The 230,686-nt window shown below is 69.0% G+C and carries 212 protein-coding genes, 1 tRNA gene, 3 rRNA genes, 2 pseudogenes and 2 riboswitches (2 of these 220 only partly in view); of the genes and pseudogenes, 138 read left to right on the top strand and 80 right to left on the bottom strand.

Features of this window, described 5'->3' with window-relative positions:
• Positions 1–163: the final stretch of a hypothetical protein gene (locus Q5696_RS07295; RefSeq protein WP_305094531.1), read on the top strand. The gene continues 206 nt to the left of window position 1, outside the view; only the last 163 of its 369 coding nucleotides appear in the window; the start codon falls outside the window, past its left edge; it ends in the stop codon at positions 161–163.
• Between the two features lie 40 nt (positions 164–203).
• On the opposite strand, the gene Q5696_RS07300 is transcribed toward Q5696_RS07295, so the two are convergent.
• Positions 204–785, bottom strand: a complete 582-nt coding sequence (locus Q5696_RS07300) for a T3SS (YopN, CesT) and YbjN peptide-binding chaperone 1 (protein WP_305094532.1) — start codon at positions 783–785, stop codon at positions 204–206.
• A 201-nt stretch (positions 786–986) separates the two neighbouring features.
• Between Q5696_RS07300 and Q5696_RS07305 the strand changes: the two genes are divergently transcribed.
• A protein-coding gene (locus tag Q5696_RS07305; RefSeq protein WP_305091796.1) for an IS3 family transposase occupies positions 987–2,131 on the top strand; the annotation gives its coding sequence in 2 pieces (ribosomal slippage) (positions 987–1,260 and positions 1,260–2,131; 1,146 coding nt in all).
• A gap of 49 nt (positions 2,132–2,180) precedes the next feature.
• Here the strand turns inward: Q5696_RS07305 and proA are convergent.
• Entirely contained in the window at positions 2,181–8,171 is a 5,991-nt protein-coding gene (gene proA, locus Q5696_RS07310) for an anti-phage protein ProA (protein WP_305094533.1), read from the bottom strand.
• 341 nt (positions 8,172–8,512) lie between these two features.
• On the opposite strand from proA, the gene Q5696_RS07315 reads away from it, so the two are divergent.
• Positions 8,513–9,274, top strand: a complete 762-nt coding sequence (locus tag Q5696_RS07315; protein ID WP_305094534.1) for a ScoMcrA-related endonuclease — start codon at positions 8,513–8,515, stop codon at positions 9,272–9,274.
• Here Q5696_RS07315 and Q5696_RS07320 read toward each other — a convergent pair.
• From Q5696_RS07320 to Q5696_RS07335, 4 genes are all read right to left on the bottom strand, one after another.
• On the bottom strand, positions 9,271–9,540 hold the full coding sequence (locus tag Q5696_RS07320) for a hypothetical protein (RefSeq protein WP_305094535.1): 270 nt from the start codon (positions 9,538–9,540) through the stop codon (positions 9,271–9,273). The two genes, Q5696_RS07315 and Q5696_RS07320, sit on opposite strands and share 4 nt — an antisense overlap.
• A 27-nt stretch (positions 9,541–9,567) precedes the next feature.
• Positions 9,568–10,110 carry a hypothetical protein gene (locus Q5696_RS07325; RefSeq protein WP_305094536.1) on the bottom strand — a complete coding sequence of 181 codons (543 nt, stop codon included), beginning with the start codon at positions 10,108–10,110 and terminating at the stop codon, positions 9,568–9,570.
• A gap of 197 nt (positions 10,111–10,307) precedes the next feature.
• Positions 10,308–12,683, bottom strand: a complete 2,376-nt coding sequence (locus tag Q5696_RS07330; protein WP_305094537.1) for a WXG100 family type VII secretion target — start codon at positions 12,681–12,683, stop codon at positions 10,308–10,310.
• On the bottom strand, positions 12,683–12,964 hold the full coding sequence (locus Q5696_RS07335) for a hypothetical protein (protein ID WP_305094538.1): 282 nt from the start codon (positions 12,962–12,964) through the stop codon (positions 12,683–12,685). Before Q5696_RS07335 ends, Q5696_RS07330 begins: the two co-directional genes overlap by 1 nt.
• A gap of 167 nt (positions 12,965–13,131) precedes the next feature.
• On the opposite strand from Q5696_RS07335, the gene pnuC reads away from it, so the two are divergent.
• Entirely contained in the window at positions 13,132–13,758 is a 627-nt protein-coding gene (gene pnuC / locus Q5696_RS07340; RefSeq protein WP_305094539.1) for a nicotinamide riboside transporter PnuC, read from the top strand.
• Entirely contained in the window at positions 13,758–14,837 is a 1,080-nt protein-coding gene (locus tag Q5696_RS07345; RefSeq protein ID WP_305095169.1) for an AAA family ATPase, read from the top strand. Before pnuC ends, Q5696_RS07345 begins: the two co-directional genes overlap by 1 nt.
• Before the next feature lie 10 nt (positions 14,838–14,847).
• Here the strand turns inward: Q5696_RS07345 and Q5696_RS07350 are convergent, their stop codons facing one another.
• On the bottom strand, positions 14,848–16,227 hold the full coding sequence (locus Q5696_RS07350) for an FAD-binding oxidoreductase (RefSeq protein ID WP_305094540.1): 1,380 nt from the start codon (positions 16,225–16,227) through the stop codon (positions 14,848–14,850).
• Positions 16,228–16,554: 327 nt separating this feature from the next.
• On the opposite strand from Q5696_RS07350, the gene Q5696_RS07355 reads away from it, so the two are divergent.
• The 3 genes from Q5696_RS07355 to Q5696_RS07365 all read left to right on the top strand — a co-directional run bounded on the left by Q5696_RS07355 (position 16,555) and on the right by Q5696_RS07365 (position 19,024).
• A complete protein-coding gene (locus Q5696_RS07355) occupies positions 16,555–17,076 on the top strand; it encodes a DUF3558 domain-containing protein (RefSeq protein WP_305094541.1) in 522 nt (173 codons plus the stop codon).
• A 9-nt stretch (positions 17,077–17,085) separates the two neighbouring features.
• Positions 17,086–17,454 carry a hypothetical protein gene (locus tag Q5696_RS07360; RefSeq protein WP_305094542.1) on the top strand — a complete coding sequence of 123 codons (369 nt, stop codon included), beginning with the start codon at positions 17,086–17,088 and terminating at the stop codon, positions 17,452–17,454.
• A gap of 82 nt (positions 17,455–17,536) precedes the next feature.
• Positions 17,537–19,024 (top strand): PPE domain-containing protein, encoded by a 1,488-nt coding sequence (locus Q5696_RS07365; protein ID WP_305094543.1) that lies wholly within the window; start codon positions 17,537–17,539, stop codon positions 19,022–19,024.
• On the opposite strand, the gene Q5696_RS07370 is transcribed toward Q5696_RS07365, so the two are convergent.
• The 3 genes from Q5696_RS07370 to Q5696_RS07380 are packed head-to-tail and all read right to left on the bottom strand — an operon-like array spanning position 19,021 to position 24,187.
• On the bottom strand, positions 19,021–20,460 hold the full coding sequence (locus tag Q5696_RS07370) for an HAD-IB family hydrolase (protein ID WP_305094544.1): 1,440 nt from the start codon (positions 20,458–20,460) through the stop codon (positions 19,021–19,023). The genes Q5696_RS07365 and Q5696_RS07370 overlap by 4 nt on opposite strands.
• Entirely contained in the window at positions 20,457–22,709 is a 2,253-nt protein-coding gene (locus Q5696_RS07375) for a glycerol-3-phosphate 1-O-acyltransferase (RefSeq protein WP_305094545.1), read from the bottom strand. The genes Q5696_RS07370 and Q5696_RS07375 overlap by 4 nt, the downstream gene beginning before the upstream one ends.
• Positions 22,706–24,187, bottom strand: coding sequence for a wax ester/triacylglycerol synthase domain-containing protein (locus Q5696_RS07380; RefSeq protein WP_305094546.1), 1,482 nt, complete (start codon positions 24,185–24,187; stop codon positions 22,706–22,708). Before Q5696_RS07380 ends, Q5696_RS07375 begins: the two co-directional genes overlap by 4 nt.
• Before the next feature lie 138 nt (positions 24,188–24,325).
• On the opposite strand from Q5696_RS07380, the gene Q5696_RS07385 reads away from it, so the two are divergent.
• From Q5696_RS07385 to Q5696_RS07395, 3 genes are all read left to right on the top strand, one after another.
• Complete coding sequence (locus tag Q5696_RS07385; RefSeq protein ID WP_305094547.1) at positions 24,326–24,637, top strand: FmdB family zinc ribbon protein; 312 nt, start codon at positions 24,326–24,328, stop codon at positions 24,635–24,637.
• Positions 24,638–24,666: 29 nt separating this feature from the next.
• The gene (gene fmdA / locus Q5696_RS07390) at positions 24,667–25,923 is read left to right on the top strand and encodes a formamidase (RefSeq protein ID WP_305094548.1); all 1,257 of its coding nucleotides are present in this window, start codon (positions 24,667–24,669) and stop codon (positions 25,921–25,923) included.
• Positions 25,924–26,325: 402 nt separating this feature from the next.
• Positions 26,326–26,751 (top strand): hypothetical protein, encoded by a 426-nt coding sequence (locus Q5696_RS07395; protein ID WP_305094549.1) that lies wholly within the window; start codon positions 26,326–26,328, stop codon positions 26,749–26,751.
• Here Q5696_RS07395 and Q5696_RS07400 read toward each other — a convergent pair.
• From Q5696_RS07400 to Q5696_RS07410, 3 genes are read right to left on the bottom strand one after another with little or no spacing between them, the layout of a single operon-like run.
• Positions 26,709–27,368 carry a Type 1 glutamine amidotransferase-like domain-containing protein gene (locus Q5696_RS07400; RefSeq protein WP_305094550.1) on the bottom strand — a complete coding sequence of 220 codons (660 nt, stop codon included), beginning with the start codon at positions 27,366–27,368 and terminating at the stop codon, positions 26,709–26,711. The two genes, Q5696_RS07395 and Q5696_RS07400, sit on opposite strands and share 43 nt — an antisense overlap.
• 3 nt (positions 27,369–27,371) lie before the next feature.
• Positions 27,372–28,193 (bottom strand): maleylpyruvate isomerase family mycothiol-dependent enzyme, encoded by an 822-nt coding sequence (locus Q5696_RS07405; protein ID WP_305094551.1) that lies wholly within the window; start codon positions 28,191–28,193, stop codon positions 27,372–27,374.
• Between the two features lie 57 nt (positions 28,194–28,250).
• On the bottom strand, positions 28,251–28,628 hold the full coding sequence (locus tag Q5696_RS07410) for a DUF488 domain-containing protein (protein WP_305094552.1): 378 nt from the start codon (positions 28,626–28,628) through the stop codon (positions 28,251–28,253).
• A gap of 270 nt (positions 28,629–28,898) precedes the next feature.
• Between Q5696_RS07410 and Q5696_RS07415 the strand changes: the two genes are divergently transcribed.
• Genes Q5696_RS07415 through Q5696_RS07425 form a run of 3 tightly spaced genes read left to right on the top strand, consistent with a single transcriptional unit; the run spans position 28,899 to position 31,771 of the window.
• Complete coding sequence (locus Q5696_RS07415) at positions 28,899–30,014, top strand: Re/Si-specific NAD(P)(+) transhydrogenase subunit alpha (protein ID WP_305094553.1); 1,116 nt, start codon at positions 28,899–28,901, stop codon at positions 30,012–30,014.
• The gene (locus tag Q5696_RS07420) at positions 30,015–30,347 is read left to right on the top strand and encodes an NAD(P) transhydrogenase subunit alpha part 2 (RefSeq protein WP_305094554.1); all 333 of its coding nucleotides are present in this window, start codon (positions 30,015–30,017) and stop codon (positions 30,345–30,347) included.
• Entirely contained in the window at positions 30,347–31,771 is a 1,425-nt protein-coding gene (locus tag Q5696_RS07425; RefSeq protein ID WP_305094555.1) for an NAD(P)(+) transhydrogenase (Re/Si-specific) subunit beta, read from the top strand. The genes Q5696_RS07420 and Q5696_RS07425 overlap by 1 nt, the downstream gene beginning before the upstream one ends.
• A gap of 70 nt (positions 31,772–31,841) precedes the next feature.
• Here the strand turns inward: Q5696_RS07425 and Q5696_RS07430 are convergent, their stop codons facing one another.
• From Q5696_RS07430 to pdhA, 4 genes are all read right to left on the bottom strand, one after another.
• Complete coding sequence (locus Q5696_RS07430) at positions 31,842–32,945, bottom strand: MFS transporter (protein ID WP_370654909.1); 1,104 nt, start codon at positions 32,943–32,945, stop codon at positions 31,842–31,844.
• A gap of 185 nt (positions 32,946–33,130) precedes the next feature.
• On the bottom strand, positions 33,131–34,189 hold the full coding sequence (locus tag Q5696_RS07435) for a dihydrolipoamide acetyltransferase family protein (protein ID WP_305094557.1): 1,059 nt from the start codon (positions 34,187–34,189) through the stop codon (positions 33,131–33,133).
• Positions 34,186–35,163 (bottom strand): alpha-ketoacid dehydrogenase subunit beta, encoded by a 978-nt coding sequence (locus Q5696_RS07440; protein ID WP_305094558.1) that lies wholly within the window; start codon positions 35,161–35,163, stop codon positions 34,186–34,188. Before Q5696_RS07440 ends, Q5696_RS07435 begins: the two co-directional genes overlap by 4 nt.
• Entirely contained in the window at positions 35,160–36,251 is a 1,092-nt protein-coding gene (gene pdhA, locus Q5696_RS07445) for a pyruvate dehydrogenase (acetyl-transferring) E1 component subunit alpha (RefSeq protein ID WP_305094559.1), read from the bottom strand. The genes Q5696_RS07440 and pdhA overlap by 4 nt, the downstream gene beginning before the upstream one ends.
• A gap of 135 nt (positions 36,252–36,386) precedes the next feature.
• Between pdhA and Q5696_RS07450 the strand changes: the two genes are divergently transcribed.
• Together Q5696_RS07450 and Q5696_RS07455 are read left to right on the top strand one after the other, a co-directional pair.
• Entirely contained in the window at positions 36,387–36,857 is a 471-nt protein-coding gene (locus tag Q5696_RS07450; protein WP_305094560.1) for an Lrp/AsnC family transcriptional regulator, read from the top strand.
• Positions 36,858–36,949: 92 nt separating this feature from the next.
• The gene (locus Q5696_RS07455) at positions 36,950–37,987 is read left to right on the top strand and encodes a phosphotransferase family protein (RefSeq protein ID WP_305094561.1); all 1,038 of its coding nucleotides are present in this window, start codon (positions 36,950–36,952) and stop codon (positions 37,985–37,987) included.
• A gap of 3 nt (positions 37,988–37,990) precedes the next feature.
• On the opposite strand, the gene Q5696_RS07460 is transcribed toward Q5696_RS07455, so the two are convergent.
• Together Q5696_RS07460 and Q5696_RS07465 are read right to left on the bottom strand one after the other, a co-directional pair.
• On the bottom strand, positions 37,991–38,410 hold the full coding sequence (locus Q5696_RS07460) for an acyl-CoA thioesterase (protein ID WP_305094562.1): 420 nt from the start codon (positions 38,408–38,410) through the stop codon (positions 37,991–37,993).
• Position 38,411: 1 nt separating this feature from the next.
• Positions 38,412–39,194 carry a shikimate 5-dehydrogenase gene (locus Q5696_RS07465; protein ID WP_370654910.1) on the bottom strand — a complete coding sequence of 261 codons (783 nt, stop codon included), beginning with the start codon at positions 39,192–39,194 and terminating at the stop codon, positions 38,412–38,414.
• 137 nt (positions 39,195–39,331) lie between these two features.
• On the opposite strand from Q5696_RS07465, the gene Q5696_RS07470 reads away from it, so the two are divergent.
• Complete coding sequence (locus Q5696_RS07470; protein ID WP_305094564.1) at positions 39,332–40,474, top strand: alpha/beta hydrolase; 1,143 nt, start codon at positions 39,332–39,334, stop codon at positions 40,472–40,474.
• 1 nt (position 40,475) lies between these two features.
• Here Q5696_RS07470 and Q5696_RS07475 read toward each other — a convergent pair whose 3' ends face one another.
• Positions 40,476–40,793 (bottom strand): hypothetical protein, encoded by a 318-nt coding sequence (locus tag Q5696_RS07475; protein WP_305094565.1) that lies wholly within the window; start codon positions 40,791–40,793, stop codon positions 40,476–40,478.
• Positions 40,794–40,882: 89 nt separating this feature from the next.
• Here Q5696_RS07475 and Q5696_RS07480 point away from each other — a divergent pair, with 89 nt between their 5' ends.
• From Q5696_RS07480 to Q5696_RS07490, 3 genes are read left to right on the top strand one after another with little or no spacing between them, the layout of a single operon-like run.
• Positions 40,883–43,693 (top strand): DEAD/DEAH box helicase, encoded by a 2,811-nt coding sequence (locus Q5696_RS07480; RefSeq protein ID WP_514131060.1) that lies wholly within the window; start codon positions 40,883–40,885, stop codon positions 43,691–43,693.
• A complete protein-coding gene (locus Q5696_RS07485; protein WP_305094567.1) occupies positions 43,690–44,442 on the top strand; it encodes an SWIM zinc finger family protein in 753 nt (250 codons plus the stop codon). The genes Q5696_RS07480 and Q5696_RS07485 overlap by 4 nt, the downstream gene beginning before the upstream one ends.
• A 54-nt stretch (positions 44,443–44,496) precedes the next feature.
• On the top strand, positions 44,497–44,994 hold the full coding sequence (locus tag Q5696_RS07490) for an SRPBCC family protein (protein ID WP_305094568.1): 498 nt from the start codon (positions 44,497–44,499) through the stop codon (positions 44,992–44,994).
• A 57-nt stretch (positions 44,995–45,051) separates the two neighbouring features.
• Here the strand turns inward: Q5696_RS07490 and Q5696_RS07495 are convergent, their stop codons facing one another.
• Positions 45,052–45,417 carry a nuclear transport factor 2 family protein gene (locus Q5696_RS07495; RefSeq protein ID WP_305094569.1) on the bottom strand — a complete coding sequence of 122 codons (366 nt, stop codon included), beginning with the start codon at positions 45,415–45,417 and terminating at the stop codon, positions 45,052–45,054.
• Positions 45,418–45,545: 128 nt separating this feature from the next.
• On the opposite strand from Q5696_RS07495, the gene Q5696_RS07500 reads away from it, so the two are divergent.
• A complete protein-coding gene (locus Q5696_RS07500; protein WP_305094570.1) occupies positions 45,546–46,325 on the top strand; it encodes a helix-turn-helix domain-containing protein in 780 nt (259 codons plus the stop codon).
• Complete coding sequence (locus Q5696_RS07505) at positions 46,322–47,671, top strand: alpha/beta fold hydrolase (RefSeq protein WP_305094571.1); 1,350 nt, start codon at positions 46,322–46,324, stop codon at positions 47,669–47,671. The genes Q5696_RS07500 and Q5696_RS07505 overlap by 4 nt, the downstream gene beginning before the upstream one ends.
• Position 47,672: 1 nt before the next feature.
• Here the strand turns inward: Q5696_RS07505 and Q5696_RS07510 are convergent, their stop codons facing one another.
• The 4 genes from Q5696_RS07510 to Q5696_RS07525 are packed head-to-tail and all read right to left on the bottom strand — an operon-like array spanning position 47,673 to position 51,603.
• The gene (locus Q5696_RS07510) at positions 47,673–48,626 is read right to left on the bottom strand and encodes an LLM class flavin-dependent oxidoreductase (protein WP_305094572.1); all 954 of its coding nucleotides are present in this window, start codon (positions 48,624–48,626) and stop codon (positions 47,673–47,675) included.
• A 17-nt stretch (positions 48,627–48,643) separates the two neighbouring features.
• Positions 48,644–49,429, bottom strand: coding sequence for an ABC transporter ATP-binding protein (locus tag Q5696_RS07515; protein ID WP_305094573.1), 786 nt, complete (start codon positions 49,427–49,429; stop codon positions 48,644–48,646).
• Positions 49,426–50,580 carry a FecCD family ABC transporter permease gene (locus Q5696_RS07520; RefSeq protein ID WP_305094574.1) on the bottom strand — a complete coding sequence of 385 codons (1,155 nt, stop codon included), beginning with the start codon at positions 50,578–50,580 and terminating at the stop codon, positions 49,426–49,428. The genes Q5696_RS07515 and Q5696_RS07520 overlap by 4 nt, the downstream gene beginning before the upstream one ends.
• A gap of 6 nt (positions 50,581–50,586) precedes the next feature.
• Positions 50,587–51,603 (bottom strand): ABC transporter substrate-binding protein, encoded by a 1,017-nt coding sequence (locus Q5696_RS07525; protein ID WP_305094575.1) that lies wholly within the window; start codon positions 51,601–51,603, stop codon positions 50,587–50,589.
• A gap of 121 nt (positions 51,604–51,724) precedes the next feature.
• Positions 51,725–51,791: riboswitch (cobalamin riboswitch) on the bottom strand.
• Between the two features lie 120 nt (positions 51,792–51,911).
• On the opposite strand from Q5696_RS07525, the gene Q5696_RS07530 reads away from it, so the two are divergent.
• Positions 51,912–52,901, top strand: a complete 990-nt coding sequence (locus Q5696_RS07530) for a linear amide C-N hydrolase (protein ID WP_305094576.1) — start codon at positions 51,912–51,914, stop codon at positions 52,899–52,901.
• A 9-nt stretch (positions 52,902–52,910) separates the two neighbouring features.
• Here the strand turns inward: Q5696_RS07530 and Q5696_RS07535 are convergent, their stop codons facing one another.
• Positions 52,911–54,584 carry a sulfatase family protein gene (locus Q5696_RS07535; protein ID WP_305094577.1) on the bottom strand — a complete coding sequence of 558 codons (1,674 nt, stop codon included), beginning with the start codon at positions 54,582–54,584 and terminating at the stop codon, positions 52,911–52,913.
• A 134-nt stretch (positions 54,585–54,718) separates the two neighbouring features.
• Here Q5696_RS07535 and Q5696_RS07540 point away from each other — a divergent pair, with 134 nt between their 5' ends.
• From Q5696_RS07540 to Q5696_RS07560, 5 genes are read left to right on the top strand one after another with little or no spacing between them, the layout of a single operon-like run.
• On the top strand, positions 54,719–56,224 hold the full coding sequence (locus tag Q5696_RS07540) for a CoA-acylating methylmalonate-semialdehyde dehydrogenase (RefSeq protein WP_305094578.1): 1,506 nt from the start codon (positions 54,719–54,721) through the stop codon (positions 56,222–56,224).
• 10 nt (positions 56,225–56,234) lie between these two features.
• A complete protein-coding gene (locus Q5696_RS07545) occupies positions 56,235–57,374 on the top strand; it encodes an isobutyryl-CoA dehydrogenase (protein ID WP_305094579.1) in 1,140 nt (379 codons plus the stop codon).
• Positions 57,371–58,447, top strand: coding sequence for an enoyl-CoA hydratase/isomerase family protein (locus Q5696_RS07550; protein WP_305094580.1), 1,077 nt, complete (start codon positions 57,371–57,373; stop codon positions 58,445–58,447). The genes Q5696_RS07545 and Q5696_RS07550 overlap by 4 nt, the downstream gene beginning before the upstream one ends.
• Complete coding sequence (gene mmsB / locus Q5696_RS07555) at positions 58,444–59,355, top strand: 3-hydroxyisobutyrate dehydrogenase (RefSeq protein ID WP_305094581.1); 912 nt, start codon at positions 58,444–58,446, stop codon at positions 59,353–59,355. The genes Q5696_RS07550 and mmsB overlap by 4 nt, the downstream gene beginning before the upstream one ends.
• Positions 59,352–60,128 (top strand): enoyl-CoA hydratase, encoded by a 777-nt coding sequence (locus Q5696_RS07560; RefSeq protein ID WP_305094582.1) that lies wholly within the window; start codon positions 59,352–59,354, stop codon positions 60,126–60,128. The genes mmsB and Q5696_RS07560 overlap by 4 nt, the downstream gene beginning before the upstream one ends.
• A 72-nt stretch (positions 60,129–60,200) precedes the next feature.
• Here Q5696_RS07560 and Q5696_RS07565 read toward each other — a convergent pair whose 3' ends face one another.
• Entirely contained in the window at positions 60,201–61,073 is an 873-nt protein-coding gene (locus Q5696_RS07565) for an alpha/beta fold hydrolase (protein ID WP_305094583.1), read from the bottom strand.
• Between the two features lie 205 nt (positions 61,074–61,278).
• Here Q5696_RS07565 and Q5696_RS07570 point away from each other — a divergent pair, with 205 nt between their 5' ends.
• On the top strand, positions 61,279–61,731 hold the full coding sequence (locus Q5696_RS07570; RefSeq protein WP_305094584.1) for a MarR family winged helix-turn-helix transcriptional regulator: 453 nt from the start codon (positions 61,279–61,281) through the stop codon (positions 61,729–61,731).
• Positions 61,732–61,782: 51 nt separating this feature from the next.
• Positions 61,783–62,085: an antibiotic biosynthesis monooxygenase family protein gene (locus Q5696_RS07575; RefSeq protein ID WP_305094585.1), complete on the top strand. Its 303-nt coding sequence runs from the start codon at positions 61,783–61,785 to the stop codon at positions 62,083–62,085.
• A 166-nt stretch (positions 62,086–62,251) separates the two neighbouring features.
• Here Q5696_RS07575 and Q5696_RS07580 read toward each other — a convergent pair whose 3' ends face one another.
• The 8 genes from Q5696_RS07580 to Q5696_RS07615 form a co-directional block, all read right to left on the bottom strand.
• A complete protein-coding gene (locus Q5696_RS07580; protein WP_305094586.1) occupies positions 62,252–63,265 on the bottom strand; it encodes a cation diffusion facilitator family transporter in 1,014 nt (337 codons plus the stop codon).
• A complete protein-coding gene (locus tag Q5696_RS07585) occupies positions 63,262–63,675 on the bottom strand; it encodes an ArsR/SmtB family transcription factor (RefSeq protein ID WP_305094587.1) in 414 nt (137 codons plus the stop codon). The genes Q5696_RS07580 and Q5696_RS07585 overlap by 4 nt, the downstream gene beginning before the upstream one ends.
• Before the next feature lie 196 nt (positions 63,676–63,871).
• Positions 63,872–64,438: a dihydrofolate reductase family protein gene (locus Q5696_RS07590; RefSeq protein ID WP_305094588.1), complete on the bottom strand. Its 567-nt coding sequence runs from the start codon at positions 64,436–64,438 to the stop codon at positions 63,872–63,874.
• A gap of 118 nt (positions 64,439–64,556) precedes the next feature.
• Entirely contained in the window at positions 64,557–65,087 is a 531-nt protein-coding gene (locus Q5696_RS07595; RefSeq protein WP_305094589.1) for a MarR family winged helix-turn-helix transcriptional regulator, read from the bottom strand.
• 278 nt (positions 65,088–65,365) lie between these two features.
• Entirely contained in the window at positions 65,366–66,757 is a 1,392-nt protein-coding gene (locus tag Q5696_RS07600; protein ID WP_305094590.1) for an alpha/beta hydrolase domain-containing protein, read from the bottom strand.
• Between the two features lie 115 nt (positions 66,758–66,872).
• Positions 66,873–68,024 (bottom strand): sulfotransferase family protein, encoded by a 1,152-nt coding sequence (locus Q5696_RS07605; RefSeq protein ID WP_305094591.1) that lies wholly within the window; start codon positions 68,022–68,024, stop codon positions 66,873–66,875.
• Positions 68,025–68,037: 13 nt separating this feature from the next.
• Entirely contained in the window at positions 68,038–68,817 is a 780-nt protein-coding gene (locus Q5696_RS07610; RefSeq protein ID WP_305094592.1) for an SDR family oxidoreductase, read from the bottom strand.
• A gap of 3 nt (positions 68,818–68,820) precedes the next feature.
• The gene (locus tag Q5696_RS07615) at positions 68,821–69,987 is read right to left on the bottom strand and encodes a hypothetical protein (protein ID WP_305094593.1); all 1,167 of its coding nucleotides are present in this window, start codon (positions 69,985–69,987) and stop codon (positions 68,821–68,823) included.
• A gap of 93 nt (positions 69,988–70,080) precedes the next feature.
• Here Q5696_RS07615 and Q5696_RS07620 point away from each other — a divergent pair, with 93 nt between their 5' ends.
• The 4 genes from Q5696_RS07620 (at position 70,081) to Q5696_RS07635 (ending at position 75,065) form a co-directional block, all read left to right on the top strand.
• Positions 70,081–71,007 carry an IclR family transcriptional regulator gene (locus Q5696_RS07620; protein WP_305094594.1) on the top strand — a complete coding sequence of 309 codons (927 nt, stop codon included), beginning with the start codon at positions 70,081–70,083 and terminating at the stop codon, positions 71,005–71,007.
• Between the two features lie 151 nt (positions 71,008–71,158).
• Positions 71,159–72,085: a sulfate adenylyltransferase subunit CysD gene (gene cysD / locus Q5696_RS07625; RefSeq protein WP_305094595.1), complete on the top strand. Its 927-nt coding sequence runs from the start codon at positions 71,159–71,161 to the stop codon at positions 72,083–72,085.
• On the top strand, positions 72,085–73,941 hold the full coding sequence (cysC, locus tag Q5696_RS07630; RefSeq protein WP_305094596.1) for an adenylyl-sulfate kinase: 1,857 nt from the start codon (positions 72,085–72,087) through the stop codon (positions 73,939–73,941). The genes cysD and cysC overlap by 1 nt, the downstream gene beginning before the upstream one ends.
• Positions 73,935–75,065 carry a 3'(2'),5'-bisphosphate nucleotidase CysQ gene (locus tag Q5696_RS07635; RefSeq protein ID WP_305094597.1) on the top strand — a complete coding sequence of 377 codons (1,131 nt, stop codon included), beginning with the start codon at positions 73,935–73,937 and terminating at the stop codon, positions 75,063–75,065. Before cysC ends, Q5696_RS07635 begins: the two co-directional genes overlap by 7 nt.
• A 39-nt stretch (positions 75,066–75,104) precedes the next feature.
• Here the strand turns inward: Q5696_RS07635 and Q5696_RS07640 are convergent, their stop codons facing one another.
• On the bottom strand, positions 75,105–78,380 hold the full coding sequence (locus Q5696_RS07640) for an arabinosyltransferase domain-containing protein (RefSeq protein WP_305095170.1): 3,276 nt from the start codon (positions 78,378–78,380) through the stop codon (positions 75,105–75,107).
• A 56-nt stretch (positions 78,381–78,436) separates the two neighbouring features.
• On the opposite strand from Q5696_RS07640, the gene Q5696_RS07645 reads away from it, so the two are divergent.
• Positions 78,437–79,471, top strand: coding sequence for a TIGR03617 family F420-dependent LLM class oxidoreductase (locus Q5696_RS07645; RefSeq protein WP_305094598.1), 1,035 nt, complete (start codon positions 78,437–78,439; stop codon positions 79,469–79,471).
• A gap of 18 nt (positions 79,472–79,489) precedes the next feature.
• On the top strand, positions 79,490–80,755 hold the full coding sequence (locus Q5696_RS07650; RefSeq protein ID WP_305094599.1) for a hypothetical protein: 1,266 nt from the start codon (positions 79,490–79,492) through the stop codon (positions 80,753–80,755).
• 77 nt (positions 80,756–80,832) lie between these two features.
• On the opposite strand, the gene Q5696_RS07655 is transcribed toward Q5696_RS07650, so the two are convergent.
• From Q5696_RS07655 to Q5696_RS07665, 3 genes are all read right to left on the bottom strand, one after another.
• Positions 80,833–80,905 (bottom strand) — tRNA-Arg (locus Q5696_RS07655).
• A gap of 103 nt (positions 80,906–81,008) precedes the next feature.
• Positions 81,009–81,734: a DUF305 domain-containing protein gene (locus Q5696_RS07660; RefSeq protein ID WP_305094600.1), complete on the bottom strand. Its 726-nt coding sequence runs from the start codon at positions 81,732–81,734 to the stop codon at positions 81,009–81,011.
• 7 nt (positions 81,735–81,741) lie between these two features.
• The gene (locus Q5696_RS07665) at positions 81,742–82,617 is read right to left on the bottom strand and encodes a thioredoxin-like domain-containing protein (protein WP_305094601.1); all 876 of its coding nucleotides are present in this window, start codon (positions 82,615–82,617) and stop codon (positions 81,742–81,744) included.
• A gap of 191 nt (positions 82,618–82,808) precedes the next feature.
• Here Q5696_RS07665 and argS point away from each other — a divergent pair, with 191 nt between their 5' ends.
• The 21 genes from argS to Q5696_RS07770 all read left to right on the top strand — a co-directional run bounded on the left by argS (position 82,809) and on the right by Q5696_RS07770 (position 104,427).
• The gene (argS, locus tag Q5696_RS07670) at positions 82,809–84,461 is read left to right on the top strand and encodes an arginine--tRNA ligase (protein WP_305094602.1); all 1,653 of its coding nucleotides are present in this window, start codon (positions 82,809–82,811) and stop codon (positions 84,459–84,461) included.
• On the top strand, positions 84,458–85,870 hold the full coding sequence (lysA, locus tag Q5696_RS07675; protein WP_305094603.1) for a diaminopimelate decarboxylase: 1,413 nt from the start codon (positions 84,458–84,460) through the stop codon (positions 85,868–85,870). The genes argS and lysA overlap by 4 nt, the downstream gene beginning before the upstream one ends.
• A complete protein-coding gene (locus tag Q5696_RS07680; RefSeq protein ID WP_305094604.1) occupies positions 85,867–87,180 on the top strand; it encodes a homoserine dehydrogenase in 1,314 nt (437 codons plus the stop codon). Before lysA ends, Q5696_RS07680 begins: the two co-directional genes overlap by 4 nt.
• Positions 87,177–88,262: a threonine synthase gene (gene thrC, locus Q5696_RS07685; protein ID WP_305094605.1), complete on the top strand. Its 1,086-nt coding sequence runs from the start codon at positions 87,177–87,179 to the stop codon at positions 88,260–88,262. Before Q5696_RS07680 ends, thrC begins: the two co-directional genes overlap by 4 nt.
• A gap of 35 nt (positions 88,263–88,297) precedes the next feature.
• The gene (gene thrB / locus Q5696_RS07690; protein WP_305094606.1) at positions 88,298–89,230 is read left to right on the top strand and encodes a homoserine kinase; all 933 of its coding nucleotides are present in this window, start codon (positions 88,298–88,300) and stop codon (positions 89,228–89,230) included.
• A gap of 327 nt (positions 89,231–89,557) precedes the next feature.
• Entirely contained in the window at positions 89,558–91,579 is a 2,022-nt protein-coding gene (gene rho / locus Q5696_RS07695; RefSeq protein WP_305094607.1) for a transcription termination factor Rho, read from the top strand.
• Between the two features lie 161 nt (positions 91,580–91,740).
• Positions 91,741–91,974 (top strand): 50S ribosomal protein L31, encoded by a 234-nt coding sequence (gene rpmE / locus Q5696_RS07700; protein WP_305094608.1) that lies wholly within the window; start codon positions 91,741–91,743, stop codon positions 91,972–91,974.
• 160 nt (positions 91,975–92,134) lie between these two features.
• On the top strand, positions 92,135–93,214 hold the full coding sequence (prfA, locus tag Q5696_RS07705) for a peptide chain release factor 1 (RefSeq protein ID WP_305094609.1): 1,080 nt from the start codon (positions 92,135–92,137) through the stop codon (positions 93,212–93,214).
• 4 nt (positions 93,215–93,218) lie between these two features.
• Complete coding sequence (gene prmC, locus Q5696_RS07710; RefSeq protein WP_305094610.1) at positions 93,219–94,112, top strand: peptide chain release factor N(5)-glutamine methyltransferase; 894 nt, start codon at positions 93,219–93,221, stop codon at positions 94,110–94,112.
• Between the two features lie 33 nt (positions 94,113–94,145).
• Positions 94,146–94,808 (top strand): L-threonylcarbamoyladenylate synthase, encoded by a 663-nt coding sequence (locus tag Q5696_RS07715; protein ID WP_305094611.1) that lies wholly within the window; start codon positions 94,146–94,148, stop codon positions 94,806–94,808.
• Positions 94,805–95,974 carry an MraY family glycosyltransferase gene (locus tag Q5696_RS07720; protein ID WP_305095171.1) on the top strand — a complete coding sequence of 390 codons (1,170 nt, stop codon included), beginning with the start codon at positions 94,805–94,807 and terminating at the stop codon, positions 95,972–95,974. Before Q5696_RS07715 ends, Q5696_RS07720 begins: the two co-directional genes overlap by 4 nt.
• Before the next feature lie 79 nt (positions 95,975–96,053).
• Positions 96,054–96,518, top strand: a complete 465-nt coding sequence (locus Q5696_RS07725; protein WP_305094612.1) for a Cg1360 family ATP-synthase-associated protein — start codon at positions 96,054–96,056, stop codon at positions 96,516–96,518.
• A gap of 333 nt (positions 96,519–96,851) precedes the next feature.
• Entirely contained in the window at positions 96,852–97,643 is a 792-nt protein-coding gene (atpB, locus tag Q5696_RS07730; RefSeq protein ID WP_305095172.1) for a F0F1 ATP synthase subunit A, read from the top strand.
• Between the two features lie 95 nt (positions 97,644–97,738).
• Positions 97,739–97,987 (top strand): ATP synthase F0 subunit C, encoded by a 249-nt coding sequence (locus Q5696_RS07735; protein ID WP_305094613.1) that lies wholly within the window; start codon positions 97,739–97,741, stop codon positions 97,985–97,987.
• Positions 97,988–97,996: 9 nt separating this feature from the next.
• Complete coding sequence (locus tag Q5696_RS07740; protein WP_305094614.1) at positions 97,997–98,554, top strand: F0F1 ATP synthase subunit B; 558 nt, start codon at positions 97,997–97,999, stop codon at positions 98,552–98,554.
• A 5-nt stretch (positions 98,555–98,559) separates the two neighbouring features.
• The gene (locus Q5696_RS07745; RefSeq protein ID WP_305094615.1) at positions 98,560–99,384 is read left to right on the top strand and encodes a F0F1 ATP synthase subunit delta; all 825 of its coding nucleotides are present in this window, start codon (positions 98,560–98,562) and stop codon (positions 99,382–99,384) included.
• Positions 99,385–99,445: 61 nt separating this feature from the next.
• Complete coding sequence (atpA, locus tag Q5696_RS07750) at positions 99,446–101,089, top strand: F0F1 ATP synthase subunit alpha (protein WP_305094616.1); 1,644 nt, start codon at positions 99,446–99,448, stop codon at positions 101,087–101,089.
• A gap of 48 nt (positions 101,090–101,137) precedes the next feature.
• Positions 101,138–102,118 carry a F0F1 ATP synthase subunit gamma gene (locus Q5696_RS07755; RefSeq protein ID WP_305094617.1) on the top strand — a complete coding sequence of 327 codons (981 nt, stop codon included), beginning with the start codon at positions 101,138–101,140 and terminating at the stop codon, positions 102,116–102,118.
• A gap of 6 nt (positions 102,119–102,124) precedes the next feature.
• A complete protein-coding gene (gene atpD, locus Q5696_RS07760; protein WP_305094618.1) occupies positions 102,125–103,573 on the top strand; it encodes a F0F1 ATP synthase subunit beta in 1,449 nt (482 codons plus the stop codon).
• Positions 103,574–103,579: 6 nt separating this feature from the next.
• Positions 103,580–103,948 (top strand): F0F1 ATP synthase subunit epsilon, encoded by a 369-nt coding sequence (locus Q5696_RS07765; RefSeq protein WP_305094619.1) that lies wholly within the window; start codon positions 103,580–103,582, stop codon positions 103,946–103,948.
• Positions 103,949–104,001: 53 nt separating this feature from the next.
• Positions 104,002–104,427: a DUF2550 domain-containing protein gene (locus tag Q5696_RS07770; RefSeq protein ID WP_305094620.1), complete on the top strand. Its 426-nt coding sequence runs from the start codon at positions 104,002–104,004 to the stop codon at positions 104,425–104,427.
• Between the two features lie 78 nt (positions 104,428–104,505).
• Here Q5696_RS07770 and Q5696_RS07775 read toward each other — a convergent pair whose 3' ends face one another.
• Positions 104,506–105,084 (bottom strand): cob(I)yrinic acid a,c-diamide adenosyltransferase, encoded by a 579-nt coding sequence (locus tag Q5696_RS07775; protein WP_305094621.1) that lies wholly within the window; start codon positions 105,082–105,084, stop codon positions 104,506–104,508.
• A gap of 55 nt (positions 105,085–105,139) precedes the next feature.
• Here Q5696_RS07775 and murA point away from each other — a divergent pair, with 55 nt between their 5' ends.
• From murA to Q5696_RS07805, 6 genes are all read left to right on the top strand, one after another.
• Entirely contained in the window at positions 105,140–106,396 is a 1,257-nt protein-coding gene (murA, locus tag Q5696_RS07780; RefSeq protein ID WP_305094622.1) for a UDP-N-acetylglucosamine 1-carboxyvinyltransferase, read from the top strand.
• A gap of 518 nt (positions 106,397–106,914) precedes the next feature.
• Positions 106,915–108,430: ribosomal RNA gene (locus tag Q5696_RS07785) — 16S ribosomal RNA — on the top strand.
• 328 nt (positions 108,431–108,758) lie between these two features.
• Positions 108,759–111,888, top strand: a 23S ribosomal RNA gene (locus tag Q5696_RS07790).
• 121 nt (positions 111,889–112,009) lie between these two features.
• A 5S ribosomal RNA gene (rrf, locus tag Q5696_RS07795) occupies positions 112,010–112,126 on the top strand.
• The 16S, 23S and 5S rRNA genes sit together here, the layout of an rRNA operon.
• A 152-nt stretch (positions 112,127–112,278) precedes the next feature.
• Complete coding sequence (gene nucS / locus Q5696_RS07800) at positions 112,279–112,980, top strand: endonuclease NucS (protein ID WP_305094623.1); 702 nt, start codon at positions 112,279–112,281, stop codon at positions 112,978–112,980.
• A gap of 32 nt (positions 112,981–113,012) precedes the next feature.
• Positions 113,013–113,333, top strand: coding sequence for an Rv1322 family protein (locus Q5696_RS07805; RefSeq protein ID WP_305094624.1), 321 nt, complete (start codon positions 113,013–113,015; stop codon positions 113,331–113,333).
• A 3-nt stretch (positions 113,334–113,336) separates the two neighbouring features.
• Here the strand turns inward: Q5696_RS07805 and Q5696_RS07810 are convergent, their stop codons facing one another.
• Together Q5696_RS07810 and mce are read right to left on the bottom strand one after the other, a co-directional pair.
• The gene (locus Q5696_RS07810) at positions 113,337–114,230 is read right to left on the bottom strand and encodes a coiled-coil domain-containing protein (protein ID WP_305094625.1); all 894 of its coding nucleotides are present in this window, start codon (positions 114,228–114,230) and stop codon (positions 113,337–113,339) included.
• Between the two features lie 110 nt (positions 114,231–114,340).
• The gene (mce, locus tag Q5696_RS07815; protein WP_305094626.1) at positions 114,341–114,820 is read right to left on the bottom strand and encodes a methylmalonyl-CoA epimerase; all 480 of its coding nucleotides are present in this window, start codon (positions 114,818–114,820) and stop codon (positions 114,341–114,343) included.
• Between the two features lie 90 nt (positions 114,821–114,910).
• Between mce and Q5696_RS07820 the strand changes: the two genes are divergently transcribed.
• The 3 genes from Q5696_RS07820 (at position 114,911) to Q5696_RS07830 (ending at position 117,514) form a co-directional block, all read left to right on the top strand.
• Positions 114,911–116,101 carry an acetyl-CoA C-acetyltransferase gene (locus Q5696_RS07820; protein WP_305094627.1) on the top strand — a complete coding sequence of 397 codons (1,191 nt, stop codon included), beginning with the start codon at positions 114,911–114,913 and terminating at the stop codon, positions 116,099–116,101.
• Positions 116,102–116,193: 92 nt separating this feature from the next.
• Entirely contained in the window at positions 116,194–116,568 is a 375-nt protein-coding gene (locus Q5696_RS07825; protein ID WP_305094628.1) for a DUF3817 domain-containing protein, read from the top strand.
• A gap of 49 nt (positions 116,569–116,617) precedes the next feature.
• The gene (locus tag Q5696_RS07830; RefSeq protein ID WP_305095173.1) at positions 116,618–117,514 is read left to right on the top strand and encodes a tetratricopeptide repeat protein; all 897 of its coding nucleotides are present in this window, start codon (positions 116,618–116,620) and stop codon (positions 117,512–117,514) included.
• A gap of 27 nt (positions 117,515–117,541) precedes the next feature.
• Here Q5696_RS07830 and Q5696_RS07835 read toward each other — a convergent pair whose 3' ends face one another.
• From Q5696_RS07835 to Q5696_RS07845, 3 genes are read right to left on the bottom strand one after another with little or no spacing between them, the layout of a single operon-like run.
• Positions 117,542–118,996, bottom strand: coding sequence for a neutral zinc metallopeptidase (locus Q5696_RS07835; RefSeq protein WP_305094629.1), 1,455 nt, complete (start codon positions 118,994–118,996; stop codon positions 117,542–117,544).
• Positions 118,993–121,176 (bottom strand): 1,4-alpha-glucan branching protein GlgB, encoded by a 2,184-nt coding sequence (gene glgB, locus Q5696_RS07840; RefSeq protein ID WP_305094630.1) that lies wholly within the window; start codon positions 121,174–121,176, stop codon positions 118,993–118,995. The genes Q5696_RS07835 and glgB overlap by 4 nt, the downstream gene beginning before the upstream one ends.
• Positions 121,173–123,182, bottom strand: a complete 2,010-nt coding sequence (locus Q5696_RS07845; RefSeq protein ID WP_305094631.1) for a maltotransferase domain-containing protein — start codon at positions 123,180–123,182, stop codon at positions 121,173–121,175. The genes glgB and Q5696_RS07845 overlap by 4 nt, the downstream gene beginning before the upstream one ends.
• A 197-nt stretch (positions 123,183–123,379) precedes the next feature.
• Here Q5696_RS07845 and Q5696_RS07850 point away from each other — a divergent pair, with 197 nt between their 5' ends.
• Positions 123,380–123,916 carry a DUF1109 domain-containing protein gene (locus Q5696_RS07850; RefSeq protein WP_305094632.1) on the top strand — a complete coding sequence of 179 codons (537 nt, stop codon included), beginning with the start codon at positions 123,380–123,382 and terminating at the stop codon, positions 123,914–123,916.
• A gap of 41 nt (positions 123,917–123,957) precedes the next feature.
• Positions 123,958–126,540 (top strand): alpha-glucan family phosphorylase, encoded by a 2,583-nt coding sequence (gene glgP, locus Q5696_RS07855; RefSeq protein WP_305094633.1) that lies wholly within the window; start codon positions 123,958–123,960, stop codon positions 126,538–126,540.
• A gap of 71 nt (positions 126,541–126,611) precedes the next feature.
• Here glgP and gabT read toward each other — a convergent pair whose 3' ends face one another.
• From gabT to Q5696_RS07900, 9 genes are all read right to left on the bottom strand, one after another.
• Positions 126,612–127,964, bottom strand: coding sequence for a 4-aminobutyrate--2-oxoglutarate transaminase (gabT, locus tag Q5696_RS07860; protein WP_305094634.1), 1,353 nt, complete (start codon positions 127,962–127,964; stop codon positions 126,612–126,614).
• 21 nt (positions 127,965–127,985) lie between these two features.
• Entirely contained in the window at positions 127,986–129,605 is a 1,620-nt protein-coding gene (locus Q5696_RS07865) for an ABC transporter permease (RefSeq protein WP_305094635.1), read from the bottom strand.
• Between the two features lie 26 nt (positions 129,606–129,631).
• On the bottom strand, positions 129,632–130,549 hold the full coding sequence (locus Q5696_RS07870; protein WP_305094636.1) for an ABC transporter ATP-binding protein: 918 nt from the start codon (positions 130,547–130,549) through the stop codon (positions 129,632–129,634).
• A gap of 229 nt (positions 130,550–130,778) precedes the next feature.
• Entirely contained in the window at positions 130,779–132,044 is a 1,266-nt protein-coding gene (locus Q5696_RS07875) for a DUF1214 domain-containing protein (RefSeq protein ID WP_305094637.1), read from the bottom strand.
• Positions 132,045–132,309: 265 nt separating this feature from the next.
• A complete protein-coding gene (locus tag Q5696_RS07880) occupies positions 132,310–132,981 on the bottom strand; it encodes a TetR/AcrR family transcriptional regulator (RefSeq protein ID WP_305094638.1) in 672 nt (223 codons plus the stop codon).
• A gap of 9 nt (positions 132,982–132,990) precedes the next feature.
• The gene (locus Q5696_RS07885) at positions 132,991–134,484 is read right to left on the bottom strand and encodes an MFS transporter (protein WP_305094639.1); all 1,494 of its coding nucleotides are present in this window, start codon (positions 134,482–134,484) and stop codon (positions 132,991–132,993) included.
• Between the two features lie 522 nt (positions 134,485–135,006).
• Entirely contained in the window at positions 135,007–137,064 is a 2,058-nt protein-coding gene (locus Q5696_RS07890) for an ATP-dependent DNA helicase (RefSeq protein ID WP_305094640.1), read from the bottom strand.
• Between the two features lie 40 nt (positions 137,065–137,104).
• Complete coding sequence (locus Q5696_RS07895) at positions 137,105–137,713, bottom strand: isochorismatase family protein (RefSeq protein ID WP_305094641.1); 609 nt, start codon at positions 137,711–137,713, stop codon at positions 137,105–137,107.
• Positions 137,714–137,750: 37 nt separating this feature from the next.
• Positions 137,751–139,049, bottom strand: a complete 1,299-nt coding sequence (locus tag Q5696_RS07900; RefSeq protein ID WP_305095174.1) for a nicotinate phosphoribosyltransferase — start codon at positions 139,047–139,049, stop codon at positions 137,751–137,753.
• 100 nt (positions 139,050–139,149) lie between these two features.
• Here Q5696_RS07900 and clpS point away from each other — a divergent pair, with 100 nt between their 5' ends.
• The 7 genes from clpS (at position 139,150) to rdgB (ending at position 144,138) form a co-directional block, all read left to right on the top strand.
• A complete protein-coding gene (clpS, locus tag Q5696_RS07905) occupies positions 139,150–139,503 on the top strand; it encodes an ATP-dependent Clp protease adapter ClpS (protein WP_370654877.1) in 354 nt (117 codons plus the stop codon).
• Positions 139,504–139,553: 50 nt separating this feature from the next.
• On the top strand, positions 139,554–140,126 hold the full coding sequence (gene aosR, locus Q5696_RS07910; RefSeq protein WP_305094642.1) for an oxidative stress transcriptional regulator AosR: 573 nt from the start codon (positions 139,554–139,556) through the stop codon (positions 140,124–140,126).
• A complete protein-coding gene (locus Q5696_RS07915) occupies positions 140,087–141,217 on the top strand; it encodes a P1 family peptidase (protein ID WP_370654878.1) in 1,131 nt (376 codons plus the stop codon). Before aosR ends, Q5696_RS07915 begins: the two co-directional genes overlap by 40 nt.
• On the top strand, positions 141,214–141,837 hold the full coding sequence (locus Q5696_RS07920; protein ID WP_305094644.1) for a rhomboid family intramembrane serine protease: 624 nt from the start codon (positions 141,214–141,216) through the stop codon (positions 141,835–141,837). Before Q5696_RS07915 ends, Q5696_RS07920 begins: the two co-directional genes overlap by 4 nt.
• Positions 141,838–141,896: 59 nt before the next feature.
• Positions 141,897–142,655, top strand: a complete 759-nt coding sequence (locus Q5696_RS07925) for a cyclic nucleotide-degrading phosphodiesterase (RefSeq protein WP_305094645.1) — start codon at positions 141,897–141,899, stop codon at positions 142,653–142,655.
• Between the two features lie 83 nt (positions 142,656–142,738).
• Positions 142,739–143,521 carry a ribonuclease PH gene (gene rph, locus Q5696_RS07930; RefSeq protein WP_305094646.1) on the top strand — a complete coding sequence of 261 codons (783 nt, stop codon included), beginning with the start codon at positions 142,739–142,741 and terminating at the stop codon, positions 143,519–143,521.
• A complete protein-coding gene (gene rdgB, locus Q5696_RS07935) occupies positions 143,518–144,138 on the top strand; it encodes an RdgB/HAM1 family non-canonical purine NTP pyrophosphatase (protein ID WP_305094647.1) in 621 nt (206 codons plus the stop codon). Before rph ends, rdgB begins: the two co-directional genes overlap by 4 nt.
• A 68-nt stretch (positions 144,139–144,206) precedes the next feature.
• On the opposite strand, the gene Q5696_RS07940 is transcribed toward rdgB, so the two are convergent.
• Positions 144,207–144,509 (bottom strand): DUF3817 domain-containing protein, encoded by a 303-nt coding sequence (locus Q5696_RS07940; protein WP_305095175.1) that lies wholly within the window; start codon positions 144,507–144,509, stop codon positions 144,207–144,209.
• An 83-nt stretch (positions 144,510–144,592) separates the two neighbouring features.
• Positions 144,593–145,003, bottom strand: a complete 411-nt coding sequence (locus Q5696_RS07945; RefSeq protein ID WP_305094648.1) for a transcriptional regulator — start codon at positions 145,001–145,003, stop codon at positions 144,593–144,595.
• A gap of 267 nt (positions 145,004–145,270) precedes the next feature.
• Here Q5696_RS07945 and rpsP point away from each other — a divergent pair, with 267 nt between their 5' ends.
• From rpsP to dprA, 15 genes are all read left to right on the top strand, one after another.
• The gene (gene rpsP, locus Q5696_RS07950) at positions 145,271–145,717 is read left to right on the top strand and encodes a 30S ribosomal protein S16 (protein ID WP_305094649.1); all 447 of its coding nucleotides are present in this window, start codon (positions 145,271–145,273) and stop codon (positions 145,715–145,717) included.
• The gene (locus Q5696_RS07955) at positions 145,717–145,959 is read left to right on the top strand and encodes an RNA-binding protein (RefSeq protein ID WP_305094650.1); all 243 of its coding nucleotides are present in this window, start codon (positions 145,717–145,719) and stop codon (positions 145,957–145,959) included. Before rpsP ends, Q5696_RS07955 begins: the two co-directional genes overlap by 1 nt.
• A gap of 7 nt (positions 145,960–145,966) precedes the next feature.
• The gene (rimM, locus tag Q5696_RS07960) at positions 145,967–146,533 is read left to right on the top strand and encodes a ribosome maturation factor RimM (RefSeq protein ID WP_305094651.1); all 567 of its coding nucleotides are present in this window, start codon (positions 145,967–145,969) and stop codon (positions 146,531–146,533) included.
• 10 nt (positions 146,534–146,543) lie between these two features.
• Entirely contained in the window at positions 146,544–147,242 is a 699-nt protein-coding gene (gene trmD / locus Q5696_RS07965) for a tRNA (guanosine(37)-N1)-methyltransferase TrmD (protein ID WP_305094652.1), read from the top strand.
• A 22-nt stretch (positions 147,243–147,264) separates the two neighbouring features.
• Complete coding sequence (locus Q5696_RS07970) at positions 147,265–149,622, top strand: Tex family protein (RefSeq protein WP_305094653.1); 2,358 nt, start codon at positions 147,265–147,267, stop codon at positions 149,620–149,622.
• A gap of 62 nt (positions 149,623–149,684) precedes the next feature.
• Positions 149,685–150,356, top strand: coding sequence for a GAP family protein (locus Q5696_RS07975; RefSeq protein ID WP_305094654.1), 672 nt, complete (start codon positions 149,685–149,687; stop codon positions 150,354–150,356).
• Between the two features lie 49 nt (positions 150,357–150,405).
• Positions 150,406–151,362, top strand: coding sequence for a formylglycine-generating enzyme family protein (locus tag Q5696_RS07980; protein WP_514131061.1), 957 nt, complete (start codon positions 150,406–150,408; stop codon positions 151,360–151,362).
• Positions 151,362–152,252: a hypothetical protein gene (locus tag Q5696_RS07985; RefSeq protein WP_305094655.1), complete on the top strand. Its 891-nt coding sequence runs from the start codon at positions 151,362–151,364 to the stop codon at positions 152,250–152,252. The genes Q5696_RS07980 and Q5696_RS07985 overlap by 1 nt, the downstream gene beginning before the upstream one ends.
• Before the next feature lie 69 nt (positions 152,253–152,321).
• Complete coding sequence (gene rplS / locus Q5696_RS07990; RefSeq protein WP_305094656.1) at positions 152,322–152,663, top strand: 50S ribosomal protein L19; 342 nt, start codon at positions 152,322–152,324, stop codon at positions 152,661–152,663.
• Positions 152,664–152,773: 110 nt separating this feature from the next.
• Positions 152,774–153,586 carry a signal peptidase I gene (gene lepB / locus Q5696_RS07995; RefSeq protein WP_370654911.1) on the top strand — a complete coding sequence of 271 codons (813 nt, stop codon included), beginning with the start codon at positions 152,774–152,776 and terminating at the stop codon, positions 153,584–153,586.
• The gene (locus tag Q5696_RS08000) at positions 153,583–154,287 is read left to right on the top strand and encodes a ribonuclease HII (RefSeq protein ID WP_305094658.1); all 705 of its coding nucleotides are present in this window, start codon (positions 153,583–153,585) and stop codon (positions 154,285–154,287) included. The genes lepB and Q5696_RS08000 overlap by 4 nt, the downstream gene beginning before the upstream one ends.
• A 37-nt stretch (positions 154,288–154,324) precedes the next feature.
• Positions 154,325–154,642: a DUF2469 domain-containing protein gene (locus Q5696_RS08005; protein WP_305094659.1), complete on the top strand. Its 318-nt coding sequence runs from the start codon at positions 154,325–154,327 to the stop codon at positions 154,640–154,642.
• A gap of 202 nt (positions 154,643–154,844) precedes the next feature.
• Complete coding sequence (locus tag Q5696_RS08010; RefSeq protein ID WP_305094660.1) at positions 154,845–155,225, top strand: YraN family protein; 381 nt, start codon at positions 154,845–154,847, stop codon at positions 155,223–155,225.
• The gene (locus Q5696_RS08015; protein ID WP_305094661.1) at positions 155,225–156,733 is read left to right on the top strand and encodes a YifB family Mg chelatase-like AAA ATPase; all 1,509 of its coding nucleotides are present in this window, start codon (positions 155,225–155,227) and stop codon (positions 156,731–156,733) included. Before Q5696_RS08010 ends, Q5696_RS08015 begins: the two co-directional genes overlap by 1 nt.
• The gene (dprA, locus tag Q5696_RS08020) at positions 156,730–157,851 is read left to right on the top strand and encodes a DNA-processing protein DprA (protein WP_305094662.1); all 1,122 of its coding nucleotides are present in this window, start codon (positions 156,730–156,732) and stop codon (positions 157,849–157,851) included. The genes Q5696_RS08015 and dprA overlap by 4 nt, the downstream gene beginning before the upstream one ends.
• Before the next feature lie 12 nt (positions 157,852–157,863).
• Here dprA and hadA read toward each other — a convergent pair whose 3' ends face one another.
• Positions 157,864–158,361 (bottom strand): (3R)-hydroxyacyl-ACP dehydratase subunit HadA, encoded by a 498-nt coding sequence (hadA, locus tag Q5696_RS08025; protein WP_370654912.1) that lies wholly within the window; start codon positions 158,359–158,361, stop codon positions 157,864–157,866.
• A gap of 212 nt (positions 158,362–158,573) precedes the next feature.
• On the opposite strand from hadA, the gene Q5696_RS08030 reads away from it, so the two are divergent.
• Together Q5696_RS08030 and Q5696_RS08035 are read left to right on the top strand one after the other, a co-directional pair.
• A complete protein-coding gene (locus Q5696_RS08030; RefSeq protein ID WP_305094664.1) occupies positions 158,574–159,707 on the top strand; it encodes a GIY-YIG nuclease family protein in 1,134 nt (377 codons plus the stop codon).
• Positions 159,708–159,759: 52 nt separating this feature from the next.
• Entirely contained in the window at positions 159,760–160,539 is a 780-nt protein-coding gene (locus tag Q5696_RS08035) for a siderophore-interacting protein (protein WP_305095177.1), read from the top strand.
• A 12-nt stretch (positions 160,540–160,551) separates the two neighbouring features.
• Here the strand turns inward: Q5696_RS08035 and Q5696_RS08040 are convergent, their stop codons facing one another.
• Entirely contained in the window at positions 160,552–161,703 is a 1,152-nt protein-coding gene (locus Q5696_RS08040; RefSeq protein ID WP_305095178.1) for a multidrug effflux MFS transporter, read from the bottom strand.
• Between the two features lie 124 nt (positions 161,704–161,827).
• On the opposite strand from Q5696_RS08040, the gene Q5696_RS08045 reads away from it, so the two are divergent.
• A complete protein-coding gene (locus tag Q5696_RS08045; RefSeq protein ID WP_305095179.1) occupies positions 161,828–162,730 on the top strand; it encodes a tyrosine recombinase XerC in 903 nt (300 codons plus the stop codon).
• On the opposite strand, the gene Q5696_RS08050 is transcribed toward Q5696_RS08045, so the two are convergent.
• A complete protein-coding gene (locus tag Q5696_RS08050; RefSeq protein ID WP_305094665.1) occupies positions 162,715–163,281 on the bottom strand; it encodes a M23 family metallopeptidase in 567 nt (188 codons plus the stop codon). The two genes, Q5696_RS08045 and Q5696_RS08050, sit on opposite strands and share 16 nt — an antisense overlap.
• Positions 163,282–163,599: 318 nt before the next feature.
• On the opposite strand from Q5696_RS08050, the gene rpsB reads away from it, so the two are divergent.
• The 6 genes from rpsB (at position 163,600) to Q5696_RS08080 (ending at position 168,497) form a co-directional block, all read left to right on the top strand.
• Positions 163,600–164,445, top strand: coding sequence for a 30S ribosomal protein S2 (rpsB, locus tag Q5696_RS08055; RefSeq protein WP_305094666.1), 846 nt, complete (start codon positions 163,600–163,602; stop codon positions 164,443–164,445).
• Between the two features lie 110 nt (positions 164,446–164,555).
• Positions 164,556–165,380, top strand: a complete 825-nt coding sequence (gene tsf, locus Q5696_RS08060) for a translation elongation factor Ts (RefSeq protein WP_305094667.1) — start codon at positions 164,556–164,558, stop codon at positions 165,378–165,380.
• A gap of 182 nt (positions 165,381–165,562) precedes the next feature.
• On the top strand, positions 165,563–166,291 hold the full coding sequence (pyrH, locus tag Q5696_RS08065) for a UMP kinase (protein WP_305094668.1): 729 nt from the start codon (positions 165,563–165,565) through the stop codon (positions 166,289–166,291).
• A gap of 48 nt (positions 166,292–166,339) precedes the next feature.
• Complete coding sequence (gene frr, locus Q5696_RS08070) at positions 166,340–166,897, top strand: ribosome recycling factor (RefSeq protein ID WP_305094669.1); 558 nt, start codon at positions 166,340–166,342, stop codon at positions 166,895–166,897.
• Between the two features lie 2 nt (positions 166,898–166,899).
• Positions 166,900–167,769 (top strand): phosphatidate cytidylyltransferase, encoded by an 870-nt coding sequence (locus Q5696_RS08075; protein WP_305094670.1) that lies wholly within the window; start codon positions 166,900–166,902, stop codon positions 167,767–167,769.
• Complete coding sequence (locus Q5696_RS08080; RefSeq protein ID WP_305094671.1) at positions 167,766–168,497, top strand: class I SAM-dependent methyltransferase; 732 nt, start codon at positions 167,766–167,768, stop codon at positions 168,495–168,497. Before Q5696_RS08075 ends, Q5696_RS08080 begins: the two co-directional genes overlap by 4 nt.
• 12 nt (positions 168,498–168,509) lie before the next feature.
• Here the strand turns inward: Q5696_RS08080 and Q5696_RS08085 are convergent, their stop codons facing one another.
• Together Q5696_RS08085 and Q5696_RS08090 are read right to left on the bottom strand one after the other, a co-directional pair.
• Positions 168,510–169,355, bottom strand: coding sequence for an HpcH/HpaI aldolase/citrate lyase family protein (locus Q5696_RS08085; RefSeq protein ID WP_370654879.1), 846 nt, complete (start codon positions 169,353–169,355; stop codon positions 168,510–168,512).
• A gap of 75 nt (positions 169,356–169,430) precedes the next feature.
• Positions 169,431–169,799 (bottom strand): LapA family protein, encoded by a 369-nt coding sequence (locus Q5696_RS08090; protein WP_305094672.1) that lies wholly within the window; start codon positions 169,797–169,799, stop codon positions 169,431–169,433.
• 79 nt (positions 169,800–169,878) lie between these two features.
• On the opposite strand from Q5696_RS08090, the gene rlmN reads away from it, so the two are divergent.
• Positions 169,879–170,988 (top strand): dual-specificity RNA methyltransferase RlmN, encoded by a 1,110-nt coding sequence (rlmN, locus tag Q5696_RS08095; protein ID WP_305094673.1) that lies wholly within the window; start codon positions 169,879–169,881, stop codon positions 170,986–170,988.
• A 77-nt stretch (positions 170,989–171,065) separates the two neighbouring features.
• Here rlmN and Q5696_RS08100 read toward each other — a convergent pair whose 3' ends face one another.
• Positions 171,066–171,335 carry a DUF2631 domain-containing protein gene (locus Q5696_RS08100; RefSeq protein ID WP_305094674.1) on the bottom strand — a complete coding sequence of 90 codons (270 nt, stop codon included), beginning with the start codon at positions 171,333–171,335 and terminating at the stop codon, positions 171,066–171,068.
• A 156-nt stretch (positions 171,336–171,491) separates the two neighbouring features.
• On the opposite strand from Q5696_RS08100, the gene dxr reads away from it, so the two are divergent.
• From dxr to Q5696_RS08120, 4 genes are all read left to right on the top strand, one after another.
• Complete coding sequence (gene dxr / locus Q5696_RS08105; RefSeq protein WP_305095181.1) at positions 171,492–172,625, top strand: 1-deoxy-D-xylulose-5-phosphate reductoisomerase; 1,134 nt, start codon at positions 171,492–171,494, stop codon at positions 172,623–172,625.
• 7 nt (positions 172,626–172,632) lie between these two features.
• Positions 172,633–173,865 (top strand): M50 family metallopeptidase, encoded by a 1,233-nt coding sequence (locus Q5696_RS08110; protein WP_305094675.1) that lies wholly within the window; start codon positions 172,633–172,635, stop codon positions 173,863–173,865.
• Positions 173,866–173,939: 74 nt separating this feature from the next.
• Positions 173,940–175,097, top strand: a complete 1,158-nt coding sequence (gene ispG / locus Q5696_RS08115; protein ID WP_305094676.1) for a flavodoxin-dependent (E)-4-hydroxy-3-methylbut-2-enyl-diphosphate synthase — start codon at positions 173,940–173,942, stop codon at positions 175,095–175,097.
• A gap of 84 nt (positions 175,098–175,181) precedes the next feature.
• The gene (locus Q5696_RS08120) at positions 175,182–176,018 is read left to right on the top strand and encodes a GNAT family N-acetyltransferase (protein ID WP_305094677.1); all 837 of its coding nucleotides are present in this window, start codon (positions 175,182–175,184) and stop codon (positions 176,016–176,018) included.
• Here Q5696_RS08120 and Q5696_RS08125 read toward each other — a convergent pair whose 3' ends face one another.
• The gene (locus Q5696_RS08125) at positions 176,019–176,789 is read right to left on the bottom strand and encodes a transporter (RefSeq protein WP_305094678.1); all 771 of its coding nucleotides are present in this window, start codon (positions 176,787–176,789) and stop codon (positions 176,019–176,021) included.
• A gap of 49 nt (positions 176,790–176,838) precedes the next feature.
• Positions 176,839–177,708, bottom strand: a complete 870-nt coding sequence (locus Q5696_RS08130) for a LuxR C-terminal-related transcriptional regulator (protein ID WP_305094679.1) — start codon at positions 177,706–177,708, stop codon at positions 176,839–176,841.
• Positions 177,709–177,812: 104 nt separating this feature from the next.
• Here Q5696_RS08130 and Q5696_RS08135 point away from each other — a divergent pair, with 104 nt between their 5' ends.
• Positions 177,813–179,447 carry an AMP-binding protein gene (locus Q5696_RS08135; RefSeq protein ID WP_305094680.1) on the top strand — a complete coding sequence of 545 codons (1,635 nt, stop codon included), beginning with the start codon at positions 177,813–177,815 and terminating at the stop codon, positions 179,445–179,447.
• Positions 179,448–179,501: 54 nt separating this feature from the next.
• Here Q5696_RS08135 and Q5696_RS08140 read toward each other — a convergent pair whose 3' ends face one another.
• The 7 genes from Q5696_RS08140 to Q5696_RS08170 all read right to left on the bottom strand — a co-directional run bounded on the left by Q5696_RS08140 (position 179,502) and on the right by Q5696_RS08170 (position 185,926).
• Positions 179,502–180,041: a hypothetical protein gene (locus Q5696_RS08140; RefSeq protein ID WP_305094681.1), complete on the bottom strand. Its 540-nt coding sequence runs from the start codon at positions 180,039–180,041 to the stop codon at positions 179,502–179,504.
• A 97-nt stretch (positions 180,042–180,138) separates the two neighbouring features.
• Positions 180,139–180,936, bottom strand: coding sequence for an ABC transporter permease (locus Q5696_RS08145; RefSeq protein ID WP_305094682.1), 798 nt, complete (start codon positions 180,934–180,936; stop codon positions 180,139–180,141).
• Positions 180,911–181,816 (bottom strand): 2-aminoethylphosphonate ABC transporter permease subunit, encoded by a 906-nt coding sequence (locus Q5696_RS08150; protein WP_305094683.1) that lies wholly within the window; start codon positions 181,814–181,816, stop codon positions 180,911–180,913. Before Q5696_RS08150 ends, Q5696_RS08145 begins: the two co-directional genes overlap by 26 nt.
• Positions 181,813–182,991, bottom strand: a complete 1,179-nt coding sequence (locus Q5696_RS08155) for an ABC transporter ATP-binding protein (RefSeq protein ID WP_305094684.1) — start codon at positions 182,989–182,991, stop codon at positions 181,813–181,815. The genes Q5696_RS08150 and Q5696_RS08155 overlap by 4 nt, the downstream gene beginning before the upstream one ends.
• Before the next feature lies 1 nt (position 182,992).
• The gene (locus Q5696_RS08160) at positions 182,993–184,054 is read right to left on the bottom strand and encodes a 2-aminoethylphosphonate ABC transporter substrate-binding protein (RefSeq protein ID WP_305094685.1); all 1,062 of its coding nucleotides are present in this window, start codon (positions 184,052–184,054) and stop codon (positions 182,993–182,995) included.
• Positions 184,055–184,100: 46 nt separating this feature from the next.
• Positions 184,101–184,781: a phosphonatase-like hydrolase gene (locus Q5696_RS08165; RefSeq protein ID WP_305094686.1), complete on the bottom strand. Its 681-nt coding sequence runs from the start codon at positions 184,779–184,781 to the stop codon at positions 184,101–184,103.
• A 17-nt stretch (positions 184,782–184,798) separates the two neighbouring features.
• Positions 184,799–185,926 carry a TIGR03364 family FAD-dependent oxidoreductase gene (locus tag Q5696_RS08170; protein ID WP_305094687.1) on the bottom strand — a complete coding sequence of 376 codons (1,128 nt, stop codon included), beginning with the start codon at positions 185,924–185,926 and terminating at the stop codon, positions 184,799–184,801.
• Positions 185,927–186,084: 158 nt separating this feature from the next.
• Here Q5696_RS08170 and Q5696_RS08175 point away from each other — a divergent pair, with 158 nt between their 5' ends.
• Positions 186,085–186,786 carry a GntR family transcriptional regulator gene (locus Q5696_RS08175; RefSeq protein WP_305094688.1) on the top strand — a complete coding sequence of 234 codons (702 nt, stop codon included), beginning with the start codon at positions 186,085–186,087 and terminating at the stop codon, positions 186,784–186,786.
• The gene (locus tag Q5696_RS08180) at positions 186,786–188,174 is read left to right on the top strand and encodes a DUF2252 domain-containing protein (RefSeq protein ID WP_305094689.1); all 1,389 of its coding nucleotides are present in this window, start codon (positions 186,786–186,788) and stop codon (positions 188,172–188,174) included. Before Q5696_RS08175 ends, Q5696_RS08180 begins: the two co-directional genes overlap by 1 nt.
• A 21-nt stretch (positions 188,175–188,195) precedes the next feature.
• Here Q5696_RS08180 and Q5696_RS08185 read toward each other — a convergent pair whose 3' ends face one another.
• Positions 188,196–188,513 (bottom strand): hypothetical protein, encoded by a 318-nt coding sequence (locus Q5696_RS08185; protein ID WP_305094690.1) that lies wholly within the window; start codon positions 188,511–188,513, stop codon positions 188,196–188,198.
• A gap of 198 nt (positions 188,514–188,711) precedes the next feature.
• Positions 188,712–190,319, bottom strand: coding sequence for a murein biosynthesis integral membrane protein MurJ (gene murJ, locus Q5696_RS08190; protein WP_305094691.1), 1,608 nt, complete (start codon positions 190,317–190,319; stop codon positions 188,712–188,714).
• Positions 190,320–190,425: 106 nt separating this feature from the next.
• Between murJ and map the strand changes: the two genes are divergently transcribed.
• Positions 190,426–191,283, top strand: a complete 858-nt coding sequence (gene map / locus Q5696_RS08195; RefSeq protein ID WP_305094692.1) for a type I methionyl aminopeptidase — start codon at positions 190,426–190,428, stop codon at positions 191,281–191,283.
• A gap of 8 nt (positions 191,284–191,291) precedes the next feature.
• Positions 191,292–192,812, top strand: coding sequence for a cobyric acid synthase (locus Q5696_RS08200; RefSeq protein WP_305095182.1), 1,521 nt, complete (start codon positions 191,292–191,294; stop codon positions 192,810–192,812).
• Here the strand turns inward: Q5696_RS08200 and Q5696_RS08205 are convergent.
• The 3 genes from Q5696_RS08205 to Q5696_RS08215 are packed head-to-tail and all read right to left on the bottom strand — an operon-like array spanning position 192,793 to position 194,827.
• Positions 192,793–193,554 (bottom strand): ABC transporter permease, encoded by a 762-nt coding sequence (locus tag Q5696_RS08205; RefSeq protein WP_305094693.1) that lies wholly within the window; start codon positions 193,552–193,554, stop codon positions 192,793–192,795. The genes Q5696_RS08200 and Q5696_RS08205 overlap by 20 nt on opposite strands.
• A complete protein-coding gene (locus Q5696_RS08210; RefSeq protein ID WP_305094694.1) occupies positions 193,551–194,465 on the bottom strand; it encodes an ABC transporter ATP-binding protein in 915 nt (304 codons plus the stop codon). The genes Q5696_RS08205 and Q5696_RS08210 overlap by 4 nt, the downstream gene beginning before the upstream one ends.
• Positions 194,462–194,827, bottom strand: a complete 366-nt coding sequence (locus Q5696_RS08215) for a GntR family transcriptional regulator (protein WP_370654880.1) — start codon at positions 194,825–194,827, stop codon at positions 194,462–194,464. The genes Q5696_RS08210 and Q5696_RS08215 overlap by 4 nt, the downstream gene beginning before the upstream one ends.
• A 177-nt stretch (positions 194,828–195,004) precedes the next feature.
• Between Q5696_RS08215 and Q5696_RS08220 the strand changes: the two genes are divergently transcribed.
• The 7 genes from Q5696_RS08220 (at position 195,005) to Q5696_RS08250 (ending at position 202,339) form a co-directional block, all read left to right on the top strand.
• Positions 195,005–196,276, top strand: coding sequence for a serine hydrolase domain-containing protein (locus Q5696_RS08220; protein WP_305094695.1), 1,272 nt, complete (start codon positions 195,005–195,007; stop codon positions 196,274–196,276).
• Positions 196,277–196,317: 41 nt separating this feature from the next.
• Positions 196,318–196,884, top strand: coding sequence for an alpha/beta fold hydrolase (locus Q5696_RS08225; RefSeq protein WP_305094696.1), 567 nt, complete (start codon positions 196,318–196,320; stop codon positions 196,882–196,884).
• Between the two features lie 35 nt (positions 196,885–196,919).
• Complete coding sequence (locus tag Q5696_RS08230) at positions 196,920–198,413, top strand: SulP family inorganic anion transporter (protein ID WP_305094697.1); 1,494 nt, start codon at positions 196,920–196,922, stop codon at positions 198,411–198,413.
• 349 nt (positions 198,414–198,762) lie between these two features.
• Positions 198,763–199,776, top strand: a complete 1,014-nt coding sequence (locus Q5696_RS08235; protein ID WP_305094698.1) for an isopenicillin N synthase family dioxygenase — start codon at positions 198,763–198,765, stop codon at positions 199,774–199,776.
• Between the two features lie 30 nt (positions 199,777–199,806).
• Positions 199,807–200,640, top strand: coding sequence for a MetQ/NlpA family ABC transporter substrate-binding protein (locus Q5696_RS08240; protein WP_305094699.1), 834 nt, complete (start codon positions 199,807–199,809; stop codon positions 200,638–200,640).
• Positions 200,640–201,674 carry a methionine ABC transporter ATP-binding protein gene (locus Q5696_RS08245; RefSeq protein WP_305094700.1) on the top strand — a complete coding sequence of 345 codons (1,035 nt, stop codon included), beginning with the start codon at positions 200,640–200,642 and terminating at the stop codon, positions 201,672–201,674. Before Q5696_RS08240 ends, Q5696_RS08245 begins: the two co-directional genes overlap by 1 nt.
• Positions 201,671–202,339 carry a methionine ABC transporter permease gene (locus tag Q5696_RS08250; RefSeq protein WP_305094701.1) on the top strand — a complete coding sequence of 223 codons (669 nt, stop codon included), beginning with the start codon at positions 201,671–201,673 and terminating at the stop codon, positions 202,337–202,339. The genes Q5696_RS08245 and Q5696_RS08250 overlap by 4 nt, the downstream gene beginning before the upstream one ends.
• A 93-nt stretch (positions 202,340–202,432) precedes the next feature.
• Here Q5696_RS08250 and Q5696_RS08255 read toward each other — a convergent pair whose 3' ends face one another.
• The 3 genes from Q5696_RS08255 to Q5696_RS08265 all read right to left on the bottom strand — a co-directional run bounded on the left by Q5696_RS08255 (position 202,433) and on the right by Q5696_RS08265 (position 205,913).
• Positions 202,433–203,338 (bottom strand): MOSC domain-containing protein, encoded by a 906-nt coding sequence (locus Q5696_RS08255; protein WP_305094702.1) that lies wholly within the window; start codon positions 203,336–203,338, stop codon positions 202,433–202,435.
• A gap of 155 nt (positions 203,339–203,493) precedes the next feature.
• The gene (gene mtr, locus Q5696_RS08260; protein ID WP_305094703.1) at positions 203,494–204,882 is read right to left on the bottom strand and encodes a mycothione reductase; all 1,389 of its coding nucleotides are present in this window, start codon (positions 204,880–204,882) and stop codon (positions 203,494–203,496) included.
• Positions 204,879–205,913 (bottom strand): alpha/beta hydrolase, encoded by a 1,035-nt coding sequence (locus tag Q5696_RS08265; RefSeq protein ID WP_305094704.1) that lies wholly within the window; start codon positions 205,911–205,913, stop codon positions 204,879–204,881. The genes mtr and Q5696_RS08265 overlap by 4 nt, the downstream gene beginning before the upstream one ends.
• Positions 205,914–206,113: 200 nt before the next feature.
• Here Q5696_RS08265 and mqo point away from each other — a divergent pair, with 200 nt between their 5' ends.
• The 7 genes and pseudogenes from mqo to Q5696_RS08300 all read left to right on the top strand — a co-directional run bounded on the left by mqo (position 206,114) and on the right by Q5696_RS08300 (position 214,941).
• Positions 206,114–207,649: a malate dehydrogenase (quinone) gene (gene mqo, locus Q5696_RS08270; protein ID WP_305094705.1), complete on the top strand. Its 1,536-nt coding sequence runs from the start codon at positions 206,114–206,116 to the stop codon at positions 207,647–207,649.
• Between the two features lie 103 nt (positions 207,650–207,752).
• Positions 207,753–207,866: riboswitch (cobalamin riboswitch) on the top strand.
• A 22-nt stretch (positions 207,867–207,888) separates the two neighbouring features.
• Entirely contained in the window at positions 207,889–209,802 is a 1,914-nt protein-coding gene (locus tag Q5696_RS08275; protein ID WP_305094706.1) for a VWA domain-containing protein, read from the top strand.
• 28 nt (positions 209,803–209,830) lie between these two features.
• Positions 209,831–210,445 carry a cob(I)yrinic acid a,c-diamide adenosyltransferase gene (gene cobO / locus Q5696_RS08280; protein ID WP_305094707.1) on the top strand — a complete coding sequence of 205 codons (615 nt, stop codon included), beginning with the start codon at positions 209,831–209,833 and terminating at the stop codon, positions 210,443–210,445.
• A complete protein-coding gene (locus Q5696_RS08285; RefSeq protein ID WP_305094708.1) occupies positions 210,439–211,821 on the top strand; it encodes a cobyrinic acid a,c-diamide synthase CobB in 1,383 nt (460 codons plus the stop codon). The genes cobO and Q5696_RS08285 overlap by 7 nt, the downstream gene beginning before the upstream one ends.
• A pseudogene (locus Q5696_RS08290) lies at positions 211,814–212,146 on the top strand (cobalamin biosynthesis protein); the annotation flags it as partial. The gene Q5696_RS08285 and the pseudogene Q5696_RS08290, both read left to right, overlap by 8 nt.
• Positions 212,147–212,221: 75 nt before the next feature.
• Positions 212,222–213,448, top strand: coding sequence for a uroporphyrinogen-III C-methyltransferase (gene cobA, locus Q5696_RS08295; protein WP_305095184.1), 1,227 nt, complete (start codon positions 212,222–212,224; stop codon positions 213,446–213,448).
• Between the two features lie 86 nt (positions 213,449–213,534).
• Positions 213,535–214,941, top strand: coding sequence for an MFS transporter (locus Q5696_RS08300; RefSeq protein ID WP_305095185.1), 1,407 nt, complete (start codon positions 213,535–213,537; stop codon positions 214,939–214,941).
• 123 nt (positions 214,942–215,064) lie between these two features.
• Here Q5696_RS08300 and yaaA read toward each other — a convergent pair whose 3' ends face one another.
• Positions 215,065–215,808, bottom strand: coding sequence for a peroxide stress protein YaaA (gene yaaA / locus Q5696_RS08305; protein WP_305094709.1), 744 nt, complete (start codon positions 215,806–215,808; stop codon positions 215,065–215,067).
• A 59-nt stretch (positions 215,809–215,867) separates the two neighbouring features.
• Between yaaA and Q5696_RS08310 the strand changes: the two genes are divergently transcribed.
• The 15 genes and pseudogenes from Q5696_RS08310 to nuoL form a co-directional block, all read left to right on the top strand.
• The gene (locus Q5696_RS08310) at positions 215,868–217,613 is read left to right on the top strand and encodes a proline--tRNA ligase (RefSeq protein ID WP_305094710.1); all 1,746 of its coding nucleotides are present in this window, start codon (positions 215,868–215,870) and stop codon (positions 217,611–217,613) included.
• A gap of 40 nt (positions 217,614–217,653) precedes the next feature.
• Positions 217,654–218,331, top strand: coding sequence for an O-methyltransferase (locus tag Q5696_RS08315; protein WP_305094711.1), 678 nt, complete (start codon positions 217,654–217,656; stop codon positions 218,329–218,331).
• A 51-nt stretch (positions 218,332–218,382) separates the two neighbouring features.
• Positions 218,383–219,090 (top strand): annotated as a pseudogene (locus Q5696_RS08320) (nucleoside hydrolase); the annotation flags it as partial.
• Between the two features lie 10 nt (positions 219,091–219,100).
• Positions 219,101–219,490 carry a hypothetical protein gene (locus Q5696_RS08325; RefSeq protein ID WP_305094712.1) on the top strand — a complete coding sequence of 130 codons (390 nt, stop codon included), beginning with the start codon at positions 219,101–219,103 and terminating at the stop codon, positions 219,488–219,490.
• A 114-nt stretch (positions 219,491–219,604) separates the two neighbouring features.
• Entirely contained in the window at positions 219,605–219,976 is a 372-nt protein-coding gene (locus tag Q5696_RS08330) for an NADH-quinone oxidoreductase subunit A (RefSeq protein ID WP_305094713.1), read from the top strand.
• A 33-nt stretch (positions 219,977–220,009) separates the two neighbouring features.
• Positions 220,010–220,585, top strand: a complete 576-nt coding sequence (locus Q5696_RS08335; protein WP_305094714.1) for a NuoB/complex I 20 kDa subunit family protein — start codon at positions 220,010–220,012, stop codon at positions 220,583–220,585.
• Positions 220,582–221,328 carry an NADH-quinone oxidoreductase subunit C gene (locus Q5696_RS08340; RefSeq protein WP_305094715.1) on the top strand — a complete coding sequence of 249 codons (747 nt, stop codon included), beginning with the start codon at positions 220,582–220,584 and terminating at the stop codon, positions 221,326–221,328. Before Q5696_RS08335 ends, Q5696_RS08340 begins: the two co-directional genes overlap by 4 nt.
• A complete protein-coding gene (locus Q5696_RS08345) occupies positions 221,325–222,632 on the top strand; it encodes an NADH-quinone oxidoreductase subunit D (RefSeq protein WP_305094716.1) in 1,308 nt (435 codons plus the stop codon). The genes Q5696_RS08340 and Q5696_RS08345 overlap by 4 nt, the downstream gene beginning before the upstream one ends.
• Positions 222,629–224,659: an NADH-quinone oxidoreductase subunit NuoF gene (gene nuoF / locus Q5696_RS08350; protein WP_305094717.1), complete on the top strand. Its 2,031-nt coding sequence runs from the start codon at positions 222,629–222,631 to the stop codon at positions 224,657–224,659. The genes Q5696_RS08345 and nuoF overlap by 4 nt, the downstream gene beginning before the upstream one ends.
• The gene (locus tag Q5696_RS08355; protein ID WP_305094718.1) at positions 224,656–227,079 is read left to right on the top strand and encodes an NADH-quinone oxidoreductase subunit G; all 2,424 of its coding nucleotides are present in this window, start codon (positions 224,656–224,658) and stop codon (positions 227,077–227,079) included. Before nuoF ends, Q5696_RS08355 begins: the two co-directional genes overlap by 4 nt.
• The gene (gene nuoH / locus Q5696_RS08360) at positions 227,076–228,257 is read left to right on the top strand and encodes an NADH-quinone oxidoreductase subunit NuoH (protein ID WP_305094719.1); all 1,182 of its coding nucleotides are present in this window, start codon (positions 227,076–227,078) and stop codon (positions 228,255–228,257) included. Before Q5696_RS08355 ends, nuoH begins: the two co-directional genes overlap by 4 nt.
• Positions 228,250–228,753 (top strand): NADH-quinone oxidoreductase subunit NuoI, encoded by a 504-nt coding sequence (nuoI, locus tag Q5696_RS08365; protein WP_305094720.1) that lies wholly within the window; start codon positions 228,250–228,252, stop codon positions 228,751–228,753. The genes nuoH and nuoI overlap by 8 nt, the downstream gene beginning before the upstream one ends.
• A complete protein-coding gene (locus tag Q5696_RS08370; RefSeq protein ID WP_305094721.1) occupies positions 228,754–229,569 on the top strand; it encodes an NADH-quinone oxidoreductase subunit J in 816 nt (271 codons plus the stop codon).
• Positions 229,566–229,865 carry an NADH-quinone oxidoreductase subunit NuoK gene (gene nuoK / locus Q5696_RS08375; RefSeq protein ID WP_305094722.1) on the top strand — a complete coding sequence of 100 codons (300 nt, stop codon included), beginning with the start codon at positions 229,566–229,568 and terminating at the stop codon, positions 229,863–229,865. Before Q5696_RS08370 ends, nuoK begins: the two co-directional genes overlap by 4 nt.
• 16 nt (positions 229,866–229,881) lie before the next feature.
• Positions 229,882–230,686 carry the beginning of an NADH-quinone oxidoreductase subunit L gene (gene nuoL / locus Q5696_RS08380; RefSeq protein WP_305094723.1) on the top strand. The gene runs 1,091 nt beyond the window's last position, so 805 of the gene's 1,896 nt are visible here — the first part of the coding sequence; its start codon is at positions 229,882–229,884; the stop codon falls past the right edge of the window.

Below are 230,686 nucleotides of genomic sequence, written 5' to 3' on the forward strand. Positions count from 1 at the left end.
CGAGGCGAAAGCCGTGGGCGGAGAGTATTCGATGGTGCAGGCGCTGACCGATCACATCGATGAGGTCGAGCGCATGCGAACCGTCTTCGAGACCATCGAACGCCGCTATGCCGAGACCGAGCAGGCGAATGCGTCGATGATCGGGGCGATCGACCCCGAGTGACGGGTGGGTTCGAGGAGTCCCGCGAACCCACCCGATCGGATTACTTCGAAGGCTCGCCGACGGGAATCGTGGAGCCGAGATCGCCGGCGTCGTGGCTGCCGCAGGCACAGTCGTCGCCGCAGCCTCCACAGCCGCCTGCGTAGGAGTCGTCGTCGGCGTCGCAATCGAGAACACCACCGAACTTGGCGGCGAAGTCGTCGTCCAGGTCGTGGGTGAGCTCGTGGATCTCGTCGACCAGATTGATCAGATGCTGCGGCGCGAACGGATCGGCGTCGACGAGCGTCGACACCAACAGATGCCCGTCCTCGATCGTGAAACGCAGACGAGGCCACTCGGCAGCCAGCTCCGGCAGATGCTGGGTGGCTGCGGTGGACTCGCCGAGTTCGCTCAGCAGCGACGCCCACACGTGCAACTGCGGCCCGTCCTCCGCGACCGTGACATACAGCCCGAAACCGTGAACCGGAACCGCGATGTCACCGTCCTCGTCGATCTCAGGGGCACTACCCAGCAGCTCCGTCAGCGCCCGGACGGACAGATCGTGCAACTGCTCACGGCTGTCCGTGGCAATCGCGAAAGCGCCGTCGAGCTGCAGCGGCTGCTCTGTGATGTCGTGGTCGGTCATGGTGATCCCCTGTTCCGGCGCCGGCCGGAAAATGGGGCGGCGCGAGTCGAACGATGTGTGCAGTACACGCTATCGCGGACGGCGGATCGGGTAGCGGCCGAACCTGGCTCTGACGGTGCGTTATGGACCACAGGGACTGCCCCGGCTTTGGTTGACTCCTGACCGGTGAGGATTGATCCTCACCTGGAAGGATCATTGATCATGCCCAGGCCCTACCCCGCAGAGTTCCGCCGCGACGTCGTCGCCGTCGCCCGCAAGGGCGATGCGCCGTTGTCCCGGATCGCGAAGGACTTCGGAATCTCCGAGGCCACACTGCACAACTGGCTCAAGAAGGCCGACATCGAGGACGGTGTCCGTCCCGGCGTGACCGAGCAGGAGTCCGCCGAGCTGCGTGAACTGCGCAAACGCAACCGCCTGCTCGAGCAGGAGAACGAGATCCTGCGGCGGGCCGCGGCGTTCTTCGCCCGCGAGTTGCCCCCAAAATGACCTACCCGCTGGTCCTCGACCTTGCCGCCGACGGCATCGCCGTCGCGGTGACCTGCCGGGTGCTCGGATTCTCCACCCAAGCGTTCTACAAGTGGTGCCAGGACCCTGTCTCGCAGCGTGATTGGGACGACGCCCACCTGATCAACGCCGCTTTCACCATCCACGCCGACGACCCGGCGTTCGGGTACCGGTTCATCGCGGACGAGCTCCCGAGCCGAGGTATCACCGCCGGCGAGAACAGGGTGCAGCGGTTGTGCTCACAGCAGCGGATCTGGTCGGCCTTCGCGAAGAAACGCGGTCTGAGCCGCAAGTCCGGACCGCCAGTCCACGACGACCTCGTCGCCCGCGAATTCGCTGCGGACAGGCCCGACAAGCTGTGGCTGACCGACATCACCGAGCACCACACCGATGAGGGCAAGCTCTACCTGTGTGCGATCAAGGACTGCTTCGGGGGCCGGATCGTCGGCTACTCGATCGATTCCCGCATGACCTCCGAGCTGGCAGTGGCGGCGTTGCGGAACGCGATCGCCCTCCGTGGCCCGGCGGGGACGATCGTGCATTCCGACAGGGGCAGTCAATTTCGTTCCAGAAGATTCGTGGAACTGTTGTCCGCCAAAGGGTTACGGGGTTCGATGGGGCGTGTCGGGGCGTGTGGCGACAATGCGGCGATGGAGTCGTTCTTCTCGCTGCTGCAGAAAAATGTCCTCGACCGGCAGCGCTGGGCTTCTCGCGACGAACTCCGCATGGCGATCGTGATCTGGATCGAACGCACCTACCACCGTCGGCGTCGTCAACGCGGCCTCGGCAAGCTCACCCCGGTCGAGTATGAGACCCTCAATCAGGCCCCACTCGCGGCCTGAACCTCTACACCCCGCGAGTCAACTGAACTCGGGGCAGTCCCCGACTCTCCTACGCCCCCGCCCGAATCCGTTCCCCGTTCCGGATGAGCCGCCCGTTGCCGAGTGCGTGGTCGAGGCAGGCTTCGAGTCGGTCGCGACTGGGCCCGGTGAGGCGGGTCTGGTTGAAGACCGCCATGGTCTCCCGCATGAGGGGTTCGATGTCGAGTTCATGGCCCCGGCATACGGCGGCCATCGCGTTGACGATCTCTTCGGGCGCGATGTCGCCCAGGGAGCGGGTGACACCTTCGGGTGTGGTGCGGTAGCCGCGCCACTCGACCCGGTCGAGTTCGCGGGGCCACACGAAACTGCCCAGCGCCGTGGCGTGCACGAGTTCCGCCGGCACACAGTCGGTGATGAAACCCTTGCGCGTCGCGGACACGCGGTCGAAGCCGAAGCGGCGTCCCACATCTCGTGCCAGCCGATCCAGTTCGATCGGCCCCTCGATCTCCACTGTCTCCCGCACCGCCGCCGTGATCCGCCCCCGCACGGACTGGGACGACGTCCGATCGAGATCCTCGCGTTCCCCGATCGCGGTGGTCGGCGCACACCGGTATTCGACACCCCGACCGTGCCAGTCCCGCACCGACACCACCGGAACATCCACAGCGGCCGACGCGATCAACGCGTGTTCCTGAACCTCGGGCGCATCCGGCACGTCGTCGTCCTCCGATGCCGCACCCCACGACAGTTCGACATCCTCCGACACGTCCACGTCCACGTCCTCGACCGCGACGTCGTCGAGACCCCGCGCCTCGAACTCCGCCATCTCCGACGCCCGCTGCGCGGCAGCAGCTTCCATCTGCCGCAGGAAGAAGGTGCGTCGGCCGCGTGACACGATCACGGCCACGTCGACACGTTCGAGGATCCGTTCGGGCATGTCGATCCAGTCCGGCAGCCACACCCGCAACGACGACCGCCAGCCCATGATGTCCTCGAGAAGCCGGGGTGTGGCGTCCCGGTCGGCGACCGTGGGACGGTCCGCCCACCGCGGGCCGTCGAGCATCAACGCCACCTGCCAGTGATCGCATCCCGGCTCACGCACCACGATGTCGAGAACGAACTCGGACAGCCCGTAGTTCGCCTCCACCTCGTAGCCGCGTGAACGCAGTGCGGAACACACCGACTCGTGGACGGCGTCGATGCCCTCGCTGCTGCCGGACCGGCCGGCGGCTGAGCCTGCGGCGGCGAGCTCGAGGTAGCCGCGCAGATGGGCGAGGCCCACGGAGTTGGTGCGGGTCAGGTCGATGTCGGCCGGGTCGAACGACGTGATGATGACGACCTTGCGACGTGCCCGCGTGATCGCCACATTGAACCGTTTCTCGCCGCCCGCACGGCCGATCGGGCCGAAGTTCAACGGCAGCTTCGGATCCCCGGGCTTCTTCGAGAACGCCGTGCTGAACAGGATCACGTCCCGCTCGTCGCCCTGCACGTTCTCGAGGTTCTTGACGAAGATGCCCTCCTCGGCGTCGGCGCGGAGCTGCTCACGCACCCGCGGATCGTCGCACTCGTCGAGCAGATCCTGCACCAGCGTCCGTTGCTGGGTGTTGAACGTGACCACACCGATGCTCTGGCCGGCCAGGTGCGGGGTGGACAGTCTGGTGCGGATCTCGGCGACGATCGCCTCCGCCTCCACCCGGTTGGTGCGGAACTCGTGCTTCTTGTCCTCGCGGTTGAAATGCCCGTCGACCCGCCGCCATTCGACACCGGCCGTGACATCGCCACCCGGCGACGGGAGGCTCGCAAGCCGGCCCTCGTAGTAGTGCCGGTTCGAGAAGTCGATGAGCGACTCGTCCTGGCTGCGGTAGTGCCACGACAGCCACAGCCGCGGCACACCCGACTCGACACATTCGGTGAGGATGCTCTCCGAATCCTCGGGGGCGAGCGTGCCGTCCTCGTCCTCCTCGTCGTCGTCCGCGGTCGACACCTGCCCGAACGATGTCGGCGGCATCTGCTGCGAATCACCGACGATCACCGCGGACCGGCCCCGCCCGAGAGCACCGATCGCCTGTGCGACCGTCACCTGCGACGCCTCGTCGAACACGACGAGATCGAAGGTGACCGAGCCGGGTGGCACGAACTGGGCCAGCGAGCCGGGGCTGACGAACACGCACGGCGTCGCCGCGAGAATGTGCTCGCCGTAGCGGGCCATCAGCTGACGGAACGTGGCACCGCCGCGTTTGCGGTCGAGGAGACGACGCAGCTCCCCGATGTCGCCGCGCAGGGCGCCGGCCCGGAAGGGGCGTCGGGCCAGCAGGGACGCCGGCAGCGCCCGCACCTGCTCGGCGCGCAGCACGTCCGCGGCTACCGCGAAATCGTCCACCTCGCCGTCGCGCAGCGCGGTGTCGAAATCGGCGAGTCCGCTCACCCGGCGCCGCTCGGCGATCGACGCGTGCGCCACACCCCGGATGAACGCGACCGGCGCCTCACCGGCGGAGATCCGGCCGGCCAGCAGGTCGTCGACGAACTCGGTGAGCCCGGCCCGGCGGAGTGGATCGAGGAAACCCGACAGCCGCGACCAGGTCCGGAACCGGCGGGCGCCGCTGCTGCGGGCCTCGTCGGTCCATGCCGCGCTGTCCCGCTCCCATGCCGCGAGCCAGTGCGCGTCGCCCCGCCACCGGGCGAGCGACTCGTCGTCGGCGCCGACACAACCGCACCAGGTCGTCCACGCCGCCGACACCTCGTCGAGGAGACGGATCTCGTCGGCGGTGGGGAAGCCCTGCGACACGAGCAGCTGCCACAGTTCCGGTTCGGCGTCGACGAACGCGACCGTCGCGGCAATGTATTCGAAGATCGGCGCCAGGTCGTCGATACTGTGGGCCGCCAACGGATTCCACGCCACCGGAGCGAACGGTCCCAACAACTCGGCCGCCTGCGTGCGGATACGGGTCACATGTTCGCGGGCACCCGGGATCGCCCGCAGCAACGGCAGCACCCGATCCGGTGCCAGGTCCGCACCGGAGACGGCGAACGGTTCGATGCTCCGCTGGAACTGTTCGGCCCGCTTCTTCTTGCCGAACACCCCCTTGTCGACGTTCTCCGCCTCCGTCACGAACGCGGTGATGTCCCCGGCCTCGACGAACATCGGATCGAACATCGCCAGCAGCGGGGCACAGTACTGGTGGAGACGCCGGATCTCGGCGTGCAGGGCGTCCCGTCCGGCAGCGAACTGCGGCCCCCGCATCCACGCGAGCGTGGCGGCGTCGGGGACCGGGCGTCCGAGCTGGCGGGACGCGGGCACGTGGAGTGCGTCGATGCGAGCGGGCTCGTCGAGACACTCGAGCAGCGACCGCATCCGGGGATGCGCGTGAATCGATTCCAGGGCGGCGGCGAGCCGGGCGGCGTCCGCGGCCACCCGGGTCTCGTCGGCGGCGTCGGGTAGACGGCCGACGATCGCCCACGGACTGCCGTCGTGGACCGGGATCGAGCGACCCAGCCTGGAGAACTGTTCGGCGGCGTCGGCCAGCTCCGTGCGAGAAACCGTGGGCGAGGTGACGAACGCCGTCGGAATCGGTGCGGTGACACCGGCTCCGACACCGAGGAGGTCGTCGTACGACACCCACAGCGACTGGTCGATACCGTTGCGGCCGTGGATTTTCGCGGGATAGTCCGCGAGCGGGGCGAGCCGGGTCCGGTAGTCGGCGAGCTTCGCGGTCCAACTGTGCTCGTTGTAGCGGACCGTGTGGTCGATCGAGGTGCGCAGCTGTTCGCGAATAGCGTTGGGGGTCTGGCTCTTCCCGTGTAGGTCGAGAGTGAACTCGCTCAGCCCCACCCGGCCCAGCCGCTTCTTCACCACATCGAGCGCCGCCTGCTTCTCGGCGACGAACAGCACGGTCTTGCCCTCGTCGAGGGCGTGCGCGATCAGGTTCGTGATCGTCTGCGACTTGCCGGTGCCGGGCGGCCCCTCGAGAACGAACGTGCGCCCCTGTCCCGCGGCCACGACGGCACGCAGCTGGGAGCCGTCGGCGGGAATCGGGACGGGCACGGCGGCCTCGTCGACGACGATGTCGTCGAGACCGGAATCGTCGGTGGCCTGCGGATCGCGGAACGACTGACCGGCGTGATGCGTCAGATGCCGGACGATGGGACTCTGCTCGAGGACATCCCAGTGATCGGTGAGGTCCTTCCACATCCCGAACGTGCCGAACTGGCAGATCGAGACCGTCGCGACCTCGTCGATCCGCAGGTCGATCTTGTTGTCGACCAATGCCGCCCGGATCCCTTGCAGGGCCTGGCCGATGTCGAGTCCGCTGGCGTCGAGCTTCGGCGATTCGAGCGCATCGATCGACACGTTGTGCTTGAGTCGCAGCCACTCGACGAGGCAGTAGTTCGGGGACGCGACTTCCGTTGTGTCGACGACGATCTGGTACGGGCTGCGCCCGGTCCCGCCGACGATCTTCACCGGCAACAGGAACAGTGGGGCGCGAGCCTCCGCACCGGTCGACGTGTGATGGATCAGCGCACCCAACGTCAGGTAAAGGTTGGAGCTGCCGGTCTCCTCGAACAGCATCCGGGCCGTGCGGGCCAGTTCCTTGAACCGTCGGACGTACAGGTCGCGGGACACGGCCGCATACACGGCATGATCCGTGGACAGGCTGTCGCGCAGCAGATCCGGGGCGATGTCGGCGGCGACCCGGGCACCCTGCAGCTGGTGGATCGACGACAGGTCGTCGTGCGGCTGCATCGTGATCGGCTTGCCGGAATGAACGATGTCGTCGAGGACCGCCAGCCCCGATTTGGGGATGTGCAGGTCGACGACCTGCGCGGAACGCCGCAGATTCAGGAGCCGATTGCGGGTGCTCAGGTCGAGCAGCGACCGCTTCCACTTGCGGACCCGCGCGGGTGCGTCGTCGGTGGTGTCGAGAACGGTGTCGACGTCCGCGGCGTGGGTCTCGAGATGATCCGGCAACTCCAGGACACTGTCGGAGAGCGGGATCGGCTCGTCGGAACGTTCGACCACCACCTCGTCGGAACTCGGGAGCGGGGTGAGCCCGTCCCGCCGCGCCCCACGGACGTTGAGGACGCCGTGCAGGTTCTCCGGCCGTGCGAAGTGACGCCCGCCGACGTCGACGGCGGACGCGAAACTTCCCGCCGCGGTGTCGTCGTAGTAGATCGCCTCGACCGGGACGGCGAGCCCCGATTCGACGAGGTTCACCATCGCGTTCTGTTCCGTCTCGGTGGCGCGGACGACGGTGGCGTCGTCGTCGCGGAGGAAGCCCGCGAACGCATGGCCTTCGACGAGCCAGACCAGGGGATACAGTCCGGCAGCCTCGAGGCAGGCCGCGTAGGTGACGGAGAGGTCGATGCAGGTGCCGAACCGGTCCTCGATGACCTGCGCGGTGGTCCGAACCTTCTGCCCGGTGCGTTCGAACGACGCGGGCGGGTTGATGTACCGGATGCGACGCGACCGGAGCGCCTCGTACACGGCCGCAGCGATCTTCGCGGCCCGCTCCGGGCCACCCTGGTAGCCGTCGATCGCGGAACTGTCGGTGTTGCGGCCCAGGATCTCCGACGCGGCGTCGAGGACGGACAGGACGGCCCGCGTGTTGGGCTGCACGAACGCGGCGAGGGACTCGTAGTAGATCGGCGCGTTGAACCACTCGTTGTGGGCCAGAATGCGGGTGGGCACCGCCAGTTCGGTCGTGCCTGCCCACAGCCGGCCGATCGTCACCGTGATGGACGCGGGATGGCTCTCGTTCAGGCCCCGCAGATAGTCGACAGGGGGAGTGAAAGCCGCGAAATCGGTCCACGACACCGCGGCATCGGCGTCGAGCACGCCGTCATGGGTGCGGGACCAGGCCGGCGCGAGCTCACGGCCGTTGCCGTGCAACTGCACGGTCACCGACACATCGGTCATCGGTTGCCCCGACGTGTTCACCACCGTCAAAGCCGAAATCAACGGAACCCGGTTGTGCGCCAACGCCAGATTCACAGCCGGCTGCCCCAGCAGACGGACCTCGAACCCGTCGGCCTCCACAACGACACCCTGCTCCAGCGACCCCATCGCCCCTCCGCGAACGAACCCCCACCCGCCGGAACCGGCCGATGCACCGGCCGCACCATGCAGACCGATCCACGAAATGGTACGACCGGAGCCGACACGCCCGACACCAGGTCAGGAAAACGAGCCGTCCCCTCGTGAATGGACTGCGCCGGACGACAAGTCACCGACCAGTAAGTTCACGAAAAGTATGTGTGACGCCGCTTCTTGATCAGTCGAATGGGCCGCGCACTAGGGGCTTTGGTCCCAATTTCTGGAATTGGGTGGAGCTTTCCTCGGGTGAATGGCTGCGTCCGCTTCGGTGCTCCTTCTGACTCATTCCCGGACCGGCTACAGTCCGGTTCGTGACACCGAAGGTCGACCTCTCCGCTCTGACCCGCCAATCCGTCCTCGACGCCATCACCGAGTTCGACGCACTCGGCCAGACCGAATTCCTGCAACGACGAGGCTTCAAGCGGGCGAAGAACTACCGGTTGGTGCACGGTGGACGCTTCTACGATTCGAAGGCGATCGTCGGTGTCGCCCACGGCTACGCAACCGGCGTGTTCGTCGACAACACCGGCTTCTCGGGTGGTCTCGCCACCGTCGCCGAATGCCTGTCGGGTCTGGGCTTCGTGGTCGATCACGGCCCCAAGGGTGCAAGCGGTGGCCTGCTCTGGGAACTCGAAGTGAACACCCGCGTGTTCACCGGCAACGGCCGAAGCGCCGCCTACAAGTACGTTGTCCTGCTGTGGGCTGTCGTGCGGCATCGACGGTCGCCCGGACCGGTGGCCTTCTCGAAGGTCCGGAAGGAGCTGGCGGACTATCTGGCCCCGTTCGCCGTCGCCGACTCGCCGCCGGATCCGATCGATCCGTGGGTGGCGCTGCGGAACAGCGGGTGGTGGACGCTGCACCTTCCGGAAGGCGTCGACAGCGCGTCGGTGACCAACCGAGAGGCGAAGTCCCTGACCAGATCCGACGACCTCCAGGCCGGGCTGAGTGTGTCCGTGCGTAACCGGCTTGACAACGAGGTGTGGCGGGCAGAGGCGACCGCCGTCCTGCTCAGACGGATCGACGAACTCGCCGGCACCGGTCAGTTGCCCACGGATGCAACCGGTTCCGACTAGAAGAACGCGCTGCCCAATGTGCCCGTAGCCTCCAGGCTGTCGGCCTGTGTCCTCATGAAAGCCGCTACTATCCGGATAGATTCGACAAATCGGGCTGCTGCCGCGAGAGCCTGTCCCACGATGTTCTGTGCGCTTTCGTTTGCGACACCGGACAATCCGAGGTGCTGCACCTCCGACATTGCATCGGCGATCCTGGTAGCCAACTGCGACAGTGTCTCCTCCACTTCGCGAAAGTTGTCGGTACCGCCGAAGTTGAGGTTTGCCATGTCGCGAGACTATCCCCGCGGATCGACTCACCACCCCGGATGGAACGGTTCGATGGCCGGCGGTTCCGCGTCGGTGCGTGTGGGCGCCGGCGGGTTCGGTCCACCCCAGCGTTGTTCGGCCCATGCGAGACAGGGGTCGCGATCCTCCGGCGCGGCACTCATTGCGAACTCCGTGATCTTCCAGTTGCCGAAGACGTCACCGGAGGGCCGCGCATCTCGACCGGGAGGGCCGGCGAGTACATAGGTTTCGGAGGGAACGAGGAGGTCTTCCGAGGATGGGGATGTGGGCGGTTCGGTCGCTGGATCGGACAGTCGTGCGCTGATCCGGTAGGCGTGCAGGACGTAGAACGGATCCCCCGTCGGTAGCCGGTATCTGTCGTCGGCGAGGGTTGAGATCTGGGTGGTGTCGAGGCAGACGAGCGCATCGAACCTGGTGGGGGACTCCTCGAGTTCGGCAAGTTGCATCCTCAGGGTGCCGATGCCGCCGTCGGGACCCTTGGATGGCAGGGTTCCCGCCCCGTCCGAGGCTTCGAGGTAGCCGGGGTAGGTGTAGCGGAGTCCCAGAGCCAACGAGATCTCGTCGCTTTCGACGGCCGCGCGCACGACTTGAGCTGCGGGGGAATCGAGGTCGACACCTGGCGTGCTTTCCCATCGGAACGACTCCGCCCACAGCAGATCAGGGCTGCTGTCGACCGGACTTTCCTGAGCGCATGCGGCGACGGAAGCCAGGCACGTGATCAGGACTGCGGACAGTCGAAGCAGTCGCTTCACTGTGTAGGACCTTTCAGAATGCGGCTTCGGTAGGACGCCTCGTCCGTGATGTAGTCCGATTGGTTGTCTCGAGCAGAGTTGAGCGGCAGGTCGAACCGCTGGATCTCGAGCCCGCGGCGGTGAAGGAACTCTTCCACGGACGTTCGTAGGGTCGTTGTGATCCTCTGGTTCTCGGGATCGGCCATGATATCGGCGAGCGGTCGTATCCCTTGATCGTTGCGTAGGATTTCGGGGATGGCCGATCTACCGTCCGTGCCGTCGAGCATGCTCGGGTCCTTTGCCGCAACGGCTTCGAGCATCCGGTAGGCCCGTTGTGTCGCCAGGTCGCCTGCATTGATCCGGGTAGCTTCCTCCGGAATTATCAGCTTCTCCGTCTCCATCCCCGCCTGCACCACCGACGACGCCACGTCGAGGGGGATGGTCGCTGGTCCGCCGAGCCCGACGATGGTTTTGGTGGCGACGTCGATGGCGAGTTTCGTTCTGCCGGCGGCTTGTTCGGCTGCGGCGGTGTCGTCGAGGCCGCGGTCGTAGGCTTCGGCGCGTAGTCCTTGGTCCATGTAGCCGAGGAGGCGTCCGCTGGCTTCTCCGAGTTGGTAGCGGATGACGGTGGATTCGCCGTGGAGTTCGCCGAAGCGTCCGGCGTAGTCGTTGGTGCGTTCGATGATGGCGCCGTTGAACAGTGCGGACGCGGTCGTGTCGGTGTTCATCAGTGTGGCCAACCGGATCGACCGGATGTCTCCGCCTTCGCCGACTGCTGCTTCGCGGTCGAACCCGTGGGTGCGCGTTTCGGGCCCGTCGGCGATGTTCCCGAGGTACGGGGTGACGGACTGCGCGATCTGCTGGGTCAGTGCCGGATTGACCTCGCCGAGTGACCGCCCGTCCTGGCCGGGCAGGTTCATCATCGACTCGAACCCTCCGGTTGCGTCGCCGGTGAGCAGGGAGATCAGCCCGGTCGCGGCCCGTCCTGCCTGCTCGGACTGTTCGACGCTCACGTCCGGTCCGGGCACTGCGTTCTCGCCGATCCAGCCGAACAGGTCGGGGGCGCCGCGGTCGTCGTTCCAGTCGAAGTGCAGCAGCGGCGTCATCGTGTCCGCGGCGTTGTAGCCGGAATCGAGCGGTACCTGTTCCGAGCCTTCCCCGGTCAGTAGTTGGGTGATCGCCTCGGGGTTGCGTTCCGACACCTCGAGATAGTCCCGCATCGGCTGCTCCACCAACTCCGGTGCCGTGCCCGAAAGCGCGGTTCCCTCGGCAAGGTTCGACGCCTGCCGGGTCAGCTCTCGCGCCAGTTCGGTGCCCGGCACATAGCCGGGTTCCGCCTCTTTCAACAGGGCCCCGAGTCGGCGGCTGTCCTCGTGGAAGCGGTATTCGTCGGCGAGCGCCCCGACATCCCTGGGATAGTGGATCGCATTGGCGTCGGCGCCGTGGGTGCGGGTCGAGATCAGCTCCCGCAGATCCGCCGGCAGCTGGTCGTACGAGCCGGGGGAGCGCAGGGCCCCGTTCTCGTCGACGCCACTGCCGACGTTCTCGTTCGATACCACCATCAGCCCGTTGGCCAGCGAATTCAGGGCCGGACCGGCACCCGGATCGCCGCCCGCCTCCTGCATGCGCAGATGATCGCCGAGCGCCAGGATCCCGTCCTTTCCGGCCGCCCGATACAGCTCGGTGTAGTAGTCGCGCACCGACTGCGGCAGCGTGTCGACCCGGCCGCCGGACGCCAGTGTTTCGAGTTCCGTCGAGGTCAGTCCCTGCACCGGCAGTTGGCTCGCGATCCGGTCGAGTGCCGCACCGTCTCCGGCCCTGGCCGCTGTCGCCAGCACGGAACCGTCCCCATGCCCCAGCCGGGCCGCCCCGTCCAGGATCGGCTCGGACGGATCTCCACCCGATCCGATCTGGTCCCCGCACGCCCGGATTCGTTGCGCCGCTTCCTCGATCAGGCGCGCAACCGAAGTGTCCTCTCGGGCGAGCGATTCCGCAGCCTCGACGACGGCAACACGATGGACGTCCAGCACCTCGAGGGGCACGTCGCCGACAACGGTCCAGTCGTCGAGCACGGTGCAGCCGTCGGCATGCGCGGCCTCCACCCGCGCCAGCGCGGCGTCACGCGCCCAGTACAGCCGCGTGGCCGCACCGTCGAGGATCGCGGCCAGATCGCGAACCTCGTTCGAGAGGGACTGTCCAGCAGTATGTTCCGCATCGACTCGGTCGCGGGCGGCGTCGTAGGCGGATCCCGACCAGTTCTCGTGCAGGCTCTCCACGGACCGCGACATCCCGGTCAGCTCGTCGACGAAGCGGGTGTCGGCGGTGCTCGTGCGGGCGGCGGCGTCGGACAGCACGGCGGTGTTCCAGGACCGGACCTCCGGCAGCGACGGCATCAGCCCACCCCGCCCATGCCGGCCAGTGATGCGGTGAACTCTGCTTCGGTGACGTCGTAGTCGTCGGCGTTGCCGCGGGCGATCCCCGCCATTCGGTGCATCCGGTCCGCGACCCGCAGGTAGGCGCCCTCGACGAACTCGGCCGCCTGCTCGCACGCCGCGGCGGCCGCGGACCCGGCCAGCGGTGCTCCCGTGCCGATCACGTCGAGGCCGTCGACTGCCGCGCCCGCGTCGTCCATCGCCGACGCGAACATGCGCAACCGCTCCGAATCCACCTTCATGTGTCCCCCCGCGACCGGCGATCTCCCCTGATCGACCTGGTTCGGCGGCCAATGTACCGAAGGGTTTCCGGACGGTTGCGTTCGCCCGGAAAATTCCATCGGAGGCACCCCCGTCACGACTTAGCGCAAATATGCGCTAATCTTCGTGTCGAACCTGAGGAGGGGTGATGATCGATTTCCTGAACGCGACGGCGTTGACCGCATTCGGTGCGCCGACGAGCTGGGCGGAGGTACTGGGCTTCGTGACCGGCGCCTGGTGCGTGTGGTTGGTGGGTCGGCAGTCGGTGTGGAACTGGCCGATCGGCATCGCCAACAACCTGGCGTGGATTCTGCTGTTCGCCACCGCCGGCCTGTTCGCGGACTCGGCGCTGCAGATCGTCTACATCGCGCTCGCGGTGTGGGGGTGGCGCAACTGGATGCACGGCCGCGCCGGGGACACCCTCGCGGTCAGCGGCACGACCGCAACCGAATGGGGGTGGCTGGCCGCTGCCGGCATCGCCGGAACCGGTGCGCTGACACTGCTTCTCGATACCGCGACGTCGTCGACGGTGCCGTTCTGGGATGCCGTCACCACCGTGCTGTCGCTGCTCGCGACCTGGGGTCAGGCCACCAAGCGGTGGGAGTCGTGGCTGCTGTGGATCACAGCCGACCTGATCTACATTCCGCTGTACCTGCACAAGGGGCTCACGCTCACCGCCCTGCTCTACACGGGATTCCTGTTGCTGTGCATCCGCGGTCTGTTCGCGTGGCGCCGCAGCCTCGCCGACGAGCGCGCACTGGTGGCGGTCCCGTGATGTACCGGCACGCGCTGGTGATCGGCAAGTTCTATCCGCCGCACCGCGGACACCACCACCTGGTCCGGTCGGCCGCCCGGATCGCCGACCACGTGACCGTCGTGGTGATGGCGTCGGCCGCGGAGACGATTCCCCTCGACGACCGGGTGACATGGATGCGGCAGACCCACGCCTCCGATGCTGCGGTGACGGTGACCGGAATCGTCTGCGACGCACCGATGGATCTCGAATCGGAGACGGTGTGGGCGGCGCAGGTCGCCTGCATGCGGGCCGCCGTCCGGCAGGTCGACGAGACCCCGATCGACGCAGTGGTCTCCAGCGAGAAGTACGGCGACGAACTGGCCCGCAGGTTCGGGGCCACTCATGTCTGCATCGACGCCGGCCGGGTTGCGCACCCGATCTCGGGGACCGCGTGCCGCGCCGATCTTGCCGGACGCTGGGATCAGTTGGGGGAGTACACCCGTGCCGGGCTGGCGGCCCGCATCGTGGTGCTCGGCGCCGAGTCGACCGGAACGACGACGGTCAGTCGCGCACTGGCACAACGGTATCGGAGCCGGGGTGGGGGGTGGGCGCGGACCGGGTGGGTGCCCGAGTACGGGCGGCAGGCCACCGTCGACAAACTCGACGCCCTGCGGGCCGTCCGTCCGGACGCCACGATGGACGACCTGGTGTGGACCGGCGACGACTTCGCGCACATCGCCGCCGAACAGTCGCGGACGGAGGAGCGGGCGGCCCGCACCGGCTCACCGGTCCTGATCTGCGACACCGACGCCTTCGCCACCACGGTCTGGGAGCGCCGCTACCTCGGAACCGACAGCCGACGGGCCCAGGAAGGACTGACCGAGCGCAGGGCGCTCTATCTGCTCACCGACCACGTCGGCGTCCCGTTCGTGCAGGACGGTATCCGCGACGGCGAGCACGTGCGCGCCGAGATGACCCGCTGGTTCGAGGACGCCCTGACAGCGACAAGGCGGTCGTGGGTGCTGCTCACCGGCCCGCTGCCCGAGCGGGTGGCGCTCGCGGAGCGGGTCGTCGACCTCGCTCTGGCGCAGCGCTCGTCGTTCGGGGTGCCACTGTAGGACCCCAGGGTCAGCCCAGCATCGCCCCCGGGTTGAGGATCCCCTGTGGATCGAGTGCGCTCTTGATGCGCCGGTTCAACTCCATCACGTCGTCGCCGAGCTGCGCGGGCAGGAAGTCTTTTTTGAGGCGTCCGACGCCGTGCTCGCCGGTGATGGTGCCGTCCAACGCGATTGCGAGACCCATGACGCGGTTGAACGCGATGTGGGCGCGGTCGGTCATATCGGGGTCGGTGGGGTCGAACACGATCAGCGGATGGGTGTTGCCGTCGCCGGCGTGCGCGACGGTGCAGATGAGGACGTCGCAGTCCTCGGCGATCGCTTCGACGCCGGAGATGAGGGCGGGCAGCTGCTGCATCGGCACACCCACGTCCTCGAGCAGTAGCGAACCGAGTGCCTGCACCGCCGGGAACACGGCCCGCCGGGCTGCGGTGAACGCTTCGCCTTCGGCGGGGTCGTCGGTGGCGAACACCTCTGTCGCACCGTTCTTTTCGCAGGCGTCGACGATCGTCTCGATCTCCCGTTCCCCGGCCGCGCCGGGCGCGTCGGACTGGGCGAGCAGCAGTGCGCGGGCGTTGCGGTCCAGGCCCATGCGCAGCGAGTCCTCGACGGCGTTGATGCTGGCGTGGTCCATGAATTCGAGCATTGCCGGACGCATCACCGTCGTGATCGCCAGCACCGCGTCGGCGGCTGCCTCCACCGACGGGAACGACGCGACCACCGTCGATGCCGGCGGCTGCGCGGGAATGAGCTGCAGCGTGAGCTCGGTGATGATCCCGAGCGTGCCCTCGCTGCCGACGAACAGTTTCGTCAGCGACAGCCCGGCGACGTCCTTGAGCAGTGGACCGCCCAGTCGGACGGCGGTGCCGTCGGCGAGGACCACCCGCATGCCGAGCACGTAGTCGGTCGTCACCCCGTATTTGACGCAGCACAGCCCGCCCGCATTGGTGGCGGCGTTGCCGCCGATCGAGCAGATCTCGTACGACGACGGATCCGGCGGATACCACAGCCCGTGCTCGGCGGCCGCCTTCTTCACCTCCGCGTTGAGCAGGCCGGGTTCGGTGACGGCGACCCGCGCGACCGGGTCGATGGTGATCGCCCGCATCCGTTCGGTGCTCAGGACGATGCCGCCGTCCACGGCACTCGACCCGCCCGACAGACCCGATCCGGCGCCGCGCGGCACCACCGGCACCCGGTGCTCCGACGCCCACCGCATCACCGCTTGCACATCCTCGGTACAGGTCGCACGCACCACCGCGAGTGGGACGCCCGCGTTCGGATCGGCGGCCCAGTCCTGCCGGTAACCGGCCGTCATGTCCGGATCGGTGAGGACGGCGCCGGCGGGCAGCGCGGCGATGAGTTGGTCGAGAACAGTCGGATCCACCGTCGTCATGCGTCCATCATGCCCGCGTCCAGCTCACCCGCCCGACGCCCCTCGGTGAGAAATTTTCGAGCGAGCGGAACCGAATGGTCGGATGGTGCGTCGGATCAGGTAGAGCAGCCCGGTGAACGGGGAGGGGACCCGGACTGCTCGACGGACGACCACCGGAGTGCGCCGAGGAGGGGACGACACACTCCGGTGTCGGACGTCACACTGCCCACGAGAGCTATCTACTCGTCGGTAAGGTATCCGACGGGTCGTGGCGCGCAGGGGGCGCCACCGCCCGACAACTACAGGGGAACAGGTAGGCCGTCGACGCGGCCGGCGGGGGAGGGACGCATGCGCGGAACAGTCGTGGTCGCGGCAATCGGTGCCGCACTCCTGCTCGCCGGCTGCGGAGCCGGCAGCGTCACCGGTCGAGCCGACGCCGAAGGGACAGTGGCCGGGGAACCGGCGTTCAGTCCGTGCGACGACATCCCGGACAGTGCCCTGATCGAGTTGGGGCTCGATCCGGGGAAAGCGGACCGCGACTTCAGCGGTGTGCAGTACCCCGGCTGGAACCGGTGTCGCTGGCCTGGCAGTGATCACTCGGTGTCCGTTCTGGCGGGGACGCAGTCGGTCGACGAAATCAGGCGGGGAAGTAACGCCGTCGACGTTGCCGATCACGATCTCGATGGGCGCGCAGTACTGACCTATCGTGACCCGGGCGACGTGCGAAGGGAACGATGCAACGTCGCGATACGCGCAGGGGACGGAACGGCCATCGTGCGAGTGAGTGTCTACAACGTGGACGCCGGCCCCGAACCATGTTCGACGGCATTGCAGGCAGCTGCCACCCTGAGCCCGAGCATTCCGGAATAGGGGGGAACAGTGGAGTCGACGTGGATCGAGCTGGCGGACGCCGCAGCCTCTGGCGAACTCCTCCTCAAACGAGGAACTGCTCAGCGCTGCGCCGAAGGTTGTGACCGCTTCATCGAGAGACTACGAGAGTTGCGCGACCAGACTGCGGAACTCGCGATGATCGAAGGGTTGGGGACGCTCCCGTCCGGCATCGCCCTGGCCGAGAAGTTCTCGAAGAAGGCGTCGGGCGGCGAGTATTCGATGGATCGGGCGCTTGCCGATCACATTGCCGTGGTGGAGCAGATGCGTGACACCTTCCTCGCGATCGAGGCCCGCTACGTGTCGGCGGAGGAGGCGAACGCGGCGGCGGTGGCGGGCGTCGGATCGCAGGTCCGGTAGACGGAACCGTTTGCCGGGCTGCTGCGTCGAACACAGGGGGGCGCCGACTGCCGCCGCCACGGGCATGGAGGAGGGGACACGGATGGGACTGCCGAGCTTCAGTGATTTCGTTCAGGATTTGAGCCGGGACATCGTCGAGTTCGGGAAGAATCCGCAGAACAAGGTGCTCGAAATGCTCACCGGCACCGACTATGCGGAGGAGCGTCGTGCCCGTGCCGCGCAGGCTGCCGGCAACGCCGACCGCGACGGCATCTACAGCACCCAGGCCGGTCTCGCCGGCGGCATCACGCGTTTCGACGATCCGGTTCTCACTTCCCCGGAAGCCTTCGAGGGAATGTCCCACGAGGCCATCAAGGCCGCCGTCGACGCCATGAACGGCCCCGCGCTCGCGGCGAGCGCCGAGGGCTGGCAGAAAATCGGGGACACCCTCGACCAGGCCCTCACCGAGTTCCGCGACTTCATCACCGGCACCATCACGGACGACCGGTGGAGCGGTGTCGCCGCCGACCGGGCCCGCGCAGCCACCACCCGCTACGCCGATCAGAGCACCGTCCTGGCGCGCGCCGGCCAACTCGTCGGCACCAAGATCGCCGAAGCCGCCACCGGCGTCGTCCAGGTCCAGGCCACCGTTCCGCCGGTCGCGCAATACTCCCCGCTCGGCGCCGCCTTCAGTCGGGCATTGCCTGTCTCCGGGATGATCAAGAGCATCTTCCACGAGCAGGACGAAGCCCACCAGCAGGCCATCCAGATCATGCGGACCGTCTACGCGCCCGTCATGCAGCAGGCCGACACCAACGTTCCCGCCCTGCCCGATCCGAAGCCCGTCACCGCCGACCCCGGCACAGGTACAGGTACAGGTACAGGGTCCACTGGCGGTGCACCCACCGGCACCACCGGCTACACCCCCTACCGCGGATCGGGCAGCGGAACCCCCACGGCGACACCGCCGTCCGCAATGAACCCCGAGTCGGTCGCCCCCGCCGGCGCCTACCCCGGCTATCCGGGGCCCGCGGACACCGTTGCTGCCCGAACCGATCCGGCCACCGGATGGAGTGGATCCGGCACCTCCGGCGCATCGGACGCCACCCGCACCGCCGCCGCCCAGTTCGGTGGACCCGCGAACGCGGGACAGCAGGCCAGCGCCCCCGGCGGCTACCTCGCGGGCGCGGGCGCCGGCAGCGGCCCACGAAGCACCGGCCGCGGCGGCGTCGGCGGCGGAACCTCCACACCGGGAAGCGCCCCCACCCGAGGACTCGGCAGCCTCGGTAGCCCCGACGGGATCGGTTCCGGCGCCCCCGGTGGCCTCGGAAGTTCCGGCCGCCCGGGCGTCTCGTCCTCGATCCCGGGCGTCTCGAACGCCACCACGGCAGGAACGGCGTCGGCCACCGGCACGGCCGGCACTCGGGGCGTCCCCGGCGCGACCGGCATGATGCCCGGCGCCGGTGCACGTGGCCGTGGTGGCGACGACGACAACGAACACAAGACGCCCGACTACCTCGTCAACGTCGACAACGGCAGCGAACTCATCGGCCGTCTCCCGATGGCCGCGCCGCCGGTGATCGGCTCCTAGACCTTCCTCGGCCCTGCCGCCAGGGCGTTCTCGAACCGCTGCCGGACGTCCGCGACGTGGTCGTCGAGGGTGTCGGTGGTCCAGTCGCCGGTGTCGACGGGGTCGAGGACGTCGATGTGGACGGTGCCGGGGTGGGCGACGAACGAGTTGCGCCACATCAGGTCGCCGGCGTCGTGGACGACGATCGGCACGATCGGGACCCGGGCCTGCAGGGCCAGATGGAAGCCGCCCTTCTTGAAGCGGCCCAGTCGGGGGGTGGGGGAGCGGGTGCCCTCGGGAGCGATCACGATCGACGTGCCCGCCTTCAGTTTCTCCACCGCCGGGGCCAGTGCGGCCCGCGCCTGCACACTGTCGGCGCGGTCCACGTACGCCACGTCCAGCAGTGCGCCGACGGCCGCGAACCGGGGATCCCGGGCGGCCTCCTTCTTCGCCACCCCCGTCACGTCCCGGCGGATCACCTTGCCCACCAGCACCATGTCCAGTGACGACTGGTGGTTGAACATGAACACCGCCGGCCGTCGGGACCACGCGTTGTCCTGCCCGGTGATCTGCACGTCGATCCCGCAGATCGTGAGCGCCACATCGGGTCCGAACGTGCCCACCAGGTTCGCGGCCGTCCGCCGGTTCCCGGACAGCACCCCGGCCGTCACGCCCAGCGCCGTCGTCGCCATCAACGCTCCCACCGCCAGGCCCGTGCGTGCGGTCGCCACCGGTGTCGCCCCCCGCTCCGGTGCGGCCAGGCGCACCGACAGCCAGCCCTCGGTGCGGGCGATCTCCGCGAGCCGCCGGTCCGGGTTCAAGGCGACGGGGCGGCCCACCGATTCGAGCATCGGGACGTCCTCCGCACCGTTGGAGTACGCGAACGCCTCCGACAGCGGTGCCCCCACCCGGTCGGCGAAGTCGCGCACCGCCTTCGCTTTCTCGGCGCCCCACAGGGCCGGGCCGGTCAGCTCCCCGGTGAGCAGGCCGTCGACCACCTCGGGCCGGCTGCACAGGATGTCGTCGATCCCGAGATCGTCCGCGATCCAGTACGCCTGATACAGCGTGGCGGACGTGGCCATGACGATGCGGTGCCCGGCGCGGCGGTGGGCGTCGAGGAGCCGCCGTGCCTGCGGGTAGATCATCGAGGCGATCTCCTGCCGGAACAGTCGTTGACTCCACTCGGTCAGTTCGTCCTCGGAGCGTCCGGTGAGCCCGCGGACTGCGATCTCCATGAGTCGTCCCACATCGGCGCCCCGGAACTGGGTGTCGAGGGCGGCGCCGGTGGTGCGGAGCAGTTCGGCGACACTGATGTCGAAGCGGCGCAACCGTTCCCGGTAGACGGCGCTCGCGGTGTAGCCGGTGATGAGGGTGCCGTCCAGATCGAATGCGGCGATCGTCGACGGGCCGGGCGGTGCCGCGTCGATCGCGGAGAACAGATCCTTCACCCGGTTCATCGGCCCGGCTCCGGCTCGTTCAACGTGTCGAGTTTCGCGTGCGCGATGGCCCGGATCTCCCGGACCCGTCGCACCAGGGTCCGTATCTCGTCGGCGAACGCCCGCCGCCGCTCGGGGACGCCGGGGTCGTCGGATCCGATCAGCTCCCGGTTGCGGGCGAGCTGCAGGGCGGTCGCGAACAGTTCCGACGACACCGATTCGCTCGACGCGATCTGCTGACGCAGCCGACGCTGCTGCGCGAGCCCGAGGCATGCGGTGACGAACCGTTTCTCGTCGAACTCCGTCGACACGGGGACGTCGAGCAGGTGATCGGCGACCACCTCGTAGGCGTCGAGGAACGGCTGCAGCACGCGGTGTGCGAGGTAGGGGCGGACCTGCCCGAGGATGCGCTGGGCGTGTTCAGGTTCGTGCAGGTCCTGCTCCCACGCCGGGTCGACCAGGCTCAGTTCCGAGCGCAGTTCCTCCCGGAAGGTGTTCTTGTCGCTGAAGAAGAACTCGAACTTGAGCAGGTCCCGGATCCGTAGGGCCTCGGCCCAGCCGTCGGCGAGGGGATCGGTGAACTGCTCGTCGACGGCTTTCATGAGCACCATCTCGGCGATCGCACGCACCACCAGGAAGTGAATGGTGTTGTTGCGGAAGAACGCTGCCACCAGTCCCTGGTCCTTGCCGAGGTGGTAGACGCGTTCGTCGCCGTCGTCGAAACGTTCGAGGATGCCGGCGTCGACGTGCGTGAACAGGGCCTTGCGGATCACCTGCGGGTTGGTCAGGTCCACGTCCCCGGCGGTGGGGAGTTTGCGGGCGGTGATGTATTCGACGAGCGGTCCGAGGATGAAACCGAGTTCGTCGACGGTCAGGGCCCGGTCCTCGATCCCGAGGAACGCGAGCAGTGTCAGCGACGACGCCGTGATCGGGGTGACCTCGTTGATGCGGTGGCAGACCTCGATGCCGGTCTTCTGGATCGCGAGCCGCTGATCGTCCTCCTGTGCCAGGGCGTCCCGCAGCGACAGCGGACGCCCCACCGTCACGTGCGCGACGCCGCGACGCTGTCCCTGCGCCCGCACGTAGCCGATCATCCAGCGGAAGCTTTCCTTCTTCTTCGCCGCGCCGTGCGCCTCCGCGGCCATCGCACTCACCTCGTACAGCTGGTCGTACACGATCGAGACGGGCACCAGGTAGACGTCGGACGCGTCGGATTCGGTGAACGCCTGCGTCAGATATGTGAGCAGCCCGTAGCGGGGTGGGCGCAGTTTCCCGGTGCGGGAGCGTCCGCCCTCGATGTACCACTCGAGGTTGAAACGTTTGTTCAGCAGGAACCGCATGTATTCGCGCAGCGTCCACTTGTAGACGTCGTCGCTGCCGAACGAGCGGCGGATGAACACGGTCCCGGAGCGTTTGCTGATCGGCCCCACCGGCCAGAAGCTCACGTTGAGGCCGCCCATCACGTGATTGAGGGGCAGATCGTTCGCGAGCAGCGCGGGCCGCAGCACCAGCGGATCGAGGTAGGAGCGGTGGCTGGGCAGGAACACCAGCGAATGCTCGCGGTTCAGTTCACGCAGTTCCTCGAAACGGGTGGTGTCGACGTCGAGCCGGTAGGCGCGGGAGAAATAGCGGCCCAACTGGTCCCACAAAGCGATCGCCCGCCGGCTCTGCGCCGCGACCATCTCGTCGAGTGCGCTGCGGGCCTGGTCGTCGACGTCGACGATCGTGCGATTCGACTGGGCCGCCAGCTGTTTGACTCCGGCGGTGAACCGGTGGGTGTCGGTGATCTCCTCGACCACGAAACGGGACACCTTGTACTGGGTGCCGAGCAGGCTCCGCTCGGCCCGCTCCAGCGCGAGTGCCGCCTGCCGGCGCACGAACTCCGGCAGGGAGCCGCCGCCGCGTTCGGCCAGCCGGTCCCGCAGCTCGCTCAGCGGTGCGCCGTCACCTGCGACGACGCGGCACCGGGCCGGATCGTGCTGCAGCACCCGGCGCTGCGCCTTCACCCCGAGGTGCAGCGGGTCCCGGGCCGACAGCACGTCCCGGAATCGTTGTCCCCGATGGGAGCCCGCGGTGTCCGGCATCCACACCACCCGTACCGGGGTGAGTGTCGGATCGTCGTCGCGCAGCGTGAGCGCGGCCAGTTCGGGGTCGGTGGTGGCGACCGTGACGGGAGCCTGCCCGGACTCGGCCTCGCGCCGGGCCAGCCACACGGTGAGCACCTGCCGTTCGGTCTCGGACATCGTCTCGGTGAGAAACACTTCCGTCATCGCTGCGCTCCCTCCGGCTGCTGTGCCGCGCCGTCACCGAGTGCGAGCACCTCGTCGAGACCGGCCTGCAGGCACCGCACGAACAGTGCCGGTTCGGTGACCGCGGCCGTGTCGAGGTTGACGCCGATGCAGCACGTGCCCACGTGCGAGACCATCGTCGCCATCACCGCGCACCCCGGTGCGGGCGCGAACGGGAACACCCGTTCGATGCGCGCCCCGGCCAGATACACCGGGACCGGGACGCCCGCGACGTTGGAGGCCTGCAGGTCCAGGCCCTTCGACTGGGCCAGATACCATTCGGCGATCAGCCGTGTCGGCAGCCGCACCAGCAGGGGAGAGGCGGCCTCGACGATGTCGAGGGCCGGTTCCTCCCGCAGTGCCAGCACGATCGCCCGCACCTTCCGGATCCGCAGTGCGGGATCGGGTTCGGTGGCCGGACCGGCGAAACGGACCGCGGCGAAGTGGTTGCCGCCCGAACTGTCCGACGCCGCCCGCATGTTGATCGGCATCCCCATCGGGACCTTGCCGATCGGCACCCCCAGTTCCTCGTGGTAGCGGCGGTAGCCGCCGAGCAGTGCCGCGACGTAGGCGTCGTTGACCGAGCCGCCCGCCGCGTGCGCCGCGCGCCGCAGCTCGTGCAGACCCACCTCGAGGATCCCGAACCAGCGGCCGAGCCCACGCTCCCGCAGCAGGGGGGAGCCCGCCGGTGGCGGCTGCACCATCCGGCGCAGCGAGTTCGCGTAGCCGAGCATCTCGCCGGCCGCCTCGAACGGCCGGGTCGCCGCGGACAGTACGAGCCGAGCGGACCCCGAGACGAGGCCCGCGAGCCGGGCCGGTGCCTGCCGCACGCCGTCGAGGATCTCGTGGCCCAGCGCGGACATCTCGTCGAGATGCTCCGGTGGTGCCGGTGCCCGATCCGGTTTGCCGGGGGTCGGTTCGGGCCGGCGGCTGTGCAGCAGCGTCATCATCGCGATGCCGCCCATGCCGTCGGTCATGCTGTGGTGCGCCTTGACGGCGTACACGGCGCGACCGTCGTCGAGGCCCTCGATCAGCAGCGCCGCCCACGGCGGCCGGGCCTTGTCGAACGGTTCCGTCGCCAGGTGCCGGCACAGCCGCAGCGCGTGGTCGAGCGTCGCCGGTTCCGGCAGCCGCACCCGGCGCAGGTGGTAGTCGAGATCGAACTCGGGATCCACCGACCACACCGGATTGCCGAGGCCGAATGCCGGTTCCACGGCCCGCATCCGGATCCGCGGCACGATGTGCGACGCCCATTCGTGCGCCTGTACCAGTCGTCCCCAGTCCGGGGCGCGATCGAGGACGTCGACCGCGACGATCGGGGTGCGCAGTTCCGGGCGCACCTCCTCCATCCGCCACATGCCGGTCTCGAAGTCCGACATCGTCCGGCTCATCGCCCACCCGATCGACGACAGGTCGACGTCCACCGCGCTCGGTGGGATGAACGGCTGACCGTCGGCCATGCGCACGCTCCTCGAAACCGGATTTCGGGGCTGATGCCCTCCAGTGTGGACCCGCGCCGCCACGCCCGTCAGCGAATTCGACCGCGCACACCGCGCATTCGGCGCGATCCTCGGTTAACGTCGGTGGGACTTCGATCCTTGCCCCGGCGAAAGGATGCGGTCATTCCCCTCTACCAGTTCCGGTGCGCGCAGTGCGGCCCGTTCGACGCCACCCACCCCATGACGTCCGTCCCCGACGAGGACGGCTGCCCCGGCTGCGGCGGCGCGTCCCGCCGGCAGATCACCGCGCCGCGACTCGGCCACGGATCGTCGACGGCGATGCGTCTGCTCGACGCCACCGCCCGCTCGGCACACGAACCGGCCGTCGTCACCGGTACCCGACCCGGCGCCCGGCGCGCACCCCAGCCGATCACGACCGATCCGCTCCACCGAAAGTTGCCCCGCCCCTGACACATTGAGCACGCCGCGAGGAGGCCTGCATGCCCGAACTGCTGTTCCCCCTGGATTCGAGCAAGAAGTTCACCGAGCAGGAGAAGATCGGCCACAACCGGTGGCACCCGGACATCCCGCCCGCGGTCACCGTCAAACCCGGCGACTCGTTCCGCGTGCACTGCCGCGAATGGTTCGACGGCGCCATCCACAACGACGACTCCGCCGACGACATCCTGAACGCCCCGCTCACGTCCGTGCACACGCTGTCGGGGCCGTTCGCCGTCGAGGGCGCCGAACCCGGGGACCTGCTGATCGTCGACATCCTCGACATCGGGCCCATCCCGCAGGAGGATTCGGGTCCGCTCGCCGGCCAGGGCTGGGGTTACACGGGCATCTTCGCGCGCGACAACGGTGGCTGTTTCCTCACCGACCAGTTCCCCGACGCGTACAAGGCGGTGTGGGACTTCGCCGGCCAGACCGCGACGTCCCGGCACATCCCGCACGTGAAATTCACCGGCATCGTGCACCCCGGGCTGATGGGGACGGCGCCGTCGCACGACCTGCTGGGACGGTGGAACACCCGGGAGGCCGCGCTGATCGCGACCGACCCGGACCGGGTGCCGCCGCTCGCGTTGCCGCCCGAACCGAACGACGCGATCCTCGGCACCCTCACCGGCGCCGACTTCGACCGCGTCGCCGCCGAGGCCGCCCGCACCGCACCACCGCGCGAGAACGGCGGCAACCAGGACATCAAGAACCTCACCAAGGGCAGTCGCGTCTTCTACCCCGTCTACGTCACCGGCGCGAACCTGTCGGTGGGGGACCTGCACTTCTCTCAGGGCGACGGCGAGATCACGTTCTGCGGCGCCATCGAGATGGGCGGCTTCATCGATCTGCGGGTCGATGTCATCAAGGGCGGCATGGAGACGTACGGCGTCTCCGAGAACGCGATCTTCATGCCCGGCAACACCGATCCGCAGTACTCGGAGTGGCTCGCGTTCTCCGGGACGTCGGTGACCCTCGACGGCGAGCAGCGGTATCTGGACTCGCAGCTCGCCTATCAGCGGGCCTGCCTGCACGCGATCGACTACCTCACCAAGTTCGGGTACAGCCCGGAGCAGGCGTACCTGCTGCTCGGTGCCGCACCGATCGAGGGCCGCTTCTCCGGGGTGGTCGACATTCCGAATTCGTGCGCCACGGTGTACCTGCCGACGGCGATCTTCGACTTCCCGGTGACCCCGTCCGCGGCCGGTCCGGTACGCATCGACCCGGGAATCGGGGCACCTCGAGCAGCCCGAAAGTAAAGTCGGGCAAATCAGGTTTAACGGTCTCGTCGGCGGCGTCCCGTCGGTGCCGCACCCCGGTGCGTCGCCGACGGGTGAACGCCGTCGACAGGACCGACCGGTCCGGAACGGGAGTGAGGATCGGCAGTTCGGGGCCGGTTCCACAAGAGGATATGAACGAACGTCCAACAAATTTTCGGGATACGGAGATGGTCTCGGAAGGGTGTTCGGTCGACCTACCTATTTGTTACCGGATCGTTATGATCAAACAGTAACCCCTCGGACTTTTACCGCGTTAGCGTCGTCGCTATCGCACAACGCAATCGCAGCGTTACGCGATGTGACCATCATCAACATCCTTGTCCGCCGGATCGTGATGTTCCTCCGTACGAGGATGCTCCGTCGGGAGAAAGGGGCGCGGTCGTGAGCGCTGTTTCGGGTTACACCAAGTCGAACGTCCTGCCGAGTGCCGAGCGGAACTGCATCGAGGACTACATCGCGGCCACCTTCGCATACGAGTTCATGGACGGTGCCGTCGACATGACGGCGATCGAACGCCTGCATCGCGGCGACGTCCGTGAATGGGTCGCCGCCGTCGCCGCCTCGGGGCTGTTCACCGCCGCGCAGATCGACCGCATCGACACCGGCTGGCGCTGCAACCCCAAGGCGCTGCTCGACGCCCTGCTCGCCGAATCCGACGAGGTCACCGTCAAACGCTGCGAAACCGCGTGGGCCGGCCTGACGCTCGCGGGTGCCCTCGGCGGCAACGCTCTCGGGGCGCGACGTGAACCCCTCGCGATCGGCGCCTACAGCACCGCCGCCGCACCCGCGGCCATCACGATCGCCTGATCGTCCGTCAACAGCACCGACCGAACCCCGGCCGCCCGGCACCGTTCGCGCATGCGAACCGCCTCGGCGCCGGGGTTCGTCGCATCCGGGCGACCGTCCGGGCCGGGCAGGCAGTGCGGCACGATCGCATGGTCGACGAATCCCAGTCCGTCCCAGCGGGCCGGCACCCCGCAGGCCTCGGCCACCTCGCCCGGATCGTCGGCGCACTCCACTCCGGTCAGCGTCGGCGCCGCCACACACGCGCCCGCGCTGTAACCGGCATAGAAGAGGACGCCCGACCGCACCAGTTCCCCCAGAACCACGTCGGCGCCACTGCGCGCCAACTGGGCGCGCAACACGAACGTGTTGCCGCCCCGCACCCACACCGTCGGAAAACGTGACAGCAGCCGGGCCAAGGCATCGGATCGCCCGGCGAAGTCCCGCAGATCAACCTCCGTCGGCGCGAACCCGAGCCGCCGCAGCGGCACCAGATCACTGACGACCGCCGACTCCCGCGCCCGCACCGGCCACGCATCCGCCGCATTCGCGATCACCGCGACCGGACCCGGGCCGCCCGCCAACTCCACGAAACGATCGGCATGCGCACCGAACCGGTACGACGACAGGAACAGGCGCACTCGTCAGATCGTGAACGCGAGATGCTCGACGATCCGCCGGCCCACGGCCTCGTCGCCGCCGAACTCGATCGCCCCGGCATGCTCGGCCGCCGTGGTGCGGCCCGTGGCCAGACGGGTGAACAACCGTGAATCCATCGCGATCGTCGACGTCGCCGGACCCGGCAGCTGCGGCACCACCGCGGCTCGCCCGGATACCTCTATATGAAGGGTGCGTTCCAGGGGCCCCGACAGAGCGCACGAGATCCGGGCCCCGTCCGGTGCCCGACCGAGCCGGCCGACGATATAACCGAGTGCGCCCTCGATCTCCGCGAACGCGAGTGCCCCACGCGCACCACCCTCGTCGCCCGCCGGACCGCCCAGCGCATCCCGGATGTCGTGCTCGTGGATCCAGCAGTCGAACAGCCGTATTCGCATGAACCGCCCGTACGTGGCCGGACCGACCGGAGTGTCCGCGGGCGCGGCGAAGTCGTCGTCGCGCATCGCCCGCAACGCGGCGGCCCGGCGGCCGGTGATCTCCCGGAACCGGGCGAGGACCTGTGCGCCGTCGTGCGCACGCAAGCTCTCCACCCAGCGTTCGTTGAGGGCGCCGATGTCGTTGCGGACGTGGGGGAGGGACCGAACGTTCAGGGCGGTCGTCGGCGTCGGAACCCCGTCGAGCATCGACTCGGTCCCGATCAGGTGCGCGACGACGTCCCGCACCGTCCACCCCGGCAGCGCCGTCGGGGTCATCCACGCGTCACCGTCGACGGTCGCGAGCAGATCACCCAGGACGGACCACTGCTCCGTCAGGGCATCGACCACCTCGTCGCGCGGGAACTCGCTCATCCGCAGAACTGTAGGGGTGGACGGCGTCCCGCGCTTGCGTTGTCCCGATTGTTCGGATCAGGAGAATTCGCGGAGAAGTTCCACCAGGAAGTCCCGCAGCACCTCGACATGGCTGTGTTCGACGTCCGAGGTCGCGGTGAGCAGGACGATCGACCGGTCGCCTGCGAGTTCCAGGACACGTTCGACGGCGGTCCGGCCGTCCGGCGACTCCAACTCAGCGAGATAACGGGAGCGGAACTCGGCGAACTCTGCTACATCGTGGCCGTACCAGCGGCGCAGTTCGGTCGACGGCGCCAGGTCCTTCGCCCAGTCGTCGTAGTGGAACGCGTCCTTGCGCAATCCGCGCGGCCACAGTCGGTCGGCGAACACCCGGAAACCGTCCTCCGCCCCCGGGTGGTCGTACACGCGTTCGATGTCGACGGCTCGTGTCGGCATGGTCCACCTTCCGTGTCTTGGGGATTTTTGCGCACCAAGTTACGTCCGTGTGAAGTCGTGAGGTGTATCACAAAAAGTGGACATTCTGGTGGTACGCCCCGGTTCGGACTCGATTCAGACAACTTCGGCGACTTGCATGTGTTCCCTTCGTCACGGTAGTTCTGCTTACCATCGTGGACCACTTGCATCGGTCGGGTCATCGTCCGTCGATCGCTCGATAGTTGCCGCCCGTCGCGGCAGGCACACCATCTACCGCAGGAAGTCGAAACATTGGATACATCGAAGAGCGCGGCTCAGGCGCGCCCCTCGGTCGGTGTCGTTCGGGAGACGAGCGACGGCGAGCGACGGGTGGCCCTCGTGCCGAAGGTTGCGGCAACACTGTCCGCCAAGGGCGTCGACGTCGTCGTCGAGTCCGGGGCCGGACTGGGCGCCCTGATTCCCGACGAGTTGTACAAGGAGGCCGGCGCCACCATCGGTGACGCGTGGGCCGCCGACGTCGTCGTCAAGGTCGCCCCGCCGTCGGACGAGGAGATCGCCAAGCTCCGTGCAGGGCAGACGCTGATCGGCTTCCTCGCCCCCCGCAACGCCGACAACAAGATCGGCGCACTGGGCGCCGCGGGCGTGCAGGCGTTCGCCGTCGAGGCGATCCCGCGTATCTCCCGCGCCCAGGTCATGGACGCGCTGTCGTCGCAGGCCAACGTGTCCGGCTACAAGGCCGTCCTCGTTGCCGCGTCGGAGTCCACGCGCTTCTTCCCGATGCTCACCACCGCCGCCGGCACCGTCAAGCCGGCGACCGTGCTGGTCCTCGGTGTCGGTGTCGCCGGCCTGCAGGCCCTCGCCACCGCGAAGCGTCTCGGTGGCCGCACCACCGGCTACGACGTGCGTCCCGAGGTCGCCGACCAGGTCACCTCCGTCGGCGCGCAGTGGCTCGACCTCGGCATCGACGCCGCCGGTGAGGGCGGCTACGCCCGCGAGCTCACCGAGGCGGAGCGGGCGCAGCAGCAGCAGGCGCTCGAGGATGCCATCAAGGGCTTCGACGTCGTCATCACCACCGCACTGGTGCCGGGTCGCCCCGCGCCGCGCCTGGTGACCGCCGCCGCCGTCGAGGGCATGAAGCCCGGCTCGGTGATCGTCGACCTCGCCGGCGAGACCGGTGGCAACTGCGAGCTCACCGAGCCCGGACAGACCGCCGTCAAGCACGGTGTGACGATCTGCAGCCCGCTGAACCTGCCGGCCACCATGCCCGAGCATGCGTCCGAGCTGTACTCCAAGAACGTCTCGGCCCTGATCGAGTTGATGCTCGACGAGAACGGCGCCCTCGCGCCCGACTTCTCCGACGAGATCCTCGACGGCGCGTGCGTGACCCGCTCGAAGGAGAACTCCTAGATGTACACCGAATTGCTGGCGAACATCGCGATCCTGGTCCTCTCCGGGTTCGTGGGTTTCGCCGTCATCTCCAAGGTGCCGAACACGCTGCACACGCCGCTGATGTCGGGCACCAACGCCATCCACGGCATCGTCGTGCTCGGCGCCCTGGTCGTGCTCGGGCACCTGCCCGGTGACGCCCCCTGGTCGATCAAGATCATTCTGTTCGTCGCGCTGGTGTTCGGCACCCTGAACGTCGTCGGTGGCTTCGTGGTCACCGACCGCATGCTCGCGATGTTCAAGCCCAAGAAGGACGCCAAGGCGGCGGCCGAGAAGAAGGGGGCTGACGCCTGATGAGCTACCTCGTCACGATCCTCTACATCGTCGCGTTCGCGATGTTCATCTACGGCCTGTCCGGTCTGACGGGCCCGAAGACCGCGGTGCGCGGCAACTACATCGCCGCGATCGGTATGTTCGTCGCCGTCGTCGCCGTCCTCATCGACGTCCGTGACACCGACAACTGGCTCCTCATCGCAGGCGGCCTGATCGTCGGTATCGTGCTCGGCGTCCCGCCGGCCCTGCGCACCAAGATGACCGCGATGCCGCAGCTCGTCGCACTGTTCAACGGCGTCGGTGGCGGCACCGTCGCGCTGATCGCATGGGCCGAGTTCCTCGACTCCGACGGATTCACCACCGTCGACGCGGTCCCCTCGTCGCCGTTCATCATCGGCTCGCTGTTCGCGGCGATCATCGGCTCGGTCTCCTTCTGGGGCTCGCTGGTGGCGTTCGCGAAGCTGCAGGAGCTGCTGAACAAGAACTTCGAGAAGAAGGTCGTCGCCTCGGCGAAGCTGTTCCAGATCGCGAACATGATCCTCGCAGTGGTGTCGGTCGGCCTGGCCGTCTACATCGGTCTCGGCGCCGACGGCGACCCGCAGTCGACGTGGCTGATCGTCGGCCTGCTGATCGCGGCCGGTGTGATGGGCCTGTTCGTGGTGCTGCCGATCGGTGGCGCCGACATGCCCGTCGTCATCTCGCTGCTCAACGCGCTCACCGGTCTGTCCGCCGCGGCCGCCGGTCTCGCACTCAACAACCAGGCGATGATCGTCGCCGGCATGATCGTCGGCGCGTCCGGCTCGATCCTCACCAACCTCATGGCCAAGGCCATGAACCGGTCGATCCCGGCGATCATCTTCGGCTCCTTCGGCGGCGGCGACGCCGGCGGAGCGGGCGGTTCTGCTTCGGGCGGCACCGTGAAGGCCACCTCCGCATCGGATGCGGCGATCCAGATGGCGTACGCCAACCAGGTCATCGTCGTCCCCGGCTACGGTCTCGCCGTCGCGCAGGCCCAGCACGCGGTCAAGGAAATGGCGGCCCTGCTCGAGGAGAAGGGCGTCGAGGTCAAGTACGCCATCCACCCCGTCGCCGGCCGCATGCCCGGACACATGAACGTCCTGCTCGCCGAGGCCGACGTCGCGTACGACGCGATGAAGGAAATGGACGACATCAACGGCGAGTTCGCTCGCACCGACGTCACCGTCGTCATCGGCGCCAACGACGTCACCAACCCGGCCGCACGCAACGATTCGAGCTCGCCGATCTACGGCATGCCGATCCTCAACGTCGACCAGTCCAAGTCGGTCATCGTGCTCAAGCGCTCGATGTCCTCGGGCTACGCCGGCATCGACAACCCGCTGTTCACCGCGGACGGCACGTCCATGCTGTTCGGTGACGCCAAGAAGATGGTTTCCGAGGTCACCGAGGAACTCAAGGCGCTGTAGTCGCTCGCGGTTCCCGCCTCTTTCCAGCTGAAGGGACCCTTCGTACGCCTCAGGCGAACGAAGGGTCCCTTCAGCTGTTGCCGGGGACCGGCACCGAGCGGGCCGACGGCACCTGCAGGACGCCCGCGAATCGGGCCGCCGCGAGCGCACACACGAGGGGGACGACCATGGCCGCGGTGAGCGGAACCAGTTGCGTGAGCCAGCCGATGGTTGCCGGACCGGCCAGGAACCCGATGTAGCCCATGCCGACGACACGGGACATGTTCGCGCCGGCCGCGCCGTCGAGGTTGCCGGCGGCGGTGAAGATCTGCGGCACACATCCGGACAGGCCGAGCCCGAACAGCGCCCACCCGGTCAGGGTCGTCGGCAGCCATCCCGACACGACGACCAGCAGCATTCCGGCCGCGGCGATCAGGGTTCCGTAGCGCACCACCGCGACCGGCCCGAGCGCGGCACTCACCCGGTCGGCGGTGAACCGGCCCACCGTCATCGTCAGCGAGAACGCACCGAACGCGAGCGCGGCCACCGCACCGGACGTGTCCAGGCGGTCCGTGACCTGCAGGGCGCTCCAGTCGTTCGCGACGCCCTCGGCGAGCATCAACGCGAACGCGAGCACACCCAACGTGAGGACCCGCCGCGAGAACCGGCCCCGCCCGGGCGCGTCGTGAACGCCGGGGGTGTGCCGTGCCGGCGCCGACAGCAGCCGCGTCGTGCACACCGCGACCGCCACGACTCCGAGCACTGCTGACCCGGCGAGAGCGACCGACGGCGACCACCCGGCCGCGAGCGTCGCCGCACCGACCAACGATCCGACGACACCACCGATCGAGAACATGCCGTGGAACGCCGACATGATCGGACGGCGGTACGCCTGCTCGGCCACCACCGCCTGCGCGTTCATCGCCACGTCGAGTGCGCCGTTGCCGAACCCGAACACCGCCAGCGCCGCCCCCAACTGCCACGCCGACGACGCCAGACCCGGGCCGATCACCGAGACGGACAGCAGGGTCCCGCTCAGTGCGACCATCCGGCGGCTCCCGAACCGGTCCGCGAGCGGCCCCGACACCTGCATGCCTGCGATCGCGCCGGCCGCCAGCAACAGCAGCAACGACCCCAGCGTCGAATGCGCGATGCCCGTGCGCTCCTCGATCGCCGGAATGTGGACCACCCACATCGCGAGCAGGAAACCGTTGACCCCGAACACCCCGAAGATCGCGGCACGGGCCCGGCGCAAGGAGGGAGACGGTGCGGACTGGGGAGGCACGCCCACCTTTGTACCGAAGCTGCGCGCCGTTCACCCGTGCCAGCTGAAGGGGCCCTTCGGACGCTCCCAGCGCATGAAGGAACCCTTCAGCTGTTTCAGGCGTGCGCAACCAGTGCCGGCACGGGGTCGGTGAGCACGGCTGCGAGGTCGGCGAGGAATCGGGAGGCTTGTTCGCCGTCGACGAGGCGGTGGTCGACGGTGACGGCCAGTGTCGTCACGTCGCGGGCCACGATCTGGTCGCCGACCACCCAGGGGCGGCGGGTGATCGCGCCGAGGGCGAGGATGGCGGCTTCGCCGGGGTTGAGCAGGGGAGTGCCGGTGTCGATGCCGTAGACGCCGATGTTGGTGACGGTGACGGTGCCGCCGGTGAGGTCGGTGGTGGTGGCGTGTCCGGTGCGGGTGGTGTCGGTGAGGTCGGTGAGGGCGCGGCACAGGTCGGGCAGGGCCAGGGTTCCGGCGTTCTTGATGTTGGGGACGAGCAGTCCGCGGTCGGTGGCGGTCGCGATGCCTAGGTTCACGGTGTGGTGGGTGACGATTTCCTGGGTGTGTTCGTCCCACGACGCGTTCAGTGCCGGATGTTCCGGCAGGACCAGCAGCAGTGCTTTCGCGACCAGGGTGAGCGGGGTGAGGTGCAGGTCCGCGAAGGCGGGGGCGGTGCGTAGCCGGGTCAGCAGGGTCGTGGTCTCGGTGACGTCGACGGTGAGGAATTCGGTGACCTGGGGGACGGTGGCGCTGGCGACCATCGCGGCCGCGGTCCGGCGTCGTACCCCGTGGACGGGGGTGCGGTCGCGTGCGGTCCGGGGTGCGGCGGTGGGGCGGCGGCGTCGCCGGCTGGGGGCCGGTGCGGTCGGTCCGTAGCCGACGAGGACGGTGTCCGGTGCCGGGGCGGACCCGTCTCCGGCTGTCTCGATGCGGATCAGTACTGCCCCGACGGGCACCGTGTCGCCGGGTCGGGCGAGCAGTTCGCGGACCGTTCCGGCGTACGGGGACGGCAGTTCGACGAGGGCCTTGGCGGTCTCGACCTCGCCGATCGGCTGGTTCAGTGTGACGGTGTCGCCGACGGCCACCGACCACGACACGAGTTCGGCCTCGGTGAGGCCCTCCCCGAGGTCGGGGAGCCGGAAGTCGGCGACGGTGTTCTCGGTGGTACTCATGCCGCGATCACCTCGTCGACGGCGGCGAGGATCCGGTCCGCGTCGGGGAGATGATGCTTCTCGAGCCGGGCCGGCGGGTAGGGGATGTCGAAGCCGCCGACCCGCTGCACGGGCGCGGTGAGCTGGTAGAAGCAGTGCTGCGACACCCGGGCGGCGATCTCGGCGCCGAGTCCGAGGAACACGGACGCCTCGTGGGCGACGACGAGCCGGCCGGTGCGCCGCACCGATGCTTCGACGGTGTCGAAGTCGATCGGGGCCAGCGACCGCAGGTCGATCACCTCGAGGGAGGTGCCCTCGTCGGCGGCGATGTCGGCGGCCTGCAGTGCCGTCGCGACCGTCGGCCCGTACGCGACGAGGGTGGCGTCGGAGCCGGGACGGGCCACCCGGGCCCGGTCGAGCGGCAGATCCGGGGCGGCGTCGGTGTCCACTTCGCCGCGGTCCCAGTAGCGGCGTTTCGGTTCGAGGAACACGACCGGGTCGTCGAGGGCGATCGCCTGCCGGATCATCGCGTACGCGTCCGCCGGGGTGGCGGGGGTGACGACCCGCAGGCCTGCGGTGTGCGCGAAGTACGCTTCCGGCGACTCCGAATGATGTTCGACGGCACCGATTCCGCCGCCGTACGGGATACGGATCGTCATCGGCATCGTCACCCGGCCGTCGGTGCGGTAGTGGATCTTGGCGACCTGGGAGACGATCTGATCGAACGCGGGATAGACGAATCCGTCGAACTGGATTTCGCACACCGGCCGGTAGCCGCGCAGCGCGAGCCCGAATGCCGTTCCCACGATGCCGGATTCGGCGAGCGGGGTGTCCATCACCCGGGCCGGACCGAAGTCCTTCTGCAGGGTGTCGGTGATGCGGAAGACGCCGCCGAGGGTGCCGACGTCCTCGCCCATCAGCACCACCTTCGGGTCGTCCTCGAGTGCGCGGCGCAGGCCCGCGTTGAGTGCGCCGCCGAGTGTCGTGACGGTCATGATCCGACCTCCTCGGTGAACCCGTCGAGGTAGACGCGGTAGCCGGCGCGTTCCTCGTCGATCAGGGGATGGGGGGTGGCGTAGACGTGCTCGAACAGTGCGTCCGGTCCCGGATCGGGCATCGTCAGCGTGCTCTCCCGGAGCCGGGCGGCGACGTCGTCGGCGCGCGTACGGACCCGCTCGGCGAGGGCGTCGTCCCACACGTTCTCCCGTTCGAGCAGTCGCCGCATGCGGTCGATCGGATCCCGGGCCGCCCACACCGCGGTGTCGGTGGCGGTCCGGTAGCGGGTGGGGTCGTCGGACGTGGTGTGCGGGCCCATCCGGCACGTGATGGCCTCGACGAACGACGGCCCACCACCGTCACGGGCCCGCTGCACGGCCTGCCGGGTGACGGCGAGAACGGCGAGGACGTCGTTGCCGTCCACCTGGACTGCGGGCATCCCGAACCCGGCGGCGCGGGCCGCAATCGGGTGCGGGCTCTGTACGTGCACGGGTTCGCTGATCGCCCACTGGTTGTTCTGGCAGAAGAACACGACGGGCACGTCGAAGCTGGTCGCGAACACCAGTGCCTCGGACAGGTCGCCCTGGCTGGTGGCGCCGTCCCCGAAGTAGACGACCGTCGCGATCTCGGCGCCGTCCAGCCGCGCCCCGAGCGCGTACCCGGTGGCGTGCAGGCCCTGCGTGCCCACCACGATCGCCGGATTCGTCATGTTCACGGACGCCGGATCCCAGCCCGAATATCCGCAGCCACGCCACATTCTGGGCATCGCGGCCGGGTCGACGCCGCGGCAGTAGGCGACGGCGTGCTCGCGGTAGCTGGTGAACACGTAGTCGTCCGGGTGCAGTGCCCGCGCCGAACCCACTTGCGCGGCCTCCTGGCCCAGCAGTGGCGCCCAGATCCCGAGCTGTCCCTGCCGCTGCAGTGCCGTTGCCTCGGTGTCGATGCGGCGGGCGACGACCATGTCCTCGTACAGGCCGGCGAGCTGCTGCGGGCCGATGTCGGACACGAGCGGAGACCGGTCGGGGCGGTGGACGCGTCGTCCGTCGGGTTGGACGAGCTGCACCGGGAACGTTGCCTTGTCGGTCATGGGGTCACCTCACCGAGTCCGGTATGTGTGCTCTACTTCACAGCATCCGCGATTCGGCGATGTGCGCAAGTGCGACGGTCACGATTTCGCACAATGCCCAATCCTGTGCCCCGAAACCCGGGCACACTGCGAAAGATGACCACTCTCGACGCCACCGACGCCCGACTGTTGCTCGAACTGTCCCGCAACCCGCGGGCCACGGGTGTGGAACTCGCCCATCGACTCGGATTGTCCCGCAACACCGTTCAGGCGCGGCTCGCCCGATGGGACCGGGCGGAGGTGCTGTCCGGGTTCGACCGGCTCGTCGCCCCACGGGCCCTCGGCTACCCCCTCTCCGCGTACGTCGCGACCGTCGTCGACCAGCACCGCCTCGACGACGTCGTGGACGCCCTGGCCGGGATACCCGAGGTCGTGGAGGTGTACGGCATGACCGGGCTGACCGACCTGTCCGTGAAGATCGTGGCGACCGACGCCGACGACCTGTATCGCCTCGCCGGGCAGATCCTCAAGATCCCGGGTGTCGAGCGCACCAACATGGCGCTCGTGATGCGGGAACTCGTCGGGCCGCGGACCGCGCCGTTGCTCGCACGCATCGCCGGACGATGACGCTCCGATTACCCCTGCACCGGTGTGTCGGGGCGGATAGCATCGTCGGACGGGCACAGGGGGTACACGACACAGCGCGGGAGTGATGCGGAGTGGTCAGTGTTGATCTGGTGGGTCTCGACGAGAACGCGGTCACGGCGTGGATCGCCGGTCTCGGTGTCGGTGCGCTCGCGCCGCTGTCGTACGAGCGGATCGGTAACGGCCAATCGAATCTCACGTTCGCGGTGCGGGATTCGGGTGGCGGCCGGTGGGTGCTGCGCCGGCCCCCGGTGGGCCGGCTGCTCGACTCGGCGCACGACATCGAACGCGAATACCGCATCCTGGCCGCGCTGCAGGGGACCGGGGTGCCGGTGCCGAAGGTTCTCGGCATCACCACCGATCCGGAGGTCACCGATGCACCGCTGGCGTTGACGAGTTTCGTGGACGGCGTCGTCGTCGACGACGTGTCGGTGGCGCAGCGGCTCACTCCGGAACGGCGGAGGGCGATCGGAGCGGGACTACCGCAGGCTCTGGCGACCGTGCATCGGGTGGACCTCGAGAGCGCCGGCCTGCTCGACCTGGCGAGCACCGCCCCGTACGCGGAGCGGCAGCTCAAACGCTGGTCGACACAGTGGGAGAAATCGAAGACGCACGACCGGCCCGATATCGCGGTCCTGGCCGAGCGGTTGTCCCGCAACATCCCCGAACAGACCGAAACCACTCTCGTGCACGGGGATTTCCATCTCAGCAACGTCATCACCGCGGACACCGACGGCCGGGTCGTCGCCGTCCTCGACTGGGAACTGTGCACGCTCGGCGACCCGCTCGCCGACCTCGGTGGTCTGCTCGCCTACTGGCCGCAGCACGGCGAGTCCGCGACACCACAGTTCCGGGCGTCGACCCTCGACGGCTTCCCGACCCGCGACGAACTGGTCGAGATGTACGTCCACGAAACCAAACGCGACGTGTCCGCGGTCGGCTTCTGGCACGTGCTGGCGCTGTGGAAACTCGCGATCATCGCCGAGGGTGTCGTGCGGCGCACCACCGACGACCCCCGCAACACGGCCGAACACGGCCGGCCGACCCCGGAGCTGATCGACGCGATCGTGCGCCGCGCGGTCACGACCGCCGACAGGGTGGGGCTGGGCTGACCGTCACACCGGTTCGACGAGCAGGTGCGCGGCGCTGCGGATCTCCGGCGGAACCGGTTCCGGACCTCGGGTGTCCGGATCGATATACCGGTGGACGAGGCGTCCGGTGGCGGCGAGTTCGAGGTCGCCGTCGGGGTCCTCCCGGAAGATCGCGAGCGCGTATCCGACGCGGTCGTCGTCGAGACGGTCGACGGACAGTCCCACGTGCAGTTGATCGGGGAAGCCGATCTCCCGGACGAACCGGCACGAACTCTCGGCGACGACGGCGATCGCGGGCAGGGTGCGGACGTCGAGGCCGGTACTGGCCATGAGCCAGCCGCCCACCGCGGTCGCGAAGTACTCGGCGTACGCGGTGGCGTCGTCGGACCATCGGGTCGGCACCGGCCACAGGGCCGGGAACGCTTCGGCGCGGGGTTCGCTCATGTCACGACCTCGAGAACGCGGACGCCCGCCGGATCTGCTCGGCGGTGGGTCGCACCCCCGTGTAGAGGACGAACTGTTCGGCGGCCTGCAGGGCGATCACTTCGGCGCCGGTGATCACCGTCTTCCCGTGTGCCTCGGCGGTGCGGATCAGCGGCGTGTCCGGCGGCATCGCGACCACGTCGAACACCGTGTGGGCGGCTGCCACCGCGTCGGCGGGGAACGGCATCCGGTCGGCGTCGGGACCGCCGGCCATGCCGATCGGGGTGGCGTTGACGAGCAGGCCCGGTCGATGGTCGTCGAGCTCGGGACGCCACCCGAACCCGTACGTCCCGGCCAGTGCCGGTCCGGCGTCGCGATTGCGGGCGACGACGGTGACGTCCCCGAACCCGCCGTCCCGCAGTGCCGCGACGACGGCCTTCGCCATGCCGCCGCTGCCGGCGACCGCGACTGTCGTCTCCGGATCGAGGTGGGCGCGACGCAGCAGGTCGGCGACGGCCTGATAGTCGGTGTTGTAGGCGTGCAGTTCGCCGTCCTCGTTGACGATCGTGTTGACCGAGTCGATCGCCGACGCCGACGGGTGCATCACGTCGACGTGCTCGATGCACGCCTCCTTGAACGGCATCGACACCCCGCACCCGCGGATCCCGAGGGCGCGGATCGCGGCGATCGCCGCCGGCAGATCCGTCGTGGTGAACGCCTTGTACACGAAGTCGAGGCCCAGTTCGTCGTACAGATAGTTGTGGAACCGGGTGCCGATGTTGCTGGGGCGGCCCGACAGGGACATACACAGGCGGGTGTCGCGGGTGATGCTTCCGGTGATCGTGCGGCTCACCCGTCCACGCTAACCGGCGGTGCCGGACGATGTGGACCGGTGCAGCCGATTCGCCTCCGCGGCCGGTCCCCGGCGCCGACAATGGGACGATGCGCGTCCGCCTCCGTGCCGCGACCGTTGCCTGCACCGCCCTCGCGGCCGTTCTCCTCCCCGTCCAGGCCGTTCCCGCCGCCGCGTCGCCCCCGACCCCCGCCGGCACCCTGCTCGAGCGGTCGCCCCTCGACCCGGCCTCGGTGCCCGCCGCGGCCGGTGCGAGCGCCCGCCTCCGGTACGCGACACTGCGGACGGCCACCGCGGCCGGCGAGTCCACCGGATCGGTGTTCCTGCCGCACGGGCCGGCGCCGGCCGGGGGCTGGCCGATGGTGTCGTACGCGCACGGCACCGTCGGCATCGCGGACCGGTGCGCGCCGTCGACCACCGGCTTCAACTACGTCGAGCGTCCCGCGGTCGAGGCGTGGCTGGACGCCGGGTACGCCGTCGTCGCCACCGACTACGCGGGCATCGGCACCGACGGCGTCAACGCCTACCTCGACGGCCCCGCGGCCGGAGCCAACGCCGTCGACATCGTCACCGCCGCCCGCCGGGCGTACGGGGACGTCCTGAGCGACCGGTGGATCGTCACGGGCCTGTCGCAGGGCGGGCACGCCACCTACTTCGCGGCGGCGGAGGCGACGGACCGGGCACCCGATCTCGACTACCGCGGCGCCGTCACCGTCGGGGCGCCCACCCATCTCGAGAATCTGTTCCCCCTCGCCGGGCCGGCGGTCCCGCCGCTGCCGATGCCGGGGCTGGTGAACTTCTCCCTGTTCACCCTCGCCGGAATCGACGATCAGCGTCCCGAGGTGGACATCCGCCGCTATCTCACCCCGGCCGGGATCGACCTGATGGAACGCGCGAAGGTCACGTGCAGTGTCGAACTCGGGCAGTATCTGCGCGCACATCCCGTCACGATCGGGGAACTGTTCACCGACACTCTGTGGAACGACGACGTGCGCGCCGTCCTGCAGCAGATGCTGACGGCCCCGACGTCCGGGTTCGACCGGCCGCTGCGGGTGGTGCACAGCCTCGCCGACACCACCGTCCCGATCCCGCTGACGTGGGCGCAACTGGCCGACATGGACGCCCACGGCGTCCGCTACGAGTACCAGCAGCTGGTCACCGAGGACCACACGGGTTCGCTCATGGCGTCGATGCCGGCCGCCGTCGACTTCGCGGGGCGGGTGCTGGAATAGCTCACGCGTGCGGAAACTTCGTGGCCCGGATACTGCCGGGATCCGTACCGTCGTGCCCGACGAGCCACGAACCGCCGTTGCGCCGGCACGCGGCGACGGTGTCGAACATCTGTAACAGGAAGAAGATCGCGTCCTCCGGGGTCGGAGCAGTCGCCAGCCGGTGCGCCTCCCCGTGCTTGGTGACATCGAGCCACACCCCGGAATTGCCGTCGAGGCGCATCGCGACGATGTGGTCGGCATCGACGAACGCGACCTTGCGCTGCTGCCACGGCGTCGTGGGCGAATACACCTGTTCGAAGACCTGAATCATGATCGTCATCGGGGAACCCGCTTTCCACCTCCGCCCAGTATGGTCCGGTCACGAGCCGAGTTCCAGGCCTGTCGGTGCCCCCTGGCAGCATGGGGGTCGTGCTGCACGGGCTGTGGTCTCCGGGTGCGGGTCTGCTGTTGTGGCGGGACCCGGAATCGGAGCTGCCCGATCTTCCCGAGCCGCTCGCGCGTGTGCTGCGCCGCCGGTTCCGCCGACATCACACGGTGCACGTGCCGGCGGCGGTGGGCACCGAACCGCTGCGGGTACCGGTCCTCGCGCTCGCTCCCGCCGAGGCGGTCGACGTCCTGTCGGCTGTGCCCGATTCGTCTCCCGGTGTCTCCGGGGACCTGCGGTATCTCGCGCACGTGATGCGCGGGGTCGAGCGGTGGGCGCGTGCCGGACGTGTCGTGCCCGAGTTGTTCCGGGCGGAGGACCATTGGTGGCCGCGGTGGCGGCTGGTCGGTGGCGAGCCGCAGCGGGCGTGGCTCGCGGAACTGGCGGGGGCGATGCCACCGGTGCAGCGCTGCGAGGGGGCGCCGCGCGAGATCCTCGACGATCTGGTCGGCGAGATCACCGACGCCGTCGTCCGGGACCTGCTCGGGGACCGGGACAGCGGGCATCCGCTGCTGCGGGCCCTGCTGCGCGGGCAGCCGCACGAGGGCGGTAGCCGACGGCTCGCGCAGCGTCTCGACGAGTGGCGCGGCACCCTCACCGCCGGCGAACCCGAGCTGGTGCTGCGGCTCCTGGAACCGGAGACCGGCGACGAGGTGGATCCCACGGCTCTCGCTGACGACGCCCTGTGGCGGCTGCAGGTGTGCCTGCGCGCCGAGGGGGAGCCGCCGTCACCGATTCCGTTGCACCGCACCGACCCCCGGCTCGTCGAGACCGCCGTCCGCAAGCTGGGCGCCGCGCACGTCGCGTATCCGCGGTTGCGGGATCTGCCCACCGACCCGGACAGCCTGGATCTGCTGTTGCCCACCGCCGTCGTCATCGACCTGGTGAGCCACGGGGCGCGGGCGCTCGAGCAGGCCGGGATCACACTGCTGCTGCCGCGGGCCTGGACGGCGGCAGCGCCGACCCTGCGGGTGCGGGTGACGTCGCCGCCGGTGCCCGCCGCGGACGAGCAGCGCGCCGTCGGGATGAGTGAGATCGTCGGCTACGACTGGGAACTCGCGCTCGGTGACGTCGTTCTCACCGCCGACGAACTGGCCCGCCTCGCCGGTACCCAGAGCGACCTCGTCCAGTTGCGCGGCCAGTGGGTGCAAGCCGACGCCACCGTCCTCGCGCAGGCGGCACGATATGTGGCGCAGCGTAATTCGGGGATCCGAGGCACGCTCGCGGACCTGCTCGCCCAGCTGACCGAGGCGGACCGGCCGCCGGTGCCGGTCGAGGAGATCACCGCCACCGGCTGGGTGGGCACCCTCCTCGACGGCAGCCTCGACCCCGAGCCCGTGCCCACACCTGCCGGGCTGCACGCCGAGCTGCGGCCCTACCAGCAGCGGGGACTGGACTGGCTGGCGTTCATGAGCGGCGCCGGGCTCGGGGCCGTCCTCGCCGACGACATGGGGCTCGGCAAGACGCTGCAGGTGCTGGCGCTGCTCGCGCACGAACGCGCCGACACCCCCACCCTGTTGGTGTGCCCGATGTCGGTGGTCGGCAACTGGCAGCGGGAGGCGGCCCGGTTCGTGCCGGATCTGCGAGTGCACGTCCACCACGGCGCCGACCGCAGCCGCGGCGACCGGTTCACCGCCGCGGTGCGGTCCGCGGATCTGGTGATCACCACGTACGCCCTGCTCGCCCGCGACGTGGCGGCGCTGTCGGAACAGTCGTGGCGTCGGGTGGTCCTCGACGAGGCGCAGCACGTGAAGAACGCCGCGACCGCGCAGGCCCGGGCGGCCCGCAGCGTCCCGGCCGCGCACCGGATCGCGCTCACCGGCACCCCGGTGGAGAACCGGCTCGACGAGTTGCGGTCGATCCTCGACTTCGCCAACCGCGGCATGCTCGGCAGCCCACAGGCGTTCCGGGCCCGGTTCGCGGTGCCGATCGAGCGGGATCAGGATGCGGCCGCGGTCACCCGGCTGCGGGCGGTGACGTCGCCGTTCGTGCTGCGGCGCGTCAAGACCGATCCCACGGTCATCGCCGATCTGCCGGACAAGCAGGAGATGACGGTGCGGGCGAACCTCACCGTGGAGCAGGCCGCGCTGTACCGGGCGGTGGTCGACGACATGCTGAAGAAGATCAAGGACACCGAGGGCATGGCCCGCAAGGGGGCGGTGCTGTCCGCGCTGACCCGCCTCAAACAGGTGTGCAATCATCCCGCGCACTTCCTCGGCGACGGGTCGCCGGTGCTGCGCCGCGGCCGGCACCGGTCCGGCAAGCTCGCGCTCGTCGAGGACGTCCTCGACGCGGTCACCGCGGACGGGGAACGCGCGCTGCTGTTCACCCAGTTCCGGGAGTTCGGGGAGCTCGTCGCCCCGTATCTCGCCGACCGGTTCGGGGTGGCGGTGCCGTTCCTGCACGGCGGTGTGACGAAGGCCCGCCGGGACCGGATGGTCGAGGAGTTCCAGAGCGACGACGGGCCGCCGCTGATGCTGCTGTCCCTCAAGGCGGGCGGCACCGGCCTGAACCTCACCGCCGCCAACCATGTGGTGCACCTGGACCGGTGGTGGAACCCGGCGGTGGAGAACCAGGCCACCGACCGGGCGTTCCGCATCGGGCAGCGCCGCGACGTGCAGGTCCGCAAACTGGTGTGTGTCGGCACGCTCGAGGAACGGATCGACGCGATGATCACGAACAAGCAGGAGCTCGCGGATCTCGCGATCGGCACGGGGGAGCGGTGGATCACCGAGATGAACACCGACCAGCTGCACGACCTGCTGACCCTCGGTGACGAGGCGGTCGGCGAATGACCGGGTTCCGCACCGGTTCTCCGCGTAGTGGGTGGGGACGGGCGTTGCTGGACGTCCTCGACCGGGTCGGTGATCCGGGGCGGATCGCCCGCGGCCGCACGTATGCGCGGGGCGGCCGGGTCCTCGCGCTCGACGTCGCGGCGGGCCGGGTCGTCGCCGACGTGCAGGGCAGCCAGCTCGCGCCGTTCACCGCGACGCTCACGCTGCGCACTCTCGACGCCGCCCACACCGCCGAACTCCTCGACACGGTCCGCTCCACCCCCGGCGCGCTCGCCGCCCTGGTGTCCGGGACGGTGCCGCAGGCACTCGCCCCGATGCTGTTGCCCGACGGGGCCCGCGAACTCGACTTCGACTGCACGTGCCCCGACAGTGGGTGGCCGTGCCGGCACGTGGCGGCGCTCGCACACGTGCTCACCGAACACGTCGACCGCGATCCCACGACGCTGCTCGTCCTGCGCGGCATCGACCTCGACACCGTGATCCGGGAGATCGGCGGTTCCCCGAACGAGGCAGCCGACCCGGACAACGCAGCCGGCGACGCGGTGGATGCCGGTGATCATTTCGGGGACGATGCCCGCTACGAGTATCTGCCGGAGGTGCCGTTCACCGCGGCCCCCGACGACCTGGACGCGGCACTGCTGCGGGCGGTGCTGCGGACGGACGCCGAGGGGGAGCCGGAGGTGATTGCCGCGCTGCGCGATCTCGACGAGTGCTACCGCGCACTGGGCAGCGGATTCCGGCGGCGCTAGCATCGGGCACAGGTTTCCGCTGTCCGGTATCGACTCGAATTCACAAGGAGCGCCATGCGTTTGCGCGACACCCCCACCGTCGAGGTCTCCACGCGTCTGGGCTGCAGCCCGGAGCAGGCGTGGGCGTTGGTCACCGACATCTCCCTGCCCACGCGTGCGGCCGGGGAGTTGCAGCGGGTCGAGTGGCTGGACGGGGCGACGGGGGTCGCGGTCGGTGCCCGGTTCCGGGGCCACAATTCCAACGAGGCGATGGGTGACTGGCACACCGATTCCGAGATCGTCGAGGTCGAGGACGGCCGGCGCTGGGTGTGGCAGGTGGGTGAGTCGGACGCCCCGTTCGCGGTGTGGGGTTTCGAGGTCGATCCGGACGGTGACGGGGCGACGGTGCGGCAGTGGGGCAAGATCGGGACCGGGCGGTCGCCGCTGACGGCGTTCGTCGAACAGCATCCCGAGCAGGAGGCGGCCATCGTTGCCCACCGCATGTCGGTGTGGCGTCAGGGCATGACGGCCAACCTGGCGATGCTCACGCAACTCGTCGATTCCCGCGTCTGACGGGACGCCGCCCGGCCCGGGCCGGGCGGCGGACTACCCGTTCCGTGTCGGGACGGGTCAGACGGTGGGAACCTTGTCGAGGAAACCGAGAACCGTCCGCACCCGGCCGTCCGGGTCGCATTCGAGGACGTCGAATCCGATGACGAGGGGCTCCGCGCCGACCGGGCCGAGTGCCCACGTGAACCGCGCCTGGTCGTGGTGGGCGTCGATGTCGCCGGCCAGTTCGAACCGCATGCCTTCGAACTGTTCCTGTACCGCCCCGATGAGGGCACTGACCGCGGCGGGCCCCTCGGCGCTGCCCATCGGGTCGACGTAACGCCCGTCCCGCGCCCACAGGTCCTCGACCAGGGCGGCGCGCTTGCCGGAGTCGGTCTCGTTCCAGGTGTCCAGGTAGTTCCGGATCGTGGTGTCGAGGTCGTTCACGGTGAGCCCCTTTCGAGTTCGGCCGCCCGGTGCGGCCTTCGTGGACGAGCCTGCGCCGGGTGGGGTCGTTCGGTCGATTACCTTGCAGGTAATGGAACCCGTTCCCGGCGCGTCCTAGAGTCGACGACATGACGCAGGCGCAGCAGCCGGTGGGGGACCAGATCCGGTGGTGGCGGGGTCACCGCCGGATGACACAGCTGGATCTGGCGTCCCGTGCCGACGTGTCGACGCGGCACGTGAGTTTCCTCGAGACGGGGCGGGCGCAGCCGACGCGGGCGATGCTGCTGCGGCTCGGGGAGCACCTCGACATTCCGCTGCGCGGCCGTAATGCGCTGCTGTTGGCGGCCGGGTTCGCGCCCGCCTACCCGGAGCACGAGTTGTCGGATGTGCCGATGGCGGTCGTCGCGGACGCGATCGGCACGATCCTGGCGGCGCACGCCCCGAATCCGGCGTTGGTCGTGGACCGGCACTGGACGCTCGTCGACGCCAACGAGACGGTGGCGCTGCTGACCGCCGGCGTCGCCCCTGCACTGTTGGAGCCGCCGGTCAACGTGCTGCGTCTGAGCCTGCACCCGGACGGGATGGCGCCGCGCATCACGAATCTGCCGCAGTGGCGGGCGCACGTGCTGCACCGGCTGGACCATCAGATCGACGCGACCGGCGACGACCTGCTGCGGTGTCTGCGCGACGAGCTCGCCGGCTATCCGGGCGGGACGGCACCGGCCTCGGTGGGCCCGGCCCTGGTGGTGCCGCTGCGGGTGCGGGTGGACGGGCGGGACCTGGCGTTCCTGAGCACGACGACGGTGTTCGGGACCCCGCTCGATGTCGCGGTGTCCGAACTTGCGATCGAAACGTTCTTTCCGGCCGATGCCGCCACCGCGCAGTATCTCGCCGACGAGACGCCGTGACGCGGACGGCGGGGCCGGCGGGGCCGGCCGCGCTGGTGGCCGCGGTCCTGCTGGGGGCGGCGACACTGACCGGCTGCGGGCGTTCCGGCGACGACTCGGCGGTGGTGTGGGGGCCGTGCCCGGACCTCGCGGCGTACGTCACCGACCTGGGTGTCGACACGAGGGTGGTGGACCGGCTGCAGTGCGCGTCGGTGGACGTGCCCCTCGACTACACCGATCCGGGTGGTCGGCGTATCGAGCTGGCAGTGAGCCGCGTCGCGGGCACCGATCCCACGGTGTCCGATCCCGCCGAGCCGGCCTTGTTCGTCAACCCCGGCGGTCCGGGGGTGGAGGGGCGCAGCATGGCGGCCACGGTGGCGTCGGATCTCGGACTGCGGGAGACCGTCGTCGGTGTCGATCTGCGCGGCACCGGCTACTCGACGTCCCTCGACTGCGACGAACCCGACGCCCCGGACACCCGTGACGACGACAGTCTGCTCGCGTACGCGGACGAGATCGCGGACGCGAACCGTGCGTGCGTCGACACGGATCCGGCGTTCGTCGCGTCGATCACCATCGCGAACACGGCCCGCGATCTCGACGCCGTGCGGCAGCGGCTCGGACTCGGCACCATCGACTACCTGGGGGTGTCGTGGGGCACGGTGCTCGGTGCCGAACTGCAGACCCGGTTCCCGCAGCATCTGCGGCGGGTGGTGCTCGACAGCATGGACTACACCGGCACGTCCGCCGCGGACGCCCTGGCGACTCTCGCGGCGGCCGACCCGGACGCACCACCGGAGCTCGTTCCGGAACCGAGCGATCTGGGTTCCGGGAGCGGTGACGGCCCGGCCCCCGACGACCCGGACGTGCCGCCGGGTGAGCCGCCGGAGCCCGGCGACCACGACGTGCCGTTGGATCCGGACACCCTCGACTTCCTGGACCACGCGGTCGACGGCACCGCGGGCGTCGCCTACATCTGCAACAGCCTCGATCCGGTGGGGGATGCCGTGGACCAGCTCGCGCAGAACCGGGCGATCGGCGCCGAACTGGGGCGGGACCCGGTGCGGCGCATCGAGTTCCCCGCCGACTCGGATGTCGCCGGAGTCAGTCTGTGCAGCGGGTGGCCGTTGCGGGGGGAGGCCACCGCGGTCGCGGACACCGGCACCGATCTGCTGATCGTCGGCCACCGCGACGAGATGGTCACCCCGTACCCGTGGGCACTCGACGCGCACGCCGCGATGGGGGGACGACTGCTCACGATCGAGGACGGGGTGCACGGCTCCACCGTCGGATCGTCGTGCGGATGGCTGGTGACGGTGTTCCTGAGCGCCGGGGACCTTGCCGAGAGCGACTGCAGCCCGGACTGATTCACCGGCCGTCGAACAGGCCGCCGCGAATGATCCGGGCCCCGAACGTGCGGATGCTGCGGGCGTTGTCGGTGAAGTCGGGGTGCACCTGGGGGACGTTGGCGAGCACGTCGGTCACGTGCCGCGTGCAGGGGTCGTAGTGGAAGTGCCGGCGCACGTCGGCGGGGCTGCCGGCGAAGATGTGCCGGGCGGCCAGGTAGTCGTCGACGGTGTAGCCGTCGGGGAAGCGGCCGGGCGGGGCGTCGTGGTGGATCCACCGGTCGATGCCGGGGGCGAGGGCCGACCGCGCCGATGCGTAGTCGTCGGCGCAGAACACCGCACGGGACAACCCGATTCGAGGACTGTCCCCCCGCGCCTGCTCCCGGAACGTCGCCATCCGGGCCGCCGTCGCGCGATCCTCCTCGAGGTTCGGGGAGGCCCGCCGCCCGGCGAGCACCCCCGTCCGCAGTTCGGTCGCCAGCGCGTATCCGTCGTCGGAACCGGTTGCGAGCCACAACCTCTCCCGCAGGCCGGCGGCGCCGGGGCACAGCCGGTCGCCGTCGAGTTCCGCGCACAGCAGGTGCAGATGCTCCCGCAGAGCCCGGTGCCGGTCCTCGTGGGCGACACCGAACACGCGGCTCGCCGTGGGATCCGCGCCGGCACCGAGACCCAACTGCAGGCGGCCACCGCTGATCGCGTCGACCGTCGCCGCGTCCTCGGCCAACCGGACCGGATTCTCGAGTGCCCCGGCGACCACGGCCGTCCCCAGTGCGATCCGGTCGGTGTCCCGGGCGATCGCGGCGAGCAGCACGAGCGGTGACGGTGCGTGCCCGCGGTGGGATCCGAAGTGGTGCTGCGCGACCCAGAACGACGTGAATCCCGACTCCTCCGCGATCTGCGCCAGCTCGATCGTCTCGCGGAGCACGGTGCGGCTGTCCGCGTCGCCCACGACATGGGTGATGATCCCGAATCTCATCGGTGTGTCCTTCTCGGTCAGCACAGCAGTACGTGCGGTCGGCCGGTGGTGGGATGCTCGATGATCTGCACGTCGACGCGGTAGACGTCGCGGATCCGTTCCACGGTGAACACGTCGGCGGGGGCGCCCTGGGCGACGACACGTCCGCCGTCGAGCAGGACCACCGTGTCGCAGAATCGGGCGGCGAGCCCGAGATCGTGCAGTGCCACGATCACCGTCGTGTCCAACCGGGTGGTCAGGTCGAGCAGCGACAGCTGGTGGTGCAGGTCGAGGTGGTTGGTCGGCTCGTCCATGATCAGTACCCGCGGCTGCTGGACGAGGGCCCGGGCGATGAGCACTCGTTGACGTTCGCCGCCGGACAGGTGCGAGAACACCCGGTCCGCGAGGTGCGTGACCTCCGCCAGCTCCATTGCCGCGGCGCAGAGCGCGGCGTCGGCGGCGGTGTCGGCGTCGAGCAGGCGCTTGTGGGCGGTGCGTCCCATACGGACGATCTCGGCGCAGGTCAGTGGAAAGTCCGACGGCGTCTCCTGGAGCACGACGGCCGTCTGCCGCGCGCTCCACTTCACCGACTCCGCCCACACGTCGGTGCCGTCGAGTCGGACGTGCCCGGCGTCCGGTCGGAGCGACCGGAAGATCGTCCGCAGGAACGTCGACTTGCCGCTGCCGTTCGGTCCGAGAACACCGACGACGGAACCGGGTTCGGCGACGATGCTCACCCCGTCCACGAGGGTGCGGCCGCCGATCTCGACGGTGACGCCCGTCGTCTCGACCGGGGCCGGGACGATCCGGTCCGGTGTCGTCATCGCAGTGCCGCCTTGTTGTTGCGGCGCAACAGGTACAGGAAGAACGGCCCGCCGACGAGGGCGGTGACGATGCCGACGGGGATCTCCTCCGGCGAGATCACGGTTCGCGCGAGCAGGTCGGCGCCGATCGTGAAGATCGCGCCGAGGAGCATTCCGACCGGCAGGCAGCGGCGGTGGTCGGCGCCCACCAGGAGTCGGGTGATGTGGGGCATGACGAGACCGACGAACCCGATGACGCCGCACACCGCGACGACGACCCCGATCATGGCGGCCGACAGCACGAACATCCGCTGCCGGAACCGGTTCACGTCCAGCCCCAGCGACGTCGCGCTCTCCTCCCCGGTCAGCAGCAGGTTGAGGTTGCGGGACTGGGTGAGCGCGTAGGCCACGCAGACCAGGAGCACGGCCGCGGGGATCGGGAGGATCTTCCACTGAGCGGAGCCGAAGCCGCCGAGCGTCCAGAACAGAACCTGCGAGGCCAGTGCGCGATCGTCGGAGGTGAGGACGAGGAAACTGGTGACTGCCGAGAGGACGGCGCCGATCGCCATGCCGGTGAGGACCAGCGTCGTCGCGGACACCCGTCCGCCGTACCGGGCGACGCCCAGTACGACGGTCAGGGTCAGCAGCGCGCCGAGGAACGCGGCGACGTTCAGGGTGACGGCGCCCAGGGTGATCAGCCCGAACCGCATCACGATCACGGCGCCCGTCGCGGCTCCGGCCGAGACCCCGAGTGTCGTCGGACCGGCGAGCGGGTTGCGCATGACGGCCTGCACGATCGTGCCGACGACGGTCAGGCTCGCTCCCGCGACGGCGGCCAGGAACACCCGGGGCAGGCGCACGTCGGCGATGATCCGGTCGGTGACCGGGCTCCAGGTCGGTTCGATCCATCCGGACGGGAACAGTCGGTGGCCGACCACACCCCATGCCTGGGACACCGGGATGTGGACCGAACCGATCGACAGTGCGAGGCCTGCGGTAGCGACGAGCAGAACCGACAGCCCGGCGACGATCACGGTGAGCCGTCGGGTGGTCGGGCCACCCGCGGCAGGCCCGTCCGGCCCGTCCGGCACGGTCGCCCGGTGCGCCGGGGTCCGCAGCTGCGCGATCAGGTCGCTTCGCCGGTCGGCGGACGTCGTGAGCGGGGACGGCATCGGGAACTACCCGGCCGGGTAGAGCTCGGGATGGAACTGTCGCGCGAGTTCCTCGATGCCCTCGGCGGATCGCGGTCCCGGCTGGGCCAGCGACAGGCTGATCACCGCGAACCGGTCGTTCCGGATCGCGGAGGTGCCGGCGAGGGCGGGAACGTCCTTCAGCGTCGCGATCTTCGATTCGACGCTGGGGTCGAGGTAGTCGTAGATCAGGATGATGTCGGGGTCTGCCGCGGCGACCTGCTCCCACGACACCTTGCCCCAGCGCAGGGGTTCGTCGGCGAGGATGTTCCGGCCGCCGGCGGCGTCGATCATGGCCGACGCGTACGCCCAGCCGCCGATCGTCTGCGGCGCGTCCTTGCCGGAGTTGTAGAGGAACACCTTCGGTGCCTCCGCGCCCGCGACGGTGTCGGTGACCTTCGCGACGGTGGCCTCGAACTTCTCGACGGCCGCGTCCGCGGCGTCGTCGACGTCGAAGATCTTCCCGATGGTGCGGAGTTCGTCGGGCATGTCGGCGAGAGTCTTGGGCACGTCGGTGCAGCCGGCCGGGCTCAGATGGGTGCGGACCCCGAGGTCCTGCAACTGGGCGCGGGTGTGGCCCGTGCTCTCCGAAAACCCGTCCGGGTATCCGGAATACACGAAGTCGGGGTCGACGGCGAGGAGCTGCTCCATGCTGGGTTGCTTCGCCGCCAGCACCGGAATCCGGCCGTAGGCGTTCGCGTACTGCGGCCCGATCTCGCGGTTGCCCAGGTAGGCGGTGCCGACCATCTTGTCCTCGAGCCCGAGTTCCAGCATCGCCTCGGTCGCGGTGGAGGTGAGTGTCACGGCCCGCTCGGGGGCGCGGTCGAAGGTCTGTGTGACACCACAGGTCTCGACGGTCAGCGGGTAGGACGTCCCGGTGCCGGTCGTTTCTTCCGCGGACGCGGACGAGTCGGTGACGGGACTGCCGCACGCGGTGAGCGCGAGCAGCGCCGCGGTGGCAGCGGCCAGCCGGGTGACGACGGAAGTGGTGTGTTCGAGCTTCATGCGGTCCTCGCTGCTGATGCGCCACGAGGACACGAAGGAACCGCGATCGTCCCGACGGGTCGGGTCGTCGCCGCCCGTTCCAATCCTCGAGAACGATGCGCTGGGTGAGTCACGAGCCTCAGGTACTCCGACTTGCGGCTCGCGCCGCCCACGGTTGCGGGACAGTTCCGGATTCGGACCGGATTCCCCTCAGGTTCGGCCACGAGGCTAACAGACGATTCCGGCTGATCGGGCGAGACCGCTGCCGGTGCCCGTATGCTCGACGAGAATGACTGCACGCCAATCTGATCGAGCCGAAGAGGTGGGTCATGTGTACTCGAGTCGTCTGGCAGGACGCTACCGGTGCGGTGTACGTCGGCCGCAACATGGACTATCACCGCGACACCGGGACCAACCTGTGGTCGCTGCCGCGGGGGATCTCGCGCACCGACGGTGTCGGTGGGGGACTGCGGTGGACGGCCCGGTACGGCAGTGTGGTGGCGGCCGCGTTCGATCTGATGACCGTCGACGGGATGAACGAGGCCGGGCTCGCGGGGCACATCCTCTGGCTCACCGAATCGGAGTACGGCACCTACGACCCGTCCCGGCCGGCACTGAGCATGGCGGTGTGGCTGCAGTACTTCCTGGACAACTTCGCGACCGTCGCCGACGCGGCGGCATGGATCCAGGAGACCGACGTCCAGGTGGTGCCGCTCGGTGATCCCGCCACCGGGGAGGTTCCCGCGGTGCACCTCGCCCTCGACGACGCGACCGGGGATTCGGCGATCGTCGAGTATCTCGACGGCAAGGTCACGGTGTGGCACGACCGCCGCTATCGGGTGATGACGAACTCCCCGACCTACGACAAGCAGCTCGAATTGCTGTCCCGGATCGACGGTTTCGGCGGGAGCGAGCCGCTGCCCGGGACGACACTGGCGTCGGACCGGTTCGCGCGGGCCGCCTACTACGCCGACCGGCTCCCCGAACCGGGGAGTGCTGTCGAGGCGATCGCGGGCATGTTCAGCGTCGTCCGCAACGCCGCCCAGCCGTTCCGCGTCCCCGACCCGGGCAAGCCGTATGCGTCACAGACCCTGTGGCAGACCGTCGCGGACCTGACCGGCAGGCGGTACGTGTTCGCGTCGACCACCCGGCCCAACGTGCTGTGGGTCGAGCTCACCGGCCTGGACTTCCGGGAGGGTGCACCGGCACGCACCCTCGACCTGCTCGGCGACACCGGACTCGAGGGCGGGCTCGGCGGCAACGTCACGAGCCGGTTCGTGGAGACCGAACCGCTGCGGTTCCTCGAACTCGGTAGCTGACGGGGACCCTCACGCACTGCCCGGCGGCACCGGATCGAGGCCGTGCGTGGGGGTCGTTCCGCACCGCTCCATGACGTCGAACAGTGTCGCGTGCATGCGCCCCGCCTGGACCGGATCGAACCACGTCAGGTTCAGCGGATTCGCGCGATTGTGCAGTTCGAGAGGATCGCTGTGCAGGTCGTACATCTCGAACTGCGGCGGCGTCACCCCGGACGGGTCGAAGTAGACCGAGTACTTCCAGCGGTCGTCACGGATCGTGCGCATGTGGTTCGGCTGGGTGACGATGTCCTGCCCGTCCGGGGTGGCGCAGTTCTGATCGTCGTACGTGAAGTGCACGACGTCCTGCACCGTCGCGGTCGGGGCCGTCGGGTGCGCAGCGGCATCGGCGACGACCGGCATCAGGTCGACGCCGCGGAAGTCCCACGCCCCCGGATCCGGGACGTGCGCGAGGGACGCGAGGGTCGGCACGACGTCGATCAGGGTGGCGAGCGCACCGGTGTGCACCGGCTGCGGAAACAGCACCGGGTTGCTGATCACGAGCGGCACCCGCAGGGTTTCCTCGTAGGCGTTGAACACCTTCTGCCGCAGCCCGCCGTGCGACATCCCCATCTCCCCGTGGTCGGACATCCGGATCACGACCGTGGATTCCCTTCGGCCGGGACGTGATTCGAGAGCATCGAGCACCGCACCGAGATGCTCGTCGACCACCTTGTACATGTAGGCGTAGAAGTTGACGTAGTTGCGGGCGGCGTCCGGTCCGGGCAGGGGACCCAGTCCGCCGGCGAGCAGGGCCTGCGACTGCACCTGCGCGGAGGGTTTGAACCCGAGCAGCAGGGACTCGTCGTACGTCGGAGGCAGTTCGATGCCCTGCCCGAACATGTCGGGGGCGTCGGAGCCGTAGTTGTCGCACGTGCCGTTGATCGCGTCCCACGTCTGCGGATAGGCGAGCACGTCGTGCGGGTTGACGAACGACACGATCAGCGCGAACGGCCGGTCGTCGGCCGGGTCGAGCCCGTCGAGGAAGTCGACGGCCTCCGCGGCGTAGCGGGCGTCGTGGTTGGCGCAGCCGCCCCCGAAGTTGTCGGGATCGGTGTCCTGACCCGCCTCGGGCGGCACCCAGCCGTGGAAGCCGTACGCGGCGAGGTCGTCGCTCGACGGGTCACCGCCGCCCGCACCCTTGCTCATGTGCCACTTTCCGCGGTACTGCACGTCGTACCCGGCCGAGTCGAGCAGCTTCGCCATGTTCTGAATACCCAGCGGCAGAGTCGGTTCCGTGGGCGAGAGCGTGCCACCTTCGGTGAGCGTCGCGGTCACCCCGTGCTGTGCGGGATACAGGCCGGTGAAGAACGTGCTGCGACTCGGCGAGCACATCGCGGCATTGCAGAACGCGTTGTCGAACGACAGTCCGGTGTCGGCCAGGCGCGTGCGATTGGGCAGATTCTGCTCGGCCCACCCCTGCGGCCAGAACATCGGCAGTCGTTCCTGATCGGTGATCAGCACGACGATGTTCGGCCGCTGCGGCAGGGTGGGGGCGTCGGCCCGGGCGGGACGCGGGGCGACGAAGGCGGTCCCGGTGGCCGAGGCGGCGATTCCGGCCGCGAGGAGGGCGCCGGCACCGCCGAGGAAGCTGCGACGGTCGAGGTGGGGGCCGGCTGATGCGGGGATCGCCCGGGGAGAGTCCATGCGCCATTGTGGCCGACGAACCGGCCCGCTACCTGCGGTTCACCTGTATGTCGGGTTCCCGGCCCTAGACTTGCATGGACTTCCGACTATAGGATGGGCGACAAGTTGGCGACCAGTGAAGGACGGATCCGACCATGAGTGTTCGAGAGCTCTCCCATTTCGTCGGCGGCAAGCATGTTCCCGGTACGTCCGGGCGTTTCGCCGACGTCTTCGACCCCAATACCGGGCGTGTGCAGTCGCGGGTGCCGCTCGCCGACAAGGCCGAGACCGAGGCGGTCATCGCGAACGCGGCCGAGGCGCAGCGCGTGTGGGCGGCGTTCAATCCGCAGAAGCGGGCGCGGGTACTGATGAAGTTCCTGCAGCTCGTGCAGGACGAGATGGATCCGCTGGCCCGGATGCTGTCCGCCGAGCACGGCAAGACGATCCCGGACGCGAAGGGTGACATCCAGCGCGGCCTCGAGGTGATCGAGTTCGCGGTCGGTGTCCCGCACCTGATCAAGGGCGAGTACACCGAGTCCGCCGGCACCGGTATCGATGTCTACTCGATGCGTCAGCCCCTCGGCGTCGTCGTCGGCATCACCCCGTTCAACTTCCCGGCGATGATCCCGCTGTGGAAGGCCGGTCCGGCGCTGGCCTGCGGTAACGCGTTCGTCCTCAAGCCGTCCGAGCGGGACCCGTCGGTGCCGCTGCGCCTGGCCGAACTGTTCCTCGAGGCCGGTCTGCCCGCAGGCGTGTTCAACGTCGTCAACGGCGACAAGGAGACCGTCGACGTGCTGCTCACCGACGAGCGGGTCAAGGCCGTCGGCTTCGTCGGTTCCACCCCGATCGCGCAGTACATCTACGAGACCGCGGCCGCGCACGGCAAGCGGGCCCAGTGCTTCGGCGGCGCGAAGAACCACGCGATCGTCATGCCCGACGCCGATCTCGACCAGGTGGCCGACGCCCTCATCGGCGCCGGCTACGGCTCCGCCGGTGAGCGCTGCATGGCGATCTCGGTGGCGGTCCCGGTGGGGGAGGAGACCGCGGACGCGCTCGTCGCGAAGCTCACCGAACGGGTCGGCACGCTGAAGATCGGCCGCTCCGACGACGAGAACGCCGACTTCGGCCCGCTCGTCTCCGCGGACGCCCTCGCCCGGGTGAACGACTACGTCGGTATCGGGGTCGAGGAGGGCGCCGAACTGGTCGTCGACGGCCGCGGCTTCGTCCTCGATGGCCACGAGGACGGATTCTTCGCCGGCGCAACCCTGTTCGACCGTGTCACCCCGGACATGCGGATCTACCGGGAGGAGATCTTCGGTCCGGTCCTGCAGGTGGTGCGGGCCGCCGACTACGAGGAGGCGCTGCGGCTGCCGTCCGAACACGAATACGGCAACGGGGTGGCGATCTTCACCCGCGACGGCGACACCGCCCGCGACTTCTGCGCCCGCGTCGAGGTCGGCATGGTCGGCGTCAACGTGCCCATCCCGGTCCCGATCGCCTACCACACGTTCGGCGGCTGGAAGCGGTCCGGTTTCGGGGACCTCAACCAGCACGGCCCGGACTCGATCCGCTTCTACACCAAGACCAAGACCGTCACCCAGCGGTGGCCGTCCGGGGTGAAAGAGCATGCGGACCATTTCGTCATCCCGACGATGGACTAGGGGAGCACCGGTGTTCACTCTCTCCGACGACGAACGCGCGATCGCCCTGACGGCACGCGATTTCGCTGCCGAATACCTGGCGCCCGACGCGGTCGAATGGGACCAGGCCAAGCACTTCCCGGTGGATGTGCTGCGTAAAGCGGGCGCACTCGGCATGGGCGGCATCTACATCCGTGAGGACGTGGGTGGTTCCGGGCTGAGCCGTCTCGACGGCGTCCGCATCTTCGAGCAGCTCGCCACCGGCTGCCCGTCGATCGCCGCGTACATCTCGATCCACAACATGGTCACGTGGATGATCGACGAGTTCGGCACCGACGAGCAGCGCCGCCGCTGGGTGCCCGCACTGGCATCGATGGAGCAGCTCGGCAGCTACTGCCTCACCGAGCCGGGTGCCGGCTCCGATGCGGCAGCCCTGTCCACCAAGGCGGTTCGCGACGGCGACGACTACGTGCTCACCGGCGTCAAGCAGTTCATCTCCGGTGCGGGCACCTCCGACGTGTACGTCGTGATGGCCCGCACCGGCGGCCCCGGCGCGCGCGGCATCTCCGCGTTCGTCGTGCCGAAGGACACGCCGGGACTGTCGTTCGGTGCGAACGAGAAGAAGATGGGCTGGAACGCCCAGCCCACCCGGCAGGTGATCCTCGACCAGGTGCGGGTGCCCGCCGGAAACCTCCTCGGCAGTGAGGGCGACGGCTTCCGGTTCGCGATGAAGGGACTCAACGGCGGACGCATCAACATCGCCGCCTGCTCGGTCGGCGGGGCTCAGGCCGCGCTCGACAAGACGCTCACCTACCTGGGGGAACGCAAGGCGTTCGGGGCGGCACTGACCGAGCAGCAGGCGCTGCAGTTCCGGCTCGCGGACATGCGGATCGAGCTCGAGGCGGCCCGCAGCCTGCTGTGGCGGGCAGCCGGGGCACTGGACGGTGCAGACCCGGCCGCCGCCGAACTGTGCGCGATGGCGAAGCGGTTCGCCACCGACACCGGATTCACCGTCGCCAACGAGGCACTGCAGTTGCACGGCGGCTACGGCTACCTCGCCGAATACGGAGTGGAGAAGATCGTGCGCGACCTGCGCGTCCATCAGATCCTCGAAGGAACCAACGAGATCATGCGGGTCGTCGTGGCCCGCGCCATGATCGGAGCAGCATGAGTGACGTCCTGATCGAGCGGATCGGCCGGATCGGCCGGATCACGCTCAACCGGCCCAAGGCCATCAACGCCCTGAATCATGCGATGGTGCAGGCGATCGCCCCGGCCCTGCTGGAATGGGCCGACGACGACACCGTCCACGCGGTCCTGCTCGTCGGCGCCGGTGAACGCGGGCTGTGCGCGGGCGGCGACATCGTCTCGATCTACCACGACGCCCGCGAGGGCGGCGACGGGTCGAAGGACTTCTGGCGCGACGAGTACGTCCTCAACGCCGCGATCTCCCGGTATCCCAAGCCGTACGTTGCGATCATGGACGGCATCGTCATGGGCGGCGGCGTCGGTGTCTCCGCACACGGCAACGTCCGGGTCGTCACCGAACGCTCCACCATCGGCATGCCCGAGGTCGGTATCGGATTCGTGCCCGACGTGGGCGGCACCTGGCTGCTGTCGCGGGCGCCGGGGGAGATCGGCACCCACATCGCGTTGACGACGGCCCGGCTGACGGCCGGTGACGCCATCGCCTGCGGGTTCGCCGACCACTTCGTTCCGTCCGAGCGGCTCGCCGACTTCGAGCAGGCGCTGGCCGCCGGCACCGTCGACGACGCGCTCGCACGGTTCTCCGAGCCCGCACCCGCGTCGGACCTGCTGGCGCAGCGGGACTGGATCGACGCCGCCTACAGCGCCGACACCGTCGAGGAGATCGTCGCCCGGCTGCAGGGCAGCGGTGTCCCCGACGAGGAGAAGGCGGCGGAGCAGATCCTCGCGAAGTCACCGACCGCGGCGAAGGTGACGCTGCGGGCGCTGCGGCAGGTCCGCGACCTCGACTCGCTCGAAAAGGCCCTCGATCAGGAGTATCGAGTGTCGTTGGCATGCCTCGGATCTCACGATCTGGTGGAAGGCATCCGGGCGCAGGTGGTAGAGAAGGACCGTAACCCCGCATGGTCGCCGTCGACCCTCGACGCGGTCACCGACGAACACGTGGACCGATTCTTCGAGCCACTCGGCGACGCCGAACTCGGACTGGCTCGGACGATCGCGGGCGCCCCGCCCGCGAGTGGGGAGGAACAGCGATGAGCATCAGCGACATCACCGTCGGCTTCGTCGGTCTCGGCCACATGGGCGGCCCGATGGCCGCGAACCTCGCGAAAGCCGGATACGCCGTCCAGGGCTTCGACCTGGCGCCGGCCGCACTCGAACAGGCCACGAAGGACGGCGTCACCGTCGTCGCCTCCGCACCGGCTGCCGCCGTCGACGCCGACGTCGTGATCACGATGCTGCCCAGCGGCAAGCACGTTCTCGACCTGTACGACGGCGGTCTGCTGGCCGCGGCCCGGCCGGGCACCCTGTTCGTCGACTGCTCCACCATCGACGTCGCCGACGCCCGCGCCGCCCACGAGAAACTCGAACAGGCCGGGCATCGCGGTATCGACGCCCCTGTCTCCGGCGGGGTCATGGGTGCATCGGCGGGCACGCTCGCATTCATGGTCGGCGGCGCCGACGAGGACTTCCAGGCCGCCCACCCGCTGCTCGAGGTGATGGGCCGCAAGGTCGTGCACTGCGGTGGTCCGGGAGTGGGGCAGGCCGCGAAGATCTGTAACAACATGATCCTCGGTGTCTCGATGATCGCGATCAGTGAGGCGTTCGTGCTCGGCGAGAAACTCGGCCTGAGCAACCAGGCACTGTTCGACGTCGCCTCCAACGCGTCGGGCCAGTGCTGGGCGCTCACCACCAACTGCCCGGTGCCGGGACCGGTCCCGGGCAGCCCCGCGAACAACGACTACCAGCCGGGATTCGCGGCCGCCCTCATGGACAAGGACCTGGGGCTCGCAGCGAATGCGCTGCGCGACAACGGCGTCGATGCCGACCTCGGGCTGCGTGCCGCCGAACTGTACCGCCGGTTCCACGAGACCGGGCACGGCGGCGAGGACTTCTCGGCAATCATCAACGACATCAGAAACCGGTCGAACGGAGAAAATCAGTGACGGATTTCGAGACCATCAAGGTCGAGCGCAACGGCCGCGTGGGCGTCATCACGCTCAATCGGCCGAAGGCGCTCAACGCGCTCAACGCGCAGCTGATGTCGGAGGTCGTCGCCGCCGTCGAGGAGTTCGACCGGGACCGCGGCATCGGCGCGATGCTGATCACCGGCAGCGGCCGCGCGTTCGCGGCCGGCGCCGACATCAAGGAAATGCAGCCGAAGTCGTTCATGGACATGTACATCGACGACTACTTCTCGGCCTGGGATCGGCTGGCCGCGGCCCGTAAGCCGATCGTCGCGGCCGTCGCCGGCTACGCACTCGGTGGTGGCTGCGAGCTCGCCATGATGTGCGACGTCCTCATCGCCGCCGACACCGCCAAGTTCGGGCAGCCCGAGATCAAACTCGGCGTGCTGCCCGGCATCGGCGGCTCGCAGCGCCTCACCCGCGCCGTCGGCAAGGCGAAGGCCATGGACCTGTGCCTGACCGGGCGCACCATGGGTGTGGAGGAAGCCGAACGCGCCGGACTCGTCTCCCGCATCGTGCCGGCCGCGGACCTCCTCGACGAGGCGCTCGCCACCGCCACCACCATCGCCGAGATGTCCCTGCCCATCACCCTGATGGTCAAGGAATCGGTCAACCGCTCGTTCGAAACCACCCTGTCGGAAGGAGTGCGCTTCGAACGTCGAATCTTCCACTCCGCCTTCGCCACCGACGACCAGAAGGAAGGCATGGCCGCCTTCGCCGAAAAGCGGGACCCCAACTTCGGGCATCGCTGAGTCACAGCGACGGTTCGGCCCCTGCCACGCACACCGGCAGGGGCCGAACCGTCGGCTTTCCTTCCGAGCGCGTCAGCGGAGCAGGAACTCGAGAGCGACGCGTTCGAACGCCTCCTTGGCCTCCACCATCACCCAGTGGCCACAGTTCGGGAAGACGTGAAGCTCGGCGTTCGGCGCCAACCTGAGCGGGACGAGTGGCATATCGGGTGGACACTGCCGATCGTCGAGTCCCCAGGTGAACAAGGTCGGGCACTGGACCTTGCGCATCATCGACCAGTACGGCGGGGCGTCGGAGGTCTCGAGTGCCCGCTGTTGCGCAGCGGCGGCCTCGGAGCCGTACATCGCGACGAGCGTCTGGTGGGACGCAGGATCCTTCGCTGTCTCCCAACGCTCTTCGATGCGTTCCTCGGTGACCACCGCCGGGTCGTACACCATGCATTCGAGCCATCGCACCAGCTTCTCGCGGCTGGGGTCGTCGGCGAAGTCCCGGAGCAGACGTGTGCCCTCGCTCGGGGACTGGCTGAAGATGTTCGGCCCGACACCACCGATCGTGATCAGCTTCTCGACACGCTCTGGATGCTGCATCGCCACGTGTGCCCCGACCACCCCGCCCATCGAATTGCCGATGATCGCAGCGGAGGCGATGCCGAGAGCGTCCAGGAACCGCGTCACCGCCGCGGTCGCGGTGAGGACCGGATGCCCGATCGCCGGGTCGCTGACCCCGAACCCGGGAAACTCGAGCACATAGCAGTGGAAGTGCCGGGCGAACACGTCCAGGTTTTCCCGGTAGTTGCGCCAGCCGCTCACACCGATCCCCGACCCGTGCAGAAGCAGTAGGGGCGGGCCGTCCCCGGCCTCGTGATACCGCAGAACCCCCTGGTCGGTGGCGATCTCCCGCTTGCTTCCCTCGTAGGTGATCTCCGCTGCCGTGATCGTCGTGGACATGTGTCCTTCTCCCTCCGTGGCCGTTGCAGCCGCCCTCGGGCTGCGGGGGCGGCATACCGCCACGAACAGTATGACAACATGTTGTCATGAATCAATGTTTTTATTCGTGAAGGAGTGTGAAGGTCACGGGGTCGGCGATGGCAGAATGACGACAGAAGGCAGCATGTTGTGATGCCCGGGTCGGGCGGACAGGGAGAAGGTTCCGGTGGCAGAGGACGTCGAGAACAGCTCGCTGGCCGAGGTGCTCGACGATCGCCTCGGTACCCATGTTCGACGGATCGCGCGACTCATCATCGACGCCAAAGCCGCTGCTCTGAGGCCACTCGAACTCACGGTGCCGCAGTACACCGCGCTGCTGTCGATTCGACATCTCGAGCCGACCTCCGCGGCTCAGCTCGCCCGCAACGGGATGGGAACCCCTCAGGCGGCCGCGACGATGCTCTCGACCCTCGAAAACAAGGGCCTCGTCAGCCGTCGGCCCTCGCCGATGCACCAGAAACTCGTCGAGGTCCGCCTGACCGCCCTCGGGACGAAGACGATCGAGGAAGCCGACCGCCTCGCCGCCGGTATCGAATCCACACTGCGTGCGGCGATCGGAGAGGACCTGTTCGACAGCGTCCTCAGAATCGAGCAGATCGCCCGAGAACTCCTGCAGTAACTACCGGCAACCATCCGTGAATCCGTGCATCCGGATGCGACGATCACTCACATGATCCTCGAACATGCGCTGTTGACTGTCCGTGCCGGCCTCGAAGCCGACTTCGAGACGGCGTTCGCGGAGGCGAAGTCGATCATCTCGGCGATGCCGGGGTTCGAGCGACTGACGTTGTCGCGGTGCATCGAACGGCCGGGAACGTATCTGTTGCTCGTCGAGTGGGAGACGCTGGACGATCACGTCGAGGGCTTTCGCGGCTCCCCGGAGTACGCGCGGTGGCGTCGACTGCTGCACCACTTCTACGACCCGTTCCCGCTCGTCGAACACTACGAACAGGTGCTCGCCACGCCCGCGTAGGGTGCTCGACGCTCCATACGGTGGCCTGCGGATCAACTCCTTCCGGCGTGCGCCCTTGCGGCCGACGGCGACCTCGAGACGCATCACGTTCCGTGGTGACCTGGTTGAGTCAGAGACTGGTGAGCGCCTCGGGTGTCTCCACATACTTGCGGACGGCCTGAGCGGTTCAGCGAACGATACGTATCTCGGCTTCGTGAGCGGGATAGGCATGCACCAGTGCTGTCGTGAGACGTGGAACCGTCGAGGTCAGGGCATCCTCGGCGCCGTGTGCGACGAGGTGCGCCTCGGCGAGCCCGAGCCCGGGGTCGACGTCGAGTTCGACGTCGGCGTGCAGCCGGTGACCTGTCCAGCGCATTTTCAGGCTGCGGACGTTCTCCACTCCGGGCTGACCGGACAGCACCTTTTCGGCCGCCGAGACGAGCTCGGGGTCGACGCCGTCCATCAGACGCCGGAAGACGTCGCGGGTGGCGGTACGCAGGACCACGAGGATTGCGATGGTGATGAGGATGCCGATGACCGGGTCGGCGATCGGGTATCCGAGGGCGACACCACCTGCGCCGAACAACACTGCGAGCGAAGTGAATCCGTCCGTACGAGCGTGCAGTCCGTCGGCGACCAGCGCGACCGATCCGATGCGGCGTCCGATGCGGATGCGATAGACGGCGACGAGTTCGTTGCCGACGAACCCGACGAGACCCGCGAGTGCGACCCAGCCGAGATGTCCGATCGGGACCGGGTCGATCAGGCGCCGGACCGATTCGATGCCGGCGATCACGGCAGACAGGGCGATCATCGCCAGGACGAACAGTCCGGCGAGGTCTTCGGCGCGGCCGTAACCGTACGTGAATCTCCTGGTCGCGGCACGGCGTCCGAGCGCGAACGCGATCCATAACGGCACAGCGGTCAGGGCGTCGGAGAAATTGTGAACGGTGTCCGCGGCGAGCGCGACGGACCCGGAAGCCGCGACGATGACGAGCTGGATCGCCGCGGTGATCGCCAGGGCCACCAGACTGATCTTCACGGCCCGGATGCCGATATCGCTCGTCTCCAGCGCCGAGTCGACACTGTCGGCCGCGTCGTGACTGTGCGGAGCGAACACCTCCCGCAATGTTCCGCGGAAACCGGCTCGGGTGTGCCCGTGCCCGTGCCCGTGCCCGTGCTGACTGTGCGGGGTTGTCACAGTGCCTCCGTCTGCTGTGTGGACTCGCCGGCCGAGCCCTCGTGCAGGGCGTGCAGACCTGCGTCGGCCCGGTGGTGTCCCGGTACACCCGGGCCGGCGTGCTCGGCGTTGAACACCGCGTCCGTCACCAGTTGTCTGATGTGTTCGTTCTCGAGGCTGTAGAAGATCGTCGTTCCCTCGCGTCGGGTCCGCACCAGCCGTGCCATCCGCAGTTTTGCCAGATGCTGCGACACCGAGGGGGCGGCCTTGCCCACGTGCTCGGCCAGCTCGGTCACCGACAACTCCCGATCGATCAACGCCCACAACAATCGGACGCGGGTGCCGTCGGCGAGCATGCGGAACACCTCGACCACCAGGCCGACCTGGTCGTCGTCGAGCCGCCGCCGACAAGGTCCATTATTTGCGTACATATGCAGATAGTAGAGCTTCGCGCCTCGCGTGACATCTTTCCTTCCGCTGTGGGCGCCGCCCATCACCTTCCGGACGGCCTCGACACCGCATCCGTCACGCTGCTTGCCCGTGTGGCAGCCCCGGACGAGCCGGGAGTCACGTGAATGCTCCCCTCGGAGTGCTGTTCCTCGTCGTCGGTGCGGTCGGAGGGGCGTATCAGTCGTGTTTCGCCGCGTAGCGCAGGAGGACCGTGCCGCCCGGGAAGGTACGGTTCTCCAACAATTGCAACGAGATCCACGACGGGAGCGTCGGGAGGAACCGGGTGCCGCCGCCCACGATGGTGGGCGCGACCACGATCCGGTACTCGTCCACCAGTCCGGCCCGCACGATCGGCGCGGCCAGTGTGGCACCGGCCACCTCCAGTGTGCCGTCGGTTTCGGCTTTCAGTTTCGTCACCACCTCGACCGGGTCGCCACGTTCCAGGCGGGAGTTCCAGCCGACGGACTCCAGGGTGTGCGAGAACACGACCTTGGGCATGCTGCGCCAGATGCGGGCGAAGTCGACGATCAGCGGGGTGGCGTCCGGGGCTTCGTCGGCAGTCGGCCAGTACGCGGACATCAGTTCGTAGAGTCGCCGCCCGTAGAACGACAGGGCGGTCTCCCGCTCGAAGTCGTTCCAATACCGGTGCAGTTCTTCGCTCGGAGCGCTCCAGTCGATACTGCCCTGTGCATCGGCGATGTACCCGTCCACCGACACGGTGAAGCTGTAGATGAGTGTGCCCATGCAGATCAGGCTGCACGAATCGGCGCACTCCGTCGGGCCGTCCCGCGAATCATTGCCACATCGTTGTCGGCAGATTCTTCACCGGACGGCAGGGCCGCGGTCCTGCCTCCGGGTCACCTCAGTGCCACTTGCCCGGCTGCTCACCGGTGTCGAAATCGCCTGCGCGCACGCGTAGTTCGGTGAGGATGCGGATGAGGGTATCGATTTTGTCGGGGGCGAGACCGGGGTCGGCGAAGACGGCGGCGTTGAGTGCTTCGGTGGCGCGGCGGGACAGATCACGTCCGGCATCGGTGATTTCGACGAGGGTGGCGCGCCGGTCGGTGGGGTGGGGGACACGGCGGACGAGGCCGGCTTTTTCGAGGCGGTCGACGGCGTTGGTGACGCTGGTGGGGTGGACTTGCAGGCGAGCACTGGCCTTCGCCATGGGGAGGGCGCCGCTGCGGGTGAACGTCAGCAGAGTGAGCAGTTCGTAGCGGGAGAAGGTGAGCCCGAACGGTTTGAGGGTTTCCTCGACCCGGGCCATCATGATCTGCTGTGCCCGCACCACCGACGTGACCGCGGCCATGCCGTCGGCGACTGCACCCCAGCCGTGGTCGGTCCACTGGCGGTGCGCTTCCTCGATCGGATCCAGAGGCAACGGTGACGGCATGCCTCGATCATCCCATGCGCACGCGCGCAGACGTATTCACGCGTCCGGGCCGGGTCCCCGAAGGAGACCCGGCCCGGACGAAGCGTTGTCGGCTCAGCTGAAGGTGCTGATCTGCTCGAAGAGCTTGTAGGCGATCGACACGATGTTGATGACGGCGCTGAGCATTTCCATGTTCAATCCTTCACAGGTGGTGCGATGAAGTGGTGGCGGACAGCCACCGAGAGAAAGTTAGCATTCCGGACAACCTGCCCGATATGCCGACTCGCACGAACATCTGCTCACAACTGTGACGTACGTGACTCCGACACGAGGGCCCGCCCGTCCTCGAAGCGCAGGAAGCCCGCGGTGACAGCCCGATCGACGGCGGCCGTCACCGCCGCGACACGACCGTCCGGAGCCGGATACAGCTCCGCGAGTGTCTCCGCGTCCAGTCGCACGGTGGCCCCGTTGTTCGGCACGTGCACGCTCTCCCCGGTCAGTGACGCCACCGGAGCCTCGACGGCCGGTGTCCGGACCCCGCCGACCGCGTTGCCGTGCCGGTCCCGCACGATCGCCCCGCTCCTCGTCTCGATCGGCTCCGCCGACGCCGGTGCGACCCCGTCGACCACCCACGCCCGCATCGCCCGCAGCGCCGCCGACACCACCTCGGCCTGCTGACCGTCGTTGACGATCGGAACGACCGCCGCCAGGTCCCGGATCGTGCCGAACTGGGCCGTGTACTGCGGGTACAGGATCCGCAACGAGTGCGCGTCGGAGTGGGCGGCCCCCGCGATCTCCCACGTCCGGATCCGGTCGGTGTCGGGCTGCCGGGCCGCGACGAACGACCGTTCGGGGGTGCCACCGAGCTCGAACAGTTCGGTCTCGGTGACGATCTGGAACACCGGCACGTCGAGGTCGGTACGCACCCGAGCGGGGGAGACGACATCGGGCCCGTCCGGTCCGTCGAGCGCCGGAATCCCGGTACCGGAGCCGAGCGGCGCCCCGAATCCCGCCCGACTGTGGACCACGATGCCGTCGAACACCTCGTCGTGGAGATGGATCGCATTGGCGTAGGTGAGCATGCGCATCGCCGACTGCGACTGCCCGACGGCGATCACGTGCTCGACGTCCAGTCCGGCGAGCGGATCCGCGCCGCGCGGGGCCCTCAGCGAGGTGCCGGCCTGGGAGAAGATGTCGTACGAGTACGCGTCACCGGGATGGTGCAGCGGGCCGTACCGCTGCGGATTCCAGGCCTTGAGTCCGACGGCCGCGGGACCGAGCGGGCTGCCGCCGGTGCTGTTCACCCCGGCGGCCTGCGCCGACACCCCCACCCACGCATAGCCCTGCAGTAGTTCCGCGTGCATGTAACCGAAGTCGACGTCCACGTCGACGCCGCCGCTCACGTTGAGCCACTCCACCACCACGGTGCCGTTGAACCGTGCCGGATCGGCGGGACGCCGCACCAGCAGCCGCGTCCGGTACGGCGCCTGCCCCGATTCGGTGACCGGCCACCGCCCGTCCGGCCCCCAGTCGCCGTCCTCGCGGTACGACGTGGCCGTCCCACTGAGGAAGAACTCCTGCTCGAGATACCCGGCGGCCGTCAGGTCGACGGACGTCGCGGTGGCCGGTGTGCCGTGGACCCCTGCAGTCGAGGGATTGTCGGTATCGAATCGTCGTGCGTGCAGGAACATTCGGATCGAGCCTCTCTACCCGGGGCTGCGCCGCCCGCATCCCCATCCACGAAATCTAACGCTTGATGTGGTGTCGGTCACATCGATTCTCGTTGGCTGGGACATCCGGATCGGTTCAGCGACCGAAGCGCTCGTTCACCTCTTCGGCAGTGAGCCCGTAGTCCTCGAGGGTGTACCGGTGCGCGGGCTTGCGGCCACCGGTCCGGCTCTCGGCATGCATCGCGTCCATCGACGTCCGGGCCTGCTCGGAGAACGGAATCGAGAAGTGCGAGTAGATCTTCTCGACGGTGCCGAGCGGATCACCCACGAAGTCGCCGTACTCGACGTCGACGAACTGCGCCGGATCGTACTTCGCGCGGGCCGCGGTGAAATCGTCGAGACCACGGGCCCACAGGTCCAGCTGGCTGCGGCCGATGACCTCGCCGCGGAAGCGGTTCGACCACCCGTCGGTCGCCTGTTCGGCCAGACTGCACACCGACGGGATGATCGTGGCCGGCGGCCGGTGCGTCTGGACGATCAGTGCATCCGGGTAGACCTCCATCAACTCGTCGAGCGCGAACAGGTGGCTCGGATTCTTGAGCACCCAGCGCCGATCCCGATCGGGCAGGCCGATCAGCTGCAGATTCTTCTTGTGGCGTGCGTACGCGTTGGACCAGTCCTGTCCCTCGAGCCACGACGAGTACGTCGGCAGGTGTGCGAGACATTCGTACGACACCGACTTGAACGTCTGACGCAGCAGCTGCCAGCACTCCTCGACCTCGCCGGCCGACATGTAGTGCACCCCCATGAACTCGGGATGCTCGACGTGGTGCTCACCGAACTGTGCCTCGATCGCGGCGAACACCGGGTTCGACGCCCACGTGTCCCGCGGGGGCCGCGGCTGCGGCATCTCCGTCAGCCACATCTCCAGACCCTGGTGCGCAGGATCGGCGGTGAGCAGTCGGTGCAGCGCGGTGGTGCCGGTGCGGGGCAGACCGGTGACGAAGATCGGCCGGTCGATCGCGACGTCGGCGTGCTCGGGGAACTGCTTCCACGCCGCCTCGCTCAGCAGCCGGGCGACCAGTGCGCCGCGCAGGAACACGCGAGAGATCTTGCTGCCGAACGGCGTCAGATCCTCGTCGCGGGCGTACGAGTCCAGCAGGACCCCGAGTGCCTCGGTGTAGTCGTCGACGCCGAAGTCGTCGAGGCCGGTCATCTTCGTCGCGGACGCGTGCAGGTCCTCGACGGTGCCGACCGTCGTGCGGTCGGCGCTGTTGCGTTCGGTCATCCGTTCGGTCTCCCTAGTGGTGGAATTCGCCGCAGTTGACGTCGAGGCACTGCCCGGTGATCGCGGACGCCATCGGCGACGCCAGGAAGATCACCGCGTCGGCGACCTCCTCGGTGGTCGGCAGCCGCTTCAGATCGCTGGCCGCGGCGGTGTGCTCGTAGATCTGTTCGACCGTGATGCCGAACTTCTGTGCCTGATGCTCGAAGTACTTCTTCAGGGTGTCGCCCCAGATGTATCCGGGGGCAACGGAATTGACCCGGATTCCCTGAGGGCCCAGTTCGGTGGCCAGCGACTGCGACATCGCGAGCAGTGCCGACTTGGCGAGCTTGTAGCTGCCGTACCGTTCCTGTGAGTGCCGCAGCACCATCGAGTTGACGTTCACGACCGCGCCCTTCGACTCCGTCAACGCCGGGGTGAACAGCTGCGTCAGCCGCAGCGCACCCAGCACCGTCAGTTCGACGGCGTCCCGGATGTGTTGGAAATCGGTGCGCGCGAACGGCTTCATCGACGGCACCGTGAACGCGTTGTTGACCAGGACGTCGACGCGGCCGTAGGAATCGACGGCGGTGGCCACCAGATTCTCGGCCGAGGCCTGATCGGTGATGTCCGTGGACACCGTCACCGCCCGGCGTCCGAGGTCGGTGACCTCCTTGGCGACCTCGTCGAGGCGTTCCTGCGTCCGGGCCGCCAGCACCAGGTCGGCGCCGGCCGCGGCGCAGCGCAGCGCGAGCGTGCGGCCCAGCGCGGGGCCCACACCCGAGACGACGACGACCTTGTTCTCCAGCAGATTCATGTGTTACCCCAGCATCCGGTCGGCGACGGCGGCCCGGCGCTCCGCGATGCGGGCGGCGAAGTCCTCCGGCGTGATTGTGTTGTGTTCGTGGAACGGAAGTTTCGCGGCGACATCGTCGAACTTGACGACCTCGACGGACGGCCCGTCGGCGGGCGTGAACTCCCGCGACGTGCGCTGCCACCGGAACTGCAGGTAGCCGCGCGGGTGGCCCAGGGCCTCGAGCCAGTTGGTGACCCCGGGATTGCGTTCGGACAGGACCATCCGGATCATTCCGTCCGGATCGACCTGTGCTTGAGCATTGTTCAGCGACGTCTGGTGGTCGAGGTAGTCGAGGGAGATGTACCACAGGCTGCCCAGCTGGAAACCCTGGTACGGCGCATCGGATTTCGGGACGGTGATGATCATCGCCTCGTCGTCGGCGAGCTCGTAGTGCCCCACCGACGAATACTGGGTGGCCAGTCCGCCCGGTGTCAGCCGTGGCGCGGTCATGGTGTTGACCGGCAGATTGTCGTAGAACCACTGCGGGAACTGCAGCCATGTCTTGACCCGACCGACCAGGGCCTTGCCGGCGCGGGCGAACCGCTTCTCGGTCTCCTCACGGGTGAGTGCCGGTGGGGCGACGCCGATCCGGTCGGCCCGCTCGATGCGGATGGTGCCGCGCTGCTGGCTCCAGTCGCTGTAGACCTCCCGGACCACGAGCTGCGACGAGCCCGGTGCGAGTGTGAAGTGGTTGCGGCGTCCGTCGGCCGGGCCCGGGCCGAACGTGGCCACGAAGCTGCCGTCGTCCTCGATGTGCAGCTCGCGGTCGTCGAACGCTATCTCGCTGCCGGGCACGTTCGCGTTCGTGTAGTTGCCGCTGAGCACCTGGAAGCTGAGGTCCGCGGTGGTGCCGCGGGTTCCGGTGACGATGTATTCGGCGTCGTCGTCGATGCGGGCACCGAAGTAGAGGGTGTCCGGGTTGTCGAGACCCATCTTGGTGAACGGGCCCGTCCCGGAGATGAAGCTCGGATGCGTCTTCTCCGTCGCCCACGCCGCGTGCACGGTCGCGATGATGCCGCCGGCGAGGTACTGCATGCCCTCGAGGAGGTCCTGTTCGGACCGGATGTGGGGGGCGTCTGCCACGAGCTTCTCGGCCTCGGCGATCGCGTCGGCGAGTGGATCCGTCAGCACATCGTGCTCCTTCGATCAGGTGGTACAAATGTGTACCCGAGTGGTAGATCGCGTCGTGATCCCGACGATAGAACGTGTTTCAAGGAGTGGTCAATGATCTCTGCCGAACCCGACGAGCCCAGCGGCCGCCGCTCACCGCCGACGGCACGCGTCGTCCAGGTGATCGACCACCTCGTCGCGCGCCCCGATCAGCGGTTCGGCCTGTCCGGGCTCGCCCGGGCCCTGGGGATCAGCAAGCCCACATGTCTGGGCATCGTCTCCGAGCTGGTCGCCGCCGGGTACCTCACCCGCGACCCTCGGGAGAAGACGTACGGGCTCGGCCCCGCACTCATCGCTGCGGGCCGCGCCGCGCAGCGCGGCTTCGCGATCGGTGCGATCGCCCGAGCTCACCTCGAGGGCCTCGCAATCGAGTACGGCGCGGTCTGCACGGCGTCCACCGTCGTCGGCGACCAGGTCACGATCCTCGAGAACGTCACCCCGCCCGGGGTGACGTTGGGGCGCACCGCGGCCCGCGCCGGTCAGTCCTACCCGTTCGCCCCGCCCGTCGGCCTCATGTACGTGCTCTGGGGCAGCGACGACGACCTCGAGGCCTGGCTGCGCCGCGACCCGGCCCTGCCCGTCGTCCTCGACCGTGACCTGCTCGCCCGCGTCGTCGAGGACTGCCGACGTGTCGGCTACCTCGTCGAACGGCTCACTCCCGTCGGTCGGAAGCTGTTCTCGCTCATGGCCGGGGTTGCCGGACGGGATCTGCCGGCCGAGCTCAAGGAACTGATCGGTGAGGTCGTGTCGAGTCTCGGTGAACGCGTCTACCTCGACAGCGAGACCGAGTCCGACGTCGACTACCCCGTCAGCCTCGTCGCCGCACCCTGCTACGACGGGGACGGCCACCAGGCGCTCGTCCTCACTCTCGACGTCGGCGGATCCATCAGCGGTGCCGAGATCGCCCGCCGCGGCGCGGCCCTCGTCGCCGCCGCGGACGCGGTGACCGCGGAGATCGGAGGGCGACACCCTCGACGCTGACGCGGCCGAATGTCACACGCGTTCGGTCCAATCGAACGCGTGTGACATTCGGCCATTGACCACGAGGTGGAACGCGTTCTATTCTCGCCGCACGAGCACATTGTGAACCAGCCCGGTACAAATATGAACCGATATTGTCGAGGAGCTGAGCGTGACACCCCAGACATCTCCGCCCGCCTACGAGCTGACACATCTGCAGGCGCTCGAGGCCGAGGCGGTCCACATCTTCCGTGAGGTCGCCGCGACATTCGAGCGGCCCGGGCTGCTGTTCTCCGGCGGCAAGGACTCGGTGGTGATGCTGCATCTCGCCGCGAAGGCGTTCTGGCCGGCGGCGCTGCCGTTCCCGGTGATGCACGTCGACACCGGGCACAACTTCGACGAGGTCATCGAATTCCGGGACGCCGTCGTGGATCGGCTCGGCCTACGCCTCCTGGTGGCGAGCGTCGAGGAGGACATCGCGGCCGGGAACGTCGTCGAGGAGACCGGGCCGCGGGCGAGCCGCAACCGGCTGCAGACGCATTCGCTGCTGCGCGGGATCCGGGAGAACCGGTTCGACGCCGTGTTCGGTGGCGCCCGCCGCGACGAGGAGAAGGCCCGCGCCAAGGAGCGGGTGTTCAGTTTCCGCGACGAGTTCGGGCAGTGGAATCCGAAGGCGCAGCGCCCCGAGCTGTGGAACCTCTACAACGGCCGGCACCGCAAGGGCGAACACATCCGCGTCTTCCCGCTGTCCAACTGGACCGAGCTCGACATCTGGCAGTACATCGCCGAGGAGAACATCGAGCTTCCCGGCATCTACTATGCGCACCGCCGGCCCGTCGTCGAACGCGACGGAATGCTGTTGGCGCACACGAGGTTCCTGACACTCCTGCCCGGTGAAGAGGCCCGCGAGGAACTCGTCAGATTCCGCACCGTCGGCGACGCCACCTGCACCGGCTGCGTCGAATCGAGTGCGGCCACCGCCGGCGAGGTCGTGGACGAGGTCGCGGCCAGCCGCATCACCGAACGCGGCGCCACCCGCGCCGACGACCGGATCTCCGAGGCAGGCATGGAAGATCGCAAGAAGGAGGGGTACTTCTGATGGTGCACACCCGGCAACTGCTGCGTGTCGCGACCGCGGGCAGCGTCGACGACGGCAAGTCCACCCTCATCGGACGGCTGCTGTACGACTCCAAGTCGATCTTCGAGGACCAGCTCGAGGCCGTGGAACGCAGCAGCCGCGACCGCGGCGCCGAGTACACGGACCTGGCGCTGCTCACCGACGGGCTGCGCGCCGAACGGGAGCAGGGCATCACGATCGACGTCGCGTACCGGTACTTCGCGACCCCGCAACGCAAGTTCATCATCGCCGACACCCCCGGCCACGAGCAGTACACCCGCAACATGGTCACCGGCGCCTCCACCGCGGACCTCGCGCTGATCCTCGTCGACGCCCGCAAGGGCATCCTCGAACAGACCCGCCGGCACGCGTTCCTGTCGACGCTGCTCGGTATCCCGCACCTGGTGCTGTGCGTCAACAAGATGGACCTCGTCGGCTGGTCGCAGGAACGGTTCGAGGAGATCAAGGACGAGTTCGCGCAGTTCGCCACCAAACTCGACGTTCGCGACCTCACGTTCGTCCCGGTGTCGGCGCTCGCGGGCGACAACATCGTCACCCGCACCGAGAACATGCCGTGGTACGAAGGCTCGTCGCTGCTGCACCACCTCGAGGACGTGCACATCGGCTCCGACCGCAACCTCATCGACGCCCGCCTGCCCGTGCAGTACGTGATCCGCCCGCACCAGCAGACCGACACCGACCTGCACGACTTCCGCGGCTACGCCGGCACCGTCGCCAGCGGCGTGTTCAAACCCGGCGACGAGGTGGTGGCGTTGCCGTCCGGGTTCACCTCGACGATCACCGCGATCTGGGGTCCCGGCGGAACAACCGTCACCGAGGCGTTCGCGCCGTCCGCGGTGTGCGTGCAGCTCGCCGACGAGATCGACATCAGCCGCGGGGACACACTGTGCCGCCCCAACAACCGTCCGCTCGTCGGACAGGAACTCGACGCCATGGTGTGCTGGCTCACCGAGACGTCGTCGCTGCGACCGGACGCCCGCTACACCGTCCTGCACACCACCCGCGCCACCAAGGCGCAGGTCACCCGGCTCGACTACCGGCTCGACGTCAACACCCTGCACCGGGACGAGACGGCACAGTCGTTGTCGCTCAACGAGATCGGTCGCATCCAGCTGCGCACCCAGCAGCCGCTGCTGTTCGACCCCTACCGCCGCAACCGGGTCACCGGCAGCTTCCTGCTCGTCGACGACGCCACCGGCAACACCGTCGCCGCCGGCATGATCACCGGACCGACCCTGTCGGAGTCGAAGGTGGTGTGGCACACGGCCGCGGTGTCCCGTGACGAGCGGCCCACCCGCGGTGCCACGGTGTGGCTCACCGGCCTGTCCGCCTCCGGAAAGTCCACCGTCGCGGTGGAACTGGAACGCCGGCTCATCGCAGCCGGGGTACCCGCCTATCGGCTCGACGGCGACAACCTGCGGCACGGACTCAACGCCGACCTCGGCTTCGGGGCAGCGGACCGCGCCGAGAACGTCCGCCGGGTGGGTGCCGTCGCACACCTGCTCGCCGACGCCGGCCTGGTCGCGGTCGCCTCTCTCATCAGCCCGTACCGCGACGACCGCGAGAAGGTCCGCCGCCTGCACGAGGAGGCCGGGATCCCGTTCGTCGAGGTGTTCGTCGACACCCCGCTCGAGCAGTGCGAGTCCCGCGACCCCAAGGGCATGTACGCGAAGGCGCGAGCGGGGGAGATCACGGGATTCACCGGCATCGACGACCCGTACGAGGCCCCGGAGCACGCCGAACTGGTGCTGCGGCCCGGGGACGGCGACCCGGTCGCCCAGGCCGCGAAGATCATGGAGTATCTGGACCTGTGCTGACCGACACCGAACTCGCCGCCGACCTCGCCGCCCGCGCCGGAACGTTGCTGCTGGACCTGCGCTCCCGCGAACTGGGGGAGACGCCACTGGAGAAATCGGCCGCCAAGGACCTCGGCCGGCGCGGCGACCGCGACGCGAACACTCTGCTGCTCGCGGCCCTGGCCGCGGCCCGCCCCGACGACGCCGTCCTGTCCGAGGAATCCGCGGACGACGCCGCCCGCCTGGACAATCCGCGGGTGTGGATCATCGACCCGCTCGACGGGTCCCGCGAATACGGGCTGCCCGGACGTGCCGACTGGGCCGTACATGTCGCCCTCTGGGAACGGGACGGGGAACAGGGGCCCGGCATCACCGCGGCCGCCGTCGCGCAACCCGCCCTCGACCGGGTGTACGTCGGCGGGATCACCCGGGCGACGGCGTCCACCCGGAGCCGGCCACGGATCGTGGTGAGCGACAGTCGTCCACCGGAATTCGCGGCCGAACTGGCCCGACGCGTCGACGGTGATCTCGTGCCCATGGGGTCGGCGGGGGCGAAGGCCATGGCCGTGCTCCGCGGCGACGCCGACGCCTACGTGCACGCCGGTGGCCAGTGGGAGTGGGACTCGGCCGCCCCCGTCGGTGTCGCGCTCGCGGCCGGACTGCACTGCTCCCGCATCGACGGCACCCCGCTGCGCTACAACGAGGCCCACCCGTACCTGCCGGACCTGCTGATCTGCCGTCCCGACCTGGCGCAGTCACTGCTCGACGGGATCGCCGCCCTCACCGCATCCGCCGCGCCGGACAGCCCGCGGATCGCGATGGCCCGCGAATACATCGACTCCCTCGTCACCCACGACGCGAGCAAGGTGCGGCTCGCCCGGCACTGCCGGCGCTGGGAGAACGGGCAGCCCACCGGCGACTCCGGCGACGAGATCCGCACGATGCTCGAAACCGGCGCGCAGTACCGGCCCGTCACCGGGGTCCGTGACCTCACCTTCCGGGAATGGGGTTCCGACGTCGTCGCCCGATTCCTGCTCGACATGACCGCCGGCCCCGGCACCCTGACGGTCGCGATCACCGAGCACTTCGCGATCGGCGGCGCCGAGATCGACGCCGTCACCGCGATCATCGAACCGGCTCCCTGACCGGGAGCGGCGCCGGCGGAACCGGCGCCGCTCCGCGGATCAGAACCGCAGCGTCATCGGACCCGGATTCCACAGCCCGGACCGGCGTTCGGTGACGGTGGTGACCTCCGCGGGCACCGCCGACTCGTTGCGCGGCGTGAACTCCTCGACCTGACCCCAGTCCCGGCGCCAGTCGTGGTTCAGGTACGACGGGATCGTCCGCGCCTCGAGCAGCTGATCCGTCCAGCCGAGCGGGCCGCCACCGATGTGGTCCTGCCACAGGTTCGTCGACACCGCGCCGCCGCGATCCGGGAGGATCCGGAACTTCGGCACCTCGGCGACACCGTCGTGGTGGGTGAACGGCTGCTGGCACGGGAACTGCAGGCCCACCGCCCAGTCGGCCAGCACCGGGGTGTCGGAGCCGATCACGTCCTGCAACGTCCGGGTCTGCGGCACCCGCGGGGGAGTGACCGCGATCCACTGGTCCGGGTCGCGGCTCTCGTCCGCCACCACCAACCGGACCGCGTCCGCGTCGGACGGCAACTGGTCCAGCGGCACCCGCAGGTTCCGCCACGACGGCGCCGGACCGATGTCGAACGGGGTCGCCCGGCCGAGGACGGTGACCGACCCGTCGGACTGCCGGGTGCCGTACTCGACCTCCAGCGCGGGGCCGGGCGTCACGAGGCCGTCCCGGTCCACCGAGCGGACCCGCCCGGCCGCGGCGACCGACACGATGTCGCCGCGGGTGCCGTCGGCGCCGATCTCCGGCAGCCGGTACCAGTCGGTGGTCAGGGTCGCCGGTGCCTGCTCGTTCTTGCGGTAGCTGCCGAGAATCGGGGTGGTGGCCGGGTCCAGGCCGAAGGGCAGGGCCACGGTGCTGCCGTTGACCCCGACCGCGCCCTCACCACCGCCGGTGCCGGCGGTGTCCGTGGACGTCGAATCCGTGTCCGAGTCGACGAGGTTCGCGGTGCCGGTGGTGGACTCGGTGTCCGCGCTCAGATCGGTGGCCACCCCGTCCGGGGTGAACCCGGTCGAGTCGGTGCCGGCCAGGGCGTCTGCGACGGTGCCGGAGAACGGCTGCAGCATCGAGGCGTTCGGGTCCGTCTCGAGGAGCACGTCGTATGCGAGGCCACAGTTCTGGCCGCGCAGCGCATCGATGTTGGAGCGGCCCACCGAGAACGCCGGATACTGGCTCACCGCGCCCTTCGCGAACGACAGCACCTCGAACAGCACGACCGCGGCCGCGGCCACCGTCAACGGCGGCACAGCCCACAGCTTCCGGGCGACCGTGCCCGGAGCGGGCTCACGCGAGTCCCGCAGATGGCACCACACCGCGACCGCGAGCAGGGCGAGCGAAGCCGCGAACAGGTAGGTGCCGAATCCCTTCCCGAACAGGGTGGGCGGCTTGTCCCACCACGGGATCCCCCACGCCGACACGTACCAGTAGTTGTTGGTGCCGGTGAACGAGATCGCCATCACGAACGCCACCGCGGCCGCGAACAGTGCCCGGTTGCGCGGCGACCGCAGCACCGCCGGACCGACGGCGACCGCGACGAGCACCGCGATCGCGCCCGCGATACCGGCGAACACACCGAGGTGATGGGTCCACTTGGTGGGCGTGAACATCATCAGGGCGACGGCGCCGATCGCGACACCGACCACGCGCCGCGACGGACCGGCGGCCGTGCCCGGGATCCGCCCGCCCTTACGCAGGATCGCCAGCAGCGCGACCAGCACACCCAGGAACATCACGAAGATGCCGAACCGGCGCGACAGCGACCCGTCGGCGGTGTAGTTCAGCAGCCACTGGTACCGCAGATGCTCGGTGAACCACTTCTCGCTCGGCCCGGCGACATCGTGCGCGTCCTGCATCACCGGGACGACGGCGAGAGTCTGGTCACCGAACACGGCGACCAGGATCGCGGTGCCGGCCGCGATCAACGGCAACAGCAGCGCGGTGTAGCCGACGGTCTTCGCGCGGGCCACGAGAATCCGCAGCAGCGGTCGTGCGCCGGCGATCAGGGCGGCGAAGCAGATGATGCCGGACGGGCCGACGGACAACGTCAGGGCCGCGATCAGGATCGCCACCGCGGCCGGCAGCAGCCGCCGGGTCGCGATCGCCCGCTCCACCGAACACCACGTGAGCAGCACACCGGCCGCGACGACCGGTTCCGGGCGCAGCCCGTTGTTGTACGGCAGCCACACGGCGAGGAAGCCGAGGGCACCGGTCCACAGGGCGATCCGGCTCGTGCGGGCCGCGATACCCAGACGCGGCACCACCTCACGGCTGAGCACCAGCCACGTGACGATGCCCGCCAGCAGCGCCGGCAGCCGCACCCAGATGCTCGCGCTCCAGATGTCGTCGAGCAGCCCGAAGATCTGGTAGTAGGGCGTGCCGAACGGAGTCTCGGGCACCCCGAAGTAACGGAAGTAGTTCGACATGTAACCCGACGACTGCGCCGAGCGGGCCATCGTGAACTGGTAGCCGTCGTCGGCGGTGGTCGCGCCGATGACGTGCCACACCAGCAGCGTGCCGATCACGGCGCCGTCGGCGATCCCGAACCGCCACCAGCGGGACGGCAGGAACCGGCGGGAACGGCGGCCGTCGGCGCAGTCGATACGGTGCAGCGCCACCAGGCTCAGCAGCGTCGCGAGGACCGCCACGATCATCGCGACCAGCTTGATCACCGTCGGGGACGACGAGAACCGGGTGTCGAGGACCATGTCGACCGACAGGCCCGCGGGGGCTGCGCCTTCGAGATCGCTGAACACGCCGACCACCTGCGGGCGGACGTCCCCGTCGACGGTCTTCGTCAGATCCGACGCGCCGGTGACGGCCACCGTCGTCCGGTCCGCTGCCGACGAGATCTCGACCGCGCAGTCCGCCCCGGAGAGTTCCGACAGCGGCACCGACAGCAGCGCCGTGTCCCGCAGGATCACGTCGAGGCGGGCCGGGGTGTCGTCGGACGCCGCGACGGTCTTCGCGACGAGCCCGTACTTCTCCGCGTCCGGCGCTCCGGCCGGGAGCGTCGAGGCCACCACACCACCGGAGGCGAGGTCGCGGACCGTCGCGCACGGAATCCGCGCGTCCAGCGACATCGGCGCGTACGACACCAGCGGCGCCTGCACGCTCGTCGCGACCCCGTTCTGCGGCCACGACAGCGACGCCTGATCCTGCTGCACCGGCAGCAGCGGGATCGCCACCGCGCACAGCACACCGATCACCGCCGAGACGATCGCGACCAGGCGGGCGCGGCGCAGATCCCACCACGCCGCCGACGCGTTCGTCCCGGATCCCGGCTGCCTCTTCACGGGCAGCGGTTCCGCCCCCACCATGCTGTCGACCACGAGAAGCGATGGTAACGGCTACCGGCCGAGTAGAAACGAACCCCATGAAGGTCTACACAGGAACCGATGCTGCCGCCGACATGGCGACGGTCGCCGCCGCGGCCCGCCGCGCCGAGGCCGCCGGGTACGACGGCCTGCACGTTTCCGAAACCGTGCACGATCCGTTCCTCCTCGCGATGGCGGCCCTGCAGGCGACCGAAAGGATCGTGGTTCGCACCTCGGTGGCGCTCGCGTTCGTCCGCAGCCCGGTCGCGGTCGCCTACACCGCGTGGGACCTGTCGAAGATGTCCGGTGGCCGCTTCCAGTTGGGCCTCGGCAGCCAGATCCGGCAGAACATCGAACAGCGGTACGCGATGGACTGGTCGGCGCCCGCACCGCGCATGCGCGAGTACGTCCGGGTGGTGCGCGCGGTGTTCGCGACGTTCCGCAGCGGCGAACTCGTCCCGGAGGTGGGGGAGCACTACCGGTTCACCCGCATGCAGCCCTACTTCAATCCCGGACCGGACACCGACACGCTGGTGCCACCTGTCTACCTCGGTGGCGTCGGCCGGCGCATGTGCGAGGTCGCGGGGGAGACCGCCGACGGGTTGATCACCCACCCCACCAACAGCGACACCGGCTACCTCGTCGACGCATGCCTGCCCGCCCTGCGCACCGGGGCCCGATCCCGGCCCCTCGACACGTTCGAGGTGGTCGCCGGCCTGCAGGTGATCACCGGCGCCACCGACGACGACGTCGCCGCCGAACGCGAACGACGACGCCGACTCTTCGCGTTCCTGTACTCCACTCCCGCCTACCGCGGGGCCCTCGACCGGCACGGGCACCCGCACCTGCAGGAGACGCTCGCCGACCTGGTCCGCGAGAACCGCTGGGACCGGCTGCCGGACACCGTCACCGACGACGTCCTCGCCGGTCTCGTGCCCACCGCCCGCTACGACCGGCTCGCCCAGGCCATCGGTGAACGCGTCGAACCGCTCCGCGCCCACGGCGTGTCTCCCGGAGTGACCCTCGCATTGCCGGAGAATCCGGGCCACGATCGGCTCGTCGCCGACGTCGTCGCCGAGTTGCAGGACAGGTAGACCGGAAGAGGTGCACAAGTGGCCCGTCTCGCTCGTGTCGTGGGCATCGTCGCGGCCCTGCTGTGCGGAGTGGCCGCCGGACGGGTGCTGTGGTCGCCGCTGCCGGCCGGGCCGAGGGTGGACAGTGCCCTCCCTGAGGCGCTGTCGGCGGGCGGTGCCGGGACGGCGGTCGCCGCGCTGTCGGCGGTCGCCGTGACGGTCGCGCTGACCCGGCGCCGGTCGATCACGCTCACCACGATGGTCGCGGCGGCGGGTCTGCTCCTGCTCGTGCTGCCCGGCACGATCGACTACCCGTCGGAGCCGGTGGTGCTTCTGTACTCGAACGCAGTGGCCGCCGGACTGGTCCTGGGTGCGGTGGCACCATTGTCGGCTCGATATACGGAAACGCAGGCGGGCCTGGCCGGGGGGATGCTCGCCGCTTTCCTGCTCACCGAAGGCGTCGAGGCCGGACGGGTCCACACGGCGGACTTCGGGTGGACCGCCTACACGCCGCTGACATCGCTGGTGCGGTGGGAACCGTCGACGCTCGTGCCGGTGTGGCTGATGGCCCTGGCCGCGGCCCTGGTGGTCCTCTGGGCGCTGCTCGACCGGCGGACATCCTGGACCGTGCGGGTAGATTCGCGGATCGTCGCCGCTGCTCTGGTGCTGCCGGTCGCGGTGTTCGCCGCACACTGGATCCTGGTGGACACGAGGGCGCAGCCGGTGGCGTGGCTCGGATACGTGGCGGTCGCCGTTGTCGCCGTGGTGGCGATCGCATGGCGACTTCCCGGACGGGACGGACGCATCCTGCTCGCGGCAACCGCGGTGGTGGCTGCGGCGCTGGGGACGCCGACCGGAGAAACATGGGCCCTGATCGCCTCCGCGGTGTTGTTGGTCGCCGGTCTCGTCGTGGGCCTGCGATTCCCGGTGCCGACTGCCGGATTCGTCTTGCTGGCGGCGGTGGCGGCTGCCGACCTGTTGGTGGGGGAGGAGTCGTGGACGGCGGTTCCCGCGGCCGCATTCTCGTTCGTGCTTCCGGCTGCAGCCGGCTACGTGGTGGGCGCGTGCCTGCCGTCGTCGGCGCCGGCCGCGACCGTCGGACTGACGTTGCCGTTCACGCTTGCGGTTCCCGGCGCCGCGGCGGCAGCATGGGGAGCCGAGGCGCGGTATGCGGACTACCAGCCGATGCCGCTGTTGCGGGGGATCGACGCGGTCCCGGCCTCTGCGGTCGGTGTCGCGGTCGCCGTGATCGTCGTGTGCGGTGTCGGCGCGTGGGGACTGGACCTGCGCGCCGGAAGTCGCTGAGAGACAGGCGGTTCCGTGGCGGCATGCCTGGAAAAGGCCGAAGGCCCCACTCTCTGGTGAGAGTGGGGCCTTCCGTGTGCCCCCGGCAGGATTCGAACCTGCGGCCTTTCGCTCCGGAGGCGAACGCTCTATCCCCTGAGCTACGGGGGCGCACCGGAGTTATCCGGTGTGCCAGTGGGCGGAGTTAGCGTAGCGCATTCTCCGTGATCATCCACATCGCCTGGTAGATCGGGGTTTTTCGCGTCCTCCGGGCTCAGTTCATCGGCAGTGGGGCCGCGCCGCGCTCGGCAAGCATGCCCGTCATGAGATCCGACTCACCCTGCTGCGTCTCCACCATCTTCCCGGCGAGATTGCGGACCGTGGCGACGTCCGCGTATTGCGCCCCGTACTCCATCATCGGCAGGCCGCCCTGGTGGTGCCGCAGCATCAGCTGCAGGAACATCACGTCCAGTTCCTGGCCCGTCGCCTGCCCGAGTGCCGCCATCTCCCGCGGGGACGCCATGCCCGGCATCGCGCCGCCGCCGGACGCCGGGGTGGCATCCGGCGACATCGACGCGCCGTGCCCACCGTGGCCGCCGTGTCCGTCGGTTTCGGTCATCCACGCCATGTAGCCGTCGGTCGGCATCGGGGCCTTGTCCCACAGCGCCAGCCAGCCCTGCATCTGTCCCACCTGGTTCTGCTGCGAGGTGAGGATGTCGTACGCGAGATTCTTCACGGCCTGGTCGTCGGACTTCGTCAGCGCGATCGTCGCCATGTCGACGGCCTGGTTGTGGTGCACCGTCATGTCCTGCGCGAAGCCGACGTCCACCGAGTCCGCGGACGGAACGGGCATGGTGGGGCCGCCGAGGGGGAGACGCACCAGGAAGCCGAGTGCGACTCCGATCGCCAGGACCCCGATCAGGCCGATCACGGTCAGCGCGGTCCGCTGGCTACGCCGATTCGACGCCGATTCGGGAGCCGTCGTGTCGGGAGTCGTCATCGCCGCGTCAGCCGTTTCCGCCGGTGGCCGGGGCCTGCGGCATGGGCAGCCCGGCGCCACCGACCTCGTTCGGGTCGGGGGTGATGTCGCCGCCGTCCATCGGGACGGCGTCCGGGCCCGGGGCGGTCGCGTCGAACGGCGGCGGGTTCGCCGGATCGAACGAGCCGGGGATCGTCGAGCAGCTCGCACCGACCTCGGGGTAGGCGTACCGGTTGAGGCGCAGCGACTTGATGAACTGGTCGATGCGTTCGTCGTCGGCGCTGTCCACCTTCAACTGGTGGCCCCACGACTGCAGCGCGATCGGGGCATCGAGGCCCGGGTACGGCGACATCAGCATGTAGCCGTCCCGCACGCTCGCCCGCTCCTCGAGCTGCTGCCGCTGCGCGTCGTCGACCTTGTCCGGGTTGTACGCGATCCAGATGGCGCCGTGCTCGAGCGAATGAACCGCGTTCTCGGTGCGGATCGGGTCCGGGTAGACCGTGCCCATGCAGGTGGCCCACACGGCATCGTGCGGTCCGCCGAACGGCGGGCTCTGGTCGTAGGCGACGCGCTGGTCCGGCGTCACGTGCACACCGGCCGGGTAGTCGATCTTCACGACGCCGTCGATGTCGGACGACGGATCCTGGTTCGACTCCGACGGGGTGAACCTCGCCACCGCCTGCTGGTCCCGGTACTTCGGCACGATGTTGATCGCGAGGACCGTGATCAGGGCGAGGACAGCGACGACGGCGCCGATCGTCATCCACGGAATCTGCTTCGGCGCGCCGGCACGCGTGGACGCGGGCACCCCGCCCTGCTTCTTCCGGGCGGCCTTGATGGCCTTGGCCGACTTCGCCCCGGAGTTCTTGTTGCCGGGACCACGTTTTTCCGAACCGCTGGGCATCTGGTGAGTGCTCTTTCGGTGATTGGACAAGGGCGCCCTCGAGGAGTATGGGCCTCGCGGGCCACACCACTGTACGGTTCGACCCTGAGAGAATCCTCGTCAAGCCTGCAACGGGGCAGTGAGGGGACCGTGGTCCTGCTGATCGGCACTGGTGATCCGGCACGACGCCACACCCAATAGGATTGACTCCTGTGACTCCAGCCGACCTTGCCGAACTGCTCCGAGGGACCGCCGCGAAAGTGCTCGCCGAGCACGGACTCGACGTGTCCGTACTGCCCGCGACACTGACGGTCGAGCGTCCCCGAAACCCCGAACACGGGGACTACGCCACCAATGTGGCGATGCAGGTCGCCAAGAAGGCCGGCGCCAATCCGCGTGAACTCGCGACCTGGCTCGCCGAGGCCCTGGCCGCCGCGGACGGTATCGACTCGACCGACGTCGCGGGCCCCGGATTCATCAACATCCGGCTGGCCGCGGACGCGCAGGGCGCGATCGTCGCCAAGGCGCTCGAGGCGGGCGCCGCGTACGGCAGCGGCGACGCACTGGCCGGTAAGCGGGTCAACCTCGAGTTCGTGTCCGCGAACCCGACCGGCCCCATCCACCTCGGTGGCACCCGCTGGGCGGCCGTCGGCGACGCCCTCGGCCGGATCCTGTCCACGCAGGGCGCGGACGTCACCCGCGAGTACTACTTCAACGACCACGGACGGCAGATCGACCGGTTCAGCAACTCGCTGGTCGCGGCCGCGCTGGGCGAGCCGGCCCCCGAGGACGGTTACGCCGGCGCGTACATCGAGGACATCGCCGCCCAGGTTCTGAAGCAGGCGCCGAACGCGCTCGAACTGCCCGAGGACGAGCGCCGTGAGGCGTTCCGGTCGGCCGGTGTCGAGCTGATGTTCGAGCACATCAAGCGCACGCTGCACGAGTTCGGCGTCGACTTCGACGTCTACTTCCACGAGAACTCGCTGTTCGAGTCCGGTGCGGTGGAGAAGGCCGTCGAAACCCTCAAGGGCTCGGGCAACCTGTACCACGAGGACGGCGCATGGTGGCTCAAGAGCACCGACTACGGCGACGACAAGGACCGGGTCGTCATCAAGTCCGACGGTGACGCTGCCTACATCGCCGGCGACATCGCGTACTTCCAGGACAAGCGCTCGCGCGGCTTCGACCTGTGCATCTACATGCTCGGCGCCGACCACCACGGCTACATCGGACGCCTCAAGGCCGCCGCGGCCGCGTTCGGCGACGACCCGGACACCGTCGAGGTCATGATCGGCCAGATGGTCAATCTGGTCCGCGGCGGTGTCGCGGTGAAGATGAGCAAGCGGGCCGGTACCGTCATCACCCTCGACGACCTGGTCGAGGCGATCGGCGTCGACGCCGCCCGCTACTCGCTGGTGCGCTCGTCGGTGGACCAGAGCATCGACATCGATCTCGAACTGTGGGCGAGCACCACCAACGAGAACCCGGTGTACTACGTGCAGTACGCGCACGCCCGCCTGTGCTCGATCGCCCGCAACGCCACCGACCTGGGCCTGAGTGCCGAGAACCCGAACCTGGGCCTGCTCACCCACGACCGCGAGGGCGACCTGATCCGCACCATCGGCGAGTACCCGCGCGTCGTCGCGAAGGCCGCCGAGCTGCGCGAGCCGCACCGCATCGCCCGCTACCTCGAGGAGCTGGCCGGCACTTACCACCGCTTCTACGACGCCTGCCGCATCCTGCCGCAGGGCGACGAGGAGGCCGGTGAGCTGCACACCGCCCGCCTCGCCCTGTGCGACGCGTCGCGTCAGGTCCTCGCCAACGGTCTCGCACTGCTCGGCGTCAGCGCACCGGAGCGGATGTGAACGCGCACCCCGCCGGCCCCCGGCACGCCGAGATCCCACACGCCCCCGGACTGCCGTCGCGCCCGGACAACCCGTCGGAGATGACGACGCTGCCGCCGCACGTGTGGCCGCGTAACGCCGCCCGTGGCGCCGACGGTGTCGTCACCCTCGCCGGCGTCCCGGTCACCGACCTCGCGGAACGCTTCGGCACCCCGCTGTTCGTCGTCGACGAGGACGACTTCCGGTCCCGTTGCCGTGAAATGGCGGCCGCGTTCGGCGGCGCCGACCGCGTCCACTACGCGTCGAAGGCGTTCCTGTCCGCGGAGATCGCTCGCTGGGTGCGCGACGAGGGACTGTCCATGGACGTCGCGTCCGGCGGCGAACTGGCCGTCGCCCTGCACGCCGGGTTCCCGGCCGGGCGGATCACGATGCACGGCAACAACAAGTCCGTCGCCGAACTCGAGACCGCCGTTGCCGCCGGGGTCGGGCACATCGTGATCGACTCGATGATCGAGATCGACCGGCTCGACGAGGTCGCGGCCCGTCACGGCGTCGTGCAGGACGTCCTGATCCGGGTCACGGTCGGTGTCGAGGCACACACCCACGAGTTCATCGCGACCGCCCACGAGGATCAGAAGTTCGGATTCTCGCTGTCCGGTGGCAAGGCCATGGAGGCTGCAGCCCGCGTACTCGCCGCGGAGAATCTGCGCCTCGTCGGCCTGCACAGCCATATCGGCTCGCAGATCTTCGAGGTCGACGGTTTCGAGCTGGCCGCGCACCGCGTGATCCGTCTCATCCGGGAGATCGTCGACCGGTTCGGTGCCGAGCAGCTGACCATCGTCGATCTCGGTGGTGGCCTCGGCATCTCGTACCTGCCGAGCGACAATCCGCCGCCGGTCGACGAACTCGCGGCCAAGCTCGCGCACATCGTGGCCACCGAATCCGCGGCCGCGAACCTGCCCGTGCCCACCCTCATGGTCGAACCCGGCCGTGCGATCGCCGGGCCCGGCACCGTCACGCTGTACGAGGTGGGCACCGTCAAGGACGTCCACCTCGACGGCGACGCCACCCGCCGCTACATCAGCGTCGACGGCGGCATGAGCGACAACATCCGGACGTCGCTGTACCAGGCCGAATACGATGCGCGTCTGGTGTCGCGGGACAGCACCGCGCAGCCGGTCGTCGCGCGTGTCGTCGGCAAACACTGCGAGAGCGGTGACATCGTGATCCGGGACGCCTGGATGCCGGACGATCTCGGCCCGGGAGACTTGCTCGCGGTCGCGTCGACCGGCGCATACTGCTACTCGATGTCGAGCCGGTACAACCTGCTCGGCCGTCCTGCGGTGGTGGCGGTGCGCGACGGCGACGCCCGCCTAATCTTGCGTAGGGAAACTGTGGAAGATCTGCTCAGCTTGGAGGTTACGGAGTGACCAACGAATCGGCGCAGCGCGCCATCGGGGTGGCTGTTCTCGGCCTCGGGACCGTGGGCAGCGAGGTGGCTCGGATCATCCGGGAGCACTCGTCGGACCTCGAGGCCCGAGTCGGCGCACGACTGGAGTTGCGCGGTGTCGCGGTGCGCCGCATCGACGGCGACCGCGGCGTGGCGCCGGAACTGCTCACGACCGATGCCGAAGCACTGGTGACCCGCGACGACGTCGACGTCGTCGTGGAGGTCATCGGCGGTATCGAGCTGCCGCGCACGCTGGTGCTCGCGGCGCTCAACGCGGGCAAGTCCGTGGTGACGGCGAACAAGGCGCTCCTCGCGGAGTACACCGGGGAACTCGCCGAGGCCGCCGAGCGGCAGAACGTGGACCTGTACTTCGAAGCGGCCGTCGCGGGCGCGATCCCGGTGATCCGGCCGCTGACGCAGTCCCTCGCCGGTGACCGGGTCGATCGCGTGCTCGGCATCGTCAACGGCACCACCAACTTCATCCTGTCCGCGATGGACGAGACCGGTGCCGACTACGCGGACACGCTCGCCGAGGCGGGCCGACTCGGGTACGCCGAGGCCGATCCGACCGCGGACGTCGAGGGCTTCGACGCCGCCTCGAAGGCCGCGATCCTCGCGTCCATCGCGTTCCACACCCGCGTCACCGCCGGCGACGTCTACCGTGAGGGCATCTCGAAGATCACCGCGGACGATCTCGATGCCGCCAAGTCGCTCGACTGCACGATCAAGCTGCTGTCGATCTGCGAGCGCATCGTGGATGCCGACGGCGGCGAACGCGTCTCCGCCCGCGTCTACCCGGCGCTGGTTCCGCGCAAGCACCCGCTGGCCGGCGTCAACGGCGCCTACAACGCGGTGGTCGTCGAATCCGCGAACGCCGGACGTCTGATGTTCTACGGTCAGGGCGCCGGTGGTGCCCCCACCGCGTCCGCCGTCATGGGCGACGTCGTCATGGCGTCCCGTAACCGGGTCCAGGGCGGTCGCGGACCGCGCGAGTCCCGGTACGCGAAGCTCGGCATCGCACCGATGGGCGACATCCCGACCCGCTACTACGTCAACATGCAGGTCGCGGATCGCGCCGGTGTGCTCGCAGCGGTCGCCGCCGAGTTCTCCACGCGGGGCGTGAGCATCTCCACCGTGCGCCAGGAGGGTGCCGGTGACGGGGCCCGACTGGTCGTCGTCACTCATCTCGCGACCGATTCCGCGCTCGCGGAAACCGTTGCCGCACTTGCCGAACTCGAATCAGTAACCGCTGTGACCAGCGTGCTCCGACTGGAAGGTACCGCCGAATGACCGCCGCTCCCCACCAGGCCGTCCACACCCCGTGGCCCGGATTGATCGAGGCGTACCGTGACCGCCTCGCGATCGGCGAGAACTGGAAGACCGTCACGCTGCGGGAGGGTGGCACCCCGCTGCTGCCGGCCGGTCACCTGTCCGAGCTCACCGGCTGCGACGTCTACCTCAAGGTCGAGGGCCTCAACCCCACCGGCTCCTTCAAGGACCGTGGCATGACGATGGCCGTCACCGACGCGCTCGCCCGCGGCCAGCAGGCCGTGCTGTGCGCGTCGACCGGCAACACGTCCGCGTCCGCGGCCGCCTACGCCGCCAAGGCAAAGATGGGCTGTGCGGTGCTCGTCCCGCAGGGCAAGATCGCGATGGGCAAGCTGGCCCAGGCCGTCATGCACGGCGCGCGGATCATCCAGGTGCAGGGCAACTTCGACGACTGCCTCGAACTCGCCCGCAAGACCACGTCCGAGTTCCCGACGATCGGCCTGGTCAACTCGGTCAACCCGGTGCGCATCGAGGGCCAGAAGACCGCCGCGTTCGAGATCTGCGACGCGCTCGGCAAGGCCCCCGACGTGCACGCCCTGCCCGTCGGTAACGCCGGCAACATCACCGCCTACTGGCGTGGCTACTCCGAGTACTTCGCCGACGGCATCACCTCGGTCCGCCCGCGCATGCTCGGTGTCCAGGCAGCCGGTGCGGCCCCGCTGGTCCACGGCGCCCCCGTCAAGGATCCGGAGACCATCGCGACCGCCATCCGGATCGGCGCACCCGCGTCGTGGGACGGCGCGGTGGCCGCGAAGGAGGAGTCGAACGGCGCGTTCCGTGCCGCCACCGACGAGGAGATCCTCGAGGCCTACCGGCTCATCGCCGCCACCGAGGGCGTGTTCGTCGAGCCTGCCTCCGCGGCCAGTGTCGCGGGCCTGCTCGCCGCCAAGAAGGAAGGCTGGCTGGATTCGGGGCTGACCGTCGTGTGCACCGTCACCGGCAACGGTCTCAAGGACCCCGACACGGCTCTCGCGGGTATGCCTGCCGTGCAGCCGATTCCGGTCGACCCGGTCGCCGTCGCGGCCGCGCTCGAGTTGGCGTAGTGGCCGCGGGTCCCGGCACGGCAGTGAACCAGGCGATGACACAGACGCTTCCCACCGGACTCACGGTGACCGCGCGGGTGCCCGCGTCGAGCGCGAACCTCGGCCCGGGTTTCGACTCGCTCGGTCTCGCTCTCGGCCTGTACGACGAGATCACCGTCACGACCACGAATTCGGGTCTCACCGTCCGCGTGGAGGGTGAGGGCGCGGACGACGTGCCGTGGGGGCCGTCCCACCTCGTCGTCCGTGCCATCGAGCGGGGGCTCGAGGCTGCCGGACTGTGGGCGGAAGGCCTGGACGTGGTGTGCCGGAACGTGATTCCGCACTCCCGTGGCCTCGGCTCGTCGGCGTCGGCCGCGGTCGGTGGCCTCGCCGCCGCGAACGGCCTGGCCCGCAAGGCCGCCCCGGAGCTGGCGCTGACCGACGACCAGCTGGTGCAGCTGTCGTCCGAGTTCGAGGGGCACCCCGACAATGCGTCGGCCAGTGTCCTCGGCGGGGCGATCGTCTCGTGGAGCGAAACCGATCCCGACGACGCGTCGCGCATCCACTATCGCGCGGTACGCCTGCCGGTGCACCAGAGCGTGCGGGTGACCGCGCTCGTCCCGTCCGAGCGGTCGTCGACCGCGCTGACTCGTGGACTGTTGCCGGACACGGTCCCGCACCGGGACGCCGCGTTCAACGTCAGCCGCGGCGCGCTCGCCGTCGTCGCGCTCGCCGAGCGGCCAGATCTACTGATGGCCGCCACCGAGGACCGGCTGCACCAGTCGCAGCGGGCATCGGCGCTGCCGCTGACCACCCGGTGGATCGCGAAACTGCGTGCCGCCGGCATCGCCGCGACGGTGTCGGGTGCGGGGCCGACGGTCCTGGCGCTGTCGGATCGGCCGATCCCGGCCGAACTGGTGGCAGAGGCGGAGCAGGAGGGCCTACGGGTCCTCGAACTCGAGGTCGCGGACGGCGTCCAGGTGCACTGACGGAACACGCCCAGGATGGGTTACTCGCCGGTTCTTGCCGACACAGGCATCGGCAGCTATCCTGGGCGTGTCCGTTCATCGTGCGCTTCAGTCGCCGGTGCTTCACCAGGGCGATCACTCCTTTTCTTCGGGGGATACCTGGCACGATCCTCGCGTGGTTCTCTTGCTTGCGCTGATCGACAGACAGCACCCGCCTTCTCTGGCGATGTGATGGGGGACAAGCCGCAATTCCATCCAGCGGATACGGCACATCCGAGTTCAGTCAACTGAATTGCGGGACGAACCCTCGGCTCTGCGCAGCGCGGGCGAGGGAAGGAAAGGACCTCCGTGACCGATACGGACCTGATTGCCACGCCTGTTCCCGAGTCCCCGGCAGCGGCCGCGGGTGCCGGGGCGGGCGCTTCTTCACAGACCTCCGACGCCACAGCGCGTGAAGGCGCGGTCACCGCGTCGACCAAGCGTGCCGATGCCCGCCGCGGCACCGGCCTCTCCGGGATGGTGCTGGCCGAGCTGCGCACACTCGCGGGTGAACTCGGGATCAAGGGCACGTCCGGAATGCGTAAGGGCGACCTGATCGCCGCCATCAAGGAGCGCCAGGGTGGTGGTAGCGCGGCACCGGCCGCGAAGACCGCACCCGCGCCGGCCGCCGCGCCGGCGCCGGCCGCCGAGCCGGAGCCCCGCCAGGAGCCTCGAACGGAACAGCCTGCCGCACCTGCCGCCGAGACCGGCACCGACGGTTCGGACGCCGAGCAGGCGCCGCGCCGTACCCGGCAGCGTCGCGGTTCGTCGCGGCGCTCCGGTGCCCCCGAGCAGCAGACCGAGCAGCCGAGTGAGGCGACCGACACCGACGGCGAGGCCAAAACCGAGCCGCGGACCGAGACCCGCACCGACGGCGAGCCCAAGCAGGGCGAGGGCCGGGACGCCAAGGACCAGGGCAAGGACGCCAAGGACCAGCAGTCCGACGATCGCGGCGGCCGTCGTGGTCAGGGCGAGCGCGGGGATCGCGGCGAGCGCGGGGATCGCAGCCAGGGTGACCGCGGCCAGGGCGGAAACGGCCCGCGCGACGGAAGCCGCGGCGAGCGCCGTGACGGTGACGACGACGAGGGTGGTCGCGGCCGCCGCGGTCGCCGGTTCCGGGAACGTCGCCGTGGACGCGACCGTGGCGAAGGCGGGGAGGGCCGGGAGCCCGAGATCCGCGAGGACGACGTCCTGCAGCCTGTCGCCGGCATCCTCGACGTCCTCGACAACTACGCGTTCGTGCGGACGTCCGGCTACCTGGCCGGCCCGAACGACGTGTACGTGTCGATGAACCTCGTCCGCAAGAACGGCCTGCGCCGCGGTGACGCGATCACCGGTGCGGTGCGGGTTCCACGGGACGGCGAGCAGAGCAACCAGCGGCAGAAGTTCAACCCGCTGGTGCGTCTGGACACCGTCAACGGGCACGAGCCGGAGGCCGCCCGCAAGCGCCCCGAGTTCAACAAGCTCACCCCGCTGTACCCGAACCAGCGGCTGCGTCTCGAGACGACGCCGAACATCCTGACGACCCGCGTCATCGATCTGGTCATGCCGATCGGCAAGGGACAGCGCGCCCTGATCGTGTCGCCGCCGAAGGCCGGTAAGACCACGGTCCTGCAGGACATCGCGAACGCGATCTCGGTGAACAACCCCGAGTGCTACCTGATGGTCGTCCTCGTCGACGAGCGTCCGGAAGAGGTCACCGACATGCAGCGGTCGGTGAACGGCGAGGTCATCGCCTCGACGTTCGACCGCCCGCCGGCCGACCACACGTCGGTCGCCGAGCTCGCCATCGAGCGGGCCAAGCGTCTCGTCGAGGCGGGCCGCGACGTCGTCGTGCTGCTCGACTCGATCACCCGTCTGGGTCGCGCGTACAACAACAGCTCACCGGCGTCGGGACGCATCCTGTCCGGTGGTGTCGACTCGACGGCGCTGTACCCGCCGAAGCGGTTCCTCGGTGCGGCCCGCAACATCGAGAACGGCGGCTCGCTGACGATCATCGCCTCCGCCCTGGTGGAGACCGGTTCCACCGGCGACACCGTGATCTTCGAGGAGTTCAAGGGCACCGGCAATGCCGAGCTCAAGCTCGACCGCAAGATCGCCGAGCGTCGGGTGTTCCCGGCTGTCGACGTCAACCTGTCGAGTACCCGTAAGGACGAGCTCCTGATGAGCCCGGACGAGTTCGCCGTCGTGCACAAGCTGCGGCGCGTCCTGTCCGGTCTGGACACGCACCAGGCGATCGACCTGCTCGTCGACCGGCTCAAGAAGTCCAAGAGCAACGTCGAGTTCCTCATGCAGGTCGCCAAGACCGCGCCCGGGGCACTCGAGGACTGACATCCGGCCGTCCGGCCGGCGGGAATCATCTCGTCGGCCGGACTGTTTAGGAGAACGCGTCGTCGATCTGGCAAAATGTTCGACCGCGTGACAACAATGTCCGGTTCCGGTTCACGACCTCGAACGGCGAGGCCGACCCGGCGACCATCGAAAGGGACACCATGAAGGCTGGAATCCACCCCGAATACGTTGCAACCACCGTCGTGTGCGGTTGCGGCAACACGTTCGAGACCCACAGCACCGCGGCCAGCGGACGTATCACCGTCGAGGTCTGCTCGCAGTGCCACCCGTTCTACACGGGCAAGCAGAAGATCCTCGACACGGGCGGACGCGTTGCCCGCTTCGAGGCTCGCTACGGCAAGCGTGCCCCGAAGAAGGCCGCTGCCGAGCAGTAGCTGCCCTGCCGACGCCCGGTCCTGCACTCGCAGGCCGGGCGTCGGCCGTTTTCCGGTACCACTGCTGTCCCGCCCCTTCCCGCGTTGTGCGCACTTTTCGCGGCCCGTGGGGCAGATTCACATCGACAAGTGCGCGAAACGCGGAGAGCAGGAGCCAACCATGGCAGGGACGACGCAGCCGTCGGCGATCGACGACATCCTGGCCGAGTATGCGGGTCTCGAGCAGCAGCTCGCCGATCCGGCGTTGCACAACGATGCGGCCGCGGCCCGCAAGGCGGGCAAACGGTTCGCCGAGCTCGCCCCCGTCATGGCGACGTACACCAAGCTCCAGGCCGCCCGCGAGGATCTCGAGGCCGCCCGGGAACTGGCGGCGGACGATGCCGCATTCGCCTCGGAGGTCCCGGCCCTCGAGGAGACCGTCGACGAACTCGACAAGACGCTCACCGACCTGCTGGCGCCGCGCGATCCGCACGACGGCGACGACGTCGTGCTCGAACTCAAGTCCGGTGAGGGCGGCGAGGAGTCGGCACTGTTCGCGTCCGACCTGGCCCGCATGTACGTCCGGTACGCCGAGCACGCCGGCTGGCGGGTGGAGGTCCTCGACGCCACCGTCTCCGACCTCGGTGGCTACAAGGACGCCACCATTTCGATCAAGTCGAAGGGCGATGCCCGGGACGGTGTCTGGGCGCGGCTGAAGTTCGAGGGCGGCGTGCACCGCGTCCAGCGAGTCCCGGTGACCGAATCGCAGGGACGCGTCCACACGTCGGCTGCCGGTGTGCTCGTCTACCCGGAGCCGGAGGAGATCGAGGAGGTGCAGATCGACGAGTCGGATCTGCGTGTCGACGTCTACCGGTCGTCCGGCAAGGGCGGGCAGGGCGTCAACACCACCGACTCCGCGGTCCGGCTCACCCACCTACCGACCGGCATCGTCGTCACGTGCCAGAACGAGCGTTCGCAGCTGCAGAACAAAGCCCGCGCGATGCAGGTGCTCGCGGCGCGGTTGCAGGCGGCGGCGGAGGAGGCCGCGGACGCCGAGGCAGCAGCCGGACGGCAGAACCAGATCCGCACGGTCGACCGCTCCGAGCGCATCCGCACCTACAACTTCCCGGAGAACCGGATCACCGACCACCGCATCGGTTTCAAGGCGCACAACCTCGACGCCGTCCTCGACGGCGAGATGGGTGCGCTCCTCGATGCGCTCGGTCAGGCCGACCGCGACGCGCGTCTCGCTGCGGAGTGAACCGGTGAGCCGACAGCCGCTGCGCCTCGCGATCATCGAGGCGGCCGGCGAACTCGAACGGGCGGGGGTGGCGTCGGCGCGGGTCGACGCGGAACTTCTCGCCGCGCATCTGCTCGGTGTCGAACGCACCCGGCTCGGTCTGGTCCCGCTCGTCGACCCCGAGGTCGTCGAGGAGTACCGGGCCCTCGTGTCGCGACGGGCGCAGCGAATTCCGTTGCAGCACATCACCGGAACCGCATCGCTCGGCAGACTCGACCTGGTCGTCGGGCCCGGGGTGTTCGTGCCCCGGCCCGAGACCGAACTCCTGCTCGAATGGGCGCTGGACTACCTCGACCGGCTCGGGGCACGCTCGCCGGTGGTTCTGGACCTGTGCACCGGCAGCGGCGCTCTCGCCCTCGCGATCGCCCAGGCCCGTCCGAACGCCGTCGTGCACGCGGTCGAACGCGAACCGAGTGCGCTCGCGTGGGCGCGGCGGAACGCCGACCTGCGACGGGACGCCGGTGACACCCCGATCCGGCTCGTACAGGGCGACGTCACCGATCGGGCGCTGCTCACCGAACTCGAAGGCGGCGTCGACCTCGTCGTCTCCAACCCGCCCTACATTCCCGAGGACGCGGTCCTCGAACCCGAAGTGGCCGACCACGATCCGCACACCGCACTGTTCGGGGGACCCGACGGGCTGTCCGTCGTCAAACCGATGATCAACAACATCGCCCGGTGGCTGCGGATCGGCGGCGTCGTCGGCGTCGAACACGACGACACCAACGGGGGACAGGTCGCGGAGCTGTTCCGCGCGCGCCGCGTCTTCGGTAACGTCGCCGAACGTCCGGATCTCGCGGGCCGACCCCGGTTCGTCGTCGCGCAGCGCGTCGCGACGGAGGTCGAGGCGGCGCGATGAAAGCTGTCGTGCGGCGAGTGAAAGGATGAGGATGTGAGCACTGTCTACGACTGCAAGGACCCCGGCAACCGTGAAGCCGGACTGACCGCGGCCAAGAACGCACTCAAGGCCGGTCGCCTCGTCGTCCTCCCCACCGACACGGTGTACGGACTGGGCGCCGACGCGTTCGACGGTGACGCCGTCGCGAGCCTCCTGCGTGCCAAGGGTCGCGGCCGCGACATGCCGGTCCCGGTCCTCGTCGGATCGTGGAACACGATCGACGGCCTCGTCTACTCGGTGCGCCCGCAGGCACGTGACCTGATCAAGGCGTTCTGGCCGGGCGGTCTGAGTGTCGTGGTGCAGCAGGCGCCGTCGCTCGCGTGGGATCTCGGGGACAGCCGCGGCACCGTGATGTTGCGGATGCCGCTGCATCCCGTCGCCCTCGAACTGCTCCGCGAGATCGGGCCGATGGCGGTCTCGAGCGCCAACGTCTCGGGACGCCCGCCCGCCACGACCGTCGACGAGGCCCGCGACCAGCTCGGCGGTGCGGCGAGCGTGTACCTCGACGGTGGCACCGCGACGCATGCGGTCGCGTCGACGATCGTCGACCTCACCGGCGACGAGCCGCGAATCCTGCGCGAGGGCGCCGTGGCGACCGGGGACGTCGCCGACGTGCTCGGGGTGCCGGCCGAGAGCCTGTTGGCTGAGGGCCGCTGACCGTGCTGGCCCTCGCCCAGTCCGGTAACGGCGCGGGTGTGCCGCTGCGTGAACTGCTGCTGGTGCTGCTCACCGCGGCGGTGGTCACCTATCTCGGTACCGGTCTGGTTCGGTGGTGCGCCATCCGGTTCGGCGCGGTGGCGATTCCCCGCGATCGGGACGTGCACGTGGAGCCGATCCCGCGACTCGGCGGCGTCGGCATGTACGTCGGCATGCTCGTCGCGCTGCTGTTCGCCGGCCAGCTGCCGGCCCTGACCCGGGGCTTCGAGTTCTCCGACGACATCAACGCCGTGCTGGTCGCCGGTGCTGTGATCGTGCTGGTCGGCTTCGTCGACGACCGCTGGGGCCTCGACGCCCTCACCAAGTTCGTCGGTCAGGTCACCGCGTCCGGGATCCTGGTCGTGATGGGACTGAGCTGGTACATCATCTATCAGCCCTTCGACGGCACGACCGTGATCCTCGACCAGTTGCAGGCCGGGCTCGTCACCGTCGCGGTCGCGGTGGTGACGATCAACGCGATGAACTTCGTCGACGGACTCGACGGTCTCGCGGCCGGACTGGGACTGATCGCGTCGCTCGCGATCTGCGCGTTCTCGGTCGGTCTGTTGCACGATCAGGGCGGCGACGTGAACGCCTACCCGCCCGCGATGATCGCGGCCGCACTGGCCGGTGCCTGCCTGGGCTTTCTGCCGCACAATTTCCAGCCGGCCCGGATTTTCATGGGCGATTCGGGGTCGATGCTGATCGGGCTGACGCTGGCCGCGGTGTCGACGAGTGCGTCGGGGCGGATCAGTCCGAGCGCGTACGGGTCCCGTGACCTGATGGGTCTGCTGTCCCCGGTTCTGCTCGTGTGTGCGGTGATGTTCATTCCGATTCTCGATCTGTTGCTCGCGATCGTGCGCCGGACGCGAGCCGGGGTGAGCCCGTTCAGTCCGGACAAGATGCACCTGCATCACCGGTTGCTGCAGATCGGACATTCGCACCGGCGGGTCGTGCTCCTGATCTATCTGTGGGTCGCGGTGCTCGCGTTCGGCGCCGTCGGATCCGCCGTCATGGATCGGCGCGTCGTGGTGCTCCTCGTCGCCGGTGGCCTGGTGTTCGCGCTGGTGGTCACGGCAGTGCCGGCCCTGCGCACCCAGCAGGGGCGTGCACGCCGCGGCGGGTGATCCGACCGGGAGTTCCGGAGGGCCGATTCCGTGTCCGTTACCCTTGGATGTCGTGACGTCCACAGATTCGGATTCCGCTATGACCACATCCGTTCCGGGTGGTTCCACCGCTGCGTTGCGACGTGCGGTTCGATTCGGGGCCCTCGGCCTCGTCGCGCTGGCCGTGGTCGGTGTGGTGATCGGTGGTATCGCCGCGGGCCTTCCGGGCGTGTGGGGTGCACTGATCGGTGCCGCCGTCGGCGGGGGATTCATCCTCGTCACCGCGCTCACGGTCCTTGCCACCGCGAAGTTGCCGTCTCTCACCGCGGCCGCGATCTTGTTGGGCGGCTGGCTGATCAAGATGGTGATCATGCTGATCGTGCTCGGTCTGCTCAATCCGCTCGACTTCTACAGTCGACCGGTGCTCGTCACGGTGATGATCGGGGCGCTGGTGCTCGTGCTGGGTGCCGAGACCTGGGGAGTGATGGGAAGCAAGATGCTGTACGTGGAACCCGCCGCCACGACGCCGGAAAGCGGCGAGAACGCCCAGGAACGCGGGGTGTAGTACGACAGCGGGTAGTGGAGGATGGCGGAGCTCACCTACTCGTACCCCCCCATCTACGCACTGTCGTAGATGTCTTGATAAAGTTCCGTCCAAGCGAGCACAACCAGGCGAGGTTCCGATGTGGGATCATCGCCCCTGTGATTTGCAGGCGGAAGCTCCGCGCAGCCGCCGAGTCGACGAGAACCGACGCCGACAGCTAGTCCCTCGGGAGGAAGCTGGCGATTCGCGAGGTCGATCTCGTCAGGTAGTAGATCATCACCGTCCGATCGAAACACCACTGTCCGATCGAACCGCAGGTCGTCACCGACTGCGGACCGACTACGGGAGAGACCGCTGAGCGTCACATTCACGGCTGAGGGTTACACACCGCCGACCCTGGCCGACTTCAACCCGCCTGCCATTCTGTTCGGTGGCACCCCGTTCGAAATCGATCGACTGGTCATGCTCCGGCTGATCATGTGCGCCGTGCTGCTGCTGTTCTTCGTGGTGGCGCTCCGGAGCCCCAAGTTCGTGCCGCGGGGCGTCCAGAACGTCGCCGAGCTGGCTATCGACTTCGTGCGCATCAATATTGCGGAAGAGATCCTGGGCAAGGAACAGGGCCGCCGGTTCCTGCCGGTGATCGCCACGATCTTCTTCGCGGTCGTCGCGACGAACTTCTCGGCCATCGTCCCGTTCATGAACATCTCGTCCAACGGTCGAATCGCGATGCCGATGGTGCTGGCGCTCTTCGCGTGGGTGACGTTCCTCTATGTCGGTATCAAGAAGTACGGATTCTTCAAGTACTTCAAGAGCAGCATCGTGGTTCCCAACGTGCCGCCGGCCCTGCACGTCCTGCTGATCCCGATCGAGTTCATCTCGACCTTCATTCTCCGCCCGTTCACGTTGATGGTCCGTCTCATGGCGAACATGCTCGCGGGTCACATCCTGCTGGTGCTGTTCTTCGGGTCGGCCTGGTACTTCTTCTTCGAGGCCGGGAACTTCACCGCGGTGTTCGGCGTCGCCTCCGTCGCGGCGGCCGTCGCCTTCACCTTCTTCGAACTGCTTGTGATCTTCCTGCAGGCCTACGTCTTCGCGCTGCTGACCGCGGTCTACATCGAGACGTCGCTGCACGCGGATTCGCACTAGACCACTTTCGACCGGCCGGTTCCCCGAGCCGGCTCCACCGAGAACTGAGCCCCGCACCGACCCCGGGCGTGGCCAAACGAAAGGGAAATACCAACATGAGCCTCGCGTACCTGGCACAGGAAGCCGTCGAGACCACCAACACGGTCAAGGGATACGGTGCCATCGGCTTCGGTCTCGCCGCGATCGGCCCCGGCATCGGCATCGGTATCCTCGTCGGCAAGGCAATGGAGAGCATGGCTCGCCAGCCCGAGATGGCCGGCCAGATCCGGACCACCATGTTCCTCGGTATCGCCTTCACCGAGGCCCTCGCCCTGATCGGCCTCGTTGCCGGCTTCATTTTCTAAGACATCGTCATGGCAGCAGCAACTATCGAACTACTCGCAGCTGAAGAGCAGAATCCGCTCATCCCTGCGGTATACGACATTGTCTGGTCGATCGTCGCCCTGGCTGTCGTCGCGTTCGTCTTCTGGAAATTCGTTCTCCCTATGGCGCAGCGGGTACTCGACGAGCGCACCGAGAAGATCGAGGGCGGTCTAGCGCGTGCCGAGGCAGCGCAGGACGAGGCTCAGGCAGCGCTGGAGCAGTACCGTGCGCAGCTCGCCGAAGCTCGTTCCGAGGCCGCGAAGATACGCGAGGACGCACGCACTCAGGGCCAGCAGATCATCGCCGAGATGAAGGCGCAGGCTCAGGAGGAGAGCGACCGTATCGTCGCCGCCGGTCACAGTCAGCTGGCAGCTCAGCGTCAGCAGATCGTGACCGAGCTGCGGTCCGACCTCGGTAAGACCGCGGTCGACCTGGCCGAGAAGGTCATCGGAGAGTCGCTCGCCGACGACGTCAAGCGCGCCGGAACGATCGATCGCTTCCTCAACGAGCTGGACGCTGTCAGCGCCGATTCCGCAGCAGGAAAGTGAGCACCATGTACGCAGCGAGCCGTGAAGCCCTGACGCAGACCCGTGCTGCGCTCACCGCGGCGTTGGATTCCGTTTCCCCCGGCGCGGCCACCGCGGCTGCGGCGCAGGCCGGATCCGAGCTGTTCTCGGTGGTCGAGGTGCTCGACGGCCAGCGCACTCTCCGCAGTGCGCTCGCCGACACTTCCTCACCTGCCGCTGGTCGTCAGTCCCTGGTCCGCGGTGTGTTCTCGGGGAAGGTCGGCGCCGAGGCGCTGACGGCCCTCGAGGCCGCCGCGGGCCAGGACTGGTCGTCCTCGGCAGACCTGCTGAACTCCCTGGTCACGCTCGGACGTGAGTCCCTGCTTCGGGCTGCGGCCGACCAGAACCAGAGCGACGCGGTCGAGGACGAGCTCTTCCGCCTCGGTCGCATCGTTGCCGGCAACCCGCAGCTGGAGCAGGTCCTGTCGGATCGTTCGATGCCGGCCGCCGGTGTGCGTGAGCTGCTGTCGAAGCTGCTGTACGGCAAGGTCACCGCGATCACGGAGGCCCTGGCCGTCCAGGCTGTCGGACGCCTGAAGGGTGCCCCGGCGGATGCGTTCGACGAGCTGTCGACACTGGCCGCGGCTCAGCGAGACAAGGCTGTCGCTCACGTCCGCAGTGCTTCGGCGCTGTCGAGCGAGCAGGTCGACCGGCTCACCGCGACGCTCACTCGCACCTACGGAAAGCCCGTCACCGTGCACTTGGAGATCGAGCCCGATCTCCTCGCCGGCATGGTCGTGCGGGTTGGCCACGAGGTCATCGACGGGAGCGCGGCCGGTCGCCTCGCTGCCCTGCGCAAGACCTTCAAGTAGCCGACGACCGAACACATACTCCCGATCTTTTCGAAGACCAGATACCGAGAGCAGGAAAAACATGGCGGAGCTGACGATCTCCTCCGACGAGATCCGTAGCGCGATCGAGAACTACACCGCGAGCTACTCACCGGAGGCCTCCCGCGAGGAGGTCGGCGTGGTGTCCGACACCAGCGACGGCATTGCTCACATCACCGGCCTGCCGTCGGCGATGGCCAACGAGCTGCTGGAGTTCCCGGGCGGAGTGCTCGGTGTGGCCCTGAACCTGGAGGCGACCGAGATCGGCGCCGTCATCCTGGGTGACTACGAGCACATCGAAGAGGGCCAGGAAGTCAAGCGGACCGGCGACGTTCTGTCGGTGCCGGTCGGCGACGGCTACCTGGGCCGCGTCGTGGACCCGCTGGGCCGTCCGATCGATGGCCTCGGCGACATCGAGACCACCGAGACCCGCGCTCTCGAGCTGCAGGCCGCCACGGTGCTCGAGCGTCAGCCCGTCGAGGAGCCGCTGCAGACCGGCATCAAGGCCATCGACGCCATGACCCCGATCGGCCGCGGCCAGCGTCAGCTCGTCATCGGTGACCGCAAGACCGGCAAGACCGCGGTTTGCGTGGACGCCATCCTGAACCAGAAGGCGAACTGGGCGACCGGCGACCCGAAGCAGCAGGTTCGCTGCATCTACGTCGCGATCGGCCAGAAGGGCTCGACCATCGCGGGCGTCAAGGCTGCTCTCGAGGAGCAGGGCGCGATGGAGTACACCACCATCGTCGCTGCCCCGGCATCGGATTCGGCCGGCTTCAAGTGGCTCGCGCCCTACACCGGTTCCGCTATCGGCCAGCACTGGATGTACCAGGGCAAGCACGTCCTCATCGTGTTCGACGACCTGACCAAGCAGGCCGAGGCGTACCGCGCCATCTCGCTGCTGCTGCGTCGCCCGCCGGGACGTGAGGCCTACCCGGGTGACGTCTTCTACCTGCACTCGCGTCTGCTGGAGCGTTCGGCGAAGCTGTCCGACGAGCTCGGTGGCGGCTCGCTGACGGCACTGCCGATCGTCGAGACCAAGGCCAACGACGTCTCGGCGTACATTCCGACCAACGTCATCTCCATCACCGACGGCCAGGTCTTCCTCGAGTCCGACCTGTTCAACAAGGGCATCCGCCCGGCGATCAACGTCGGTATCTCGGTGTCCCGAGTCGGTGGCGCCGCGCAGACCAAGGGCATGAAGAAGGTGTCCGGTTCGCTGCGTCTGGAGCTGGCCCAGTTCCGTGAGCTCGAAGCCTTCTCGGCCTTCGCCTCGGACCTCGACGCCGCGTCGAAGGCGCAGCTCGAGCGTGGTCAGCGTCTGGTCGAGCTGCTCAAGCAGGACCAGTACTCGCCGATCGCGGTCGAGGATCAGATCGTCTCGATCTACCTCGCCGGTGAAGGCGTGTTCGACTCGGTTCCGGTGGACGACGTCCGCCGCTTCGAGGCCGAGCTCCTCGACGATCTGCACCGTAACGCGGCTTCCGTGTACGAGCAGATCAAGGGCGGTAAGGCGCTGGACGACGCGTCGATCACGACGCTGTTCGCCGCCACCGACAAGTTCAAGGCCGGCTTCCTCACCTCGGACGGCAAGCGTGTCGTCAACGAGGCCGAGGCCGAGGCTCTGGACGCCGCCGCGGTCGGCCAGGAGAAGGTCACCGTCAAGCGCACCACTGTCAGCAAGTGAGTGTGGTCCTCATGACTCAGCGTGACTCGAAGGGAGAGTGATCGGTAGATGGCAAGCATTCGCGAACTGCGTTCTCGCATCAAAGCGACCAACTCGACCAAGAAGATCACCAAGGCGCAGGAACTGATCGCGACCTCGCGGATCACCAAGGCGCAGGCGCGTGTTGCGGCGTCCAAGCCGTACGCCGAGGAGATCACGAAGGTCCTCACCGAGCTGGCCAGTGCGTCGGCGTCGCTCGACCACCCGCTGCTCAACGAGCGTGCGAACCCGAAGCGCGCCGCTGTCCTGGTCGTGACCAGTGACCGCGGTATGTGCGGCGGCTACAACTCCAACGTCCTCAAGGAGACGGAGGAGCTGCTGCAGCTCCTCCGTTCCGAGGGCAAGGAGCCGATCGTCTACGTGCTCGGTGCCAAGGGCCTGGCCTACTACACCTTCCGTGGCCGTTCGGTCGGCGGAGCGTGGACGGGCTTCTCCCAGGAGCCGGGTTACGCGGACGCCGCGACGGCGAGCCGTCACCTGGTCGAGCTGTTCATGGCCGGGTCCGGTACCGAGGTCGATGCGGCGAACGGTGAAGGCACGGTCGAAGGCGTCGACGAGCTCCACCTCGTCTACACCCGTTTCGTGTCGATGCTGACGCAGTCCCCCGAGGTCCGCCGCATGGCGCCGCTCGAGGTGGACTACACCGACGATCACATAGATCTCGGTGACGACATCCTCACCGACGGCCGGCACGAGGGCCAGAACGGCCCGACCGCGGTGTACAACTTCGAGCCCGAGGCGTCCACGCTGCTGGCGGCCCTGCTGCCGAAGTACGTCAGCACGCGGATCTTCGCCGCGCTGCTGGACTCCGCTGCCTCGGAGTCCGCCGCTCGTCGTACCGCCATGAAGGCGGCCACCGACAACGCGACGGAGTTGGCCAACACCCTGAGCCGGCAGGCGAACCAGGCCCGCCAGGCTCAGATCACCCAGGAAATCAGCGAGATCGTCGGCGGCGTTGACGCACTCGCATCGAGTGCAGGAAGTGACTAAAAGCACATGACCGCAGCAGTAACCGATAGCAACGCCGGTGCGGCGTCGGCACTCGCCGGCCGCGTCGTGCGTGTCATCGGCCCCGTCGTGGATGTCGAGTTCCCGCGTGGTGCCGTTCCCGCCCTGTTCAACGCCCTGCACGCCGAGATCACCCTCGCGTCCGTGGCCAAGACGCTGACCCTCGAGGTTGCCCAGCACCTGGGTGACAACCTGGTGCGCACCGTCTCGATGCAGCCCACCGACGGCCTGGTCCGTGGCGCGGCAGTCGTCGACTCGGGTCGCTCGATCTCGGTTCCCGTCGGTGACGTCGTCAAGGGCCACGTGTTCAACGCCCTGGGTGACTGCCTCGACGCTCCGGGCACCGGTCGTGACGGCGAGCAGTGGAGCATCCACCGCAAGCCGCCGGCCTTCGACCAGCTCGAGGGCAAGACCGAGATCCTCGAGACCGGCATCAAGGTCATCGACCTGCTGACCCCGTACGTCAAGGGCGGCAAGATCGGTCTGTTCGGTGGTGCCGGCGTCGGCAAGACCGTTCTGATCCAGGAGATGATCACCCGTATCGCGCGTGAGTTCTCCGGTACGTCGGTGTTCGCCGGCGTCGGTGAGCGCACCCGTGAGGGCACCGACCTGAAGCTGGAGATGGAGGAGATGGGCGTCCTCCAGGACACCGCCCTCGTCTTCGGCCAGATGGACGAGCCGCCGGGAACGCGTATGCGTGTCGCCCTGTCCGCGCTGACCATGGCGGAGTACTTCCGCGATGTCCAGGGCCAGGACGTCCTGCTGTTCATCGACAACATCTTCCGGTTCACCCAGGCCGGTTCCGAGGTTTCGACCCTGCTGGGTCGTATGCCGTCGGCCGTCGGTTACCAGCCCACGCTGGCGGACGAGATGGGTGAGCTCCAGGAGCGCATCACCTCGACCCGTGGCCGCTCGATCACCTCGCTGCAGGCGATCTACGTCCCCGCCGACGACTACACCGACCCGGCGCCGGCCACCACGTTCGCGCACCTCGATGCGACCACCGAGCTCTCGCGTCCGATTTCGCAGATGGGTATCTACCCCGCTGTGGACCCGCTGACGTCGACCTCGCGCATCCTGGAGCCCGGCATCGTCGGTGCCGAGCACTTCCGCGTCGCCAACGAGGTCAAGCGGATCCTGCAGAAGTACAAGGAACTGCAGGACATCATCGCCATTCTCGGTATGGACGAGCTCTCCGAGGAGGACAAGGTCCTCGTCGGCCGCGCCCGCCGTATCCAGAAGTTCCTCGGCCAGAACTTCATCGTCGCCGAGAAGTTCACCGGTGAGCCCGGCTCGGTCGTGCCGCTGCGCGACACCATCGAGGCGTTCGACCGCGTCTGCAAGGGCGAGTTCGATCACCTGCCGGAGCAGGCGTTCAACAGCTGCGGTGGGCTCGACGACGTCGAGGCCGCTGCCAAGAAGATCGCCGGGAAGTAGGCCGACATGGCTGAGATGACCGTTGAACTCGTTGCCGTCGAGCAGCGTCTCTGGTCGGGATCGGCGACGCTGGTCAGCGCGCAGACGACCGAGGGCGAGATCGGCATCATGCCCGGGCACGAGCCGGTCCTCGGCCAGCTCGTCGAGGGTGGCGTCGTCGCGATCACGACCGTCGACGGTGAGCGTGTCGTCGCCGCCGTGCACGGTGGTTTCCTCTCGGTGACCGCTACCACGGTGACGATCCTCGCCGAGTCGGCCGACCTGGCGCAGGACATCGACGTGGATGCTGCCAAGGTCGTTCTGGCCGAGGAGAGCGACGACGTCGTTGCCGTCACGGCCGCGAAGGGCCGCCTGCGTGCGGTCGAGCGCGCCTAGGTAGTCAGTTCACGACGAGCCGCGACGGGAGCCGACGAGCAGTGACGATCGGGATGGTTGTTCTCATCATTCTGGTGGTGCTGCTCGCGGCCTCCGTCGCGGCTCTCGTGTATCGGCTGACGATGCTCCGTCGCGGTGGCACGGCGGCGATCCTGCGGGTGACGCCGGCGGAAGGCGGCAGCGGTTGGCGACACGGTGTGGTCCGGTACGGCGAGAGCGCACTCGTGTTCTACAAGCTGTCGAGTCTGCGGCCCGGACCGGATACGCGGATGAACCGGCAGGGCATCGAGGTCGGTGCGCGCCGGGGACCGGTGGGCGACGAGTACGACATCATGACCGACGAGATCGTGATCCTCGACGTCATCGACGGTGACCGCACGTACGAGATCGCGCTCGACCGGGGTGCGCTGACGGCGTTCCTGTCGTGGGTGGAATCGCGGCCGTCGGGTCGGTCGATGCGGGGACGCCCCACTGCGTGACCTCGGGAGCGTGTGAGCTCGGGTGGAATGGAAAAAGGGAGGCCGATTCGGCCTCCCTTTCGTCGTTCCCGGCTCCGGTCAGTCCGTGCGCCCGGCACCCGGCGCCCACAGCACGTCACCGCCGGGGTTCGCGACGCGACCGAGGATGAACAGCAGATCGGACAGTCTGTTGAGGTACTTGGCAGGCAGCGCGTTGGTGTTCTCCGGGCTCGCGTCGACGGCTGCCCACGCGGCACGTTCGGCGCGGCGGGCGACGGTGCGGGACGTGTGCAGGAGCGCGGCGAGGGGGGTGCCGCCGGGCAGGATGAACGAGTTCAGCGGCTCGAGACGTTCGTTGAACGTGTCGCACCAGCGTTCGAGGCGGTCGATGTAGTCCTGGGTGACGCGCAGCGGCGGATACTTGGGATCGGCCACGACCGGGGTGGAAAGGTCGGCGCCGGCATCGAACAGATCGTTCTGGACCTGCCGGAGGACGTCGACGATCTCCTCGGACGGGTTTCCCAGGGCCAGCGCGACGCCGATACTCGCGTTGGTTTCGTCGCAGTCCGCGTACGCGACCAGACGCGGATCGTTCTTCGACACGCGCGAGAAGTCGCTGAGTCCGGTGGTTCCGTCGTCGCCGGTACGGGTATAGATCCGAGTGAGATGCACAGCCATGGCGCCACGGTACCGCTCAGCGGGCCGCACGATCTCGTGGCTAGGCTGTGCCCTTGTGAGTGAACGCTTTCTTGTCGCCGGTGGAAACCGACTCGTCGGTGCGGTATCGGTAGGTGGGGCGAAGAACAGCGTCCTGAAACTGATGGCGGCGGCTCTGTTGGCCGAGGGCACGACGGTGATCAGCAACTGCCCCGACATCCTCGACGTGCCGTTGATGGCCGACGTCCTGCGAGGCCTCGGCTGCGAAGTGGTCCTCGACGGGGACATCGCGACGATCACCACGCCGGCCCGCCCCAAGTACCACGCGGATTTCGAGGCTGTCCGGCAGTTCCGGGCGTCGGTGTGTGTGCTGGGTCCGTTGGTGGCGCGATGCCGGAAAGCGGTCGTGGCGTTGCCCGGCGGTGACGCGATCGGATCACGTCCACTCGACATGCATCAGTCCGGACTGCGCCTGCTCGGTGCCCGCAGTGAGATCGAGCACGGATGCGTCGTGGCGGAGGCGGACGATCTGCACGGCGCCAACATCCGGTTGGCCTTCCCCTCGGTGGGCGCCACCGAGAACATCCTCATGGCGGCGGTGCTCGCGGTGGGGGAGACCGTCATCGACAACGCCGCCCGGGAGCCGGAGATCGTCGATCTCTGCACGATGCTGAATCGAATGGGCGCCAAGATCTCCGGCGCCGGGACGAACACACTCACGATTCGTGGTGTCGAGCGGTTGGAACCGACGTCGCACCGCGTGATCGGCGACCGGATCGTCGCGGCGACCTGGGGGATCGCGGCCGCGATGACGCGCGGTGACGTGACGGTCCGCGGCGTCAACCCGAAGCACCTCACCCTGGTTCTCGACAAGTTGCGCACTGCCGGATCTCGAATCACCCTCGAACCGAACGGCTTTCGCGTCGAGCAGGACGGTCGACCGCAAGCGGTGAACTTTGCGACGCTTCCATACCCGGGCTTCCCGACGGACCTACAGCCGATGGCCATCGGTCTGGCCGCGGTCGCCGAGGGCACCTCGATGATCACCGAGAACGTCTTCGAAGCGCGCTTCCGTTTCGTCGAGGAAATGATCCGACTCGGTGCCGACGCGCGTACAGACGGACACCACGCAGTCGTCCGTGGTGTCGCCGAACTGTCGAGCGCGCCGGTGTGGTCGTCCGACATCCGTGCCGGCGCCGGCCTGGTCCTCGCCGGGCTCGTCGCAGACGGGGTCACCGAAGTGCACGACGTCTTCCACATCGACCGTGGCTACCCCCGTTTCGTCGAGGACCTGTCCGGGTTGGGTGGCGACATCCGTCGCGTACAGGACTGACGGGCCGCATTTTCCGGCTGTGACCTGGCGATTTGGTGTTCTGTGGTGGGTTCGCGTAACTTATTCCAGGTCAGAGCGACACGGACACCGACCCGGACGCGATCTTCACTGGTCAGCGAGGGAAAACGAGGTTGTACGGGGAGCGCCTGACGCATCCGGAAGTGTGCTTCCCTGCTTCGTGTAGGGTGGTTGTACTGCGTCCGGGTGGCCCGGAAGGGTGACCGAGTTTGCGCTCGGGAGCCGGACGGGATAAGCTGGAACGGTTGCCCCGGAACGAGAAGCCGAGTGTTTCTGGTGATGGTGTGTGCGTGTTCTTTGAGAACTCAACAGTGTGTCGATGAATGTCAGTGCCAATTTTGGTACTCTGCCCCGTCTGTTTCGGATGGGGTGGGTATGTGTCGATTCTTTCATTCTTCCGTCTGGGAGGGTCGACCGAAACAGCTAGTTTGAGTTTATTTGCTAGTGATTTGACTCGATGTCTATGACTGATTGAGGTTTCGGCCTCCAATCGTGAGTCTTCAACGGAGAGTTTGATCCTGGCTCAGGACGAACGCTGGCGGCGTGCTTAACACATGCAAGTCGAGCGGTAAGGCCCTTCGGGGTACACGAGCGGCGAACGGGTGAGTAACACGTGGGTGATCTGCCCTGCACTCTGGGATAAGCTTGGGAAACTGGGTCTAATACCGGATAGGAGCTCCTGCCGCATGGTGGGGGTTGGAAAGGTTTACTGGTGCAGGATGGGCCCGCGGCCTATCAGCTTGTTGGTGGGGTAATGGCCTACCAAGGCGACGACGGGTAGCCGGCCTGAGAGGGCGACCGGCCACACTGGGACTGAGACACGGCCCAGACTCCTACGGGAGGCAGCAGTGGGGAATATTGCACAATGGGCGAAAGCCTGATGCAGCGACGCCGCGTGAGGGATGACGGCCTTCGGGTTGTAAACCTCTTTCAGCAGGGACGAAGCGAGAGTGACGGTACCTGCAGAAGAAGCACCGGCCAACTACGTGCCAGCAGCCGCGGTAATACGTAGGGTGCGAGCGTTGTCCGGAATTACTGGGCGTAAAGAGCTCGTAGGCGGTTTGTCGCGTCGTCCGTGAAAACTTGGGGCTCAACCCCAAGCTTGCGGGCGATACGGGCAGACTTGAGTACTGCAGGGGAGACTGGAATTCCTGGTGTAGCGGTGAAATGCGCAGATATCAGGAGGAACACCGGTGGCGAAGGCGGGTCTCTGGGCAGTAACTGACGCTGAGGAGCGAAAGCGTGGGTAGCGAACAGGATTAGATACCCTGGTAGTCCACGCCGTAAACGGTGGGCGCTAGGTGTGGGTTTCCTTCCACGGGATCCGTGCCGTAGCTAACGCATTAAGCGCCCCGCCTGGGGAGTACGGCCGCAAGGCTAAAACTCAAAGGAATTGACGGGGGCCCGCACAAGCGGCGGAGCATGTGGATTAATTCGATGCAACGCGAAGAACCTTACCTGGGTTTGACATACACCGGAAAGCCGTAGAGATACGGCCCCCCTTGTGGTCGGTGTACAGGTGGTGCATGGCTGTCGTCAGCTCGTGTCGTGAGATGTTGGGTTAAGTCCCGCAACGAGCGCAACCCTTGTCCTGTGTTGCCAGCACGTAATGGTGGGGACTCGCAGGAGACTGCCGGGGTCAACTCGGAGGAAGGTGGGGACGACGTCAAGTCATCATGCCCCTTATGTCCAGGGCTTCACACATGCTACAATGGCCGGTACAGAGGGCTGCGATACCGTGAGGTGGAGCGAATCCCTTAAAGCCGGTCTCAGTTCGGATCGGGGTCTGCAACTCGACCCCGTGAAGTCGGAGTCGCTAGTAATCGCAGATCAGCAACGCTGCGGTGAATACGTTCCCGGGCCTTGTACACACCGCCCGTCACGTCATGAAAGTCGGTAACACCCGAAGCCGGTGGCCTAACCCTTGGGAGGGAGCCGTCGAAGGTGGGATCGGCGATTGGGACGAAGTCGTAACAAGGTAGCCGTACCGGAAGGTGCGGCTGGATCACCTCCTTTCTAAGGAGCATCTCCCCACACCGCCTCGAACAGTCGGGGTCGGGGTGAGGGCAGAGCCATTTCGGATTCACATGTAATCCGGTGGTGCTCATGGGTGGAACACTGACAATCTCGTTCACAGTTCAGCGGGTCACATGGCCGGCTGGTGGACGATATATCGGCGCACTGTTGGGTCCTGAGAGAACACGCAAGTGGTTGTCTCGAAGGAAGAAACGATCCTGTTCGGATGTCAGGCAGACCGCATCGCTTCGGTGGTGGTCATGGTGCTGGCGGGAGTTCGATCAGGGTGTGTTGTTTGAGAACTGCACAGTGGACGCGAGCATCTTTGTTGTAAGTAATGAAGAGCGTACGGTGGATGCCTTGGCACCAGGAGCCGATGAAGGACGTAGGAGGCTGCGATAAGCCTCGGGGAGCTGTCAACCGAGCTGTGATCCGAGGGTGTCCGAATGGGGAAACCCAGCCACAGTGATGTGTGGTTACCCGCGCCTGAATATATAGGGCGTGTGGAGGGAACGTGGGGAAGTGAAACATCTCAGTACCCACAGGAAGAGAAAACAACATGTGATTCCGTGAGTAGTGGCGAGCGAAAGCGGATGAGGCTAAACCATGGGTGTGTGATAGCCGGCAGGCGTTGCATTCGTGGGGTTGTGGGATTCATCTTGTCGATTCTGCCGGATCGGCCGACAGTAAGAAATCATCGTGTTAGTCGAAGTGGTCTGGAACGGCCTGTCGTAGAGGGTGAGAGTCCCGTAGACGAAAACGTGGTGACTGTCGTGATGGACTCCCGAGTAGCAGCGGGCCCGTGAAATCTGCTGTGAATCTGTCGGGACCACCCGATAAGCCTGAATACTACCTGGTGACCGATAGCGGACTAGTACCGTGAGGGAAAGGTGAAAAGTACCCCGGGAGGGGAGTGAAATAGTACCTGAAACCGTGCGCTTACAATCCGTCAGAGCCTGCGCCACTTCGGTGGGTGGGTGATGGCGTGCCTTTTGAAGAATGAGCCTGCGAGTTAGCGGCATGTCGCGAGGTTAACCCGTGTGGGGGAGCCGTAGCGAAAGCGAGTCCGAATAGGGCGGTCGAGTGGCATGTTCTAGACCCGAAGCGGAGTGATCTACCCATGGCCAGGGTGAAGCGACGGTAAGACGTCGTGGAGGCCCGAACCCACTTAGGTTGAAAACTGAGGGGATGAGTTGTGGGTAGGGGTGAAAGGCCAATCAAACTCCGTGATAGCTGGTTCTCCCCGAAATGCATTTAGGTGCAGCGTCGCGTGTTTCACTCTGGAGGTAGAGCTACTGGATGGCCGATGGGCCCCACAAGGTTACTGACGTCAGCCAAACTCCGAATGCCAGAGTGTGAGAGCGCGGCAGTGAGACTGCGGGGGATAAGCTTCGTAGTCGAGAGGGAAACAGCCCAGATCGCCGGCTAAGGCCCCTAAGCGTGTACTAAGTGGAAAAGGATGTGGGGTCGCGAAGACAACCAGGAGGTTGGCTTAGAAGCAGCCACCCTTGAAAGAGTGCGTAATAGCTCACTGGTCAAGTGATCCTGCGCCGACAATGTAGCGGGGCTCAAGTACACCGCCGAAGCCGCGGCATTCACACAACACCCATGCGGTTCTACGGAGCTGTGTGCAGTGGTGTGGATGGGTAGGGGAGCGTCGTGCAGCCAGGGAAGCGCCGGAGTGATCCAGGTGTGGAGGCTGCACGAGTGAGAATGCAGGCATGAGTAGCGAAAGACGAGTGAGAAACTCGTCCGCCGAATGACCAAGGGTTCCTGGGCCAGGTTAATCCGCCCAGGGTGAGTCGGGACCTAAGGCGAGGCCGACAGGCGTAGTCGATGGACAACGGGTTGATATTCCCGTACCCGTGTGGACGCGCCCCTGGTGAATCAGTGATGCTAAGCGCCCTGAAAGCGGGTTTCCTCCTTCGGGAGTTTTCCTGCCGGATGCGCGTGAACCGATCTGGTAGTAGCCAAGCGATGGGGTGACGCAGGAAGGTAGCTGAGCCAGTCAGTGGTAATACTGGTGTAAGCGTGTAGGGCGAGTGGTAGGCAAATCCGCCACTCATACGCCTGAGACGTGATGCGTAGCCGATTGAGGCGAATTCAGTGATCCTATGCTGCCGAGAAAAGCCTCTAGCGAGCTTTCACACGGCCCGTACCCCAAACCGACACAGGTGGTCAGGTAGAGAATACTAAGGCGATCGAGATAACTGTGGTTAAGGAACTCGGCAAAATGCCCCCGTAACTTCGGGAGAAGGGGGGCCTTGTCTGGTGACCGGATTTACTCCGTGAGCTGGGTGGGGCCGCAGAGACCAGAGAGAAGCGACTGTTTACTAAAAACACAGGTCCGTGCGAAGTCGTAAGACGATGTATACGGACTGACGCCTGCCCGGTGCTGGAAGGTTAAGAGGACCGGTTAGCCATTTCGGTGGCGAAGCTGAGAATTTAAGCCCCAGTAAACGGCGGTGGTAACTATAACCATCCTAAGGTAGCGAAATTCCTTGTCGGGTAAGTTCCGACCTGCACGAATGGCGTAACGACTTCTCTGCTGTCTCAACCACAGACTCGGCGAAATTGCATTACGAGTAAAGATGCTCGTTACGCGCGGCAGGACGAAAAGACCCCGGGACCTTCACTATAGCTTGGTATTGGTGTTCGGTTCGGTTTGTGTAGGATAGGTGGGAGACTGTGAAGCATGCACGCCAGTGTGTGTGGAGTCGTTGTTGAAATACCACTCTGATCGTATTGGACATCTAACCTCGGACCATGATCTGGTTCAGGGACAGTGCCTGGTGGGTAGTTTAACTGGGGCGGTTGCCTCCCAAAATGTAACGGAGGCGCCCAAAGGTTCCCTCAGCCTGGTTGGCAATCAGGTGTCGAGTGCAAGTGCACAAGGGAGCTTGACTGTGAGACTGACAGGTCGAGCAGGGACGAAAGTCGGGACTAGTGATCCGGCACCGGCAAGTGGAAGCGGTGTCGCTCAACGGATAAAAGGTACCCCGGGGATAACAGGCTGATCTTCCCCAAGAGTCCATATCGACGGGATGGTTTGGCACCTCGATGTCGGCTCGTCGCATCCTGGGGCTGGAGTAGGTCCCAAGGGTTGGGCTGTTCGCCCATTAAAGCGGCACGCGAGCTGGGTTTAGAACGTCGTGAGACAGTTCGGTCTCTATCCGCCGCGCGCGTTAGAAACTTGAGGAAGGCTGTCCCTAGTACGAGAGGACCGGGACGGACGAACCTCTGGTGTGCCAGTTGTTCCGCCAGGAGCACTGCTGGTTAGCTACGTTCGGAAGGGATAACCGCTGAAAGCATCTAAGCGGGAAGCCTGTTCCAAGATGAGGTTTCTCACCCCCTCGAGGGGGTAAGGCCCCCGGCAGACCACCGGGTTGATAGGCCAGAACTGGAAGTCCGGTAACGGATGGAGGTGACTGGTACTAATAGGCCGAGGACTTACCACAAAGAAGCTACGCGTCCACTGTGCGGTATCTGAAACAACACACAGATACCCATCCGATCCCCACCACACCCCGAGGGTGTGGTCCGGGCGGGGTCGGAGGGGGTGTGACAGTTTCATAGAGTTACGGCGGCCATAGCGGAGGGGAAACGCCCGGTCCCATTCCGAACCCGGAAGCTAAGCCCTCCAGCGCCGATGGTACTGCACTCGACAGGGTGTGGGAGAGTAGGACACCGCCGAACACCCGTTACCGAAGGCCCCCACCATTCTTGGTGGGGGCCTTCGGCATTTCCGCATGCTGTGGGCCGGTCCGGGCACACCGGCCCGGCACCCACCGCAACCGGGAACCGGGGTGAACAGCGCCCGGCCCGGACCATCCACTAGGGTGGGCCGAGTGCGTCTCGTGATTGCCCGCTGCCGTGTCGACTACGTCGGTCGTCTGACCTCCCATCTGCCTATGGCTCGACGACTCCTGCTGATCAAAGCGGACGGATCGGTGAGCATCCATGCCGACGACCGCGCCTACAAGCCGCTCAACTGGATGAGCCCCCCGTGCTGGCTCACCGAAACCACCGACGGTGCCGGTGACGGTTCGGCGGAAGGGGCGTCCGAGAACCAGTTGTGGGTCGTCACGAACAAGGCCGGCGAGGAACTGCGGATCACCATCGAGGAGATCGAGCACGACTCGAGCCATGAATTGGGCGTCGACCCGGGTCTGGTCAAGGACGGCGTCGAAGCCCACCTCCAGGAACTCCTTGCCGAACACGTCGAAACGCTGGGAGAGGGATACAGCCTCATCCGCCGCGAGTACATGACGGCGATCGGGCCCGTCGACCTGCTGTGCCGCGACGCGGACGGGGCGACCGTCGCCGTCGAGATCAAACGGCGCGGCGAGATCGACGGCGTCGAACAGCTCACCCGCTACCTCGAGCTGCTCAACCGGGATCCGCTGCTCGCCCCGGTGGCCGGTGTGTTCGCGGCCCAGCAGATCAAGCCGCAGGCCAAGACCCTCGCCACCGATCGCGGCATCCGCTGCCTCGTCCTCGACTACGAGGCACTCCGTGGGACGGAGAGCACCGAGTTCCGGCTGTTCTGAGCTGAGACAGGGCCACACCTAGACTGGACGGCGTGCCGCGTCGTAACCAACCCCGCAGAACGCCCCGTCGTACCGACTCGTCCGTCGACGGCCCCACGTACGGGAACGCGACGGCACGGCACGAATCCGGGCCCGCCGGCTACGGCGACGAAGAGTACGTCGTCCGGCAGATTCCTGGGGCACGCGCAGTGAAGACGTACCGGTGCCCCGGATGTGACCAGGACGTGCGTCCCGGCGTCGCACATGTCGTCGCGTGGCCGTCCGATCCGGGTGGGGCCGACGACCGTCGGCACTGGCACACCGGATGCTGGGCCGGACGGCGCACGCGCGGCATCACCCGACGCTGGTCGTAACAGTCAGGAACGGGCGGGAACGTCGGCGTCCTTACCGGCAGCCTCGGCCTCGTCGAGGAGTTCGGCCTCCTTGTCGACGGATGCGAGCATCGCCGGGACGGAATCGAGCTGATCGCGGATTCCGCTGAGCTGACCGAGGATTCGGCTGCGAAGGACCCGCAGTTCCTCGGCGAGTTCCTTGGCGTGGGTGATCTTGCGTTCGGAGATCTCGGTGGCACGCTCGACGCGTCGATTGGCTTCGGCAGTGGCTTCGCTGACACGCCGGTGCGCTTCGGCCTTGCTGGAGTTCTCGCGCTGCTCGATCTCGGAGAGAGTTTTCGCGCGACGTTCGGACATCGTGATCTCGAAGTCCTGATGCTCCTGGGCGCGTTTGGCCTCGGCCTCGGTGGTGAGCCGATCACGTTCGGCAGTGGCGGCGTCGACGATACGGGTGGCCTCGGCCCGCGCCGTCTCCATGGTGCGGGCGTGCTCGCGTTCCAGCGCGACGCGGCGTTTCTCGATCTCGGCGACCTTGGTCTCGTACTCGCGGCGCATCCGGGCGCTGTCCTGTTCGGCGACGGAGAGCATCTCGGCGGCCTCGGCCTCGGCCTTCGCCCGTACCTCGGACGCCTCGTCGGAGGCGAGACGGAGCATGCGGGAAATGCGCTCGCTCATCCCCTCGAGGGTGGTGGGCGGCACGGAGAGGCGGTCGACGTCGCGGCGGAGTTCGTCGATCTCGTCGCGGGCGTCCTCGAGTTGCAGGGCCAGTTCGCGGGCCTGTGCGGCAGCAGCGTCACGGTCGGTCGCCGTCAGACGCAGTTCGGCATCGAAACGGGAGAAATAGCGTCGAACCTCGTCCTTGTCGTATCCCTTGCGGACGATGGTGAACGGCATGCCGCGGTCGTGATCGTAGGCCATGGCTGCCAATCTACCGGCGACGACGCCGGGACGACGCCTGTGGAGTGGGGCCGGGCCCGGCGCGTCGGCCCCACTCGGTCACATCGGACGACGTCCGTTGCGAGTCGGCGTCAGTGGCCGCCGTCGGCAGCCGGCTCGACCAGCTCGACCAGGACACCGCCGGCATCCTTCGGATGGATGAAGTTGATCCGCGAGTTCGCGGTGCCGCGGCGCGGGGCGTCGTACAGCAGGCGGACACCGTCGGCGCGCAGCTGGGCGCTGATGGCGTCGATGTCTGTGACCCGGTAGGCGAGCTGCTGCTGACCCGGACCGTTACGGTCGATGAACTTCGCGATCGTGGAGCTCTCGTTCAGCGGGGCGAGCAGCTGGATCGCGGGGGCACCGGCGGGGGAGCCGACGACCGACAGCATGGCTTCGCGGACACCCTGCTCCTCGTTGACCTCCTCGTGAGTGGAGACCATGCCGAGGTGCTTGCTGTACCAGGCGATGGCGGCGTCGAGGTCCGGGACGGCGATGCCGACGTGATCGATAGCGGTCACGAGCTGCGAGGACAGTCCGTTCGCAGCGGGAGTGGGGGACGAAGGTGTCATGCCACAAACGGTAGCGCTACCGTTTGTGGTGTTCTCTCCGGGCCACGGTATGCGACCGGGTCCGGGCCATGCTCGACCGATGGAGGAATCTTGACCACTTCTGTGATCGTTGCCGGGGCCCGTACCCCGGTCGGACGACTGCTCGGCGCACTGAAGGATCTGTCGGGTTCCGACCTCGGCGGGATCGCCATCAAGGGTGCCCTGGAAAAGGGCGGTGTCGCTCCCGAACAGGTCGAGTACGTCATCATGGGCCAGGTGCTCACCGCGGGTGCCGGACAGATCCCGGCCCGTCAGGCCGCTGTCGCCGCCGGCATCCCGATGGATGTGCCCGCGCTGACGATCAACAAGGTGTGCCTGTCGGGCATCAACGCGATCGCGATGGCCGACCAGCTGATCCGCGCCGGCGAGTTCGACATCGTCGTCGCCGGCGGCATGGAGTCGATGTCGCGGTCGCCGCACCTGCTGGAGCGTTCTCGCGAAGGCTTCAAGTACGGCGACGTCACGATGCGTGACCATATGGCGTACGACGGCCTGTACGACATCTTCACCGACCAGCCGATGGGCAACCTGACCGAGTCGGCCAACCACGGCGACCGTTTCGTCTCCCGCGAGGAGCAGGACGCGTTCTCGGCGGCGTCGCACCAGAACGCGGCCCGCGCGTGGAAGGACGGCCTGTTCGCCGACGAGGTCGTGCCGGTGAGCGTGCCGCAGCGCCGCGGTGAGCCGGTCGTCGTCGCCACCGACGAGGGTATTCGCGCGGACACCACCGCGGAGACGCTCGCGAAGCTGCGTCCGTCGTTCAGCAAGGACGGCTCCGTCACCGCCGGTAGCGCGTCGCAGATCTCCGACGGTGCGGCCGCGGTCGTCGTGATGTCCAAGGCGAAGGCCGAGGAGCTCGGGCTCGAGTGGATCGCCGAGATCGGTGCCGCGGGCGTCGTCGCCGGCCCCGATTCGACGCTGCAGTCGCAGCCGGCGAACGCGATCGCCAAGGCCTGCGCCCGCGAGGGCATCGACCCGAAGGACCTCGACCTGGTCGAGATCAACGAGGCGTTCGCGGCCGTCGGTATCGCGTCGACCCGTGAACTGGGCATCGACCCGGCGAAGGTCAATGTCAACGGTGGCGCGATCGCGATCGGTCACCCGCTCGGCATGTCCGGTGCCCGGATCCTGCTGCACCTCGCGCTCGAGCTGCAGCGTCGCGGTGGCGGTGTCGGTGCGGCCGCGCTGTGCGGTGGCGGCGGCCAGGGCGACGCCCTGATCGTGCGGGTGCCGAAGAAGTAGCTCGAACGAGCAGCCGACCGGCAGCCGACGCCCCGTGGTCGAGCCTGGTGTGACCAGGATCAACTACGGGGCGTCGTAGTTTCTCGGGCACAATGGCGGCCATGGCAAACATCTTCGACCTCAGCTCCTGGCCCAAGCGTTTCCGTTTCGTGGCCGTTCTGGAAGCCTTCAGCTGGGCCGGCCTGCTCATCGGCATGGCATTCAAGTACCTGCCGGAGAGCGGCCCGGAGATCGGCGTGAAGATCTTCGGACCCGTCCACGGCGCGATCTTCGTCGCCTACATCCTGGTCGCGTTCGTCACTGCGCGCGTCCTGAAGTGGAACTTCACGACCCTCGCACTGGCGATGGTGTCGAGTGTGCCGCCGTTCATGACCGTGTGGTTCGAGAAGTGGGCCGCTGGCAAGGGTCTGCTCGGGGAACTGTCGACGGGTGCTGCCACCGCCCCGCAGCCGGCCGTGACACACTGATTCCGTGACTCGACCCGGTTCTCGCCCGTCCTCTGCCCTCGCCGCGGCCATGTCCGGTGCCGTGGATCTCTCCGGTCTCAAGGAGCGCGCGACACAGCCGCCGGCACCCGCAGCCCCGGCCGGATCGGCTCCGGCGGGCGGAACCGGACTCGCGCCCGTCGTCGACGTCACCGAGGCGACGTTCCAGGCCGAGGTGCTCGAGCGGTCCATGCAGGTCCTGGTCGTCGTCGACCTGTGGGCCACCTGGTGTGAGCCGTGCAAACAGCTGTCCCCGGTGCTCGAGAAGCTCGCGCACGAGGGCGGCGGGAACTGGGTGCTCGCGAAGATCGACGTCGACGCCAACCCGGGTATCGCGCAGGCGTTCGGGGTGCAGTCGGTGCCGACGGTCGTCGCGCTCGCCGGCGGACAGCCGCTCGCCGACTTCGCGGGCGCGCAGCCGGAGGCGCAGCTGCGGGAATGGATCGCGGCACTGCAGCAGGCCGTCGACGGCAAGCTGACCGGTCCGCCGTCGGCCGGACCAGTCGAACCCGAGCCGGAGGATCCGCGATTCGTCGCGGCCGAGAACGCGCTCGAACAGGGCGACTTCGAGGGCGCGATGGCCGCCTACCGGCTCGTGCTCAATTCCGAGCCCGGCAACACGCAGGCGCAGGCGGCGCTGCGTCAGGTCACGTTCCTCGCCCGCGTCCAGGATCTACCGCAGGACGTCTACGACACCGCGGAGGCGCAGCCGGACTCCATCGACGCGCAGTTCGCGGCCGCCGACGCCGAGATGTACTCGCAGCATCCAGAGGCCGCGTTCGACCGGCTCGTCGCGCTGGTGCGCCGCACCGCCGGCGACGACCGCACCCGGGTCCGGACCCGGCTGCTCGAACTGTTCGAGCTGTTCGATCCGGCGGAGCCGATCGTGATCGCCGCCCGCCGCAAGCTCGCGTCGGCGCTGTACTGATCTACTGATTTCCCGGCTCTAAGGTTCTCAGCGGTAGCGGCCGGCGCACGTCGGCTGCCCGCCCAGGACACCGGTGCGGAACGCGTCGACGCGGGAGAAACCGCTCGGTACGGTGACGCCGTCGACGTCGCTGGCGGCGAGGCCGTCGGACAGCAGCCCGGAGATGGCCTCGTCGAGGTCGCCGGGGGACAACCACACACGGGCTGCGACGTCCGCCGCGCGAGGGTTGCCGGGGCTGAGAGCGGCGGTGACGGCCCCGGACAGGCACGCGGCCCGCAGCGCCGTCTGCGGCCCGGACAGCGGCATTCCGGCGGCCTTCTGCACCGCGAGCGTGTACCGGGATGCGAGCAGCACATAGGCGCTGTAGTCGCCGGTCACGTCGACGCTGACCAGTGCGGTGGCGTCGTCGTCGGTACCGGAGACGGGCCGTCCGCGTTCGACGAGGGCCGACAGATCCACCCCGATCGTGTTCGTGGCGGGACAGTACGACACGGGTGCGGTGGCGTCGGCGTCGGCGCAGTCGGTGTCGATACCGGTGAGATCGAGCGTCGGAGGGTCGGCGAGTGCGAAGACGGCACCGAACGAGTCGACGATGGCGCGCACCGATTCCTCGGTGACGGGAAGTTCGCCGTCGTCGCTGCGTCCCTCGTAGTGCTGCGGCAGGTCGGCGCGGCGGGAGGCGATCTCGTCGGCGTCGATGCCGGTACAGGCGGCAGGGCCGTCGGTGAAGCCGATCTGCACGGCGGTGACCCGCTCGAACGCGGAGCCGTGGACGGAGTCGGCGGCGCCGGGTTCGGTGTCGCGGACGGCGACCGTCGCCGCGAGGACCGAGTTGAGGCCCTCGCCGGTGTCGAGGGTGAAGTGGGCGGCGTCGTCCTCGGCGACGTGCCGGACGAATGCCCCGGCGAAACAGTCGGCCTGCTGTTCGAGGACGATACCGGGATCGTCGTCGCCGACGAGCCCGGACTTCTGCTGGATCGCGTGCCCGTACTCGTGGGCGAGGACCATGACGACGGACATGGGCCCGAATGCGTCGACCAGGGCCGGCAGCAGATAGGTGCGGTCCCAGCCGACGACGTCCTGGCGGGTGCAGTAGGCGGCGTTGACGAGGTCGTCGGTGCCGATACCGCAGAAGCGGGGGCCGTCGGTGTCGTCGGGATTCCACGACATCAGCTCGGACACCGGTGTGAACGTGCCCTTGAAGATCGTCGGATACTCGGCGGCCCAATAGGTTTCGATGTCGGTGATGGCGTTGACGGCGAGCCGGTCGACGGCGCTGTCGTCGCCGCCGACGACGGCGCGGACGGTGTCGGGGGTACCGGCTCTGGGGCCGCTGGGGCCGTCGTGGGCGGGCAGGCCGGCGACGGTGAACGGGTCGTCGTAGATGGAGACGGCGCGGCCGTCGGTGGTCGTTGCGCAACCGGTGGCGGTGAGGGCTGCGGCGAGGGTGAGGGCCGCGGCGCGCAGGCAGGGTCGCGTCACTGCTGCAGCCTCAGCCAGATCGCCGCGTTCGCGGGCAGGGTCACCGCGGCGGACGCGGGACGTCCGTGCCACGGGAGATCGAGGGCGGTCACGGCCCCGAAGTTACCGGCCCCGGTCCCCAGATAGTCGCGCGCGTCGGTGTTGAGGATCTCCGACCAGGTTCCGGTCTGCGGCAGTCCGATCCGGTAGTCGGTGTGCACGCTGCCGGAGAAGTTGAACAGGCACGCCACCACGGAGCCGTCGCTGCCGTAGCGCAGGAAACTGAGCACGTTCCGGTCGGTGTCGTCGGCGTCGATCCACGAGTAGCCGCCGGGGGAGGCGTCGAGGGTCCACAGGGCCGGCGCGGACCGGTAGGCGGCGTTGAGGTCGGCGACGAGGGCGAGGATGCCGCGGTGCAGGTCCCCGGTGAGCGGATCCTCGAGGTCGTGCCAGTCCAGGCCGTACTGCTCGGACCATTCGGCCGCCTGCCCGAACTCCTGCCCCATGAACAGCAACTGCTTACCGGGGTGCGCCCACATGTAGGCGAGCAGCAGTCGCACCCCGGCAGCCTTGGTGGCGGCGTCGCCCGGCATCCGGGACCACGGCGTGCCCTTGCCGTGGACGACCTCGTCGTGACTGATCGGCAGCAGGTAGTGCTCGTTCCACGCGTACATGAGCGAGAACGTGATGTCGTCGTGGTGGGCGCTGCGGTGGATCGGGTCGCGGCGGAGGTAGCCGAGGGTGTCGTGCATCCAGCCCATGTTCCACTTCATGGTGAAGCCGAGGCCTCCGACACCGGTGGAGCGGGTGACGCCGGGCCACGCCGTGGACTCCTCGGCAATCGTCACGACCCCTGGATGGCGCTGGTGGACAGTGGCGTTCATCTCCTGCAGGAAGGCGACGGCCTCGAGGTTCTCGCGTCCGCCGTGGACGTTGGGTGTCCACTGCCCGGGGGGACGCGAGTAGTCGCGGTAGAGCATGGACGCGACGGCGTCGACGCGCAGCCCGTCGATGTGGAACTCGTCCAACCAGAACAGGGCGTTGGCGACGAGGAAGTTGCGGACCTCGCGGCGCCCGTAGTCGAAAACGTAGGTGCCCCAGTCGAGCTGCTCGCCGCGCTGCGGATCAGGGTGCTCGTACAGGGCGGTACCGTCGAACCGGGCGAGTGCCCAGTCGTCCTTGGGGAAGTGGGCGGGCACCCAGTCGACGATCACCCCGATCCCGGCCCGGTGCAGGCGGTCGACGAACGCCCGGAAGTCGTCGGGGGTGCCGAAACGGGCGGTGGGCGCGTAGTACGAGGTCACCTGGTAGCCCCACGAGCCGCCGTACGGGTGTTCGGCGACGGGCAGCAGTTCGACGTGCGTGAACCCGGATTCGATGACGTAGCGCGCCAACTCGTCCGCCAGCTCGCGATACGACAGGCCGGGACGCCACGACCCGAGATGCACCTCGTAGATGCTCATCGGCTCTCGGATCGGATCGCGCCGCGCGCGGGCGGTGATCCACTCGCCGTCGGTCCAGACGTGCGTCGACGCGGCGACGATCGACGCGGTCGCGGGCGGCACCTCGGTTGCGAACGCCATCGGATCGGCCTTGTCGCGGACGACGCCGTCGCGGCCGTGGACCCGGAACTTGTACAGGGTGCCGGGGAGGACGTCGGGTACGAACACCTCCCACACGCCGGTCGCGCCGAGGGCGCGCAGCGGGAACGTGCGTCCGCCCCACAGGTCGAAGTCGCCGAGCACGCTCACCCCGCGGGCGGCGGGCGCCCACACCGCGAACGACGTGCCGGTCACGACACCGTCCGGGGTGTCGTAGCGGCGCGGGTGCGCGCCGAGCACCTCCCACAGCCGTTCGTGCCGGCCCTCCGCGAACAGATGCAGGTCGATCTCGCCGAGGGTGGGCCAGAACCGGTAGCCGTCGGCGGTGACCTCGATGTGGTCGAGCGGGTAGGCGACGACGAGACGGTAGTCGGGCAGGTCGGAGATCGGGAGCAGGGCACTGAACACGTCGTGCCCGACCGGGTGCAGCTCGTGATCGACGCCGCCGACCCGCACCGCCACCGACAGCGCGCCCGGCCGCAACGCCCGCACGACGGTGCCGTCGGGGTGCGGGTGCGCGCCGAGCACCGAGTGCGGATCGTGGTGGACGCCGTGGGCGAGGAGAGTCAGATCGTGCGGGTCGGGTGGGCACACGCTCACGGGCGGTGCTCCCGGTCGGCGAGCCGGGCCCGCAGCTCCCGCGGCACCGTCGGCAACGCCAGGATGTGCGCGCACGCCCGCCACGGTTCGAGGCGGACGAAGTTGCGCTGCCCCCACTCGTAGTGTTCGCCACTGACCTTGTCGTGCACCGTGATCCGATCGTGCCAATCGTGTCCGATCGCGGGCATGTCCAGATGGACGTGGCCCTGCTGCGCCTCCGACGGATCGAGATTGACGACGACCAGGACCGCGTCCCCGGTGACCGGATCGACCTTCGAGTACGCGATGAGCGCGTCGTGGTCGACGTGGTGGAAACGCAGGGTCCGCAGCTGCTGCAGTGCGGGGTGGGCGCGGCGGATCCGGTTGAGCGTCGCCAGCCACGGTTCGAGGGATTCGCCGCGGGCCCGCGCCCCGGCGTAGTCGCGGGGACGCAGCTGGTACTTCTCCGAATCCAGGTACTCCTCGCTGCCGGGTGCGACGGCGACGTGCTCGAACAGTTCGAACCCGGAGTAGACGCCCCACGTGGGTGCCAGGGTCGCGGCGAGCGCGGCCCGCACCGCGAACATGCCCGGGCCGCCGTGCTGCAGGCTCGCGTGCAGGATGTCGGGGGTGTTGACGAACAGGTTGGGGCGCGCCTCGTCGGCCTTCGCGGCCAGTTCGACACCGAACTCGGTGAGTTCCCACTTGTGTACCCGCCACGTGAAATACGTGTAGGACTGTGTGAATCCGCGTTTCGCGAGCCCGTACATGGGTGCGGGCCGGGTGAACGCCTCGGACAGGAACAGCACGTCCGGGTCGGTGCGTTTGACCTCCGCGATCAGCCACTCCCACAGGTCCGGTGGCTTGGTGTGTGGATTGTCCACTCGGAAGATCTCGACACCCGCGGCGATCCAGTGCCGCACGATCCGCAGCACCTCCGCGGACAGGCCGGCCGGGTCGGTGTCGAAGTTCAGCGGATAGATGTCCTGATACTTCTTCGGAGGATTCTCCGCGTACGCGATGGTGCCGTCGGGTAACTGCGTGAACCACTCCGGATGCTCCCGCGCCCACGGATGGTCGGGCGCGCACTGCAACGCCAGATCGAGCGCCACCTCGAGACCCAGCCGGGACGCCTCGGCCACGAACGCCGCGAAGTCGGCCTCCGTGCCGAGCGCCGGATGGATCGCGTCGTGCCCGCCGTCGACGGACCCGATCGCCCACGGCGAACCGACGTCGTCGGGGCCGGCGGTGAGAGAATTGTTGGGGCCCTTGCGGTTCACCACCCCGATCGGATGGATCGGCGGCAGGTAGACGACATCGAACCCCATCGCCGCGATCCGCGGCAGCTCCGCGGCCGCCGTCGCGAACGTGCCGTGGACCGGCACACCGTGGGCGTCACGGCCACCCGTGGAGCGGGGGAAGAACTCGTACCACGACCCGAACAGGGCCCGGCGCCGGTCGACCAGCACCTCGTGGCTGCGCGACGACGTCACCAACTCCCGCAGCGGACGCACCCGCAGCGCCTCGGTGACGTCGGCGGCGAACGCGGGCGCGACACGGGCCGGGAGCTGCCGGTCCGTGCGCAACGCGGCCGCGGCGGCGAGCAGCCGGGCCCGATGGTGCGGGTCGGCACCGGCGGCGGCCCGCTCGAACAACCGGGCACCCACCTCGAGATCGTTGGCGAGATCCTCCGGGCCCTGCCCGACAGCCAGTTTCGCCTCCACCGCGTGCCGCCACGTGGCCAGTGGATCGCCCCACGCCTCGACCCGGTACGTCCACGGGCCGACACTCGTCGGGGTGAAGGACGCATGGAACGCGTCCAGTTCCGGGCCCGGACGCATCGGGATCGCGAGCGTGTCGGCCGGGTGACCCGGCTTCTCGACGACGAGGGTGGCCGCAACCGCGTCGTGCCCCTCCCGCCACACCGTCGCCGACACCGGGAACACCTCACCGACGACAGCTTTCGCCGGAAACCTGCCGCCGTCGATACACGGCAACACGTCGTCGATGGCGAGGCGACCTGACACGCGGGCTCCGTTCGTTGACCGGCTGATGCGTCAACGGTAGATCAGGGGTTGCAGCGACGGTGGAATCGTCGAGCACGAGTCTCGGTGTGGGTGGACCGATCGGTACGGTATCGGGAATGGGGGAGATTCGAACACGACGCCCGGAGTCTGCCGAGACGAAGACGCAGAACAAGCTGCCAGGCCCCATTGTCCTGGCAGTGACGGGTATCGCAGTGGCTGTGCTCGTCTGCATCCACTACGACTGGTGGCCGTCCCGGTTCGGTGGCTGGCGGTGGGCGGATCCGCTGCTGTTCGCCGGTGGTGCCGTCCTCGTTCTCGCGGTGACTGGTCTCGTCTGGGCAATCCGAACCCTCTACGTCATCGGCCAGGATCGGCGATGGTCGTGGTGGATCGCTGCTGCACCCGCCGTTGTCGGCGTGGCCGCGCTTGTCGCGGTGCTGTTTCCACCCACCGGGTTCGACGACCTGCGACCGGAGTTCGAGCGCATCGCGCTCGATGTACGCGCGTCACCCGAGCAGTCACGCACCAACGTCGAGATCGGGCGCTTCGACTTCCTCTACGTCCGCAAGGACACTCGTGGGGCCGTCTACTTCGTCGAGGCAGGTGGCCTGGGACTCACGGTGAGTTCAGGATGGGCCTACTCGCCGGACGGTCCGCCAGCCGGATTCGACGACTTCTCCGCAACACATATAGGTGGGGCGTGGTACAAGTTCACCGCGGTCTGGCGGGACTGACGCACCGTCGCACGTTCACGAATGTGGGTAGTGTTCGCGGCGTGAAAGCCCTGCGCCGGTTCACCGTCCGAGCCCACCTGCCCGAGCGTCTCGCCGCGTTGGGCCCGCTGTCGACGAATCTGCGCTGGTCGTGGCATCCGCAGACGCAGGACCTGTTCGCGTCGATCGACCCGGTGTGCTGGACGGCGGTGCGTCACGATCCGGTGCGGATGCTCGGGGAGGTGGATCCGTACCGGCTGGACGCGTTGGCCGCGGACGAGGGTTTCCTGGCGGTGCTGGCGACGGCGTCCGCCGACCTCGACGACTATCTGAGCCGGCCGCGCTGGTATCAGGAGCAGGTGCGCCGCGGCGCCGACCTGCCGACCGGGATCGCGTACTTCTCGATGGAGTTCGGGGTCACCGAGGTGCTGCCGAACTATTCGGGCGGGCTCGGCATCCTGGCCGGCGACCATCTCAAGGCCGCATCGGATCTGGGGCTGCCGCTGATCGGCGTCGGCCTGCTGTACCGGTCCGGGTACTTCCGGCAGTCGCTCACCGCGGACGGGTGGCAGGCCGAACACTATCCGTCGCACGATCCGCAGGGGCTGCCGCTGCGGCTGCTCACCGACGGCGGCGCCCCGGTGCTGGTGCACGTCGGTGTGCCGGGCGGCCGGGTGCTGCGGGCGCGGGTGTGGATCGCGCAGGTGGGGCGGGTGCCGCTGCTGCTGCTCGACTCGGACATCGCCGAGAACGATCCGGACCTGCGGGCGGTGACCGACCGACTGTACGGCGGTGATCAGGAGCATCGGATCGCGCAGGAGATCCTCGCCGGCATCGGCGGGGTGCGGGCAGTGCGCGCCTACGTCCGCAGCCGCGGACTGCCCGACCCCGAGGTGTTCCACATGAACGAGGGGCATGCCGGGTTCCTCGGGCTCGAACGCATCCGGGAACTCGTCACCGGTGCGGGCGTCGACTTCGACACCGCGCTCGCGGCCGTGCGGGCCGGAACGGTGTTCACCACCCACACCCCGGTGCCGGCGGGCATCGACCGATTCCCGACGGACCTGGTGCGCCGCTGGTTCGGGGGAGGGGACGGGCAGACCGAGTCGACGCTGCTGCCCGGACTGCCCGTCGACCGGATACTCGGCCTGGGCGCCGAGAACGATCCGGGCGTGTTCAACATGGCGCACATGGGTTTGCGGCTGGGGCAGCGCGCCAACGGCGTCTCCAAGCTGCACGGCGAGGTGAGCCGCGGCATGTTCGAGTCGCTGTGGCCGGGATTCGACGCCGCCGAGGTGCCGATCGGATCGGTCACCAACGGCGTCCACGCCCCGACGTGGGCGGCCCGCGAGTGGATGGATCTGGCGCGCAGTCTCGTCGGCCCCGACCTGCTCGAGGAGGCCCGTGGCTGGGAGTGGCTGCGGGACGTGGCACCGGCCCGGCTGTGGGCCACCCGCAACCGGTTGCGGGCGCAGTTGGTGGACGAGGTGCGGCGGCGGGTGCGGGCGTCGTGGCTCGAACGCGGCGCCACCGACGCCGAACTGGGGTGGACGGCACAGGTGTTCGATCCGAACGTGCTCACCGTCGGGTTCGCCCGCCGGGTCCCCACCTACAAACGGTTGACGTTGATGCTGCGGGACGAGGAGCGTCTGCGGCGGCTGCTCCTCGATCCGGACCGCCCGGTGCAGCTGGTGGTGGCCGGTAAGAGCCATCCCGCGGACGAGGGCGGCAAGGCGCTGATCCAGCAGGTGGTGCGGTTCGCGGACCGCCACGATGTGCGGCATCGGATCGTGTTCCTGCCGGACTACGACATGTCGATGGCCCGCTACCTGTACTGGGGTTGCGATGTGTGGCTCAACAATCCGTTGCGTCCGCTGGAGGCGTGCGGGACGTCGGGCATGAAGTCGGCGCTCAACGGCGGCCTGAACCTGTCGATCCGGGACGGCTGGTGGGACGAGATGTTCGACGGCGAGAACGGGTGGGCGATCCCGACGGCGGACGGGGCGGTCGACGAGGTGCGCCGCGACGACCTCGAGGCGACCGCCCTGTACGAACTGCTGGAGCAGGCGGTGCTGCCCCGCTTCTACGACCGGGACGACGCCGGGATACCGGGACGCTGGATCGAGATGGTGCGGCACACCCTGCAGAGCCTGGGGCCGAAGGTGCTGGCGTCGCGGATGGTGCGCGACTACGCCGTCGAATACTACGCGCCGGCGGCGGTGTCGGTCCGGAACATGCTGCCGCACAACTTCTCCGGGGCACGGGAGGTGGCCGAGTATCGGCGGCGCGTGCAGTCGGCGTGGCCGGGTGTGCAGGTGGTGCAGGTGGACAGCGCCGGACTACCGGACGACCCGGAGATCGGCGCCGACCTGTCGCTGCGGGCGTTCGTCCGCCTCGGCGGACTCGACCCGCAGGACGTGATGGTGCAGGCAGTACTGGGCCGGGTGGGGGAGGACGACGACCTCACCGACACGACGGTGGTACCGATGGTGCACACCGGCACCGACGGACTCGGCGACATGTTCGAGGCGGTCGCACCCCTGCCCGTCTCGGGATCCGTCGGCTACACCGTCCGTGTCCTGCCGCACCACCGGCTGCTCGCCGGCGACGCGGAGCTGGGACTGGTGGCGGCGCCGTACGTGTAGTGAGCGGTGGCTCGAATCTCACCGAGCACGGTTTTCCGTCACAGGTTCAGTTCGGCGGCAGCACCTACGCGTCAGACCGCGCGCACTGCGTCCTCGAGCACGTCGAGTCCTTCGGCGAGTAACGCGTCGGGCACGACGAGTGGCGGCAGCAGGCGCACGACATTGCCGTAGGTGCCGCACGTGAGCACGACGACCCCACGTTCGAGGGCGTGGGCGGCAACAGCTTTCGTGGCCTCCGGGTTCGGTTCCCGGGTGCCGGGCCGGACGAACTCGACGGCCAGCATCGCGCCGCGCCCACGCACCTCCCCGACGATGTCGGCGGTGTCGGCCAGCGCCTGCAACCGCGGCCGCGTCAACTCCTCGATGCGTCGCGCCCGCCCGCACAGATCCAGATCCCACATCTGGTCGAGCGTCGCCAACGCCGCCGCACACGCCACCGGATTCCCGCCGTACGTGCCACCCAGTCCGCCGGCATGCACACTGTCGATCAACTCGGCCCGGCCCACCACCGCCGACAACGGCAGCCCCGACGCGATCCCCTTCGCCAACGCCGTCAGATCCGGCACCACCCCCTCGTGCTCGCACGCGAACCAGACACCCGTGCGGGCGAACCCCGTCTGCACCTCGTCCGCCACGAACACGATCCCGTGCGCGTGTGCCCACTCCACCAGCGTCGGCACGAAACCCGTTGCCGGAACGATGAATCCGCCCTCACCCTGGATCGGTTCGAGCACGAGCGCCGCGATCCGGTCCGCCCCGACCTGCTTGTCCAGCATCGTGATCGCCCGCCGCGCCGCCTGCTCGCCCGTCACCTCGCTGCCGTCCGGATTGCGGCCCTCCCGGAACGGATACGACATCGGTGCCCGATACACCTCCGGCGCGAACGGGCCGAACCCGTCCCGGTACGGCATGTTCTTCGCCGTCAACGCCATCGTCAGATTCGTCCGCCCGTGATACGCGTGATCGAACGCCACCACCGCATTCCGGCCCGTCGCGTGGCGGGCGATCTTCACGGCGTTCTCCACCGCCTCCGCGCCGCTGTTGAACAGCACCGCTCGCTTGTCGTGGTCGCCCGGCGTCAACTCCACCAGTCGCTCGCACAACGCCACATACCCCTCGTACGGGGTCACCATGAAACACGTGTGCGTGAACCGGGCCGCCTGCTCGGCCACCGCCGCCGCCACCGCAGCATTCGATCCGCCCGCACCCGTCACCGCGATACCCGACCCCAGATCGATCAGCGTGTTGCCGTCCACGTCGACGATCACCCCGCCGTCCGCGTCCGCCGCGTACACCGGCGCCGTCGACGCCACACACGCCCCGACCGCCGTCGCGCGCCGCGCCGCCAACGCCTGCGACCGCGGCCCGGGTAGTTCGGTGAGCAGCCGACGCTGCTGGGGAAGCCGGTACTCGACATCGGACACAGGAACCTCCCGGAAGTCGGATCAGGACGGGACGTCGCGGCGCCGGAACCCGGCCAGCGCCGCCGCGAACAACACGACCGCGAGCACCGACAGCACGATCGGCGGTACCACGTCGAACGTGTCCGCCGGCATGTTCGGGGTGAAATGGAACGGTGACGCCCACCCCGTCCACTCCGGCAGCACTTCCAGGAACATGCCGATCACCAGCAGATATCCGAGATACACCCACACCACCGCGAGGAACCTCGGCGCCCACGCGTAGACGAGAGCCGCCACCGCGATCACCGTCAGCGTCGCCGGCAACAGATTCGCGGCCGCCCCGACCAGACGGCCGAACATCGACCAGTCGTGCAGTGTCGCCGCCGCCGACACCCCCATCGCCGCACCCGCCGCCACCACGATCAGCATCGCGGCCACCGAGAGCACCACCAGCTGGGCGCCCAGCCACCGCCACCGCGACACCGGCGTCGCCAGCACGTCCTCGGCGCGACCCGACGTCTCCTCGCCGCGCGCCGACTGCACGGCCGTCATCGCATACATGCACGCCATCACCGTCAGGAACACCAGATACAACGCGAACGCGCCCTGCGCGGCGTTGCCCTCCCCGCCCGGCAACAGCCCGGACAGGCGCGGATCCTGGTCGACGAACTCGGCCACCTGCTGCCCCAGCGCCCCGATCGGGAACGCCAACGCGATCACCCCGAGCATCCACGCGAGCACCTGACCGCGCTGCATCCGCGCCGTCAACGCCGCGATCCCCGACAGCGCCCGCGTCGCCCGCGGCCGGCCCCCGCGCGGCGCGACCAGACCGGCGCCCACATCCCGCCGGCCCACCACCAGATACGCCAGCACCACCCCGATCACCGCGGCCGCGACACCGAGCAGCAGCGGCCACCAGCGGTCGTGGACGTACGCGGCGGTCGCCTGCCCCCACCCGATCGGGGACAGCCACGACCACACACTGCCGTCCTCTTTCGCGACGACGTCCCCGATCGCCCGCAGCAGATACGCCATCGCCACCGCCACCAGACCGAGCCCGCTCGCCGTACGGGCATGCGCGGTGAGCTGCGAGAACAACGCCGACGTGGCGCCGAACACCAGGCCGGTGACCGCCACCGACGCCGCCAGCGTCCACGACCCCGCCGCCGGTAACCCGACCGCCGACAGGCCCGCGCCCAGCACCAGCCCGATCAGCACGTTCGCCAGCAGCACCACCACCAGCCCCGACGTGATCGGCGCGAACCGGCCCACCACCGACGCCCGCAGCATCTCCGCGCGCCCCGTCTCCTCCTCCGTCCGCAGATGCACCGTCACCAACAGCACCGACATGATCGCGACCGCCACCATCGTCATGCCCGCGATCTCGTTCGCGACCATCGCGCCGAGTGTGTAGTCCGACAACCCGTAACCGGGTCCGGCCAGAGCTGTCGCCGCCGGCGACTCGATCAGCGCACCGCGCGCCTGCCGTGCCTCCGCGGTGGGGTAGAGGTTCGAATAACTCGACGCCAACAACACCGTCGAACCACCCACCGCGATCACCCACGCCGGCAACCGGATCCGGTCGATCCGCAACGCCAACCGCAGCAGCGTCCCCGTCCCCGCCAGCGGATCGGCGGCCCCCGACTCGACGGGACGTGACACCTCCCGATCCGTCGTGGCCGCCGTCATCACCGCTCGATGCCCAGCGACGCGAACTCGTCGCTGTACTCGCGCAGGAACAGATCCTCCAACGTCGGCGGATGCGCCGTGATCGTCACGACCCCCAGGCTCGCCAGCGTCGACATCACCGCATCGAGGCGGTCCGCGTCGACGTCGAACGTGACACCGTTGTCCTGGTCGTCGAGTGGTTCCACATTGTGTACCCCCGGCACGTCCCCGAGCCGATCCGGCGACTGCCGGGTCGTCACCGACACCGTCGTCCGCGTCAGATGCCGCAACTCGTCCAACGTGCCCGACTGTACGGTCCGGCCCGCCCGGATGATCGTCACCACATCACACAGCGACTCCACCTCCGCCAGAATGTGACTCGACAGCAGGATCGTGCGGCCCTCCCGTGCCGCCTCTGCGATGCACTGCTGGAACACCGCTTCCATCAACGGATCCAGCCCCGAGGTCGGCTCGTCCAGGATCAACAGTTCGGCGTCGGTGGCGAGCGCCGCGACCAGCGCCACCTTCTGCCGATTGCCCTTCGAATACGTGCGGCCCTTCCGCGTCGGGTCCAGCTCGAACCGGTCGAGCAACTCCCGCCGCCGCGACTCGTCGAGCCCGCCCCGCAACCGGCCGAACAGATCGATCGCCTCACCGCCGGTCAGATTGGGCCACAACATCACATCCCCGGGCACATACGTCAGTCGCCGGTGCAGGCCCACCGCATCCCGCCACGGATCGGCACCCAACACCACCGCCTCGCCACCGTCCGACCGCAACAACCCCAGCAGCACCCGGATCGTTGTCGACTTCCCCGACCCGTTCGGCCCCAGGAACCCGTGCACCCGCCCCGGCTCCACCACCAGATCGAGACCGTCGAGCGCCCGCACGTCACCGAAACGCTTGACGAGCCCACGAACCGAGATCACCGGGTCCATCGCCCGAGCATAGGGCCGAGACGAACAGTCGGGCAGAGGATCGGAGACAGGTGACGGATTGGTCCGAAGGGCGAAGGTGACGCTTCCGGGTGAAAGCGTCGATGTGCACCTCGCCGTACACGACCCGTCGACGTCCCGCACCTGGATGCAGGGCATTCTCGGTGCAACTCGGGGGCGGCGGGGCGGCGTGCCCGTTCTCCACCCCGCCGCCCTGCCGCGCTCCTGGTCGCTAGCGGCGGTAGCGCTTCAGCACCGCTGCGCGCCTGCGGGAGAGGATCTCCCGCCGCTCCGCCGGATCGATTCGCGGCGTCGTTGCCGGTAGTTCGGTGGACAGGTCCGCGAACTTGACCTTCCGTACGGACGGTGTGGGGAATTCGGAGCCGGTGGTGAGCCACCATCGGTAGACGCAGCGGGTGAAGTTGTTTCCTGCGGTGTCCAGCCAGTTGGCGATTCCCGGGTCGCGATGGGCGACCACTGCCCGGAAGACGCCGTTCTCGTCGAGAACGGCCTGATGGCCGTTGAGTGAGGTCTGGCGATACGTGTAGTCGAGGGACTGGCCCCAGTAGTCGCCGAGGTGGATGTTCCAGAAATGGCATTCGGGCGGCGTCACCTCGATGACGAGCGCCTCGTCGTCGGCGATCTCGAAGGTGCCACCGCCGTAGGCGATGGCACCTGCGTCACCGGCATACGTCGAACTGACCGGGGGGTGTGTGCGCAGGAGGTTGCGTCCACCGTCGCGGAGTCGGTACATCGCGGACCAGTAGTCGGCGAATCCGTCCACGTACTCGCCGAGATGCTCGACATGGCGAGTCACGGTCCGCGGCTCGGTGACGGGGCCATCGCTCTGGAGGTCGATTCGTTCGATCGAGATGTGGTAGGGCTCCTCTGCGTCCCAGTCGTAGAAGTACTGGCGCGTCATGATGTTTCGCGTCCGAGGGTCCATCGGTAGCCAGTTGCCGGCGTGCGGTTCTGCGCTGATGACGACCTCGAAGTCTCCGTTGTCCTTCAGTGTGATTCCGCCGGGGTTGGAGATCGCTCCGAGGGTGGAGCCGGTGGCGGCCTTGATCGAGGCGAGGTAGTCCTTCGGCTCGTCCCCGCCGGACTTCGCCTTCTCGTAGATGCTGACGGTGTCGTACAGGGTCAGCCCGATGTATCGCGCGCGGCCACCGGTGCCGGTGAGGCGATAGGTGCCGTCGGGGTCGAGTTCCGTGTGCCCGAAGAGGCAGTCGGGCGACTCGGTGGAGTACCGCTTCGTGGTGTCCTGCAGGTGGCCGACTTCGGGGAAGTCGGGATCTGCTGTGAACACGACTTGTTCGAGGCCTGCGTTGAGCAGGTTCAGTAGGTAGCGGTATCCCTTCGCCCGCATCTCGGGAGAGCTGGATCGCGGATCGTCGGTGATGATTTTCGATGCATTGCGCAGGTTTTCGCACATGCTCAGCCATGCTGCGTCGAGCTGGGCGAGGTCCTGCTCGTTCTGGTTGGAAAGATTGACCATGAGTTGCTCGCTTTCAGGTGTGGAGTGCGTGATCCCATGACTGTCGCGCCGTCGTGGATTCGGAACGTTCGTTGCGATCTGCAGGAATTCCCGGGCGTGCCCCCTTTCGGTAGGCGCAGGACAGAGGTGACGGCTGTGTTGCCGCCGGCAGGATCTTCTGCCCCGGATGCTGTGGGGCAGTGCGTTTTCCGGAAACGATCGCGAAGCGCGTCACCGATGCCGCAGTGTGTGGAAGGAGCGGTCGGGTCGGTCTCCGCTGTCCCGGTCAGCTCACCGTGGTGTCGGTGGCCCGCACGGGTATGTGTCGTGGTGCGACAAGTGTGCTGGGTGCGGTGAGTGCGGCAGCGCCCATGTCGATGAGATTGTTCATGAAGGCGTTGTTGTCGATCGATTGCTCGACGCCACGATCGATGTCCTCGGCCCGGCTACCCAGGGCGGCCTGGGACATGTCGATCCACACCCCCAGTCGTTCGTCCCGTAGTGACTCCGGAAGATGCCGAAGGCGGGACTGGAGCTGTGCGTATGTCCATCGGAGGTCGTCGGTGCTGTTCGTGTTGTAGACGTGGTGAGTTCGAACCTCGCTGCGCCGTCGGATGTGCAGCAGGATCCGCAGATAGCACCGTCCGCTGGAGCTCTCGAGCCGAGACGACAACGGCCACACCGCTACGACGAGCAGGTCCTCGATCGAAGGCACCCGTCCGGACTGCGCGGCGACGAGTTCTCCACGCCAGGCATCCGTCTCCTTGCGGTGCCGCTCGAGCACGGCCTTCAACAGGGACTCCCGGCCGCCGAAGTGATAGTGCAGTGCCGAGTTGTTCGACTGACCTGCAGCACGATTGATGTCACGCAGGTTCGCCTGCTCGACGCCCTGCGCGGCGAACACCTGCTCGGCAGCGGTGATCAACCGTTCGCGTGTCGCCGCACCGTCGCGTGCCATGATCGAATCCTAGAGTCCGTGGCCTACGGCCGTCGCAGCCGGTTCGGCTTCTGTCTCGGGCGGGAGGGCTTCCTCCAGGCCACCCTGTGCCGGTCCCCGCCCGTGCTTCATCGCAGCCACCAACGCGACCCCGACCGACCCGACGAGCCCCGCGACCAGGAATGCCTGCCGGATTCCGCTGTCCGAGTACATCGCAGAGTGTGTCGTGGTGCCGGTGGAGACGACGTGGCCGGACAGAACCACGCCGGTCAGCGTGGTCGCGATTCCGCCGGCAAGCATGGAGAACATTCCGGAGATGCTCGCCCCGATCCCGCTCAACCCGGCCGGCAGGGCGTCCTGGACGAGGTTCGCATTGGACGAATGCAGGAACCCGACGGCAGCGCCGGCGATGGCGCTGAGAATCCCGATCTGCCATTGCAGTGTCATCAGCCGAGAACCCAAGAACATCACTGCCAGGAACAATCCGCCTGCGGTCAGCAGCACTCGCCGGGCTCCGAACCGCTTGGCGACGGCTCCGCCGACCGGCCCCATCGCCATCGCCGTGATACCGAGGGGACACGTCCAGATTGCGAGCGATGTCGCGGAAAGGCCTGCGGCGTAAGTGATGCCGTCGGTGACGGGGGTCTGCAGCATGATCGGCATGAGCAGTGAATGCGCGCTCATCATGTATCCGACGCACGCGACGGCGACGACGGTCAGTCCGAACTTCGGTCCGGTCAGGATCCGGAGATCGATGAGCGGGTGCGGGGCACGCTTCTGCCACCACACGAAGACCGCCAGCATCGCCACCCCCGCGGCGGCGAGAACGAGAGTGGACGGAGCTGTCCATCCCCAGACCTTGCCTTTGCTCACCGCGACGAGGAGCAGCATGATGCCCGGGCCCAGCGTCGCGACACCGAAGTAGTCGATCGGCCGGTCGGAGCGGATGGGGCTTTCCGGGACGACGATCATGTAGATCGGCAGCAGAACGAGGACGTATACGGCGAGGAACCAGAACACTGCACGGAATCCGTGGTTGTCGATCAACCAACCGGCAAGGAAAGGGCCGGCGACGGCAGACATACCCACTCCGGTCACGACCGCGCCGAGGGCAACCGGCACGAACTCCCGCGGCATGATGTCGCGAACGAGACCGTACGAGATCGACACGACGCCGACCAGCACGCCCTGCATCGCCCGGCCGGCGAGTAGCAGGGCAAAAGACGTCGTGACCGCGGACAGGACGCTACCTGCCACGAAGATCAGCCCGAGGATCACGATCGTTCGCTTCTTGCCCCACTTGTCCGATGCCTTGCCGATCAACGGCATCGCTGTCGCCCCTGCGAGCGTCACGATCGACGCCACCCACGCAATGCTGAGCGTCTGGAATTCCGTCGCCATGCGGGGAAGCGCCGGGAGCACCATGAGTATCTCGAACGTCGCGATCTCGGAGAACAGGATGATCATCGCGAGGACGGCGATGATCCGCCGTTTCGACATCGCGACAGGACTCGTGGTTGGCATGAGGTGGGCTCCTAGGACCTGGTGACCGGTCATTCACGCGGACCGGAACATTGCGGAAAGCGATGTGGTGCGTCGGCTCGACTCGGGCGCGAGACGTTCGCCCGAGGTCTGGATCACCAGACCCCGGACGCCGTGACGCGACTCACGAGAGATTAATCCGACGGGATCACTACGGGTGTGGCGTCTCGCTGAGTGGGACTGCGCAACGGCGGGTGGGTGGCGCCGCGTGCGCCGTCGAACTCCGGGCGATACCGGCAGCGGTGCATGTGAACTCGAGCGTGAGGTCGCCGAAGGCTCAGGGTCTGTGTGTCGCGCCGAAGTTCGGACCGCGATGGGGGCGGGCAGGCCTTGGGGTCGGTCTATAAGCTCATAAGATTAACGCGGGGATGTTCGTTGGGGACCTGTCCGGCCCGTGGTCGGCGGCATGCGTCCGGCCGAACGACCGGCGGATCGACGACGGCACACCCCGGGGTGCCCCCCGGGGTGTGCCTGTATATCGGTTTGTCGGTCGGCTTCTCGGGGCTACCTCGGCCGCCCGGCCGCAATACGCTCCAGCGCCTTGCGCACCACCTGCGGGTCGGCGGTCTCCCAGAACGGGGGGAGGGACGCACGGAGGTAGCCGCCGTAGCGGGCGGTGGCCAGGCGTGAATCGAGGACCGCGATCACACCCTTGTCGTCGACACTGCGCAGCAGCCGTCCCACACCCTGCGCGAGCAGCAGCGCCGCATGGTTCGCCGCGACCGACAGGAATCCGTTGCCGCCCCGGGACTCCACCGCCTGCTGCCGCGCCATCAGCAGCGGGTCGTCGGGACGGGGGAACGGAATCCGATCCAGGATCACCAGGCTCAGCGACGGTCCCGGCACGTCCACGCCCTGCCACAGAGACAGCGTCCCGAACAGCGTCGTCGGCTCGTCGTCGGCGAATTGTTTCACCAGCGTGCCCGTCGCATCGTCGCCCTGACACAGGATCGGCATCTCCAACCGCTCCCGCATCGCCTCCGCCGCCGACTTCGCCGCCCGCATCGACGAGAACAGTCCCAGCGTGCGTCCACCGGCCGCGGTCACCAACTCCGCGATCTCGTCGAGGAAGGCGGGGGACAGGCCGTCTCGACCCGGCGGTGGCAGATGCCGCGCGATGTACATGATCCCCGACTTCGCGTGATCGAACGGCGACCCCACGTCCACCGAATTCCAGTGCAGGGCACCGGTGTCCGAGGGGGCTTCCTTCCCGACCGCGGTGGCCGTGTCGCTCCGCGACGATGACTGTGCCGGCAGCCCCCAGTTCACCGCCAGCCCGTCGAACGAGCCGCCGACCGTCAGCGTCGCCGACGTCAACACCACCGTCGACTCCGCGAACAGGCTCGCCCGCAGCAGCCCGCCCACCGACAGCGGCGCCATCCGCACCACCCGGCGGACACTGCCGCGGTGGTCTTCGACCGACAGCCACACCACGTCCTTGCGTTTCGCCGGATCCGGCTCGTCGAACGCAGTGAGCACCCGCACCGCGCCGTCGTGGATCTCGTCGATCGCATTCAGTGCCGCGCTGCGCGCCGCGGCCGCCTCCGGATCCGACGCCGCCATCCCCGGCGTTGCCGGACCGATCGCCGTCCGCACATGCCACGCCGCGTCCCGTACCGCCGCCAACGCCATCCCGACGCCGTCCGGCAACGACTCCCACCGGCCCGCCGGCAGCTGCTCGAGCAGGTCCGCCCAGCCCTCGGCCGCCGCCTCGAGCCGGTCCACGTCCTGCTCCTCGACCAGCTTCACCGCACGCCGTGCCGCACCGCTGATCGCGGGCGCCGCCAACTCCGCCGTGGCGACACCGGTGACCCGATCCACCAGCTCGTGTGCCTCGTCGATCACCACCACGTCGTGTTCCGGCAGCACCTTGATCCCCGAGATCGCGTCGATCGCGAGCATCGCATGGTTGGTGACCACCACGTCGACCTGCGAGGCCTCCGTGCGGGCCCGTTCGGCGAAACAGTCCTCACCGACCGGGCAGCGCGACTTGCCCAGGCATTCACGGGCGCTCACGCTCACCTGCCGCCACGCCTGATCGCTCACCCCCGGCACCAGATCGTCCCGATCCCCGGTCTCGGTGTCCGACGACCACTTCGTCAGCCGCTGCACCTCCCGGCCCAGCCGGGACACCGCGAACGCGTCGAACAGTTCCGCCTCCGGAGGCGTGTCCTGCGCCATGCCGGTGTGAATCTTGTTCATGCACAGGTAGTTTCCGCGGCCCTTGAGGATCGCGAACCGGGGGAGTCGGCCCAGCGCCGGCTTCAACGCCTCCGCGAGCCGCGGCAGATCCCGGTCCACCAGCTGCCGCTGCAACGCGATCGTCGCCGTCGACACCACCACCGTGCGACCCGACTCCACCGCATGCCGGATGCTCGGCACCAGATACGCCAGCGACTTACCTGTACCCGTGCCGGCCTGCACCGCCAGATGCTCGCCGGTGTCGATCGAATGCGCCACCGCCGACGCCATCGTCAACTGGTTGCGACGCTCCTTGCCGCCGAGCGAGCGGACCGCCAGGGACAACAGATCGGGGACGTTCGGCAGTTCACGCGCAGGCACCGCAACAGGGTAGCCGCCACCGGTGACACGGCCGGCGGCGTCACCTCCGCCGCGGGCGGCGCGGGGGCGGCACCGCCGACGACCCGACCAGCGTGATCCCGAGATCCTGCATCGCGCCGAGCGCGGTGTGGGCGGTGTCCGGGGACACCGCGGCCGTGTAGTCCAGCAGCACGCGGGTGTCGAATCCCTCCCGGACCGCGTCCATCGCCGTCGCCCGCACACAGTGGTCGGTGGCGATACCGACGATGTCGACGGCGTCGATGCCGTGGTCCTGCAGCCACTCCGACAGCGTGTCCCCGTCGTCGGAGACGCCCTCGAACCCCGAGTAGGCGGCCGAGTAGGCGCCCTTGCCGAACACCTCCCGCACCTCCGACAGGTCCAGCGCCGGATGGAACTCGGTGCCCGGCGTCCCCACCACACAGTGCGGCGGCCAACTGCGCCGGAAGTCGGGGGAGTCGGAGAAGTGCGGGCCCGGAGCGACGTGCCGGTCCGCAGTCGCCACGATCGCCGCGTACTTCGGCCGGTACGGCGACGCCAGATACTCGCTGATCGCCTCCGCGACCGCGGCACCGCCGGCGACGGCCAGTGATCCGCCCTCGCAGAAGTCGTTCTGGACGTCGACGATCACCAGGGCCCGTTTACCGCTCATGACACCATTCTCCCTCCCGTTCGCCCTTCCTCGGACGTCAGCCCGCGAACCGCGTCGGGACCGCCGCCTCCCCTCGGGACAGCTTGAGACCCTCCCACGGCAGGCTCACCAGATTGCGGGCCAGCAGTGTCCGGGCGTCCTCGAGCGTCGGCAACCCGTCGACGACGTCGCCACCGCGCACCATCGGAATCGGCAACTCCCGTACCGCGAGGCCGCCGCAGTCGGGGATCGGCTCGTGTGCCCGGAAGAGCACCTCCTCCACGATCGTGCCCGACGGCCGGCTCGACCGCACCGCCCGTTTGGCCGCCCCGTGCGACTGCTTGTGCGTGCTGCGCTTCTCCACCGGCACCCCGTCGACCTCGACGAGCTTGTACACCATCCCGGCCGTCGGGGCACCGGACCCGGTGACCAGCGACGTGCCGACGCCGTACGTGTCGACCGGCTCGGCACGCAGCGCCGCGATCGCGTACTCGTCCAGATCGCCCGACACGACGATCCGCGTGCCCGTCGCCCCCAGCCCGTCGAGCTGCGCACGCACCTGCCGGGCCAATACCCCCAGATCGCCCGAATCGATCCGCACCCCGCCGAGGTCGGGGCCGGCCGCCGTGATCGCGTTCTCCACCCCCTGTCGGATGTCGTACGTGTCGACCAGCAGCGTCGTCCCCACCCCGAGGGCCGCCACCTGCGCCCGGAACGCCGCCACCTCGTCCGGGCCGTCGCCGGTGGTGTGCAGCAGCGTGAACGCGTGCGCGCTCGTCCCCGCCCCCGGCACCCCGTGCCGGCGCACCGCCTCCAGATTCGATGTCGCATCGAACCCCGCCAGATACGCGGCCCGCGCGCACGCCACCGCCGATTCCTCGTGTGCCCGGCGCGACCCCATCTCGATCAACCGGCGCCCGTCGGCCGCCGACACCATGCGGGCCGCCGCCGAGGCGATCGCACTGTCGTGATTGAGGATCGACAACACCAACGTCTCGAGCAGGACACATTCGGCGAACGTCCCGCGCACCGACAGGATCGGAGACCCCGGGAAATACAGTTCCCCCTCGCGGTAGCCGTCGATGTCGCCGGAGAACCGGTAACCGCGCAGCCACTCCACCGTCGACGGCGCCAGGAACCGGGCGACGACGTCCAACTCCTCCTCGCCGAACCGGAAGCGCGCCAACGCCTCCGGTAGCCGTCCCGTGCCGCCGACCACGCCGTACCGGCGTCCCTCGGGCAGCCGCCGGGCGAACACCTCGAAACTGCACTGCCGGTGCGCGGAGCCGTCCGCGAGGGCCGCCTCGAGCATCGTCAACTCGTACTGATCGGTGAACAGGGCCGTACTCACGGGCATACCGGTGTCCTTTTCGTCGGGGTCGGCCGTATCGCCGACGTCACGATCCGGGCAGCGGCCACGGGTGTCGAGTTCGATGCCCAGGTCGTACCCTGGACCCATGGTGCCGTGCCCCACATCGACTCCCCACACCGCCGTCCCGGTGGCCAAAATGCCTGCCGCGACGCCGCAGCTCTCACCGGCCGAGGCCGAGATCGAGGAGAGCGTCGAGGCGCTGGACCGGCCGTGGGTCACCGTCGTCTGGGACGACCCCGTCAACCTCATGCACTACGTGACGTACATCTTCCAGAAGCTGTTCGGCTACAGCAAAGCCAAGGCCACGGACCTGATGATGCAGGTTCACAAGGAAGGCAAGGCCGTGGTTTCCAGCGGATCCCGCGACAAGGTCGAGAACGACGTCCGCAAACTGCACGCCGCCGGACTGTGGGCCACCATGCAGCGCGACAGCAGCTAGAACACCCCCATTTTCATCCATCGCGACCGTAAGGAACCCGGGTACACGACGTGCGGACTTGGACGAGGAAGAACTCGCTCGGCGGAATGAAACTGCGCTCCGAGATGGACGCGCACGAGGCGGCCGTCCTGCGGTCGCTCGTGACGTCCGTGACCGGACTGCTCGAGGATCGGGCCGCCGCCGCCCCCACCGACGAACTCGCAGCCCTGACCGGCATGCGGACCGGCAACACCGAGACACCGGACGACGCGGTGCTGGCGCGGCTGCTGCCGGACTTCCAGCGCACCGACCCGGACGCCGCCGAGGACCCCGAGCAGGCCAACGTCAACAGCGGCCTGCGCAGCCTCCACGAACCGGACATCATCGACGACAAGGTCGCCGCGGGTGCGGTGATCCTGCGGACCGTGCCCGTCGACGGCGGCAAGATCGCCCTCACCCCCGAGCAGGCCGATGCGTGGCTCGCCGGCCTCAACGACGTCCGCCTCGCCCTCGGCACCAACCTCGGTATCGACGACGACACCCCCGACGAACTCGACGAGGACGATCCGCGGGCCCCGCACCTCGACGTCTACCACTGGCTGACATGGATGCAGGACTCCCTCGTCCAGGCGCTCATCGCGTGACAGCATCCCGGACGACGGACACCGGGCCGTCCGACTCGCTGTGCGACGTCACCGGCGTCCTCGTCGGCCACCACCAGGTCCTCGACGCCGACACCACCCTCGGCTCCGGCAGCGCGACGGGCAGCACCGTCGTCCTCGTGTCGGCCGGTGCAACCGCCGGGGTGGACGTGCGCGGCGGTGGCCCCGGCACCCGCGAAACCGATCTGCTCGACCCCAGCCACTCCGTGCAGCAGGTCCACGCCGTGCTGCTCACCGGCGGCAGCGCGTACGGGCTGGCCGCCGCCGACGGCGTCGTGCAGTGGCTCGAGGAACACGGCCACGGCATCCCGATGGGCGCGCCAGGCCAGGTGGTCCCGATCGTGCCCGGCGCGGTGATCTTCGATCTGCCCGTCGGCGACTGGACCGTCCGGCCCACCGCCGACTTCGGTCACCGAGCCGCTGCGGACGCGGTCGCGTCCGAGACCGTCGCCACCGGCAGTGTCGGGGCCGGCACCGGCGCCCGCGCCGGCGTCGTCAAGGGCGGTGTCGGCACCGCGAGCACCGTGATCGACGGCGGACCCGCCGACGGTGTCACCGTCGGCACACTCATGGTCGCCAACCCCGTCGGCTCCGTGTGGGACCCCGACACCGGACTGCCGTGGGGGCTGACCCACGCCGACGCGCAGCGCCGCGGCATCCGGCCGCCGTCCGCGGCGGACCTCGCCGCCGCGAACGCGCTCGGACAGAAGGGGACCGTCCTCAACACCACGATCGGTGTCGTCGCCACCGACGCACCACTGTCCAAACCGTCGTGCCGCCGCGTCGCCGTCGCCGGACACGACGGCCTCGCCCGCGCGATCCGGCCCGCGCACTCCCCACTCGACGGCGACACGATCTTCGCGCTCGCCACCGGCACCCGCGAGATCCCGCCCGTACCCGGAGTACCGGCCGCCTTCCCGCACGAACTGCCGATCCTCGACGCCGTCTGCACTGCCGCCGCCCTGTGTGTGCAGCGGGCGATCGTCGACGCGATCCTGTCGGCCACCACCGTCGCCGGGATCCCCAGCTATCGGGACCTGTTCCCGTCCGCATTCGAGAAAGGCCGTGCGTGAACACCCCGACGACCCCGACCCCGACACCCGCGCCGCGCCCGCAGTGGCAGCGCGCCGGACTCGCGATCGGCGGATTCGTCGCCGTCCTCTACCTGATCGAGGCGATCGACACCGTTACCCGCACCAACCTCGACGCGTGGGGCATCCAGCCGCTCACGATGGACGGGCTGTCCGGGATCGCGTTCGCGCCGCTGCTGCACGCCGGCTGGGGACACCTGCTCGCCAACACCCTTCCGCTGCTCGTGCTCGGTTATCTCGTCCTGCTGTCCGGCATCGGACGCGGACTCGCCGCCACCGGCATCGTCTGGGTGGTCGGTGGCCTCGGCACGTGGCTCACCGGTGGACACGCGATCCACGTCGGCGCATCCATCCTCATCTTCGGCTGGCTCACGTATCTGCTGGTCCGTGGGATCTTCGCCCGCCACTTCGGGCAGATCCTCATCGGCCTGGTCATCCTGTTCCTCTACGGCAGCATGCTGTGGGGTGTGCTGCCCGGCCGCTACGGCATCTCGTGGCAGGGACACCTGTTCGGGGCGATCGGCGGCGTCGTCGCGGCATGGCTGCTCGCCCGGCCCTCCCGGCCCGCGCTGCGTCACAGTTCGGTGTCGGATGTGACGTGATCCGACCGATCGGTGCGGACGCTTCGTCCACGCCGGACCGGCATGGCAGCATGACGGGCATGCGCATGACGGTCCTGGGATGTTCGGGCAGTGTCTCCGGACCAGACTCGGCTGCGTCGGGGTATCTACTGACCGCCCCGGGCACGCCGCCGGTCGTACTCGACTTCGGCCCCGGCGTCCTCGGCGCACTACAGCGGTACGCCGACCCCGGGGACGCCACGATCCTGCTGTCCCATCTGCATGCCGACCACTGCCTCGACATGGCCGGCCTCCTCGTGTGGCGCCGCTACCACCCGAATCCGCCGACCGGGCGCGCCCTCGTCTACGGGCCCAGCGACAGCGCGTGCCGCATCGGCGTCGCCTCCGCCGAATGCGGCGGCGACCTCGACGACGTCACCGACACCCTCGACCTGCGGCAGTGGAACGATCGGCACACCGCCGAGATCGGGGAGATCACCGTCCAGGCGTTCCGGGTGAACCATCCACCCGAGTCGTACGGCTTCCGCATCACCACCGCCGACGGACGCATCCTCGCCTACACCGGCGACACCGGCATGTGCGACGCCGTCGTCGACCTCGCCCGCGGAGCCGACGTGCTGCTCTCCGAGGCGTCGTGGACGCACAGCCCCGACCGGCCCGAAGGAATCCACCTGTCCGGCACCGAGGCCGGGCAGATCGCCACCCGCGCCGGCGTCGGACAGCTGCTGCTCACCCACATCCCACCGTGGACGTCCCGCGAAGACGTCATCGCCGAGGCCAAAGCCGAATACTCCGGGCCCGTCACCGCCGTGTCCGCCGGGGACGTCTACACCGTCTGAGGGGGCGGACCCGACTCGTGCAGGACCGTCGGCACCGCCGACTCGTGCAGGACCGTCGGCACCGCCGACTAGGGTGATGGACCGTGACGACACGAGAAGACGGTAGGGCGGACGACGAACTCCGCACGGTGCGCATCACCCGCGGATTCACGAGCCATCCCGCGGGCTCGGTACTGGTCGAGTTCGGCAACACGCGGGTCATGTGCACCGCGAGCGTCGAAGAGGGTGTGCCGCGCTGGCGCCGCGGATCCGGGCTGGGCTGGCTCACCGCCGAATACGCGATGCTGCCCGCCGCCACCCACACCCGCAACAACCGCGAATCCGTCAAGGGCAAGGTCAGCGGTCGTACCCAGGAGATCAGCCGCCTCGTCGGCCGGTCGCTGCGCGCGTGCATCGACCTCGCCGCGATCGGCGAGAACACCATCGCGATCGACTGCGACGTCCTGCAGGCCGACGGCGGCACCCGCACCGCCGCCATCACCGGTGCGTACGTCGCCCTCGTCGACGCCGTGACCTACCTGCGGGCCGCCGGTCGCCTCGCCGACCCGCAGCCCATCTCGTGCGCCATCGCCGCCGTCAGTGTCGGTGTCGTCGACGGCCGCGTCCGCCTCGACCTGCCGTACGAGGAGGACTCCCGTGCCGAGGTCGACATGAACGTCGTCGCCACCGACACCGGCACCCTCGTCGAGGTCCAGGGCACCGGGGAGGGCGCCACGTTCCCGCGCACCACCCTCGACGCGATGCTCGACTCGGCCCTCGCCGGCTGCGAACAGCTGTTCGCGCTCCAGCAGGCCGCGCTCGCCGAGCCGTACCCGGGCGTGCTGCCCGAATCGGTGGAACCGAAGAAGAAGGCGTTCGGCAGTTGAGCGGGAAGAGCCGTAAGGTCCTCGTCGCCAGCCGCAACGCCAAGAAACTCGCCGAACTGCGCCGCGTCCTCGCCACCGCCGGCATCGACGGCCTCGACGTGATCGGCCTCGACGAGGTCCCCGAGTTCCCGGAAACCCCCGAAACCGGGGCCACGTTCGAGGACAACGCGATCGTCAAGGCCGTCGACGGTGCCGCCGCCACCGGACTGCCGTGCGTCGCCGACGACTCCGGACTCGAGGTCGACGCCCTGAACGGCATGCCCGGCGTGCTCTCCGCCCGCTGGAGCGGCCGGCACGGCGACGACGACGCCAACACCGCCCTGCTGCTCGCGCAACTGTCCGACACTCCCGACGAACGCCGCGGCGGCGCCTTCGTATCGGCGTGCGCCCTCGCGATCCCCGGCCGCGACACCGTCGTCGTGCGGGGGGAGTGGCGGGGACGGATCGTCCGGGAACCGCGCGGCGACAACGGTTTCGGCTACGACCCCGTCTTCCTCCCCGACGGCGACGACCGGACGTCGGCGCAGCTGACCCCGGCCGAGAAGGACGCCGCGTCGCACCGCGGCCGGGCGTTGGCGCAGCTCGTGCCGACGCTCGCCGAGCTCGCCCGCGGCTGATCCCGCCGCTGCACACCACGAGGGCCCCGTCTCGTTCGAGACGGGGCCCTCGTGGTGTATCGGGTGCTTCAGACGCCGAAGTCGCGCTTGACCTGCTGGGTGCGCCAGTGCTCGACGAAGAACGACAGGAACGGGACGGTGCCGGCGAGCAGCGTGCCCACCGTGCGGCCCGCGGGCCAGCGCACCTTGACCGCCAGGTCCAGGGTCAGGATCAGGTACACGAAGTACACCCAGCCGTGCACGATCGCGATCCACGTCGGCAGATTGTCGACGCCGAAGACGTACTTCGCGACCATCTCCGCGGTGAGCACCAGCAGCCAGACGCCGGTCGCGTACGCCAGCACGCGGTACCGCAGCAGCGACCCCGCGATCTTCTTCGTGTCCTGCGGCGACCGCGGCGGGACACTCTGCTGCTGATCGGTGGTCTGCTGCGGTGAGTTCTCGGCGGCGCCGCTCACTTCTCGCTCCTATCGGGGCTGTCGGTCTCGCGAGCCGACAGCCCGGCGAGATAGTCGTTGTACTCGAGCATCTGCCGGGCCTCGGGATCGTCCAGATCGTCGAGGGCGGCACCGAACGCGGGGTTCGTCCGTCGCTCCGGAAGCAGGCCCTCGGGGACGTCGGTCGGTGCGTCCGGTGATGCGGCGGACTCGTCGGGATCGTCCTCGAGCTGCACGAACCGTCGGTAGGCGTAGACGAGGAACGCCGCGAACAGCGGCCACTGGAACGCGTACCCGAGGTTCTGGCCGGTGCCACCGGCCGACTCGAAACGGGTCCACTGCCACCAGCCGAGCGCCAGGCATCCGAGGGCGGCGACGATGACCAGCACGATCAGTGCGGGTCGACTCTTTCGACTGGTACGGGCCACATCTCGACGGTACCCGAGGCGTGCGACCACCCGGCCGGGGGCGTCGGGTGGTTCCGGTCACCTGAACTGCGACGATCCGGTCCGGTGACCTGCGTTTCCGATCCGCGCCCGGCGTCTGGCAGAATGAACCGCTGTTCGTCGCATCCGGTTACGTACCGCGCGACGGTCACAGGAAAGAGGCAAAACCGGACTCACCACCCTGGTGGGTCGCCGAATTGCACGTGACACGTGTGCACCCGTGTGCGCACCGAAGGAGAAACGCAGCTCATGGCTGTCAAGATCAAGCTCACCCGCCTCGGCAAGATCCGCAACGCGCAGTACCGGATCATCGTCGCGGACTCTCGCACCCGCCGTGACGGCCGTGCGATCGAGACCATCGGCAAGTACCACCCGAAGGAAGAGCCGTCGCTGATCGAGATCGATTCGGAGCGCGCTCAGTACTGGCTGAGTGTCGGCGCGCAGCCGACCGAGCCGGTCGAGAACCTGCTGAAGGTCACCGGTGACTGGCAGAAGTTCAAGGGTCTGCCGGGCACCGAGGGCACCCTGAAGAAGGCGGAGCCGAAGCCGACCAAGCTGGAGCTGTTCCAGGCTGCGCTCGCGCAGGCCGAGAACGAGCCGGCCGCCGAGGCCATCACCCCCAAGAAGAAGAAGGCCGCGAAGGAAGAGGCTGCCGAGGCTGACGCTCCGGCTGCCGACGCCGAGGCTGCCGAGTAATGAGCGCCGTTGTCGCCGACGCCGTCGATCATCTCGTCCGTGGGATCGTCGCCAACCCCGACGATGTGCGCGTCGAGCTGATCACGGGACGTCGGGGACGCACCGTCGAGGTGCACGTGCACCCCGACGACCTCGGGAAGGTGATCGGTCGCGGTGGTCGTACCGCGACCGCCCTGCGGACCCTGGTCTCCGGTATCGGTGGCCGTGGCATCCGCGTCGACGTCGTCGACACCGACCAGTAGTACCGCAGTGGAACTCGTAGTAGGACGCGTCGCCAAGTCGCACGGCATCCGCGGGGAACTCGTCGTCGAGGTTCGCACCGACGAACCCGAGGAACGCTTCGCCATCGGCGCCGAGCTGCGGGGACGCAAGCCGCGCGAGACCACGCTGCGCACGTTCGTGGTGGAAGCCGCCCGGGAACATTCCGGGCGGCTTCTGCTGCGCCTGCGTGGCGTGAACGATCGGAACACCGCCGACGAGCTGCGCGGCGTGCTGTTCCTGGTCGACACCGCCGATCTCACTCCGTCCGACGACCCGGACGAGTTCTACGATCACGAGCTCGAGGGCCTGACCGTGCGGATCGTCGCCGGACGCCCCGATGCGGGCACCGTCGTCGGCACCGTGATCGAGGTATTGCATTCCGCCGCAGGCGAACTGCTGTCGATCCGCCCCGCCGGGCAGACCTCCGGCGAACTGCTGGTGCCGTTCGTCACCGCGATCGTCCCGACGGTGTCCGTCGCCGACGGTGTCATCGAGATCGACCCACCGGAAGGCCTGCTGGATCCGAACTTCGGGGACAGCACCAACGAGGAGTGACCGAACCACCGTGCGTCTCGACGTCGTCACGATCTTTCCCGAATACCTCGAGCCGTTGCGGGCCGCGCTGCTCGGCAAGGCCATCGACAAGGGCCTGATCTCCGTCGACGTCCACGACCTGCGGCGCTGGACCCACGACGTCCACAAGTCCGTCGACGACTCCCCGTACGGCGGCGGCCCCGGCATGGTCATGAAACCCACCGTGTGGGGCGACGCCCTCGACGAGGTCCTCACCGACGAGAACGGTGAACCCGACTCCGAGGCCCTGCTGGTCGTCCCCACCCCGGCCGGAGTGCCGTTCACACAGGCCACCGCGCACCGGTGGGCGCAGGAGAAGCACCTCGTGTTCGCGTGCGGCCGCTACGAGGGCATCGACCAGCGCGTGTTCGACGACGCCGCCCGCCGCGTCCGCGTCGAAGAGGTGTCCATCGGCGACTACGTCCTCATCGGTGGGGAGGCCGCCGTCCTCGTCATGGTGGAGGCCGTCGTCCGGCTCCTGCCCGGCGTGCTCGGCAATCAGCAGTCCCACCAAGAGGATTCGTTCTCCGACGGGCTCCTCGAAGGGCCCAGCTACACGCGACCCGTCAGCTGGCGCGACCTCGACGTCCCACCCGTGCTGCTGTCCGGGGACCACGCCAAGGTCGCCGCCTGGCGGCGGGCACAGTCGCTGCAACGCACCGCGGAGCGTCGCCCCGACCTTTTGTCGTGAACCACCGGTAGGGTCGATCGCCGTGACGGTAGCCTCCAACGCCCTCGAATCCGTGAACAAGCGCATCGCCGACGAACTCGACGTCCGGGAAGGGCAGGTGGCCGCCGCGGTCGACCTGCTCGACGGCGGCGCCACGGTCCCGTTCGTCGCCCGATACCGCAAGGAAGTCACCGGCGGCCTCGACGACGCCCAACTACGGCAACTCGAGGAACGCCTGCGCTATCTGCGGGAACTCGACGAGCGGCGCGGCGTCGTCCTCGAATCGATCGAATCGCAGGGCAAGCTCGACGACACGCTGCGCGGGCAGATCATGCTCGCCGACACCAAGGCGCGGCTCGAGGACATCTACCTGCCGTACAAGCCCAAGCGGCGCACCAAGGCGCAGATCGCCCGCGAGGCCGGACACGAACCCGTCGCCGACGCCCTCATCGGGGATCCGAGCACCGACCCCGCGCAGTACACCGACGAACAGCTCGACGGTGCCCGCGCGATCCTCGTCGAACGGTTCGCCGAGGACGCCGACCTCGTCGGGGAACTGCGCGAGACGATGTGGGCCAGGGGACAGGTCGAGTCGACGGTCCGCGACGGCAAAGAGGCTGCCGGCGCCAAGTTCGCGGACTACTTCGCGTTCTCCGAGCCGTTCGAGAAACTGCCGTCGCACCGCATCCTCGCGCTGCTGCGCGGCGAGAAGGAAGAGATCCTCTCGCTGACGCTCGCGTCGGACCGCGAGCCGCTCGCACCGGGGGAGACCAGCGTCTACGAGGGCCGGATCGCCACCCGCTTCGGGATCGCCGACCGCGGCCGCCCCGCCGACCGCTGGCTCCTCGACACCGTCCGCTGGGCGTGGAAGACGAAACTGCTCGTCACCCTCGGCATCGACACCCGCATGCGGTTGCGGCAGTCCGCCGAGAAGGACGCCGTCGACGTGTTCGCCGCCAACCTCAAGGACCTGCTGCTCGCCGCACCCGCCGGCACCCGCACCACGATGGGCCTCGACCCCGGCTTCCGCACCGGCACCAAGGTCGCCGTCGTCGACGCCACCGGCAAGGTCGTCGACCACGCCACCATCTACCCGCACCAGCCGCACAACAAGCGCGACCAGGCCCTCGCGACCCTCGCCGGGCTGGCCGCGAAGCACGGCGTCGACCTCATCGCGATCGGCAACGGCACCGCCTCCCGGGAAACCGACGCCCTCGCCGCCGACCTCATCTCGAAATTCCCCGATGCGAAGCTGACCAAGGTGATGGTGTCCGAGGCCGGCGCATCGGTGTACTCGGCGTCCGCCTACGCGTCCGCCGAACTACCCGACCTCGACGTCTCCATCCGCGGCGCCGTCTCCATCGCCCGCCGCCTGCAGGACCCGCTCGCCGAACTCGTCAAGATCGACCCCAAGTCGATCGGCGTCGGCCAGTACCAGCACGACGTGTCCGAGACGATGCTCGCCCGCTCCCTCGGCGCTGTCGTCGAGGACGCCGTCAACGCCGTCGGCGTCGACGTCAATACCGCGTCGGTGCCGCTGCTGTCGCGGGTCTCCGGCATCGCCGGCTCCCTCGCCGAGAGCATCGTCGCCCACCGCAACGCGAACGGCCCGTTCCGCAGCCGCAAGGCCTTGAAGGACGTGCCGCGGCTCGGCCCGAAGGCGTTCGAGCAGTGCGCCGGCTTCCTCCGGATCCCCGGCGGCGACGACCCCCTCGACACGTCCGCCGTCCACCCCGAGGCCTACCCCGTGGTGCGGCGCATCGTGCAGGCATCCGGATCGTCGGTGAGCGACCTGATCGGCAACACCGCCGTCCTGTCCCGGCTGCGGCCCGGCGACTTCGCCGACGACAAGTTCGGCATCCCCACCGTCACCGACATCATCACCGAACTCGACAAGCCGGGCCGCGACCCGCGCCCCGAATTCGCCACCGCCACCTTCGCGGCCGGTATCGAGAAAGTGTCCGACCTGACCCCCGGCATGGTGCTCGAGGGGGTCGTCACCAACGTCGCCGCCTTCGGGGCGTTCGTCGACGTCGGCGTCCACCAGGACGGGCTCGTGCACGTCTCGGCGATGTCGCGCACCTTCGTGAGCGACCCGCGCGAGGTCGTCAAATCCGGCGACGTCGTCAAGGTCAAGGTTCTCGAGGTGGACGTCGAACGCCAGCGCATCGGACTGACGCTGCGTCTCGACGACGAGGCCGGCGCGGCGAAGGGCCCCAAGGGACCCAAGAACTCCGGCGGCGGTCAGCGCGGACCGAAGGGCGGCGGACGTCCGACACAGGGCGGGCAGGGCCGACGCGGTTCCGGTTCCGGTAACGGTGGTGGCCGGGACCGGCGCGACGAGCGTCCGGCGTCCGGGTCGATGGCCGACGCCCTGCGCAAGGCCGGGTTCGGCAAGTAGCCCGGTCCTTTTCACCCGCGACGGATGGAGTCACCGCGCGCCGGGCCTGCCACGATCCCGGTATGGGTACCGCCATCGGGGACGTGCTTCCCCTCGCACTCGGTGTCGCGATCAGTCCGATCCCGATCATCGCGACCATCCTGATGCTGTTGACGCCGCGGGCCGGCAGCACGGCCACGATGTTCCTCGCCGGCTGGATCCTCGGGATCGCCGTCGGATACACGGTGTTCGTGGCGCTCGGCAGCGTCGTCGACCTGGACTCGGGATCCGACGGCAACCCGGTCACCGCCACGATCCGGATCGTGCTCGGCGTCCTCCTCGTGCTGCTGGCCGTCAAGCAGTGGCGGGGACGTCCCGCACCCGGGCAGACACCCACGATGCCCGCGTGGCTCGCCGCGATCGACAAGGTGACCCCGGCCAAGGCGCTCGGGCTCGGGTTCGCGCTCGCCGCCGTCAACCCGAAGAACCTGCTGATGATCGTCGGCGCCGCCGTCGCCGTCGCCCACCTGGGGGTCGGCGCCGGGACGGCCGTCGTCGCGGGGGTGGTGTTCACGGTGCTCGGCGCGGTCACGGTCGCGGTACCGGTGATCGGTTACTTCAGTGCCCGGGAACGCGCGACGTCGTGGCTGACGGGCCTGAAGACGTGGTTGACCGCGAACAACGCGGCCGTCATGGCCGTGCTGCTCCTGGTGATCGGGGTGATGTTGATCGGCAAGGGCATCGGCGGATACTGACCACCCCGAAACACGGGTTTCCCCTCCGGCTTTCGAGAACCGGTCACGGATGGAAAGCTCACCGTCCATGCAGCCGAAGAACATGGTGTGGATTCCGGGTGGAACGTTCTGGATGGGGTCGGAGGACTTCTATCCGGAGGAACGTCCCGTCCACCAGGTGGATGTCGACGGATTCTGGATGGACACCCGCCAGGTGACGGTCGCCGAGTTCCGCCGGTTCGTGAAGGCCACCGGGCACGTCACGACCGCGGAGATCGCCCCCGACCCCGCGGACTACCCCGACGCGGATCCCGCCCTGCTGGTGCCGGGCTCGCTGGTGTTCACCCCGCCGGCCGGTCCGGTGTCCCTCGACGACTACCGGCAGTGGTGGTCGTGGACGCCCGGCGCGGACTGGCGGCATCCCGAAGGTCCGGGCAGCAACGTCGGGGGCCGTGAACGTCACCCCGTCACCCACGTCTCGTACACCGATGCGCTCGCGTACGCGGCGTGGGCGGGCAAGGAACTGGCCACCGAGGCCGAATGGGAGTTCGCGGCCCGCGGCGGACTCGACCGCGCCACCTACGCGTGGGGCGACGAGTTCACCCCGAACGGACGCCATCAGGCCAACACGTGGCAGGGGCAGTTCCCGTGGGAGAACCTCGTCGAGGACGGTTTCGTCGGCACCTCGCCGATCGGCAGCTTCCGTCCCAACGGGTACGGCCTGCTCGACATCACCGGCAACGTGTGGGAGTGGACCTCCGACTTCCACACCGCCGATCACAGCAGCTCCGGCAAGAACGTGGCACCGGCGTCGTCGTGCTGCATTCCCCGGAACCCCCGCGTCGAGGTCGGGGAAGCGCGTGACGGCGAGGTGTATCCGCGGCGTGTCATCAAGGGCGGCTCGCACCTGTGCGCCCCCAACTACTGCCTGCGTTACCGGCCCGCGGCCCGGCAGGGAGAGACAGAGGAGACGTCCACCTGCCACATCGGTTTCCGATGCATCGTGCGAGGACCCGGACCGAACTGATGGAGGACTGGCTCGAGCGGGAGATCATCGGCAACGGGCGGCTGCCGCTGCTGTTCTTCCTGATCGGTTTCCTGCTCGCGTTCCTGTTCATCCGGCTCAGCGTCCGCATGATCCGCGCCGAGGTGCGGTGGTGGCCCGGCAACATCACCCCGGGCGGCCAGCACATCCACCACGTCGTGTTCGGGGTCGTGACGATGTTCGCGTCCGGTATCGCCCTGATCGCCGTCTACGAGACCGCGACCCAGGCGACCGGCGCGGTGATCGCGACGTTCTTCGGGATCGGGTCGGCGCTCGTCCTCGACGAGTTCGCGCTCATCTTCTACCTCAAGGACGTGTACTGGTCCGACCAGGGACGGGCATCGGTGGACGCGGTGTTCGTCGCACTCGCCGTCACCGGACTGCTGCTCCTCGGGTTCCAGCCCCTCGAACTGCTCGACCTCGCCGAATGGCGCGAATCCCCGCACATCGCGGTCCGCGCGACCGTCGTCGCCCTGGTACTGGTGAACCTGGTGATCGCGGCCGTCGTCATCCTCAAGGGCAAGATCTGGACCGGGCTCGTCGGACTGTTCGTGTTCCCGATCCTGCTGGTCGGCGCGATCCGGCTCAGCCGCCCCGGCGCACCGTGGGCCCGCTGGCGGTACGTGCGCAAACCGCGCCGGATGCGGCGGGCCGTCGAACGGGAGAAGCGGTTCCGGCGGCCGATGATCCGCGCCAAGATCTACGTCCAGGACCTCGTCGCCGGAAAACCCAGCGTCGAACATGCGCTGACGGCCACCGAGGAGGTCCTCGACCGCACGGTACAGGCCGCGCCACCACCGATTACCACGCGTCCGGGGGCATCTGGCACAATGGTCGGGTTGCCTGGCACAGGCGACACCACTCTGATCTGAGCACGAACCAGTCGAGCCACCGCCGCTCGGTTCCTCTGCTCCTGCGATGAACGCAAGGATGGAACAACCATGAACACCCTGGACTTCCTGGACGCCAAGTCCCTCCGTGACGACATCCCGGAGTTCCGCGCCGGTGACACCCTGAACGTGCACGTCAAGGTTATCGAAGGCTCGAAGGAGCGCGTGCAGGTCTTCAAGGGCGTCGTGATCCGTCGCCAGGGTGGCGGCGTGCGCGAGACCTTCACCGTCCGCAAGGTGTCGTTCGGTGTCGGCGTCGAGCGCACCTTCCCGGTCCACAGCCCCAACCTGGCGCAGATCGAGGTCCTCACCCGCGGTGACGTCCGTCGCGCCAAGCTGTACTACCTGCGCGACCTGCGCGGCAAGGCTGCGAAGATCAAGGAAAAGCGCTGATCATCGTGCGCTGAGCGGTAACGCTCCGAGATCCACCGGTTGGCCCGGCACCGTTCCATGCGGTGTCGGGCTAATCTGTTTCGGTGGCAGACGCACCGCAGGACCCGTCCGTGAGCCCGGACGCGAACACCGGCCCCGGTACCGAAACGCACGGCAAGCATCGCGCCGACGGACCGGCCGCCGGCACCCCGGACCCCGGGAAGGGCAAGAAGGCCAAGAAGTCCCGCTCCCTGTGGCGGGAGATCCCGATCCTGATCCTCGTCGCCCTCGTCCTCAGTTTCCTGCTCCAGACGTTCATCGCCCGCGTCTACCTGATTCCGTCAGAGTCGATGGAACCGACCCTGCACGGCTGCGCGGGCTGCACCGGCGACCGCATCGTCGTCGAGAAGATCAGCTACCGGTTCGGGGACCCGCAACCCGGTGACGTCATCGTCTTCAAGGGGCCCGAATCGTGGAACGGGACGTGGTCGTCGACGCGGTCGTCGAACACGATCGTCCGCGGGCTGCAGGAACTCGGGTCGATGGCCGGTCTGGTCCCGCCCGACGAGAACGACCTCGTCAAGCGCGTCATCGCCACCGGAGGCCAGACCGTCGAATGCTGCGACGACCAGGGCCGGGTCCTCGTCGACGGCAAACCGCTCGACGAGCCCTACATCCAGATGGACTTCCCGTTCGTCCCCGGCGTCCAGACCTGCGACACCGCCGTGCAGTCCGGTCGCTGCTTCGGACCCGTCACCGTCCCCGAGGGCAACGTGTGGGTGATGGGCGACAACCGCAGCAACTCCGCCGACTCCCGCGCCCACGTGTCCGACGACCTGCAGGGCACCATCCCGCTCGACAACGTCATCGGCAAGGCCACGTTCATCGTGCTGCCGCCGTCCCGGTGGGGCACCATCTCCTCTCCCGACATCCAGCAGCAGTGAGTACCTGGCCCCCGAGAACGATCATTCGCAGAGCCTCCGGTTTGCGGACGATGGAGTCCGCGCTGCTGCGCTGCGGCCTCGGCCCGGTCGCCGGCGTCGACGAGGCCGGACGCGGTGCGTGCGCCGGCCCACTCGTCGTCGCCGCGTGCGTGCTGGGACCGAAACCGCATGCCGCCCTGGCCGGCCTGGACGATTCGAAACGGTTGACCGAGAAGGCCCGAGAGGACCTGTTCCCGGTGATCCAGCGCCTCGCCGTGGCATGGAGCATCGTCGAGATCCCCGCCGCCGAAATCGACCGGATCGGCATCCACGTCGCCAACATCGAAGGCATGCGGCGCGCCGTCGCCGGGCTGACCGTCGCACCCGGCTACGTGCTCACCGACGGCTTCCGGGTACCCGGCCTACCGGCACCGTCGCTGCCCGTCATCGGCGGCGACGCCGCCGCCGCGTGCATCGCCGCGGCCAGCGTCCTGGCGAAGGTGAGCCGCGACCGGACGATGATCGCGCTCGACGACACACTGCCCGGTTACGGATTCGCCGGGCACAAGGGCTACGGCACCGCCGTGCACACCGCGGCCATGCGGGAGCTGGGGCCGACCGCCGAACACCGGATGTCGTACGCGAATGTGGCCGCGGCGAGCCGCGAATTCGAGACAGCAGCGGGCCGCGAATTCGAGTTGGCGGGGGTGGGTGCGCGATGATGGCTGTTCACAACAACGCAGGAGGACGTCGAGGCCGATGAGTGCCGAGGATCTCGAGAAGTACGAAACCGAGATGGAACTGTCGCTGTACCGCGAGTACCGGGACATCGTCGGGCAGTTCTCGTACGTCGTGGAGACAGAGCGCCGGTTCTATCTCGCGAACTCGGTGGAGCTCATTCCGCACAGTGCGGACGGGGAGATCTACTTCGAGGTGCGGATGTCCGACGCCTGGGTGTGGGACATGTACCGGCCGGCGCGGTTCGTGAAGTACGTGCGGGTGATCACGTTCAAGGACGTGAACATCGAGGAGCTCGAGAAGTCGGATCTGCGGCTGCCCGACAACGGGCTCGGCTAGCGTTCCGGGGCACGCGGTCGTACACCACGAAGGGTGGTGTGCGGCCGCGTTTTCCGTTCCTTCGGGGTGAGTTGTCCACAGCTGTCCGTTCATCCACAGGGCAATCTGTTTCCCCAGGTCGCGCCGCAGGCCGCCCGGTGTCGTTCCGGCACCGTGTCTCTCGATCGGCGGGAGGTCCCGCCGCACGAGGGGAGGGCTCGGGATGGGGCGGAACATCGCGTTGGGCGCGCTGGGGGAGGACCTGGCCGCGCAGTATCTGACGGATGCGGGGCTGACGGTCGTCGACCGTAACTGGCGCTGCCGGTACGGGGAACTGGACCTGATCGCCGTCGACGAGGGGAATCCTGCCGGGGACACGATCGTGTTCGTGGAGGTCAAGACCCGGTCGGGCCTCGGATACGGCAGCCCCGCCGAAGCGGTGACCTACACCAAGCAGCGCCGCATCCGGCTGCTCGCACAGCAGTGGCTGACCCGGTCGGGACGACACTGGCCGCACGTGCGGTTCGACGTCGTCGGCGTGCTCGTGCACCGGCACGACACGTCCGCGGACCCGCAGATCACGCACCTGCCGGCGGTGTTCTGATGGCGCTCGGACGGGCGCACTCGGTGGCGGTGACCGGGGTAGAGGGGCAGATCGTGGAGATCGAAGCCGATATCGGCCGCGGGCTGCCGGGCGTGCATCTGGTCGGGCTTCCGGACACCGCGCTGCAGGAGTCCCGGGACCGGGTGCGGGCCGCGGTGACGAACTCGGGGGCGAAGTGGCCGGAGTCCCGGGTGACGCTCGCACTGTCCCCGGCGACGCTACCGAAGGTGGGCAGCGTCTACGACGTCGCGCTCGCGTGCGCCGTGCTCGACGCGGCCCGGCAGATTCCCCGGAAACGGCTGGCGTCGACGGTGCTACTGGGCGAGCTGGCCCTCGACGGACGTATCCGCACCGTGCGGGGGGTCCTGCCGGCGGTGCTGGCCGCGAAGAACGCCGGCTGGTCGACAGTGGTGGTGCCGCTCGCGGCGCTCGCCGAGGCCGGACTGGTCGACGGTATCGAGGTGCTCGGCGCCGACCGTCTCACCGCCGTCACCGACTGGCTGCAGGGCAAGGGTGCGCTCGCCCGGCCGGAACCGTTCGAGTCGGACGGATCCACGGTGCGCGGCGATCTCAGCGAGGTGGTCGGCCAGACGGAAGCGCGATGGGCCGTCGAGGTGGCCGCCGCCGGTGCCCACCACCTCATGCTGACCGGGCCGCCCGGGATCGGGAAGACCATGCTGGCGCAACGGCTTCCGGGGATCCTGCCGCCCCTGACCGAGGCCGAATCACTGGAGGTCACCGCGATCCACTCGGTCGCCGGCCTGCTGCCGGCGGACCGGCCCCTGGTCACCGAACCCCCGTTCGTCGCGCCGCACCACACCACGACGGTCAGCGCCCTCGTCGGCGGAGGTACCGGCATGGCGAAACCCGGTGCGGTGAGCCGCGCACATCGCGGCATCCTGTTCCTCGACGAGTGCGCCGAAATGGGTGCCAAGGTGCTCGAGGCGTTGCGGACACCACTCGAGGACGGTGAGGTGCGCATCGCCCGCCGCGACGGGGTGGCGCGCTATCCGGCCCGGTTCCAGCTGGTGCTCGCGGCGAACCCGTGCCCCTGCGCACCCGCCCGAGACCGGGACTGCGTGTGCCCGCCGACCGTGCGACGCCGGTACCTGGGGCGGCTGTCCGGGCCGCTGCTCGACCGGGTGGATCTGCGGATCCGGATGCAGTCGGCGTCGAGCGAGGCGCTGATGGACGGGGTTGGGGAACCCACCGGCGACGTCCGGGCGCGGGTGGCGGCAGCTCGGGCCGCGGCGGCCGAGCGGTGGCGGGACTTCGGCTGGCGCACCAACGCCGAGGTTCCGGGACCGGCTCTGCGGCAACGGTTCCGTCCGTCCCGCCCCGCCCTGCGCCCACTCGAGCACGCGTTGCGGCGCGGCGAGATCACCGCCCGCGGCGCCGACCGTGCGTTGCGGGTGGCCTGGACGCTCGGCGACCTGGGTGGACGGTCCGTGCCCGGTGAGGACGAGGTGACGGCGGCGCTCGGGTTCCGGGACAAGGGGGCGGCATGAGCACGCACGATCCGCGGCTGCTGGCGTGGGCGTACCTGTCGAAGGTGGTGCAGGGGGCGTGTCCGCCGCTCGCGCAGCTGGCGTCGGCCGTCGGGCCCGAGGACGCCGCACGGGCGGTGCGGGAACGGGACCTGTCGAGTTTCCTGGGCCGGCGCACGTCGGCGCGGGCACACCTGGACACCGCGGCCCGCGACCTCGACCTGCTGGCGGCGATGGGGGGACGGCTCGTCACCCCGGACGACGACGAGTGGCCGAGCTGGCGGCTCCTCGCGTTCGACCGGCTCGGCGACGGCCGCGACGACGGGCCACCACTGGCCCTGTGGGTGCTGGGGGCGCCGCCGCTCGACGACCTGCTGGCGCGGGCGGTCGCGATCGTCGGAACCCGCGCGGCCAGTTCCTACGGTGAGCACGTGACCGCCGAGATCGCCGGTGATCTGGCCGTCGACGACTGGACGATCGTGTCCGGGGCGGCGTTCGGGATCGACGCGGCCGCGCACCGGGCCGCACTCGGAGTCGGCGGCCGCACCGTCGCGGTGCTCGCGTGCGGCGTGGACCGCGCCTACCCGGCCGGGCACGGACGGCTGCTGCAGCAGATCGCCGCGTCCGGTGCGGTGATCAGCGAGTACGCGCCGGGCACCACCCCGGCCCGCTACCGGTTCCTGGCCCGCAACCGGCTGGTCGCCGGACTGTCCGACGGGGTCGTGGTCGTCGAGGCCGGATGGCGCAGCGGGGCCCGCAACACCGCGACGTGGGGGCGTCGGCTGGGGCGTCCCGTGCTCGCGGTGCCGGGCCCGGTGACGTCGGCGGCGTCCACCGGCTGCCACCGCATGATCCGGGAGGGCGAGGCGGTGCTGGTGGCGAGCGCCGCGGACGTCGCCCGGGAGGCCGGCCCGATCGGGGTGGGCGGCGACGATGCCGGTCCGGCGCGGGACCTCGACGCGCTGACCGGTCCCGCGGCCGCGGTGTACGAGGCACTGCCTGCGAGCGGATCCCGCAGTGTGCGGGAGTTGTCGGTGGAGTCGGGAACCCCGACCGAGAAGGTGCGGGCGGTTCTCCCGATGCTCGAGATCGACGGGTTCGTCGGCTCCGACGATTCGGGCTGGTTCCGGGTGCGGTGAGGGTGCTCCCGGTCAGGGGTGCGGTCCCGGCGCGGCGCCGCGCATCATGACGTCCCGGATGCGCCGGAGCCGGTCGGGGTCGGCGTCGCCCGTACGGCCGACGAACGTGGTCAGCGTCGTCACGACCGGTGCCCCGGTGTCGTCGGTGACATCGGTTTCGGTGACGAAGATGTCGATGCCGCCGGTGTGCCGGAAGGAGGCGAGGCACACGTCGACGGTGAGGCGGTCCCCGGCATACATGGGGCGGTGGAAGATCAGCCGCTGATCGGTCTGCAGGATCTGGCTGAGATCGAAACCGGTGACGATCTGCTCGAGCAGGAACCGCTGTGCGATCAGCCCGATCACGGCGACGAACGTGGGCGGTGCGACGAGAGCGGGATGACCGAGGGCGTGGGCGGCCGTCTCGTCGTAGTGGGCGGGATGGGTGTTCTGCACCGCCGTCGCGAACTCGCGCACCTTCTCGCGGCCCACCTCGTAGTGGTCGGGCATGCGGTAACCGAAGCCGACCATGCGCTGCAGGCGGGCGGCCCGAGCGGAATCCGTCTCCGGGGTTCCCGTCGACGACGACACATGTCGAGTGTGACGGAAAACATCCCGTCGTCGACGGGAAACCGGCAGATCGCGGCCACCGCACGCCCGTCGTTTCCGTCCGGAAACATTTGCCCGTTCGCTCCTCTGCGAGGCGCACCGCAACCGGTGCGGGGATCACCTACAGTCACGTCATGGCTACCGTCTGGACCGTTCCCGAAGACATCACCCGTGTACTCCTCGCCGCACCCGGCATCCGCGACTTCCTCACCGATGACGAGGGCCGGGGCACGGCGAGCGATCCACGGGTGCGGCTCGCGGAGTTCACGGCGGTGGTGACGTCGCTGCAGGCGAACGCCGGACGCACCTTCACCTCGGTGCGCGACGCGTCCGGGGTGCTGTTCGACGGGCCGGCCGCCGGGGGCGTCACGATCTCCGATGCGTTGCGGCTCGCGGTGATGCGGGTGATCACCGCGGAGCCGAGGGAACGCAAGCCCGCACCGAATCCGCTGCCGCCGCGGGTCGTCGAGAATCTGGGCCTGTACCTGTATGCGCTGCGCGATCCGCGGGACCGGTCGATCTTCTACGTGGGGGTCGGCCGCGGCAACAAGGTGTATTCGCACGACTGGGATGCGCTGGGGGAGGCCGGCACCCTCGACAGCGAGGGCGTGGGCGACGCCGACCGGGACGCGACCCGCAGCGCATGGATCCAGCGGATCCGCGACATCTACGCAGCCGGGCATTCCGTCGACCACATCGTGCTGCGGCACAACGTCGCGGTTCCGCACGATCCGGTGGCCGCGGCGAAGGAATGCGCGCACCTGGTGGTGGACGCCCTGCGACTGCTCGAGACCGGCACGGGCGCACCGGTCCTGACGAACCTGGCCGGGGAACCGGACGACCTCGAGAAGCGGGCGCTGCCGGTGACGGAACTGGCGGTGCAGTACTCGGCGCTGCCCGCACCCGACCTGCCGGTTCCGGGTGCGCTGGTGCGGGTACCCGCGGCGGCCGATCCGCGGCTGACGCCCGACGAGGTGTACGAGGCGGCGCGCGGTCCGTGGCCGGCCGGAGCCGCGGCCCGGGGTGCCGCGAACCTGCCGGTGATCGTCTTCGCGGACAACATCGTCCGGGCCGTGTACCGGGTGAGCGCATGGGAGTCGCTGGGCCCGGGGCCGGATCAGCAGTGGCGGTTCACCGGTGTCGTCGACGAGGAACTCGCGGCGACGTTCGTGGGTACCCGGGTGACGCCCGACCGGGCCAGCCTCAAGGTGTGGCCCGCGCACGGTTGGGTGCAACGGCTGACGCTGGCCCGCCCGCGTGGGCGGTGAACACCCCCTCGATATATGGTTAGGTAAACCTAACCGAATGAGGGGTGTGGCTGTGGCGCGGAAGACGTCGACGTTGACAGTGGTGCGGACCGAGAGGATCGCTCGGCACCTGGTGCGGGTCGTTCTGGGTGGCCCCGGATTCGACACCTTCGAGCCGTCCGAGTTCACCGACTCGTACGTCAAGATCCAGTTCGGCAGCGCGGACGAGCCGGCCCTGCGGACGTACACCGTCCGGCACGTCGATCCGGTGGCCCGCGAACTGGCGATCGACTTCGTCGTCCACGGCGACGACGGGATCGCGGGTCCGTGGGCGGCCACCGTCGAGCCGGGCACCACGGTGACCCTCCACGGGCCGGGCGGAGCCTATGCGCCGCGCCCCGACGCCGACTGGCACCTCATCGCCGGCGACGAGTCGGCGCTGCCGGCGATCGCGGCGGCCGTCGAAGCCCTCACACCCGACACGGTCGCGAAGGTGTTCGTCGAGGTCGCCGGGCCGGCCGACGAGATCGCACTCGCGGCCGGCCCGCACGTCGAGATCACCTGGGTGCATCGCGGCGTCACCGCGGACACCGCCGGCCCCGATCTGAGCGGGGCCGCGTCTCCGCTCGTCGCCGCCGTCCGCGCCGCGGAGTGGCTGCCCGGTGACGTGCACGTGTTCGTGCACGGCGAGGCCGATGTCGTCATGAAGCATCTGCGGCCGTATCTCCGCAAGGAACGGGGTGTGCCGGCCGCGTCGGCATCGATCTCCGGCTACTGGCGTCGCGGCCGGACCGAGGAAGGCTTCCGGGTGTGGAAGTCGGAGCTCGCCGCGTCCGAGAAGGTGGCCGGCTGACCGGACGCCGCGTCAGTCGGCGCGGGCCAGGATCTTCAGCGACGCCAACGCGACCGTGCCCGACACCAGGATCGCGACCGCCATCGGCACCGCCGTCCCGCCGATACCGACGAGCGGGGTGACGATCGCGGCCAGACCGAACTGACCCGCACCCATGAGCGCCGACCCGGTACCCGCGGCCTCGGTCACCTGCCCCTGCGCGAGCGCGGTGGCATTGCCCATGATGAAGCCGATCGCCGTCACGGAACTGAACATGAGCGGCAGGACGAGCCAGATGTTCGTGCCGCCGATCGTGGTGGCGAGCGTCAGCAGCAGACCGGACGTCATCAGCAGACCCACCCCGAACGTGAGGAGCCGACGCGGCGAGACCGTGCCGATCAGCTTCGTGTTGACGATGCTGCCGAGCATGATGCCCAGCGAGTTGACCGCGAACACGATCGAGAACTGGCCGGGGGACAGTCCCAGGATGCCCTGCACCACGAACGGTGACGCCGAGATGTACGAGAACAGGGCACCGAACCCGAACATGAACGTGAACGCGTACCCGAGGTAGATCCGGTTGGTCACCACGTAACGCAGGTTGCCGGCGAGCGCGGCCAGACCGCCACCGTGCCGGCGTTCGACCGGCAGCGTCTCCGGAACGAGGAACAACACGCCGAGCAGCATGACGACGGCGGCGCCGGCGAGTACCCAGAAGATGCCGCGCCAGCCGACCGGCCCGAGCAGCGCGCCACCCATGAGCGGTGCCACGACGGGGGCGACACCACCGATGATCATCATGATGCTGAACAGTCGGGCCGCCGCATCGCCCTTCGCGCGGTCCGCGATCACCGCGCGCGCCAGCACGATCCCGACGCCGCCGCTGAAACCCTGCAGCAGCCGGGCCGCGACGAGAACCTCGATGCTGGGGGCGATCGCACACAGCACACCACTGACCGCGCACAGGGCCGTGCCGCCGATCAACAGCCGGCGGCGGCCCGTGCCGTCGGACAACGGTCCGGCGATCAGCTGGCCGATGCCGAGACCCGCCATGAACGTCGCGAGGGTCGACTGGACGGCGGTGTCGGTCGTGCCGAGGTGTTCGGTCATCGACGGCAGCGCGGGCAGATACATGTCCGTGGCCAGGGGAGCGATCGCCGAGAGGAGGGCAAGTACGCAGAGCATGGGGATGGGAATCGCTCGTTTCACGCAGGAACCCTATCGGCGCGGGAACTTGCGGAATCCCGAGGCCACCGCGACGGTGGACGTCATGAGCACCTCGGACGCCGCCCCGGAACTCTCGCCGGGACTGCGGGCGCACCTCGACGCCTACACCGAGCATCTGCGGCTGGAACGCGGTCGCTCCGAGCACACCGTCCGCGCGTACATCGGAGACGTGGCGAGCCTGCTCGCGTATCTCGACCGGGACCGCCCGGGGGCACCGCTCGCCGACCTGGACCTGCAGATGCTGAGGGCGTGGCTCGGCGCGCAGGCCGCCGCCGGCGTCGCACGGACGACACTCGCCCGCCGGACGTCGTCGGCCCGGGGGTTCACCGCGTGGGCGCAGCGCACCGGCCGGACCGGCACCGATCCGGGAGTGCGTCTGGCCGCCCCGAAAACGCACCGGACCCTCCCGGCCGTCCTACGGCAGGAACAGGCCGCCGACATCATGACCGCCGCCGAATCCGGGGCCGCCCAGGAAGACCCGATCGCCCTGCGGGACCGATTGATCGTGGAACTGCTGTACTCGACCGGTATCCGGGTCGGTGAACTGTGCGGCCTCGACATCGGCGACGTCGACGCCGGCCGCCGCGTCCTACGGGTCCTCGGCAAGGGCGACAAGGAACGCGTCGTCCCGTACGGACGGCCCGCCGAGGACGCTCTCACCGTGTGGCTGCGGGCCGGGCGCCCCGAACTCGTGAACGACCGTTCCGGTGACGCGCTGCTCCTCGGGCGCCGTGGCGGACGCCTCGACCAGCGTCAGGCCCGCAGCGTCGTCCACGACGCCGTGCAGGCGGTGCCCGGCGCCCCCGACCTCGCCCCGCACGGGCTGCGGCACTCGGCCGCCACCCACCTCCTCGAAGGCGGCGCCGACCTGCGCGTCGTCCAGGAAGTGCTGGGACATTCGAGTCTCGCGACGACGCAGCTGTACACCCACGTCTCCGTCGCCCGACTGCGCGCCGTCCACGACCAGGCTCACCCGCGAGCGTGACCGGCACCGCCGGTGACCGGTAGCAGCCGGATCACCGCCGCCCGTACCAGCGGCAGCGGATCGAGGTAGTCGTCGCGGCCGCGCCGGGCACCCCAGTGCAGGCATGCGTCCACCGCGCACTCGGGATGGCCGGCCACGACGGTGCCGAGCACGTCGCCCCGCAGCACCCGGCTGCCGGTGGTGACCGAGGCGTCGACCGGCTCGTACGTGGTCCGTAGCCCGCTCGCATGCTCCACCGACACCACGGGTCTGCCCGCGACGGCACCCGCGAACACCACCGTGCCCGAGCCCGCCGCGTACACCGCCTGCCCGGCCGCCGCCGCGAGGTCGACGCCCCGATGCCCGGGCAGCCAGTTGTGCTCCGGCTCGTCGAACGGACGGGTCACGTGCGGGCGGGGGTGCAGCGGCCACGTGAACGCCGCGTCGGCGGCCGGCGCGGCCACCGCCGTCGACCCGGCCGTGGCCCCGAACGTGCACCCGGCCGCGAGCAGCACCGCCGTAGCGGTGCGGGCGAGAAGGCGAGGCGGCGGCGGTCGGTGAGGGACGGTCATGGGGCCGACCCTGCCGCCCTCGACCGGCCCGCAGGCACGTCCCGGCACATCTGTGGACGAACTTTTTCCTTGTCCACAGATGTGCCGAACCCCTTGTGTGGCGCGCTCACCTGTGCATTCGCCCACGGTGAGGTGAAGCCGTACACTTGTCGGGCGGTCTGTCCGTGCTGATGCACGTGCAGGCCGACTTCGCGCGTCCGTATCCATATCGGTCGTCGGCTGGTCCCGCACTCGTGCGGGTCCGACGTCGAACGGACGCCAGGGCAGGGGTCACCGATCCCCGCGACAACCGGCACACGAAAGACGAGGTACACAGCCATGGCTGTTGTGACCATGCGGCAGCTGCTCGACAGCGGCGCACACTTCGGGCACCAGACCCGCCGTTGGAACCCGAAGATGAAGCGGTTCATCCTCACCGACCGCAACGGCATCTACATCATCGACCTGCAGCAGACGCTGACGTACATCGACAAGGCGTACGAATTCGTCAAGCAGACCGTCGCCCACGGCGGCACCGTGCTGTTCGTCGGCACCAAGAAGCAGGCGCAGGAGTCCATCGCCGGCGAGGCCACCCGCGTCGGCATGCCCTACGTCAACCAGCGTTGGCTGGGCGGCATGCTCACCAACTTCTCGACCGTCCACAAGCGCCTGCAGCGCCTGAAGGAGCTCGAGTCGATGGAGCAGACCGGTGGCTTCGAGGGTCGCACCAAGAAGGAAATCCTCATGCTCACGCGTGAGATGACCAAGCTGGATCGCACCCTCGGTGGTATCCGCGACATGGCCAAGGTTCCGTCGGCCATCTGGGTCGTCGACACCAACAAGGAGCACATCGCCGTCGGCGAGGCCCGCAAGCTGAACATCCCGGTCATCGCGGTCCTGGACACCAACTGCGACCCCGACCTCGTCGACTACCCGATCCCGGGCAACGACGACGCGATCCGCAGTGCCGCCCTGCTGACCAAGGTCGTCGCTTCCGCCGTCGCCGAGGGCCTGCAGGCCCGCGCCGGTGCGAGCGCCGACAAGGACGCCAAGCCGGAGGCTGCAGCCGGCGAGCCGCTCGCCGAGTGGGAGCAGGAGCTCCTCTCGCAGGCTGCTCCGGCAGCCGAGGGTGCTGCCCCGGCAGCCGAGGGTGACGCCCCCGCCGCGGACGCCCCGCAGTCCTAGTCGATGCGGCCCCGACCACTTACCGGTCGGGGCCGTTTCACTCATCTGTTTCGCCGGCCCGATGGGATCCGTCGGGCCGGCATCGAAACTCATCCGAGGAGGATCGCCCCATGGCGAACTACACCGCCGCCGATGTCAAGCGGCTCCGTGAGCTCACCGGCTCCGGCATGATGGACTGCAAGAACGCGCTCACCGAGACCGACGGCGACTTCGACAAGGCTGTCGAGCTGCTGCGCATCAAGGGTGCGAAGGACGTCGGCAAGCGTGCCGAGCGCTCCACCGCCGAGGGCCTGGTCATCGCCAAGGACGGCGTCATGATCGAGCTCAACGCCGAGACCGACTTCGTCGCGAAGAACGCCGAGTTCCAGGCGCTCGCCGACACCGTCGTCGGTGCCGCCGCCGCCGCGAAGCCGGCCGACCTGGAGGCCCTCAAGGCCCTCGAGGTCGACGGCAAGACCGTCGACGCGCTGGTGCAGGAGCTCTCCGCCAAGATCGGTGAGAAGCTCGAGCTGCGTCGCGTCGTCTCCCTCGACGGCCCCGTCGCCACCTACCTGCACAAGCGTGCTTCGGACCTGCCGCCGGCCGTCGGCGTGCTCGTCGAGTACACCGGTGAGGGCGACGCCGCCGCCGAGGCCGCTCGCGCCGTCGGTATGCAGGTCGCGGCCCTCAAGGCCAAGTACCTGTCCCGTGACGAGGTTCCGGCCGACGTCGTCGAGGCCGAGCGTCGTGTCGCCGAGCAGACGGCGAAGGAAGAGGGCAAGCCCGAGGCTGCCCTGCCGAAGATCGTCGAAGGCCGTGTCAACGGCTTCTTCAAGGACGTCGTCCTGCTCGAGCAGTCGTCGGTGACCGACTCCAAGAAGACCGTCAAGGCTCTTCTGGACGACGCCGGTGTGACCGTCACCCGCTTCGCGCGGTTCGAGGTCGGCGCCAGCTAGTCGCCCCACATCGGCCCCGTACGGACCGCTCCGGTCGGTACGGGGCCGATCTGTGCGGCGGGGCGGGTCCGGCTGGGTCGAACCCGCTCCGATGAGGCAGGATGACGGTGTTCGTTGCCGAACGCCAGACTTTTTCAGTACCGATCGATCTGCAAGAGCATGCAAGAAACAGAGGGAGAACTATGACCGCACCGGCCGACGAACGTCCAGGATTCCGACGAGTACTTCTCAAGCTCGGCGGTGAAATGTTCGGCGGCGGCACGGTCGGTCTGGATCCGGACGTCGTGACGACCGTCGCGCAGCAGATCGCCGAGGTGGTCCGTTCCGGTGTGCAGGTCGCTGTCGTCATCGGTGGTGGCAATTTCTTCCGCGGTGCCGAACTGCAGCAGCGCGGCCTCGAGCGGGCCCGCTCCGACTACATGGGCATGCTCGGCACTGTCATGAATTCGCTTGCGCTGCAGGACTTCCTGGAGAAGGAAGGGATCGACACGCGCGTGCAGACCGCGATCACGATGGGGCAGGTCGCCGAGCCGTACCTGCCGCTGCGGGCCCGCCGCCACCTCGAGAAGGGCCGCGTCGTCATCTTCGGCGCCGGCATGGGCATGCCCTACTTCTCCACCGACACCACCGCCGCGCAGCGCGCCCTCGAGATCGGTGCCGAGGTGGTCCTCATGGCGAAGGCCGTCGACGGCGTCTACAGCGCCGACCCGCGGATCGACCCGGACGCCACCATGTTCACCCAGATCACCCACCGTGAGGTGATCGAGAAGGGGCTCAAGGTCGCGGACGCCACCGCGTTCAGTCTCTGCATGGACAACCGGATGCCGATGATGGTGTTCAACCTGCTCACCGAGGGCAATATCGCCCGGGCGGTGTCCGGTGAGAAGATCGGAACACTGGTCAAGTCGTGATGTCGTGCATCACGATCGAGATGGACAACGAGTTGGAGGAGAACAGCCGTGATCGATGAAGCCCTCTTCGAGGCCGAAGAGAAGATGGAGAAGGCCATCACGGTTGCGAAGGACGACCTCTCCTCCATCCGCACCGGACGCGCGAACCCGGCCATGTTCAACCGGGTCGGCATCGAGTACTACGGGGCGTTCACGCCCATCACACAGCTCGCGAGCATCAACGTGCCCGAGGCGCGTCTCGTCGTCATCAAGCCGTACGAGGCGTCGCAGCTCGGCCCGATCGAGAACGCGATCCGCAACTCGGACCTGGGTGTCAACCCCACCAACGACGGTGCCCTGATCCGGGTGTCGATCCCGCAGCTCACCGAGGAACGCCGCCGCGACTACGTCAAGCAGGCGAAGACCAAGGGCGAGGACGCCAAGGTCGCCATCCGCAACGTGCGCCGCAAGACGATGGACGAGCTGTCCCGGATCCAGAAGGACGGCGAGGCCGGCGAGGACGAGGTCGGCCGGGCCGAGAAGGAACTCGACAAGACCACGTCGCGCTACGTCGCCCAGATCGACGACCTCGTGAAGCGCAAGGAAGCCGAATTGATGGAGGTGTAGTGGTGGGGAAAGCTGACGGCGCATCTGTCGCGTCGCCGGACCCGGCCGCTGCACCGTCCAAGGCCGGACGCAACCTTCCCGCCGCTATCGCCGTCGGCGGCGGCCTCGGTGCAGGATTGATCGTGATCCTGCTCTTCGCCCCCCTGGTGTTGATCGGGGTGGTCGCCGTCGCGATGGCGATCGCGACGTGGGAGGTCACCAAGCGTCTGCGTGAGGCCGACATCAGCGTCCCGCTGATCCCGCTGCTGCTCGGGGGGCAGGCCGTCATCTGGTTGAGCTGGCCGTACGGCCCGCCGGGGGCATTGGGGGCGTTCGCGGGAACGGCCCTGGTGACGATGGTGTGGCGGCTGTTCGATCGCGGGCTCAAGGCCACCCCACGAAACTTTCTCCGCGACACCGCGATCGCGGTGTTCGTGGCTGCCTGGATCCCACTGTTCGCGTCGTTCGCGACGCTGATGGTGCTGCAGGACGACGGCGCCGGCCGGGTGTTCTGCCTCCTGATCGTCGTCGTGTGTTCGGACGTCGGCGGCTACGCGGCCGGCGTGTTCTTCGGTAAACATCCGATGGTCCCGGCGATCAGTCCCAAGAAGTCCTGGGAGGGTTTCGCCGGATCGCTGGTGTTCTGCGTGATCGGTGGCGTTCTCAGCGTCACGTTCATCCTGGACGCGAACCCGCTCGTCGGCGCGCTGCTCGGTGTGGCGTTGGTGTTCACCGCGACCCTGGGCGACCTCATCGAGTCCCAGGTCAAGCGGGAGCTGGGCATCAAGGACATGGGCACGTTGCTGCCCGGTCACGGCGGCATCATGGACCGTCTCGATTCGATCCTGCCCTCGGCGTTCGTCACCTGGCTCGTCCTGACCGTCCTGGTGTGAGCCGCTTCGACCGCAGTGTTCGGGCTCGGGGACCGATCCCGAGCCCGAACATCTGGCACTGGCCGCACCTCTACGAGGTGGAGAACCGCGCACAGGACGTCGACGGTGTCGTCTTCGGCACCCTCTCCGAGGTCGCGGACTGGCGGGGCCGAGACGTCCTCGACGTGGGCTGCGGTGCCGGATTCCATCTGCCGCGGTTCGCGGCCGCCGCCCGCTCGGTGACCGGGGTGGAGCCGCACCCGCCGCTCGTCGCAGCGGCCCGGGAGCGGGTGGCCGGGCTCGCGTCGGTCACCGTCCTGCCCGGATCCGCAGAGGCCCTACCGCTTCCCGATGCCTGTGTCGACGTCGTGCATGCGCGTACCGCCTACTTCTTCGGCCCCGGCTGCGGGCCGGGCATCGTCGAGGCGATGCGGGTGCTGCGTCCCGGGGGAGTGCTCGCGATCGTCGACCTCGATGCCACCGTCGCCCCGTACGGGGCGTGGATGCGCGCGGACCTGCCCCACTACGATCCGGCTGCGGTCGAGGCGTTCTTCGACGCCCAGGGGTTCACACTGCGCCGGGTACGCACCCGCTGGCAGTTCGAGGACCGGGCCACGCTGCGCGCCGTCCTCGGAATCGAGTTCAGCGAGCGGATCGCGCAGCGAGCGTTCACCGAAACCCCCGGAGTGAGCCTCGACGTCGGCTACCGCATCCACACCCGTGTCGCGCCGACCGGTCTCGTGCTCTGACGCGTCGCGTCGCTACCGGTCGAGCCCGAACAGCTCCGCGAGGTGCGTGATCTTCTTCGCCCTCGCGAGCCGCGGCATATCGCTGCCGTCGCGGACCCGTTCCCCGTCCGGCCCGAGATCGGCGATCACGTCCTGCGCCCACGCGACGTCGTGAGGGCTGGGGCTCAGCGCCCGGTTGATCACGGCGGCCTGATCGGCGCGCAGGCACAGTTTTCCGGTCAGGCCGAGGGAGACGGTGGCCGTGCAGTCCCGCTGCAGGATCGTCTCGTTCGTCGACAGCGTCGGCCCGTCGATGGGGCCGCCGGGCAGTCGCGCGGCACGGCTCGCGATCACCAGCCGCGACCGGGGATACGACATCGCGGTCGGGTCGTCGCTCATCCCGGTGTCGCGGCGGAAGTCGCCGCTGCCGAATGCGAGCCGGAACGTGCCGTGGGCGCGGGCGATGTCGGGTGCGGCTTCGAGTCCGACCGCCGATTCGACGAGCGCGATGATCGGGGTGTCGTCCGGTAGCCGCTCGGCGGTGGATTCGATCTGGTTGCCGCTCTCCGTCTTCGCCAGCATCACCCCGGACAACCCCGGAAGGTCGCGGATCGCGGCGAGATCGTCGGCCCAGTGCGCCGTCGTCGCATCGTTGATCCGCACCCACGCTTCGTGCCCGCCGCCGAGCCGGTCCACGACGTGTCGTCGCGCCGTCGGCTTGTCCGCGACGGCGACGGCGTCCTCGAGGTCGAGGATGATCGCGTCGACCTCGCCGGGCCGGACGAAAGTGTCCGGTTTCGACGCGGCGGTCAGCATCCACGTACGGGCGACGTCGGCACGGACGCCGGATCGGGTCGGCCGGGAGGCATCGGTCGTCACGGGGCAGTTCCTTCCGGGGGACGCGTACTCGTGTCGTGGTCCCATCGTGCTCCGCTCGGCCGGACGCGGCCACCGCTACCGCGCAGGCCGGCTGCCCGCACGTTTCGCGACGCGGCGGATCTGGAAGATCCGCACCCCACCCGCGAGGGCCATGATGACGGCGCCGGCGATCGCCGCCAGCAGCAGGCTGATGCCGGCCGGGAGCGTGAACTCCCACACGAACAACTCGAAGGTCACCGAATCCAGGTTCTGCAGGATGAAGACCAGGAGCAGGACCGCGACTACGATGCCGACGACGAGCCCCACCCACGTCGAGGCGGCGCGAGTGCGGGGGATGACGCCGGTGTCGTGGACGTCCGGGGCCGGGGTGTCGTGCCGGGGGACGGTGGGACGGGCACCGGTGTCGTCGACCGGGCCGGGCTCGTCCTGCGGGGTGGAAGACATGTGTCGATCATCACCCACCCTATGGCGTTGCGCACGTGTATCGATACGCGGACGGAGGTGATGGGAGAATGGCGGCACTATGTCTGTCTCCCTGCCTCTCGTCTTCACCGCGCCGCGCCGCGGAATGCCGCCGCGACATCTCGCCGACCTCGACGCCGACGAGCGCAAGGAGGCCGTGAAGGAACTGGGTCTGCCGGGATTCCGTGCCGACCAGCTGGCCCGCCAGTACTACGGCCGGCTCGAGGCCGACCCGGACAAGATGACCGACCTGCCGGCTGCGATGCGCGAGAAGGTCGGCTCCGCGTTGTTCCCGCAACTGCTCGACGTCGTCAAGCACGTCGCATGCGACGCCGGCCAGACCCGCAAGACGCTGTGGAAGGCCCACGACGGCACTCTGCTCGAGAGCGTCCTCATGCGCTATCCGGACCGCGCGACGCTGTGCATCTCGAGTCAGGCCGGCTGCGGTATGGCGTGCCCGTTCTGCGCGACCGGTCAGGCCGGGCTCACCCGCAACCTGTCGACCGCCGAGATCGTCGACCAGGTGCGGGCCGCGGCCGCAGCCCTGCGCGACGGGGAGGTCGAAGGGGGAGAGGGCCGCCTGTCGAACATCGTGTTCATGGGCATGGGTGAGCCGCTCGCCAACTACAAGCGGGTCGTCGCCGCGGTCCGCCGGATCACGTCCCCGGCCCCGAACGGTCTCGGCATCTCGCAGCGCTCCGTCACCGTCTCGACCGTCGGTCTCGCCCCGGCGATCCGCAAACTCGCCGACGAGGACCTGTCGGTGCGCCTCGCGGTGTCGCTGCACACCCCCGACGACGAACTGCGCGACACCCTCGTCCCGGTCAACAACCGCTGGCCGGTCGCCGAGGTCCTCGACGCGGCCCGCTACTACGCCGACAAGTCCGGCCGACGGGTGTCGATCGAGTACGCGCTGATCCGTGACGTCAACGATCAGCCGTGGCGCGCCGACATGCTCGGCAAGAAACTGCACAAGGCCCTCGGCCCGCTCGTGCACGTCAACCTCATCCCGCTCAACCCGACACCGGGCAGCAAGTGGGATGCCAGCCCCAAGCCGGTCGAACGCGAATTCGTCCGCCGTGTGCAGGCACAGGGCGTGTCGTGCACCGTCCGCGACACCCGCGGCCAGGAGATCGCCGCGGCATGCGGTCAGCTCGCGGCGGAGAACTGATCCCGGTCCCGCTCACGTCGAAGGCCCCGCACCGAATCGGTGCGGGGCCTTCGACGTGAGTACCGGTGTCCGGTGAACTACCGGGGCTTGCGGCGCAGAACGATGTCGCGCACGAGGATGAACACGATCGCGCCGGCGAAGCCGAGCAGGAACAGGTCCTCGACCTTGCCTTCGTGGTTGCCGATGAACATCAGCAGCAGGAACGCCGCGAAGAACCAGCCTGCGAAACGGAACAGACGCGGAGCCTCACCGCTCCAACCCCATGCGGCCGAGGGCACCTCGGCGGTGTCGACGTGCGCGGCGACGACCGGGTCGTTGGAAGTGGGGTCCAGCTGGGTACCGGCCACGGCACGATCCTCCTGATCTTGCGAAAGCAGTTTCCCGCATATCGTGGCATACGACCCGGCGTCGTAGCGACCGGGGTCCGCCCGGGTGTCGGTCGGTCCTGTCAGTTTCCTCTCAGCAGCATCAGGAACAATGGTCGGGTGCCTGAACCCACACGCATCCTCCTGCTCGGCAGCACCGGCTCCATCGGTACCCAGGCCCTCGAGGTCGTCGCCGCCAACCCCGACAAGTTCGAGGTGGTCGGTCTCGCGGCCGGTGGCGGGAACATCGACCTGTTGGCACGTCAGATCCGGGAGACCGGGGTGACGCGGGTCGCGGTCGCCGACTCCGCCGCAGCGGCGCGCCTCGACCTTCCCGGGGTGCTGTCCGGTCCGGACGCGGTCACCGAGCTGGTGCGTTCCACCCCGGCGGACGTCGTCCTCAATGCGCTCGTCGGGTCGCTCGGCCTGGCGCCCACGCTCGCCGCGCTCGAGTCGGGTGCGCGGCTCGCGCTCGCCAACAAGGAATCCCTCGTCGCCGGCGGACCGTTGGTGACGGCGGCCGCGGCACCCGGCCAGATCGTGCCCGTCGACTCGGAGCATTCGGCGCTCGCCCAGTGTCTGCGCGGTGGCCGGGCCGACGAGGTGGCGCGGCTGGTGCTCACCGCGTCCGGCGGCCCGTTCCGCGGCTGGACCGCCGCCGCGCTCGAAGACGTCACCCCCGAGCAGGCCGGCGCGCATCCGACGTGGTCGATGGGCCCGATGAACACCCTCAACTCGGCGTCGCTCGTCAACAAGGGGCTCGAGCTGATCGAGACGCATCTGCTGTTCGGCATCGACTACGACCGCATCGACGTCACCGTGCATCCGCAGTCGATCGTGCACTCGATGGTCACGTTCGTCGACGGCTCGACGCTGGCGCAGGCCAGCCCACCGGACATGAAACTGCCGATCGCGCTGGCGTTGGGCTGGCCGGACCGGGTCCCCGGCGCTGCGGCGGCCTGCGACTTCTCGGCCGCGTCCACCTGGACGTTCGAACCGGTCGACAACGTCGTGTTCCCCGCGATCGACCTGGCCCGGCAGGCCGGGAAGGCCGGCGGCTGCACGACCGCCGTCTACAACGCAGCCAACGAGGTCGCCGCCGAGGCGTTCCTCGCCGGGGCGCTGAGCTTCCCGTCGATCGTCCGCACCGTCGAGAAGGTCCTCGCCGCCGGCGGCGAATGGTCGGCACCGCCCGCTACCGTGGACGACGTACTCGCGGCCGACGGGTGGGCCCGCGCGCGGGCGCGTGATCTGGTGAAGCAGGAGGGCTAGAGCAACCATGGTCTTCGCTCTCGGGGTGGTGCTGTTCGCGCTCGGCATCGCACTGTCCATCGCGCTGCACGAGGCCGGTCACATGTGGACCGCGCAGACGCTCGGCATGAAGGTGCGCCGTTACTACATCGGCTTCGGGCCGAAGATCTTCTCGTTCCGCCGCGGTGAGACCGAGTACGGGCTCAAGGCGATCCCCGCGGGCGGCTTCTGCGACATCGCCGGCATGACCGCGATCGACGAACTCGCCGACGACGAGGTCGACCGCGCCATGTACAAGCAGAAGGCGTGGAAGCGGATCGTCGTGATGTCCGGCGGCATCGTGATGAACTTCGTGCTCGGGTTCGTACTCATCGTTGTCCTGGCTGTCGGGTGGGGGTTGCCGAACCCGGAGACTCGCGCCGTCGTGGAGAAGACGGTGTGCGTCGCGCCCACTCAGGCAGGGAAGGAGAGCGGCTACGCGCTCGCGACGTGTACCGGGGATGGTCCTGCTGCGGCCGCCGGTATTCGTGCCGGTGATGTCATCACCGCGGTGAACGGCACGGAGACCGCGACGTTCGGTGATCTGGTGAAGGCGACGCAACCCCTGTCGGGGACGGCGGACTTTACGATCGACCGGGACGGACAGACCCTGGTGCTCCCGGTGCAGGTCCAGCAGGCTCAGCGGTGGGTCAACCCACCGGGATCGACCCTGGAAGATCCGCTCCCGCCGGTGTCTCAGGAGGTCGGTGCCATCGGTGTCGGCGCGCCCCCTGGGATCGTGCAGTACTCGCTGCTGTCGGCGATTCCGGCGAGTGTGTCCTACACCGGCGACATTTTCGTGCAGACCGCGCACGCCCTGACCCAGATGCCGGCGAAGGTCGTCGACCTCTGGGATGCGGTGACCGGCGGTGAGCGAGGCAAGGACACCCCGATCAGCGTGGTGGGGGCCTCGGTGATCGGCGGCGAGGTCGCAGAGGAGGGCTTGTGGCAAGTCTTCATCGGTATGCTCGCCACCCTCAATTTCTTCCTCGGCATGTTCAACCTGCTGCCGCTGCTGCCGCTCGACGGCGGCCACATCGCGGTGACGGTCTACGAGAAGATCCGGAACTCGATCCGGAAGATGCGCGGGCTGGCGGCCGGTGGCCCGGTCGACTACATGAAGCTCATGCCCGTGACGTACGTGTTCGTCGTCCTCGGTGGCGCCTACATGCTGCTCACCCTCACTGCGGACATCGTCAACCCGATCCAGCTGTTCCCCTGACCCTGCCGAAGGATCCGGCCGGGTGATCCGGTCGAACGATAGACTTGCCCCGTACCAACGAAAGAAGGCGAAACGTGACCAGCCCCGTCGGTTTGGGTCTGCCCGAGGTTCCCGCTGTGCTCGCTCCGCGTCGCAAGACGCGTCAGCTGATGGTCGGCGGTGTCGGTGTCGGCAGCGACCACCCGGTGTCGGTGCAGTCGATGTGCACCACCAAGACGCACGACATCAACGCGACCCTGCAGCAGATCGCCGAGCTCACGGCGTCCGGCTGCGACATCGTCCGCGTCGCGTGCCCGCGCCAGGAGGACGCGGACGCGCTCGCGACGATCGCGAAGAAGAGCAAGATCCCGGTGATCGCCGACATCCACTTCCAGCCGCGGTACATCTTCGCGGCGATCGACGCCGGTTGCGCCGCGGTCCGCGTCAACCCCGGCAACATCAAGGAGTTCGACGGCCGCGTCAAGGAGGTCGCGAAGGCGGCCGGGGACGCGGGCATCCCGATCCGGATCGGCGTCAACGCCGGTTCGCTCGATCCGCGGCTGATGCAGAAGTACGGCAAGGCCACCCCGGAGGCGCTCGTCGAGTCGGCGCTGTGGGAGGCGGGCCTGTTCGAGGAACACGGCTACGGCGACATCAAGATCTCCGTCAAGCACAACGATCCCGTCGTCATGGTCGAGGCGTACCGGCAGCTGGCCGCGCAGTGCGACTACCCCCTCCACCTGGGTGTGACCGAGGCCGGTCCGGCGTTCCAGGGCACCATCAAGTCGGCGGTCGCGTTCGGCGCGCTGCTGTCCGAGGGCATCGGCGACACCATCCGGGTCTCGCTGTCGGCGCCGCCGGCGGAGGAGATCAAGGTCGGCACGCAGATCCTGCAGTCGCTGAACCTGCGTCCCCGCAAACTCGAGATCGTCTCGTGCCCGTCCTGTGGTCGGGCGCAGGTCGACGTCTACAAGCTTGCGAACGAGGTCACGGCCGGGCTCGAGGGCATGGAGGTGCCGCTGCGGGTCGCCGTGATGGGGTGTGTCGTCAACGGTCCCGGTGAGGCCCGCGAGGCGGACCTCGGTGTCGCGTCCGGCAACGGCAAGGGGCAGATCTTCGTCAAGGGCCAGGTCATCAAGACGGTCCCGGAGGCGCTGATCGTCGAAACCCTCATCGAAGAAGCGATGCGGATCGCCGAGGAGATGGAAGCCGGTGGGCAGCCCAGCGGCGCCCCGTCGGTGACCGTCGGCTGAAACCTCCCACGCAGCGCCCCTTCGTGGCAGTCTTGCTCTCGACGACACACGGTCGGCAGATTCGGACACGAAGGGAGTGCGTCGGTGCTCAAGCTCCTCGGAGCGAGGCAGCTGGGCGGTCGGGACACTGCCCAGGTGCTGCGTGTACTCGAGGCCGACCCGGTGGCTGCGTGCATGGTTGCCGCGCGCGTCCAGCAGGTCGGGCTGGATCCACGGTCCCTGCACGGTGAGATGTGGAGCCGGGGCGGGCCCACCGAATCGTTGTGTTTCGCCGGCGCCAATCTGATTCCGCTGCTCGGAGACGTCGACGATCTGCGGTCGTTCGCCGACCGGGCGAGCCGGTTCCCGCGCATGTGCTCGTCGCTCGTGGGACGCGCCGAACTGACCCTCCCGTTGTGGGAGATGCTCGAATCGGACTGGGGGTCGGCCCGGGAGGTGCGCGGCGAGCAGCCACTGCTCGTCCTCGACGGCACCCCCACCGTGCGGCCCGATCCGCTGGTACGGCAGGTGCGGATGGACGAGGTCGAGGCGTACCTGCCGGCCGCGATCGCGATGTTCGTGGAGGAGGTCGGTATCGATCCGCGCCTGCACGACGGTGGCCGCGGCTACCGGCGTCGGGTCGCGAACCTCATCGCGTCCGGTCGGGCGTGGGCGCGCTTCGAGGACGGCGAGGTCGTGTACAAGGCCGAGGTGGGGTCGATGTCGGCGTCCGTCGGACAGATCCAAGGTGTGTGGGTCGATCCGTCCCGCCGTGGTGAGGGGATCGGCGCGGCCGGGACCGCCGCGGTGGCCGCGGCCGTCGTCGCCCGTGGCCGGGTGGCGAGCCTGTACGTCAACAGTTTCAACCAGCCGGCGCGCCGCGCCTACGCCCGTGTGGGCTTCACCCAGGTTGCGACGTTCGCGACCGTCCTGCTCGACTGATCACACGTACAGCACGGTCCGGGTCACCTGCCTGGTGGCCCGGTTCAGATAGCAGAACAGGACGGCATGAGCGCCGTCGACGGTGCACGTGGCGGTGACCGTGTCGCCGGCCGCGACGATCTTCGTGAGGTCCCGCACCGGCCGGCCGCCGAGGAGGTCGAGGGCGCGGCGATCACCGCGGTCGGCGTCGGCGACGAGCCGGCGGACGGCCTGCTTGCCGCGCTCGCCGACGCTGCGGACCGCGAGCCCGAACGCAAGTGACCCGCCGAGCCCCTGTAGCCGCAGCATCCGGGCGCCCATCCCGGCGGCCACTCCGAGCTTCGCCCGGTCGAGCCCGGCGACCTGTGCGAACATCGGCGCCACCTCCCAGTGGGCTGCGATCCGGCGGATCCGTGGGGGGCCGTCGTCGAGCGTCGTCTCGTACAGCAGGTGCATCGGCGCCTGCGCGACGACGCCGTCCCCGAGTCGGGTCTCGATCGTGACATCGCGGACCACGTCGAGACCGGACACGATATCGTCGTGCTCGACGTGGAAGTGGATGTCGTTGGGGGCGATGAACGTGTCCCAGAATCGGTCCAGCGGGGCGCCGCCGCGGCTACGGCTGCGCCGGTCGTACAGGCCGCCGAGGACAGGGCGCCCACCGACCGGATCCTCCACCACGTGCCGCTGCGCGAACAACCCCAACCAGGCGTTCTTGTCGTGGACGGCGACCGCGGCGGGGGAGCCGAGGACGAGGTCGAGCAGTTCCTGCCGGGTCGGTGTCGTGGTCATGCGCGCGAGTATCGCACAGCGGTGGAACGTGTTGCAGAAATTTCGGCCGTCAGGGCAGCAGGCCCAGGCGGCGGGCGGCGACGACGGCTTCCCTCCGGGTGTGGGTGTCGAGTTTGCCCATCGCGCTGCGCAGGTAACTCTTCACGGTCTGCGGTTTGACGGAGATGCGTTCGGCGATCTCGACGTTGGTGCAGCCGAGGGCGGCGTGGGCGAGGACGTCGAGTTCGCGGGTGGACAGCGTGACGGCCGGGTGGGTGGGGGACGGCGGCTGGGGAGAGCCGAGGCCGGCGAGCCGACCCGACAGTGCACGCAGTCGTTCCTGCAGTTCGGGGTCGCCGATCATCTGGGCGATGCTGCGCAGTTCGGCGTGCACGTCACGGATCTCCTCGGCGTCGACTGCCGGGTGCGCGGACTGCTCGGCGACGGCCGCGTCGAGCAGTCGTACCCGCCGGTCCACCTCGTCGCGGATCGTGATCTCACTGGTGAGGCGGCGTCCGGCCTGGATCATGACGTCGGTGAGCCGATCTCCGATCGGGGTGTTCTCGCGGACCGCGGCATACACGACGGCGCGGGGGGTGCCCTGTACGACGACGGGCACCGCGAGCACCGACTGCAGGCCCTCGGCGATCACCTGACGGTCGTAGTGGTGGGTGATCGACAGGTCGCGGCTGTAGTCGTGGATCGCGATGGGGTTCTTCCGTTCGACGACGCGTCCCCCGAGTCCGGAACTCTCGGCGACGGCGAGTCCGCGCAACCCGTCGGTGTGGGTGCCGACGAACTCGCCCAGGTGCAGGGTGTTGTCCTGGACTTCGCCGCCGAACAGGACGGGCACGATGCCGGTGGCGGCGACTCTGCGCAGTTCGGCACGCAGTGCGTCGCGGTCGCGGGGACGGAGCAGGGCCGCGGTGTCGGTGGCCAACCGTGTCACCCCTTTCCGGGGGTAGTCGTTCGACTCGATGTCACGAAGCATATAGGTCGAATTTCAGTCCGATTTCTCATCGGACCCGACGACGAGGAGTGACGATGAGCATCGACACCACCGCCCGCGTACGCGAACTGCTGGCGCAGTACGAGTCCCCGCAGGCATGCGCCGCCGACCTGCTGTGCGACGGGCACCCCGCCGATGCGGTGGCGTTCACCGTCGTCGAGGCGGATCTGTCGTCGCACGATCTGACGTACGGATGGCTGCGTGAGGAGTCGACGCGGTTCGCGGCCGCACTGGCCGGTCTGGGTGTGGAGCCGGGCGACTGTGTCGCCACGCTGATGGGCAAGTCGGCGGAGATCGTCGTCGCCCTGCTGGGTATCTGGCGTCGCGGCGCCGTGCACGTGCCGCTGTTCACGGCGTTCGCGCCGCCGGCGATCGCCTTCCGGGTGGAGGCCAGCAAGACGAAGGTCGTCGTCGCCGACGCCGGTCAGGTCGCCAAGCTCGCGCCGGGCGGCGACATGCCGGAGAACCCGTCGTGGACGACGATCGTCGTCGATGGTGGGGACGACGTCGCCGACGGTGTCCTGCGGTTCGAGGACCTGATCGCGCAGCACTCGGCGGACGACCCGCGCGGCGGTGCGGTCGCGCTCGGTGGCGACGCCCCGATCGTGCGCCTGTTCACGTCCGGCACCACCGGCACCCCGAAGGGTGTCCCGGTGCCGATCCGGGCGCTCGCCGCGTTCCGCTCGTACATCGAGTGGGGCCTGGACGTGCAGGAGGACGACGTCTTCTGGAACGCGGCCGACCCGGGCTGGGCGTACGGCCTGTACTACGCACTGCTCGGCCCGATGGCCGCCGGTGTCCGCAGCATCCTGCTGCACTCGGGCTTCTCGGCCCCGCTCACCTGGAAGGTGATCGAGAAGTTCGGTGTCACCAACTTCGCGGCCGCCCCCACCGTGTACCGCAGCCTGCGCGCCGACGAGACCCCGGTCCCGGAGTCGGTGAAGCTGCGTCGTGCATCGTCGGCCGGTGAGCCCCTGACCCCCGACGTCATCGCGTGGTCGCAGGAGCAGCTGGGCGTGAAGGTCCACGACCAGTACGGCCAGACCGAGCACGGCATGTTCATCATCAACGCATGGGCCGACGGTCTGTACGAGGATGTCGTCGCCGGTTCGATGGGTCGGCCGCTGCCCGGTTGGAGCTGCGCCGTCCTCGCCGACGACTCCGACGAGATCAACCCGCCCCGCACCCCGGGCCGCGTCGCGATCGACACCCACGCCAGCCCGCTCATGTGGTTCACCGGTTACAGCGACGACGCCGAGAAGACCGCTGCCCGCTTCACCGAGGACGGCCGCTGGTACATCACCGGCGACGCCGGCCAGACCGACGAGGAGGGACGCTTCTTCTTCTCGTCCCGCGACGACGACGTCATCATCATGGCCGGCTACCGCATCGGCCCCTTCGATGTCGAGAGCGTCCTCGTCATGCACGACGACGTCGTCGAGGCCGCCGTCGTCGGCATGCCCGACGAACTGCGCGGCGAGGTCCTCGAGGCGTTCGTCGTGCTGCGGAACGGTGTGGAGGGCACCGACGAGCTCGAGAAGGAACTGCAGCAGCTCGTGAAGACGAAGTTCGCCGCCCACGCCTACCCGCGGACCGTGCACTTCGTCGAGAACCTCCCCAAGACCCCGAGCGGCAAGATCCAGCGGTTCCTGCTGCGTCAGGGTCGGTGATCCGACCGGAGTCACCGACCGGGCCTGAGCGCCCGCCCCACCCGGGGCGGGCGCTCAGTCGTGTGCGGGGTGCGTCCGGCTGCGACGACGGTCGATCAGTGCGCCCCGAAGGCTCATCAGCACGCTCAGGCCCAGACCCCAGCCGACCATCGAGAACATGATGCCGACACCGGACAGCCCGGTCGTGTCGAACGTGGCTGCCACACAGAACGCGGCCGCGAACCCGGCGGTCGTGCCCGCCGCCGCAGCCAGCCCGCCGGACCGCGTCCACCGGGACAGTTGCGCCGCGACGAAACACCCCGCCACCACCGTCGCCCCGCACGCCACCACCTGCCAGGTGGGGAACGCGTTCGGGGCGGGCAGCCCGGGGCCTTGACCGTAGGCCGACCAGCTCAGCCAGCCCGCGCACGCGACGAACCCCAGGGCGAACGCCGTCGCCGCGGTCGCCCACAGCCCCAGCCGGCCCGCGCGGGGCCGGCTGTCGGCCCGTTCGACCCGCAGCACCGAGCGAATCATGTTCGCTGCGAACAGCATCGGCACGCCGACGAAGATCGTGACGAGCCACAGGTACTGCGGCCAGGAGAAAGCGCTCATGAGATCACCCTGACACAGCACCGAGCGCCCATTCCTGCACCGCAGTTGCGGGAATCCGCATATCGGGGCGAGGAATGGGCGCTCGGGCCGAACAGGCTCAGCGGGCGGCGCCGCGTCCGCGGATGCGTCCGAGGACCAGCAGCGCCAGCAGGGTGACGAGCAGCAGCATCGTGGTGTTGGCGGCGGCCTGGAACACCTGGCCGCGGTCGGTGAGCCCGAAGATGGCCACCGGCAGCGTCTTCCACGTGGCCGGGTACACCATGATCGTGGCGCCGAGTTCGCCCATGGACAGGGCGACGGACAGGCCCGCGGCCGCCCCGAGAGCAGGTACCAGCAGGGGCAGGGTGATCCGGAACAGGACCCGGGCCGGTCCGGCGCCGAGGGATTCGGCGGCCTGCCGATAGGCGGGATCGAGGCGATCCAATGCCGCGGAGACGGAGCTGAACGCGAACGCCAGCACCAGCACGGCGTGCGCGAGGATGACGATCCACTTGGTGCCGCCGAGCAGCAGCGGCCGCTCGTTGAACGCGATGAGCAGGCCCAGGCCGATCGCCACCGACGGCAGCGCCACCGGCAGGTGGAACACGGCGTCGGTGATCTTGCGCAGCCACGCCGGGGCCTCCCGGGCGGCGAGCGCCGCCCACGTGCCGACGACGAGGGCTAGGCCGCCCGCGATGATCGCGGTCTGCAGGCTGACGATCATGCTGGCGAGGTTCTCGTCGGACAGGGCCGCCGACAGGTTCTTCGTTCCCAGGTTCGACGGCAGCGGGCCGTTCCATGCGCCGGCCAGGGCCGCGGCGATCACCGTGGCGATCGGGGCGACGAACACGACCGTGACGACGGCGGCGAAGAAGCCGAGCGTGAGATACCTAGCGCGTCGGGTCCACAGCAGCACGGCTGCCTCCCATCAGTCGGGCGAACAGGAATCGGTAGCCGCCGTACAGGGCGAGCGACAGCGCCACCTGGACGGTCGCGATGACCGCGGCGCCGGGCAGGTCGAAGGTGACGATGCCGTGCGTGTAGATCAGCACCGGCAGCGTCATGACGTCCTTGGCGCCGGTGAACAGGACGATGCCGAACTCGTTGAGCGTCAACAGCAGCACCAGCGATCCGCCGGCCATCATCGCGGGCCACGCCTCGGGCAGCACCACCTGGCGCAGCACCCGCAGCGGGGACGCGCCGAGGCTCGCGGCGACGTCGAGCTGGTCGCGGGGGATCTGCGAGAACGCCGCCAGCAGGGGCCGCACCACGAACGGCGTGAAGAACGTGATCTCGGCGGCGATCACCCCCCACGGCGTGTTCAGGAAGTTCAGGGGGCCCTGCTCGGCGCCGGTGACGCGGGTGATCAGGGCGTTGACCGCGCCGGCGGTGCCGTACAGGAATGTGAACGCGAGTGTCACCAGGAACGACGGCAGCGACAGGATCGTGTCGATCAGCCGGCCCACCACCTTCGATCCGGGGAACGGTACGAACGCGAGGACGAGGGCGAGGAACGTGCCGAGCACCAGGCAGCCGATCGTGGAGGTGACGGCCACTTGCACGGTGCGCCACAACGCGTTCCGGAACGACGCGGATCCGAGGACCTCGGTCCACGTGGACCAGCCGCGGCCGGTGTCGGTGACGGTGGACTCCGCCAGCACCCGCGCCATCGGGTACACGGCGAACCCGACGACGAGCAGCAGCGGCGGTAGTACCCACAGGCCGGCCCGCCACTTCGACGGTTCGGGCCGGGCGGGGGGTTCGACGGCGGTGGGGGCGTCGAGGACGGCGGTCACCGGGTCTCTCCCGGGACCGGCACGAGCACGGCTCCGCGCTCGGGGAAGCGCATGCCGACCTCGGTGCCGACGGGACGTTCGTCGTGGCCGGGAACGTCGACGTCGATCGGTGTCTCGGGCAGGCTCGGCAGGGCGATCGTCACCCGGGTCGACGCGCCGCGCCACACGCTGGCGACGATCCGGCCCGGCAGTGCGCCGCGCTCGGCGGGATTGGTGAGGGTGATCGTGTGTGGGCGCAGGCACAGCAGTGCGCCGGTGTCGGATTCCCAGTCGGTGCGGCCGATCTCCGGCTGCGGGGCGTGCGCGGTGACGGGGGTGCCGCCCACCGAGACGAGCGCCGACGTGCCGACCACGCGGGTCACCGTGCAGGGCAGCAGGTTCGCGCCGCCGAGGAATGCGGCGGTGAAGCTGCTGGGGGGCCGCTTCCACAGGTTCTCGGTGGTGTCGATGTCGACGAGGCGGGCGTCGCGCATGACGGCGATACGGTCGGCGAGGGCGAGGGCCTCGGACTGGTCGTGCGTGACGTACAGCATCGCGGTGTCCGGGAGTGCGGCCCGCAGTTCCTGCAGTTCGGTGAGCATGCTCTGGCGTAGTTGCGCGTCGAGGGCGGCGAGCGGCTCGTCGAGCAGCAGCACCTTGGGGCGGATGGCGAGGGCGCGGGCGATCGCGACGCGCTGCTGCTGGCCGCCGGACAGTTCCCGTGGGAAGCGTTTGCCGTACGCCGACATGCCGACCATGGCGAGGGCGTCGGACACCCGGCCCGCGATCTCGGATCGCGGAACCCGGTGGGCACGTAGGCCGAAAGCGACGTTCTCGGCGACCCGCAGGTGCGGGAACAGGGCGTACGACTGGACGACGACGCCGATGCCGCGCTTGGCGGGCGGCAGGTCGGTGACGTCCTCGCCGCCGAGTCGGACGGTGCCCGACGCCGGACGGTTGAATCCGGCCAGCGCCTTGAGGGCCGTGGACTTGCCCGACCCGCTGGGGCCGAGCAGGGCGACGGTCTCGCCGCGGGCGACCTTCAGGTTGAAGTCGATCAGAGCCCGGGTGGCCCCGGCTCCGCGGCCGTAGGCGACGTTGACGCGGTCGAACGTGATGGCGGGAAGGGACGTTTCACTGTTCGTGTCGGTGGAGACAGTGGAGCGGAGGGACCGCCCGGGCTCGAAGCGTGACATGTCAGTTACCGGTTGCCTTCTGGTAGGCGGCGATGTCGGCGTCCAGCGAGGTGAGGACGTCGTTCCAGTTCGGGGTCCACACGTCGACCCCGTCGACGAGGCCGGTGGGGGTGGACGGGTCGGTGGAGGCGCCGGTGGATTCGCGGACGTCGGTGCGGACGGACACGCCGCGTGCCTGGTCGGCGACGGTCTGCTGCGCCTTCTCGGACAGTAGGTACTCCATGAGCTTCTTGGCCTCGTCGGAGTTGGGGGCGCCCTTGGCCAGGCCCATCACGTACGGCAGCGCGATGGTGGTGCGGGTACCGTCCGCGGCGGCCGGGAAGAAGACGTCGAACTTCGAGCCGTCGTCCTGGATCGACGACAGGTTCATCTGCACGTCCCCGTTGGCGACGAGCAGTTCGCCGTTGCTGACCTTGGGCTGCAGCTTGCCGGTCGACGACGACGGTCCCACGTTGTTGACCTGCAGCTTCGTCAGGTAGTCGAGGGCGCCCTGCTTGCCCATCAGGTGCTGGAGCAGCAGCAGCACCGCGGTGCCGTCACCGGCCTGACCGGGGGTGGAGTACTGCAGCTTGCCCTTGAACTGTTCGGAGAGCAGGTCGTCCCACGTCTTCGGGGCCGGATTCGCGCCCGGGTTCGCGATGAACGACAGGAAGTTGTCGACCACGGGAACGTAGTGGCCCTCGGGGTCCTTCACGGCGTCCGGCACGGCGGAGGTGTCGATGCCGCTCGGCTCGAGCAGACCCTGCGCGTCGGCCTTCTGGATGAACGGCGGCAGTGTGACGACGACGTCGGCCTGCGGGTTGGACTGTTCCTTCTCGACCCGGGAGACCACCTCACCGGAGCCGGCCTCGACCAGGTTCACGGCGATCCCGGTCTCGGCGGTGAACGCCTCGAACTGTGGCTTGTACCACGAGGCGAGGCCGTCGGCGCTGTAGACGGTGACGGTCTCCCCGGACGCGCCGGCGGCGGCACCGGTGCCGCCGCACGCGGTGAGCGCGAGGGCGGTGGCGCCCAGGGTGATGGTGGCGATTCCGATGCGGAAACGCTTGGTGTTCCTGCTCATTCGGATGTGTCCTGTCTCGGTGAGGTGGTCGAGGGGGAAGGGCGGATCAGCGGGTCGCGAGGACCAGATCGGCGAACTCGCGGACCGACGGCACGACGTGCGTCGGGTCGGCGGCGCGCAGCTGCGCCTCGTCGTGCGCGCCGGTGAGGGTGCCGGCGACGATGCTCGCGCCGGCGCGGCGTCCGGTCGTGATGTCGCTGGCGGTGTCACCGAGGACGGCAACGGCTTTCACGTCGTCGACCCCGAGACGCAGCAGTGCGGTGAGGACCAGGTCCGGGTAGGGGCGGCCACGGCCGGCGTCGGCGGGGCACAGCGTCAGGTCGGCGAGGGTGTGCCAGCCGAGGGCGGCGAGCAGCTTGTCCTGCGTGGTGCGGCTGAACCCGGTGGTCAGTGCCACCCGGACGCCGGCGTCCCGCAGTGCGGTGATCGCTTCGGCGGCACCGGGAATCGCGGTGGCGCCGCCCTCGTCGACGAGACGGTCGTACTCGGCCTCGAATGCGCGGTTCGCGGCCTGCGCGCGGTCCTCGTCACCGAACAGGGCCCGGAACACGACGATCTTCGACTGGCCCATGGTGTCGAGGACGTACTTCCGGGCCGCGTCGGCCTCGGGCCCCGACTCGGGCAGGCCGGCGGCGGCACCGGCGGCGGCGAACGCCTGCAGGACGAGACCGTCGTCGGCGACGGTGGTGCCGGCCATGTCGAGGACGGCGAGTGCGATGGGGGTCATGGTCTTCTCCTGTGAGGTCAGAGGCCGAGGCGGTCGGCGGTCTGTTCGGCGAGGGCGGGTCCGAGGGTCATGCCGCGCCCGCCGGGTCCGGCGACTACCCACACCCGGTCGGCGGGCTGGGCGCGGTGCACCAGCTCGCCGGTGTCGAGGCACTGGCTGTAGACGCCGGCCCAGCGCTTGACGACCGGCGGCAGGTGCCGGCCGAGGAGTTCCTCGACGACGCTGGTCAGGTGCCGGTACGGGGCCTCGTCGACGTCGAAGTCGAACGGTTCGTCGTACTCGTGGGTGTCGCCGATGGTGAGGCCGCCGTGCAGCCGTTGTACGCACAGCAGCTGCATGCGGTGCTCGGCGGCGGTGGGCTCCTGCGGCTGTGCGGTCCGCAGCGCGTCGAGTGCCGTGCCGGCGAACGCGGGGTAGTAGCGCAGGCTGTCGCCGTCGGCGATCGCGGTGGTCAGCGCCTCGCCGAGCGGGGCGGTCTGCATCATCTGCAGTCGCACGCGGCGCAGCGGCAGTTCACCGGCCAGGTCACGGGCCAGCCCGCCGAGGGCGGCGCCGGGGCACACGATCACCAGGTCGGCGTCGAACGTGCGCTCGTGGTCGTCGCGGATGCGCACCCCGTGTTCGGTGGTGGTGATCTCGCGGGCCTCGGTGCCGGCGTGGAACGTGTAGCGGCCGGACGCCTCGAGGTGGTGTCGGATCGCGGGCAGGGCGATGCGGGACTCGACGGCACCGTCACGGGAGCAGTGCAGACCGGCCAGGTACTTGCCGCGCAGGGCCGGGTTGATCGCGCGGACGGCATCCGGCTCGAGCAGCGAGAAGCCGCGGACGTCGGCGTCGGCGCGCGAGACCATGTCCTCGGCGACCGCGACCTCTTCGGGGGTTCGGAGCAGCGTGGTGGAACCGGCTGCGCGGAAACCGATCTCGGGGACCCGCTTACCGAGGTCCGCCCACAGTTCGCGGGACCGCAGGGCGGCGTCCAGTTCGTGCTCGGCCCGCCCGGAGACCCACACCAGACCGAAGTTGCGTACGGTGGCACCGCGCGCTTCGAGTTCGCGTTCGAGATGGACGACCTCGTGTCCTCGGCGGATCGCCTCGTCGGCGTGTGCCGTTCCGAGGATTCCTCCACCCACAATTGCAATTCGCATGGGACACACCCTGACCATTGGTCTAGACCAGCTGGGGGACTTTCGGGAAACGGAAAATGAACAGTTGGTGCAGGCCGGAATCTGTGTAGTCTGACGACCGTGAGTTTCCTCGAAACTGCTGTGGCACTGCCCGATTCGACGCTTATTGCGGGTGTGTCGTGACCGTGGAGTCCCTGCCCAAGCACTACCTCGTCCGAACCCATGTCGAGGATCTGCTCGCCGATCTGACCGAGGGGGACGCGGTGCCCGCGGAACGCGAACTCGCGGCCCGGTGCGGTGTCTCCCGCGAAACCGTCCGGCAGGCGCTGCACGAGCTGCTCGTCGCCGGACGCGTCGAACGTCGAGGACGCGGCACCGTCGTCGCCCGCCCGAAACTGGTGCAGCCGTTGTCACTCGGCTCGTACACCGAGGGGGCCCTGAGCCAGGGGCGGGAGCCCGGCCGCATCCTGGTGCGCTGGGAGGAGATCGACGCACCCCCGAGTCTCGCCGAGATCCTCGACATCGGCGTCGGTGACCCCGTCGTCCATCTCGAACGTGTCCTGCTCGCCGACGGTGAACGTATCGGGCTCGAGAGCACGCACCTCCCGCACTACCGGTTCCCGGACCTGATCGACACGTTCGACCCCGAAACGTCGCTGTACGCGGCGATCCGGGCCCTCGGCATCACGTTCACCACCGCCACCGAACGTATCGAGACGGCACTGCCGACGCCGCGGGAGGCCGGCCTGGTCGATTCGAGCACCGCGATGCCGATGCTGAAACTGCACCGCGTCTCCCGCGACGCCGACGGCGTCCCCATCGAACGGGTGCGTTCGCTGTACCGGGGCGATCGGATGGCATTCGTGACGGAGCTGCGCTGATGCCGGCGGTGCCCGGCCGCGCCGAGCGCGTCGAGCGCGGTCTGGCCGCTCGTCGTGCGACGCCGTTCGCGGCCCTCGCCGAATGCGGGACCGATGTGGGCCGGGATCCGATCGGTCTGCTCGAACAGCAGTCCGCGACCCGGATCCCCGCCCTGGTCCCGGTCCGGTACGGGCGCATGGCGAGCAGCCCGTTCGCCTTCTTCCGTGGATCTGCGCTGATCATGGCCGACGATCTGTCCGGCACCCCCCGGACGGGGCTGACCGTGCAACTGTGCGGCGACGCGCACCTGAGCAACTTCGGGATCTTCGCCACCCCGGAACGGGTGCAGGCATTCGACATCAACGACTTCGACGAGACGTACCCGGGCCCGTTCGAATGGGACGTCAAGCGGCTCGTCGCGAGCCTCGCGGTGGCCGGCCGGGAGCGGGGGTTCCGGCGCAAACAGCGTGCGAGGATCGTCCGCGCGTGCGCAGCGGAGTACCGCGAGACCATGCTGCGGCAGGCGGAGCGTGGGAATCTCGCGGTCTGGTATTCGCACCTCGATCCCGCCGCCGAGCTGGCGGCGTTGCGCGACGAACTCGACACGTCCGCGAAGAAGAGCATGCGTCGGACCCTCGACAAGTCGTGGCACCGGGACAGCGTGCACGCGCTGACCAGACTGACCACGGAGGTCGACGGCCGCCGGAGGATCGTCGGCATACCGCCGCTGATCGTGCCGATCGAGGAGATCTTCGCCGAGGAGGACGCGCAGTCCCTGTTCGAGGGCCTGCGCAGACGGTTGGACGATTATCGGGAGACGTTGCAGGACAATCATCGGGTGCTGCTGCGTCGGTTCGAGTTCGTGCAGGCGGCCCGCAAGGTGGTCGGCGTGGGCAGCGTCGGCACCCAGGCATGGATCCTGTTGCTGCAGGGCGTCGACGGTGATCCGTTGTTCCTGCAGGCGAAGGAAGCGCAGCGGTCGGTGCTCGCGAACTACCTGGACGGCCCGTCGTTCCCGAACCAGGGGGAGCGGGTCGTGGCGGGACAGCGGCTGATGCAGGCCGCGAGCGACATCTTCCTCGGATGGCAGCAGGGGCCGGGCCCGGACGGGGTGGTCCGGGACTTCTATGTCCGGCAACTGCGCGACGGCAAGGGGTCGGCGGTGGTCGAGGCGATGCGGCCGCCCGGGATGGAACTGTACGGGCGGCTGTGCGGCCGGGTGCTGGCCTACGGTCACGCCCGATCCGGGGACCGGATCGCGATCGCCTCCTACCTCGGCTCCGGAAACGGCTTCGACAAGGCCGTCACCGAGTTCGCCGAGTCGTACGCGGACCGGAACGCCCGCGACCATGCGGCCCTGCTCGCAGCCCTCGACGAACGACGCGTCACCGCACGGTTCGGGATGTGACCGGTCTCGCTGTCCGACGAGTCACTGTCCGACGAGTTCGAGCGCGAGCCGGATGTAGAGGTTGACTTCCTCGACCGCGTACAGCACTGCCGGCTCGGCGGCCTCGCGGTGGTCGCGATGGGTGGTCAGGGTGATCCGGGGCGGCTCGTCGGCCGCGTGGAGCCGCAGATCGGAATTCCTACCGGCACACATTCGGGCGAAGGCCCGCTCCCACTCGGGATGAATGTCGCCGACCAGTTCGACGTCGAGACTCACGATGTCGTCCGAGACGGTCGAGACGACCTTACCGACCTTGACCGGAGCCCACCGCTGTGCGGCGGCCCGCGACTGCTGGCCCATTTCCCCTCACTTCTGATCAGGTTGACGGCCCACCATATCCAACTTCCAGGCAAATGCAACAAAGCATTTGTGCAGGTCACAGCGCCGTGAAATCCGCCTCCCCCGGAACTGGAACATGTTCTGCCCTGGGCCTCGGTGCATCGTCGAGAGGGGGACAGGAGGGGAAAGGTACGGCGGTCGGTGGGGTGGGCGTCGGGGTCAGGGCCACAGGATCCTGCGGGCATGACGGATCTCCGGAATCCCGATGAGCTTGGTCGCCAGTGCGAAGGCTGCGACGCCGGTGAAGGTTCCCGCGGCCAGGGCGACGACAGCTCCGGTCCGGGGATCCCCCAATTGGGTCTTCGTCGCGTACGTGGCGACGAGGCACACGGCACCGGAGAGCGCCGCTGCGACGGCGACGCGGGTCGCGGTGTCGCGTACACGGTGGAAGCCCAGTAGCCCGAACCGTCGTCGCAACAGGACGTGTCCGAGGATTGCCCCCACAACGTAGGACGCGGAACCGGCCACGCACAGCATCAGGACCACGCCCTGATCGGGCAGTGCCGCGGTGGCGACCCCGATGGCCGCGATCTTCGTGGCGACCATCGCGATGTTGATCAATGCGGGTGTGCGGGTGTCGTGGTCGGCGTAGAAGACCCGTAGCTGGAGCATCACGATCGCGAACGGCGCCAACCCGAACGCCGAAACGGCCAGAGCTGTTCCGATCAGGTGTGCCTCGGCCGGATCCACGCGGCCCACGAAGACGACGGTCGCCAGTGTCGGTCCCAGGACCGTCAGGGCGGCGGTGACCGGGACGAGAGCGACCACCGAGTATCGGGCGCCGCGGCCCAGGTCGGCCAGGACCGCGGCGTGATCGTTCTCTGCGACGGCACGAGCGATGCGGGGCATCAGCACGGTCAGGAGCGAGACACCCAGAATCCCGTACGGCACTTGGAAGAGGAGGTCCGCGTAGGTGTAGGTGGACACGCCACCGTGACTGAATGCGACACGGAGCACCACCACGACACCGATCTGGCTCGTGACGACGTAGGCGAGGACCCAACCGACCAGCGGCAGGCCGACGCGAACGGGACGCCACGTGTACGGCAGTAGCCGGACCCTCCAACGCCAGCGGAAACCGTTGCGGCGCAGCGCCAGCACGACGGTGGCCGACTGTCCGACGATGCCCAGGGTGGTGCCGACACCGATCACCGCCACCTGGGCGGCGGTCATGGACTGTGGGGTGAGGGTGACCGGTCCGGGTAGCAGGACGAACACCGCCGCTGTGGCCAGGACGATGATGTTGTTGACCACGGGTGCCCATGCCGCGGGGCCGTGGATCCCGCGGACATCGAGCACCGCAGTTGCCAGGGCGGCCAGTCCGTAGAAGAAGATCTCGGGCAGCAGCAGGTACGCGAACACCGTCGTCAGTTCCCGCTGCGCGGCGTCGTCGACGAACACCGACGCGATCAACGGGGCGGCCAGGACGGCGAGCACGGTGACCGCCGCCATTGCGACTGTCGCGCTCGCCATCAGGCGCTGGGTGAACCCGGTGTCCACCCGACCGCCGCGCAGATGCGAGCGCGTCAGGACCGGGATCAGCACGCTCGTGAGCACACCGCCCAGCAGCAGTGCGTAGACCATGTTGGGAAAGCTGTTCGCGCCGTTGTAGGCATCGCCGACCAAGGCAGTGCCCAGCACTGCGGCCAGTACCGCCGTACGAACGAACCCCGTCACCCGGCTGACCGTCCCGGCGACCGCGACCCGTCCCCCTGCCTGCGCGGCGTGGCGTTCCGGGCCGTCGTCACGCCTGCGATGTCTCCCCACGGTTTCAGGCTCTCACAGCCCGGCGTGAGGTGGCCGGACCTCGCCGGGGAAGGCGTTGGAGAGGTGAGCACACAGACTGTCGGGTGGCGCGGTCTACGCTGGACGCATGTCTGTGCGCACAGCCCTCGTCCCCGGAACCGTCTCGCCCACGCTCGCCGTGCCGAAGAGCATCGAGCGCCCCGAGTACGTGTGGAAGGCGACGGCCCGCGAGGGCAACGAGCCGTGGGTGCAGACGCCGGAGACCATCGAGAAGATGCGCGTGGCGAGCAGGATCGCCGCACAGGCGCTCCAGGAGGCCGGCAAGGCCGTCGCCCCGGGGGTCACCACCGACGAGCTGGACCGCATCGCCCACGAATACATGTGCGACCACGGCGCCTACCCGTCCACGCTCGGCTACCGGGGCTTCCCGAAGTCGTGCTGCACGTCCCTCAACGAGGTCATCTGCCACGGCATCCCCGACTCGACCGTCGTCCAGGACGGCGACATCGTCAACATCGACGTCACCGCGTACATCGACGGCGTCCACGGCGACACCAACGCCACGTTCCTGGCCGGCGACGTCTCCGAGGAGAACCGGCTGCTGGTCGAGCGCACCCGTGAGGCCACGATGCGCGCGATCAAGGCCGTCAAGCCGGGCCGCGAACTCAACGTCATCGGCCGCGTCATCGAGTCGTACGCGAACCGGTTCGGCTACAACGTGGTCCGTGACTTCACCGGTCACGGCATCGGCGAAACCTTCCACAACGGCCTGGTGATCCTGCACTACGACCAGCCGAACGTCGACACGATCATCGAACCGGGCATGGTGTTCACGATCGAGCCGATGATCAACCTCGGCACCATCGACTACGACATCTGGGACGACGGCTGGACCGTCGTCACCAAGGACCGCACCTGGACCGCCCAGTTCGAGCACACCCTCGTGGTCACCGACGACGGCGCCGAGATCCTCACCCTGCCGTGACCGCAGCGCTGACCGGCGCCCTGCTGGTCGCCGGCACCACGTCCGACGCCGGCAAGAGTGTCCTCACCGCCGGCCTGTGCCGGATGCTGGCCCGCCGCGGGGTGCGGGTGGCGCCGTTCAAGGCGCAGAACATGTCGAACAATTCCGTCGTCACCCTCGACGGCGGGGAGATCGGCCGGGCACAGGCCCTGCAGGCCCGGGCGTGCGGGCTCGAGCCGAGCGTCCGGTTCAACCCGGTCCTCCTCAAACCGGGCGGTGACCGCACGTCGCAGCTCGTGGTCCGCGGCAAGGCCGTCACCACCGTCGGTGCCCGCGACTACATCACCCATCGGCAGTGGCTGCGCGATGTGGTCGCCGACGAACTCGCTTCGCTGCGTGACGAATTCGACGTGGTGATCTGCGAGGGGGCCGGGTCGCCCGCCGAGATCAACCTGCGGGCCACCGATCTCGCGAACATGGGGTTGGCCCGCGCCGCGCACCTGCCGGTGATCGTGGTCGGCGACATCGATCGCGGGGGAGTGCTCGCGCACCTGTTCGGCACCGTCGCCGTCCTCGAACCCGAGGACCAGGTGCTGATCGCCGGATTCGTGATCAACAAGTTCCGCGGCGACGTGAGCCTGCTCGAACCCGGACTGGAGCAGCTCGCGCAGCTCACCGGACGCCCCACCCTCGGTGTGCTGCCGTTCGCCGAGGACCTGTGGCTCGACGCCGAGGACTCGCTCGGGGTTGTCGGTGACGCCCCCGTCGGACGGCCCGGTCCGCCGGTCGGCGACGAGTGGCTGCGGGTCGCTGCGATCCGCCTGCCGCGGATCTCCAACTCCACCGACGTCGAGGCCTTGGCATGCGAGCCGGGCGTGGCGGTGCACTGGGTGAGCGAACCGTCCCGGTTGGCCGACGCCGACCTCGTCGTGCTGCCCGGCAGCAAGTCCACCGTCACCGACCTGGAGTGGTTGCGGCGCAGCGGAATCGCCGACGCCCTCACCGCCCGGGCCGCGAACGGCGGGGCGATCCTGGGCATCTGCGGCGGCTACCAGATGCTCGGCTCCGTGATCGACGACGGCGTCGAATCCGGCGCCGGCAGCGTGCCCGGACTGGGCCTGCTGGATCTCGAGATCGAGTTCGCCCCCGACAAGGTCCTCGCCCAGGTCGCCGGTGACGTGAACGGAATCCCGGTGCGCGGCTACGAGATCCATCATGGACGCGTCCGACGCACCGGTGATGCGCCGCTGCTGACCGCGTCCGACGGGGCGAAGGAGGGCAGCGTCCGCGGCAGTGTCCGCGGCACTCACTGGCACGGCCTCCTCGAGAACGACGCCTATCGGCGCGCCCTGCTCACCGAGGTCGCGCAGCGGTCCGGCCGCACCGGTTTCGTCGTCGCCCCCGACACCGATGTCGCGGCTGTCCGCGAGGCACAACTGGACCTGCTCGCCGACCTCGTCGAGCAGCATCTGGACGTGGACGCGATCGATGCTCTGCTCGGCGGCAGGACACCGATCGCTCGGCCGACGATCAGATCGTCGACCTCCTGAGCACACCCCATGCGGCGGTGAACACGGCCAGTGTCACCACTGCCGGGAGACCGACGAGGACAACGACCCGCGGAGTGTCGACGAACCACGATGTCACCGCCGGCCACCACCGGGCCCATGTCACCACGATCGCGGCGCCACCGATCACGATGATCGACGCGATCCCCGTGATCGTCAGGCCGAGTGCCCGCCACCGCTGGAAGACTGCGCCGGCCGCTGTCGCGATCGCGGTGGTCAGCAGCAGGGTCGCGAAGTATCCGAGGAACTGCAGCAACGATGAATCCGTCAGCCAGCGGAGCACCCCGAACATCCGTAGTCGCACACCCCAGCCGTCGGTGGCGGCCTCGACGACCGACAGCAGTTGGACCAGTCCGGCGAACAGGGCGGACTGTGCGACCGCGACGAGTCCGGTGGCCAGGAAGAACTCCCGCCTGGTCACCGACAGCCCGAGGTAGAACGGGAACGTCTGCGTCACCGCCTGCACGTAGAACGCGACGACGAACCCGTACAGGGCGAGAATTGCGCCGGTGCCCTGCGTGGATCCGTCGGTGTCGATCAGTGCCTGGATCGTGTAGTTGATCGCGAACGTGACCGCGACGATCGCAACGGGGACCGCGATCAGCAGGGGCCACGCCACGACGTGGATACGAGCGACGTCCAGGATGCGTCGTACCCCGGTCCGTCCGGGTGGGTGGGTCGTGGGGGGCGTCGTCACAGACGAGGATGCCGTCGTCTGGATCATCGGTTCGTCTCCTTCGTGGGAGTGGCGTCGGCGGTGTCGCGAATGGTGATCTGCTGCAACGACACGGGGGACAGATCGACGCCGAGCCGGGTCGCCTCGGCGCGGGTGGTGTCGGTGACCTCGCCGCGCAGGGTCGCCCGCGCGAACGGTCCGGACGCCTCCCGGTGCAGGACCGTCCATCCGTCGGCGAATGCGTCGACGGCGTCGGTGCGGCCGGTGGCCAGGACGTGCTGCTTCCGGAGTTCGTCGGTGTCACAGTCGATCACCACCCGGCCGCGGTCCATCACGACGACGTGCTCGAGGAGGTCGGCGACCTCGTCTATGAGGTGGGTGGACAGCAGGATCGTGCGCGGATGCTCGGAGTAGTCGGCGAGGAGTCGGTCGTAGAACAGGTGTCGGGCCGCCGCGTCGAGGCCCAGGTACGGCTCGTCGAAGATGGTCAGCGGTGCGCGGGACGCGAGGCCGACGACGATGCCCAGCGCCGACGTCATACCGCGGGAGAGCTTCTTGACCCGGCGACATCGGGGAAGGGCGAAGTCGTCCAGAAGGCGTTCGGCGAACTCGGAATCCCACTGGGGGAGCAGTAGTTCCGCGGCCCTGACGACATGCTCGACGCGGAGGTCGTCCGGGTACCGTTGCGCCTCCTTCACGAAGCATACGTTCCGCAGGACGTCGACATTCTCGAACGGCGCGCCGCCGAACACCGAGACGTCCCCGTCCGTCGGGAAGTCCTGCCCCGTCAGGATCTTCATGAGGGTGGATTTCCCGGCCCCGTTGCGGCCGAGCAGTCCGTAGATCTTTCCCGGCGCGAGGTCCAGCGAGACGTCGTCGAGCGCGGTGACGTTGCCGTACCGGCGGCGGACGCCGCACATCGAGACGATCGGTGCAATGGCCGTGCCGTGTCCGGTCATGTTCGGTCCTCCCAGGTGTCCAGCATGGATTTGAGTTCGGCGATGCTCATCCCGAGCTTGTCGGCCTCCCGGACGAGCGGTGCCAGATACTGCGCGGCGAACTGGTCGCGCCGACGAGCACGGAGCGTGTCGCGTGCTCCGACGGTGACGAACATGCCGATGCCCCTTCGCTTGTAGAGGATCCCGTCGGAGACGAGTTGGTTGAGTCCCTTCGCCGCGGTGGCGGGGTTGATCCGGTGGAAGCTTGCGAGTTCGTTGGTGGACGGCGCCTGCGTGTCCTCCGCGAGCGAACCGTCGACGATCGCGTTCTCGACGAGTTCGGCGACCTGCTGGAAGAGCGGTTTCCCGTCCTCGTTCAGCATCGCGGTACCACCCCCCCAGGGCTGATTGGTTCATTACTCATGTAATGAACCATAGGAGTTGCGGTGGATGCGGTCAACAGCGTCTGCGATCGGGTTCGTTCGTTCCCGGTTCGTGGGTCTGCCCGGCCGCATAGGCTGCGGAACGACGTTCGACGTACGACCACGAGGAGATACGACGTGCGCACAGCCTCGAGAAGAGTCCCGATCGTCCGGCTCGTCGGGGGTGCCGCGGTCGCGGCCCTCGTCCTCGCGGGCTGTTCGTCGAACGAGTCGACCGGGCCGTCCACGGAGTCGTCGGCCGAGAACGCCACGGCCACGTCGACGAGTACCGCAGCCGTGACGACCGTCGCGTTGAACGAGATCGACGCGACCGCTCTCAACGGCGTCGTCGCGCGGGTCGCGAAGGATCTGCAGGTTCCCGGGGCGGTTGCGATCCTCAAGACCCCCGACAGCAATCTGACGGTCACGTACGGCACCGGCACGATCGGGCAGAGCGCCCCGGTGGACACGGCGGAGCACGTCCGGATCGGGTCGAACACCAAGACCATGACCGGCACCGTGATCCTGCAACTGGTGCAGGAGGGCAAGCTCGCGCTCGCCGACCCGATCTCGAAGTATCGGCCGGACGTGCCGAACGGGGAGAACATCACGATCGAGCAGCTGCTGAACATGCGCAGCGGGCTGTTCAACTACAGCGAGACACCGCAACTCAACCAGACACTCGACGACGACCCGGGCAAACAGTGGACGCCCGACGAACTGCTGGCGCTCGCGTTCGCGAATCCGCCGTACTTCCCGCCCGGTGAGGGCTACCACTACTCCAACACCAACACGGTGCTGCTCGGCCTGGTCGCCGAGGACCTCGACGGCAAGCCGTTGCAGAAGATCTTCCAGGCGCGCCTGTTCGGCCCGGCGGGGCTGACCGGGACGTCGTTCCCCGACGCCGCCGACAGTTCGATCCCGGCGAGGTATCCGCAGGGCTACGTGTTCGGCACCAATATGGACACGCTCACCGATCCGGCGCTGCCCGAGGACATGCAGGCAGCGGCGAAGGACGGCACCCTGCAGCCCGCGGACGTCACCGACGTCAACCCGTCGTGGGCGTGGGCGGCCGGTGCCGGGATCTCCACCGCCGACGATCTCGTCACGTGGGTGCAGGCGCTCGCCGGTGGGCAACTGCTGAACAAGGACATGCAGGCGCAGCGTCTCGCGAGCCTGCAGCCCACCGGCCCCGAACCGGGGTCCGCCGAATACGGTTGGGGCATAGCGAAAATGGGCCCGATGCTCGGGCACACCGGCGAGATGCCCGGCTTCAACTCGTTCATGGGGCACGACCCCGACGCCAAGGTGACGCTCGTGGTGTGGACCAACCTGGCGCCCGCCGCGAACGGTCAGGATCCGGCGACCACGATGGCCAAGGAGATCATCGGCAAGCTCTATCCCGCATAGGCATCCGGATTCGTGACGTGCATCGCGTACCGTTTCCGGTCATGGAGTCGACGAGTGTTGCCGTGGGAACCGAGGCCGTGACCGTGCGAATCGCGGGACCCGAGAGTCGGCACACCGTGTTACTCCTGCCCGATGCCGGCGACCCCGCCGACGTGTTCGACGCCGTCTGCGCGCGCCTGCACGACTCCGATCTGCGGACCGTCGTCCCCGAAACCGTCGACGGCCTCGACGTACCGTCGGTGATCGCGCTGCTCGACACCCTGAAACTGCCGTGGGTCAACCTCGTCGGTGCCGGGGCGGGTGCGGAACTCGCGTGGCAACTCGCGGCGCGCACGTTCGGCCGGTTTGCGAGCCTGATCGTCGCCGACCGCGGCCATCCCGCGGTGCCGAGCGTCGACGGCACCGTCCTGGACGCGGTGTGCCCGGCCGTCGAACTGCCCACCACGCTCGTCGTGGGCAGCTCCCTGGGGCGGGCGTGCGCCGACGTCACCGGCCGCTACGTGTACTCCGACTTCCGGGTCGTCCAGCTCGACGGTGTCGACAACGTGCCCGCGAAGGCCGCGGCCGAACTGGCCACCGAGATCGTGCTGCGCACCGGATCCTGGTAGGGCGACGCCGAGCGTCCGCCGACTAGGCTCTGCCGGTGCTCGACACTCCCTCCCACACCTCCGTCACCAGTGTCGGCGCGGCCCTGCGTTCGCCGCGCCGACTCACCACCGAGGTGCTCGCCGGTCTCGTGACGTCCCTCGCACTCATCCCCGAGGTGGTGTCGTTCGCGGTCATCGCGGGCGTCGATCCGAAGGTCGCGCTGTACACGTCGTGCATCATGGCGATGACGATCGCGTTCGTCGGCGGACGCCCGGCGATGGTGTCGGCCGCGGCGGGTGCGACGGCGCTGGTGATCGCACCGCTCGTCGCGGCGCACGGCATCGACCATCTGATCGCCGCGGTGTGGCTGGCGGGTGCCCTGCAGATCCTGTTCGCGGCTGTGGGACTGGCACGGCTGGTCCGGTTCGTGCCGCGGTCGGTGATGATCGGGTTCGTCAACGCGCTCGCGATCCTCATCTTCACCGCGCAGCTCCGGCACCTGGTCGACGTTCCGTGGCTGGTGTATCCGCTCGTCGCCGCCGGGATCGGTCTGATCGTCCTGGTACCGAAGATGACGAGATCCGTACCCGCACCGCTGATCGCGATCGTCGTGCTCACGAGCGTGGTCGCGGCGTTGCGTCTCGACGTCCCCGACGTCGGCGATCAGGGCGAGCTGCCGTCGGGCCTGCCCACCTGGATGATCCCGGACGTGCCGTTGACGTGGGAGACGCTGACGACCATCGCTCCGTTCGCGCTTGGTCTCGCGCTCGTCGGTCTGCTCGAGTCCCTGCTCACCGCCAAGCTCGTCGACGACATCACCGACACCCCGTCGGACAAGACCCGAGAATCGTGGGGGCAGGGCGTCGCGAACATGGCCGGTGCGGCCTTCGGCGGCATGGGCGGCTGCGCGATGATCGGCCAGACCATGATCAACGTGAAGGAGGGGCGGGCCCGTACCCGTATCTCCACGTTCCTCGCGGGCGCGTTCCTGCTGTTGCTGTGCATCACCGTCGGCGACGTCGTCGGCGCGATTCCCATGGCGGCCCTCGTCGCGGTGATGATCGTCATCGCGGCCACCACCTTCGACTGGCACAGCATCGCCCCGGCCACGCTCCGGCTGATGCCGCGCAGCGAGACGCTCGTCATGGTGGTGACCGTCGTCGGCACACTCGCCACCGACAACCTCGCGGTCGGTGTCGTTCTCGGTGTGCTCACCGCGATGGTCGCGTTCGCCCGCCGTGTCGCGCACATGACCCGGCTCGACGTCACCGACACCGTCGTCGACGGAGTCCCGGCCCGGACGTACCGGGTGTCCGGGGAACTGTTCTGGGCGTCGAGCAACGATCTGGTGCACCGGTTCGACTACGCCGCCGATCCGCCGTCCGTGACGATCGACCTGTCGGCCGCCCACGTGTGGGACGCGTCCACCGTCGCGACCCTCGACGCGGTGCAGCGCAAGTACGCGGCACGGGGTACGACGGTGCGGATCGAAGGCGTCGACGCCGAGAGCCGATCCCGCCTCGACAGGTTGTCCGGACGCCTCGGGTGACGGGTCCGGGACCGTTCGTCGCACATTCGTCGCCGCTCGTCGTCGTGCGTATACGCAAGATTTGAGTTCGGAACCTGTCAAGCGTTAGTCTTCCCGCGGCGGTACATCCGGTTCTCGGGTACCGATTCACGATCTCGTCCGGGAAGGGCACTGATGCGCGGCTTCGCAGCAACCATCGCCATGACGCGAATGCGTGGCGGTTGCTGTTGTATGCGCCGGCGCTGAGACGAGACGACGCGCGGTGGTCCATCCGGACCGCCTCGCATCCGAAGTGCGAATCCTTCCCATCGGGCACCCACGTCGCAGCGCGAGAACATCACCGGTGCCCGTGGGGAAAGGATCTGCCACCATGTCCGCCCACGCCCTCCCGATCATCGATCTGAACGACCTCGATCTCGAGGCCCTGCGTACGGTCACCCACGAGATCGGCTTCTTCTACCTCACCGGTCACGGCATCGACCAGCAGCTCACCGACGACCTGATCGCCGCGGCCCGCGAATTCTTCGCACTGCCCGAAGCCGAGAAGCTCCCGATCGAGAACAGCAACTCGCCGCACTTCCGCGGCTACACCCGTGTCGGCGGCGAGCGCACCCAGGGCTACATCGACTGGCGTGAGCAGCTCGACATCGGTCCCGAGCGCCGCGCCGTCGACCCGATCGACCCGGCCCGCCCGTGGGACGTGCTGCACGGCCCCAACCTGTGGCCCGCCGCCGTCCCGCGGCTGCGCGAGCTCGCGCTCGAATGGTCGGGCCAGGCGCAGGACGCCGGGCTGCGCCTGATCCGTGGCTGGGCCCGGTCGCTCGGGGCGCCCGCCGATTTCTTCGACGCCGCGTTCGCCGATCCGGACCCACTGCTCAAGATCGCCCGCTATCCCGGCCACGACGGCTCCGTCACCGGCCAGGGCGTCGGCAGCCACAAGGACGTCGGCGCACTGACCCTGCTGTACCCGGAACCCACCAGCACCGGTTTCCAGGTGGAAACATCGATCCGGGGAGGCGGGACTGCGTGGCTGGACGTCGCCCCGCTGCCCGGGCACCTGCTCGTCAACATCGGCGAACTCCTCGAGGTCGCCACCGGCGGCTATCTCAAGGCCACCGTGCACCGCGTGCTGCCGCCCCCGGCCGGTACCGACCGGGTGTCGCTGCCGTTTTTCCTCAACCCCGGCTACGACGAGGCGCTGCCCGTGATCCCGCTGTCGCCCGAGCTCGCCGCGGACGCGGCCGGTGTCGGACCCGACCAGCACGGCGGCACCTTGCACGCCCGCTACGGCCTCAACGCCCTCAAATCGCGCCTGCGCGCCCACCCCAACGTCACCGAGCGGTACCACCGCGACCTGCTCGACCTGCCCGCCCTGCGCGGCTGACCCACTCTTCGACCGGAAAGAATTTTTCGAATGTTCTTGCGCCGCAACGCAATCCTGTCCGCTGCCGCCCTGCTCACCGCGGGTCTCGCTGCCTGCTCCTCGGGTAACGAGGGGGAGAAGCTGGTGATCTCCGCGTCCAGCACCCCGCACGTGGAGATCCTCGAGCACATCGCCGACTCCGGCGCCCTCGGCGACATCACCCTCGACATCAAGCCGGTCACCGGCGAGATCGACCCCAACGAACTGCTCGTCGCCGGCGACGTCCAGGCCAACTACTTCCAGCACGCCCCGTATCTGGCGGACTGGCAGAAGCAGAAGGGCGTGAACGACCTCGTCTCCGTCGCCGACGTCCACCTCGAGCCGATGGGTCTGTACTCGGAGAAGATCACCGCCGTCGACCAGCTCGCCGACGGCTCCACCATCGCGCTGCCCAAGGACACCACCAACTTCGCGCGCGGCCTCTACCTGCTCGAGTCTGCCGGACTGATCGAGATGGACGTCCCGTTCGCCGACGCGAACCTGTCCGTCGTCACCCAGGCCAACGTCAACGCCAACCCCAAGAACCTGAAGTTCGTCGAGATCGAGCGCTCGCAGATCGCCCGCAACCTCGGTGACCCGCAGATCACCGCCGCGGTCATCAACTCCAACTACGCGCTCGAGGCCGGACTGAACCCGACGGAGGACACGCTCCTCGCGGAGAAGGCCGAGGGCAACCCGTTCGCGAACCTGCTCGTCGTCCGTGCCGCCGACGAGAACGATCCCGGCGTCCAGGCCCTCGCGAAGGCGCTCGTGTCCCCGGAGACCGCCACCTGGATCCAGGAGAACTACTCCGGCGCCGTCGTCCCGGTGCACGCGGCCGGCTGATGATCACCGTCGAGAATCTGGTCAAGACCTTCCCCGCCGCCGGTGGCGCGGCCCCGGTCGCGGCCCTGCGCGGCATCGACCTCGAGATCGCCGAGGGCGAGATCTTCGGCATCGTCGGCCCCTCGGGTGCGGGCAAGTCGACGCTGCTGCGGTGCCTGAACCTGCTCGAGCAGCCCACCAGTGGCCGCATTCTGCTCCGCGGCACGCCGGTCTCCCAGTTCACCGGTTTCGGGCTGCGGGCCGCACGACGCCGCATCGGCACCGTGTTCCAGCAGTTCAACCTGCTGCACTCGCGGACCGTGCGCGCCAACGTCGAGTTCCCGCTCGAACTCGCCGGAATGGACCGCAAGCAGCGCCGCGCCCGCGCCGACGAGCTGATCGCCCTCGTCGGCCTGGCCGGCAAGGAGAAGTCGTTCCCGTCGCAGCTGTCCGGCGGACAGCAGCAGCGGGTCGGCATCGCCCGCGCCCTCGCGTCGAACCCCGACGTGCTGCTGTGCGACGAGGCCACCAGCGCGCTGGATCCCGACACCACCGACCAGGTCCTCGACCTGCTCGCCGAACTCAACCGCTCGATCGGCGTCACCGTCGTTCTCATCACCCACGAGCTGGGGGTGCTGCGCCGCATCTGCACGTCCGCGGCCCGGCTCGAGGACGGCCGCATCGCCGAGACCGGACGGATCCTCGACCTGGTCGGCACACCCGGCTCGGTGCTGGGGGCGGCGATCGTCCCGGTCGGTGACGACCCGTCCCAGGGAGACGGCGCCGACACCGCGCTCGTCACCACGATCGGCGACGAGGCGCACGGGCCGTGGCTCGCGCAGCTCGTCCGCAAGCTCGACGTCGACATCTCCGTGGTCGGCGGCAGCGTCGAACAGGTCGCCGGCGTCACCGTCGGACGACTGCGGCTACGGTTCGGTCCCGACGTGAACCGGGCCGACGTCGACGCATTCGTGGCCGCCCAGCCCGGCACCACCCTCTCCTGGGGTGCCGGGCAGGAAGAGACCCGCGCACTGGTGCAGGGAGTAACCGCATGAACAAGTTGTCCTGGCAGGACTCGCTCCCCGAGGTGTGGGAGGCGACGCAGGAGACCCTCTACATGGTGTCGATCTCGTTCCTGCTCACCGTGATCGGCGGAGTGCTGCTCGGCGTGATCCTGCACGTGACCTCGCCGAGCGGATTGTGGCCCCAGCGTGCCGTCAACGCGGTGCTCGGCGCCGTCGTCAACGTGTTCCGGTCGCTGCCGTTCCTCATCCTGATGATCGCGCTGATCGGCACGACCCGGCTGATCGTCGGCACCGCGATCGGCCCGACGGCCGCGATCGTCCCGCTGACGATCGGTGCGATCCCGTTCTACGCACGCGTCGTCGAGTCGGCGCTGCGCGAGGTACCCGTCGGCCGGATCGAGGCGGCGCAGGCGATGGGTGCGAGCAACAGCCAGATCGTGCGCAAGGTGCTCCTGCCGGAATCGGTGTCGGCCCTGATCGCCGGTGCGACGCTCACCGTCGTGCTGCTGATCGGATACTCGGCGATGGCCGGCGTCATCGGCGGCGGCGGGCTGGGTGACTTCGCGATCGTCTACGGCTACCAGCGGTTCAACACGCCGGTACTGCTCGTCGCGGTCGTGGTGCTCGTCGTCCTCGTGCAGATCCTGCAGTCCATCGGTGACGGCGTCGTCCGGGCGCTGAAGCACCGCAAGTAGGCGCGCACTCCGATCCTGAAGCGTTCCTCCCGCCCTGTTCGTGGCGTCGGCGGGTCGGTACGGTCCGGCTCCCGGTAGGCGAGGGGAAGTCCTTCACCGCTCGGCGAGGTCGGCGGTCGTTATCGTCTCGACGACGTCACCGACCCGGATCTGCCCGGCTGTCACCACGTCGGCATAGATGCCGATACTGGGGAGGTCCGCGGTGCCGTACGGTCCCGGAACCCGATGTGCCGCAGCGATGTTTCGCAGGGTCTGTTTCTCTGCGGGGAGGTCCTGATGCGCCAGGTTGACCATCACGCAGCGACCGGTCGGCATCCGGCCGGTGATCTCGGTCGCGCCTACCCGCACCCGCTCGCCGACCCACGCGTCCTCGACCCAGCCCGCATCCCAGTGGTCCTCACCGACCACGATGTTGGGGCGGAAGCGGCGCGTGACACGGCCCGCGGATCCTGGTTGCAGTGCGTTCACACTCGATGTGGTGAGCACGTGTAGCGGCGCCAGATCGTAGAAACGTTCGGAAGCGCCCCCGGTCGGGACGGCCCCGACCGGGACATCCGAGCCCGCGTCCTGTCCGGTGCGGCTCGCGGACGCCGACACCGCCGCATCCATCCCGATCCGGGACTCGGCCACCCACTCCATCTCCATCACCTTCGCGGCCTCGCCCGGAGTCCGCAGCGACACGGCACGCCCCACGAGCGCGGACAGCCGCGAGACGGTGTTCGGATCGTCACCGCGCAGGACCGTGCCGTCGGGCAGCGTGATCTCCAGTGCGCCGGGATCGGTGACGGACGCGTCGTCCAGTAGCCGTGCCCGGCACCCGAGCAGTGGGCTCCACAACCGGGTCCGCTTCGCGCTGGCCACATGGCCGGTCTCGCTGTCGACCAGAGCCCACACGTGGTCGCCGCGGATGCCGTCGGATCCGATCACCGCGGAGTCGAGGCGTTCACCACCGAACGACTTGACCGGGTAGCGCCAGATCTCCGAGACCGTGTGCCGCATGTGTCCGCCTTCGATACCGAGTCGTTGTACATGCGAACGATAGTGGGTGATCGGGTGGATCTGTCGGGAATGCGCGGATCTCCAGCCCGACGCCGATCGGCTGCACACCGGTCGACGCGGTACCCGGGGCCGGCGGGCACGAGTCCGGTCGGGGCTCAGATCTCCAGGCCGAGGAGCGCGTTCTCGACCACCTCGGGCAGCGCCGGATGAATCCAGTACTGGCCGGTGGCCATGTCGCGGGCCGACAGCCCGAAGCTCATCGCCTGGATCAGCGGCTGGATCACCGTCGACGCCTGCGCCCCGATCACGTGTGCCCCGATCAGGCGTCCGGTGCCGCGTTCGGCGATCACCTTGCAGAAGCCCTCGTCGTCCTCCATCGCCCACCCGTACGCGACGTCGCCGTAGTTCTGCACCTTGACGGTGATGTCGAGGCCGGCCTCGCGGGCCTGCTCCTCGGTCATCCCGACGTCCGCGATCTGCGGGTCGGTGAACACCGCTGCCGGCACGAACCGGTGATCGGTGCGGCGCAGGGCGTCCGTGTTCGACCAGGCGTCGTGCAGCAGGTTGTGCTGCACGATCCGCATCTCGTGGTTGGCGACGTGCTTGAGCTGGTACGGCGACGACACGTCCCCGAGCGCGAACACCCCCTCGGCGGTGGTGCGCTGGTACTCGTCGACGATGACCCGGCCCGACTCGTCGACCGCGACGCCGCCGTGTCCGGCGTTCAACCGGTCCCCGTTCGGGGTGCGGCCGACCGCGACGAGCAGTTCGTCACCGGCGACGACGGTGCCGTCCGCCAGTTCGAGTTCCACGCCCGCCGACTCCGCGCCGCCGGACTGCCGGGCCGCGACCACCGGATTGCCCAGGTGCACATCCCATTTGCGCTGCGCGAGCTCGGTGAACCACTCCGACACGTCCCGGTCGAGGTGCCGCAGCAGCCGCTCGCTGCGGCCGACGATCGACACCCGCACCCCCAGCGCCGAGAAGACGTGCGCGAACTCTGCTGCGACGAAACCGGATCCGAGGATCACCAGACGTTCGGGCAGCGATTCGAGGCGCATGATGTCGTCGTTGGTGTGATAGCGAACGCCGCTCGCCGCGATCTCGTCGGGGATCACCGGCCGTGCCCCGGCCGCGATCACCACCTGGTCGGCGGTGATCACCTCACCGGTGCCGGTGTCGAGGGTGCGCGGACCCACGAAACTCGCGTGCCCGCGGAACACCGTCACGTTCGCGCAGTCCTCGGTGCGGTAGCGTTCGCCGCCCGCCGAGATCGGGTCGATCCGCCCGAACACCCGCTTGACGATGTCCGGCCAGCGGACGTCGTCGAGGCTCGCATCCACTCCGAGCTTCGACGACTCGGTGACGGTGCGCGCCACATCGGCCGCGTAGACGAACATCTTCGTCGGGATACAACCCACGTTGAGGCACGTGCCGCCGAACGTGCTCTCCTCGAGGATCGCGATCTTCTTGCCGTCGAAGCGTTCGTCGAGGATCGAATTACCCGATCCGGTGCCGATGATCGCGATGTCGAAATGGGTCACGCAGTTGCCCCTGTCTCCTCGGTGGCTGTTTCTCGGGTGTCGGTCAGATGGTGTGCGTCGAGCCAGCCCAGCCACAGATCCACCTCGCGGAAGGCTTCCGCGAGGGGACCGGCCGTGGACAGGAACACGTCGTGGCGGGCCCCGTCGATCGGGACGATCGTGGTCCGGTTGCCGAGGCAGCCCGCCCACCGGGCGATCTGGTCGACGTCGAGGACGGCGTCGGCCGTGTCGACCGACGGGTTGTAGCGGGACGCGACCACCGATCGTGTCGACCGCAGGATCAGCGACGGCACGCCGACGTCGAGGCCGCGGTGCAACCGGGCGTGACCGCGACGGACGGCCCGTAGCCAGCCGAACCGGACCGGGAACCCGGTCAGCGGCTTCCACTCCAGGTCGTAGTCCCACTCGCCGTTGGCGCCGATGTGCAGGCTCGACCCGTACGTGTCGAGCTTCAGTCCCGGAATCTCCGTCCGGCCCGATGCCCGGCCCAGCGCGTCGATCGCGGCGGACGTGCCCGCAGTGCGCAACAGCGCCGGCCCCTGCAGGTCGAACCACGGGCTGTTGAGGATGAGACCCGCGACACCCGCACCCGCCGAGCCGCCCGGTTTGCGCTCGAGCCGGTCGAGCCACAGCGGCAGGATCAGACCGCCCGTCGAGTGGGCCGTGAGCAGGACGGGTCCGCCGACCTCGTCGCGCACCAACTGCAGTGCCTCGTTCAGTTCGGCGTCGTACAGCGCCAGATCCGACACGTAGTGCGGGGTCTGCCCCGGGCGCAGGGAACGGCCGCATTTACGCAGGTCCAGGGCGTAGAAGGCGTATCCGCGGGCCGTGAAGTGCTCGGCCACGTGCCGTTGGAAGAAGTAGTCGGTGAATCCGTGCACGTACAGCACCGCGCGGGACGGGGCGGGCTCCTCCGGGCGATGACGGACCAGTGTGGCCTCGACGTGACCTTCGCCGTCCGGGTCGGCCCCCAGGGGGATCGTCAGCTGCTGATATCCGTCACCGAGGATGTCCGGAGCCCAAGTAGTCACGATCACACTCTATTGGGCGAACGAAGTCGTTTGCGAGGGGCACAATTGGGGAAGGTGACGCACAGGTAACCTAAGCGCCACAGGCGCGCGAAATGCGGTCTGTGCACGTGAACAGTCCGAGCGGATGATGCGTGCGAAGGTCGCGTGTGAACAGACCGTGCGAACAGGTCGTGCGAACAGACAAGGAAGTCGATTCTCCAGTGTCAGACCAGAACGTAGTGGCGAAGACCGATGTAGTGCTCGTGGGTGCGGGCATCATGAGCGCAACGCTCGGCGCGATCCTGCGTCAGCTGCAGCCCGACTGGTCGATCACCACCTTCGAACGCCTCGACGCCGCTGCCGCCGAGAGCAGCGACCCGTGGAACAACGCGGGCACCGGCCACTCGGCGCTGTGCGAGCTCAACTACACCCCCGCGTCCGGGTCGGGTGTCGACATCACCAAGGCCGTCAACGTCAACGAGCAGTTCCAGGTGTCCCGCCAGTTCTGGTCGTATGCCGTCGACAATGGGATCCTCACCGACCCGTCCGAGTTCATCAACCCGATTCCGCACGTGAGCTTCGTGCACGGCGCCGACAACGTGAAGTACCTGCGCGCCCGCTACGACGCCCTCGCCGGCCACACCTTGTTCCCGGGTATGGAGTACTCCGAGTCCGAGGACTTCTTCACCGACCGGCTGCCGCTCATGGCCAAGGGCCGCGACTTCAGCGACCCGGTCGCCCTCAACTGGACCGAGACCGGCACCGACGTCGACTTCGGCGCCCTCACCAAGCAGCTGCTCGCACACGTCGGCGCGTCCGGCGGCCAGGTGTACTTCGGACACGAGGTCCGCAACCTCACCAAGCAGTCCGACGGCAGCTGGATCGTCACGGCCCGGAACCTGCGCACCGGCGTCACCAAGACCGTCAACGCCAAGTTCGTGTTCGTCGGCGCCGGCGGCGGTGCGCTGCACCTGCTGCAGAAGTCCGGCATCAAGGAGGCCAAGGGCTTCGGCGGTTTCCCGGTCAGCGGCCAGTTCCTGCGCTGCACCAACCCCGAACTCATCGCGCAGCACCGCGCCAAGGTGTACGGCAAGGCCGCCGTCGGCGCGCCCCCGATGTCGGTGCCGCACCTCGACACCCGCGTCATCAACGGCCGGCAGGGCCTGCTGTTCGGCCCGTACGCAGGCTGGTCGCCCAAGTTCCTCAAGAACGGCAAGGTCACCGACCTGCCCGGCTCGGTCAAGCCGAACAACCTCATGTCGATGCTCGGTGTCGGCGTCACCGAACTGGGCCTGACCAAATACCTCATCGGTGAGCTCATGCAGGGCCCGGCCGACCGTATCCGCACGCTGCGCGAGTTCGTGCCGCGCGCCACCGGCGGCGACTGGGAGCTCATCACCGCCGGCCAGCGCGTCCAGGTCATCCGCAAGAAGGGCAACGGCGGCGTCCTCGAATTCGGCACCGCCGTCGTCAACGCCGAGGACGGCACCGTCGCCGGCCTGCTCGGCGCGTCCCCGGGCGCATCCACCGCGGTGCCCGCGATGCTCGACGTCCTGAAGCGCTGCTTCCCGCGCGAGTTCGAGGCGTGGACCCCGAAGCTGCAGCAGATGGTGCCGTCGCTGGGCGTCAAGCTCGCCGACAACCCGGCCCTGTTCCAGGAAGTGTGGGACTGGAGCACCCGGTCCCTGCAGCTCGACGAGGCACCCGCGTCCACCCCGGCCCACGCGGCCCCCGTCGCGGCGACCGCGTCGGTCTGACCGGACACCACGTTTCACCCCGCTGCCGCGGCCCGGAATCCCGGGCCGCGGCAGTGTGCTGTCGTGAGCACGGTAAGGTGCTGCAACCGAAGAAACATCTGCGGGGAAGCCTGTGAGAACCAGGCGCGGTCCCGCCACTGTGAGGGCGTCGAATCGGATTCGCCCGAAGCCAGAATGCCGCGATGTTTCGTACCGCCAAGCTCTCGGCGCGGAGACCGAGGAGTGAAGGGATTCGATCGTTGCGTGACGTCCACGAGCCTGCAGGGTTCCCGTTCAGTGCCATCGTCGGTCAGGATCGGTTGCGGCTCGCGCTGACCCTGTGCGCCGTCCACCCCGGAATCGGGGGAGTGCTGGTGCGCGGCGAGAAGGGCACCGCCAAGTCCACCGTCGTGCGTGCGCTCACCGCGCTGCTCCCCGAGATCGAGAACGGCCGCCGCGCCCGCCTCGTGGAGCTGCCCGTCGGCGCCACCGAGGACCGGGTCGTCGGCTCCATCGACCTCGAGAAGGTGCTCCGCGACGGCGAACGCGCCTTCCAGCCCGGCCTCCTCGCCGACGCCCACCAGGGTGTGCTGTACGTCGACGAGGTCAACCTCCTGCACGACCACCTCGTGGACGTCCTCCTCGACGCCGCCGCGATGGGCCGCGTCCACGTCGAACGCGACGGCGTCTCGCACTCGCATCCGGCGAGGTTCGTGCTCGTCGGCACCATGAACCCCGAGGAAGGGGAGCTGCGCCCGCAGCTGCTCGACCGGTTCGGTCTCGCCGTCGACGTCGCCGCGTCCCGCGACGTGGACGTGCGCGTGGAGGTGGTGCGCCGCCGCCTCGACTACGAACGCGACCCCGACGCCTTCGCGGCCCGCTACGCCGACCGGGACGCCGACCTGGCCCGGCGCATCGCTGCCGCCCGAGCCGCCGTCGACGCCGTCGAACTCTCCGACACCGAACTGCGGCGGATCGCGTCGGTGTGCGCGTCGTTCGACGTCGAGGGCATGCGCGCCGACCTGGTGCTGGCCCGCACCGCCACCGCGCACGCCGCATGGCGCGGCGCGGACGCCGTCACCGAGGAGGACGTGCGGATCGCCGCGGAACTGACACTGCCGCACCGCCGCCGCCGCGACCCGTTCGACGAGCCCGGACTCGATCCGCAGCAGCTCGACGATGCGATGGACAAGGCCGACGAGGACGCCCGCACCCACTCCGACGACGAACCCGAACCGGATCCCGACCCGGACGGCCCGGGCGGTGGAGCGCCCGAGGACGACTCCGATGCCCCCGCTCCCGAACCGAAAAGTGGTGAGGATCAGCAGGATTCGCAGTCGCAGGGTTCGGGATCGGCGCCGCAGCAGCCGGCCGGTGCTCCCGGCCCGCAGTTCACGGCGCGGCTGCTCGAGATCCCCGGCGTCGGCGACGGAGCCCCCGGACGCCGCTCCCGGTCCCGGTCGACACGCGGTCGCACCGTCCGCGCCACCACCGAGCCCGGCACCGGTCTGCACCTGGTGGGCACCCTGTTCGCGGCCGCCGAACACCAGCGCGACCGTGGGCGCGTCACGGGTCCGATGCGCTTGGCGGGCACAGACATCCGTGGAGCGATCCGAGAGGGCCGCGAGGGCAACCTGGTGCTGTTCGTGGTCGACGCGTCCGGGTCGATGGCGGCCCGCGACCGGCTCACCGCCGTCACCGGCGCCGTCGTCTCGCTGCTGCGCGACGCCTACCAGCGCCGCGACAAGGTCGCCGTGGTCACGGTGCGCGGCACCACCGCCGAACTGGTGCTGCCGCCGACGTCGTCGGTGGACGTCGCAGTGCGGCGACTGCGGTCGATGACGACCGGGGGGAAGACCCCGCTCGCCGAGGGCTTCCTGCGGGCCCGTGAGGTGGTGCTGCGGGAGCGGATCCGTGACCCGAAGCGTCGCCCGCTGGTCGTGACCCTCACCGACGGCCGCGCCACCGGCGGCTCCGACGCTCTCCCGCGGGCCCGCCGGGCCGCGGCGATGCTCGCCGGGACCGGCGCCGCATCGATCGTCGTGGACTGCGAGACCGGCATGATCCGGCTCGGCCTGGCTGCCGAGTTGGCGCGCGACCTGCGCGGCGGGTGCGTGCGCCTGGCCGAACTGTCCGCGCAGCAGGTCGCCGGCGTCGTCCGCGCTGCCGCCTGAAACCTCCAGTACGAGACAAGGATTCGACATGCCTCAGGGTGTCCCCGAAAACGTGCCTGCCGACGGTCTGACCACCCGGCAGCGCCGCAACCAGCCGGTCCTGGCCGTGCACACCGGTCCCGGCAAGGGCAAGTCCACGGCCGCGTTCGGGATGGCGTTGCGCGCCTGGAACCAGGGCTTCGACATCGGTGTCTTCCAGTTCGTCAAGAGCGCCAAGTGGAAGGTCGGTGAGGAGGCCACGTTCCGCACGCTCGGCGAACTCCACGAGACCAGCGGTGTCGGTGGCGCCGTCAGCTGGCACAAGATGGGGGAGGGCTGGTCCTGGAGCCGCAAGGCCGGCACCGAGGAGGACCACGCCGCCGCCGCGCTCGAGGGCTGGCGGGAGATCACGCGCCGGCTCGAGGCGGAGACCCACCGCTTCTACGTGCTCGACGAGTTCACGTACCCGCTCAAGTGGGGCTGGGTGGACACCGACGAGGTCGTCGAGGTGCTCCGTAACCGTCCCGGCAACCAGCACGTCGTCGTCACCGGCCGCGACGCCCCGCAGGCCCTGATCGACGCCGCCGACCTGGTCACCGAGATGACGAAGATCAAGCATCCGATGGACGCGGGCCGCAAGGGCCAGCGCGGCATCGAATGGTGAGTGCTCCCGCCGTCGTCGTCGCCGCCCCCGCATCGGGCAGCGGCAAGACGACGATCGCCACGGGCCTCGTCGGCGCGTTGCGCGGGTCCGGCGACCGGGTGGCCCCGTTCAAGGTGGGCCCCGACTACATCGATCCCGGCTACCACGGGCTCGCCGCCGGCCGGCCCGGCCGCAACCTCGACACCGTCCTCGTCGGTGCCGAGCGGATCGGGCCGCTGTTCCGGCACGGCAGCGACGACGCCGACATCGCCGTCGTAGAGGGCGTCATGGGCCTGTTCGACGGCAAGATCGATCCGGAGTCGACGGCACCGTCCGCGGAGGGGTCGACGGCGTCGGTCGCAGCGGCGCTCGGCGCACCCGTGGTCCTGGTGATCGACGCGCGCGGCCACAGCCAGTCCCTGGCCGCCGTGCTGCACGGATTCTCGACGTACGACCCGGCGGTGCGGATCGGCGGCGTGATCCTCAACCGGGTCGGCAGCCCCCGGCACGAGGCCGTGCTGCGGCAGGCGTGCGAGCGGGTGGGGCTGCCCGTCCTCGGATCGGTGCCACGGATGGCGGAACTCGAGGTGCCGTCCCGGCATCTGGGGCTCGTGCCCGCCGTCGAACACGGCCGCGCCGCCGTCGCCGCCGTCGACGCGATGACGCAACTCGCTGCGGCGCACCTGGATCTGGACGCGATCCGGGCCCTCGCGTGTTCGTCCGTCGACGCCGACGCGTGGGATCCGGCGGCCGAGGTGGGTCCGACCCCGTCCGGTCCCCGGCCGGTGATCGCGCTCGCCGGGGGTGTCGCGTTCACGTTCGGGTACGCCGAACACCGGGAACTGCTCGAGGCCGCCGGCGCCGACGTCGTCACGTTCGACCCCCTGCACGACGAACTGCCGTCCGGCACCGCCGGTCTGGTACTGCCCGGCGGCTTCCCCGAGGAACACGCGGTGGCGTTGGCGTCGAACACCGGCCTGCGGAAACAGGTCCGCGACCTCGCGGCCGACGGCGCCCCGATCCACGCCGAGTGCGCGGGCCTGCTGTATCTGGCCCGCAGCCTCGACGGACACCCGATGGCCGGGGTCCTCGACGTCGACGCCCGCTTCGGGGCACGGCTCACCCTCGGCTACCGGGAGGCCGTCGCCGTCACCGACTCGGCCCTGTTCGACGCCGGAACCCGCGTCGCCGGACACGAATTCCACCGCACCGCACTGGACGTCGGCACCGCCGACGGGTTCGGGGCCGCGTGGGGCTGGCGGGCGTGGGATGCCGGCGCCACCCGCGAGGGTTTCGTCGGCGGACCCGCCGGCTCGGTGCACGCGTCGTACCTGCACACGCATCCGGCCGGGACCCCCGACGCGATCCGGCGATTCGTCGAGGCCGCCCGTGGCTGACCGGTGCGTCGGCGTCGGGGCGGGCTCCGCAGCGACCGCCGCCGACATCGTCACCGCCGTCCGGGCCGTGTGCGGCGGCACCGCCCCGGCGGTCCTGGCCACCCTGGACCGCAAGGCTGCACTCCCGGCGTTCACCGCCGCGGCCGCGGAACTCGGCGCGACTCTTCTCGGCTATCCGGCCGAACAGTTGGCCGCCGTCCCCGTCCCGCACCCGTCCGCGCACACCGCCGACACCGTCGGCACCCCCAGCGTCGCCGAGGCCGCCGCCGTCCTCGCCGCCGGCGGGGGCCCGCTGACCGCGTCGAAGCAGGTGGTGAACGGCGTGACCGTCGCGGTCAGTAGAGTTTCAGGGCCTGCCCGTCGGGTGGTCCGATCGATCGAGAAGAACGGGGAGACGAGAGTGTCTGCTTCCGCCGGTACCGAATCCAGCTACCTGGTCGGGCTCGACCTCAGAGGCCGTCGTGTCGTGGTCGTCGGCGGCGGCAGCGTCGCCCAGCGCAGGCTCGGCCTGCTGGTCGCGTCCGGCGCGGCCGTGCACGTCGTCGGCCGCGAGATCACCCCCGCGATCGAGGGCATGGTGACGGCCGGGCAGATCACCGCCGACCTGCGCAACTACCGTGACGGCGACCTCGACGGCGCCTGGTACGCGATCGCGTGCACCGACGAACCGGCCACCAACGCCGCCGTCGTCGCCGAGGCCGACCGCCACCGCATCTTCTGCGTCCGCGCCGACAGCGCCCGCGACGGCAGCGCCGTCACCCCGGCCACCGGTACGTTCGACGGCCTCGACATCGGGGTCCTCGCCCGCGGCGCGCACCGCCGGTCGGCGGCCGTCCGCACCGCCCTGATCGAGGCCCTGCAGGCCGGCACCGTCACCGACACCGACGAGGCCCCGGCCGCCGGGGTCGCGCTCGTCGGCGGCGGCCCCGGCGACCCCGACCTCATCACCGTGCGCGGCCGGCGGCTCCTCGCCCGCGCCGACGTCGTCGTCGTCGACCGGCTCGCCCCGCCGGAACTGCTCGCCGAACTCGGCCCGCACGTCGAGGTGGTCGACGCCGCCAAGATCCCGTACGGCCGCGCGATGGCGCAGGAGGCGATCAACGCGGCCCTGGTCGACGGGGCGAAGGCCGGCAAGTTCGTCGTCCGGCTCAAGGGCGGCGACCCGTACGTGTTCGGCCGCGGCTTCGAGGAACTCGAGGCCTGCGCAGAGGCCGGTATCCCCGTCACCGTGGTCCCCGGCATCACGAGCGCCATCTCGGTTCCGTCCGCGGCCGGGATCCCCGTCACGCACCGCGGCGTCACCCACGAATTCGTCGTCGTCTCCGGGCACGTCGCGCCCGGACATCCGTCGTCGCTCACCGACTGGGCGGCGCTCGCCCGGCTGCGCGGCACGATCGTCGTGCTCATGGGAGTCGAGCGGATCGAACAGATCGCCGCGGCCCTCCTCGACGGCGGCCGCCCCGCCGACACCCCGGTCACCGTGATCCAGGAGGGCACGCTGCGCACCCAGCGGGTGCTGCGCGCCGACCTGGCGACCGTCGCCGCCCGCCTCCGGGAGGCGGAGATCCGGCCGCCCGCGATCATCGTGATCGGCACAGTGGCCGGGTTTTCCCCGAACGGTCGGTAACGTGAAGTCTCGTGTCTGACTCCACCGTCGTGAAGTACCCCGTGACCACGAGGGCGTTCGGCCTCGCCATCATCGTCCTGAGCGGTATGCAACTGATGATGGTGCTCGACGGCACCGTCGCGTCCCTCGCCCTCGCGAAGATCCAGGAAGATCTCGGGCTGAGCGACGCCGGACGCAACTGGGTGATCACGTCGTACGCGCTCACCTTCGGTGGCCTCATGCTGCTCGGCGGCCGGCTCGGCGATGCATTCGGTCGCAAACGTGTGTTCGTCGGCGGTGTCGCCCTGTTCACGATCGCGTCGCTGCTGTGCGGGATCGCCGCGAACGAGGGCACCCTCGTCGCGGCCCGCGCACTGCAGGGCGTCGGCGCGGCCATCGCATCACCCACCGCGCTGGCCCTGGTCGCCACGACGTTCGCGCCCGGCCCGGTCCGCAACCAGGCCATCGCGATCTTCGCGGCCATGACCGGTATCGGCTCGGTCACCGGGCTCATCATCGGCGGCGCCCTCACCGAGGTGTCGTGGCGGTGGATCTTCCTCATCAACGTGCCCATCGGACTGGTGATCCTGGTGCTGGCGTTCCGGGCGCTCGCCGAGACCGGCACCGAACGGCTCACCCTCGACGTGCCCGGCGCGGTCCTCGCGACCCTCGGCTGCACCGCCGTCGTGTTCGGATTCACCGAGGGCCCCGAGATGGGCTGGACCAGCCCGCTGGTCCTCGCCGGACTGATCGGCGGTCTCGCGTTGCTCGCCGCGTTCCTCGTCGTCGAGCGGCGTGCCGCCAACCCGCTGCTGCCGTTCTCGCTGTTCCGGAACCGCAGCCGCGTCGCCACGTTCGTCTCCCTCGCCCTCGTCGGCATGGTGATGTTCTCGCTCGCCCCGTTCGTGGCCCTGTTCGTCCAGGACGTCCTCGGCTACACGCCGCTGCGTGCCGGGCTGGCGTTCGTGCCGTTCGCGTTCGGGCTCGGCGCCGCCGCGTTCGTCGCCTCCAAACTGGCCGTCAAGGTGCAGGCCCGCTGGCTCGTCGTCGCCGGCACCGTCCTCACCACGATCGGCCTGTTGTACGGGTCGACGCTCGACATGTCCGCCACCTATGTCGGCAACCTGTTCGTGCTCGTCGTCGGGGTCGGCTTCGGTGTCGGCCTCGCCGTCGTGCCGCTGCCGCTGTGCGCCATCGCCGGCGTCGGCCCCCACGAGATCGGCCCCCTCACCGCCATCGCACAGGTCGCGCAGGTCCTGTTCGGGCCCGTCGGACTCGCGATCGTCGGCGCCATGGCCACCTCGAAGACCCTGTCGGAAGGCGGCGTGTCCGGGGTGTCCGTCACCCACATGACACCCGAACAACTGTCCGCCCTCAGTGAGGGCTACACCTTCGCCCTCCTCGGCTGTGCGATCCTCGCGGCCCTCGCCGCCGTGGCCGCCCTGTTCGTGCGCTTCACCCCCGCCCAGGTCGCGCAGGCGCAGGAAGCGGAGAAGGCCGCACAGGCGGCCTGAGCCCGAAGTGTCGTGATTCGCGGCGGATCGTCCTGATGCGGACCGGGAAGTCCGGGAAGATCACCGTCGCGCGGCGGCCGGGGACGCCGGCCAGGGTGTGCGACGGGCGCCACCGGCGGTCCCTCAGGTCAGGATGATCAACTCCGAGTCCGACGCGATCTCCACCCGCAGGCCCGCCTTCGCCGCCACGCGGGCGACGGCCTTGATGTCGGACGGTTCGGCGCGGGTGACGGTGAGGGCGCGGGCGAGCAGGCCCTTGTGGTGCTTGTTGAAATGGCTGACGACCTTGCGGGAGCCGTCGGGCTGTTCGGTGAGGACCGTGGCGATCATTGCGCCGGGCACCGGGCCGAGCTGCTGGTAGGTGCCCGAGCGCAGATCGACGACGAGTCCGCCGTCCGCCTCGGTGAGCAGTGCAGCGGTGAGTTCCGGCTTCCACAGGGCCTGCAGGGTGCCGAATCCGGGGAGTTTCGATCCGCCGGAGAGGCGGTAGGCGGGGATCGGGTCACCTGACCGCACCGCGCCGAACAGTGCCGACCCCATCGCCAGCCGCCGGTACGCCTTCTCCCGCTGCACCTTCGTGAACGACGGCGCATCGAGGGCGTCGAAAAGCACACCCGTGTACCGCTCGAGCGCCGGCCGGGTGGGGGACACCCACAGCTTCGCGTTGCGTTCGATCTCGTCGGCCTGCTTCGGGCCGAGCCCCAGCGCCAGATTCGACGCCTCGGTGTCGGCGGCGAGCTCGACGAGCGCCGTCGCGAGCATCTCGCGGGTCTCCGTCAACTGCGGCATCGACAACTCGCCCAGATCGAGCGGCGCACCCGCACCGCCGTCGGATTTGGTCTCGGAAGGGGGAAGCAGCACCAGCACGGTCGCCAACCGTACCGGGACTGCCGCTGCGGACGCCGCGCCGACTATCCTGGTCCCTCGTGATCACCCGCATGTCGCACCTGTTCCTCCGTACGCTCCGCGACGACCCGGCCGACGCCGAGGTCGCCAGCCACAAGTTGCTGGTTCGCGCCGGCTACGTGCGGCGCATCGCGCCGGGCATCTACTCGTGGCTGCCACTGGGGCTGAAGGTGCTGCGTGAGGTCGAGCGGGTGGTCCGTGAGGAGATGAACGCGATCGGCGCGCAGGAGATCCACCTGCCGGCGCTGCTGCCGCGCGACCCGTACGAGACGTCGAACCGGTGGACCGAATACGGCCCCAACCTGTTCCGGCTGCAGGACCGCAAGGGCAACGACATGATGCTCGGTCCGACCCACGAGGAGATGTTCGCGCTCACCGTCAAGGGCGAATACAACTCGTACAAGGACTTCCCGGTCACCCTGTACCAGGTGCAGACCAAGTACCGCGACGAGGAGCGCCCCCGCGCCGGCATCCTGCGCGGCCGCGAGTTCGTCATGAAGGACTCGTACAGCTTCGACCTCACCGACGAGGGCCTCGCCGAGTCCTACAAGGCACACCGCGACGCCTACGAGCGGATCTTCGCGCGTCTCGGCGTCACGTACGTGATCGTGTCCGCGACGTCGGGTGCGATGGGTGGCAGCGCCTCGGAGGAGTTCCTGGCCGAGTCCGAGATCGGTGAGGACACCTACGTCCGCTGCGTCGAGTCCGGCTACGCCGCCAACGTCGAGGCCGTGAAGACACTCGCACCGGCGCCGATCCCGTTCGACGGGCTGCCGGCCGCCGAGGTGCGCGACACTCCCGGCACCGAGACCATCGACACCCTCGTCGAGTGGGCCAACGGCGCCGACCTGGGCAGGACCGTCACCGCCGCGGACACGCTGAAGAACATCATGGTGAAGACCCGGGTGCCCGGCGGCGAGTGGGAACTGCTCGCGATCGGTGTCCCCGGCGACCGTGAGGTGGACGAGAAGCGCCTCGAGGCCGCGCTCGAGCCGGCCGAGTACGTGCTCGTCACCGAGACCGATTTCAAGAACAATCCGTTCCTCGTCAAGGGCTACATCGGTCCGAAGGCGCTGCAGGAGAACGGTGTCCGCTACCTCGTCGACCCGCGCGTGGTGGACGGCACCAGCTGGATCACCGGCGCCGACGAGGAAGGCAAGCACTACGTGGGTCTGGTCGCGGGCCGCGACTTCACCCCGGACGGCACCATCGAGGCCGCCGAGGTGCGCGACGGCGACCCGTCGCCCGACGGCGCCGGCCCGCTCGTGGCGGCGCGTGGCATCGAGATCGGTCACGTGTTCCAGTTGGGCCGCAAGTACACCGACGCGTTCGAGGTGAACGTGCTCGGCGAGAACGGCAAGCCGGTGCGTCCCACGATGGGCTCGTACGGTGTCGGCGTATCGCGGCTGGTCGCGGTCATCGCCGAGCAGCACCACGACGACAAGGGCCTGCGCTGGCCCGCCGAGGTCGCCCCGTTCGCGGTGCACCTGGTGATCGCCAACAAGGACGACGCCGCCCGCGAGGGCGCCGAGGCACTGGCCGCGGAACTCGACAAGGCCGGCATCGAGGTCCTGTTCGACGACCGCAAGGCGTCGCCCGGCGTGAAGTTCAAGGACTCCGAACTGATCGGGGTCCCGCTCGTCGTGGTCGTCGGCCGCGGCTACGCCGACGGCAAGGTGGAGCTGCGCGACCGCTTCACCGGCGAGTCCCGCGAGATTCCCGCCGACGGTGCGCTCGCCGAGATCGTGGCGGCCGTCCGCGGCTGAGCCTGTCGAGGGGTGTGGGGAGTCGTCGTAGGCTCGGGGCATGGCTGACACCGAACGCGGGCTCTGGGCCGACGTCGACAACTATCTCGCCGACACCCTCATCGGGGACGACCCGGCAGCTGCGGCGGCACTCGCCGCGAATGCTGCCGCCGCGCTGCCGCCGATCGACGTGGCCCCGGTGCAGGGCAAGTTCCTGCATCTGCTGGCCCGGATGATCGGGGCGACGCGGGTACTCGAGATCGGCACCCTCGGCGGCTACAGCACCTTGTGGTTGGCCCGCGCCGTCGGCGACACCGGCCGGGTCGTGACCCTCGAATACGAGCCTGCCCACGCGGGTGTCGCCCGCACCAATCTCGACCGCGCCGGCGTCGGCGACCGGGTCGACATCCGGGTCGGTGCGGCCCTCGACACCCTGCCCGGCGTCGAGGCCGACGGGGTCGGCCCGTTCGACCTGGTGTTCGTCGACGCCGACAAGGTCAACAACTCCGAGTACGTGCGGTGGGCGCTGCGGCTGTCCCGCCCGGGCACCGTCGTCGTGATCGACAACGTCGTCCGCGGTGGTGGAGTGTCGAACCCGGACCTGGACGACGAGACCGTCCGAGCGAGTCGCGCGGTGCTCGGGCTGCTCGCCGCCGAACCCCGGATCGATGCGACCGCATTGCAGACCGTCGGCGCCAAGGGCTGGGACGGGTTCGCGCTCGCTCTCGTCACCGAGTGAGCCCGGGGGCCGGGCGGCGGGTGCTGATCGACGCCGGGACCGCACGGCGTCGACGGTCTCGGGGACAGTGGACAGCCGAGACCGGTCGGTTCACATCCGGACCCGGAAACGGCTGTCGCGCAGATTCTTCGGTGGTCCCGGCAGTGTCCGGGCGGCATCGATCTGTTGTGCCTGGGTCCGCTGACGAACGTCGCGGCGGCCCTCGGCCGTGACCCCGGCCTGCTCACCCGGTTCCGGTCCGTAACCGTGATGGGTGGGATGGGCGCGGCCGACCGGCGTGTACAGGTCGCCGTCGAGCAGCCGTCGTTCCTGGCCAAGGGCGACACGAACACCGCGCACGATCCGGCGGCGACGGCGCGGGTTGCCGCGGCACCCGGCCCGGTGACCTGGGTGGGCATGGACGTCACCGCCCGCCTGCAGATCCCGTGGGCCGACCTCGAGGAGCGGGCCGCAGAGTCGGTGACCGCCCGGTTCGTGCGGGCGATCACCGCGAACTACCAGGTGCACTGCACTCGTACGTACGGTGCGGAGCGGCCGATGTTCACCAGCCACGACAGTGTCGCGGCCGCGGTGCTGCTCGAACCGGCGATCGTACGGGGGAGCAGCACAGTGGTCGGCCGCGTCGACCACGACGAGATGGGGTGGGCGAGCCTGTGGGGGCACCGGCCGGGTTCCGAGATCCCCCGGCACCGCGTCGTCACCGACCTCGACTACGCCGTCGTCCGGGAATTCGTCGAACGAGCCCTGGTGGCGTCGTAGCATCGGGGACATGACCGATCCGACCGTGCGCGTGCTGGTCTACAGCAGTGACGCTGCGACGCGGGCCGCGGTGACGGGTGCCCTCGGCCCGCGCCCGCATCCGGACGCACCCGTTCTCGAGTTCGTCGAGGTCGCGACGGAGCCGATGGTGATCCGCACGATGGATGCCGGGGGGATCGGACTGGCGATCCTCGACGGGGAGGCGGCACCGGCCGGCGGTATGGGTATCGCGAAACAGTTACGGGACGAACTGGACGTCTGTCCGCCGATCGTGGTGCTGACCGGACGCGCCGACGACCGTTGGCTCGCGGACTGGTCACGGGCCGACGCCGTGGTGCAGCATCCGATATCGCCGTTTCTGCTGGCTGAGGCCGTCGTCGGGCTGCTGTGCCGTTCCTGACCGGCCGTTCCTGAGTACCCGACACGCGAAAGACTCGCCCGCAGAACCGAACCCATATGCCGCACGTCTCCCGTACGGTGAGTTCTAGATCACATTCCGCTGGACGGAGGTGCCGTGAACGCGTACGTACCGATTCTCGTGCTCGGCGGCATCGCCGTGGCCTTCGCGGTGTTCTCGGTGGCCGTGGCGTCGCTGGTGGGTCCGCAGCGTCCGGGGCGCGCGAAACTCGAGGCGTACGAGTGCGGAATCGAACCGCTCCCGTCGTCGCCGACCGGCCGGGCCGGGGGCCGCCGCATCCCGATCAAGTACTACCTGACGGCGATGCTGTTCATCGTTTTCGACATCGAGATCGTCTTCCTCTACCCGTGGGCCGTGCATTTCGACGCGCTCGGGGCGTTCGGACTGGCCGTGATGGCGGTGTTCGTGTTCAACGTGGCGGTCGCCTACGTGTACGAGTGGCGGCGCGGGGGATTGAGCTGGGACTAGGCAGTTTTCGCGCGAGCAGGAGGTGGTGTCGACATGGGTCTCGAGGAGAAGGTTCCGGGCGGTTTCCTGCTGAGCACCGTGGAGACCGTCGCCGGGTACGCCCGTAAGGGGTCGTTGTGGCCGGCGACGTTCGGTCTCGCGTGCTGTGCGATCGAGATGATGGCGACCACGTCCGGGCGGTTCGATCTGGCCCGGTTCGGGATGGAGGCGTTCCGGGCGTCGCCGCGGCAGGCCGATCTGATGATCGTCGCGGGCCGGGTCAGTCAGAAGATGGCGCCGGTCCTGCGCCAGGTGTACGACCAGATGGTCGAGCCGAAATGGGTGCTGGCGATGGGGGTGTGCGCGTCGTCGGGCGGCATGTTCGGCAACTACGCGGTGGTGCAGGGCGTCGACCACGTCGTCCCCGTCGACATCTACCTGCCGGGCTGTCCGCCGCGGCCGGAGATGCTGCTGTACTCGATCCTGAAGCTGCACGAGAAGATCGCGGCCATGCCGCTCGGCGTCAACCGTGAGGAGGCGGTGCGGGCCGCGGAGGCTGCCGCGCTCGCCGCCCGGCCGACGACGTCCTCCGTCGATCTCGGGATGCCCGGAGGGACAGTGCTGCGATGACCGACGAGCACACCGGTGCGGGACCGGACCCGGAGGCGACGGCCGGACCGGAGGGCACGGTGCCGCCCGTCCCGGTGGCGGGCGGCGGCGAGATGATCGGCCTGCGGCAGGGCATGTTCGGGGTCGTCGGCACCGGCGACACGTCCGGGTACGGGCGGTTGGTGCGGCCGGTGACGCTGCCCGGGGTGACACCCCGTCCGTACGGGGGCTGGTTCGACGAGGCCGTGGACGCGCTCGCGGACGTGCTCGGTGGGCCGGCGGCGTTCGACGAGGCCGTCGAGGCCGTCGTCGTGTTCCGCGGCGAACTGACGTTGTATGTGCGCCGCGACCACCTGCCGGCCGTGGCGCGGGCCCTGCGCGACGGCGCGGGCCTGCAGTTCACGCTGTGCCTCGGGGTGAGCGGCGTGCACTACCCGCACGACCACGGCCGGGAACTGCACGCGGTGTACCCGCTGATGTCGATGACGTCCGGCCGGAGGCTGCGGCTCGAGGTGGCCGTCCCCGACGCGGACCCGCACGTGCCGACGCTGTTCCGGGTGTATCCGACGACCGACTGGCACGAGCGGGAGACGTACGACTTCTTCGGCCTCGTGTTCGACGGCCATCCGTCGCTCACCCGGATCGAGATGCCCGACGACTGGGAAGGGCACCCGCAGCGCAAGGACTACCCGCTCGGCGGGGTGCCCGTCCAGTACAAGGGGGCGACGGTACCGCCACCGGACGAGAGGAGGGGCTACCAGTGACCGAGACGCCGGCGACCGAGTACACCGTCACCGGGCAGGACTGGGACGACCTCGTCGACGCCGCGGGCGCCGCGCACGAGGCCGGTGCCGAACGCATCGTCGTCAACATGGGACCGCAGCATCCGTCGACGCACGGGGTGCTGCGGCTGATCCTCGAGATCGAGGGCGAGACGGTGACCGAGGCGCGGTGCGGAGTCGGCTACCTGCACACCGGGATCGAGAAGAACCTCGAGTACCGCAACTGGACGCAGGGCGTCACGTTCGTCACCCGGATGGACTATCTGTCGCCGTTCTTCAACGAGGTCGGCTACTGCCTGGCCGTCGAGAAGCTCCTCGACATCACCGACCGGGTGCCCGAGCGGGCGACGGTGGTGCGGGTGCTGCTCATGGAACTCAACCGGATCGCATCGCACCTGGTGGCCCTGGCCACCGGCGGTATGGAGCTCGGGGCGATCACCCCGATGCTGTTCGGGTTCCGGGACCGCGAGCCGATCCTCGACGTGTTCGAGACGATCACCGGGCTGCGGATGAACCACGCGTACATCCGCCCCGGCGGGCTCGTCGCCGACCTGCCCGACGGGGCCGTCGAGCAGGTGCGGGCGCTGCTGGACCTGCTGCCGGGCCGGATCCGGGACATCGAGGACCTGCTCACCGAGAATCCGATCTGGAAGGCCCGCACTCAGGACGTGGGGTATCTCGACGTCGCCGGCTGCACGGCGCTGGGGGTGACGGGGCCGATCCTGCGTGCCACCGGGACACCGCTGGACGTGCGCCGCTCCGACCCGTACTGCGGATACGAGGACTACGACTTCGACGTGGTGACCGCCACCGGATCCGACTGCTACGCCCGCTATCTCGTGCGGGTGCGGGAGATGGCGGAGTCGCTGCGGATCGTCCGGCAGTGCGTCGACCGGTTGCGGCCGGGCCCGGTGATGGTGGCGGACGAGAAGATCGCGTGGCCCGCACAGCTGGCGCTCGGACCGGACGGGCTCGGGAACTCGCTCGACCACATCCGGCACATCATGGGCACGTCGATGGAAGCCCTGATCCACCACTTCAAGATCGTCACCGAGGGTTTCCGGGTGCCGCCCGGCCAGGTGTACGTGCCGGTGGAATCGCCGCGCGGCGAACTGGGGGTGCACGTGGTCAGCGACGGCGGCACCCGCCCCTACCGGGTGCACTACCGGGACCCGTCGTTCACGAACCTGCAGGCCGTCGCCGCAATGTGCGAGGGCGGGATGGTGGCCGACGTGATCGCGTCCGTCGCGAGTATCGACCCGGTGATGGGAGGAGTGGACCGATGAGCGAATCATCCACCGCCGGACCGGTGTTCGTCGACCTCGGACCGCGGCCGCACGAGCGTCCGGTGTACCCGCCGGACGTGGCGGCACGACTGTCGGCCGACGCCGACGCGATCGTCGCCCGCTACCGGACGGACCGGCCGGGGGCGCAGCGCTCGGCGCTGCTGCCGCTGCTGCACCTCGTGCAGGCGGAGGAGGGGTACGTCTCGCCGACCGGAATCGAGTTCTGTGCAACGAGGTTGGGGCTCACGGTCGCCGACGTGACCGCGGTCGCCACGTTCTACACGATGTACCGGCGCGAGCCCACCGGCACACACCACGTGGGGGTGTGCACCAACAGCCTGTGCGCGGTGTTGGGCGGCGACGCGATCCACGCCGCGCTGTGCGCGCACCTGGGTGTGCAGGACGGCGGCACCACCGGGGACGGGTCGGTGACGCTCGAGCACATCGAGTGCAACGCGGCCTGTGATTTCGCGCCGGTGCTGACGGTGGACTGGGAGTTCTTCGACGACCAGACCCCCGAGTCGGCGATCGCGGTGGTCGACGCGCTGCGGGAGGGGCGGCCCGTGACCCCGAGCCGGGGTGCGCAGCTGCGCACGTTCCGGGACACGGCCCGGCTGCTCGCGGGATTCGACGACCCCCGGCCGGACGCGGTCGATGCGGGTGGCGGCGGCGGGGAACCGACCGTCGCCGGGCTGCGGACCGGCTCGCCCGAACTGGCCCCGGTGCTGAGCCGGTACTGGGACGAGCCGGAGTCGTGGACGCTGGACACCTACCACCGGCACGACGGCTATGCGGGCCTGCGGGCCGCGCTGCGGACGAACCCGGACGAGGTGATCGCGACGGTGAAGGAGGCGGGGCTGCGCGGCCGCGGCGGCGCCGGGTTCCCGACCGGCATGAAGTGGTCGTACATTCCGCAGGATCCGGCGAACGACACGGCCGCGAAACCGCACTATCTCGTCGTCAACGCCGACGAGTCGGAGCCGGGCACGTGCAAGGACATTCCGCTGATGTACGCGACCCCGCACGCGCTGGTCGAGGGCGTGGTCATCGCTGCCTACGCGATCCGGGCGTCGCGCGCGTACATCTACGTGCGCGGTGAGGTGGTCCCGGTGCTGCGTCGGCTGCGGGCCGCGGTCGCCGAGGCGTACGACGCCGGCTACGTGGGCCGGGACATCCTCGGCTCCGGGTTCGACCTCGACATCGTCGTGCACGCGGGGGCCGGCGCCTACATCTGCGGCGAGGAGACGGCCCTGCTCGACTCGCTCGAGGGCCGGCGCGGGCAGCCCCGGTTGCGGCCGCCGTTCCCGGCGGTCGCGGGCCTGTACGCGTGCCCGACGGTGGTCAACAACGTCGAGTCCATCGCCAGCGTGCCACCGATCATCGCCCGCGGCGCCGAATGGTTCCGCAGCATGGGCAGCGAGGCGTCGCCCGGGTTCACGCTGTACTCGCTGTCCGGGCACGTGCGCCGGCCGGGTCAGTACGAGGCGCCGATGGGAATCACGTTGCGGCAGTTGCTCGACCTCGCGGGCGGGGTACGCCCCGGGCACACCCTCAAGTTCTGGACACCGGGCGGGTCGTCGACGCCGATCCTCACCCCCGAGCACCTCGACGTGCCCCTCGACTACGAAAACGTGGCCGGAGCAGGGTCCATGCTGGGCACCAAGGCGCTGCAGATCTTCGACGACACGACGTGCGTCGTGCGGGTGGTGTCGCGGTGGACGCGGTTCTACGCGCACGAGTCGTGTGGCAAGTGCACGCCGTGCCGGGAGGGCACCTACTGGCTGCAGCAGATCTACGAGCGGCTCGAACGCGGCGCCGGAACCCGCGCCGACCTCGACAAGCTCCTCGACATCTCCGACTCGATCCTCGGGCGCGCGTTCTGCGCCCTGGGTGACGGTGCGACGAGCCCGATCACGTCGTCCCTGAAGTACTTCCGCGACGAGTACGTCGCGCACCTCGACGGCGGCGGATGTCCGTTCGATCCGGACGAGTCGCGGCGGGACACAGTGGACGGAGGCTCACGATGACCGTGCACGCGGGGGTCGACGCGTCCGGACAGCCGGTCCCGACGGACCGGGTGACGCTCACGATCGACGGCATCGAGGTGACGGTGCCCAAGGGGACACTGGTGATCCGCGCCGCCGAGGGCATCGGCATCCAGATCCCGCGATTCTGCGACCACCCGCTGCTCGACCCGGTCGGTGCCTGCCGGCAGTGCCTCGTCGACGTCGAGGGGCAGCGCAAACCGCTGGCGTCGTGCACGGCCGTCGCGACCGACGGCATGGTGGTCCGCACCCAGGTGACCTCCGCTGTCGCCGAACGGGCCCAGCGCGGCAACATGGAACTGCTGCTGATCAACCATCCGCTCGACTGCCCGATGTGCGACAAGGGCGGCGAGTGCCCGCTGCAGAACCAGGCGATGTCGAGCGGGCAGGGCGAGACCCGGTTCGAAGACGTCAAACGCACGTTCCCCAAACCGATTCCACTGTCCACCGAGGTGCTGCTCGACCGGGAACGGTGCATCCTGTGCGCCCGCTGCACCCGCTTCACGAAACAGATCGCGGGCGACGAACTGATCGACTTCCTCGAACGCGGCGCCGGGCAACAGGTGGGGATCGGGGCGGGAGAGCCGTTCGACTCGTACTTCTCCGGCAACACCGTGCAGATCTGCCCCGTCGGCGCGTTGACCGGCACCGCCTACCGGTTCCGGGCCCGCCCGTTCGACCTCGTGTCCAGCCCGAGTGTCTGCGAACACTGCGCCGGCGGCTGCGCGCAACGCACCGACCACCGCCGCGGCACCGTCCTGCGCCGACTCGCCGGCGACGACCCGCAGGTCAACGAGGAATGGAACTGCGACAAGGGCCGCTGGGCGTTCACATACGCCACCGCACCGGACCGGCTCACCACCCCGCTCGTGCGGAACGACACCGGCGAACTGGTGCCGACGTCGTGGCCGCACGCGCTCGCGGTCGCGGCCCGCGGACTCGCGTCCGCCGGTGGCTGCGGGGTGCTCACCGGAGGCCGGCTCACCGTCGAGGACGCGTACACGTACGCCAAGTTCGCGCGAACCGTGCTCGGCACCAACGACATCGACTTCCGCTCCCGCGCACACTCGACCGAGGAGGCGGCGTTCCTCGCAGCGCGGGTGGCGGGACGGATCCTCGGCGCGGTACCGGACCCGGTCACCTACGACGACCTCGAGCACGCCCCCGCGGTGCTGCTGGTGGCGTGCGAACCCGAGGACGAGTCGCCGATGGTGCTGCTGCGGCTCCGCAAGGCCGTCTGCGACCGGGGCACCGTCGTCCTGTCGGTCGCCCCGTTCGCGTCCCGCGGACTCGCCAAGATCGACGGGCGTCTACTGCAGGCGGTGCCCGGCGGCGAACCGGCCGTTCTCGACGACCTCGCCACCTCCGACTTCCTCCGCGCCCCCGGTTCGGTGATCGTGGTCGGGGAACGCGCGGCCGACAGCCCCGGCACCCTGTCCGCGGTCACGCGGCTCGCCGACGCGTCCGGCGCCCGCATCGCCTGGATACCGCGCCGGGCCGGGGACCGCGGCGCACTCGAGGTGGGTGCGGTACCGATGCTGCTGCCCGGCGGGCGCCCCGCCGCCGACCCGACCGCACGCCGCGAGGTCGAAACCCTGTGGGGCACCGCGCTGCCGACGGCTGCGGGCCGGGACACCGCAGGCATCCTCGATGCGGTCCGCAACGGCGAGATCGGCGGCCTCCTCGTCGGCGGCGTCGACGTCGACGACCTGCCCGACCCGGCGGCCGCGGACGCGGCCCTCGACGCGGCCCGGTTCGTGGTGAGCCTCGAGATACGGCGCAGCAGTGTCACCGATCGCGCCGACGTCGTGCTGCCGGTGGCCGCGGTCGCCGAGAAGTCGGGCGCCTACCTGGACTGGGAGGGCCGGGTCCGGCCGTTCGAGACCGCCCTGCGCGACACCGGAACACTGTCCGACGGGCAGGTACTCGATGCCCTCGCGGCCGCGGCCGGCACCCCGCTGGGTCTGCCGGACCCGGACGCCGCCCGCGCCGAGATCGGCCGGCTCGGCACGTGGGCCGGGGAGCGGCCACCGGGCCCGGACACGGCGGCGGCCCCGGTGACCGATCCGGGGCCGGGGGAAGCGGTGCTCGCGTCGTGGCGGCTGCTGCTCGACGCCGGACGCATGCAGGACGACGAACCCCACCTGGCGGGGACCGCGCGGACGCCGGTGGTGCGACTGTCCGCCGACCGGGCCGCGGAACTCGCTGTCCGCGACGGCGACCCGGTGACGGTCGAGACCGGTCGCGGTACGGTCACGCTGCCGGTGGCGGTGACGGATCTGCCGTACCGCGTGGTGTGGCTGCCGCGGAACTCGCCCGGCTCGGCCGTGCACCGGACGCTCGCCGCCCGGCCGGGGGACGTCGTGCGGGTGCGCCGCGCAACGGGGGAGGTACCGCGATGACCGCCGTATCCACCGTTGTGTTCGCCGCCGCCGACCTGTCGATGTTCGGCCGCGACCCGTGGTGGCTGGTGATCGTGAAGGCACTCGCGATCTTCGTGTTCCTCGTGCTCACGGTGCTGCTCGCGATCTATGCGGAACGAAAGATCCTGGCGTTCATGCAGATGCGGATCGGCCCGGACCGGGTCGGGCCGCGCGGCCTGCTGCAGACCCTCGCCGACGGCATCAAACTGGCCCTCAAGGAGGGCATCGTCCCGTCCGGGGTGGAGAAGCCGATCTACCTGCTGGCGCCGATCATCGCGACCGTTCCCGCGTTCATGGCGTTCGCGGTGATCCCGTTCGGCCCGCAGGTGTCGGTGTTCGGCACCCGGACGCCGCTGCAGCTGACGGATCTGCCGGTCGCGGTGCTCTACCTCCTCGCGATCTCGTCGGTGGGCGTGTACGGCATCGTGCTCGCCGGCTGGTCCTCGGGCTCGACGTATCCGCTGCTCGGCGGTATCCGGTCGACTGCGCAGGTGATCTCGTACGAGATCGCGATGGGACTGACGTTCGCGGCCGTCTTCCTCTACGCCGGCACGATGTCCACGTCGGGAATCGTTGCCGCACAGGACAGCACGTGGTACGTGTTCCTGCTGCTGCCGTCGTTCCTGATCTACCTGACCGCGATGGTCGGCGAAACCAACCGGGCCCCGTTCGACCTGCCCGAGGCCGAAGGCGAACTGGTCGGCGGCTTCCACACCGAGTACTCGTCGCTGCGGTTCGCGATGTTCATGCTCGCCGAGTACGTGAACATGACGACGGTCTCCGCGCTCGCGGCCACGATGTTCCTCGGCGGCTGGCACGCCCCGTGGCCGCTGAGCCTGTGGTCCGGCGCGAACAGTGGATGGTGGCCACTGCTGTGGTTCGTCGTGAAGGTGTGGCTGCTGCTGTTCGTGTTCATCTGGTTGCGCGCCACCCTGCCGCGGCTGCGGTACGACCAGTTCATGAACCTCGGCTGGAAGGTCCTCATCCCCGCCGCCGTCGCATGGGTGCTGGTGGTCGCCGCCGCCCGCGTCCTGCACGACGACGGCCGCCCCGTGCCCGCCGCGATCCTGCACATCGCCGGGATGCTCGCCGTGCTGGTGGTGCTCGTACGGGCACCACGCCTCTCTCGTCAGCAGAAGGAGGAAGCCGATGTCTGATTTCCTCGATTCGGTCGCCGGATTCGGTGTGACCTTCCGGTCGATGTTCCGGGAGCCGGTCACCGAGTTCTACCCCGAACAGAAGACACCGACCGCGCCGCGCTACCACGGCCGGCACCAACTCAACCGGCACCCGGACGGTCTCGAGAAGTGCATCGGCTGCGAACTGTGCGCGTGGGCGTGCCCCGCGGACGCGATCTACGTCGAGGGCGCCGACAACACCGAGGAGGAGCGCTATTCGCCGGGCGAACGGTACGGGCGGGTCTACCAGATCAACTACCTGCGGTGCATCGGCTGCGGACTGTGCATCGAGGCCTGCCCGACGCGGGCGTTGACGATGACGAACGAGTACGAGATGGCCGACGACAACCGCACCGACCTCATCTACGAGAAGGACCGGCTCCTCGCCCCACTCGAACCGGGTATGGAGCCGCCGCCGCACCCGATGGCGCCGGGCGCCACCGAGCAGGACTACTACCGTGGGCAGGTGACGTAGATGATCGAGCCGCACACGGCACTGCTCGCCGCCGACGTCCTCACCCGCACGTCCACCGGTGAAGCCGTGCAGTTCTGGATCCTCGGGACGGTCGCCGTCCTCGGCGCCCTCGGGGTGGTGTGCGCGCCGAAGGCCGTCTACTCCGCGATCTTCCTGGCCACCACCATGATCGTGCTCGCGGTGCTGTACATCGCGCAGGGGGCACTGTTCCTCGGCGTCGTGCAGGTCGTCGTCTACACCGGCGCGGTGATGATGCTGTTCCTGTTCGTGCTCATGCTCGTCGGCGTCGACTCGTCCGACTCGCTGGTGGAAACCCTGCGCGGACAACGCATCGCCGCCGCCGTCACCGGTGTCGGCTTCGGGCTGCTCCTCGTCGGCGCCCTCGGCAACGCGACTCTCGGCGTGATCCGCGACGGCACCGTCGGTTTCGTCGGCCTCGACGCCGCGAACGAGGGCGGCAACGTCGAGGGCCTCGCCGAGATCGTGTTCGTCCGCTACGTGTGGGTGTTCGAGCTGACCGGTGCGCTGCTCGTCACCGCCACGATCGGCGCGATGATCCTCGCGCACCGGGAACGGTTCGAGCCGCGCCGCACCCAGCGAGAACTCTCGCAGCAACGCTTCCGGGACTGGGCGTCCGGCGACGTCGACCGGGTCACCCCGCTCCCGAGCCCCGGCGTGTACGCGCGCAGCAACGCCGTCGACATGCCCGCCCGCCGCGCCGACGGCACCCTCGCCCGCGACTCGGTCGCCGCGATCCTCGAACCGCGGGACGTGCCCCCGCCCGGGGGCCTTCCGGATCGGGGGGAGGAGCGGTGAACCCCGCGAACTACCTGTACCTGTCGGTGCTCCTGTTCACGATCGGTGCCGCCGGAGTGCTGTTGCGACGCAACGCGATCGTCGTGTTCATGTGCATCGAGCTGATGCTCAACGCCGCCAATCTGGCGTTCGTCACGTTCGCTCGCATGCACGGCCGGCTCGACGGCCAGGTGTTCGCGTTCTTCACGATGGTCGTCGCCGCGGCCGAGGTCGTCGTCGGTCTCGCGATCATCATGACCATCTTCCGCACCCGCCGGTCGGCCTCGGTCGACGACGCGAATCTGCTCGAGTACTGACGGGACGGGGGACACGATGCGTGAGACGATCTGGCTCCTGCCGGCACTGCCGCTCGCCGGCGCGGTGTTCCTCCTGCTCGCCGGACGCCGCAGCGACCGGTGGGGGCATCTCCTCGGGTGCGCCGCCGCGCTCGCGTCGTTCGCGGTCGCGGTAGGTCTGCTGATCGACTTCCTCGGCGCCGACGCCGCCGACCGCGTCGCGACGCAGACCCTGTTCTCGTACCTGCCGGTCGCGGGACTGCAGGTCGACGCGGCCCTGCGACTCGATCCGCTGTCGCTGTGCTTCGCGCTGCTCGTCACCGGGGTCGGGTCGCTCATCCACATCTACTCGGTCGGCTACATGCGAGAAGACACCGGCCGCCGCCGATTTTTCGCCTACCTCAACCTGTTCCTCGCCGCGATGTTGCTCCTCGTCCTCGCCGGCAACTTCGTGGTCCTCTACGTCGGCTGGGAAGGCGTCGGGCTCGCGTCGTACCTGCTGATCGGGTTCTGGCAGCACAAGCCGACCGCCGCGACCGCCGCGAAGAAGGCGTTCGTCGTCAACCGGGTCGGCGACATGGGCCTGATCGTCGCCATCATGATCATGTTCGCGACGTTCGGGTCGGTGTCGTTCACGGACGTGTTCACCGCGGCCCCGCAGGCGGGGGAGGCCACGCTGACCTGGATGGGGCTGGCGCTGCTGCTCGCGGCGTGCGCCAAGTCGGCGCAGGTGCCGCTGCAGTCGTGGCTCGGTGACGCGATGGAGGGCCCCACCCCGGTGTCCGCACTCATCCACGCCGCGACGATGGTCACCGCAGGCGTGTACCTGATCGTGCGCTCCG

The sequence above is a fragment of the Prescottella sp. R16 genome (genome assembly GCF_030656875.1).
Taxonomy (GTDB): domain Bacteria; phylum Actinomycetota; class Actinomycetes; order Mycobacteriales; family Mycobacteriaceae; genus Prescottella.

Bases quoted from the DNA above. Each gene is read 5' to 3' on its own strand.
- Q5696_RS07300 (WP_305094532.1), bottom strand. From the start codon at position 785: ATGACCGACCACGACATCACAGAGCAGCCGCTGCAGCTCGACGGCGCT.
- proA (WP_305094533.1), bottom strand. From the start codon at position 8,171: ATGGGGTCGCTGGAGCAGGGTGTCGTTGTGGAGGCCGACGGGTTCGAG.
- Q5696_RS07320 (WP_305094535.1), bottom strand. From the start codon at position 9,540: ATGGCAAACCTCAACTTCGGCGGTACCGACAACTTTCGCGAAGTGGAG.
- Q5696_RS07330 (WP_305094537.1), bottom strand. From the start codon at position 12,683: ATGCCGTCGCTGCCGGAGGTCCGGTCCTGGAACACCGCCGTGCTGTCC.
- Q5696_RS07335 (WP_305094538.1), bottom strand. From the start codon at position 12,964: ATGAAGGTGGATTCGGAGCGGTTGCGCATGTTCGCGTCGGCGATGGAC.
- pnuC (WP_305094539.1), top strand. From the start codon at position 13,132: ATGATCGATTTCCTGAACGCGACGGCGTTGACCGCATTCGGTGCGCCG.
- Q5696_RS07345 (WP_305095169.1), top strand. From the start codon at position 13,758: ATGTACCGGCACGCGCTGGTGATCGGCAAGTTCTATCCGCCGCACCGC.
- Q5696_RS07350 (WP_305094540.1), bottom strand. From the start codon at position 16,227: ATGACGACGGTGGATCCGACTGTTCTCGACCAACTCATCGCCGCGCTG.
- Q5696_RS07355 (WP_305094541.1), top strand. From the start codon at position 16,555: ATGCGCGGAACAGTCGTGGTCGCGGCAATCGGTGCCGCACTCCTGCTC.
- Q5696_RS07365 (WP_305094543.1), top strand. From the start codon at position 17,537: ATGGGACTGCCGAGCTTCAGTGATTTCGTTCAGGATTTGAGCCGGGAC.
- Q5696_RS07370 (WP_305094544.1), bottom strand. From the start codon at position 20,460: ATGAACCGGGTGAAGGATCTGTTCTCCGCGATCGACGCGGCACCGCCC.
- Q5696_RS07375 (WP_305094545.1), bottom strand. From the start codon at position 22,709: ATGACGGAAGTGTTTCTCACCGAGACGATGTCCGAGACCGAACGGCAG.
- Q5696_RS07380 (WP_305094546.1), bottom strand. From the start codon at position 24,187: ATGGCCGACGGTCAGCCGTTCATCCCACCGAGCGCGGTGGACGTCGAC.
- fmdA (WP_305094548.1), top strand. From the start codon at position 24,667: ATGCCCGAACTGCTGTTCCCCCTGGATTCGAGCAAGAAGTTCACCGAG.
- Q5696_RS07405 (WP_305094551.1), bottom strand. From the start codon at position 28,193: ATGAGCGAGTTCCCGCGCGACGAGGTGGTCGATGCCCTGACGGAGCAG.
- Q5696_RS07410 (WP_305094552.1), bottom strand. From the start codon at position 28,628: ATGCCGACACGAGCCGTCGACATCGAACGCGTGTACGACCACCCGGGG.
- Q5696_RS07420 (WP_305094554.1), top strand. From the start codon at position 30,015: ATGTACACCGAATTGCTGGCGAACATCGCGATCCTGGTCCTCTCCGGG.
- Q5696_RS07425 (WP_305094555.1), top strand. From the start codon at position 30,347: ATGAGCTACCTCGTCACGATCCTCTACATCGTCGCGTTCGCGATGTTC.
- Q5696_RS07430 (WP_370654909.1), bottom strand. From the start codon at position 32,945: ATGTGGGTGGTCCACATTCCGGCGATCGAGGAGCGCACGGGCATCGCG.
- Q5696_RS07435 (WP_305094557.1), bottom strand. From the start codon at position 34,189: ATGAGTACCACCGAGAACACCGTCGCCGACTTCCGGCTCCCCGACCTC.
- Q5696_RS07440 (WP_305094558.1), bottom strand. From the start codon at position 35,163: ATGACCGTCACGACACTCGGCGGCGCACTCAACGCGGGCCTGCGCCGC.
- pdhA (WP_305094559.1), bottom strand. From the start codon at position 36,251: ATGACCGACAAGGCAACGTTCCCGGTGCAGCTCGTCCAACCCGACGGA.
- Q5696_RS07450 (WP_305094560.1), top strand. From the start codon at position 36,387: ATGACCACTCTCGACGCCACCGACGCCCGACTGTTGCTCGAACTGTCC.
- Q5696_RS07460 (WP_305094562.1), bottom strand. From the start codon at position 38,410: ATGAGCGAACCCCGCGCCGAAGCGTTCCCGGCCCTGTGGCCGGTGCCG.
- Q5696_RS07465 (WP_370654910.1), bottom strand. From the start codon at position 39,194: ATGTCCCTGTCGGGCCGCCCCAGCAACATCGGCACCCGGTTCCACAAC.
- Q5696_RS07470 (WP_305094564.1), top strand. From the start codon at position 39,332: ATGCGCGTCCGCCTCCGTGCCGCGACCGTTGCCTGCACCGCCCTCGCG.
- Q5696_RS07475 (WP_305094565.1), bottom strand. From the start codon at position 40,793: ATGACGATCATGATTCAGGTCTTCGAACAGGTGTATTCGCCCACGACG.
- Q5696_RS07485 (WP_305094567.1), top strand. From the start codon at position 43,690: ATGACCGGGTTCCGCACCGGTTCTCCGCGTAGTGGGTGGGGACGGGCG.
- Q5696_RS07490 (WP_305094568.1), top strand. From the start codon at position 44,497: ATGCGTTTGCGCGACACCCCCACCGTCGAGGTCTCCACGCGTCTGGGC.
- Q5696_RS07500 (WP_305094570.1), top strand. From the start codon at position 45,546: ATGACGCAGGCGCAGCAGCCGGTGGGGGACCAGATCCGGTGGTGGCGG.
- Q5696_RS07510 (WP_305094572.1), bottom strand. From the start codon at position 48,626: ATGAGATTCGGGATCATCACCCATGTCGTGGGCGACGCGGACAGCCGC.
- Q5696_RS07515 (WP_305094573.1), bottom strand. From the start codon at position 49,429: ATGACGACACCGGACCGGATCGTCCCGGCCCCGGTCGAGACGACGGGC.
- Q5696_RS07520 (WP_305094574.1), bottom strand. From the start codon at position 50,580: ATGCCGTCCCCGCTCACGACGTCCGCCGACCGGCGAAGCGACCTGATC.
- Q5696_RS07525 (WP_305094575.1), bottom strand. From the start codon at position 51,603: ATGAAGCTCGAACACACCACTTCCGTCGTCACCCGGCTGGCCGCTGCC.
- Q5696_RS07530 (WP_305094576.1), top strand. From the start codon at position 51,912: ATGTGTACTCGAGTCGTCTGGCAGGACGCTACCGGTGCGGTGTACGTC.
- Q5696_RS07535 (WP_305094577.1), bottom strand. From the start codon at position 54,584: ATGGACTCTCCCCGGGCGATCCCCGCATCAGCCGGCCCCCACCTCGAC.
- Q5696_RS07540 (WP_305094578.1), top strand. From the start codon at position 54,719: ATGAGTGTTCGAGAGCTCTCCCATTTCGTCGGCGGCAAGCATGTTCCC.
- Q5696_RS07550 (WP_305094580.1), top strand. From the start codon at position 57,371: ATGAGTGACGTCCTGATCGAGCGGATCGGCCGGATCGGCCGGATCACG.
- mmsB (WP_305094581.1), top strand. From the start codon at position 58,444: ATGAGCATCAGCGACATCACCGTCGGCTTCGTCGGTCTCGGCCACATG.
- Q5696_RS07565 (WP_305094583.1), bottom strand. From the start codon at position 61,073: ATGTCCACGACGATCACGGCAGCGGAGATCACCTACGAGGGAAGCAAG.
- Q5696_RS07575 (WP_305094585.1), top strand. From the start codon at position 61,783: ATGATCCTCGAACATGCGCTGTTGACTGTCCGTGCCGGCCTCGAAGCC.
- Q5696_RS07585 (WP_305094587.1), bottom strand. From the start codon at position 63,675: ATGTACGCAAATAATGGACCTTGTCGGCGGCGGCTCGACGACGACCAG.
- Q5696_RS07590 (WP_305094588.1), bottom strand. From the start codon at position 64,438: ATGGGCACACTCATCTACAGCTTCACCGTGTCGGTGGACGGGTACATC.
- Q5696_RS07595 (WP_305094589.1), bottom strand. From the start codon at position 65,087: ATGCCGTCACCGTTGCCTCTGGATCCGATCGAGGAAGCGCACCGCCAG.
- Q5696_RS07600 (WP_305094590.1), bottom strand. From the start codon at position 66,757: ATGTTCCTGCACGCACGACGATTCGATACCGACAATCCCTCGACTGCA.
- Q5696_RS07605 (WP_305094591.1), bottom strand. From the start codon at position 68,024: ATGACCGAACGCAACAGCGCCGACCGCACGACGGTCGGCACCGTCGAG.
- Q5696_RS07610 (WP_305094592.1), bottom strand. From the start codon at position 68,817: ATGAATCTGCTGGAGAACAAGGTCGTCGTCGTCTCGGGTGTGGGCCCC.
- Q5696_RS07620 (WP_305094594.1), top strand. From the start codon at position 70,081: ATGATCTCTGCCGAACCCGACGAGCCCAGCGGCCGCCGCTCACCGCCG.
- cysC (WP_305094596.1), top strand. From the start codon at position 72,085: ATGGTGCACACCCGGCAACTGCTGCGTGTCGCGACCGCGGGCAGCGTC.
- Q5696_RS07640 (WP_305095170.1), bottom strand. From the start codon at position 78,380: ATGGTGGGGGCGGAACCGCTGCCCGTGAAGAGGCAGCCGGGATCCGGG.
- Q5696_RS07645 (WP_305094598.1), top strand. From the start codon at position 78,437: ATGAAGGTCTACACAGGAACCGATGCTGCCGCCGACATGGCGACGGTC.
- Q5696_RS07660 (WP_305094600.1), bottom strand. From the start codon at position 81,734: ATGACGACTCCCGACACGACGGCTCCCGAATCGGCGTCGAATCGGCGT.
- Q5696_RS07665 (WP_305094601.1), bottom strand. From the start codon at position 82,617: ATGCCCAGCGGTTCGGAAAAACGTGGTCCCGGCAACAAGAACTCCGGG.
- thrC (WP_305094605.1), top strand. From the start codon at position 87,177: ATGACCGCCGCTCCCCACCAGGCCGTCCACACCCCGTGGCCCGGATTG.
- thrB (WP_305094606.1), top strand. From the start codon at position 88,298: ATGACACAGACGCTTCCCACCGGACTCACGGTGACCGCGCGGGTGCCC.
- rpmE (WP_305094608.1), top strand. From the start codon at position 91,741: ATGAAGGCTGGAATCCACCCCGAATACGTTGCAACCACCGTCGTGTGC.
- prfA (WP_305094609.1), top strand. From the start codon at position 92,135: ATGGCAGGGACGACGCAGCCGTCGGCGATCGACGACATCCTGGCCGAG.
- Q5696_RS07725 (WP_305094612.1), top strand. From the start codon at position 96,054: ATGACCACATCCGTTCCGGGTGGTTCCACCGCTGCGTTGCGACGTGCG.
- Q5696_RS07735 (WP_305094613.1), top strand. From the start codon at position 97,739: ATGAGCCTCGCGTACCTGGCACAGGAAGCCGTCGAGACCACCAACACG.
- Q5696_RS07740 (WP_305094614.1), top strand. From the start codon at position 97,997: ATGGCAGCAGCAACTATCGAACTACTCGCAGCTGAAGAGCAGAATCCG.
- Q5696_RS07745 (WP_305094615.1), top strand. From the start codon at position 98,560: ATGTACGCAGCGAGCCGTGAAGCCCTGACGCAGACCCGTGCTGCGCTC.
- atpA (WP_305094616.1), top strand. From the start codon at position 99,446: ATGGCGGAGCTGACGATCTCCTCCGACGAGATCCGTAGCGCGATCGAG.
- Q5696_RS07755 (WP_305094617.1), top strand. From the start codon at position 101,138: ATGGCAAGCATTCGCGAACTGCGTTCTCGCATCAAAGCGACCAACTCG.
- atpD (WP_305094618.1), top strand. From the start codon at position 102,125: ATGACCGCAGCAGTAACCGATAGCAACGCCGGTGCGGCGTCGGCACTC.
- Q5696_RS07765 (WP_305094619.1), top strand. From the start codon at position 103,580: ATGGCTGAGATGACCGTTGAACTCGTTGCCGTCGAGCAGCGTCTCTGG.
- Q5696_RS07770 (WP_305094620.1), top strand. From the start codon at position 104,002: ATGGTTGTTCTCATCATTCTGGTGGTGCTGCTCGCGGCCTCCGTCGCG.
- Q5696_RS07775 (WP_305094621.1), bottom strand. From the start codon at position 105,084: ATGGCTGTGCATCTCACTCGGATCTATACCCGTACCGGCGACGACGGA.
- Q5696_RS07810 (WP_305094625.1), bottom strand. From the start codon at position 114,230: ATGGCCTACGATCACGACCGCGGCATGCCGTTCACCATCGTCCGCAAG.
- mce (WP_305094626.1), bottom strand. From the start codon at position 114,820: ATGACACCTTCGTCCCCCACTCCCGCTGCGAACGGACTGTCCTCGCAG.
- Q5696_RS07825 (WP_305094628.1), top strand. From the start codon at position 116,194: ATGGCGGCCATGGCAAACATCTTCGACCTCAGCTCCTGGCCCAAGCGT.
- Q5696_RS07830 (WP_305095173.1), top strand. From the start codon at position 116,618: ATGTCCGGTGCCGTGGATCTCTCCGGTCTCAAGGAGCGCGCGACACAG.
- Q5696_RS07870 (WP_305094636.1), bottom strand. From the start codon at position 130,549: ATGGACCCGGTGATCTCGGTTCGTGGGCTCGTCAAGCGTTTCGGTGAC.
- Q5696_RS07875 (WP_305094637.1), bottom strand. From the start codon at position 132,044: ATGGTCAATCTTTCCAACCAGAACGAGCAGGACCTCGCCCAGCTCGAC.
- Q5696_RS07880 (WP_305094638.1), bottom strand. From the start codon at position 132,981: ATGGCACGCGACGGTGCGGCGACACGCGAACGGTTGATCACCGCTGCC.
- Q5696_RS07885 (WP_305094639.1), bottom strand. From the start codon at position 134,484: ATGCCAACCACGAGTCCTGTCGCGATGTCGAAACGGCGGATCATCGCC.
- Q5696_RS07895 (WP_305094641.1), bottom strand. From the start codon at position 137,713: ATGAGCGGTAAACGGGCCCTGGTGATCGTCGACGTCCAGAACGACTTC.
- Q5696_RS07900 (WP_305095174.1), bottom strand. From the start codon at position 139,049: ATGCCCGTGAGTACGGCCCTGTTCACCGATCAGTACGAGTTGACGATG.
- clpS (WP_370654877.1), top strand. From the start codon at position 139,150: ATGGTGCCGTGCCCCACATCGACTCCCCACACCGCCGTCCCGGTGGCC.
- Q5696_RS07915 (WP_370654878.1), top strand. From the start codon at position 140,087: ATGGATGCAGGACTCCCTCGTCCAGGCGCTCATCGCGTGACAGCATCC.
- Q5696_RS07925 (WP_305094645.1), top strand. From the start codon at position 141,897: ATGCGCATGACGGTCCTGGGATGTTCGGGCAGTGTCTCCGGACCAGAC.
- rpsP (WP_305094649.1), top strand. From the start codon at position 145,271: ATGGCTGTCAAGATCAAGCTCACCCGCCTCGGCAAGATCCGCAACGCG.
- Q5696_RS07955 (WP_305094650.1), top strand. From the start codon at position 145,717: ATGAGCGCCGTTGTCGCCGACGCCGTCGATCATCTCGTCCGTGGGATC.
- Q5696_RS07975 (WP_305094654.1), top strand. From the start codon at position 149,685: ATGGGTACCGCCATCGGGGACGTGCTTCCCCTCGCACTCGGTGTCGCG.
- Q5696_RS07980 (WP_514131061.1), top strand. From the start codon at position 150,406: ATGGAAAGCTCACCGTCCATGCAGCCGAAGAACATGGTGTGGATTCCG.
- Q5696_RS07985 (WP_305094655.1), top strand. From the start codon at position 151,362: ATGGAGGACTGGCTCGAGCGGGAGATCATCGGCAACGGGCGGCTGCCG.
- rplS (WP_305094656.1), top strand. From the start codon at position 152,322: ATGAACACCCTGGACTTCCTGGACGCCAAGTCCCTCCGTGACGACATC.
- Q5696_RS08005 (WP_305094659.1), top strand. From the start codon at position 154,325: ATGAGTGCCGAGGATCTCGAGAAGTACGAAACCGAGATGGAACTGTCG.
- Q5696_RS08010 (WP_305094660.1), top strand. From the start codon at position 154,845: ATGGGGCGGAACATCGCGTTGGGCGCGCTGGGGGAGGACCTGGCCGCG.
- Q5696_RS08015 (WP_305094661.1), top strand. From the start codon at position 155,225: ATGGCGCTCGGACGGGCGCACTCGGTGGCGGTGACCGGGGTAGAGGGG.
- dprA (WP_305094662.1), top strand. From the start codon at position 156,730: ATGAGCACGCACGATCCGCGGCTGCTGGCGTGGGCGTACCTGTCGAAG.
- hadA (WP_370654912.1), bottom strand. From the start codon at position 158,361: ATGGTCGGCTTCGGTTACCGCATGCCCGACCACTACGAGGTGGGCCGC.
- Q5696_RS08030 (WP_305094664.1), top strand. From the start codon at position 158,574: ATGGCTACCGTCTGGACCGTTCCCGAAGACATCACCCGTGTACTCCTC.
- Q5696_RS08040 (WP_305095178.1), bottom strand. From the start codon at position 161,703: ATGCTCTGCGTACTTGCCCTCCTCTCGGCGATCGCTCCCCTGGCCACG.
- Q5696_RS08050 (WP_305094665.1), bottom strand. From the start codon at position 163,281: ATGACCGTCCCTCACCGACCGCCGCCGCCTCGCCTTCTCGCCCGCACC.
- rpsB (WP_305094666.1), top strand. From the start codon at position 163,600: ATGGCTGTTGTGACCATGCGGCAGCTGCTCGACAGCGGCGCACACTTC.
- tsf (WP_305094667.1), top strand. From the start codon at position 164,556: ATGGCGAACTACACCGCCGCCGATGTCAAGCGGCTCCGTGAGCTCACC.
- pyrH (WP_305094668.1), top strand. From the start codon at position 165,563: ATGACCGCACCGGCCGACGAACGTCCAGGATTCCGACGAGTACTTCTC.
- Q5696_RS08090 (WP_305094672.1), bottom strand. From the start codon at position 169,799: ATGTCTTCCACCCCGCAGGACGAGCCCGGCCCGGTCGACGACACCGGT.
- rlmN (WP_305094673.1), top strand. From the start codon at position 169,879: ATGTCTGTCTCCCTGCCTCTCGTCTTCACCGCGCCGCGCCGCGGAATG.
- Q5696_RS08110 (WP_305094675.1), top strand. From the start codon at position 172,633: ATGGTCTTCGCTCTCGGGGTGGTGCTGTTCGCGCTCGGCATCGCACTG.
- Q5696_RS08125 (WP_305094678.1), bottom strand. From the start codon at position 176,789: ATGACCACGACACCGACCCGGCAGGAACTGCTCGACCTCGTCCTCGGC.
- Q5696_RS08135 (WP_305094680.1), top strand. From the start codon at position 177,813: ATGAGCATCGACACCACCGCCCGCGTACGCGAACTGCTGGCGCAGTAC.
- Q5696_RS08140 (WP_305094681.1), bottom strand. From the start codon at position 180,041: ATGAGCGCTTTCTCCTGGCCGCAGTACCTGTGGCTCGTCACGATCTTC.
- Q5696_RS08155 (WP_305094684.1), bottom strand. From the start codon at position 182,991: ATGTCACGCTTCGAGCCCGGGCGGTCCCTCCGCTCCACTGTCTCCACC.
- Q5696_RS08160 (WP_305094685.1), bottom strand. From the start codon at position 184,054: ATGAGCAGGAACACCAAGCGTTTCCGCATCGGAATCGCCACCATCACC.
- Q5696_RS08165 (WP_305094686.1), bottom strand. From the start codon at position 184,781: ATGACCCCCATCGCACTCGCCGTCCTCGACATGGCCGGCACCACCGTC.
- Q5696_RS08170 (WP_305094687.1), bottom strand. From the start codon at position 185,926: ATGCGAATTGCAATTGTGGGTGGAGGAATCCTCGGAACGGCACACGCC.
- Q5696_RS08180 (WP_305094689.1), top strand. From the start codon at position 186,786: ATGCCGGCGGTGCCCGGCCGCGCCGAGCGCGTCGAGCGCGGTCTGGCC.
- Q5696_RS08185 (WP_305094690.1), bottom strand. From the start codon at position 188,513: ATGGGCCAGCAGTCGCGGGCCGCCGCACAGCGGTGGGCTCCGGTCAAG.
- map (WP_305094692.1), top strand. From the start codon at position 190,426: ATGTCTGTGCGCACAGCCCTCGTCCCCGGAACCGTCTCGCCCACGCTC.
- Q5696_RS08205 (WP_305094693.1), bottom strand. From the start codon at position 193,554: ATGATCCAGACGACGGCATCCTCGTCTGTGACGACGCCCCCCACGACC.
- Q5696_RS08210 (WP_305094694.1), bottom strand. From the start codon at position 194,465: ATGACCGGACACGGCACGGCCATTGCACCGATCGTCTCGATGTGCGGC.
- Q5696_RS08215 (WP_370654880.1), bottom strand. From the start codon at position 194,827: ATGCTGAACGAGGACGGGAAACCGCTCTTCCAGCAGGTCGCCGAACTC.
- Q5696_RS08225 (WP_305094696.1), top strand. From the start codon at position 196,318: ATGGAGTCGACGAGTGTTGCCGTGGGAACCGAGGCCGTGACCGTGCGA.
- Q5696_RS08235 (WP_305094698.1), top strand. From the start codon at position 198,763: ATGTCCGCCCACGCCCTCCCGATCATCGATCTGAACGACCTCGATCTC.
- Q5696_RS08240 (WP_305094699.1), top strand. From the start codon at position 199,807: ATGTTCTTGCGCCGCAACGCAATCCTGTCCGCTGCCGCCCTGCTCACC.
- Q5696_RS08245 (WP_305094700.1), top strand. From the start codon at position 200,640: ATGATCACCGTCGAGAATCTGGTCAAGACCTTCCCCGCCGCCGGTGGC.
- Q5696_RS08250 (WP_305094701.1), top strand. From the start codon at position 201,671: ATGAACAAGTTGTCCTGGCAGGACTCGCTCCCCGAGGTGTGGGAGGCG.
- Q5696_RS08255 (WP_305094702.1), bottom strand. From the start codon at position 203,338: ATGCGGCACACGGTCTCGGAGATCTGGCGCTACCCGGTCAAGTCGTTC.
- cobO (WP_305094707.1), top strand. From the start codon at position 209,831: ATGCCTCAGGGTGTCCCCGAAAACGTGCCTGCCGACGGTCTGACCACC.
- Q5696_RS08285 (WP_305094708.1), top strand. From the start codon at position 210,439: ATGGTGAGTGCTCCCGCCGTCGTCGTCGCCGCCCCCGCATCGGGCAGC.
- Q5696_RS08300 (WP_305095185.1), top strand. From the start codon at position 213,535: ATGCAACTGATGATGGTGCTCGACGGCACCGTCGCGTCCCTCGCCCTC.
- Q5696_RS08315 (WP_305094711.1), top strand. From the start codon at position 217,654: ATGGCTGACACCGAACGCGGGCTCTGGGCCGACGTCGACAACTATCTC.
- Q5696_RS08325 (WP_305094712.1), top strand. From the start codon at position 219,101: ATGACCGATCCGACCGTGCGCGTGCTGGTCTACAGCAGTGACGCTGCG.
- Q5696_RS08335 (WP_305094714.1), top strand. From the start codon at position 220,010: ATGGGTCTCGAGGAGAAGGTTCCGGGCGGTTTCCTGCTGAGCACCGTG.
- Q5696_RS08340 (WP_305094715.1), top strand. From the start codon at position 220,582: ATGACCGACGAGCACACCGGTGCGGGACCGGACCCGGAGGCGACGGCC.
- nuoF (WP_305094717.1), top strand. From the start codon at position 222,629: ATGAGCGAATCATCCACCGCCGGACCGGTGTTCGTCGACCTCGGACCG.
- Q5696_RS08355 (WP_305094718.1), top strand. From the start codon at position 224,656: ATGACCGTGCACGCGGGGGTCGACGCGTCCGGACAGCCGGTCCCGACG.
- nuoH (WP_305094719.1), top strand. From the start codon at position 227,076: ATGACCGCCGTATCCACCGTTGTGTTCGCCGCCGCCGACCTGTCGATG.
- nuoI (WP_305094720.1), top strand. From the start codon at position 228,250: ATGTCTGATTTCCTCGATTCGGTCGCCGGATTCGGTGTGACCTTCCGG.
- Q5696_RS08370 (WP_305094721.1), top strand. From the start codon at position 228,754: ATGATCGAGCCGCACACGGCACTGCTCGCCGCCGACGTCCTCACCCGC.